Origin of the sequence: Hymenobacter puniceus, assembly GCF_014333525.1 — a bacterium.
Lineage (GTDB): Bacteria > Bacteroidota > Bacteroidia > Cytophagales > Hymenobacteraceae > Hymenobacter.
Map to the genome: position 1 here is coordinate 575,214 of NZ_JACSCX010000001.1, position 230,686 is coordinate 805,899.

208 protein-coding genes, 7 tRNA genes, 1 pseudogene and 1 riboswitch (2 of these 217 only partly in view) are annotated in these 230,686 nt (G+C 58.7%); of the genes and pseudogenes, 60 read left to right on the forward strand and 156 right to left on the reverse strand.

The annotated features are described in order from the left end of the window. The 4 genes from H8B14_RS02405 to H8B14_RS02420 all read left to right on the forward strand — a co-directional run. On the forward strand, positions 1–1,634 hold the 3' portion of the coding sequence (locus H8B14_RS02405; protein WP_187314026.1) for a S9 family peptidase. 418 nt of this gene lie to the left of the window's left edge; 1,634 of the gene's 2,052 nt are visible here — the last part of the coding sequence; its start codon lies off the left edge, out of view; it ends in the stop codon at positions 1,632–1,634. A gap of 84 nt (positions 1,635–1,718) precedes the next feature. After that, on the forward strand, positions 1,719–3,230 hold the full coding sequence (locus H8B14_RS02410; RefSeq protein ID WP_187314027.1) for a M28 family peptidase: 1,512 nt from the start codon (positions 1,719–1,721) through the stop codon (positions 3,228–3,230). Between the two features lie 297 nt (positions 3,231–3,527). Further along, entirely contained in the window at positions 3,528–3,941 is a 414-nt protein-coding gene (locus H8B14_RS02415; protein ID WP_187314028.1) for a hypothetical protein, read from the forward strand. A gap of 199 nt (positions 3,942–4,140) precedes the next feature. Then, positions 4,141–6,636: a TonB-dependent receptor domain-containing protein gene (locus H8B14_RS02420; RefSeq protein WP_261989847.1), complete on the forward strand. Its 2,496-nt coding sequence runs from the start codon at positions 4,141–4,143 to the stop codon at positions 6,634–6,636. 93 nt (positions 6,637–6,729) lie between these two features. Here the strand turns inward: H8B14_RS02420 and H8B14_RS02425 are convergent, their stop codons facing one another. The 6 genes from H8B14_RS02425 to H8B14_RS02450 all read right to left on the reverse strand — a co-directional run bounded on the left by H8B14_RS02425 (position 6,730) and on the right by H8B14_RS02450 (position 13,729). Then, positions 6,730–8,871: an FUSC family membrane protein gene (locus H8B14_RS02425; RefSeq protein WP_187314029.1), complete on the reverse strand. Its 2,142-nt coding sequence runs from the start codon at positions 8,869–8,871 to the stop codon at positions 6,730–6,732. A gap of 141 nt (positions 8,872–9,012) precedes the next feature. Then, the gene (locus H8B14_RS02430) at positions 9,013–9,981 is read right to left on the reverse strand and encodes a bestrophin family protein (protein WP_187314030.1); all 969 of its coding nucleotides are present in this window, start codon (positions 9,979–9,981) and stop codon (positions 9,013–9,015) included. A 145-nt stretch (positions 9,982–10,126) separates the two neighbouring features. Continuing rightward, complete coding sequence (locus H8B14_RS20990) at positions 10,127–12,094, reverse strand: MutS-related protein (RefSeq protein WP_315984794.1); 1,968 nt, start codon at positions 12,092–12,094, stop codon at positions 10,127–10,129. Between the two features lie 54 nt (positions 12,095–12,148). After that, entirely contained in the window at positions 12,149–12,493 is a 345-nt protein-coding gene (locus H8B14_RS02440) for a hypothetical protein (RefSeq protein ID WP_187314031.1), read from the reverse strand. A gap of 27 nt (positions 12,494–12,520) precedes the next feature. Beyond that, the gene (locus H8B14_RS02445; protein WP_187314032.1) at positions 12,521–13,249 is read right to left on the reverse strand and encodes a hypothetical protein; all 729 of its coding nucleotides are present in this window, start codon (positions 13,247–13,249) and stop codon (positions 12,521–12,523) included. A gap of 3 nt (positions 13,250–13,252) precedes the next feature. Further along, the gene (locus tag H8B14_RS02450) at positions 13,253–13,729 is read right to left on the reverse strand and encodes a RidA family protein (RefSeq protein WP_187314033.1); all 477 of its coding nucleotides are present in this window, start codon (positions 13,727–13,729) and stop codon (positions 13,253–13,255) included. 125 nt (positions 13,730–13,854) lie between these two features. Here H8B14_RS02450 and H8B14_RS02455 point away from each other — a divergent pair, with 125 nt between their 5' ends. Together H8B14_RS02455 and H8B14_RS02460 are read left to right on the forward strand one after the other, a co-directional pair. Then, a complete protein-coding gene (locus H8B14_RS02455) occupies positions 13,855–14,649 on the forward strand; it encodes an energy transducer TonB (RefSeq protein WP_187314034.1) in 795 nt (264 codons plus the stop codon). A 246-nt stretch (positions 14,650–14,895) separates the two neighbouring features. Further along, complete coding sequence (locus H8B14_RS02460) at positions 14,896–16,455, forward strand: DNA integrity scanning protein DisA nucleotide-binding domain protein (protein ID WP_187314035.1); 1,560 nt, start codon at positions 14,896–14,898, stop codon at positions 16,453–16,455. 21 nt (positions 16,456–16,476) lie between these two features. On the opposite strand, the gene H8B14_RS02465 is transcribed toward H8B14_RS02460, so the two are convergent. The 11 genes from H8B14_RS02465 to H8B14_RS02515 form a co-directional block, all read right to left on the reverse strand. Further along, complete coding sequence (locus tag H8B14_RS02465; RefSeq protein WP_187314036.1) at positions 16,477–17,007, reverse strand: hypothetical protein; 531 nt, start codon at positions 17,005–17,007, stop codon at positions 16,477–16,479. Between the two features lie 151 nt (positions 17,008–17,158). Next, the gene (locus tag H8B14_RS02470; RefSeq protein WP_187314037.1) at positions 17,159–18,403 is read right to left on the reverse strand and encodes a M1 family aminopeptidase; all 1,245 of its coding nucleotides are present in this window, start codon (positions 18,401–18,403) and stop codon (positions 17,159–17,161) included. A gap of 102 nt (positions 18,404–18,505) precedes the next feature. Continuing rightward, entirely contained in the window at positions 18,506–18,958 is a 453-nt protein-coding gene (locus H8B14_RS02475) for a DUF2059 domain-containing protein (RefSeq protein ID WP_187314038.1), read from the reverse strand. Between the two features lie 58 nt (positions 18,959–19,016). Next, the gene (locus H8B14_RS02480; protein ID WP_261989848.1) at positions 19,017–19,520 is read right to left on the reverse strand and encodes a DUF4442 domain-containing protein; all 504 of its coding nucleotides are present in this window, start codon (positions 19,518–19,520) and stop codon (positions 19,017–19,019) included. A 111-nt stretch (positions 19,521–19,631) separates the two neighbouring features. Beyond that, positions 19,632–21,617, reverse strand: a complete 1,986-nt coding sequence (locus H8B14_RS02485) for a DUF3857 domain-containing protein (RefSeq protein ID WP_187314039.1) — start codon at positions 21,615–21,617, stop codon at positions 19,632–19,634. A 224-nt stretch (positions 21,618–21,841) separates the two neighbouring features. Then, entirely contained in the window at positions 21,842–23,809 is a 1,968-nt protein-coding gene (locus H8B14_RS02490) for a DUF3857 domain-containing protein (RefSeq protein ID WP_187314040.1), read from the reverse strand. Then, on the reverse strand, positions 23,796–27,149 hold the full coding sequence (locus H8B14_RS02495; RefSeq protein ID WP_187314041.1) for a toxin-antitoxin system YwqK family antitoxin: 3,354 nt from the start codon (positions 27,147–27,149) through the stop codon (positions 23,796–23,798). The genes H8B14_RS02490 and H8B14_RS02495 overlap by 14 nt, the downstream gene beginning before the upstream one ends. A 158-nt stretch (positions 27,150–27,307) precedes the next feature. Continuing rightward, a complete protein-coding gene (locus H8B14_RS02500) occupies positions 27,308–27,862 on the reverse strand; it encodes a PPC domain-containing DNA-binding protein (RefSeq protein ID WP_261989849.1) in 555 nt (184 codons plus the stop codon). Between the two features lie 149 nt (positions 27,863–28,011). Next, complete coding sequence (locus H8B14_RS02505; protein ID WP_187314042.1) at positions 28,012–29,244, reverse strand: hypothetical protein; 1,233 nt, start codon at positions 29,242–29,244, stop codon at positions 28,012–28,014. Next, positions 29,241–30,005 carry a hypothetical protein gene (locus H8B14_RS02510; RefSeq protein ID WP_187314043.1) on the reverse strand — a complete coding sequence of 255 codons (765 nt, stop codon included), beginning with the start codon at positions 30,003–30,005 and terminating at the stop codon, positions 29,241–29,243. Before H8B14_RS02510 ends, H8B14_RS02505 begins: the two co-directional genes overlap by 4 nt. An 80-nt stretch (positions 30,006–30,085) precedes the next feature. Next, positions 30,086–30,658 carry an RNA polymerase sigma factor gene (locus H8B14_RS02515; RefSeq protein WP_187314044.1) on the reverse strand — a complete coding sequence of 191 codons (573 nt, stop codon included), beginning with the start codon at positions 30,656–30,658 and terminating at the stop codon, positions 30,086–30,088. A 201-nt stretch (positions 30,659–30,859) separates the two neighbouring features. Here H8B14_RS02515 and H8B14_RS02520 point away from each other — a divergent pair, with 201 nt between their 5' ends. Next, positions 30,860–31,381, forward strand: coding sequence for a hypothetical protein (locus H8B14_RS02520; RefSeq protein ID WP_187314045.1), 522 nt, complete (start codon positions 30,860–30,862; stop codon positions 31,379–31,381). A gap of 94 nt (positions 31,382–31,475) precedes the next feature. On the opposite strand, the gene amaB is transcribed toward H8B14_RS02520, so the two are convergent. From amaB to dapF, 13 genes are all read right to left on the reverse strand, one after another. After that, entirely contained in the window at positions 31,476–33,074 is a 1,599-nt protein-coding gene (gene amaB, locus H8B14_RS02525) for an L-piperidine-6-carboxylate dehydrogenase (protein WP_187314046.1), read from the reverse strand. Between the two features lie 217 nt (positions 33,075–33,291). Continuing rightward, positions 33,292–34,797 (reverse strand): Do family serine endopeptidase, encoded by a 1,506-nt coding sequence (locus tag H8B14_RS02530; RefSeq protein ID WP_261989850.1) that lies wholly within the window; start codon positions 34,795–34,797, stop codon positions 33,292–33,294. Positions 34,798–35,051: 254 nt separating this feature from the next. Continuing rightward, positions 35,052–35,495 carry an Hsp20/alpha crystallin family protein gene (locus H8B14_RS02535; protein ID WP_187314047.1) on the reverse strand — a complete coding sequence of 148 codons (444 nt, stop codon included), beginning with the start codon at positions 35,493–35,495 and terminating at the stop codon, positions 35,052–35,054. A gap of 221 nt (positions 35,496–35,716) precedes the next feature. Continuing rightward, complete coding sequence (locus H8B14_RS02540) at positions 35,717–36,526, reverse strand: hypothetical protein (protein ID WP_187314048.1); 810 nt, start codon at positions 36,524–36,526, stop codon at positions 35,717–35,719. Positions 36,527–36,618: 92 nt separating this feature from the next. Next, positions 36,619–37,812: a M20 metallopeptidase family protein gene (locus tag H8B14_RS02545; protein ID WP_187314049.1), complete on the reverse strand. Its 1,194-nt coding sequence runs from the start codon at positions 37,810–37,812 to the stop codon at positions 36,619–36,621. A 25-nt stretch (positions 37,813–37,837) separates the two neighbouring features. Next, positions 37,838–38,233 carry a hypothetical protein gene (locus H8B14_RS02550; protein ID WP_187314050.1) on the reverse strand — a complete coding sequence of 132 codons (396 nt, stop codon included), beginning with the start codon at positions 38,231–38,233 and terminating at the stop codon, positions 37,838–37,840. Positions 38,234–38,235: 2 nt separating this feature from the next. Continuing rightward, positions 38,236–38,796, reverse strand: coding sequence for a sporulation protein (locus tag H8B14_RS02555; RefSeq protein WP_187314051.1), 561 nt, complete (start codon positions 38,794–38,796; stop codon positions 38,236–38,238). Beyond that, entirely contained in the window at positions 38,774–39,442 is a 669-nt protein-coding gene (deoC, locus tag H8B14_RS02560; RefSeq protein ID WP_187314052.1) for a deoxyribose-phosphate aldolase, read from the reverse strand. Before deoC ends, H8B14_RS02555 begins: the two co-directional genes overlap by 23 nt. Before the next feature lie 108 nt (positions 39,443–39,550). Then, positions 39,551–42,958: a preprotein translocase subunit SecA gene (gene secA / locus H8B14_RS02565; RefSeq protein WP_187314053.1), complete on the reverse strand. Its 3,408-nt coding sequence runs from the start codon at positions 42,956–42,958 to the stop codon at positions 39,551–39,553. A 313-nt stretch (positions 42,959–43,271) separates the two neighbouring features. After that, complete coding sequence (gene glf / locus H8B14_RS02570; RefSeq protein ID WP_187314054.1) at positions 43,272–44,453, reverse strand: UDP-galactopyranose mutase; 1,182 nt, start codon at positions 44,451–44,453, stop codon at positions 43,272–43,274. A gap of 53 nt (positions 44,454–44,506) precedes the next feature. Continuing rightward, positions 44,507–45,589, reverse strand: coding sequence for a glycosyltransferase (locus H8B14_RS02575; RefSeq protein ID WP_315984795.1), 1,083 nt, complete (start codon positions 45,587–45,589; stop codon positions 44,507–44,509). Positions 45,590–45,921: 332 nt separating this feature from the next. Continuing rightward, positions 45,922–46,437: a GNAT family N-acetyltransferase gene (locus tag H8B14_RS02580; protein WP_187314055.1), complete on the reverse strand. Its 516-nt coding sequence runs from the start codon at positions 46,435–46,437 to the stop codon at positions 45,922–45,924. An 85-nt stretch (positions 46,438–46,522) separates the two neighbouring features. Next, a complete protein-coding gene (gene dapF, locus H8B14_RS02585) occupies positions 46,523–47,323 on the reverse strand; it encodes a diaminopimelate epimerase (RefSeq protein ID WP_187314056.1) in 801 nt (266 codons plus the stop codon). 264 nt (positions 47,324–47,587) lie between these two features. Between dapF and H8B14_RS02590 the strand changes: the two genes are divergently transcribed. From H8B14_RS02590 to H8B14_RS21270, 4 genes are all read left to right on the forward strand, one after another. Continuing rightward, positions 47,588–48,472 (forward strand): class I SAM-dependent methyltransferase, encoded by an 885-nt coding sequence (locus tag H8B14_RS02590; RefSeq protein WP_187314057.1) that lies wholly within the window; start codon positions 47,588–47,590, stop codon positions 48,470–48,472. A gap of 190 nt (positions 48,473–48,662) precedes the next feature. Next, positions 48,663–49,619, forward strand: a complete 957-nt coding sequence (locus tag H8B14_RS02595) for a Ppx/GppA phosphatase family protein (protein WP_315984796.1) — start codon at positions 48,663–48,665, stop codon at positions 49,617–49,619. Between the two features lie 152 nt (positions 49,620–49,771). Next, positions 49,772–50,839, forward strand: coding sequence for an Ldh family oxidoreductase (locus H8B14_RS02600; protein WP_187314058.1), 1,068 nt, complete (start codon positions 49,772–49,774; stop codon positions 50,837–50,839). Positions 50,840–51,407: 568 nt separating this feature from the next. Then, positions 51,408–51,755 (forward strand): T9SS type A sorting domain-containing protein, encoded by a 348-nt coding sequence (locus H8B14_RS21270; protein ID WP_187314059.1) that lies wholly within the window; start codon positions 51,408–51,410, stop codon positions 51,753–51,755. A gap of 92 nt (positions 51,756–51,847) precedes the next feature. On the opposite strand, the gene H8B14_RS02610 is transcribed toward H8B14_RS21270, so the two are convergent. Further along, complete coding sequence (locus H8B14_RS02610; protein ID WP_261989851.1) at positions 51,848–52,588, reverse strand: murein L,D-transpeptidase catalytic domain family protein; 741 nt, start codon at positions 52,586–52,588, stop codon at positions 51,848–51,850. A 424-nt stretch (positions 52,589–53,012) separates the two neighbouring features. On the opposite strand from H8B14_RS02610, the gene H8B14_RS02615 reads away from it, so the two are divergent. Then, complete coding sequence (locus tag H8B14_RS02615; RefSeq protein WP_187314060.1) at positions 53,013–55,379, forward strand: alpha-amylase family glycosyl hydrolase; 2,367 nt, start codon at positions 53,013–53,015, stop codon at positions 55,377–55,379. 54 nt (positions 55,380–55,433) lie between these two features. Here H8B14_RS02615 and H8B14_RS02620 read toward each other — a convergent pair whose 3' ends face one another. The 7 genes from H8B14_RS02620 to H8B14_RS02650 form a co-directional block, all read right to left on the reverse strand. Next, the gene (locus H8B14_RS02620; RefSeq protein WP_187314061.1) at positions 55,434–56,150 is read right to left on the reverse strand and encodes a hypothetical protein; all 717 of its coding nucleotides are present in this window, start codon (positions 56,148–56,150) and stop codon (positions 55,434–55,436) included. A 19-nt stretch (positions 56,151–56,169) separates the two neighbouring features. After that, positions 56,170–56,991: a murein L,D-transpeptidase catalytic domain family protein gene (locus H8B14_RS02625; RefSeq protein WP_187314062.1), complete on the reverse strand. Its 822-nt coding sequence runs from the start codon at positions 56,989–56,991 to the stop codon at positions 56,170–56,172. 305 nt (positions 56,992–57,296) lie between these two features. Continuing rightward, complete coding sequence (locus H8B14_RS02630; RefSeq protein ID WP_187314063.1) at positions 57,297–59,600, reverse strand: TonB-dependent receptor; 2,304 nt, start codon at positions 59,598–59,600, stop codon at positions 57,297–57,299. Between the two features lie 131 nt (positions 59,601–59,731). Then, a complete protein-coding gene (locus tag H8B14_RS02635) occupies positions 59,732–60,118 on the reverse strand; it encodes a hypothetical protein (protein WP_187314064.1) in 387 nt (128 codons plus the stop codon). Between the two features lie 130 nt (positions 60,119–60,248). Continuing rightward, the gene (locus tag H8B14_RS02640) at positions 60,249–60,914 is read right to left on the reverse strand and encodes a HupE/UreJ family protein (protein ID WP_261989852.1); all 666 of its coding nucleotides are present in this window, start codon (positions 60,912–60,914) and stop codon (positions 60,249–60,251) included. Positions 60,915–61,015: 101 nt separating this feature from the next. After that, the gene (locus tag H8B14_RS21275; protein ID WP_187314065.1) at positions 61,016–62,341 is read right to left on the reverse strand and encodes a tetratricopeptide repeat protein; all 1,326 of its coding nucleotides are present in this window, start codon (positions 62,339–62,341) and stop codon (positions 61,016–61,018) included. Positions 62,342–62,545: 204 nt separating this feature from the next. Next, on the reverse strand, positions 62,546–64,615 hold the full coding sequence (locus H8B14_RS02650) for a DUF4331 family protein (protein WP_187314066.1): 2,070 nt from the start codon (positions 64,613–64,615) through the stop codon (positions 62,546–62,548). 428 nt (positions 64,616–65,043) lie between these two features. Here H8B14_RS02650 and hscA point away from each other — a divergent pair, with 428 nt between their 5' ends. Together hscA and H8B14_RS02660 are read left to right on the forward strand one after the other, a co-directional pair. Continuing rightward, positions 65,044–66,903 carry a Fe-S protein assembly chaperone HscA gene (hscA, locus tag H8B14_RS02655; protein WP_187314067.1) on the forward strand — a complete coding sequence of 620 codons (1,860 nt, stop codon included), beginning with the start codon at positions 65,044–65,046 and terminating at the stop codon, positions 66,901–66,903. Between the two features lie 223 nt (positions 66,904–67,126). After that, positions 67,127–68,347: an anhydro-N-acetylmuramic acid kinase gene (locus H8B14_RS02660; protein ID WP_187314068.1), complete on the forward strand. Its 1,221-nt coding sequence runs from the start codon at positions 67,127–67,129 to the stop codon at positions 68,345–68,347. Between the two features lie 139 nt (positions 68,348–68,486). Here the strand turns inward: H8B14_RS02660 and H8B14_RS02665 are convergent, their stop codons facing one another. From H8B14_RS02665 to H8B14_RS02935, 55 genes and pseudogenes are all read right to left on the reverse strand, one after another. Further along, the gene (locus tag H8B14_RS02665; RefSeq protein WP_187314069.1) at positions 68,487–68,963 is read right to left on the reverse strand and encodes a hypothetical protein; all 477 of its coding nucleotides are present in this window, start codon (positions 68,961–68,963) and stop codon (positions 68,487–68,489) included. Between the two features lie 40 nt (positions 68,964–69,003). Continuing rightward, positions 69,004–69,318: an FtsB family cell division protein gene (locus tag H8B14_RS02670; protein ID WP_187314070.1), complete on the reverse strand. Its 315-nt coding sequence runs from the start codon at positions 69,316–69,318 to the stop codon at positions 69,004–69,006. Between the two features lie 131 nt (positions 69,319–69,449). Next, on the reverse strand, positions 69,450–70,550 hold the full coding sequence (locus tag H8B14_RS02675) for a CARDB domain-containing protein (RefSeq protein WP_187314071.1): 1,101 nt from the start codon (positions 70,548–70,550) through the stop codon (positions 69,450–69,452). A 208-nt stretch (positions 70,551–70,758) separates the two neighbouring features. Continuing rightward, the gene (gene eno, locus H8B14_RS02680; protein WP_187314072.1) at positions 70,759–72,030 is read right to left on the reverse strand and encodes a phosphopyruvate hydratase; all 1,272 of its coding nucleotides are present in this window, start codon (positions 72,028–72,030) and stop codon (positions 70,759–70,761) included. Between the two features lie 220 nt (positions 72,031–72,250). Beyond that, on the reverse strand, positions 72,251–73,045 hold the full coding sequence (locus H8B14_RS02685) for a LytR/AlgR family response regulator transcription factor (protein ID WP_187314073.1): 795 nt from the start codon (positions 73,043–73,045) through the stop codon (positions 72,251–72,253). 200 nt (positions 73,046–73,245) lie between these two features. Beyond that, positions 73,246–74,271 (reverse strand): sensor histidine kinase, encoded by a 1,026-nt coding sequence (locus tag H8B14_RS02690; RefSeq protein WP_187314074.1) that lies wholly within the window; start codon positions 74,269–74,271, stop codon positions 73,246–73,248. Positions 74,272–74,301: 30 nt separating this feature from the next. Continuing rightward, positions 74,302–76,650 carry an outer membrane beta-barrel protein gene (locus H8B14_RS02695; protein ID WP_187314075.1) on the reverse strand — a complete coding sequence of 783 codons (2,349 nt, stop codon included), beginning with the start codon at positions 76,648–76,650 and terminating at the stop codon, positions 74,302–74,304. 205 nt (positions 76,651–76,855) lie between these two features. Beyond that, positions 76,856–77,443 (reverse strand): 50S ribosomal protein L17, encoded by a 588-nt coding sequence (rplQ, locus tag H8B14_RS02700; RefSeq protein WP_187314076.1) that lies wholly within the window; start codon positions 77,441–77,443, stop codon positions 76,856–76,858. 216 nt (positions 77,444–77,659) lie between these two features. After that, positions 77,660–78,649, reverse strand: a complete 990-nt coding sequence (locus H8B14_RS02705; protein ID WP_185888792.1) for a DNA-directed RNA polymerase subunit alpha — start codon at positions 78,647–78,649, stop codon at positions 77,660–77,662. A 143-nt stretch (positions 78,650–78,792) separates the two neighbouring features. Further along, the gene (gene rpsD / locus H8B14_RS02710; protein WP_187314077.1) at positions 78,793–79,398 is read right to left on the reverse strand and encodes a 30S ribosomal protein S4; all 606 of its coding nucleotides are present in this window, start codon (positions 79,396–79,398) and stop codon (positions 78,793–78,795) included. Positions 79,399–79,526: 128 nt separating this feature from the next. Next, positions 79,527–79,919, reverse strand: a complete 393-nt coding sequence (gene rpsK / locus H8B14_RS02715; RefSeq protein WP_022822149.1) for a 30S ribosomal protein S11 — start codon at positions 79,917–79,919, stop codon at positions 79,527–79,529. A gap of 79 nt (positions 79,920–79,998) precedes the next feature. Next, the gene (rpsM, locus tag H8B14_RS02720; protein ID WP_044016055.1) at positions 79,999–80,376 is read right to left on the reverse strand and encodes a 30S ribosomal protein S13; all 378 of its coding nucleotides are present in this window, start codon (positions 80,374–80,376) and stop codon (positions 79,999–80,001) included. 113 nt (positions 80,377–80,489) lie between these two features. After that, positions 80,490–80,606, reverse strand: a complete 117-nt coding sequence (gene rpmJ, locus H8B14_RS02725) for a 50S ribosomal protein L36 (protein ID WP_044016053.1) — start codon at positions 80,604–80,606, stop codon at positions 80,490–80,492. A 9-nt stretch (positions 80,607–80,615) separates the two neighbouring features. Beyond that, positions 80,616–80,834 carry a translation initiation factor IF-1 gene (gene infA / locus H8B14_RS02730; RefSeq protein ID WP_022822146.1) on the reverse strand — a complete coding sequence of 73 codons (219 nt, stop codon included), beginning with the start codon at positions 80,832–80,834 and terminating at the stop codon, positions 80,616–80,618. A gap of 4 nt (positions 80,835–80,838) precedes the next feature. Beyond that, positions 80,839–81,609: a type I methionyl aminopeptidase gene (map, locus tag H8B14_RS02735; RefSeq protein WP_187314078.1), complete on the reverse strand. Its 771-nt coding sequence runs from the start codon at positions 81,607–81,609 to the stop codon at positions 80,839–80,841. A gap of 6 nt (positions 81,610–81,615) precedes the next feature. After that, complete coding sequence (gene secY, locus H8B14_RS02740; protein WP_187314079.1) at positions 81,616–82,935, reverse strand: preprotein translocase subunit SecY; 1,320 nt, start codon at positions 82,933–82,935, stop codon at positions 81,616–81,618. Between the two features lie 12 nt (positions 82,936–82,947). Further along, positions 82,948–83,391: a 50S ribosomal protein L15 gene (gene rplO / locus H8B14_RS02745; RefSeq protein WP_187314080.1), complete on the reverse strand. Its 444-nt coding sequence runs from the start codon at positions 83,389–83,391 to the stop codon at positions 82,948–82,950. Between the two features lie 13 nt (positions 83,392–83,404). Further along, positions 83,405–83,584, reverse strand: coding sequence for a 50S ribosomal protein L30 (rpmD, locus tag H8B14_RS02750; RefSeq protein ID WP_044016046.1), 180 nt, complete (start codon positions 83,582–83,584; stop codon positions 83,405–83,407). A gap of 6 nt (positions 83,585–83,590) precedes the next feature. Then, positions 83,591–84,199 (reverse strand): 30S ribosomal protein S5, encoded by a 609-nt coding sequence (gene rpsE, locus H8B14_RS02755; protein ID WP_244535860.1) that lies wholly within the window; start codon positions 84,197–84,199, stop codon positions 83,591–83,593. A gap of 6 nt (positions 84,200–84,205) precedes the next feature. Continuing rightward, positions 84,206–84,556 carry a 50S ribosomal protein L18 gene (rplR, locus tag H8B14_RS02760; protein ID WP_044003239.1) on the reverse strand — a complete coding sequence of 117 codons (351 nt, stop codon included), beginning with the start codon at positions 84,554–84,556 and terminating at the stop codon, positions 84,206–84,208. A 9-nt stretch (positions 84,557–84,565) separates the two neighbouring features. Then, positions 84,566–85,120: a 50S ribosomal protein L6 gene (gene rplF / locus H8B14_RS02765; protein WP_187314081.1), complete on the reverse strand. Its 555-nt coding sequence runs from the start codon at positions 85,118–85,120 to the stop codon at positions 84,566–84,568. Positions 85,121–85,140: 20 nt separating this feature from the next. Then, positions 85,141–85,539 (reverse strand): 30S ribosomal protein S8, encoded by a 399-nt coding sequence (gene rpsH / locus H8B14_RS02770; RefSeq protein WP_044016040.1) that lies wholly within the window; start codon positions 85,537–85,539, stop codon positions 85,141–85,143. Between the two features lie 186 nt (positions 85,540–85,725). Continuing rightward, a complete protein-coding gene (gene rpsN, locus H8B14_RS02775) occupies positions 85,726–85,995 on the reverse strand; it encodes a 30S ribosomal protein S14 (protein WP_044016038.1) in 270 nt (89 codons plus the stop codon). Further along, on the reverse strand, positions 85,995–86,552 hold the full coding sequence (rplE, locus tag H8B14_RS02780) for a 50S ribosomal protein L5 (protein WP_187314082.1): 558 nt from the start codon (positions 86,550–86,552) through the stop codon (positions 85,995–85,997). The genes rpsN and rplE overlap by 1 nt, the downstream gene beginning before the upstream one ends. A gap of 33 nt (positions 86,553–86,585) precedes the next feature. After that, positions 86,586–86,831, reverse strand: a pseudogene (gene rplX / locus H8B14_RS02785) (50S ribosomal protein L24); the annotation flags it as partial. Between the two features lie 3 nt (positions 86,832–86,834). Continuing rightward, entirely contained in the window at positions 86,835–87,203 is a 369-nt protein-coding gene (rplN, locus tag H8B14_RS02790) for a 50S ribosomal protein L14 (RefSeq protein ID WP_044003245.1), read from the reverse strand. Between the two features lies 1 nt (position 87,204). Beyond that, complete coding sequence (gene rpsQ, locus H8B14_RS02795; protein ID WP_187314084.1) at positions 87,205–87,498, reverse strand: 30S ribosomal protein S17; 294 nt, start codon at positions 87,496–87,498, stop codon at positions 87,205–87,207. A gap of 2 nt (positions 87,499–87,500) precedes the next feature. Next, on the reverse strand, positions 87,501–87,713 hold the full coding sequence (gene rpmC / locus H8B14_RS02800; RefSeq protein WP_187314085.1) for a 50S ribosomal protein L29: 213 nt from the start codon (positions 87,711–87,713) through the stop codon (positions 87,501–87,503). A 1-nt stretch (position 87,714) separates the two neighbouring features. Next, a complete protein-coding gene (gene rplP, locus H8B14_RS02805) occupies positions 87,715–88,140 on the reverse strand; it encodes a 50S ribosomal protein L16 (protein ID WP_073281286.1) in 426 nt (141 codons plus the stop codon). A gap of 37 nt (positions 88,141–88,177) precedes the next feature. Then, positions 88,178–89,056, reverse strand: a complete 879-nt coding sequence (rpsC, locus tag H8B14_RS02810) for a 30S ribosomal protein S3 (RefSeq protein WP_187314086.1) — start codon at positions 89,054–89,056, stop codon at positions 88,178–88,180. 5 nt (positions 89,057–89,061) lie between these two features. Next, positions 89,062–89,544: a 50S ribosomal protein L22 gene (rplV, locus tag H8B14_RS02815; RefSeq protein ID WP_187314087.1), complete on the reverse strand. Its 483-nt coding sequence runs from the start codon at positions 89,542–89,544 to the stop codon at positions 89,062–89,064. A 2-nt stretch (positions 89,545–89,546) separates the two neighbouring features. Continuing rightward, entirely contained in the window at positions 89,547–89,825 is a 279-nt protein-coding gene (gene rpsS / locus H8B14_RS02820; RefSeq protein WP_044003251.1) for a 30S ribosomal protein S19, read from the reverse strand. 3 nt (positions 89,826–89,828) lie between these two features. Next, positions 89,829–90,656, reverse strand: a complete 828-nt coding sequence (gene rplB, locus H8B14_RS02825) for a 50S ribosomal protein L2 (RefSeq protein ID WP_187314088.1) — start codon at positions 90,654–90,656, stop codon at positions 89,829–89,831. Between the two features lie 43 nt (positions 90,657–90,699). After that, entirely contained in the window at positions 90,700–90,987 is a 288-nt protein-coding gene (gene rplW, locus H8B14_RS02830) for a 50S ribosomal protein L23 (RefSeq protein ID WP_187314089.1), read from the reverse strand. After that, on the reverse strand, positions 90,987–91,625 hold the full coding sequence (gene rplD, locus H8B14_RS02835) for a 50S ribosomal protein L4 (protein WP_187314090.1): 639 nt from the start codon (positions 91,623–91,625) through the stop codon (positions 90,987–90,989). The genes rplW and rplD overlap by 1 nt, the downstream gene beginning before the upstream one ends. A gap of 8 nt (positions 91,626–91,633) precedes the next feature. Beyond that, the gene (gene rplC / locus H8B14_RS02840; protein WP_187314091.1) at positions 91,634–92,254 is read right to left on the reverse strand and encodes a 50S ribosomal protein L3; all 621 of its coding nucleotides are present in this window, start codon (positions 92,252–92,254) and stop codon (positions 91,634–91,636) included. A gap of 276 nt (positions 92,255–92,530) precedes the next feature. After that, positions 92,531–92,836: a 30S ribosomal protein S10 gene (gene rpsJ, locus H8B14_RS02845; RefSeq protein WP_044016018.1), complete on the reverse strand. Its 306-nt coding sequence runs from the start codon at positions 92,834–92,836 to the stop codon at positions 92,531–92,533. A 21-nt stretch (positions 92,837–92,857) separates the two neighbouring features. Further along, positions 92,858–95,002: an elongation factor G gene (fusA, locus tag H8B14_RS02850; protein WP_187314092.1), complete on the reverse strand. Its 2,145-nt coding sequence runs from the start codon at positions 95,000–95,002 to the stop codon at positions 92,858–92,860. A gap of 102 nt (positions 95,003–95,104) precedes the next feature. Continuing rightward, positions 95,105–95,572 (reverse strand): 30S ribosomal protein S7, encoded by a 468-nt coding sequence (gene rpsG / locus H8B14_RS02855; protein ID WP_044016015.1) that lies wholly within the window; start codon positions 95,570–95,572, stop codon positions 95,105–95,107. A gap of 86 nt (positions 95,573–95,658) precedes the next feature. Continuing rightward, positions 95,659–96,081: a 30S ribosomal protein S12 gene (gene rpsL / locus H8B14_RS02860; RefSeq protein ID WP_044003259.1), complete on the reverse strand. Its 423-nt coding sequence runs from the start codon at positions 96,079–96,081 to the stop codon at positions 95,659–95,661. Between the two features lie 288 nt (positions 96,082–96,369). Further along, a complete protein-coding gene (locus H8B14_RS02865; protein ID WP_187314093.1) occupies positions 96,370–96,714 on the reverse strand; it encodes a DUF3467 domain-containing protein in 345 nt (114 codons plus the stop codon). A gap of 383 nt (positions 96,715–97,097) precedes the next feature. Further along, positions 97,098–101,450 (reverse strand): DNA-directed RNA polymerase subunit beta', encoded by a 4,353-nt coding sequence (rpoC, locus tag H8B14_RS02870; RefSeq protein ID WP_187314094.1) that lies wholly within the window; start codon positions 101,448–101,450, stop codon positions 97,098–97,100. A gap of 348 nt (positions 101,451–101,798) precedes the next feature. Beyond that, positions 101,799–105,674 (reverse strand): DNA-directed RNA polymerase subunit beta, encoded by a 3,876-nt coding sequence (gene rpoB, locus H8B14_RS02875; protein WP_187314518.1) that lies wholly within the window; start codon positions 105,672–105,674, stop codon positions 101,799–101,801. 288 nt (positions 105,675–105,962) lie between these two features. Continuing rightward, positions 105,963–106,340, reverse strand: coding sequence for a 50S ribosomal protein L7/L12 (gene rplL / locus H8B14_RS02880; protein ID WP_044016009.1), 378 nt, complete (start codon positions 106,338–106,340; stop codon positions 105,963–105,965). A 62-nt stretch (positions 106,341–106,402) separates the two neighbouring features. Next, positions 106,403–106,957, reverse strand: a complete 555-nt coding sequence (rplJ, locus tag H8B14_RS02885; RefSeq protein ID WP_044016007.1) for a 50S ribosomal protein L10 — start codon at positions 106,955–106,957, stop codon at positions 106,403–106,405. A gap of 19 nt (positions 106,958–106,976) precedes the next feature. Then, positions 106,977–107,672, reverse strand: coding sequence for a 50S ribosomal protein L1 (gene rplA, locus H8B14_RS02890; RefSeq protein WP_044016005.1), 696 nt, complete (start codon positions 107,670–107,672; stop codon positions 106,977–106,979). 18 nt (positions 107,673–107,690) lie between these two features. Next, entirely contained in the window at positions 107,691–108,134 is a 444-nt protein-coding gene (rplK, locus tag H8B14_RS02895) for a 50S ribosomal protein L11 (RefSeq protein ID WP_022822113.1), read from the reverse strand. A 191-nt stretch (positions 108,135–108,325) separates the two neighbouring features. Beyond that, the gene (nusG, locus tag H8B14_RS02900) at positions 108,326–108,892 is read right to left on the reverse strand and encodes a transcription termination/antitermination protein NusG (protein WP_044016002.1); all 567 of its coding nucleotides are present in this window, start codon (positions 108,890–108,892) and stop codon (positions 108,326–108,328) included. A 12-nt stretch (positions 108,893–108,904) separates the two neighbouring features. Beyond that, a complete protein-coding gene (secE, locus tag H8B14_RS02905) occupies positions 108,905–109,099 on the reverse strand; it encodes a preprotein translocase subunit SecE (RefSeq protein WP_044016001.1) in 195 nt (64 codons plus the stop codon). Between the two features lie 67 nt (positions 109,100–109,166). Next, positions 109,167–109,237: transfer RNA gene (locus H8B14_RS02910), tRNA-Trp, on the reverse strand. Between the two features lie 127 nt (positions 109,238–109,364). Beyond that, on the reverse strand, positions 109,365–110,552 hold the full coding sequence (gene tuf / locus H8B14_RS02915) for an elongation factor Tu (RefSeq protein WP_044015999.1): 1,188 nt from the start codon (positions 110,550–110,552) through the stop codon (positions 109,365–109,367). Between the two features lie 159 nt (positions 110,553–110,711). Continuing rightward, positions 110,712–110,783: transfer RNA gene (locus tag H8B14_RS02920), tRNA-Thr, on the reverse strand. Between the two features lie 91 nt (positions 110,784–110,874). Continuing rightward, a tRNA-Gly gene (locus H8B14_RS02925) sits at positions 110,875–110,947 on the reverse strand. Positions 110,948–111,020: 73 nt separating this feature from the next. After that, positions 111,021–111,103, reverse strand: a tRNA-Tyr gene (locus H8B14_RS02930). A 249-nt stretch (positions 111,104–111,352) separates the two neighbouring features. Continuing rightward, positions 111,353–113,782, reverse strand: a complete 2,430-nt coding sequence (locus H8B14_RS02935; protein ID WP_315984797.1) for a M1 family metallopeptidase — start codon at positions 113,780–113,782, stop codon at positions 111,353–111,355. Positions 113,783–114,039: 257 nt separating this feature from the next. On the opposite strand from H8B14_RS02935, the gene H8B14_RS02940 reads away from it, so the two are divergent. The 3 genes from H8B14_RS02940 (at position 114,040) to frr (ending at position 116,060) form a co-directional block, all read left to right on the forward strand. Continuing rightward, positions 114,040–114,543 carry a biotin/lipoyl-containing protein gene (locus tag H8B14_RS02940; protein WP_187314096.1) on the forward strand — a complete coding sequence of 168 codons (504 nt, stop codon included), beginning with the start codon at positions 114,040–114,042 and terminating at the stop codon, positions 114,541–114,543. 76 nt (positions 114,544–114,619) lie between these two features. Beyond that, positions 114,620–115,405, forward strand: coding sequence for a UMP kinase (pyrH, locus tag H8B14_RS02945; RefSeq protein WP_187314097.1), 786 nt, complete (start codon positions 114,620–114,622; stop codon positions 115,403–115,405). A 91-nt stretch (positions 115,406–115,496) separates the two neighbouring features. Continuing rightward, positions 115,497–116,060, forward strand: a complete 564-nt coding sequence (gene frr / locus H8B14_RS02950) for a ribosome recycling factor (protein ID WP_044015991.1) — start codon at positions 115,497–115,499, stop codon at positions 116,058–116,060. Positions 116,061–116,158: 98 nt separating this feature from the next. Here the strand turns inward: frr and nadD are convergent, their stop codons facing one another. The 7 genes from nadD to H8B14_RS02985 all read right to left on the reverse strand — a co-directional run bounded on the left by nadD (position 116,159) and on the right by H8B14_RS02985 (position 121,531). Beyond that, positions 116,159–116,770 (reverse strand): nicotinate (nicotinamide) nucleotide adenylyltransferase, encoded by a 612-nt coding sequence (gene nadD, locus H8B14_RS02955; protein ID WP_187314098.1) that lies wholly within the window; start codon positions 116,768–116,770, stop codon positions 116,159–116,161. Further along, on the reverse strand, positions 116,767–117,351 hold the full coding sequence (gmk, locus tag H8B14_RS02960) for a guanylate kinase (protein ID WP_187314099.1): 585 nt from the start codon (positions 117,349–117,351) through the stop codon (positions 116,767–116,769). The genes nadD and gmk overlap by 4 nt, the downstream gene beginning before the upstream one ends. 9 nt (positions 117,352–117,360) lie before the next feature. Continuing rightward, positions 117,361–117,651, reverse strand: coding sequence for a hypothetical protein (locus H8B14_RS02965; protein ID WP_187314100.1), 291 nt, complete (start codon positions 117,649–117,651; stop codon positions 117,361–117,363). Positions 117,652–117,675: 24 nt separating this feature from the next. Beyond that, positions 117,676–118,326 (reverse strand): sigma-70 family RNA polymerase sigma factor, encoded by a 651-nt coding sequence (locus H8B14_RS02970; RefSeq protein WP_187314101.1) that lies wholly within the window; start codon positions 118,324–118,326, stop codon positions 117,676–117,678. Positions 118,327–118,404: 78 nt separating this feature from the next. Further along, positions 118,405–119,697 (reverse strand): O-antigen ligase family protein, encoded by a 1,293-nt coding sequence (locus H8B14_RS02975; RefSeq protein WP_187314102.1) that lies wholly within the window; start codon positions 119,695–119,697, stop codon positions 118,405–118,407. Positions 119,698–119,732: 35 nt separating this feature from the next. Beyond that, positions 119,733–120,773, reverse strand: coding sequence for a glycosyltransferase family 9 protein (locus H8B14_RS02980; protein WP_187314103.1), 1,041 nt, complete (start codon positions 120,771–120,773; stop codon positions 119,733–119,735). Then, a complete protein-coding gene (locus tag H8B14_RS02985) occupies positions 120,770–121,531 on the reverse strand; it encodes a glycosyltransferase family 2 protein (protein WP_187314104.1) in 762 nt (253 codons plus the stop codon). Before H8B14_RS02985 ends, H8B14_RS02980 begins: the two co-directional genes overlap by 4 nt. A 140-nt stretch (positions 121,532–121,671) precedes the next feature. On the opposite strand from H8B14_RS02985, the gene H8B14_RS02990 reads away from it, so the two are divergent. Together H8B14_RS02990 and H8B14_RS02995 are read left to right on the forward strand one after the other, a co-directional pair. Continuing rightward, a complete protein-coding gene (locus H8B14_RS02990) occupies positions 121,672–122,547 on the forward strand; it encodes an SDR family oxidoreductase (RefSeq protein WP_187314105.1) in 876 nt (291 codons plus the stop codon). 156 nt (positions 122,548–122,703) lie between these two features. After that, the gene (locus H8B14_RS02995; protein ID WP_187314106.1) at positions 122,704–123,198 is read left to right on the forward strand and encodes a hypothetical protein; all 495 of its coding nucleotides are present in this window, start codon (positions 122,704–122,706) and stop codon (positions 123,196–123,198) included. Between the two features lie 86 nt (positions 123,199–123,284). Here the strand turns inward: H8B14_RS02995 and ahcY are convergent, their stop codons facing one another. Together ahcY and H8B14_RS03005 are read right to left on the reverse strand one after the other, a co-directional pair. Continuing rightward, on the reverse strand, positions 123,285–124,604 hold the full coding sequence (ahcY, locus tag H8B14_RS03000) for an adenosylhomocysteinase (protein ID WP_187314519.1): 1,320 nt from the start codon (positions 124,602–124,604) through the stop codon (positions 123,285–123,287). 117 nt (positions 124,605–124,721) lie between these two features. After that, the gene (locus tag H8B14_RS03005) at positions 124,722–125,477 is read right to left on the reverse strand and encodes a DUF4397 domain-containing protein (protein ID WP_187314107.1); all 756 of its coding nucleotides are present in this window, start codon (positions 125,475–125,477) and stop codon (positions 124,722–124,724) included. 137 nt (positions 125,478–125,614) lie between these two features. Between H8B14_RS03005 and H8B14_RS03010 the strand changes: the two genes are divergently transcribed. After that, positions 125,615–126,229, forward strand: a complete 615-nt coding sequence (locus tag H8B14_RS03010) for a hypothetical protein (RefSeq protein ID WP_187314108.1) — start codon at positions 125,615–125,617, stop codon at positions 126,227–126,229. Positions 126,230–126,286: 57 nt separating this feature from the next. Beyond that, positions 126,287–127,492 (forward strand): class I SAM-dependent methyltransferase, encoded by a 1,206-nt coding sequence (locus H8B14_RS03015; protein ID WP_187314109.1) that lies wholly within the window; start codon positions 126,287–126,289, stop codon positions 127,490–127,492. A gap of 157 nt (positions 127,493–127,649) precedes the next feature. Here H8B14_RS03015 and H8B14_RS03020 read toward each other — a convergent pair whose 3' ends face one another. Beyond that, positions 127,650–128,261: a DNA-3-methyladenine glycosylase gene (locus H8B14_RS03020; RefSeq protein ID WP_187314110.1), complete on the reverse strand. Its 612-nt coding sequence runs from the start codon at positions 128,259–128,261 to the stop codon at positions 127,650–127,652. 129 nt (positions 128,262–128,390) lie between these two features. After that, a riboswitch (cobalamin riboswitch) is annotated at positions 128,391–128,614 on the forward strand. 215 nt (positions 128,615–128,829) lie between these two features. Between H8B14_RS03020 and H8B14_RS03025 the strand changes: the two genes are divergently transcribed. Beyond that, complete coding sequence (locus H8B14_RS03025; RefSeq protein WP_187314111.1) at positions 128,830–130,737, forward strand: TonB-dependent receptor plug domain-containing protein; 1,908 nt, start codon at positions 128,830–128,832, stop codon at positions 130,735–130,737. 38 nt (positions 130,738–130,775) lie between these two features. Next, positions 130,776–131,837, forward strand: a complete 1,062-nt coding sequence (locus tag H8B14_RS03030; RefSeq protein ID WP_187314112.1) for a DUF5074 domain-containing protein — start codon at positions 130,776–130,778, stop codon at positions 131,835–131,837. Between the two features lie 87 nt (positions 131,838–131,924). Here the strand turns inward: H8B14_RS03030 and H8B14_RS03035 are convergent, their stop codons facing one another. Next, positions 131,925–132,191, reverse strand: coding sequence for a hypothetical protein (locus tag H8B14_RS03035; protein WP_187314113.1), 267 nt, complete (start codon positions 132,189–132,191; stop codon positions 131,925–131,927). Between the two features lie 529 nt (positions 132,192–132,720). Here H8B14_RS03035 and H8B14_RS21280 point away from each other — a divergent pair. Both H8B14_RS21280 and H8B14_RS03045 read left to right on the forward strand, forming a co-directional pair. Next, the gene (locus H8B14_RS21280; protein WP_187314114.1) at positions 132,721–133,245 is read left to right on the forward strand and encodes a helix-turn-helix domain-containing protein; all 525 of its coding nucleotides are present in this window, start codon (positions 132,721–132,723) and stop codon (positions 133,243–133,245) included. Between the two features lie 270 nt (positions 133,246–133,515). Further along, the gene (locus tag H8B14_RS03045; protein WP_315984798.1) at positions 133,516–135,837 is read left to right on the forward strand and encodes a B12-binding domain-containing radical SAM protein; all 2,322 of its coding nucleotides are present in this window, start codon (positions 133,516–133,518) and stop codon (positions 135,835–135,837) included. Between the two features lie 92 nt (positions 135,838–135,929). Here the strand turns inward: H8B14_RS03045 and H8B14_RS03050 are convergent, their stop codons facing one another. From H8B14_RS03050 to H8B14_RS03060, 3 genes are all read right to left on the reverse strand, one after another. Further along, positions 135,930–137,012, reverse strand: a complete 1,083-nt coding sequence (locus H8B14_RS03050) for a hypothetical protein (RefSeq protein ID WP_187314116.1) — start codon at positions 137,010–137,012, stop codon at positions 135,930–135,932. A gap of 122 nt (positions 137,013–137,134) precedes the next feature. Beyond that, positions 137,135–137,671, reverse strand: coding sequence for a GNAT family N-acetyltransferase (locus tag H8B14_RS03055; RefSeq protein WP_187314117.1), 537 nt, complete (start codon positions 137,669–137,671; stop codon positions 137,135–137,137). An 85-nt stretch (positions 137,672–137,756) separates the two neighbouring features. Further along, positions 137,757–137,999 carry a hypothetical protein gene (locus H8B14_RS03060; RefSeq protein WP_187314118.1) on the reverse strand — a complete coding sequence of 81 codons (243 nt, stop codon included), beginning with the start codon at positions 137,997–137,999 and terminating at the stop codon, positions 137,757–137,759. A gap of 210 nt (positions 138,000–138,209) precedes the next feature. On the opposite strand from H8B14_RS03060, the gene H8B14_RS03065 reads away from it, so the two are divergent. From H8B14_RS03065 to H8B14_RS03080, 4 genes are all read left to right on the forward strand, one after another. Next, positions 138,210–138,282 (forward strand) — tRNA-Gly (locus H8B14_RS03065). A 253-nt stretch (positions 138,283–138,535) separates the two neighbouring features. Continuing rightward, entirely contained in the window at positions 138,536–139,195 is a 660-nt protein-coding gene (locus H8B14_RS03070) for a dioxygenase family protein (protein WP_458363597.1), read from the forward strand. A 64-nt stretch (positions 139,196–139,259) separates the two neighbouring features. Then, a complete protein-coding gene (locus tag H8B14_RS03075) occupies positions 139,260–139,793 on the forward strand; it encodes a hypothetical protein (protein WP_187314120.1) in 534 nt (177 codons plus the stop codon). After that, entirely contained in the window at positions 139,768–140,472 is a 705-nt protein-coding gene (locus tag H8B14_RS03080) for a pirin family protein (protein ID WP_187314121.1), read from the forward strand. Before H8B14_RS03075 ends, H8B14_RS03080 begins: the two co-directional genes overlap by 26 nt. A gap of 3 nt (positions 140,473–140,475) precedes the next feature. Here the strand turns inward: H8B14_RS03080 and H8B14_RS03085 are convergent, their stop codons facing one another. The 6 genes from H8B14_RS03085 to H8B14_RS03110 form a co-directional block, all read right to left on the reverse strand. Beyond that, the gene (locus tag H8B14_RS03085) at positions 140,476–141,222 is read right to left on the reverse strand and encodes a LytR/AlgR family response regulator transcription factor (RefSeq protein ID WP_187314122.1); all 747 of its coding nucleotides are present in this window, start codon (positions 141,220–141,222) and stop codon (positions 140,476–140,478) included. Then, positions 141,219–142,337, reverse strand: coding sequence for a sensor histidine kinase (locus H8B14_RS03090; protein ID WP_187314123.1), 1,119 nt, complete (start codon positions 142,335–142,337; stop codon positions 141,219–141,221). Before H8B14_RS03090 ends, H8B14_RS03085 begins: the two co-directional genes overlap by 4 nt. 481 nt (positions 142,338–142,818) lie before the next feature. Then, entirely contained in the window at positions 142,819–144,855 is a 2,037-nt protein-coding gene (gene uvrB, locus H8B14_RS03095; protein WP_187314124.1) for an excinuclease ABC subunit UvrB, read from the reverse strand. Positions 144,856–145,002: 147 nt separating this feature from the next. Then, positions 145,003–145,584 carry a hypothetical protein gene (locus H8B14_RS03100; protein ID WP_187314125.1) on the reverse strand — a complete coding sequence of 194 codons (582 nt, stop codon included), beginning with the start codon at positions 145,582–145,584 and terminating at the stop codon, positions 145,003–145,005. Positions 145,585–145,631: 47 nt separating this feature from the next. Further along, positions 145,632–147,278, reverse strand: coding sequence for an outer membrane beta-barrel protein (locus H8B14_RS03105; RefSeq protein WP_187314126.1), 1,647 nt, complete (start codon positions 147,276–147,278; stop codon positions 145,632–145,634). Beyond that, entirely contained in the window at positions 147,259–147,858 is a 600-nt protein-coding gene (locus H8B14_RS03110; RefSeq protein ID WP_261989853.1) for an RNA polymerase sigma factor, read from the reverse strand. The genes H8B14_RS03105 and H8B14_RS03110 overlap by 20 nt, the downstream gene beginning before the upstream one ends. A gap of 556 nt (positions 147,859–148,414) precedes the next feature. Between H8B14_RS03110 and wrbA the strand changes: the two genes are divergently transcribed. The 6 genes from wrbA (at position 148,415) to H8B14_RS03140 (ending at position 155,184) form a co-directional block, all read left to right on the forward strand. Then, positions 148,415–149,029 carry an NAD(P)H:quinone oxidoreductase gene (wrbA, locus tag H8B14_RS03115; protein WP_187314127.1) on the forward strand — a complete coding sequence of 205 codons (615 nt, stop codon included), beginning with the start codon at positions 148,415–148,417 and terminating at the stop codon, positions 149,027–149,029. A 386-nt stretch (positions 149,030–149,415) separates the two neighbouring features. Next, a complete protein-coding gene (locus tag H8B14_RS03120) occupies positions 149,416–149,964 on the forward strand; it encodes an RNA polymerase sigma factor (protein ID WP_187314128.1) in 549 nt (182 codons plus the stop codon). A gap of 46 nt (positions 149,965–150,010) precedes the next feature. Beyond that, entirely contained in the window at positions 150,011–150,817 is an 807-nt protein-coding gene (locus tag H8B14_RS03125) for a HEAT repeat domain-containing protein (protein WP_187314129.1), read from the forward strand. A 99-nt stretch (positions 150,818–150,916) separates the two neighbouring features. After that, entirely contained in the window at positions 150,917–151,693 is a 777-nt protein-coding gene (locus H8B14_RS03130) for a DUF4097 family beta strand repeat-containing protein (protein ID WP_187314130.1), read from the forward strand. A gap of 51 nt (positions 151,694–151,744) precedes the next feature. After that, entirely contained in the window at positions 151,745–152,455 is a 711-nt protein-coding gene (locus H8B14_RS03135; RefSeq protein WP_187314131.1) for a DUF4097 family beta strand repeat-containing protein, read from the forward strand. Positions 152,456–152,616: 161 nt separating this feature from the next. Next, entirely contained in the window at positions 152,617–155,184 is a 2,568-nt protein-coding gene (locus H8B14_RS03140) for an outer membrane beta-barrel family protein (RefSeq protein ID WP_187314132.1), read from the forward strand. Positions 155,185–155,307: 123 nt separating this feature from the next. Here H8B14_RS03140 and H8B14_RS03145 read toward each other — a convergent pair whose 3' ends face one another. Both H8B14_RS03145 and H8B14_RS03150 read right to left on the reverse strand, forming a co-directional pair. Then, on the reverse strand, positions 155,308–156,057 hold the full coding sequence (locus tag H8B14_RS03145; RefSeq protein WP_187314133.1) for a shikimate dehydrogenase family protein: 750 nt from the start codon (positions 156,055–156,057) through the stop codon (positions 155,308–155,310). Between the two features lie 186 nt (positions 156,058–156,243). After that, positions 156,244–156,900: a DedA family protein gene (locus tag H8B14_RS03150; RefSeq protein ID WP_187314134.1), complete on the reverse strand. Its 657-nt coding sequence runs from the start codon at positions 156,898–156,900 to the stop codon at positions 156,244–156,246. Positions 156,901–157,068: 168 nt separating this feature from the next. Between H8B14_RS03150 and H8B14_RS03155 the strand changes: the two genes are divergently transcribed. After that, positions 157,069–159,474, forward strand: coding sequence for an erythromycin esterase family protein (locus H8B14_RS03155; protein WP_187314135.1), 2,406 nt, complete (start codon positions 157,069–157,071; stop codon positions 159,472–159,474). Positions 159,475–159,503: 29 nt separating this feature from the next. On the opposite strand, the gene H8B14_RS03160 is transcribed toward H8B14_RS03155, so the two are convergent. The 11 genes from H8B14_RS03160 to H8B14_RS03210 all read right to left on the reverse strand — a co-directional run bounded on the left by H8B14_RS03160 (position 159,504) and on the right by H8B14_RS03210 (position 172,773). Next, entirely contained in the window at positions 159,504–160,163 is a 660-nt protein-coding gene (locus H8B14_RS03160; RefSeq protein WP_187314136.1) for a spermidine synthase, read from the reverse strand. A 165-nt stretch (positions 160,164–160,328) separates the two neighbouring features. After that, positions 160,329–161,252 (reverse strand): TraB/GumN family protein, encoded by a 924-nt coding sequence (locus H8B14_RS03165; protein ID WP_187314137.1) that lies wholly within the window; start codon positions 161,250–161,252, stop codon positions 160,329–160,331. A gap of 104 nt (positions 161,253–161,356) precedes the next feature. Beyond that, the gene (locus tag H8B14_RS03170) at positions 161,357–162,715 is read right to left on the reverse strand and encodes a PQQ-dependent sugar dehydrogenase (RefSeq protein WP_187314138.1); all 1,359 of its coding nucleotides are present in this window, start codon (positions 162,713–162,715) and stop codon (positions 161,357–161,359) included. A gap of 35 nt (positions 162,716–162,750) precedes the next feature. Then, positions 162,751–163,902, reverse strand: coding sequence for an acyltransferase family protein (locus tag H8B14_RS03175; protein ID WP_187314139.1), 1,152 nt, complete (start codon positions 163,900–163,902; stop codon positions 162,751–162,753). A 60-nt stretch (positions 163,903–163,962) separates the two neighbouring features. Continuing rightward, positions 163,963–164,853: an alpha/beta hydrolase gene (locus H8B14_RS03180; RefSeq protein WP_187314140.1), complete on the reverse strand. Its 891-nt coding sequence runs from the start codon at positions 164,851–164,853 to the stop codon at positions 163,963–163,965. A 108-nt stretch (positions 164,854–164,961) separates the two neighbouring features. Continuing rightward, positions 164,962–165,795, reverse strand: coding sequence for a phosphosulfolactate synthase (locus tag H8B14_RS03185; RefSeq protein ID WP_187314141.1), 834 nt, complete (start codon positions 165,793–165,795; stop codon positions 164,962–164,964). Positions 165,796–165,975: 180 nt separating this feature from the next. Further along, positions 165,976–167,373, reverse strand: a complete 1,398-nt coding sequence (locus H8B14_RS03190; protein ID WP_187314142.1) for a tetratricopeptide repeat protein — start codon at positions 167,371–167,373, stop codon at positions 165,976–165,978. Between the two features lie 184 nt (positions 167,374–167,557). Beyond that, positions 167,558–168,583, reverse strand: coding sequence for an NAD-dependent epimerase/dehydratase family protein (locus H8B14_RS03195; protein WP_261989855.1), 1,026 nt, complete (start codon positions 168,581–168,583; stop codon positions 167,558–167,560). Positions 168,584–168,587: 4 nt separating this feature from the next. Continuing rightward, on the reverse strand, positions 168,588–169,358 hold the full coding sequence (locus tag H8B14_RS03200; protein WP_187314143.1) for a tyrosine-protein phosphatase: 771 nt from the start codon (positions 169,356–169,358) through the stop codon (positions 168,588–168,590). Positions 169,359–169,382: 24 nt separating this feature from the next. Further along, positions 169,383–171,851 carry a polysaccharide biosynthesis tyrosine autokinase gene (locus H8B14_RS03205; RefSeq protein WP_187314144.1) on the reverse strand — a complete coding sequence of 823 codons (2,469 nt, stop codon included), beginning with the start codon at positions 171,849–171,851 and terminating at the stop codon, positions 169,383–169,385. A 61-nt stretch (positions 171,852–171,912) separates the two neighbouring features. Continuing rightward, positions 171,913–172,773 (reverse strand): polysaccharide biosynthesis/export family protein, encoded by an 861-nt coding sequence (locus H8B14_RS03210; protein ID WP_261989856.1) that lies wholly within the window; start codon positions 172,771–172,773, stop codon positions 171,913–171,915. Positions 172,774–173,076: 303 nt separating this feature from the next. On the opposite strand from H8B14_RS03210, the gene H8B14_RS03215 reads away from it, so the two are divergent. From H8B14_RS03215 to hpf, 4 genes are all read left to right on the forward strand, one after another. After that, positions 173,077–174,216: an acyl-CoA dehydrogenase family protein gene (locus H8B14_RS03215; protein ID WP_187314146.1), complete on the forward strand. Its 1,140-nt coding sequence runs from the start codon at positions 173,077–173,079 to the stop codon at positions 174,214–174,216. 151 nt (positions 174,217–174,367) lie between these two features. Continuing rightward, positions 174,368–174,565: a 30S ribosomal protein S21 gene (rpsU, locus tag H8B14_RS03220; protein WP_187314147.1), complete on the forward strand. Its 198-nt coding sequence runs from the start codon at positions 174,368–174,370 to the stop codon at positions 174,563–174,565. Positions 174,566–174,712: 147 nt separating this feature from the next. Continuing rightward, the gene (locus H8B14_RS03225; protein WP_187314148.1) at positions 174,713–175,600 is read left to right on the forward strand and encodes a tyrosine-type recombinase/integrase; all 888 of its coding nucleotides are present in this window, start codon (positions 174,713–174,715) and stop codon (positions 175,598–175,600) included. A 42-nt stretch (positions 175,601–175,642) separates the two neighbouring features. Then, the gene (hpf, locus tag H8B14_RS03230) at positions 175,643–175,942 is read left to right on the forward strand and encodes a ribosome hibernation-promoting factor, HPF/YfiA family (protein ID WP_187314149.1); all 300 of its coding nucleotides are present in this window, start codon (positions 175,643–175,645) and stop codon (positions 175,940–175,942) included. Positions 175,943–176,027: 85 nt separating this feature from the next. Here the strand turns inward: hpf and metK are convergent, their stop codons facing one another. Beyond that, positions 176,028–177,290 (reverse strand): methionine adenosyltransferase, encoded by a 1,263-nt coding sequence (gene metK, locus H8B14_RS03235; RefSeq protein WP_187314522.1) that lies wholly within the window; start codon positions 177,288–177,290, stop codon positions 176,028–176,030. A gap of 189 nt (positions 177,291–177,479) precedes the next feature. On the opposite strand from metK, the gene H8B14_RS03240 reads away from it, so the two are divergent. Next, positions 177,480–178,310, forward strand: coding sequence for a phosphatase PAP2 family protein (locus H8B14_RS03240; RefSeq protein WP_187314150.1), 831 nt, complete (start codon positions 177,480–177,482; stop codon positions 178,308–178,310). Between the two features lie 247 nt (positions 178,311–178,557). Continuing rightward, positions 178,558–179,979, forward strand: coding sequence for a hypothetical protein (locus H8B14_RS03245; RefSeq protein ID WP_187314151.1), 1,422 nt, complete (start codon positions 178,558–178,560; stop codon positions 179,977–179,979). A gap of 12 nt (positions 179,980–179,991) precedes the next feature. Here the strand turns inward: H8B14_RS03245 and H8B14_RS03250 are convergent, their stop codons facing one another. Further along, positions 179,992–182,475 (reverse strand): S9 family peptidase, encoded by a 2,484-nt coding sequence (locus H8B14_RS03250; protein ID WP_410054451.1) that lies wholly within the window; start codon positions 182,473–182,475, stop codon positions 179,992–179,994. Positions 182,476–182,615: 140 nt separating this feature from the next. On the opposite strand from H8B14_RS03250, the gene H8B14_RS03255 reads away from it, so the two are divergent. Then, positions 182,616–183,176: a porin family protein gene (locus H8B14_RS03255; protein WP_187314152.1), complete on the forward strand. Its 561-nt coding sequence runs from the start codon at positions 182,616–182,618 to the stop codon at positions 183,174–183,176. Positions 183,177–183,210: 34 nt separating this feature from the next. Here H8B14_RS03255 and H8B14_RS03260 read toward each other — a convergent pair whose 3' ends face one another. The 8 genes from H8B14_RS03260 to rpmH form a co-directional block, all read right to left on the reverse strand. Beyond that, complete coding sequence (locus H8B14_RS03260; protein ID WP_187314153.1) at positions 183,211–183,843, reverse strand: HD domain-containing protein; 633 nt, start codon at positions 183,841–183,843, stop codon at positions 183,211–183,213. A 48-nt stretch (positions 183,844–183,891) separates the two neighbouring features. Next, positions 183,892–185,190 carry an APC family permease gene (locus H8B14_RS03265; protein WP_187314154.1) on the reverse strand — a complete coding sequence of 433 codons (1,299 nt, stop codon included), beginning with the start codon at positions 185,188–185,190 and terminating at the stop codon, positions 183,892–183,894. A 171-nt stretch (positions 185,191–185,361) separates the two neighbouring features. Further along, the gene (locus tag H8B14_RS03270; protein WP_187314155.1) at positions 185,362–185,883 is read right to left on the reverse strand and encodes a DUF2480 family protein; all 522 of its coding nucleotides are present in this window, start codon (positions 185,881–185,883) and stop codon (positions 185,362–185,364) included. A 267-nt stretch (positions 185,884–186,150) separates the two neighbouring features. Then, complete coding sequence (gene tsaB / locus H8B14_RS03275) at positions 186,151–186,846, reverse strand: tRNA (adenosine(37)-N6)-threonylcarbamoyltransferase complex dimerization subunit type 1 TsaB (RefSeq protein WP_187314156.1); 696 nt, start codon at positions 186,844–186,846, stop codon at positions 186,151–186,153. Between the two features lie 32 nt (positions 186,847–186,878). After that, a complete protein-coding gene (locus tag H8B14_RS03280; protein WP_187314157.1) occupies positions 186,879–187,439 on the reverse strand; it encodes a hypothetical protein in 561 nt (186 codons plus the stop codon). 75 nt (positions 187,440–187,514) lie between these two features. After that, positions 187,515–189,206, reverse strand: coding sequence for a S41 family peptidase (locus tag H8B14_RS03285; protein WP_187314158.1), 1,692 nt, complete (start codon positions 189,204–189,206; stop codon positions 187,515–187,517). A gap of 28 nt (positions 189,207–189,234) precedes the next feature. Continuing rightward, entirely contained in the window at positions 189,235–189,678 is a 444-nt protein-coding gene (locus H8B14_RS03290; RefSeq protein WP_315984799.1) for a ribonuclease P protein component, read from the reverse strand. A gap of 16 nt (positions 189,679–189,694) precedes the next feature. After that, complete coding sequence (gene rpmH / locus H8B14_RS03295) at positions 189,695–189,853, reverse strand: 50S ribosomal protein L34 (protein ID WP_044015888.1); 159 nt, start codon at positions 189,851–189,853, stop codon at positions 189,695–189,697. A gap of 240 nt (positions 189,854–190,093) precedes the next feature. Between rpmH and H8B14_RS03300 the strand changes: the two genes are divergently transcribed. Further along, entirely contained in the window at positions 190,094–191,830 is a 1,737-nt protein-coding gene (locus H8B14_RS03300) for a M61 family metallopeptidase (protein WP_187314159.1), read from the forward strand. A 24-nt stretch (positions 191,831–191,854) separates the two neighbouring features. Next, positions 191,855–192,670 carry a TolB-like translocation protein gene (locus H8B14_RS03305; RefSeq protein WP_187314160.1) on the forward strand — a complete coding sequence of 272 codons (816 nt, stop codon included), beginning with the start codon at positions 191,855–191,857 and terminating at the stop codon, positions 192,668–192,670. Between the two features lie 109 nt (positions 192,671–192,779). Here H8B14_RS03305 and H8B14_RS03310 read toward each other — a convergent pair whose 3' ends face one another. From H8B14_RS03310 to H8B14_RS03320, 3 genes are all read right to left on the reverse strand, one after another. Next, positions 192,780–193,022, reverse strand: coding sequence for a hypothetical protein (locus H8B14_RS03310; RefSeq protein ID WP_187314161.1), 243 nt, complete (start codon positions 193,020–193,022; stop codon positions 192,780–192,782). A gap of 226 nt (positions 193,023–193,248) precedes the next feature. Next, entirely contained in the window at positions 193,249–194,181 is a 933-nt protein-coding gene (locus tag H8B14_RS03315) for a PfkB family carbohydrate kinase (RefSeq protein ID WP_187314162.1), read from the reverse strand. A gap of 192 nt (positions 194,182–194,373) precedes the next feature. Further along, a tRNA-His gene (locus H8B14_RS03320) sits at positions 194,374–194,447 on the reverse strand. A 309-nt stretch (positions 194,448–194,756) separates the two neighbouring features. Here H8B14_RS03320 and H8B14_RS03325 point away from each other — a divergent pair. Beyond that, the gene (locus tag H8B14_RS03325) at positions 194,757–196,184 is read left to right on the forward strand and encodes a DEAD/DEAH box helicase (protein WP_187314163.1); all 1,428 of its coding nucleotides are present in this window, start codon (positions 194,757–194,759) and stop codon (positions 196,182–196,184) included. A gap of 173 nt (positions 196,185–196,357) precedes the next feature. Here the strand turns inward: H8B14_RS03325 and H8B14_RS03330 are convergent, their stop codons facing one another. The 3 genes from H8B14_RS03330 to H8B14_RS03340 form a co-directional block, all read right to left on the reverse strand. Further along, positions 196,358–196,816, reverse strand: coding sequence for a hypothetical protein (locus tag H8B14_RS03330; protein ID WP_187314164.1), 459 nt, complete (start codon positions 196,814–196,816; stop codon positions 196,358–196,360). Between the two features lie 223 nt (positions 196,817–197,039). Next, entirely contained in the window at positions 197,040–197,729 is a 690-nt protein-coding gene (upp, locus tag H8B14_RS03335; RefSeq protein WP_187314165.1) for a uracil phosphoribosyltransferase, read from the reverse strand. Then, positions 197,717–198,661 (reverse strand): GNAT family N-acetyltransferase, encoded by a 945-nt coding sequence (locus H8B14_RS03340; protein ID WP_187314166.1) that lies wholly within the window; start codon positions 198,659–198,661, stop codon positions 197,717–197,719. Before H8B14_RS03340 ends, upp begins: the two co-directional genes overlap by 13 nt. A gap of 188 nt (positions 198,662–198,849) precedes the next feature. Between H8B14_RS03340 and H8B14_RS03345 the strand changes: the two genes are divergently transcribed. The 8 genes from H8B14_RS03345 (at position 198,850) to H8B14_RS03380 (ending at position 206,674) form a co-directional block, all read left to right on the forward strand. Then, a complete protein-coding gene (locus H8B14_RS03345) occupies positions 198,850–200,703 on the forward strand; it encodes a hypothetical protein (RefSeq protein WP_187314167.1) in 1,854 nt (617 codons plus the stop codon). 97 nt (positions 200,704–200,800) lie between these two features. Next, entirely contained in the window at positions 200,801–201,160 is a 360-nt protein-coding gene (locus H8B14_RS03350; protein ID WP_187314168.1) for a hypothetical protein, read from the forward strand. Between the two features lie 58 nt (positions 201,161–201,218). Beyond that, entirely contained in the window at positions 201,219–203,060 is a 1,842-nt protein-coding gene (locus H8B14_RS03355; RefSeq protein WP_187314169.1) for an ABC transporter ATP-binding protein, read from the forward strand. A gap of 123 nt (positions 203,061–203,183) precedes the next feature. After that, positions 203,184–203,438, forward strand: a complete 255-nt coding sequence (locus H8B14_RS03360; protein WP_187314170.1) for a hypothetical protein — start codon at positions 203,184–203,186, stop codon at positions 203,436–203,438. A 15-nt stretch (positions 203,439–203,453) separates the two neighbouring features. After that, a complete protein-coding gene (locus H8B14_RS03365; protein WP_187314171.1) occupies positions 203,454–203,843 on the forward strand; it encodes a hypothetical protein in 390 nt (129 codons plus the stop codon). A 93-nt stretch (positions 203,844–203,936) separates the two neighbouring features. Further along, on the forward strand, positions 203,937–204,341 hold the full coding sequence (locus H8B14_RS03370) for a hypothetical protein (protein ID WP_187314172.1): 405 nt from the start codon (positions 203,937–203,939) through the stop codon (positions 204,339–204,341). 18 nt (positions 204,342–204,359) lie between these two features. Continuing rightward, the gene (gene lpcA, locus H8B14_RS03375) at positions 204,360–204,953 is read left to right on the forward strand and encodes a D-sedoheptulose 7-phosphate isomerase (protein WP_187314173.1); all 594 of its coding nucleotides are present in this window, start codon (positions 204,360–204,362) and stop codon (positions 204,951–204,953) included. 182 nt (positions 204,954–205,135) lie between these two features. Then, on the forward strand, positions 205,136–206,674 hold the full coding sequence (locus tag H8B14_RS03380) for a YifB family Mg chelatase-like AAA ATPase (protein WP_187314174.1): 1,539 nt from the start codon (positions 205,136–205,138) through the stop codon (positions 206,672–206,674). A gap of 137 nt (positions 206,675–206,811) precedes the next feature. On the opposite strand, the gene H8B14_RS03385 is transcribed toward H8B14_RS03380, so the two are convergent. Next, positions 206,812–206,887, reverse strand: a tRNA-Lys gene (locus H8B14_RS03385). A gap of 237 nt (positions 206,888–207,124) precedes the next feature. On the opposite strand from H8B14_RS03385, the gene H8B14_RS03390 reads away from it, so the two are divergent. Continuing rightward, positions 207,125–208,156 carry a quinone-dependent dihydroorotate dehydrogenase gene (locus H8B14_RS03390; RefSeq protein WP_187314175.1) on the forward strand — a complete coding sequence of 344 codons (1,032 nt, stop codon included), beginning with the start codon at positions 207,125–207,127 and terminating at the stop codon, positions 208,154–208,156. 216 nt (positions 208,157–208,372) lie between these two features. Here the strand turns inward: H8B14_RS03390 and H8B14_RS03395 are convergent, their stop codons facing one another. Further along, the gene (locus H8B14_RS03395) at positions 208,373–209,482 is read right to left on the reverse strand and encodes an acyloxyacyl hydrolase (protein ID WP_187314176.1); all 1,110 of its coding nucleotides are present in this window, start codon (positions 209,480–209,482) and stop codon (positions 208,373–208,375) included. A gap of 203 nt (positions 209,483–209,685) precedes the next feature. Between H8B14_RS03395 and H8B14_RS03400 the strand changes: the two genes are divergently transcribed. The 3 genes from H8B14_RS03400 to H8B14_RS03410 all read left to right on the forward strand — a co-directional run bounded on the left by H8B14_RS03400 (position 209,686) and on the right by H8B14_RS03410 (position 212,229). Further along, a complete protein-coding gene (locus H8B14_RS03400) occupies positions 209,686–210,429 on the forward strand; it encodes a porin family protein (protein ID WP_187314177.1) in 744 nt (247 codons plus the stop codon). A 136-nt stretch (positions 210,430–210,565) separates the two neighbouring features. Further along, positions 210,566–211,222, forward strand: a complete 657-nt coding sequence (locus tag H8B14_RS03405) for a porin family protein (RefSeq protein WP_187314178.1) — start codon at positions 210,566–210,568, stop codon at positions 211,220–211,222. Between the two features lie 164 nt (positions 211,223–211,386). Next, positions 211,387–212,229 (forward strand): outer membrane beta-barrel protein, encoded by an 843-nt coding sequence (locus H8B14_RS03410; RefSeq protein WP_187314179.1) that lies wholly within the window; start codon positions 211,387–211,389, stop codon positions 212,227–212,229. 54 nt (positions 212,230–212,283) lie between these two features. Here the strand turns inward: H8B14_RS03410 and H8B14_RS03415 are convergent, their stop codons facing one another. The 4 genes from H8B14_RS03415 to H8B14_RS03430 all read right to left on the reverse strand — a co-directional run bounded on the left by H8B14_RS03415 (position 212,284) and on the right by H8B14_RS03430 (position 220,522). Next, positions 212,284–213,648, reverse strand: coding sequence for a dipeptidase (locus H8B14_RS03415; RefSeq protein WP_187314180.1), 1,365 nt, complete (start codon positions 213,646–213,648; stop codon positions 212,284–212,286). Positions 213,649–213,723: 75 nt separating this feature from the next. Beyond that, complete coding sequence (locus H8B14_RS03420) at positions 213,724–214,170, reverse strand: hypothetical protein (RefSeq protein WP_187314181.1); 447 nt, start codon at positions 214,168–214,170, stop codon at positions 213,724–213,726. 76 nt (positions 214,171–214,246) lie between these two features. Beyond that, on the reverse strand, positions 214,247–214,888 hold the full coding sequence (plsY, locus tag H8B14_RS03425) for a glycerol-3-phosphate 1-O-acyltransferase PlsY (protein ID WP_187314182.1): 642 nt from the start codon (positions 214,886–214,888) through the stop codon (positions 214,247–214,249). A 273-nt stretch (positions 214,889–215,161) separates the two neighbouring features. Further along, positions 215,162–220,522, reverse strand: coding sequence for a hypothetical protein (locus H8B14_RS03430; RefSeq protein ID WP_187314183.1), 5,361 nt, complete (start codon positions 220,520–220,522; stop codon positions 215,162–215,164). A gap of 295 nt (positions 220,523–220,817) precedes the next feature. Between H8B14_RS03430 and H8B14_RS03435 the strand changes: the two genes are divergently transcribed. Further along, positions 220,818–221,159 carry a hypothetical protein gene (locus H8B14_RS03435; RefSeq protein ID WP_187314184.1) on the forward strand — a complete coding sequence of 114 codons (342 nt, stop codon included), beginning with the start codon at positions 220,818–220,820 and terminating at the stop codon, positions 221,157–221,159. A gap of 78 nt (positions 221,160–221,237) precedes the next feature. Here the strand turns inward: H8B14_RS03435 and prmA are convergent, their stop codons facing one another. From prmA to H8B14_RS03470, 7 genes are all read right to left on the reverse strand, one after another. Further along, the gene (gene prmA / locus H8B14_RS03440; RefSeq protein WP_187314185.1) at positions 221,238–222,071 is read right to left on the reverse strand and encodes a 50S ribosomal protein L11 methyltransferase; all 834 of its coding nucleotides are present in this window, start codon (positions 222,069–222,071) and stop codon (positions 221,238–221,240) included. A 171-nt stretch (positions 222,072–222,242) separates the two neighbouring features. After that, on the reverse strand, positions 222,243–222,626 hold the full coding sequence (locus tag H8B14_RS03445) for a DUF6150 family protein (protein WP_187314186.1): 384 nt from the start codon (positions 222,624–222,626) through the stop codon (positions 222,243–222,245). A gap of 133 nt (positions 222,627–222,759) precedes the next feature. Then, on the reverse strand, positions 222,760–223,524 hold the full coding sequence (tpiA, locus tag H8B14_RS03450) for a triose-phosphate isomerase (RefSeq protein ID WP_187314187.1): 765 nt from the start codon (positions 223,522–223,524) through the stop codon (positions 222,760–222,762). A gap of 51 nt (positions 223,525–223,575) precedes the next feature. After that, positions 223,576–224,364 (reverse strand): hypothetical protein, encoded by a 789-nt coding sequence (locus H8B14_RS03455; protein ID WP_187314188.1) that lies wholly within the window; start codon positions 224,362–224,364, stop codon positions 223,576–223,578. Positions 224,365–224,439: 75 nt separating this feature from the next. Continuing rightward, positions 224,440–224,904: a hypothetical protein gene (locus H8B14_RS03460; RefSeq protein ID WP_187314189.1), complete on the reverse strand. Its 465-nt coding sequence runs from the start codon at positions 224,902–224,904 to the stop codon at positions 224,440–224,442. Between the two features lie 203 nt (positions 224,905–225,107). Continuing rightward, the gene (gene uvrA / locus H8B14_RS03465; protein ID WP_187314190.1) at positions 225,108–227,990 is read right to left on the reverse strand and encodes an excinuclease ABC subunit UvrA; all 2,883 of its coding nucleotides are present in this window, start codon (positions 227,988–227,990) and stop codon (positions 225,108–225,110) included. Between the two features lie 103 nt (positions 227,991–228,093). Then, entirely contained in the window at positions 228,094–228,720 is a 627-nt protein-coding gene (locus H8B14_RS03470) for an SMI1/KNR4 family protein (RefSeq protein ID WP_187314191.1), read from the reverse strand. Positions 228,721–229,117: 397 nt separating this feature from the next. Between H8B14_RS03470 and omp85 the strand changes: the two genes are divergently transcribed. Next, positions 229,118–230,509 (forward strand): Omp85 family outer membrane protein, encoded by a 1,392-nt coding sequence (gene omp85 / locus H8B14_RS03475; RefSeq protein ID WP_187314192.1) that lies wholly within the window; start codon positions 229,118–229,120, stop codon positions 230,507–230,509. Positions 230,510–230,547: 38 nt separating this feature from the next. On the opposite strand, the gene H8B14_RS03480 is transcribed toward omp85, so the two are convergent. After that, positions 230,548–230,686, reverse strand: the final stretch of a protein-coding gene (locus H8B14_RS03480) for an SGNH/GDSL hydrolase family protein (RefSeq protein ID WP_261989857.1). Its footprint extends 542 nt past the window's final position; only the last 139 of its 681 coding nucleotides appear in the window; the start codon falls outside the window, past its right edge — the gene reads right to left on this strand; its stop codon occupies positions 230,548–230,550.

Sequence of the window (230,686 nt, forward strand, 5' to 3'; positions counted from 1 at the left end):
TCATTCTGTACACCCAGGACGTGAAAACCGGCAAAGCGGTCCAGGACTGGTACCCCGACCTGCCCAAAGCCGACGCCCGCATCATCGACGACCTGAACTACCGCCACTGGAACGTGTGGGACGACTACAAGGTGTCGCACGTGTTTTTCCAGCCCGTTGGGGACGACGGCAAGCCCACCGGTTATGGCAAGGATGTCATGGCCGGGGAGAAGTTTGATGCGCCACTGCCCCCGCTGGGCGGCTCCGAGCAGCTCAACTTTTCGCCCGACGGCTACCGGCTGGCTTACACCTCGCGCAAGCTTACGGGCAAGGCCGAGGCCGAAAGCACCAACTCCGACATCTACCTCTACGACCTGCGCGGGGGCCAGACCCAAAACCTGAGCGAGGGGCTGGGCGGCTACGACACCGAGCCGATTTTCTCTCCCGATGGCAGCAAAGTAGCCTGGCTTAGCATGGCTACACCCGGCTTCGAGGCAGACCGCAACGGCATTGTGGTGTATGATTTCAAGACCAGGAAGCGCGAGGACGTCACGAAAGGCTCGGAGCAAAGCGCCGCCAACGTACGTTGGAGTCCTGATGGCAAGACGCTGTATTTCGTGAGCCCGCTGGCCGGTACCGAGCAGATTTTTGCGGTGTCCGCCAAAGGCGGCAAGGTGCAGCAGCTCACCCGCGGTGCCTTCAACTACAATGGCTTCGAACTGGCCGGGCCGGGCGTGGCCATCGTGAATAAAACAACCCAGGCTGCCCCCGCCGACCTGGTGCGCGTGGATTTGAAAACCGGCCGCGAAACGTCTTTGACCACCATCAACCAGCAGGAACTGGCCGGCGTGAAAACGGGCCGCACCGAGGCTCGCATGGTGCCCACCACCGACGGCAAGCAAATGCAGGTCTACGTTATTTACCCACCCGATTTCGACCCCAGCAAGAAGTACCCGACGCTACTGTATTGCCAGGGCGGCCCGCAGAGCCCCATTACGCAGAGCTTCTCCTACCGCTGGAATTTTCAGCTGCTGGCCGCCAACGGCTACATTGTGGTGGCGCCCAACCGGCGCGGGTTGCCCGGCTTCGGCACCGAATGGAACAACAGCATCAGTGGCGACTGGGGCGGCCAGCCGATTCGGGACTACCTGTCGGCCATTGATGCCGTGAGCCAGGAGCCATACGTGGACAAAGACCGGCGCGGCTGCGTGGGTGCCAGTTACGGCGGCTACTCCGTGTATTTTCTGGCCGGCAAGCACGAGGGCCGTTTCAAGACGTTCATTGCCCACGCTGGCCTCTACAACCTGGCGAGCTGGTACCCAAGCACCGAGGAAATGTTCTTCGCCAAGCAGGATATCGGCGGCGCGCCCTGGGACGCCACACTGCACAAAAGCTACACCGAGTTCAACCCGCAGCTGTTCGCCAAAAACTGGGACACGCCGATGCTGGTGATTCACGGCGGCAAGGATTTCCGGGTGCCCGAGGGCCAGGGTATGGAAGCCTTCGGCACGGCGCAACTGCGCGGCATCCCGAGCCGGTTCCTGTATTTCCCCAACGAGGGCCACTGGATCAGCAAGCCCCAGAACGCGGTGCTCTGGAACCGGGTGTTCTTTGAGTGGCTGGGCCGCACGCTCAAGCCGGAGGCTGCCAAATAGCTAGCCTTGCTGCCTGAAGCCCCACTCAACCATTGTTGGGCGGGGCTTTTTCGAGTAGCTTTCCTCTTTCACGCACGTTTTGCCATGAGCCACTTTCTTCGCCATACCACTTACCGCCTGCTGCTAGCCGGCCTCGCCCTTACCACTCCGCTGGCCAGCCACGCCCAGAAAAAGCCTAAAACAACCAAGCCCGGCAAGTCCGAAGATGCCATTAGCGCCATTAAGGAAACGGACATCAAGCGCGACCTTTTTGCGCTGGCTGATGATAAATACCGCGGCCGGGAAGGCGGCACGCTGGATGAGCTGCGCGCTTCCGCCTGGCTGGCCGAGCAGATCCGCGCCACTGGCATGGAGCCCGCCGGCGACGACGGCACCTACTTCCAGTGGTTCAATCTGCAGCGCACGCGCCTCACCAAAAGCAGCACGCTCCGCATCGGCACGCGCCAGCTCAAGCCCAACCACGATGCTATGATAGTAGCGCCTACTAACGCCAGCGTGAATGCGCCACTGGTGTTCGTGGGCCTGGCTACGCCAGCCGAACTGGCGAAAGTGGACCTGAAGGGCAAGGCCGTGGCGCTCCAGATTTCGGGTGCGCCCACCGACGGCATCAGCTACCGGCGCTACCTATTCGGGAAGCTGCGCGACCAGGCGGCCGAGCTATTTAAGGCCGGCGCCGTGGCTGTGGTGTTTGTGTCTGATGACAAAGCACAGGCCATTTATGAGCATTGGAGCCACATTTACGAACGGGGCCGCTACGGCTTGCCCGGCGACGCGAATACGGCCGTGGTCAATCAGCCGCCGGTGGTGTGGCTGCCCGCCGAGGCCCTGAGCTGGGCGAAACAGGCGGGTCATCAATTCAGCGCCGAGCTGAAGGTGGAAAGCTTTGCCTATCCGTCGGTGAACATTGTGGCCAAAATGCCCGGCACCGACCCGCAGCTCAAAAACGAGTACGTGCTGTTCAGCACCCACCAGGACCACGACGGCGCCCGCGCGCCCGTGGCCGGCGACTCCATCTACAATGGCGCCGACGACAATGCTACCGGCTGCGCCGCGCTGCTGGCCATCATGCGGGCCTACAAACAGCAGCCCGCCCGCCGCTCGGCGCTGTTTGTGTTTCACGGGGCCGAGGAGCGCGGCCTGCTGGGCTCGCGCTACTACTCGGCCACGCCCACCGTACCCAAGGAATCCATTGTGGCGGTGCTGAATGCTGAAATGATGGGCCGCAACGCCGCCGACTCGGCCGCGTTGCTTGGGTCTACGCCGCCCCACCTGAACTCCTCCGACCTGGTAAAAACGGCCCTAGAAGCCAACCAGGCTGGCCCGAAGTTCAAGCTGGACACCGAGTGGGACAAAGCCACGCACCCCGAAGGCTGGTACTTCCGCTCCGACCACCTGCCTTATGCCCGCCTGGGCATCCCGGCCATTATGTACACCTCCCTGCTCCACGCCGACTACCACACGCCCAAGGACGAAGCCAGCCGCATCGACTACGGCAAGCTTTTGCGCATGACCCAGTGGATGTACCGCACCGGTTGGGCCGTAGCCAACCGCACCACACCACCGGCCCGCGAACCAGGCTTCAAGCTGGAACGGTAGAGCTTATGGGAAGGCAGAAGCATGGCTATAGGTTGTGCAAAGGTGAAAACAGACCCGAGCCCGTGAGTTGCAGACAAAATTTGCCGGCTCGGGTCTGAGGTGTAGCTGCTGGCCCGCCCACCTTCTCTGGCTTGTAGCGGCGGCGTGTTGCGCTGCCTGTATTGCAGCGCAACACGCCGCCGCTTGTGTTTGCGGCAGGTGTTCAGTACCCTGCACTACCCGTGCCGCACAAGCTGGCAGCGGCGCATTTCCCTGGCAGAATTTTCAGGCCCGCTCCTGCACTAACTCCACTCTCCCATGCCGCGAGTAATTGCCTACTTCGTGCAGAACCCCCGACGGCTTTTCCTGCTTGATTGCGGCGGCGCTCTTCTCACGGCGTGCTGCCTGGGAGTGGTGGCAAGTGCTTTTCCGAAACTATTCGGGATGCCACGCCCGGCCCTACTGGGCCTTGCGGCCCTGGGTTGCCTGTACGCAGCATTTTCGGGCAGTTGCGCATACGTGGTGGGCGGGCGGTGGCGGCTGTTTTTACTCATTATTGTACTTGGCAACCTTCTGTACTTCGCCTTGCTACTAGGATTGTCGGCTTGGTACTACCACTGGCTCACAACACTGGGAGTCTCCTATTTTCTCGCGGAGGCGTTGGTAGTCCTGACGCTGGTAGTCGTTGAAGGCTGGGTGCTGGTGACCTCAGCGCCCGGCAAAGACCGCTAAGCAGAAACTGTTTGACCACGAATATAGCAGGCGCTGAAAGCCTGATAAAAAGGCGGCCGCGCATCATCCGGTGGGGTTGCCGCTTCTATCCTGCAAACTCTTATTTAGATTTTTTCTATTCAGCTATTTAAATCTATTCTAAACAGTACTACTTTTGCAGCAGAATTCAGCCAGTCATTGACTGCTTAACCTGCTGTATATGCGTCCTCGTTCTCTGCTCCTCTCTTCCCTCCTGCTGGCTGCCGGTACGGCAGTTTCTCCCGCATCGGCTGTGGCCGGCTTGTCCCTCCTCACCCACGACGAGCCCGGCAAGGGCGCTACCCTCATGGGTACTGTACTCGACCCAACCGGCAAAGCCGTGCAGGGCGTACTGATAACGGCAGGTGAGCGCACCGCTGTGACGGATGCGCGCGGTGCGTTTCGCCTGTATGGCCTGCCGGCCGGCGACGTTACCGTGACGGTGAGCGGCCTGAGCATCCGGCCTGTCAGCCAGACAGTGACGCTGCAAAGCGGCCAAGCTCAAACGCTCAAGCTGACTATTGAGGAGACCGTGCAGCAGTTGGCTGGCGTGACGGTGGCCGCCAAAAGTCTCCGCTTTGCCCCAGAGGTTGATGGCACGACCATCACGGCAGGCAAGAAGAACGAGGTAATTGAAATGGATAAGCTGGACGCCAACCTGGTGGTGAACAGCGCCCGCCAGGTGTTTGCCAAGGTGCCCGGCATTACGGTGTGGGAAAGCGACGGCTCAGGCCAGCAGATCAATGTGGCATCGCGCGGCCTCTCGCCCAACCGCAGCTGGGAGTTCAACACCCGCCAGAACGGCATGGACATCAGCTCCGACCCATTTGGCTATCCGGAGGCTTACTACAACCCGCCGCTGGAAGCTGTGGAGCGGATTCAGATCATCCGGGGCGGTGGGTCTTTGCAGTACGGACCGCAGTTTGGCGGCGTGCTCAACTACGAGCTGAAGCGCGGGCCTAAAGACAAGAAAATCGAGTTTGAGAGCAGCAACAGCGTCGGCAACAACGGGCTGGTGGGCACCTATAACTCGCTGGGCGGCACGGTGGGCAAAGTGAGCTACTTCGGCTACTACCAGCAGCGGCTGGGCGGCGGCTGGCGTGACAACTCCGAGTTCAACATCCGCAACTTCCACGGCAACGTCCAGTTTCAGGCCACCGAGAAGCTGCGGCTGGGCGCCGAAATCAGCCACCTCGACTACGAGATTCAGCAGCCCGGCGGCCTCACCGACGAGCAGTTCTACAACGGCGACGTGCGCCAGAGCAGCCGCGGCCGCAACTGGTTCAGCACGCCCTGGACTATCCCGGCTTTCACGGCCGACTATCAATTCTCGGAGCGCACACGCCTGAGCCTGAAAACGTTTGGCCTCATTGGTGAGCGGAACTCCATCGGACTTCCCAGCGGCGTGAGCGTGGCGCTGCCCGACAACGAAAACCCCGCTACCGGAAAAGCCGCCGCGCGCCAGCTCGACCGGGACCGGTACCGCAACCTGGGCTCGGAGCTACGTTTGCTCACCGACTATGATTTGCTGGGCCAGCAGCACACGCTGGCTGCCGGCGTGCGGGTGGCCGCCGCCAACCTGGGCCGCCGCCAGCAGGGCGCCGGCGACACCGGCTCCGACTTCAACCTCACCCTGCAGGCCCCGCGCTACGGCCGCGAGCTAAGCTTCCGCACCCGCAACTACGCTGCCTTCGTGGAAAACATCTTCCGGGTAGGCTCGCGCCTGACGCTCACGCCGGGCTTGCGCTACGAAATCATTGACAATCAGGGCCGCGGCTACCTAAGCCTGAACTCCAACGGCTCCGAAAACCAGATCCGGCAGGACTCGCGCCGCAACGTGCTGCTGTACGGCATAGGGGCCGAGCTGCGCGCCACCGACCAGACCAGCTTCTACGCCAACTACTCGCGCGCCTTCCGACCCGTCACGTTCGGCGACCTGACGCCGCCAGCCACCTCCGACGTCATCGACCCCAACCTGACGGATGCCCGCGGCTTCAATGCCGAAGTAGGCTACCGCGGCAGCTGGGCCGACGTGCTGACCTTTGACGTGGACGCTTTCTGGCTGCGCTACGATGACCGGATTGGCACCATCCGCCGCTTTGTGCCGGGCAGCACTACCGCCACCCAGCAGTTCCGCACCAACATCGGCACGAGCGTGCACAAAGGGGTGGAAGCCTACGTAGAGCTGGACTTGATTCATGTTCTGACGAAAGACTTCGACCTGCCGCACTTCGACGTGTTTGCGTCCACGGCATTCGTGGATGCCCGCTACACGCAGCTGCGCACGGCCACTCTAACCGGCAGCAACCTGCAGGAAGGCGACCTGAAAAACAACCGGGTGGAATACGCACCCAAGTACACACACCGTTTCGGGGGCACGTTTGCCCACAAAGGCTTCTCGGCCACCACGCAGCTGACGCGCGTTTCGGCCGTATTCGCGGATGCCAACAACACCGTAGCGCCTAACGCGGCGGCCACCAACGGCCGCGTACCCGGCTACTCTGTCACGGACGTATCGGCCACGTACCGCTTCGCCAAGCGCTTCACGGTGCGCGGCGGCCTTAACAACGTGTTCGATAAGATGTATTTCACCCGCCGCTCGGGTGGCTACCCCGGCCCCGGCATCCTGCCCGCCGACGGCCGCACCTGGTTTGCCTCAGTCGGCGTGAAGCTGTAAAACTGGCTTCATTCCCAAAAGCAAGAGTCCCTATCTGGCACAAGCCGAGTAGGGACTCTTGCTTTTCGATAGATTCCCAACAGCTCAACCGTGCTACCGCAGTACTTCCTCCGTCACCTTATCCACGTCGCCGCTTACTTTCTGAATGAAGTCCAGCTGCTCGGTGAGTTGGGCGTCAGAGCTCAGTTTGGGGTCTGATGTGGCAGCCACAGGCAGCTCAGGCAAGGTTTCGGACTCCGTAGGGTCGAGGCGGCGCAGGCTGCGGTGCAGCGCCTGCCGGGCCTGGCGCAAGGGCCGCAGCAGCGCGGCAGAATGCACGGGGCGGGCGGTGCCAGCCAGCAAACCCGAGGTAATGGAAGCCACATTTGATGAGAGAATGTGGTTGAGCACCACAAACTCGTGCACCTCAGTGGGGCGGTGTTGCTTACCGCGCGGCTCGGAAAGCATGCGCTGAAACGCCGCCGCCAGATTAGCTGAACTCACGTACACATCTTTGCGGGCCAGCTTGTAGTCGAGCACGGCCACGGGCGAGCCCAGCAAGCTTTCCTGCAGCGTCTGGAGGTAGCGCAGGTTGGCGCGCAGCACTGCCCGCATGTGGTCCTGCAGCTGGTCGCTTTCCCAGCGCGGAAACAGCAGGTAGCTGGCCGCAAAAGCCAGCAGGCAGCCTATCACCGTGTCGAGAATGCGCTCTTCCACCACCTGCAGGTAGCCGAGGCCCATGAAGTTGAACAGGATCAGTACGAAGGGCGTCATGAACGTGACGGCCACAATGTAGTTGCTGCGCGTGAAGCTGAACGAAATCAGCATAAACACGCCCAGCAGCGCCACCAACGCTATTCGGTCGTCAATCAGCCACAGCACCAGCCCGCCAATTACGCCGCCCAGCAGCGTCCCCAGCACCCGGTTGATGTTGCGCTGCTTGGTGAGGCTGAAGGCCGGCTTGAGCATGTAGGTAATGGTCATGATAACCCAGTAGCTGTGGTGGCTGGGCAGCAGTAGCTTGGCCACCACGAAGCCCGCCAGGCAGGCCAGCATCATGCGCACGGCGTGCCGGAACACGCCGGAGCTGAGTGTCAGATGGTCGCGGAGCTGGGACAGGCCAAATTGCTGGTGCACCACAAACTTGCCGAACTCCAGCTCCCGGCCGGTGACGGTGGGCGCGGCCGGCGCCTGGGCATCGAAATACGCCAGGATGTCCTGCAGGCGCTGGGTGAGGTTGCGCAGGTTCACCAGAATCTTCTTCAGCACCCGCGTGTGGCCGGGCTGGGCGGGGTCGTCCAGCGCATCAATGCGGGCTTTAAGCTGCTCCAGGCTGGCCGTCAGGTTCACGCGGGCGGTGTGGCCGTGGTTAGCTTCAATAGCCAGCCCGATGCTTTCCAGCTCGGCGGCCATCTGCTCTACTAAGCTGGCAATGGCGTCGAGCACACCGGTAGCCTCGAAGCGGGCGTGCAGGGCCGCATAATCGAAATACGACACCGTGATATGCTCGTACAAATCCACGGCATCCACGAAGGTGAGCACCAGCCGGCGGCCCGTCCCGGTAGACTCCTTTACCATCTGGCGGGTTTTGAACAACAGCTCACGCACGGCATCCTGCTTTTCGCTCACGGTCACCTGCTGGGCCATCAGGCGGCGGAAGTCATCGTCGAGCTTGGTGCCGGTGCGGTAGAACTCGGCCTTGAGGCGCAGGAAGCCGGCAATGGCCTGCACACACTCGCCCAGCGCCTGCTGAGCCGGGCGGTACGGCCGGATCTGGTACCAAAGCAAGCTTACCAGCAGATACCACACGCCGCCGGCCGTTACCTGCAGGACATATTCCACCAGCTGGCGCAGCGTGAGGCTGCGGTCCATCATCAGAATAACAAGCAGCAGCCCGGCCGAGCCGACGGAAGCTGCCCGGTTGCCATAGGCCAGAAACAAGGTAAATACAAAGCTCAGCACCCCGATTTCCAGGCCCTGCAGCCAGATATAGGGCTGCAGCAAACCCGTAAGCAGGGCCAGCCCGGGTAGTAGCAGGATGCCCGCCAGCATGCCGTTGCGGCGGTGCACCACCGGCCCCGGCGAGTCGATAATGCTGATGCACAACGCCCCCAGCGCCACTTCTATCCCGGTATTCAGCTGCCCCAACCACCCCAGCAAGGCACCCGGCAGCAATACGGCCAGCGTGATGCGCAGCGCATCGGAGAAATCCTGGCTGAAAAAGAAGTAGCGAACCTTGCGGGCTTGTGCGTTCATGAAATCAACCGACGACAGAGTCTGATGCGCCTATACGTACTCAGCCAGACCTTGTGCGGGCTGAGTGGGCAGCTCGGAGCAGGCAGAGCACACCCAGACGGCTATGCCTGCCGTTCTGCCGCCATTTTACGGCTTACAGGCCTAATAAAGAATATCGTCGATGGGGGCCAGCTTGGGCGGCAGGTGCGTTTCGCCCAGCATTTCGCGCAGGTCGATTTCGATGGTGCGGCAGATGGCCGTCATCGGCACGTCGTTCATTTCGTTTTCAAACGGATTCTCGCTGCTGTGGCCTACCACCTCAATGGTATTGAACACCCACGAAATCAGCACTGAAAACGGTACCGTCAGCCAGATATGATCGGGGCCGAGCTTTACAAACTCACCGATGAGGCCCAGCGGCAGCAGCGCCGCAAACAGCCACACAAACACAAAGCTAAAAAACGCATACTGCCGCGGAAACGGCGTGTTTTTGATTCGCTCGCAGCCGCCCTGCAGGTTGTTGAACTGCTCGATGCTGGTCATCATGTTCACGTGCTGAAAGTCGTTGAGCAGGCCCCGCTCCTCGCGCAGCACCCGCAAGTCGGCGGCCTGCTGGCGCAGCAAATGCGCCGACGGGTTCTGCTTGCGCTGCATCTCGCGCGACTCCGTCGGGTCGAGAAACGGGGCCACCTGCGTGTCCCACTGATCTATCTGGCGGCGCAGCTGCAAACGCAGGGCGTTGCACCAGGCAATTTGGCGATATACGAGGCGGCGGTGGCGCAAACTCAATTCCGCGCGCGAAGCGGCCGGCGCATCCACGCCCGGCGCATCCACCACCGACGTCACGTATTCCAGTGCCTGAATGGCCCAGGTGCGGCTGTAGTTCACGATGCCGCCCCATAGCTGCCGGCCCTCCCAGAATCGGTCGTAGGAGCCGTTGTTTTTGAAGCCGATGTAGAACGACACGGCAATGCCCAGCGTAGCCACCGGCTGCCACGGAATCGACAGCGAGTGGAATCCCAGCGGCCCGTAGATGACGCAGACCAGCAGGGAATACAGCGTGAACACCAGCAAGCCCTTCCAGGCAAACTTCCAGATGACGCGCCAGCGCAGATTATTACGAACGTACATGCAAGAGTAACTAAATGAAGGAGTCGTTGAGTAGAGAATAACTGAGTAGCGAGTAGCTGAGTAGTGGAATACCTGTGTAGAGCAGGCCTGCTGCCTTACGAAGACTTTACTCAGTTACTCCATTACTCAGCTGCTCTTCACTCAGCTACTCGATTTCAATGCCCATGAGCTGCATAAGCTGGCTGGCATTGAAGGCCTGGCAGGCGCCGGGCGTGAGGTGGTAGTCGAAGTGGATCTGACCTTCGCTGAACGTGCTGTTGAAGCTGAAGTTGCGCACCTGCCCCGGCCACTCGCTTTCCAGGGCGGCCAGTTCCAGGTCGTGGGTGCTGATGAGGCCGGCGGCGCGGCGCTGGTGTAGCTGCCGCAGCAGCGCCCGCGCCCCGCGGTGCCGGTCAAGCGAGTTGGTGCCCTTCAGAATCTCGTCGAGCAGGTAGAAAACGGGGAGGCTTTCGGGTTCAGGGTTTAGGGCTTGGGGATTAGGGATTAGGTTTTGTTGGTGATTTGGAGCCGAGAAGCTGGCCCCGGCGGCCTCCCGCGTCATTTGGAGCTCTTCATTGCGAGGCTTTATTCCAGAAGAAGACATGTCCAGCAGCAGCTTGAGGCGCTTGAGCTCGGCGTAGAACGAGGAGGTGCTTTCGGCAAGGTTGTCCTGGGTGCGCATGGCCGAAAATAGTTGCGCCGGACTCAGGCGCAGGTGCCGGGCGCATACTACGCCGCCGGCCAGCGCCAGCACCATGTTTAGGCCTACCGTGCGCAGAAACGTGCTTTTGCCGGCCATGTTGGAGCCCGTAATGACAGCCGTTTGGCCGTAGCCGAAGGTTTGGTAATCGTTGGTGATGCGCTGAGCCGCAAAGATGAGCGGGTGGCCCAGGGCTTCGGCGGCCACTTCCAGCGGCCCGGCGCTTAGCTCGGGCGTCACGTAGGTGGGGTTGGCAAACTGCCAGCCAGCTAAACTCACCAGTGCCTCCAGCTCGGCCTGTACTTCCAGCACGGTGGTCAGTTCCGGGCCCAGATCACGCTTCCAGCGTTCCAGCTGCCACATGGCGTGCAAATCCCAGAGCAGGAAATTGTTCAGCAGCAGCGCCCCCAGCGGATGCTCGCGCCCTCGAAACAAACCCGCCACGGTGGTGAGCTGACCCAGGCGGCGCGTGGCGGCGGTGCCGTGGCTGGCGGCGCGCAACGTGGCGCGCAGTTCGCGAAGGCGCGGCGCCTGCCAGTCGGGCGCGGCCTCGTCTTCGAACAGCGCCAGCTGCGCCTGAGTAGCGCGCAGCGCGTCGTGCATGGCCAAAGCCTGAGTGGCGTATTCGTTGCGGGCTTCAGCAAGGCGGCCGTTGAGTAAGCTCACTATCACCTGCACACCTATTAGCCAGAAGTAGCCCTGCCCCAGCCCCCAGGCGGCCGCACTGGCCAGCACCAGCAGCGGCAGCAGCACCAGCAGCGGCTTCAGCCAGGCTTTGTTCTGGAAAAAATCGGGGCGGGCCAGCCAGGCACTGAACTCGCGCGGATCGGCCTCGTGCTGGCGCGGAAAGTGGCGGGCGCGGGCCTGCCACTCCTGCATCCAAGCCAGGTCGGGCGCTAAAGCGGCGGCGGCCTGCTGGCGGGCGCGCACCTCGTCGGAGAGGGCCGGGCGCAGTAGCCAGTTGGCCAGCCAGTCGTGGCCGAGGCGGGTAGAGGCGCGGTTGAGCAGTTGAAACAACGAGTGAAGCCCGAATACGTCGAGGTCGGCGGCGTAGGGGTGCTGGGCGTCGAGGTAGCGCTGGCCGGCATCGAAGCCGCCGAGCTTGCCGGCGAGGCGGTCCAACTCCTGCTGATTCAGCTGGGCCAGCAGCCGGTGATGCTCGCGCTGGTAGCCCACGGCCGCGTGCCAGCGCACCATGCCCCAGAAGGCCAGCAGCACGCCCACCACAAACGCCAGCCCCGGCAGCACAAACCCGCTACTGAACAGCCACCACGCTCCGGCCGCGCCGCCCCCAAACAGCAGCACCCGCAGCCAGCCGCCCAGCTGGTGCCGTCGGGCGTAGTGCTGCTCCTGCGTGGTGTGCGTGGTCAGGTTCTCCGCAAAGACCTCGGCGGGCAGAACGGTAATCGGGCGAAAATTGGCGGAAACGGGCACGGCAGCAGCAATAGATGATGCTGCGAAGGTACGCAGGTCCGGCAGGAGGCTATACTATTGCTGCACCAGTCGCCGCAGCGGGCTTTCGGGCTTCAGAAAAGGCGCCAGCTCGGCGTGGGTGAATTTCACTTGAAAGTTACCGTCCAGCACCTTATACACGAAATTCGACAGACCGTCGTAGCTCACCGAGTGGTCGAACATAAGGCCCGCTGCCGACACCGTATACTCACGTGTGCTGCCCAGGCTGAATTGCTGTCCCAGTATTCCCTGCACGTCTTCTTCCGACAAAAAACCTTCCTGCCCAGGCACATAGGCCCGCGTCATTTTCTGCAGTTTCCGTTGCCCCAATGCCAGAAACTGCAGCAGTTTTTCAGGCCGGATTTCGTCTTCCAGCACCACTGGAAAGCCAGTATTCAGGTCAATGGTCTAGGTGCGGTGGTCGTGCCACACGCTGAGGCCCGTGCCGGTGGTTTGGGTGGTGATGCTGAGCAAGCCGTGGGCATTATAGCTCACTGCGTAGTCCAGTTCCTCAATGCCACCGCTCACGCCCTCCTGGCGCTTGTACTCCTGCTCTGCCCGCAGGCTGGCCAGGTCATAGCCAGTCAAGTTTTCCAGCGAAAACCAATGCGCCAGCAGCTTGGTCACGCCGGCGTCGGGTACCGTAACTACCGGCCCCTGGAACGACCTCAGATACGCTTTGGCCCCTACCTGGGCCCGAGCCACCGCAGGCCGAATCGGGGCCGTGACGCGGGCCAGTTCAAACAGCATGAGCGTAGTACCTGAGCGGTTGTACCAGTGGCCGCGAAGCACCTGGTCGGTAGATGACTGGTTGGCGGCCAGATTACCCGAAAACCAGCCGGTAGCCACGGTATCCGCATCCACAGTTTCGCGCAGCAGCACAGCACCGCTGGCACTCAACTGGCCCCGTAGCTGCAGCGGTTTGCCTTTCGAGCGGTAGTAATACTGGCCCGTCAGCACCGAGTCGCGGCCACTCAGCTGCAGCCGGATGCGGTATTTGCCATCAAGAGTGCCTTCGTAGGTGCCCACCAGCTGTTGCACGTCGCTGAACGATACCGCAGGGCTTTGGGCCCGGACCGGTAAAGTGCAGCCCAGCAGCAGCAACAGGCCGGCCGCCGGCCAACAGTTTGTCCGCATAGCTTAGCTGATAGCCGCCACGCACTTCAGCTCGATGGCAATGGGTGTAGGCAGGCAGTTGACTTCCACCGTGGTGCGGCAGGGCTGATTGTCAGCAAAATAAGTCGCGTAGAGGCGGTTGTAGGTGTGGAAATCGTCCTGCATATTGGTCAGGAACACGGTCACGTCCACGAGGTCTTCCCAGCGGGCGCCGGCTTCCTCCAGAATGTAGCGCACGTTCTGGAACACGGCGTGGCACTGGCTTTCGAAGTCGTACTGCAGGATGTTGCCGTCCTCGTCCAGCTCCACGCCGGGCACGTGCTTCTGCCCCCGCTGGCGCGGCCCCACGCCCGACAGAAACAGCAGGTTGCCGGCGCGCCTAGCGTGCGGATACAAACCCACCGGCTCGGGCGCACGGCTGGAGTTGTGCGCCTGCGACGACGATGAAGGCGACGGGGTGGCCGGAGTGTCGGCCGATGCGGAAGGAGTGTCAGGTGCCATACGGTAAAAATAGCCGATTTTCGGGCTTGCTGCGTAGAGGCTGAACCCGGGCGGCCCCTGGTGCGGTTGTTGAGCAGGGCCCGGCAATTCCGGGACAGGTATTTCGCTGATTTTTCCTCGCCGCTATGCATTCCACTTTCCGCCGCTTGCTACTGGTTGCTGTTCTTGCCCTGCCGGCCGCCGGGCAGGCCCAGCAAAAACTAAAGTACCCGAAGGCCCCACCTGCCGACCAGATTTATGATGCGGTAGCGCAGCCCGCCGTGCCGGTTGGCGGGCTTGACGCCTACGCCCAGTACCTGGCCGACAAGCAGCAGTACCCCACGGCGGCGCTGCAGCGCGGCGCGGCCGGCACGGTTACGGTCACGTTTGTGGTGGAAAAGAGCGGCGGCATATCCAACGCGGAAGTGGCCGCCCCCCTCGACCCCGAGTTGGATGCGGAGGCTCTGCGCCTGATAAAGGCCGGCCCGCGCTGGACCCCGGCTATGCACAAAGGCGGCAAGGTGCGCCAGCGCGTAACCGTGCCCATCTCGTTCCAGATTCCGGCCGGCGCCGACGACGCGGCAACTACCGGCACAGCCTTCATTGCCCCTGGCGTACCGAGCGGAGGCACTACCACCGTCAAGGCCGACCAGCCGGCGCGGCCGGTGGGCGGCACAGAGGCCTTTTTCGAGTGGATCCAGAAAAACCAGCAGTACCCCGCCCTGGCCCGGCAGCGCAAGATTGAGGGCCGCGTGATGGTGGAGTTCATCATCCAAAAAGACGGCTCGCTCACCGACGCCAAAGTGCTCAAGCCCCTCGGCTCGGGCCTCGACCAGGAAGCGCTGCGCCTCATCAAAACCGCGCCCAAATGGACCGCCGCCACCTACAAAGGCGAGCCGGTGCGGCAGAAGATGGTGCTGCCGGTGCTGTTTCAGCTGTAGCCCCGGAATTTTCGGTCCGATAGTGTAGGGCGTAGCCATCCAACTGGCGGTCGGGCGCGCCAGTTGCGCATGGCCATCAGCGCGACGGTTCTGGCAGCTTCAGCTGGGTCGTTCGAGGTAAACGACCTAGAAGTCGTTCAGCCTTTTTTAAAATACTTGCCGGTGGTTTGCGTCTATCAAAGCGCGCCCGGCGTTGTTGTCGTGTGGCGGCCCAGGCTAGCGGGCCGCTTTTCAATCCGTATCCGCATGCTTTCCCCGCTCCCGCTGCTTTCCGCGCCGCCCGTCGCGCCCACTTACGAAGCCCCCGTATCCGATGCTTTCCGGGTGTGGCCGCATCAGGCCCGGTTCCGGCAGGTGGCGCAGGTGCTGGCCGATGGGCTGTTCAGCGCGCTCGACGAAGAGCTGGAGCCTTACGTGCTGCTGCTGGCCTTGCCTACCCAGCCCGATGCGGCTTCACTCACCGCCTGCCTGGAGCCAACTATTTGCGGGCTGGATGCGCAGCATTTTGCGGGCGTAGTAGCCGAGGGTCGCATTCTGCAGAGCCAGACCGCCCCACCCTTCGCGGGCCGCGACGACGTGAGTCCCGAGATGGTGCGTCGTCGCCACGAAGGCCTGGGCGTACGCAAAGCCGTGCAAACTGTCCTCGACAAGCTCGACGAGCACACTCAGCACCAGCACATCTGCGGCTGGCCCATCGAGATTCATGGCTTTTTCGTGATGACCGTGCTGCGGGTGCAGCGCAAGCCATTGCGGGGCTACCCTTCGCTGCGCGCCAACCGCTACTACACTGACGGCCGCCCCCTGATGCCGTCGTTGCTGACTTCGGCCATGCAGCGTTTTCACGAGGAATGCGTGAAGCTGCTGAGCGAGCCGGAGCCCGGCTCGGGCCTGTTGGTGCGCCCCCGCGAAACCGAGGAAATCCTGCGCGCCGCCGGCAAAAGCCTGCTCGACACGCCCGCACAGGCCCTTGGGGCCGAACCGGGCGCAGCCCGGCTGTTTCACACGCTCAACACCATTTCCAGCCTCCGCTACGAAGGCGCCGAGGGCGTGGGCAAAGTCATTCTGGCGCGGCGGCACCACCCCAATCTGGAGGAAGTGTTTGCACTCACCTGCCCCACCCCGCTCACCGACTACCGCGCCGTGCGTAAGCTGCTGGAGATGACCACGCCCGACGTGAGCTTGCTGGCCGACAGTGAAAACGTGTATGCGCTGGGCCGCCTGGTGGGCACCTATGACCCGGCCCGCGAAGACGTGTTTGTCATCAACTTCATTAACCACTACGCCTGGGAGTTTCAGCACGACGGCAAGGTGCTGATGCGCACGATTTACAGCCAGCCCAGCTTGCCCCGCTTCCGCGTGAACCGCAGCCGTTTCCGCAAAGACCTCAAGCGCACCTTTCAGCTCACTGATCCGGCCAAGATTGAGCGCCTCTGGGATGTGGTGCTGGAAGCCAGCCGCCAGAAGCACGGCACGCTGCTCGTCATCACCACCGAAGCCCTGGCTGAAGCCGACCGCCTGAAGCTGCAGTGCACGCTCATTGAGCCGGTGCCACTTACGCCGCTCATCACGCGCCTTGTCACCAGCATCGACGGCGCCGTGCTGCTGGACCCCGACAGCTACTGCTACTCCATCGGCGTGATTCTGGACGGCAAAGCTTCGGGCCGCGGCACCAGCACCCGCGGCGCCCGCTACAACTCGGCCATCCGCTACGTCGAAACCTCCCCGTATCCGTGTTTGGCCATTGTGGTGAGTGAGGACGGCATGGTGAACGTCATCACCAAAGAGCGGCTCGGTGAGGAGGACTGAGCTGCTACTGAACCTTCGCCGCTAGCCAGCCTTAGCGAGTTTCCGCAGTTGCTTCAGTTCGGCCGGTTTCACCTGGCTCAACTCTTGGCTGCGGTTGCACAAGCTGGTTTCATAGTACGGCGTAATATTTTCCGGCTCACCGCCGTAGGGTGAAGCTTTCTGCGTCACCAGAAACGCGTATATCAGCTGCTCGGAGCCTACTTTAAACTGCTTGCCACACATAGAGCTGGAGGCTTCACTGGCTATCAGTACCGTTGGCCCCGTAGCCGTTCCTTTCAGCTGCTGCGAAACGGCAAAAGTGTAGCGCAGCGTTTCGCGCCGAATCAGATGGAACTGCTTTTCCACCGGTCCGGTGTCCGCCACCCGTAAGGAATCTGTCGTCACCACAGTTTCAACGCTCACCACCTTGCCCACGAATATCAGGGCGTCGCGCTGGTATGCAGCCGCAATCTGCTGCTTTTCGGAAACACGGGCGCCGCTCACACAGGAACAGGCTTGTGCAGAGGATATGCGTAATATAAAAAGCAGCAGGGCCAGCAGAATCGTCTTCATGGGGAAACGGTAACGGGGTTGGGTTGAGACAATGTTGAAGTCAGCCTGACCGCCTGAAAGTAGCGCGAACTTTATAGTTCGCGACCCGGAACGACAAGCACCAGAACAGCGCGGAGACGCCAACTACAAAGTTCACGCTACAGAAACCGCGCTAGCGGCTCAGCTCGGCCAGCAGCCAGTCGCGCGTGGGCTGTCCGGCAAGCTGGCTTACTACTTCCAGAAAGCCGGCCGTGGTGGATACTTTGCGGGCGGCCGTGGCGGCCAGCACGGCGTTGAATGGCTCGGCCCCCAGCCGGTCGTGGAGGGCCGCGAGGATCACCGTGCCTTTGTTGTACACCACCCGGCGGAAAACGGCCGGCTCGTGCTGGTAGCGGTTGAAACCCAGGACCGGCGGCGCACCGGCGGCCGAGGCGGCCAGCTTCGCTAACTCCTGCCGGTAGCCCTCGGCATCTCCGCTTGCTTGCAGGTAGAGCAGGCTGGAATAGGTGGCGAAGGCCTCGTTCAGCCACGCGCTGTCGTCGTGATACGAGCCGTAAGCCCACCATCTGTGGCTTATCTCGTGGGCCAGAATCAGCAAATCTCCCCGCTTGGCCACGTCGAAATCAGTGTAGGTGATGACGGCGGCATTGTCGAGCAGGCCGTAGGCTTCGTGGTTGGTACCGGGCAGGAAAACCGTGAACTGTGCAACCGCGTCCTGGCGGCCGATACTGCGGTTGTAAAATGCCACGATGTCCTGGGTTTTCTGCAACAGCACAGAATCCGGCCGCCCCGGTGTAGCGGCGGCTTTCATCACCGTAATGCGCGGCGCGCTGCCGGCCACCAGCTGCTCGAACTGCCGCGCCACCATAGCCGTCAACTCAGTAGCGCTGGTGCTGCCCCGGAAAGCGTAGCTCCCGGCCCGCTGCCGGCGCGGCGCGGCGGTGCTCAGCACCTGATAGCCGGCCGGCACCCGCACGGCCAGTTCGTAGTCTACCACTTCATACTCGGCGTAGGGCCGGAATGGCAGCCAGTTACTGTGGCCGCTCAGCACGTTCACGTCGGCCGCGAAATTGCCTTTGCCCAGGGTGCCCGCGTACGTCAGCTCCACCTGGCGGCGGGCCGGGCCGTTGCCGAAGCGCACCGTCACCTGCTGCAGCGTATCCCCAAAAAACGGGTAGAACAGCCGCGTGGTACGCGGGGGCACGGCGCCGGTGCTGCGCACCTGCTGCAGCTGAAACTGCCGGTTGAGGTTGAGCTTCAGTACGGAGCTGGTGTCGGAGGCCGACAGGCGAAACGTGTAGTGGCAGGTGAAGCGGTGCGTAGCCGGGTCCAGGTTTAGCTGCACCCACACCAGCGGCCGGGCTTGGCCTGAGGCCAGCACCCCTAATAACAGCAAAGCTGTAATAATAAAACGCATAACTACCGGTTAGGACCTTGGAGTGGTAAAGATTGTTGCTGCAATCCAAGCCGCTATATAGCAAGCTGCTATGCGCTGCACGACGCGCTTTTAGCTTGCATATTATACCCCATTGAAAATAGTCATGAGACTCATAACATACTCTGCAATAGCACGGTTACGACTCACTTTCGCTCCAATAGGCGCGGATTCTAAACTATTTTCAAGATTGGTAAAGTATTTCCCCCAAGAGGACCCACTTAATCTTTTTTCTTCCGCTCTTATTTCGGCTGGAGACAGAGTCTTCAACCAACGAACATAGAGTGGTTTCACTTTTCCGGCTCGTGCTATCAGTGTAGGACTTTCCTTCCGTAGCAACGTCAGCGCTTTATCGTCAGATAGAACAGTAGCTCTTCGCATCAAGTCGGCTATTTCACTTGCCACTTGCGAATAGGCTTGACTTGGAGCAGCGCCGGCTTCTTGAGTAGCCGCTACAGATTTGACAGACTGCGCATTGGCAGAGTAACACACGGTCAAAACACCTGATAACAGGCAAAGAAAAGCGTACTTATTCATATAACTTAATATTACTGAGCTATTATTACAATGTGCTGCAAATGAATTGAGGCACTTTCTATTTCGCCCGAAACGACCACGTAATCCGGAATATGGCTACTGTGTCGCCGGCCTGGTCTACGCCGGTGCTGGTACACACCACGGTGCGGCCCTCGTTGCTGGCGCGGCTGTCAGCAATGGCCTGGGCAATGCGCTGGCCATCTTCGGAGGTGAAGGCAATCAAACCAACGGCCTTTTTGGTGAATTCGGCTTCCAGCCCCACCACCAGCATCGAGACGCGGCCCTGGCCCTGGATATGCATCATGGCCAGCATGCCGCTGGCCATTTCGGCGGCCATGCTCAGGCAGGCAAAATAGATGCTGCGAAACGGATTCTGGGTGAGATACTTGAACGGCACCGTAATAACGGCCCGCTCCGGCGTGATTTCGCGCAGCCGCAGCCCCGCCAGATACGCCATCGGCAAGCTACGCAGCATAAACAGGCGTAGCTTCAAGGAACTGGAAATCGTGCGGCGAAAGGCGGCAGCAGCAGGCGTATCTAGGGAAGCGGCAGGTTGGGACATGGCAGTAAACGGCTGAAAGCAGGTTACTACAAAGAACAGAAAATATTCGGCATGCCGAACAGTGACTTTTAAATCTAGTTCCCCACCTTGGAGAGGAGGGGAACTAGCTCTTTAGCCTTTCTTCTCCAGCACCAGCACCACTTTATTGAAGTTGGCGGCGGCGTTTACCACATCGCGGAAGGCTTCGAAGTCCTTTTTGGGCCAACGGATCTGGCGGTAGGCTTCCGTGATGGTGACCGTGACGGTCTGGCCCTGCACCGCGTACTTGGAGGTGAAGTAATAGAGCGGGTCTTTGGCGTCGGGGCCGGCTTTCACGTCGGCGTTCAGGTCTTGTAGGTTGCGCACTTGGTAGCCAGCGGGCAGCTCCAGCGTAATCACGCGGTTGTAGCGGCGGTTGAAGTCGTTTTCCACGTCGTACTGCCGGGCCTCAGTCTGGTACAGTTCCGACTGCGGCCCGAGCAACTCCCCGATTTTGAACAGGTAGCGCTGGCCTGCTTTGTTGAGCAGTGCCGACGACTCCACACTGGCATCCACCAGAAACGGTTTATTAAGCGGGTTCAGGTTGGCTTCGCCATTGGTTACTTTCAGGCTCTGGAAGGTGGCGTCGGGTACGTTGCCTTTCACCAGCTCCTGCATCACCTCAGTGCGCTTTTCCTCCGGAATCAGGGAGTAGAAAGGCTGAATTTGCTGGCCGTGGTAGCCACCCAGCACCTGGTGCACGTCAATGAGGGCCTTATCCAGTTCAGGCGTAAATTTCACCTGAATGGCTAGGTCGTTGGGGCTTTGTTCGGCGGTCAGGGTCGGGATGTCGCGCACGGTGCCCACAGCCGACTCGGTGGAGCCCAGCTTCACGGTGCGCACAAACAGGCCCTTGTTGGCGGTCCAGCCGGGAGGCAGCATGCCATAGCGGAAATCGGGGCGCGACGGGGCCAGCAGCTGCTTGGTTTCGGGGAAGTAGAGGGCGTAGTTGTCGAGGTAGTTCCAGGTGTCGAAGGTGTCGTCGAACACAGCGTCGCTGCGGTCGGAGGTTAGCACCAGCTCGTGCTCGATGTTCTGGCGGCGCAGCAGCGCGACAAACAGGCGCGTCATGCCCAGTTCGGAGGCGTTTTTGGTGGCGGCAATGCGGTTGAGGGTACTTTCGCCGTCCTCGGCCAAGTTGAAGCTGGTTTTGAGGTAGTTTTCCAGCGTCTTTACACGGGTTTCTACGTCGCCGCCAGCGGGTAACTTGGCATCTTTCAGCACCTTATCCACGGCCTTGGTTTCGTCTTTACTGAGCGAGTACACGGTACCGTGCAGGTACTGGCTGGCGTCGGCCCAGGTGAAAAGGCGCGTGCGGCCGCGCTGGGTGGTATAGGCCAGCTTGTACTCCAAGCGGATCCGTTCGGCGTTGCTGGCGGCAAATGTTTCTTCGCGGGCGGCGGCTACATCGGGCAGCTTTATCCGGATGATGCGCTTGCCGGCCACCACCGTATCGGGGCGGGCGGCGGGGCCGTGGTACACGCGCGTTTCAAAGGTGAGGGCCTCCGGCGAAATCAGCTCAAACGATACATCATGGGCTGGCAGGTTGCTTTGCAGGTACTCGCGGCCGAAGAACTTGGCGGGCCGCTCGCGCAGAAACACGTACTCGATTTCCGAGCCTTTCTCCACGCCTTCTACCGCAAAAATCTTGAAGCCGCGGCCGCCATCCTGGTCTTTGAGCTCCTTCATATTGCTTTCGCTCACCTCCACCACCTCGCCGCGCGGACTGATGGTGCGAGCCTTCAGGTACACCAGCCGGCCGCCGTCCTGCGGGATGTAGATTTTGTTGAACTGCTCGATGCCGTCGGAGGTGTTGACGCGCAGAATCCGGTGCTCGGTGGAATACACCTGCAGCTCTTTTTCGGCGGCGCTGAACTCGTGAGCCGTGAAGTCGCGCAGAATCAGGGCCGGCAGCTTGACCTCCGCCTCCGTCACGGGCAGACGCTTGGTGCGCTGGGCATCCCAGTTATAGGTGGCGTACTGCAGCGTTTTGGGCGCCTGCTGGGCCTGGAGCGGCGCGGCTGAAGTGAGTAGCAGCAGAGAAACAGCAGTGGCGCGGGCAACGGAAAAGAAGGTCATAGAAGTATAAAATAGGCGCCGGAAGGCGCAGTTTTGCCGATGGATAACACGGGTTCGGTCCAGCAGCTTATTGAGGCCGTTGGGCCGGTCGTCGGAAGCAGAATATGGTGGTTTCGTGCAAACGGCGTGGGCGTCCCAGGGCTGAAGCCCTTGGCTAGTCAGCGGCGGCCGTTGGGCCCTGCGTAGCCTAGGGCTTCAGCCTTGGGACGCCCACGCTGCCGTGCTCAGGCCTTTTTACGCTTGAAAATCACGGTTTCGCGGTAGGCGGCGTTGAGCTTGTCCACCACGGTGTTCCACTGGGCAAATTGCTGGGGCTGAAGCATCAGGTAGTTGATGTACACTTCTTTGTCCTGCACGATTTTGTTGCCCTGGCGCTCGTATTTCACCTTGAAGCCGAACACCGGGTCGCGCATTTCGGCGGTGGGCGGCAGGTACTCCACGTCGTAGCCGGCCGGAATTTCCAGCTCGGTGCGGGTGTGGTTCTGGGTGGCGTACTCGTTCACGCGCGGCAGGCGGCGCTTGGCGGCGTCAATCTTGTCGTGGGCGTAGGGCTGCTCCAAATTCAGGTTCACGTAGATTTCGTCGTCGAGCTTCTGCACATAGTCCTGCAGGCGGTACTCGTAGTCGATGGTGAGCGGCTTTTCGCGGGTGTCGAGGTGGCTGACGCTGTATTTGTCGACAAAGAACTTGTTGTTGCCGCGCTCCAGCAGGGCCTTCACGTACTTGGTTTCCTCGGTCTGGTCGAGGCCGTCGAGGGCGTAGCTCTGCATCACCTTGGGGTAGCCCAGCAGCTGCAGGCTGCCCTTGCCGCGCAAACCGCCCTTCTCGTCCAGCACCAGCTGCGACACGTCCGAAACCGGGCTGCGCTCCTGGCTCATCACCGGCACCGGCACCACTTTGCAGTTCTTGCCATCGATGGCCAGCAGCGCCTCTTTGCCCTGAATGAAGGCCGAGGGCATCCCAAACGGCATGTATTTGTTGGTGGCGTCGAGGAACACGTACTGACCGGGGCTGGCCTCGTAGGTGGTTATCATGTGGTTGTCGACGCCGGGCGTGGCCAGCTCGGAGTAGCGGTAGGGCAGGTCGCGGGTGCCAATCCAGGTGAGGTAGGACTTGATGCCGGCCATGCGCAGCATCTCGCGGGTGAGGTTGGCCATGTCCTTGCAGTCGCCGTAGCGCTTGGCGTACACCAGGCCGGCGTCGCGCGGGATGAAGCCGCCCATGCCGTTTTCGAAGGCCACGTAGCGGATGTTGTCCTGCACCCAGTAGTACACGCGCTGCACCTTTTCCTGCTCGGTTTTAGCGCCCACCGCCAGCGAATCGACCACGCGGCGTAGCGCGGGGCTTTCCTGCGGATCGAGCTTGCTCACGAAGCCGGAGTACAGGCTGTAGAGTTCGGGCACGCCGGCCAGCATGCGCCGAGCCTGCCCATCGGCCGTAGGCACTTCCTCCACGAAATACACGAGGTGCGGCAGGTAGTAGGCTGCTTCGGGGCCGTCGGAGTCGCGCGGGGGGCTGGGCAGGTCGTCGGCGCTCCAGCGGTAGGTGATGGTGCTGCCTTTTTCCTGTTTGCTGAAGCTAATTTTGAGGCCCTCGACATGGAACATGCGGTGGCTGATTTTCACATTTTTGGGCGCCGTGATGGTCAGCTCGGCGTGGCGCACGGGCACGTAGGAGCCGAAGTAAAACGGCAGCAGAAACCGGGGGTCAGGGTGGCGCACGGTATAGTCGGTCACGGTGCGGGCGCCGGGCGTCACGGCCGGAAAGCTCCAGGTGGTGGAGCGGGTGTCATCGTAGAAGATGCCTGACTGCACCTCGAACTTCTCTTTGTAGTCGGTCACCTTTACCGTTTTGTAGCTGTTGCCGGCGGGCACCAGGGTGCGGGCGTCCAGCTTTTGCACGCGGCTGAAGTGGGAGTTGAACACCTTGTCGTTGGCGTACATGGCCGACTGCGCATCGAGGTGCAGCATGTCCTGGTGGTGGCGGGCCAGCACCACCACCGAGTCACCCTGCACCGCGAAAGTGAGGTCGGTGCGGTAGTCGAGGTACACGGCCTTTTCGCCCGGAAACTGGGCCTGCATTTCGGCTACCAGCTGCGTGGGCTGCTGGGCCTGGGCACTGTGCGGCGCGGCCAGCAGGGCGGCGCTAAAAAGCAGCGCCAGGGCGCCACCAAACCGGTTATTTGCCTTCATACACGTAATTGTTCCAGTACACTTCGGTTTTGGTGGGCTTGCCCTGGGCATCGTAATATACCGTTGGGCCGAGCTTCTCGCCGCTGCGGTAGGTTTCGGTGCGTTCCAGGGTGCCGTCGGGGCGGTAGTAGCGGCTGAGGCCGTTCAGCTCATCGTGCAGGTAGGTTTCCTCTTCCATCGGCTTGCCGTCGGCGTAAAAGCTGGTGAGCGGGCCAGTTAGCAGACCATTCTGGAAGGCCATGCGGCGGAATACCTGGCCTGAGCTGTAGTAGGTGGTGCGGAGCCCGTCCAGGATACCGCCCTTCACGGTTTGGTCGGCGGCGGGCTTGCCGTTGGCGAAGGTGGTTTTGAGCGGGCCAGCCAGCTTCTCGATGCGCTGCCACGGCTCGGCGGGGTTGGTGCCGTTGCGGAACGCCGCGAGGCTGCCGTGCTCATACATGCGCTCCTCAATCAGCTCGCCGGCCGGGTTGTAGTAGCGCGAAGGGCCTTCGGCTATGCCGTAGAGGTAGTTCTGCAGGGTTTCGAGCTGGCCGTTGGGAAAATAGAAGCGCACTTCCCCGCCGAGGCTGCCGTAGCGGTAGTTCATCACCGAGCGCAACTGGCCCGAAGCGTAGTAGTCCTTCCATTCGCCGTGCCGCTCCCCGTTAATGTAACGACCTTCCTGGTGTAGTTTGCCGTTGCTGTAGTAAGACTTGTAGGGGCCGTGGCGCTGATCAGCTTCATAGCTGAACTCCACTTCCGGCTTGCCGCTGGCATGGTACCAGCGGGCCGGGCCACGGTTTTCGTAGCAGGCCACCTGGGTGCGGTAGTGGGGCTGGCCGCCGGGAAAGGCGAAGGTAAACTCCTTGGTATCGGGCCGGAGCGCCACGTGACTGACAACGCGGCTCAGCGTGTCGTAGGTGGTTAGCTGCAGCTTGCGCCCGAAGCCATACACGCGCGACTCCGTGAGTTTGCCATTGGGAGCGAAGCTGCGGGAGAGGCCGTTTTTCTGGCCCTGATGCATTTCATACTCTTCGCTCACCTGGCCGTCAGCATAGTATTCGCGCCAGAGGCCCTGCTGCTGGCCGGCACGGTAGTAGCCGGTCTGGTAGCGCTGGCCGTCGCGCAAGAAACTCTCGAAGCTGCCTTCCAGCTGGCCGCCCTCGTAGCTGGTGCGTTGCTTGAGCTGGCCATTGGCGTAGTATTCCAGAGACGGGCCCTGCTGCTGGCCCTGCTTGTAGTGCCGGATTTGCTGCAGCAGGCCGTTGGCGTAGCTCCAGTGCCACTCGCCTTCCATCAGCCCATCCACATAAGCACCGGTGCCCGTTGTGCCGGTATCGGCGCCATAGGTCTGGAGGGCCACACGGCCCTTTTTGGGTATGGGCGTATCCTGCAGGCGGCTACCGGTGGCGGGGTCAAAGTAGCGCTGGCGCGTGATACGGCCGTGTTCGTACTCCGACTCCGAGTACAGCTTGCCCTGGTACGTGTAGTCGCGGAAGGTGCCGTGCAGCTCGCCGGCCTCGTCGAAGCTTTTTTCGTCGTTGGGTTTGCCATCGGCGAGGTAGCTTTTCCACAGGCCGGTACGCTTGCCGCGGGTGTAGGTGCCGGTATTTTCCAGCTGGCCATTGGAAAAGTACTCGGTGTAAGGGCCATGCAGTTCATCCTGGTCGTAGGTGCCGCGCTTTTCAGGCGTGCCGTCGGCGTAGTTTACCAGGAAAGCGCCCAGCTTTTTTCCATCCAGGTAAGTGTACTCGTACTCCTTGATGCCGTCGGGGTAGAAGTAGGTTTTTACGCCTTCCTGCTTATCGGCCCGCATTTCCACCTGCATCTTGGTTTTGCCGTCCGGGTACAGCTCCCGGTAGGGGCCGTTCAGGTCGCCGGCCCGAAAGGTGCGGGTTTCACTTAGCTCGCCGCAGTAACTGAACACCTTGAGCACGCCTTCGGTCTTGCCATTCACGTAGGTGGCCTCCACGGCGGGTTGGCCGTTGTCGTGGTAGTCGCGCACGAGGCCGTCCAGCTCGCCGTTGCGGTAGGTGGCGGCGCGCTCCAGCACGCCAGTGGGATAGTAGAGGCGCCAAGGACCGGTGCGCTTGAAGTCGGCACTGTAGAGGCCCTGCTGCTGGCTGGCGCCATTCTCATCCACGAACAGCCACGGCCCGGTGAAGCGGCGCTCCTCCCCTTCCACTGTGCCTTCGCCGATGCCGTTGAGGACACCATTATCGTCAAACCAGCCTTTGGCCAGCACGGGCTTACCGTCGTGCACAAACGGCTGCTGCTCCCGGATCTGGAGCAAGGCCGGCGAAATGGCCGTGTAGAATTTCTCGATGCGGCTTTTATTGCCCTTGATCCACTGGGCCGCTTTCTTGTCGTCGGCGGAGGCCAGGGCGAGGTAGGTGGCGGTAGTGAGGTTGTCGTTGAGGCGCAGTTGCGCCACCAGCGGGCCGTAGAGACGCAGCCAGAAGTCGTCGGAAGTGGCATTGGGCGCGGCCGGAAACTTCTCTATCAACAGCTGCAGCTGCTTCACCAGCGCCGCATCAAACTTCACCTTCGACACATAGTCTTTGCGCAGCGCAATCTTGGAGTCCAGCAGCGCGTCCAGCTCCTGAAAAGCGGTGTTGGGCGTGAAGGGCGCAATTCTATCTGCTTCCTCCAACACCGCCGTGCGGGCAGCCTGCTGCTCCAGCGCCACCAGCACGTTGTGGCTGCCGGCGGCGGGCTGCAGCAGCAGATACGTGAGCATGCTGAGCATGGCGTGGCTGGTGTGGCCCTGGCGGCTGGCCACGTACGCCAGCTGGTAGTGGCTGTTGGGGTGCGTGGGTTTCAGAGCTACGCCGCGCTGCAGGCTGACGAAGCCCGGCGCAAACTGCTTGGTGGCTACCTGAAACACCCCTTGGTTGAACCACAGACTCTGGTTGTAGGGAAAATACTTGAGGCCGGTGTCGTAGGCGGCCTGCGCTTTGTCGGGGTGCTTGAGTTCTTCCTCGGCCCACGACAGCGCAATGTAGGGCTGCGGGTCGTGGTAGGGCTGGGCAAGGGCACGGCTGGCGGCTTCCACGGCTTCCTGGTATTTTTCCAGGGCTATGTAGCTGGTCGCCAGCTCACTTTGGGCGGCAGCATACAGCGTGTCGCCGGGCGTGATGCTGCGGTAGAGAGCAATGGCGCCGGTGTAGTCGCCCTGGTCGTAGAGCGTAACGGCCTGGGTTATGGCTTGTCGCGAATCGACGAGAGGCGGCAGGACGGTAGCAGGCGCGGTGGCAGTGGCAGCGGGAGTAGCCGGACGCGCGGCGGTTTTCTGGGCCTGCGCGGCCAGGGGCGCGGCGGCCAGCAAAGCCAGCACTGCCCCGTAAGAGCGTAGTTGCATTAAAAAGGATAAATAAAGAAGCCAATGGATAGCCGCGGCCCGCGCGGAGCCAACAGATATTCCTACAAGTATACGCACGGAAAAGCGGCCCTGAAACAGCGCAGCTCCCGGCAAAGCAATAAATTTTCGGGGCCTATATAGCTTCGCCGAACAGCCGGCTAGCGCAACGCCTGGCGAGGCTTACGGGGCTTCTTGGGAGCCGGATAAACGGTCAGCTCCCGGTAGCCAAACGTGGGGTCGGGCTCGCGCCGGAACTCCACGTCGTCGAGCACGCCCAGCACCAGTTCGGCGGTGGTGTACACCAGGTTGCCATCGAGCAGATGCCCGCCCAGCGTGCGGCCCGTGGAGTCGGAAACAGAGAGGTGCAGGTGGCTGCCGTTGGTGGAAAGCGTACCGACCAGACTCACGATTTCAAAGTGGCCGCGGTACACGCTGGGGCCCTCCTGGTTGGCCAGCCGCAGCGTGGCCTGCGTGAGGCTGCCAACGCACGTGACGATGGCGCCGGCTTTTATCTGGTGCTGCTCCACAAAAGCATTAAGCTGCTGGCGCACATCCTGGCCAGGGCTGAGGCGCAAAGCGTAGGTGCGCATCTGGGAAGGCAACGCAACAGGAACCGGGGCAGCAGGCATAGCAGCAGGAGTTTGGGCCAGCAGCGGCACAGCCGGCCCGGTTAGCAGCAACGAGAACAACAAACCGCAAAAACGAGTACGCATGTCACAAAGAACGGCGTCTATCGGGTAATGAAGTAGTAAAGTAGAAAGCCCGTCATGCAGAGCGGAGCAAAGCATCTCGCCGGTGTAGTGATTCTACCACACTAGCGAGATGCTTCGCTCCGCTCTGCATGACGGGCTTTGTTACCTAATCACCGGTTGAAACGGACGTTGCCGTAGCGCACTTTGATGTTGACGTTGCTGGCGGCCGAGCGGCTGCGGCTGGCCACGCCAAACGTGCCCTGCATGTCGCTGGAGGCCGGGCCGCTTTCCTCTGATTCCACCCGCACCAGCTTCTTATCCACGAGCAGCTTGCCGTGCTGGGTGTTCACGTCGAAGTTGAAGCCGGCGTCATCGGCGAAGTTGAGCAGGATGGTGCTGTAGCCGCCATCAAGGTTGATGACGCGGAAGTTTTTGCCGGTGTTACGCACCTCGAAGTTCGGGCAATACTGCACCGTCATGTCGAGGCGGTCAGAGAGCTTGTCGATGCTGAACTTGGAGTAGCCGGAAGTGCCGCGCAGGTTCTGCACCGTGCCCAGGGCTACGTCGCCGTACTTGCTGTGCACAGTCAGATCCTGCACTGTCCCGATGTCAATATCCGAGTAGTTGTTGCGCAAATCCACCAGCAGGCCGGCATCCAGGCGCAGCCGCGAGTACGAGGCATCAATGCTGGCGCGCCGGGCATACACCACCGAAGCCTGCCCATTGCCGACGCGCAGCAGGTTTTGTGGGCCATCAAGGCGGCCGGTACGCAGCGTGCCGTATTCCACCGCCAGCTCGGTAGCGCCGGTCAGGTCGCCGTTGATGCTCACGTCGCCGAAAGTGTTGAAGACGTGCAACGGCGTGTTGCGCGGCACCCACACTGTGTAGTTTACTTCGTAGAGCTTGGTGCGGCTCCAGCAGCCGTGGGGCATCGTGCCAAAGCGCGAGTTCACGGAAATACCGCCCGTGGCAGGGTCATTTTCGAGCAGCTGCACCTGAATCATTTCCTGGAGCTGCTGGGCCTGAGTTTCCGTTTCGGCCCGCGTGATGATGTCTACATCGGTGCGGACTTCCGGGCGGTTCCACACGTTCACGAGCACGCGGCCGTAGCGGGTATTGAGGGCAAACGGCTTGCCGGCGGGAACTCCAAAGGTGCGGCTTATCCGGCGCGTCTTCTCGATGGCGGGCGCCGTAGTAGCTTCATCCTGCGGGCCTTGCGGGCCCTGCACAACCTGCCCATCGGCGGGGCCGCCCTGCAAGCCTACTGGCGCGGCATCAACTCCAGCCTGGTAGAAATGCACTTCCACAGGCCCCAACTGGGCCTGTACGGTGCTGTTGCCGGCCAGCAATAGGCCACCCAGCAGCACCGCCTGGTTCAGAAGCTGGCGTAGAAGCTGGTTCATGGCTGAGGCTGATTGGTGGCGGCCGACGTGCCCTGTGCCTGATACTCCTGCATCTGCTCCCGGGTGCGGGTCTGCTGATTCAGGATGTCGAGGCGAATCTGCAGATTACGGTTCATGGCGTCAAGCACCACGGTAGGCTCAGGGTTGCGGTACAGTTCCTGTTTGAGCTGCCGGTAGGTGGAGTCGAGGCCAGCCAGCTCACGCTGCCAGTCGGCGGCACCGCTGGCAGGCATAGTAGCCTCTAGCTTCTGCAGCTCCGCCTGCCGCTCTTCAATCTGCACGGCAAAGTAGCTTTCCATGCGGCGCACTTCCTGCGTCAGGCGCTGCGCCGACGAAACCGCCGCTGCTGCCGCTACCGGCTCCGACTCAAACCCGTAAGACATTCCGGAGGGCTCCTCAAGGACGGGCACTGCGGGGCGCGGCGCCACAGCAGCCACACTAGTCCAGGCAGCGGAACGGCTGTTGCTGCTCCAGATAGCGCCAATGCCAGCCAGCAGTAGAATAGCCAGTGCAGCTGCAATGGCAGGGCGCGACAGCCACATGGGGCGGCGGGCGGCGGCCGTGGGTGCAGCAGGTTGTTCGGCGGCCGGATGCAGGCGTACTACACGCAGGGGCACTGGCGGCTCAGCAGGCGTAGCCGCCGTGGGCTCCGTCAGCTGCGCCTCAATGGCGTCCCACAAGTCCGGGCGCGGCTCAAACACGTCGAAGTCGGCGCGGTGCCGCTCAACGAAATTTTCCAGACCGGTTTCTTTATCGTTCATGTCGGGGGTGGTACTAGGCACTATGTTTTCCCGAAATTGCCGGAAGGCTCTATCAGGAGAAAAGCAAAAAGGTGGGGAACTTAAGCGGTGAGGCCACGCTGGCTGGCCAGTTCCAGCAGTTTCTTGCGGGCCCGGCTATACTGCGACTTCGACGTGGACTCCGTGATGCCCAGAATGCCGGCAATTTCGGCATGGTCGTAGCCTTCCAGCAGGTACAGCGTCAGCACCACGCGGTAGCCGTCGGGCAGTTCCTGCACGCAGCGGCGCACCACGTCGGCGCGCCAGTGGGTTTCGTCGCTGTCGGCAGCATAGTCGGTGCTGTCGGGGCCAGCGGCGGCATCGTGTTGCTCGCCCAGCGGCACCAGCTGCAGGCGCCGGTTGCGCAGGCAGTTGATGCTTTTGTTGATGACGATGCGCTTCAGCCACGAGCCAAACGACGAGTCACCTTTATAGCTGTGCAACTCCCGAAAGGCACTCAGAAAGGCTTCCTGCAGCACATCTTCGGCCTCGGCGTAGTTGCCGGTGATGCGCAACGACGCGTTGAACATGGCCTTGGAGTAGCGCTTGTATATCTCGGCCTGGGCCCGCCGGTCGCCCAGGCGGCACCGCTCTACCAGCGGGGCGTTGATATCGGTATAAGCAAAAGCTTCCATGAGTGAAGAGCGGAAGGTGAAACAAGCGAAAGTCAGTAAATATCCAACTTTCCAAGCGAAGCTGCTACATTCTGAAGGGCAAGCAGATGAAAGACAGCCGCGTGGCACCAGGGTTGCACCAACTCGCCGACATTGCCGCACAGCGCAGTATGTTTGCAACTGCCTTATCTGCTATTCTTTCCGTTAAGCTAATCTCGCCGCATGAAGTTTCTTCCGCTTCTGTTTTTTGCCGCCACCGCTCTTGTTGCCTGTAAAAAGGACCGCAACGACCCCACCATCAACTTCGGCCCCAACGGTGGGTTTACCGTGCGCGATGTAAACAACCGCCCCACCGGCGCCACCGACCCCACGGACTGGACGCTGGACGGCCCCTGGAATCAGCAGGAGCAGGATTTGTTTAAGGACTTGGGGCTGGATCTGAATGGAACTGTCAACGGCACAGTGTCTCGCCTCAGTGCCTACCCCAATCCGGCTACGGTGCAAGCCGCCTTCCAGTACGAAGCGCCCGTGGCCGTAACGTGCAGCTTTGTAATAGTGGACGCCAACTACCAAGCGGTACTGACTCGCTACACCTCTACTACTGCCAGCACGAGTCTGGCGGTTTTACTTGACGTCAGCGGCAGCACTTTCCAGCAAGGCAAGCTCTACCGGCTCTACTACGTACTACGCAACGGTAACGCACTGTATTACAAAGGCCACGGCGACATTAAAATAGGGATGTAGCCAAACAAGCCACAAGCTATAAGCGGCAAGCTACGAGTTGACGTTTGAGTGTCAGCTTGTGGCCTGCCGCTTATAGCTTGTGGCTTTTTCTCAGCTAGAAATCGAACTTGATGCCCTGGGCCAGCGGGAGCTGGGTGCTGTAGTTGATGGTGTTGGTTTGGCGGCGCATGTACACGCGCCACGCGTCGGAGCCGGATTCGCGGCCGCCGCCGGTTTCCTTCTCGCCGCCGAACGCGCCGCCAATTTCGGCGCCGCTCGTGCCGATGTTCACGTTGGCAATGCCGCAGTCGGAGCCAGTGTGGGCCAGGAAGGCTTCGGCCTCGCGCATGTTCAGCGTAAAGATGCTCGACGAGAGGCCCTGGCGCACGCCGTTCTGAATGGCAATGGCGTTTTCCACGTCGCCGCTGTACTTGATGAGGTACAGGATGGGCGCGAAGGTTTCTTCCTGCACGGTGTGGTAGGCGTTGTCGGCTTCCACCAGCGCGGGCGTCACGTAGGTGCCGGTTTCGTAGCCGGCGCCGCTCAGCACCTCACCGCCGATGAGCAGCTTGCCGCCTTCCTGCTGCACGGCTTCCAGGGCCTTGGTGAAGGCCTGCACGGCATCTTTGTCGATGAGCGGCCCTACCAAGTTGCCGTCCTGCAGCGGGTGACCGATGGGCAGGTTGGGGTAGATTTTCAGCAGCCGCGCCTTCACATCCTCGAAAATGGACTCGTGGATGATGACGCGGCGGGTGGTGGTACAGCGCTGCCCAGCCGTACCCACGGCCCCGAATACTATGGCTCTGATGGCAATTTCCAGGTCGGCGTGCTGGGTGAGGATGATGGCGTTGTTGCCGCCTAGCTCCAGCAGCGCGCGGCCTAGGCGGGCGCCTACCACTTCACCTACCTTCTTGCCCATGCGGGTGCTGCCCGTAGCCGATACCAGCGGCACGCGGCCGTCGGCGGCCATAGCCGCCCCAATCTCAGCGTCGCCTATAACGAGGTTGAAGATACCTTCGGGCAACTCGTTTTCGCGCAGCACGTCCTGAATGATATGTTGCACGGCCACCGCTACCAGCGGCGTCTTCTCCGAGGGCTTCCAGATGCAGGTGTCGCCGCATACGGCGGCCAGCATAGCATTCCAGCTCCACACGGCCACCGGGAAGTTGAAGGCCGAAATGATGCCTACCACGCCCAGCGGGTGGTACTGCTCGTACATGCGGTGCGCCGGCCGCTCGGAGTGCATCGTGAAGCCGTGCAGCTGGCGCGAGAGGCCCACCGCAAAATCGCAGATGTCAATCATTTCCTGCACTTCGCCGAGGCCTTCCTGCAGGATTTTTCCCATCTCGTAGCTCACCAGCTTGCCCAGCGGCTCCTTAAACTCGCGCAGCTTGTTGCCAATCTGGCGCACGATTTCGCCGCGCTTAGGGGCCGGCACAGTCCGCCAGGTCAGAAAAGCTTCCTGCGCTTTCTGCACCACTTGCTCGTAGTCGTCGGCGGTAGCAAACGTGACGCTACCGATCAGCTTGCCGTCGGTGGGCGAGTGGATGGCGCGGGTTTGGCTGTTGCCGTGGCCGCCCCAGGTCAGGCCGGTGCTCCAAGCGGCGTTGGTAGCTTCTACGCCCAGCTCGCGCAACACCTGCCGGATGCCATGGTGGTCGTGGTCCTGTACATCGGTGCCGGTAGCAGTGGCTTCTTCGAGGGCTTGTTTCATGGGAAAGAAAAGCGGGTATGTGGGGGTGGGTGGGAATGTGGGCTCGTGTTCAGCAAAGCTAATGAATTGGTTTGGGCCGGCTGTTTCCTCTACCTACTGGTGCTGAAATTGGAACACAAAAAAGCGCCTGCTGCAGTTGCAGCAGGCGCTTTTTAGCTATATCAGGTAATCTACCCCTCAAGAATCCTCAGATTCTCAGCACTACTCAAGCCGTTAACTACTCGGCCTGCCCGATGGGGTAGTAAGCTTTGCGGCCGTCGGGATACACGCCTTCTACCAGCGCGCCCTGGCTTTCCTTGGCGGCTTCCAGGAATTGCTCTACATCCTGGGGCTTGCTTACTTTATTCTTGTCGATGCGGGTGATGATGAAGCCGTCGCCGATACCAGTTTCGCGGAAGTTGGAGCCCTGCACACCGCTGATTTTAGCGCCGCCTTCCAGGCCCAGCTTATTCATTTCCTGCTTGCTTACCGGGGCCAGTGTAGCGCCTTCATACTTGATGGCCTTGGCCAGCTCTTCCCGGATGATGTCGGTGGTGCCGGTAGAGTTGCGCAGCGTGGCCGATGTGGTGCGCGAGTCGGAGCCGCGCAGGTATGTCACCTTGATTTTGTCGCCGGGGCGGAAGCGGGCTACCTGCTCCTGCAGCTGCGACGAGGTGTTTACCTTGGCACCGTTGATTTCGGTGATGATGTCACCTTCCCGCAAGCCAGCATCAGCAGCCGAGCTATTTTTGCTCAACCCCATTACGTAAACTCCGCTCAGGCTGCTCAGCTTCTTTTCAGAAGCCAGCGTGGCGTCTACCTCCCGGATTTGTACGCCCAGCAAAGCGCGCTGCACTACCTTATACTTCAGCAGGTCGTCAATCACCTTGCTCACGATAGAGCTGGGCACAGCGAAGGAATAGCCCACAAATGAGCCCGTCTGCGAGGCAATGGCGGAGTTGATGCCAATCAGGTCACCGTTGAGGTTCACCAGCGCACCGCCCGAGTTACCGGGGTTTACCACAGCATCAGTCTGCAGGAAGCTCTCGATACCCATGCCCTGCTGGTCGCGCAGGATGTTGATATTGCGGCCCTTGGCCGAGATGATACCGGCCGTCACGGTGGAGTTGAGGTTGAACGGGTTGCCTACGGCCAGCACCCACTCCCCTACTTTCACCTGGTCGGAGTTGCCGTAACGAATGAAGGGCAGGTTATCGGCTTTCACTTTCAGCAGCGCCAGGTCAGTGGTCGGGTCGGTACCAATCAGCTCAGCCTCGAACTTGCGCTTGTCGTCCATCACCACCTCAATTTTATCGGCTTTATCGATAACGTGGTTGTTGGTGACGATGTAGCCATTGGCGGCAATGATTACACCCGAGCCGGAGCCCTGCTGCGGCCCGCGCTGGGGCTGCTGATACTGCTCGAACTCGTCGCCGAAGAACTGGCGCAGGAAGGGGTCCATGCGGGCATTGCCGCCACCCTGGCCCGCCTTAGGCGCATATTCAGTCATGACGTGCACCACAGCCGGCGTCACGGAAGCAGCGGCGGCCGTGAAGTTGAGGCCCTCGGGCACCACGTAGTTGCTGCTGCGCAGCTCACTGGTGTACCGAATGTTGGGGTCAGCCGCTATGGCCTGAGGCACATTGGTGCGCTCTGGTTCCAGCAGCTTGTAGCCACCCACTGCCACGCTACCACCAAGTACAGCGGAACCGAGCAGACCGAGCATCATTTGTTTTGCTTGCATGGAGAAGAAGAATGAAAGAGGGAAAAGAGGAGAACCGAATTTACAAAACCGAGCGTGAACTACCTATGGATTGCACTTCTGCAACGAAAGATGCGACCCAACCAGTATGAGGTTGCACGGACCAGACGAGAGGTTGTTTTGAGTCGACCAACCTCCCTGATTCCACCACTGGTTTTGCCACTGCTATTCTAGCAACAGACGAGCCAACAAAAAAGGCACCCAACCCGGTGCCTTTTTTGCAGAACTTGCAATGCTTAGCGCACTTCGATGTGATATTTCGTCACTTTCTTGCTGTCAAAAGGCAGTTGTACGCGCAGAATACCGTCGGTCAGTTCGGCACTGATAGCCGTTATATCAACCGTATCGGGGAGGCGGAAGCTACGGGTGAAATTGCCGTAGTCGGTTTCGGTGCGGTGGTACTTGGGTGCATTTTCGGTGGCCTCAGGCGCTTTCCGCTCGCCGCTGACAACGAGCTGGCCATCTTGGAAGTCGATGTTGACGGCATCCTTGGCTACGCCCGGCAACGACAGGTGCAGCTCAAAGCCAGCTTCCGTTTCCAGCACGTCGGCGGCCGGAGCAAAAGTGCTGGATAGCTGATTTACGGCGGGCAGTGTATCGCGCAACATGTCGTTCAGGACGGCATTGAAAGCACGCGAAGGACGAAGAGCAGGACGGTTGTTATACAGCAGAGTTGCCATGGGTACAGAATTTTTAGTTGAGTCAGAAGATGAAATTGTGCTTACAAGCACACCTCTACTCTATAAAATCCATACCATTCAACGCATAATGACAATTTGTCCTTAAAAAGAAAATCACTGTATCGAGCCACCAATGAAATATTGACAAAATTTCATCTCAAGCTCCGTACTGGCGCTTTTTTCTTTTCTGCTACTACCGACAAAAAGTCACTTAACCAACTTTAGTGCTGCGTGGGCAGCTGCCGGCGCTCGAAGACAGCGCCGCCTTTGAAGAGTGTAAAGCGTAGGTCCAGCCCAATTGCGGGAAGTATTTTATTGAAGCGCCCACCAACGTTGGTAATATTGCCATTAGCATCCGTTTGCACCTCAGTATTATAATATTCTGTCTGCGAGGCCACCCAAGGCGTGAAATCAAAGTGGGGCGACAAACGCACACCGATTTCACCGCGCAGAGTACCGAAGTCGATTACCCGTTCTTTCTCCTCCAGCTCGTCGCGCTGCAGACGCAGGAAGGCGGCGGCTTCGTAGGAGATGCGCGGGCGTAACGCCAGGTTGGTGCCTAGCGGAAACACCCGGTCCAGGTCGAGGCGCAGGCGGGTGAGGGCACGACTTTCGGCGCCATCAGCCAGCGGCATCTGGTACTCTACGCTTAGCCGCTGCCGGAAATTGAAGCTACCCAAGGTGTTCCAATGGCGCACGAAGGCTTCTGGCGTGATGATGTAGTCCCGGCTCCTGCCGCTGTTATCGTTGAAGCCCCTGTCGTATGAGGACACACTCAGTAGGCCACCCCCACTCCACTGCTCGTTCCAGAAGTGCTCGTAGCCCAGACGTAGCTGAGCAGTGGAGAATTTACGGCCGGAGCTCACCGTCTGGGCCCCCAGATTGAATGCCGCCAGCGCGTAGTCGTCGCCGGTCAGGGCCAACTCAGCCTGCGCCTCGGGCAGCAGCGTGGTGATGCCCGTGATGCGGCGCTGGGCAGTGGCGGCAGTGGCAAGCAGGCAAGCGGCTAGCAGTAGAAATTGGCGGCGCATATATAGCATCATTGAAGGTAAAGTCTGGTCCTAACGGGCAGGCGGCCAGCCGTGGTATAAGCGCAGATGCACAATTTCTCCGCTGCTTCCTCTTATCCCGCGTTTAGCTCGCAGAGCGTGAGCCAGGCCATCAGGCCGGGGCCGGTTTCCAGGGCTTTGGGCTCGATGTCGAAGGTGGGCGTGTGCACGCTGGAGGCAAAGCGGCCATCTTCGGCGCGGGTGCCGAGGCGGTAGAAGCAGGCGTCGGCGGCCTGCGAGAAGTAGGCGAAGTCCTCGGCCGCCATCCACTGGTCCAACTCAATTACGTTTTCCGGACCCAGGTACTGCTCGGCGGCGGCGCGCACGCGGGCCGTGAGCTTGGGCTCGTTTTCCAGATATGGGTAGCCGCGCCGGATTTCCAGCTCGCAACTGGCGCCCATCGAGTCGGCGAGGCCTTCGCAGAGGCGGCGCAGGTGGCCGTGGGCCTCGTCGCGCCACTCTTCGTTCAGCGTCCGGAAGGTGCCCTCGATGTAGACTTCGTTGGGAATGACGTTGGTGGCGCCGTTGGCAATGACTTTGCCAAACGACAGCACCGACGGCAGCTTGGGGTTGGCACGGCGGCTTACAATCTGCTGCGCCGCCACAATGATGTGGGCAGCTACCAGCACAGGGTCGAGGTTCATTTCGGGCATGGCGCCGTGGCCGCCTTTGCCGCGTATGGTCAGGTACAGCTCGTCGGTGCTGGCCATGTAGCGGCCGGGCCGGATGCCAATCTGGCCGGCGGGCAGCATCGGGAAAACGTGCTGACCGAGCACGCTGGCGGGCTTGGGGTTTTCAAGCACGCCTTCCTGAATCATCAGGTTGGCGCCGCCCGGCAGCCGCTCCTCGCCGGGCTGAAACATCAGTTTCACAGTGCCCTCGAACTCGTCGCGCAGCGCCACCAGAATCCGGGCCGCGCCCAGCAGCGACGACGTGTGCACGTCGTGGCCGCAGGCGTGCATCACGCCGGGGTTCTGGGATTTGTAGGGCACCTCGTTCTGCTCTGTGATGGGCAGCGCGTCCATGTCGGCGCGCAGGGCCACGGTGCGGGAGGCCGGGTTGCGGCCCTCGATGAGGGCCACCACGCCGGTTTTGGCAATGGGCTGGGGCTGCAGCCCCAGCTGCCGCAGCTGCTCGGTCACGAAGGCCACGGTATTATGCTCCTCAAACGACAGCTCGGGGTGCGCGTGCAGGTGGTGGCGCAGGGCAACGGTATCGGCGGCGTGCTCGGTGGCCAGCGCTTTGATGCGGGAAAGCAGGTGTTGCATAAGGCAGAAAAACGAAGGAAGGCGGCTACTCGAATAGCACGCTTAAAGACGGATGAATAGCCACCAGCATAGGTCGCCCGAAAGTATTAGGGCTGAAAGCCGCCTCGTACTGCTCGGCTGATGAAGTAACCCGGCCGACCAGCACGCAGTCAGCAAACTCCAGGTACTGGCCGCGCTTGTCGTTGTTGTAGCGGATGCGCCCGCGCACGGCCACCGTAAAATCCAGAAGTATGTTCCGGCTCTGGCGCTCCACCACTGTCAGGTCCACTACGCCGCTATAGGGCCACAGCGTCAGCAGTAGCTGCAGGCTGGCCTGGGTTACACTATACCCGATGCCGCCATTCTCATTTTCGATGGGCAACGCCTCCAGTCCCTGCAGCAAATCCAGCTCTTCCCATTGCAACTCGCGCAGCGTAGCCACGGCTAGAAAGCAGTTTTGTTGAGCACCACCTGCGCCGATTCCAGCTCGGCCTTGGGAGCCAGCGGCCGGATGCGGAGCATGGCCTGCTCGGCTTCAAGGCGCGTGAGGTAATCACCGATGTAGAGACGGAATACGGGCTGCTTGAAGGTCAGGTAGTCGGTTTCATCGGGGTAGCGGCTGATAACGGCGCGGCGGATGCTCATGGCCTGCTCGCGCTCCAGCCCCACGTAGGCCAAAATGCGGAAACCCTGGGCGTACTTCACATTTTGGTTGGTGAAAGCCTGGTCGCGCAGGCGCTGCTCAATCTGGGGATTCACGTGGTTGGCGGGCGCTACGGCGGTACGCGGTGCGGCCAGCACTACCGTTTCCTTGGGTGCAGTGAAAACGGGCCGGTAGCGGCTCAGGTCTTCGGCGGGCACGGCGGGTGCGGCCTGGGCAGCGCGGGTTTTGGAAGTATCGGCCGGGGCCGTAGGGCCGGTGGTGGCGGGCGCGGTGGCGGCGCAGGCCCCCAGGGCCAGAAATGCGGGAAGCAACAGCACGTTACGCAGTAGGGGTTTCATCATGGTCATCAAGCAAAGCCAGACTGTTGGAGGAGCCTAGCCTGTCGGCGCCGGCTGCAACCAGCGCTAGCGCAAACGCCCGGGCCCGGATGCCACCGGAAGCCTTGATACGGATAGTAGCCGGCAACGACTGCCGCATCAACTCAATATCGGCCACCGAAGCGCCTCGACTGGCAAAGCCGGTGGACGTTTTCACGAAGTCGGCCCCGGCCTCAGCGCACAGCCGGCAGGCCGTCACGATTTCTTCCTCAGTCAGCAAAGCCGTTTCGATTATCACTTTCAGAATGGCGCCGCGGAAGTGACACAGCTCGGCCAGCTGCCCGATTTCCTCTTCTACTTCGGCCAGCTCACCAGCCTTGAGGGCGCTTACATTCAGCACCATGTCCAATTCCGTGGCGCCGTCGGTCAGGGCCAGGTGTGCCTCGAAGAACTTCACCTTCGCTAGCGCGTAGCCCAGCGGAAAGCCGATTACAGTACATACCGGCACCCCGCTGCCGTGCAACGCATCGGCGGCTAGGCGCACGTAGCAGGGCGGCACGCACACGCTGGCAAACTGCTGCGCGGCGGCCTCCTGGCATAGCTGCCGGATCTGGGTTGGCGTGGCATCGGGCCGCAGCAGCGTGTGGTCGATATAGGGAGCGAGGTTCATAGGCAACGCAAAGGTAAAAGGATGTAGCGCGAAACAGACTGGCGCTTTACAACAAACGGGCCGCGCTTCCTGCTGGAAACGCGGCCCGTTTGGGTGCCTGGGGCGGCCTTATGCCTCGTCAACCAGCACGCAGCGGTTGTTGAGTAGGTCGTCTTCCACGGTCTTGTATTTCACGTCGCTCACGATGCGGCCGTCCATGTACTGCACGGTCACCTTCTCGTTGCGGTTAGCTACTTTCTGTGAGCGGGCGGGCATCTGCTTTTCCAGCACCTGCGCGTCGTCGGGGCCCATGTCCTCGGGGCCGGCACCCAGCGAAACCGACGACACTTCCTTCTCGGCCTTCAGCTTGGGCATTGGGGCCGGCGTAGGCAGTTCGTCTTCGATGTAGAACTCAGCCTCGTCGGTGCCCTGGGCGCCGCCCTGCACCGGAATGTCGGCGCGGAACAGGAACGACAGGGTGTCTTCGTTGACTTTGCCAATCATGCCTTTGAACAGCTCGAAGCTCTCAAACTTGTACACCAGCAGCGGGTCTTTCTGCTCATACACGGCGTTCTGCACCACCTGCTTCAGGTCATCCATCTGGCGCAAATGCTGGGTCCAGGCCGTGTCGATGGTCGACAGCACCACAGATTTCTCCATGCTCCGGATGATTTCGTGGCCGCCTGTGGCTTGCGCGCGGCGCAGGTTAGCTACCGCCGACACCTGCTTGCGGCCATCGGTGAAGGGCACTGCCACGTTTTCGAACGGTGCATTCTGCTCCAGCAGGCTGTTTACGAGCGGCATGGCGTTGCCGGCAATATGGTCGTTCTTGCTGTGGTAGTAGCCCAGGGCCTCATCGTAGAGCTTCTGCGCCAGCGGGCCGGCCGCCATGCCCTTCATTTCCGCTTCTGTGATGTAGGTGTCATAGCCGTACACCCGGATGATGGCCAGCTTGAAGTCTTCATAGTCGCCGCTGATTTTATGGGCGGCCACGATGTCTTCGGCTACGTCGTAAATCATGTTCCAGACGTCCAGCTCCAGACGCTCACCAAACAGGGCATTGCGGCGGCGCTTGTACACCACTTCGCGCTGGGCGTTCATCACGTCGTCGTACTCGAGCAGGCGCTTGCGCTGGCCGAAGTTGTTCTCCTCCACCTTCTTCTGAGCCCGCTCAATCGAGCTGGTAATCATCGAGTGCTGAATTACCTCGCCTTCCTCCAGGCCCATGCGGTCCATGAGCTTGGCAATACGGTCAGAGCCAAACAGGCGCATCAGGTTGTCTTCGAGGCTCACGAAGAACTGCGACGAGCCTGGGTCGCCCTGGCGGCCGGCACGGCCCCGCAGCTGGCGGTCTACGCGGCGGCTTTCGTGGCGCTCCGTGCCGATGATGGCCAGGCCACCGGCCTCCTTGGAGGTTTCCTTCAGCTTGATGTCGGTGCCACGGCCGGCCATGTTGGTGGCAATGGTCACGGTGCCAGGATAGCCGGCAGCGGCCACAATCTCGGCTTCGCGCTGGTTTTGCTTAGCGTTGAGCACCTGGTGCTGGATGCCGCGCAGCTTCAGCATGCGGCTCACCAACTCGGAGATTTCCACGCTCGTGGTACCTACCAGCACCGGGCGGCCGGCCTGCACCAGCGTCTGGATTTCCTCGGCTACGGCGTTGTACTTCTCACGCACGGTCTTGTACACCTTGTCGTGCTCGTCTTTGCGCTGGATGCCGCGGTTGGTTGGAATCACCACCACGTCGAGCTTGTAGATGTCCCACAGCTCGCCGGCTTCGGTTTCGGCCGTACCCGTCATGCCGCCCAGCTTGTGGTACATGCGGAAGTAGTTCTGCAGCGTAACGGTGGCGTAGGTCTGGGTGGCGTCTTCCACGCGCACGTTTTCCTTGGCCTCAATGGCCTGGTGCAAGCCGTCGGAGTAGCGGCGGCCTTCCATCACGCGGCCGGTCTGCTCATCCACGATTTTCACCTTGCCGTCGTCGGTCAGGATGTATTGGTCGTCTTTCTCAAACAGCGTGTAGGCCTTCAGGAGCTGGTTTACGGTGTGTACCCGCTCGCTCTTCTCCTGGTAGTCTTGCATGAGCTGCTCCTTGCGGTGCAGCTTCTCGTCGTCCTTCAGGCTGTTGTCCTTTTCCAGATTGGCAATTTCCACCCCGATGTCGGGCATGATAAACAGGTGCGGGTCTTCGCCCTGCGCCGTAATCAGGTCAATGCCTTTCTCGGTCAGCTCAATCTGGTTGTTTTTCTCGTCAATCGTGAAGAACAGCGGCATGTCGGCCTGGGGCATCTGGCGGGCGTTGTCCTGCAAGTAGTGGTTTTCCACTTTCTGCAGCACGGCGCGCATGCCGGTTTCCGACAAAAACTTGATGAGCGGCTTGCTCTTGGGCAGGCCACGGTAAGCGCGGAACAGCGCCAGGCCGGCTTCTCCTTCCTTGTAGCCGTCTTTGCCTTCCTTGATTCCTTTGCGAGCTTCCACCAAGTACTGCTGCACCAGCTTTTTCTGCTCGTCGACGAGGCGCTGGATGCGGGGCTTGAGCTGGTAGAACTCGTGCACGTCGCCACGGGGCACGGGGCCCGAGATGATGAGCGGCGTCCGGGCATCGTCAATCAGCACAGAGTCCACTTCGTCGACCATGGCGTAGTGGTGCTTGCGCTGCACCAGCTCACCGGTTTCGCGCGCCATGTTGTCGCGCAGATAGTCGAAGCCGAATTCGTTGTTGGTGCCGTAGGTGATGTCGGCGGCGTAGGCCGCGCGGCGGGCGTCGGTGTTGGGCTGGTGCTTGTCGATGCAGTCCACGGTGATGCCGTGGAACTCGAACAGCGGCGCATTCCACTCCGAGTCGCGCTTGGCCAGGTAGTCGTTCACGGTTACCAGGTGCACGCCGCGCTTGCTGAGTGCGTTCAGGAACGCCGGCAGCGTCGAAACGAGGGTTTTGCCCTCACCGGTAGCCATCTCCGAAATCTTGCCCTGGTGCAGCACCACGCCCCCGATGATCTGGACATCGTAGTGAATCATGTCCCAGGTGATTTCGGCGCCGGCCGCCAGCCACTTGTTGCTCCAGATGGCCTTGTCGCCCTGAATCGTGACGTTCTTTTTACGCTGCGCGTACTGGCGGTCGTAGTCGGTGGCGGTTACCACCAGCTGGCCGTTTTCTGTGTAGCGACGGGCTGTTTCCTTCACCGTGGCAAAGGCGGCGGGCAGCACCTGCATCAGCACCACTTCTAGATCTTTGTTGCGCTGCTTTTCCAGCTCGTCGATCTGGTCGAAGAGCTTCTCCTTAGCCAAGATGTCGAGGCTGGCATCTTCGTTGACACGGGCGTGCAACGCGGCCAGCTGATCGTCGAGCGGCTTGAGGTGGGCGTCGATGCGGGCGCGCACCTCGTTGGTGTGCTCGCGCAGCTGGTCGTCGGAGAGCTGTGCCAGTTTGGCATATTCGGCGTTTACGAGCGCCACATAGGGGATAATCTCCTTCAAGTCCCGGTCCGATTTCGTTCCGAAAATCTTGGCGACGGTTTTCCCTAGAAAGTCAAACATGCTGTTATTTTTAAACTGAAACGCCGGGGCGTACCTCAAATTTACAGGGATTTCCGGGATTCTCCTGGGGAAATACCGTAAACGCGCCGCCCCGAACCCCAAAACGACAAACCCCGCATCCTCAAAAAGGGTGCGGGGTTTGTCTGATCGGCGAACTTGTCAGGTCAGTTAGCCGGATTAGTACGTTGTACTGAGGCGTAGTAGCACGCCATGCAGAGGCGCAACTGAAGCATCTCGCATGCTGGCATGCTGTGTTACTACTCAGGCATCAGCACGCAAGACGCTGCGCTCTGCATGACGTTTCAGGGGCGCTTTACTGTTTGGCCGGGTCACGGGGCACCAGCTTCTCCATGATGGACGTGGAGCCAATAATAGCTGGTTTCTGGGCTTTCAGGGCTTCTTCGCTCTTCTCAGTGAGGCGCTTATAGAGTGTGAGAGCCTGTGCCACTACCTGGTCCATGTTGTAATACTTATAGGTAGCGAGGCGCCCCACAAAATGTACGTTCGGTGTCTGGTCGGCGAGCTTTTTATACTGATTATACAACTCAGCATTCTCCAGACGCGGCACAGGATAGTATGGGTCGCCTTCTGCTTTTGGATACTCGTACACCAACGCCGTTTTGGGATGCTTTTGACCGGTGAGGGCCTTAAACTCCGTGATGCGCGTGTATAGGTTGTCGTTCGGGTAGTTCACTACGGGCGCGGCCAAGTGCTGCTCTACGTTCAGGGTTTCGTGCTTGAACTCCAAGGAGCGGTATGGCAACTTGCCATATTTGAAGTCAAAGTACTCATCCACCGGACCCGTGAAAATCATTTCCTTGAAAGGAATGAAGTCGATGATGTCATGGTAATCGGTGTTGAGCATCACCTTGATGTTCGGGTGGTCAAGCATGCGCTCAAACATGCGGGTGTAGCCGTGCAGCGGCATGGCCTGGTAAGTATCCGTGAAATACCGGTCGTCGCGGTTGGTGCGGGTAGGTACGCGGCTTGTCACCGACTTGTCTAGTTCCGACGGGTCCATGCCCCACTGCTTGCGGGTATAGTGCTTGAAGAACTTCTCGTACAGCTCACGCCCTACTTTGCTTACTACCACATCCTCGGAAGTGCGAATAACAGGTACGTCCTCAGCTACTGACTCGAAGAATTGCTCTACCTCGAAGCTGTTCAGCGACAAACCATAGAGCTTGTTGATGGTGTCGAGGTTGATAGGCATGGGCACCATCTGGCCATCCACAGAGGCCAGCACGCGGTGCTCGTACGGGCGCCAGTCCGTGAAATCGGAGAGGTACTCAAATACGTCTTTGGAATTGGTGTGGAAGATATGCGGGCCATATTTATGGACCAGGATGCCATCCTCATTGTAGTGGTCGTAGGCATTGCCAGCAATATGGTTGCGCTTGTCTACGATAAGGACTTTTTTATTCGAGCGGGTGGCTAGCCGTTCCGCCAGCACGCTGCCGGCAAATCCGGCCCCAACAATCAGGTAATCAAACATAGCGTACGGGGTGAATGTGGTTGGTAGAAAGGATGCAGCAGGAAATTTCGCTTTTACAGAGTAGCAGCAGTGGTAAGAACAGGCGTCTTGGCTTGCAGACGATTGTGCATCAATTCCACCATTTGCTGCCAGGTCTGGTCCCAGGAAATGGTGGCGAGGTAGTCGTCGGTGCGCTGGCGCCAGTCGGCGTCCTGCGTTTGTAGCAACGCCTTCTCAATAGCCTGGCCGAAGTCGGGGGCAGAGCTGGCAATCTGAACGAGATTCAACTCGCCGTAAGGCCGCACCACGTCGCGGATGGGGGTGCTGACAACTGGCCGGCCGGCCGCCAGATACTCCGGTGTTTTAGTAGGCGAAATAAACTTGGTGCTTTCGTTGTCGGCGAACAGCAGCGTAGCTACTTCCCAACCCCGCAGGTATGCAGGCAGTTCCTGGTAGTCTTTACCGCCGAGGTAATGAATGTTGGCCTGACGGGGCAGGGTGGCCGGGTCAATTTTTACAACCGGCCCAATAATGACAAATTGCCATTGTGGATGGGCTTCTGCTAGCTGGCCCAACAACTCGATATCTAACCGCTCATCCACTACGCCGAAAAACCCAATGCGTGGATGCGCAATACCGGCCTGGTCTGCGGGCTCTGGCATGGCTTGGCGGGCCTGCCCGAAATGCGCCTTATCGATGCTACTGGGGAAGGGGTGCGCATCAGCATGCTGCTGGCGCTTGGCTTCATAGAGCGTATGGCCGCCCGTGAACACCAAGTCAGCTTTCTCGAACAATTCCTGCTCTAGTTTGCGCAGCTGAGGCGGTGCAAACTTGAAGGCAGCCAACTCGTCCATACAGTCATATACTGTAAGTAGTGGCTGAAAAAGGCGCGACTTGCCCAATGCCATGGGCGTGTAGTACCAGAACAGATACTGCTCAATGCCCTGTTCATTGAAATAGCGGCTGAGCACCTCAAATTGAGCTTGGTCGGCAGCAGATTCCTGCTCACGCAGCCTGTCAGGCAAGTGCACGACCAGCACTTTCAAGCCCTGTTGGCGCTCTTTCACCTCTATATGGGGTTCCACCAGATTGTCGGGGTGGTAGAAGGCGTCTTCTACATAAAACACCCGGCCATACTGCGCAAAGCGTGAAAGCAAGTGCTGAGGCCGTTGCCACACAAAATCCCAATGCAAATGTGCAAAGCACACTACATCAGGCAAAGAATAGGAATCAGGTGCACCAGTAACGGCAGTTTGGGTAGTGGAGGCGGAGCTGGAGGCATGCGCATTCAACCCCGCTGGTGGAGACAGCGGCATAGGCAAAACAAAATGAAGAATAAAGTGGGTTGCAGGCCTCTAACCAGGGCTTCAGCATCTATAGCCTGCTAGCACTTTGTGGGTATACGCCCAATTATTTAAAAGGATATTGACGAGCTAACGCTAAAATACTTGGCATAGTTCAGCTAAGTTGAATAGCTCAACCGTAAACTTCAAAGTAATAGCTGCATTTCCACTGCATCCTGCCAACCTGCCGCCGTACGTAGCCATTCCCGGCGTACGCCTACTGGCACAAAGCCTGCTGCTGTGAACAATTGCAGGCTGGCTGCATTATCGGCGGCAACTGTGCAGTGCAGCTGATGCAGCCGCAATACCTGCCGAGCATAGGGCTGCATCAGTTGCAGCGCCGCCTGCGCATAGCCCTGCCGCCGCTGGCTAGCCTGCACCACCACCCCTACTCCAGCCCGTTGGTGCAGGGGCTCAAAAGCAAACAAGTCGATGGTGCCCACAGCTGCGCCACTAGCCGTAGCGCACAGCACCAGCCGCAGCTGACGCACCTCATGTAAGTCGGCGGCGGCGTTGTCGAGGTACTGCCGCAGCGTGTAGCGCGACACCGGTGCCAGCGTATCAGACACGCTCCAGACTGCGGGGTCGTTTTCCAGCGCATATAGAAAGTCGAGGTCGTCGGCTTCGAGAGGGCGCAGGAATACGAGGTCGGAATGGAGCATGTTGCTGTGCTGATTTCTGATGTATTGATGTGCTGTGTTGACTATGGCAATGCGCTTGTGGATCAGCACACCAACACATTAGAAATCAGCACAGCATAGAGCCTTCAAATACCCGCGTGGCGGGGCCAATGAGGTAGACGTGCCGGAAGGAGCCGTCGGGTTGGGTCTGGAAGGTTACGCGCAGGTCGCCGCCGGGGGTGCGCAGGTGCACAGGACTGGTAGCGCCATGCTGTGAGGCGGCCAGCGCTACGGCCGTAACGCCGGTGCCGCAGCTCAGAGTTTCATTTTCTACGCCCCGCTCGTAGGTGCGTACCTGCCAGGGCTGGCCGGGCACGGTGGGCGCCTCCACGAAGTTGATGTTGGTGCCTTTCTCGCGGAACAGCTCGCCATAGCGGATGGCGCGGCCTTCGGCAAACACGTTCAACTCGGCCAGGGTACTGGCGGGCTCAAAGCGCACCACATGGGGCGAGCCGGTATCCAGAAACACGCCTACACCTTCCAACTGCTGCTGCCCGGCCACGTCCTGCATGCGCAAGTGCACGGTGCCGTCGGCTTCGATGCGGGCCTCGTGGGGGCCGTCGGCGGCCAGGAAGCGGGTGTCGGTTTCGATGACGCCCAGCTGCCGGGCAAAGGCCACGGTGCAGCGTCCGCCGTTGCCGCACATTGAGCCCAGGTAGCCGTCGGCGTTGAAATACACCATCTCGAAATCGTACTCCGGGTGGTTGCGCAGCAGAATCAGGCCATCGGCTCCGATGCCGCGGCGCCGGTCGCAGAGGTGGCGCACCAGCGCGTGGTCGGCGGCATCGAAGGTTTCGGCGCGGTCGTCCAGCATCACGAAGTCGTTGCCGGTGCCCTGGTATTTGTGGAAGTGCAGCGTGGTGCTCATAGGGCAAAGGTACGAAGGGGGTAATGAGGTGATGAGGTGATGAGGTGATGAGGTGATGAGGTGACAGGTGACAGGTGACAGGTGACAGGTGACAGGTAAAGCAAGAACGTCATTCCGAGCCTGCGAGGAATCTCGCTAGGGTGAAAATCAAGAGAAACCAACGTCAGCACGCGAGATTCCTCGGCTCCGCTCGGAATGACGTTCTTCCTTTACCTGTCACTTGTCACCTCATCACCTCATCACCCCCTTCGTACCTTTGCCGGCATGTACACTTTCCTGACCACGAGCCCCTGGGCCGACTACGAGCTGATTGACGCCGGCAACTTCGAGAAACTGGAGCGTTTTGGCCAGCACATTCTCTCCCGGCCCGAGCCCCAGGCTATCTGGGACCCGCACCTACCAGCCTCGGAATGGCAGCGCGCCAACGCCACGTTTACCCGCGAAAAGGGCAGCCAGGAGCGTGGGCAGTGGAAAATCAAGCCCGGCACGCCCGAGCAGTGGCTGATTGGCTATGAGCGGCCCGACGGCCTGAAGCTGCGGTTTCGACTGGGCATGTCGTCGTTTAAGCACGTGGGGCTGTTTCCGGAGCAGGACCCCAACTGGCAGTTCATTTACCAGCAGACCCGCCAGCGCAAAGCGGCCGTGCCGCGCGTGCTCAACCTGTTTGCCTACACCGGGGCCGCTACGCTGGCCGCCCGCGCTGCCGGCGCCGACGTCACGCACCTCGATTCGGTGAAGCAGGTGAACTTCTGGGCCCGCGACAACATGGAAGCCAGCAGCCTCGATGGCGTGCGCTGGCTGGTGGAGGATGCCATGAAATACGTGCGGCGCGAAGTGAAGCGTGGCAGCAAATACCAGGGCCTCATTCTCGACCCGCCCGCTTACGGCCGTGGCCCCAACGGCGAAAAGTGGCAGCTGGAAGACGAGCTCAACGAAATGCTCAAGCTCTGCAAGGAGCTGCTCGACCCGCAGGACCACTTTTTCCTCGTGAACCTTTACTCACTGGGTTTCTCGGCCCTGATTCTCGACAATCTGGTAGGTGAAATCTTCCCGGACATGCGCGACAAGCGGGAAATTGGGGAAATCTACCTGCATGATGCCGCAGCCCGCAAGCTGCCACTGGGCACGTTCTGCCGCTTCGCCACCTAGGTGGCCTAGGATACCACAGTCAGAACCAGCATGCCATTCCGAGCGGAGCCTAGGAATCTCGCTAGGGTGAAAATCCAGAGAAACCAACGTCAGCACGCCCGCGTCTGAGCCAGCTTGGGTCGGCAACTGGCCCTTAGCACTGCTATACCCTCCATTACTTCCTCCCTATTCACCTCATCACCCCAAGTCCGTGTCACATCCTCCTTCTCTGCATCGCCGGCTGGCCCTCATCGACATGGGCACCAATACGTTCCATCTGCTGATTGTGGAACTGCCAGAAGCGCGACACGCGCAGCCTGTTACGCTGCTGCGCACCAAGGTAGGCGTGCGGCTGGGTGAGGGCGGCATCAGCAAGGGCCAGATTGCACCCGAGCCGTATGCACGGGCGCTGCACACGCTGGCCGGCTTCAAAGAGGAAATGGAGCTACACCAAGTGACGGATGTGCGCGCCACGGCCACCAGCGCCATGCGCGTGACCAGCAACGGACCTGAGCTGGTAAAGGACATTTTTGCCCAAACCGGCATTCAGGTAGAAGTTATTGCCGGCGACCGGGAGGCCGAGCTGATCTGCGCTGGCGTGCGCAAGGCCGTGCCCCTAGGCCCCGACAAGCACCTGATTATGGATATCGGCGGCGGCTCCGTAGAGTTTATTATTGCCGATGAAGGCCAGATTTTCTGGAAGCAGAGCTTTGAAATCGGGGCTCAGCGCCTGCTCGACAAGTTCTTCCCAGACCCCAGCGGCGTGTTTCCACCCGCAGCCATAGCCGCCGAAAAGGCGTATTTCCAGCAGGTGCTGGCGCCGCTGGCCACCGCCGTAGCTGAATTTCGGCCAGTAGGCCTGGTAGGCGCGTCCGGTTCGTTCGACAGCCTAGCCGACATGCACCTGGGGCACCTGCGCGCTGAAGCCGACCTCCCCCCGTCCACGGACCTGCCGCTGGAGAGCTTCCGCCGTAGCCAGCAGCAGCTACTGAGCTTGCCCCACGAGCAGCGCAAGGCCCTGCCCGGCATCCTGCCCATGCGCGCCGACATGCTAGTAGTGGCCGTGGTGCTCATTGAGTATGTGCTGGAGCTAACTGGCATTACTAAAATCCGCACTTCAGCCTATGCTCTCAAAGAAGGGCTACTGGCTGAAATGCTGGCGTCGTAGCCTAAGTCGTTCCAGACACTCCACGTGTGCTCCAGGGCTGAGGCCCTGGGCTAGTGAGGCTGGAGTCCAGGTTCCTTTCTCTACTTAGCGCTTATCTGCTCCATTCCGTAGCCCAAGGCTTCAGCCCTGGGACCACACGCACCGCTTACTAAATGACCACTACTCTCTCCTACAACCAGCTGTTTGCCTTCGCCGAAGCTGTTTTCAGTGGCATGGGCTGCCCCGATGCCGACGCCACGCTAGCCACCGAAACCCTGCTTTCGGCCGATTTGCGCGGTGTAGACTCGCACGGCGTGGCGCGGCTGATTGGCTATGTGCGCCTCTGGGAAGCCGGCCGCATCAATACCACGCCCCGCATCGGCGTGACGTACGAAACGCCCAGCACCGCCGTGGTGGACGGCGACGGAGGCCTAGGACTGGTGGTGGGGCCGCGGGCTATGCAGGTGGCCCTGGATAAAGCCCGGCTGGTGGGCACTGGCTGGGTATCGGTGAAGAATTCCAACCACTTCGGCATTGCCGGCTACCACGCCATGCTGGCGCTGGCCCACGACATGATTGGGGTGGCCATGACCAATGCCTCGCCGCTGGTAGCGCCCACTTATTCGCTGGAGCGACTGCTGGGCACCAACCCCATTGCCGTGGCCGTGCCCGCCGGCGAGCAGCCCGATTTTGTGCTGGATATGGCCACCACTACGGCCGCCAACGGCAAGCTGGAAATTGCGCAGCGCAAAAGCCTGCCGATTCCGGACGGCTGGGCCCAGGACGCCACTGGCAAAGGCTCCACGGATGCCAACGCCGTGAAAAACGGCGGAGCCTTGCTACCGTTGGGCGGCGCCACCGGCTCGCACAAAGGCTATGGCTTGGGCGCGGTGGTGGATATCTTTTCGGCGGTGCTGAGCGGGGCTAATTACGGACCGTGGGTGCCGCCCTTCGTGGCGTTTCTGCAGCCGTCGGCCAATCCGGTGGGACAGGGCCTGGGCCACTTCTTCGGGGCCATGCGCGTAGATGCCTTCCGTCCTGCCGACGAGTTCAAAGCCCACATGGACAACTGGATCAGCACATTCCGCCAAGCGCAGGCCGTGGAAGGCCGCCACGTCCTCATCCCCGGCGACCCGGAGCGCAAAACGTCGGCCGTGCGGCTGCTGGAAGGCATTCCGCTGCTGGAGCCCGTCATCCGCGACCTGGAAACGGTGGGCGCTAAGTTTAGTGTGAAGCTCTAGCGGATATCAGCGAAACACTCTAAAAATCACGGAGTGTGCACAAAGAGCATCAGAGCCTAGATGCTATTTACCAACGACTTCCTATCTTGACCTCTGCCTACATCAACAGTATCACTGACTATGCGTGCTCGTGGTTCCTGCTTAGCCCTTTTGCTGCTAGCGTTGCCGGCCATGGCTTCGGCTCAAATGGTACATCCTGTTGGAGCGGCCCTGACCGCCCTCAATTGGCAGCCGGCAAGTAATACGGATTCATTGCGCGTGGATGTTGACGGCGACAACGTAACCGACATAAGTTTTCGCGAAAACAATTATCTACCTACGGGGGCCGGGCAGCCCACGCGGTTTTTCTTTACCGCAGTCCCTCTGAGCCCAGGCTCTGAGCTAGCTCTCGATTCGGTAGGGTTTGACAGTGTCCACCGGTTTCTAGCTAACGCCGAAATTGGCCGAGGGCTGCGCTGGAGCGCAGCCGGCGCTTTTCTAGCCTACACGTTGGTTGGGAACGGCGGCACTGGGGGGGCGTGGCTTCTTCCGCAACGGTACCACCGGTTACGTAGTACTACGCAAACGTGTGGCCAACTCCTGGACCTACTGGTGGTTCAACACATCAGGCAGAAGTAATGGCATCGCCAGTCGGGTGAATTTTTATGGACAGTCAGCAGGCCCATTACTTTCCGTGCCGAATCCTGACACAGCTATGGAAACAGTACATGTGTTTCCTAATCCGGCTTCCAACGGTTGGCGACTGGCTGGCAACGGCAGCTTCTGGTTGTTTGACAATCAAGGCCGGCTGTTGCAGCACGGCCCAGTGACTACCGCTACTACTATCAGCACAGTTGCCTTAGTTCCAGGCATGTATTTGCTGCAGTTCCGAACCAGCACCGGTACAATCAGCTACCAAAAGCTGATTCGGGAATAAATGCTTGCCCGCTTATTGTCGGCCAAAGAAAAGCCCCGCGAGTTTCGCGAGGCTTTTTCTTTGGCTTCAAATGAAATATGGCTCCTACACTCCTAGCTGTTGTTGCTGAGCAGCGCGTTCATGGCTACGTCTTCGTTGAGGTACTTGGAAGAATACGACTGATCGGGCCCGTTCAGAAACAGACAGGTTCCGCCATTCACAGCCTCAATGATTTCGTCTTTCTGGTCCATGGGCAATGCAGGGCACCCCAGGCTACGGCCCAAGCGGCCATATTGCTGAATGAAGTCTTCACTCACGTAGTCGGCACCGTGCATTACCACGGAGCGCATCAAGGCATTGGTATTAAAGCCTTCGTCAACGCCATTGAGCTTAAGCGAGCGGCCATGCTTGCCCTGATATTCGCCCTGGGTCACGTAGAACCCCAGGCTGCTCATGTTCGACTCGTTTTTGTTGGAGAAGTTGGTGGCTACGTTCTCACCCGAATTATGGCCGTGTGCCACCAGTGTATGGAACTTCACTTCCTTGGCAGCCAAATCCAGCACCCACAGGCGCTTTTCGGTACTAGGAAGCTCGAAATCAACCACCGTGAGTAGCTGCTTGGCATCAGACAGCTGGCCTTCGTGCTGCAGGTTAAGGTAGCCGGTAATAGCTTTTTCAAACACTGCATAGCGCAAGCCCTGGCTTTCTACATTCAGGTCGCGGTAAAGTTCGTGCAGGCGCTGGTTGAAGAACGCAGACTGCAGGCTTTTCGCCGAAGGCAGCTTAGCTTCCACACTTGCCGCTTTCACTTTGTTGCCGTTGCCCACCACCGGGGCCGCCAACGGCGTTGCCATAAACAGCGCAGCTACAAAGGGCAATACACGACGCGCCATGCGGCGTGCCCGGCGCTTAAGCCGCTGACGACGAACTACACTCTGATTTTCCATCGACATACTTCGGTTTCAGTTGTAAAAAAGATGCCCTTTGTTTGCAAAAGACATCTTGGAAAGCCTATACGCAAATAGTCCGCAGCCGGATGATGACTGCTGTAGCTGCGGTAATGGAACTCATACAACATAGCGCTAGCCATATTGATTCCATAACAACCCCGGCATAGCAAACGCTGGAAGTAAACCGGGAGGTATCAGTAAAATTTTGGCCAATGCTTCATAACGGAATTTTCTTATTTATATTGTAGCCTGGCATTTCATAAAGTGCCTGCAAAAGCGAATTTTCGCCGCTTCCGACCCGCTTCACCAACCAATTCCCCAAACCCATATGCTCAATTGTACAAATGCCTGGTGGCGCAAGCTCACCCTGGCGGCCACTGCCCTGTTAGTGCTGGGCGGTCAGCCGGCCAAAGCCCAAAAAGTAGTTCTGCAAGGCTACTGGTGGGACTACTGGAACACCAATTACCCCAACGGCTGGGCGAACTATGTAGCCCTGCTGGCCCCACGCCTGAAAGCCATGGGCATTGATGCTGTCTGGCTGCCGCCGACCATCAAAAACGGCAACCAGGGCAACGGCTACTCGCCCTTCGACAACTACGATCTGGGCGACAAGTACCAGAAAGGTTTCACGGCCACCCGCATGGGCAACAAGGATGAGCTGCTGCGCGCCGTGGCCGTGCTGCACGCCAACGGCATTGAGGTAGTGCAGGACATCGTGCTCAACCACAACGACGGGGCCGGCTCCCAGACCGGCGGCGGCGGCCAGGATCCAGCGGCCTGGGAAGATGGCTCGACCAGCAAGTACAAGAACTTCCGGTATGTGAGCTACAGCAAGCCCGCTACCGACGAAACGGCCGCCAACTACTTGGCCCGCAACGGCCGCTTCCCGAAAAACTGGCAGAATTTCAACCCCAACCCCGGAAACAACTCCACCTCCGGCGACCAGAATCAGATTCTGTTCGGGCCCGACATTAGCTACTACAACGGCTCGTACGGGCAGAGCTCCAACGCCACCTTCAACCCAACTCAGAGCGCCGACTACATGCGCAACAACCAGCGCAACTGGCTGGTGTGGTACAAAAAGCAGGAAGGCTTCGATGGCGTGCGCCTGGACGCCGTGAAGCACTTCCCGGAGTTTGCCATGGAGGACTTCCTCTACAACATGCAAAGCAACGCCGGCTGGGCTAACGGCGGCGCCACCATGTACGCCGTGGGCGAATGGGTGGGCGGCAGCAGCCAGATGGACAGCTGGGTGGCAAGCGTACAGAACCGCGCCGGCACCTTCGACTTCTCCTTGCGCAACGCGCTGTACAGCATCGTGAGCGGGGGCGGCAACTTTGATATTGGCTCGTTGCCTGGCTACCAGCAGGGCACGCGTGTGGTGAGCATCAACGGCACGTTTGTGCACCGCACCGTACCGTTCGTGAACAACCACGACACGTTCCGGCCCCAGGTGAGCAGCACCGGCAACTATACTGGCTGGAACACCGGCTCGGAGCTAGCCCCGCATATTGATCCGTTCGACCCGCGGTTGTCGGCCGCGTATGCCGCCGCCCTGGCCGTGGATGGCTCGCCGCAGATTTTCTTTGAGGACCTGTTCAATATCGGCAATACGGGCAAGCGCTACTCGCACCAGCCCACCAGCACCGTCGATTTGCCCCAGCGCTCTGATATCGAGAACCTGATCTGGTGCCACCAGAACCTGCGCTTCAAGGATGGCGCCTACAAAGTGCGCTGGCAGGCCCAGGACCACCTGGTAATTGAGCGCAGCACCAAGGCCATCATCGGCATCAACGACAACTTCTCGACCTGGCAGAACAGCACGGTTTCGTGTGATTTCGCGCCCGGCACCGTGCTCAAGGACTACTCCGGCGCCAACGGCACGGCCACCGTCACGGTGAGCGGCTCGCAGACGGTGAGCATCAACACGCCGCCCTGCAACGGCACGGCCACCGGCGGCCGCCGCGGCTACTCGGTGTGGGCTCCTACCGGTATCAACACCAACTATGTCCGCGCCGCCATGGCCACCACCCAGGAGTGGGAGCTGGCCGATGACCTCGGCGACTCGCACGCCTCATCGTTGAAGCAGGGTGGGCAGCTGCCAGCTTCGTCCACGGCCTACCGTACGGCCGGCCGCATTTATGTAGAGTCGGGCAAAGCTGTTACCTACAACCTGTTTCCGACTGATGCTGCCCGCAGCCTTACGGTGGAACTGGTGAGCGGCACGAGCACTATTGTCAGCAGCCGGACCGGCACCGGCAACCTGACGGGCACCTACACGCCCACCGCCACTGGCTGGCTGACGCTGCGCGCTAAAAACGCCTCTACGGCCAATCCGGCCCAACGCGCCTTCATCAAGGCCACCTACACTGCCCCGGCTGTGCTCACCAGCACCGCCCTGCGCGAAACCGACGTGCTGAGCAACAAGCAAGCCGTGGTATCGGGCGCCGACCTCACGGTGTACCCGAACCCCACCGCTGCCAACCGCATCGACGTGGTGCTGCAGTCGCCGACGGACGTGACGGCCACGCTGCGCCTCACGGACCTCATGGGCCGCCTTGTGCACGAGCAGAAAGTGCGCCTCTACCCTGGCTCTACTGAGCAGCGCCTCCGCATTGAGCGGACACTGCCAGCGGGTGTGTACCAGCTGAGCGTACCGGAACTAGGCCTGAGCCGCAAAGTAGCGGTGCAGTAAAAACTGGTTTTCCGATCAACAAAAAGGGCCTCCGGATTTTCCGGAGGCCCTTTTTTATGGAAATAAGGCAATGCGTGCCAGAGCATATCGATACAGGCTTTCGTCAATCAATGCGCGTTGACTTTGGTACACTACTTCATATTGCTGTATTTCCGGGTCTTCTGGCGCGTAGCCTTTTTGCCGAAAAGCTTCCTGATAACTCGTGGTCAGTTTTATTTTCTGACTGCGTTGGCTTGCCGCACATAAATTGGCTGCTACTGCTGGCAGCTTCAACTCTTGCTCAAAAACCTCAATAACGGCTTCTATTTCAAATGACAGCGCGGCAGAAAAATCTTCCCATTCTTCATACATTATCCACTCCTGGACAAGTAACAACGCGTATTGAGGTTTATTTAGAATAGCTAATTCTGCTGCTGTCAACCAATATTTTCGCTGAAGCTGAGTTGCCTGCTCTACTACAAGTGCTAACTTACTTAAGGCTTGAGCAGGCCATTTGTATTTACGAAAAACACGTTCTGATACAGAATATTGGCTGTTCTCTATCTGTACTAAGGTTTGACGAATATCGAAGCAATTAGCCTTAAGGCATTGCTGACAAAAACTGGCATCAGCGCCTGTCTTTGCAAGAATAAGGACGAGTTTTTCAGCTTTGAATTGCGCAACAGCAGCTACTATATCACCATTGGTTTCTGCCAGTAACCTCAGCCCCTCCTCCGCCCCAACAGGTATCTGCTTCCTTAAAGCCGATAAAGCTGCTATTCTCTCTGTCATATCCTTACTGAGTTCTTTTCTACTGCCATCCCCGCGCCGCCAGCTGGCGGGCGGCGGCAGCGCCATCCAGCCACTTCGATTCCAGCCCGGGACCAGCCAGCAGCAGGCAGGAACCTTCGGGCAGGCTGTTGATGATGGCACGATATTGATCCGGAGGCAGGGCGGGGCAGCCGCGGCTGTAGCCGGCCTGGCCGTGGCGCTGCAGATGCTGGCGGCTCACGTAATCGGCGGCGTGCAGCACCACGTAGCGGCGCAGGGCATTATCGTTCTGGCCTTTGTCGAGGCCACGCAGGCGGCGCGAGAGGCCGTGGCTGCCGCCGTAGGTGTCCTGGGTGCGGTAGAAGCCCAGCGCCGTACACGCCGACTTGATAGTGTTGGAAAAGCGCCGGGCGCGCAGCTTGCCGGAGCCCCGGCCGTGCGCCACGTGGCTGCGGTGCAGTATTAGGCCCTTACGCAAATCCAGCACCCACAGGCGCTTTTCCGAAGACGGCAAATCCATGTCGGCCACGGCCAGCACGCCACCCTGCTGAATGCGGCCCTCGTGGCGCAGCGCAAGGTAGCCGACGCAGGCGCGCTCCAGCACCTCGGGCCGCAGCCTGGCGGCCTCGGGGCCAAGCTGCGCGTGCAGCTTCCGCACCGCTTGGCGCACAGAATCGGGTAGGTTGCTGAGTGCCGCCACGGGCGTAAGGGCGAGCGAGTCGGGCAGCGGCGCGGCGGCACCTGCCGTGGCAGTGTCAGCGGCGGTTGCCACAAAGGCGGTTGGCGCACCGCTTTCGGTGGCCGAGGCCTGGCAGCCGGACAAGCTCAGCAGCAGCCCCAAGGCAGCTACTATAACATTCATTGATCGTTCTGCAGCACCGGCCTTCGTGGTCATGCAGCAAGGTAGTGCGGGAGACGGAGAATAGCCAGTGCAGCAAGCATTGCGGCTATTTGCCACGTATTGATATCTGCCTGTTAGCCCACTACAGGCCAGCCAAAGAGTGGCCGTTCAGCGGCCAGAACCGCGCTGCACTACGCTGTCGTAGCAACGCCAGCACACGCTAAGACGCGAAGTGTCGCGTCTCTACAGGCTCAGTTCGGCCAAACAATATTAGCTGGTGGCAGCCGGCCCGACGCCTTTCAACAGCCGCCGGACCGGGACGAGCCTTAGAACAGCACGCTCACGCTGCCTTTCACGAAAAACGGCGTGCCAGGCGTGTAGTGCAGCTCTGACACGCCTTCGGCCGGCTCGCCGGGCAGGCGGCTCAGCGTATCAAATTGGGCCTGGTTCCACTCCACGTTCAGCAGGTTTTCGGCAGTAGCCCCTAGCACGAAGCGGCCCACGGCGTAGCTGGCTACGGCATCGAGCAGGAAATAGCCTTGGGCCCGCACCGTATTGGCCTCATTGGCAGGGCGAGTGTTGAGGTGGCGGTAGCGCACACTGGCACTCAGGCCGCGCGGCTGCTTGAGTGTGAGTCCGCCTACCGTGGTGAAGCTGGGCGCCAGCGGAATATAGTTCTCCCCGTCCGGCGCGCCCACCAGCCGGCCACGGGCGTAATTCAGGTCTACATCAGCAAACAACACGCGGCTGAGCTGGTAGCGCAGCGCCACGTCGGCACCGAAACGGCGGGTGCGGCCGGCGCTTTCCGTAAAGCCGCCGTCGCCGACGTACACCAGCTCATCCTGCAGATGCAACGCCCAGAAGGCGGCATTCACCACCAGCGCCGACACTGGCTTGAACGTGCTGCCCAACTCGTAGCCAATGGCCCGCGGCAGCGCCGGCAACGAGTCGGTGCGGTTCACGACTACGGCGCGGGCATCATTGGAATGAAAACCCAGACCGGAGCGCGCGAACAGCTGCATATTCGGCATGAGGTCGTAGTACAGGTTCAGCTTGGGGCTGATGCGCGCCTTGGTCGCCCGGCCTGATTCCTCAGCTTCCTGCTCGCCCTGAAACCGGAACACAAAGTAGTCGGCGCGCAGAGCGGCATTGAGCGTGAGCTGGTCGGTGAGCGTGAGCGTTTCGTCGAGGTAGGCGTTCAGGTTCTGCTCGAAAACCCGGCCGCTCACGATGGTGCCCGTCACTTGCCGCTTCACCGAGTTGCGCAGCGCCAGATCCACATCATCAAGGCGGGTGCCCAGACCGAACGTGGAGCGCAGGCTGCGGCGGCCAAGCTGGCCGGCGCGCTCGTAAGTGCCTGTGTAGCCGTAGATGTTGCGGCCGTCGGTTTGCCGGATCTGGTCGCCCTGGGCGGGGTTGTCGAGGAAGAAGGTGAAGTTGGAGTACAGGTTGAAATCGTAGCGCGAATAGTAAACCTGCTGGCGCAACACGGCGTTGTGGGGCAAGGCGGTGGTGAGCACGGCCGTGGCGTTGGTGCGGCTGGTGCTGCCGCCCTCGGTGTTGTCGATGGCGCCGAAGCGCGAAATCCGGCCGTCGCGGATGGCCCGCTCGGGCACCTGCCCCGAAGCATCCCACCGCGAGGTGAAGTGTGAGCCCAGCAGCATCAGCGACGTGCGGTCAGACAACACCCCGGTGTATTTGCCCAGCCCGTTGAATCGCCGGAAGTCCTGCGGGCTGTCGAAGTAGGCATTGGTGAAGGTGTACTCGCTGGCCAGGTAGGCGCTTTCGGTCTGGCTGGAAAGCAGGTGCTTGCCGGCGGGCAGCAGATTCAGCAGCGCCACCGCCCGACGCGTATCAAACCGCCCGATTTCCACCTTGGCCAGGCTGCTTTCCAGGGTGGTCTTGGTGCTGAACTCGCCGGCGCCGGCCGTGGCAAAATCTCCGAACCGCGCCGTGTAGGGCCCTTTATAAACGCGCAGCGCATCTACGGTTTCCGGAATCACGAAGTGCATATCGGCATAGCCCTGGCCGTGGGCGTGGCTCACCATGTTCACCGGCAGCCCATCAATGCTCACGTTGAAATCGGTGCCGTGGTCGACATCGAAGCCTCGGATGAATATCTGCTCGGCCTTGCCGCCGCCTGCGTGCTGGGCAATGACCAAACCCGGCACCAGCGGCAGCAGGTCCTGCGCTGAGTTCACGGGCCGCAGCAGCTGGTCGATGCGGGTGATGGGGGCCAAACTCTGGTTGGGGTCGCGGGGCTGGGCCACGGTTACTTCGCGCAGGCTCAGGGCCACGGCGGGCAGCGCCAGCGCGAGGCTCCGGGTTTCGCCGGCGGCCAGCGTGAGTTGCTGGCGGTGGGTACCATAGCCGAGGCCGGTGGCCTGGAGCGTGTAGGTGCCGGCCGCCAATCCGCCCAGACGGAAGTGACCCAAATCATCGGTGGCCGTGCCGGTAGTGCCGGCCGGGCCGGTTAGCTGCAAGCCAGTGCCCGGCAGCGGCTGCCCGGAAACGGAATCGGCGATGGTGCCGCGCAATGTGGCCAAGGCGCCGCTTTGGGCGTGCGCCGCACTGCTCAAAACCAGCAGCGCCAGCCCAAGCAGGTAAATTCGTAGAAAAAGAAGGTGCATACTACCGCAGCCATGACGGAGCCTCTACCGCGCAGGAAGCGAGCAGAAGATGCGTCGGATGATAAGAAGTTGACTAAATCCGGCTTAGCAGGCAAACCGAAAATCGGGCACAATAAGGCCCGAAGCACTTCTTATCCGTGGCGCGGAGGGGCGTAGAGTTGCTGCCCGAAGCCAGCCGGTGCGGCCGGACGCAGGCGCGGAACCTGTGGCTTAGCAACATAGAAAAACGCCCGCACCGGAGACGGGTCGGCGGTGGTGAGGCAATGCACGTCCAGCCCTTTGAGGGTGCTCAGGAAATGCAGCGGGGTTTCCGAAGCGCCGGGTTTGCGCGTGGCGTACTGCTCGCCGTTGCAATGGTCGAAGCAGTCGATTTGCAGGTAGTGCTTTTGCTGGCAGTCGGCGCTGTGCACATAGGCGGTAGCGCGCTGCGGTACGGGCTCCGGCCGGCCCACAAGGCCCGCGCCAACTACCAGCAGGTAGTTGAGTTGCAGCAGCCAGATGAGGGCAGTACGGAGCATAGAGTTTCAGCATTAGCGGTTTGGCAGCTCTAACTGGTCTGTCATTCCGAGTGGAGCAAGAAATCTGGATTGTCTTGGTGGCTTTACTCAGATTCCTCCCTGCGGTCGGAATGCCAGTTTTTCAGGCAAATCAGGCAAAAAACACTCTTTCTACGGTCCAATAAGCGGCAATGAGGCCGATGACCACGGAAGCCGGCACTACTACGCGGCGCTTGTACCAAGGCTTCTGCCCAACCCAGTAGCCCACCAGTCCCCAGGCCAGCAGAATTACGGCTACTTGCCCCAGCTCCACGCCTACATTGAAGGCTAGCAACGACTCCAGAAACAGGCGCCGCGGCAGCCCCAGGCCGGTCAGCACGCTGGCGAAGCCCATGCCGTGCACCAGCCCGAAGCCAAATACCACCACCACCCGCCACGGATTCAGCTTGCTAACGAGGATGTTTTCCAGCGCCACAAACAGAATCGACAGCGCAATAATGGGTTCAATAATATCCGCAGGCGGCGAAATCAACCCATACATAGCCAGCCCCAGCGTGATGGAGTGCGCCACCGTGAAGGCCGTAGCCTGCACCAGCACCGACTTCAGGCGCGGCTCCAGCAGCGCAATGCTCAGCACAAACAGAATATGGTCGAGGCCCAGCGGGAGGATATGCTCGAAGCCCAGCTGCAGGTAGATCCAAACGGCTTCGGCCTGGCTTAGCTTGCTGACATCCACGCCGTCGAGGGCATGCGCACTGGCGGCGGCCGGCAGGAGCAGCAACGGCAGCAGCAGTAGGCGGATAGATTTTGGTGTCATCAGCGCAAATCAGGTATAACACGGACTTAAGTCCGTAGCCCGCCGGAGCAGGGCAGTTGGAGCAGCTAGGGTGGGCTACGGACTTAAGTCCGTGCCACGGGCTACAAGCCGGCCAGCAGTTGCTTGCCTTCCTCGGCCAGTTCCATGCTCAGGTACGGGTTGATGGTCAGGGCCTGCCGGATCAGAGCCTGACCCTCGGCGGCGCGGCCGGTTTTGGTAGCAATCAGCCCGGCGCGGCAAAGCAGCGTGGGGTTTTTAGAGTTGGTGCGGCGGGCCTGCGTGATGAGCTTCTGCGCCTCGGCATATTCGCCGCGCTTGTAGTGCACCCAGGCCAGCGTTTCCTGCACATCGATGTTGTCGGGGCGGCGCTCGTATTCCAGCTTGGCGTGCTCGAGGGCCTTATCCAGCTCGTTGGTTTTGAGGTAGGCGTAGGCTAGTTCCCGGTCGGCGTAGTGGCCCATCTGTTCGTTTTCGTCGGCCTCCTTGGCGTCGTTGGCCAGCATACTGATGGCTTCGCGGGCCATGGCGTTGGCTTTGGCCGGCTCGTGGTTGAGGCGGTAGATATCAGTCAGCTCATCGGCAAAAGCATAGTCCTTCACCGTAGCCCGAGCTTTCTGAAAGTGCGCAATGGCCGCCGGATACTCGTGGCGGGCTTTGGCCACGCGGCCGAGGCCGGCCAGCGCGTAGGCATAGCCGGGCCGGGCCGCCAGCGCCGTTTGGTACTGCTGCTCGGCGCGGGCCAGGTCGCCGGTGGTTTCGTAGAGGTGGCCCAGCGTGATGCGCGACCATTCCGTTTGCTCCAGGCCGCTTACGCCGGCTTTCGTGGCCATGTCCATCGCCTCAATAGCACCGGGCACGTCGCCGTGGATTTCGCGCAGATACGACACCCGGGCGTAGGCGCGCAGGTCGGGGCGCACAGTGTTCATTTTATCGGCCATGCGCACGGCTTCGGGGTAGCGGCCCAGCTCCACATTGGCGTCGCAGAGCAGCCCGTATACAAAGGCGTTGTTGGGGTTGATTTGCACGGCCTGTTCGGCCAGGGCCAAGCCTTCGGTGAAGTGATGCTGGGTGAGACTAAGCGAGGCTTTGCAGCACAGCGCCTCAAAGTTGTCGGGCTCCCGGCGTAGAATCTCATCGAGCAGCTTCACGGCCGCCATATCATAGTACGGATGGTCGCCGGTCACGCGGCCTTCCTGCATATAGGCCTGGGCCAGCAGCAGCTGGGCTTTGGTGTCGTCGGGCTGCTCGCGCAGGCGGGCCAGCAGGCCACCCACAGCTTGCTGGGTGTTCACCCACTCGCCCCCCAGGGCCAGGTCGCCGTGGCGAGGCTTGAGGGTTGGAACGGGCTCGGGCTTGCGGAAGAAAACCAGCGCCGCCACGGCTGCCACAAAGCTGAGCAGTAAAATCGGGTAAAGATATTTTCGCACAGAAGTGGGAGTTGAGAGTTCGATACGAAAGACAGGACGCTTCCGCGGCACGCTACCGGCATTTGCAGCACCGGAAGCTACAGATTACCGCCCAAAAGATAGCCGGACACACCCGGGTCCGGCTATCAATCCATTCAACTGTTGGATACCACGCCCGACAGGAGGCTAAACGCGGCATCTGGGTGGTTTAGGAGGCAGTTTGGGCTAGCGCTGATGCGCAATCCGGATGGTTTGCAGCACCGTTGAGCCATTCGAAAGCGTGGCTACATAGATGCCGGCCGCCGTGCCGGATGGCATGCGCCACTCGTACTCGTAGGCACCAGGCTTATGGGCTTTGCCCTTCATCGGCGTGGAAATTACGCGGCCGTTCAGGTCAGTGATGCGCAGCGTCAGGTCCGACTTCATGCCCACTTCGTAGCGGAATGTCGTCTGGTCTACCACTGGGTTCGGGAAAGCCACGAAGTTGTCCACGGTGTTTGGCTGCAAACCCAGGCCGCCAGTGGCGTTGCGCTGCGACAAAGCTACGCGTTGTGCTTTGGTACCGCTCCAGGGAGTTTGGGCGTAAGGGAAACCGGCTTTAAACGTGGTGTCGTTGGCTTCGATACCAGTACGGAACCCAACTACACTCAGCAACTGCGGGGTCAGCGGGCTGGTAGCGGTGGCCGTGTAGTCGTCATAAAACAAACCGATGGCGGCCAGCACGGCACCGCCCACTGCCTGCAGTTCAATACGGGTCACGTCATCTTCCAAACGACGACCGTTCGGGAAGCCGTCCATGTTCGGAATGGGCTGCAGCGTAGCGCTGGTATTATAGCGCGGGTCCGTGAGGCCCAATACGGCGGCCTGCAGCAAGCCTTCGGAGCTGAAATCAGCCGAGTTGCGGGGCGTAGCTGGCACCGCCATGTTCAGGCGCAGCATGTCGCCGAGCACAGGCAGGAAGTTGTTGATGAACGGCTTGCCGGCGGCCAATGGGTTGCGGGCGGGCTTGCCGGTAGCCAGCTGGTACGGCGGCAGGTTGGGCACACCGGTATGGAAGATCGGCAAAATATCTACGGAGCGGGGCTTGCCGGCACGCAACAGATACGGCCCGAACGTAGGATCAGCAAACACGGTACCGGCGCGCTGGGCAGGCGTCAGGCCCGATACGCCGTTGGCGCCGTTGCGGAAGTCGAAAGCCTGCAGCGAGTTGCTTTGAATGCGCAACGGGGCCAGACCCGGTACAGCAGCACCGAAGTAGGTGGTGCCGTTGGCCATGCCTTCGGCCATATACAGGCCAAGCTCAGGGTTGGAGAGGTAATCGTCGGTGGTAGCGTCCTCGGTGTACGGCGTGCGCGAGTTCCAGCGGTCCTTGCCGCCGATGGGCACAATTACTTCGTTGGTGAGCGGCATACCAATGCGCGACACCTGAATCCAGTTGCCGGAGTGCGCCTGCGTGCCATCGGCATTGAGCGTGCGCAACGCGGGGCGGCTGGCCGAAGCCCACACGCCAATCACGAAGTCCGGATCGAGGATAGTGGCCGCCTGCGCGGCCGTTTTGCCGTCTTTCTGCAGCACCGAAATCGGAATCTGCAGGGCAATGGCATGCGTGTTTTTGCGGGCCAGGCCGTCGCGGGCGCTTGCCGTGCGAATACCGCCCAAATCGAAAATACCGCCCAGGTCCGCAAAGAATGGGTCGTCGGTCGGGCCGCAGAATACTCTTACGCCATTGGCGGCGGTGCGAATAGCACCGGTCATCAGGGCTTCATACGTCGTGTTCAGGCCGGCGGCGCTGGTGATGGAGCGCGGCCCTACGTTGGTTGGGGGGACAATGCCGTTGGTTACCAGCGTGGTGGTAGCACCGCCCCGAATGGCTTCGAGGGTGTAGGTGGTTTTCAGGTTCTGCTGCCCCAGCCGGATGTTGAAAAACGTGGTGGGGTCCTGGTTGGTGCGCGCAAACGTGAAACGGTAGGTGATATCGTCGCCGGTGGTGGTGGCGCTGTTCTTCACGTGAATCTCGTAGCGCACGTTTTCGCCGAACGTATTGTAGTTGGGGCCGCCCTGTGGCAGCTCCAGCGGAATGTAGTTGGCGATAATCGTTACCGTCTCGGGCGCATCCGGGCTGCGGAAGGCGTACAGGTCGGTGTTATCGGCCAACGGGTCGTCGGCAATAAGCGGAGCCTCGCGGTGGCTGGAAGCTTCCAGCCGGGTGCCTTGCCCACTCCAGGCAACGGCTCCTACCACGGCGGTAGTGGCGGCAGCCAGCATCAGAATGGGACGCGTAATGTTTTTTGCCATGATGATAAGGGGGTTGAAATGGGTAAAAACAGGGAATTACAAGTCAACCACGGGCAGCAGGCCAATGGTGGCAAAGACACGGACAGGCAAAGCAAGCAGGGTGTGCTAAACAGCTAATAGAGCGGGAGCAGACGCACAGAATGTCTGCGGGCCTAAGGTATCTCTGCCGAAAAGAATAGAGGCCGGCAGTATTAATTTATATCTATACCTGCAAGTACGGCAAATGTTGATGCCGTGGTTTGAGAAGAACAGAATTATGTACACCCTTTATTGAACCATCTGCATCACTGCTTTGGCAGGAAGGGCTGACCGGGCCGCGGGCGGGTTTTCTTCCGTACTTTTGGGGCCATTACGTGCCAGGCTGGTTGTTCCTGCCTGCGTCGTTTTGCCTCACCGTGCGCGCCTGCTTGGCGCGCTGTCTTTTCGCTATGGCTAAAGTCGCAATCAACCTTTCCACCGGAAGCATACAGCAGGAAGAAATCATTGTCGGCATCGATTTGGGCACCACCAACTCGCTGGTAGCCTACATTCAGCCCGACACGCGCCAGCCCCGCGCCATCAACGACCAGGGCCGTGGCACCATCGTGCCGTCGGTGGTGCACTTTCCGCAGGGTGGCGAAACGCCCATTGTGGGCACCGACGCCAAGCAATACCTGCTTACCGACTCTGAAAACACCATTTATTCGGTGAAGCGCCTGCTGGGCAAGAGCTACAAAGACTTGGGCGAGCATGCCCGCGAGCTGGGCTACAAGGTCATCGATGACAACTCGGAAGGCCTAGTGAAAATCCGGGTTGCCGATAAGTTCTACTCCCCTATCGAGCTGTCGGCCGAGATTCTGCGGGAGTTGCGCGCCCGCGCTGAGCACGCCCTGAAAACGCCCGTCAACAAAGCCGTCATTACGGTGCCGGCCTACTTCAACGACTCGCAGCGCCAGGCCACCCGCGACGCCGGCCGCCTGGCGGGCCTGGAGGTGCTACGCATCGTGAACGAGCCTACAGCCGCCGCGCTGGCCTACGGCATCGGCCTGAGCCCCGACGAGGAAAAGACCGTGGCCGTATACGACCTCGGCGGCGGCACCTTCGACGTGAGCATCCTGCGCATTCAGCAGGGCATATTCGAGGTGCTGAGCACCAACGGCGACACGTACCTGGGCGGCGACGACCTGGACCGCGCCATCTACGACCATTGGGCCAGTGAGTACCAGCTTACCACGGCGCTTTTCCAGAGCGCCGAAACGCAGCAGCAGCTGCGCCTATTGGCTGAGGAAGCCAAAAAGCAACTCAGCCAGCACGACACCTTCGAAGCTGATTTCAATGGCACCAGGCTGCCGCTCAGCAAGGTAAAATTCAACGAGCTGATCGGACCGATGGTGGAGCGCACGCTGGCTAGCTGCCGCCAGGCCCTGGCCGATGCCAAGCTCACGCCCGCTGACCTCGACGCCGTGCTGCTGGTGGGCGGCTCCACGCGGGTGCCGCTGGTGTACGATTCGGTTTCCACGTTTTTCCAGCAGCCCGCCAACAACTCCCTCAACCCCGACGAGGTGGTAGCGCTGGGCGCCGCCATTCAGGCCGACATCCTGGCCGGCAACCGTCGCGACGTGCTGCTGCTCGACGTGACGCCGCTCACGCTCGGCATCGAAACGCTGGGCGGCCTGATGGACCCCATCATTCCGCGTAACTCCAAAATTCCGACTAAGGCCGGCCGCCAGTACACCACCAGCGTGGATGGGCAGGTGAACCTGAAGATTTCGGTGTATCAGGGCGAGCGAGATTTGGTGCAGGAAAACCGCAAGCTGGCCGAGTTTGATCTGCGCGGCATCCCGGCTATGCCCGCCGGTTTGCCCAAGGTGGATGTGAACTTCATCCTGAACGCCGACGGCATTCTGAAGGTGGAGGCCATTGAGCTGCGCTCCAACACGCGCCAGGCCGTGGAAATCAAGCCCCAGTACGGCCTGACGGATGAGCAGGTAGAGCAGATGCTGATGGACTCGCTCACTCACGCCCGCGAAGACGTAGCGGCCCGCATGGTGATTGAGGCCCGCACCGTGGCCGAGCAGATGCTCTACCAAGTGGAGCGCTTCGTGGAGAAAAACCAGCTCCACCTCACTGAAGACGAAATCACGCAGACTGCCGCTGCCACCCAGCGCCTGCGCGAGTCGCTGGAAACCCGCGACAAGGACACCATCCTTAAAGCCGTAGACGAGCTCGAAGCCCTCACCAGCCCCTACGCCGAGCGGGTGATGAATATCTCCATTAAGCAGGCCATGACCGGCAAGAAGATTGAGTAGTCATTCTCGCTGCTCTTGGCACATACCTTTCGCGCCAATGCGGCTGAACCTTCGCATTTCCGATTTGCAAAAATGCCCTGCCGCAAGCGGCAGGGCATTTTTGCTTACTTTGGCTTGGGCAGCTGCACCAGCCTGAGCTACACCTGGCAGCACTAAACAGTACAAAAAAAGTTTCACCTTACCAGAGCATCCTGTCTGCGGTAGTAAACGGCACAAAAGCACTATGAACGTACATCTTCAGCACCTGTATCAATTGGCTCAGCAACCTAGCCGCCGCATTATTGGGTTGATGTCGGGCACTTCGCTGGATGGGCTGGATGTGGCGCTGTGCCAGCTGCACGGGCACGGCACGGCTACCCGGCTGGAGCTGGAGCAGTTTATTACTGTGCCTTACGATGATGAGGTGCGCCGCCGTATTCGGGCAGTATTTGCGGGAGGCGTTGCAGGGCAAGTAAGCCTGGAGTATCTAACCCTGCTTCACCCCTGGCTAGGCGCATTGCACGCCGATATGGTGCTGCGCTGCCTGCGGGAATGGCAGATTGCACCAGCAGAGGTTGACCTGATTGCCAGCCACGGCCAGACGGTGTACCACGTGCCGGCTCATCAGCACCAGCACCCCGATTTTATGGGCCGCAACGCTACACTGCAGCTCGGCGACGGCGACCAGGTGGCCGTGGGCACGGGCATTATTACGCTCAGCGACTTCCGGCAAAAGCATATTGCTGCTGGTGGAGAAGGCGCTCCGCTGGCTGCCTACGGCGACTATCTGCTGCTCAGTAGTGCCACCGAGAAGCGGCTGCTGCTCAACCTGGGCGGTATCGCCAACTTCACTTACCTGCCGCGCACCGGCCACGATGCCAGCACAGCCTTCAGCACCGATACGGGCCCTGGCAATACGCTGCTTGACGCCACTGTCCGGGCTCATTACCCGCACCTGCCTTACGACGAAGACGGCCGGCTGGCGCTGGCCGGCCAGGTGCACCCTCAATTGCTGGCCGCTTTACTCGACCATCCTTTCTTTGCCGCCGAGCTGCCCAAAACCACTGGTCCCGAGCTATTCGGGGCCAGCTATCTGCAACAGGCGCAAGAGCGCACCGGCACGCAGCAGCTAAGAACGGAAGACCTGCTGGCGACGCTGGTAGAGCTTAGTGCGGCCGGTGTGGCGCGGGCCGCGCAGCAGGTATTTGGGTTACAGCCCGCACTGGCAGTATACAGTAGCGGTGGCGGCGCCCATAATCCGGCGCTGCACGCAGCCCTGCAACGGCATTTACCCGCGTGCCACTTTGCCACCACAGAGGCCCTGGGTATTCTGCCCGACGCCAAAGAAGCTATTCTGTTTGCAGTGCTGGCAAACGAGGCGGTAGCCGGTCAGCCGGTGGCTATTGGAGCAGGGCGGCAGCGGGTACCAGCTGTCAGCATGGGGAAGATTTCGTTGCCGGGATGATATTGGGTAATGAAGAGGACAAATCCAGAACGTCATTCCGAACGGAGCGAGGAATCTCGCCAGTGTAGTAACTGATTCTACCACACTAGCGAGATTCCTTGCTCCGCTCGGAATGACATTCTGGATTATTTTTAACACGTCACTTCCTCCCTTCTCCCAGCGGCACCAGGCCAAAGCTGAGCACCTGCCGGGCGGTGGTATCACGGAAGGTAACGTCGAGCTGCAGGTGCGGGCGAGCAGCAAGCGTATCGCTACGAAACAGGAAGGCCACAAAAGTGCGGGTCGTATTGTCGGCGCTGATGCGGAAACCCAATTTGTAGAGGTCGATGGTGGGCTGGTAGCGCTGACCCTGCTGATAGAGTGGCGCGGCCGTGGCCTGAAACCGCGCCAGGGGTATGTGCTGGCTGACTTCGGGGGCGAGCAAGGTGTAGGCCGCCGGATAGTTGCCCTCCAGCACAGCCAGCAGAAACTGCCGCGCCACCTGAATCTGGGATGAAACAACTGGGGATACAGGCCAAGCTACTACAGGCGCTGGCTGCTGCGCGCTCAGGGGGCCGGCAGCTCCCAGCAAAGCACTCAGCACCCAGCAAAAACAACGGAACGTGGTACTACTCATGCTCCGCATACGGCAAACTTAGCGCCACGAAGCGCCCTGCTTATTTCTGCTCCTGAGGAACCAGCACGAAAACGTCTTCGCCAGGACGCTTCATAAGGTATTTTTCCCGCGCGAATTTTTCCAGCAGCTCCGGGCTGCTTAGCAGCTCAGCCCGCTCACGCTTTACTACCTCAATGTTGTCGAGGTAATATTGTTTTTCGGTTTGCAGCTCCTGCAGCTTAGCGTACATGTCGTATTGCTTCAGCAAGTCGTTGGAGTCGAAAACGAACATCCAGACCAGAAACCCGAGCCCGGTGTAGAAGTAGAAGCTGCGCAGAAAGCGCGGCACGCGCGCCGTTAGGTCGGAGAGTTGCATACTCAAAGATACAAGCATTTACAGCAGATTGGGAGGGCCAGCTGCGCGCATTGGATGGTGGCATTTCGCCTTCCTTGCGCCTGCACCATCCGTCTTATCCAGCAAGCACTTTTCCAGGCCGGCCCATTTGCCTACTGAATCACCACGCGGCTTATTGCTTCCCGATCAGGCAGTAGCAGCTGAAGCGTGTAAGTGCCTGCCGGTAGGTTTCTGGTATCAAACTGCGCTACTACCTGCGTTGGAAGCACACGCTGCTGCATCACCAGCCGCCCCATCATATCCACTAGCAGCAAGTTTGCTGCCTTGCCTGCTGCGTCCACTCGTATCGTTAGGCCGTCACCCTTGGCTACCGGGTTGGGGTACACCTGCAAGGCGCCGGACAGCATGGCACCAGTGGTTGATAACGCCCCAGGCACCACCAGCCGCAGCGCCCGCGAATTGTTGCGCTCATTGGATTCGGCTATCAGGTTGCGTGGATCTATTACCAGCAGCAGGTAGTAGGCGCCGGGCGCAGTAGTGACGGGTACGCCCAGCGCAGGAGCCGAAAAGATAGTAAGCGCGCCCGTCGAGCCATTGCTGACTCCTGGGAGGCTTCCACTGATAATCTGCCCCATAAACACATCCGTACTCGCCGAAAAAACGGTATCCGCCGACAAATAGAAACCCACTTCACACGCCCCAACAGCACCAGTACCCCGGTTGGCAATAAAGGAGAAAACGCCCGTACTGCCGCCGGCAGGCACCACACTAAAGGAAATAGACGGCCGCCACAGCTCCAGATCGGGCAGCCGCGGTGTGCCCTGTGCAACCTGCACCGGAAACGTAACCACGTTGTTGGTTTCGTCTGATTCCACTTCGGCATTCAGTGGGTCGGCTACCAGCACCAGGTAGTAGCTGCCCGTAGTGGTCAGGGGCGGGATGGTGGCTGTAATGGACGTCGGGCCAGACTGTCCTGCCATCAGCAGCCCCTGGCAGCTGGCTCCCAGATAGGCGTCGTTGGCATCCCAGGTGGTATTGGCCGACAGGTAGTAGCCAACGCAGTTAAATTGCGCGCCCGCTCCCTGATTGCCATTGACGCGAATGTGTGCGGCCATTGGGTACACACCACCGGCTTCCACAGCAGCAGGCAACGTAAATGGTGCGACTACCACCAGATCCGGCCGGTTTTGCGCTTGCCCTGAACCAACCAGCCCAATCAGCAGCCAGCAGACGAATAGTACGTGTTTTACCATGAGCAGCTTGTAATTAGAGCCGTGAGGAACCGTAAATATCCAACAAAATTTCAGCGCGCAGGAAAAGGCATCAGCCCTTTTTTCGTCGTTTTCCCCTGACACCAACCGCCACCCGCTCAGCAAGCAGCAAACAGGCGGGCACAGCAAGCAAAAAGCCCGTCTGAGAAGTCTCAGACGGGCTTTTTGCTTGCTGTAGCGAAACGCAGACTTACATCTTACGGCCGGGGAAGTAAGCTACTTCGCCCAGTTCTTCTTCAATGCGAAGCAGCTGGTTGTACTTCGACATCCGGTCGGAGCGCGACGCGGAGCCGGTCTTGATCTGGCCGGTGTTCAGGGCCACAGCCAGGTCAGCAATGGTGTTATCCTCTGTCTCGCCGGAGCGGTGGCTCATAATGCTCTTGTAACCATTGCGGCGGCCCAGGTTGATGGCATCAATCGTTTCGGAGAGCGTACCAATCTGGTTTACCTTGATGAGGATGGCGTTGGCAATCTGCTCATCAATACCGCGCTGCAGGCGGTTTACGTTGGTCACGAACAAGTCGTCGCCCACGAGCTGGGTGGTTGAGCCGATGCTGTCGGTAAGGGCCTTCCAGCCGCTCCAGTCGTCCTCGTCCATACCATCCTCGATGCTGATGATAGGATACTTCTTGGTCCAGTCGGTCCAGTAGTTCACCATTTCCGACGAAGTCAGCTTGTCGCCGGTGCTCTTCTTGAAGTGGTAGTGGCCATCGGAATAGAACTCGGAAGCCGCCGCATCCATGGCAATCATCACGTCGTCGCCGGGCTTGTAGCCGGCCTTCTCGATGGCCTGCAACACAATCTTGATGGCGTCTTCGTTGCTTTTGATGTTGGGGGCAAAGCCACCTTCGTCGCCTACGTTGGTGCTGAAGCCCTGCTTCTTGAGCACTTCCTTGAGATGATGAAAGATTTCAGTGCCCCAGCGCAGTGCCTCCGAAAACGAAGGAGCGCCCACCGGCATGATCATGAACTCCTGAAAGTCGATGCTGTTATCGGCGTGCGAGCCACCGTTGAGGATGTTCATCATCGGCACGGGCAGCGTGGTGGCGTTGACGCCGCCTACGTAGCGGTACAGCGGCATGCCGGCTTCTTGTGCGGCCGCGCGGGCAATGGCCAGCGAAGCGCCCAGAATGGCGTTGGCACCCAGATTCGCCTTGTTGGGCGTGCCGTCCATTTCCAGCATGATCTTGTCGAGCAAGCCCTGCTCGAACACCGAGAAGCCAATCAGCTCTTCGGCAATCTTGCTGTTCACGTTGTCCACGGCCTGCAGCACACCTTTGCCCATGTACTTGCTCTTGTCGTTGTCGCGCAGCTCCACCGCCTCGTGCTTGCCAGTGCTGGCGCCCGAAGGAACGGCGGCGCGGCCCACAGTACCGCTTTCGGTGGTCACATCTACCTCAATGGTCGGGTTGCCGCGCGAATCAAAAATCTGCCGGGCGTGGATTTCGGTGATAATGCTCATGAGGGGAAGGTTGGGGTTGAGGGAAAATACGAGGATGCCGCGCCGGAGCCGGCCAGCGGGCCCAAGGCGGTATTGCAGTGGCAAGGTACTGAATTGCCACTTTTAGGCCAGCTATAATCCCTCGGATGCAAAGGCAGCACCGGAAAAAGCGCATGCTGCAACAGCCTGCCTGTTTCCTTGGCCACACGCTTCGGCTGCCAGACTTCTCGTTAGAGCTTCCCTACCCTTCCAGCCACTTGCGGAACTCCGGCGTCTGCGCGGCACTGGTGGTCAGCGTCAGGTCGGGCTTGCCGCGCAGCTTCACGGCCAGCCGATTGTTGAAATACGACTCTACCCGCTCCACAAACGCAATGTTCACCAGCTCAGAGCGGTTCAGGCGGCCGAAACGCGTGGGGTCGAGCTGGCGCTCCAGCTCTGTGAGCGTGCCGCTAAGCGGATAGCGCGTGCCGGCCGCGTCTACGGCAAAGGTCACGCCCTCGTCGGCCTGCACGTAGGCCACATCATCTACCTGCAGCACGTAGAGGCCGTTGCGCATCCGCACCGAAAAACGCTGTTTGTAGTGCGGCTGGTTGTTTTGGCGCAGCGCCTCACTTAGCTCGCGCAGCACTTCCGGGCTTAGTGCGGACGCCGGCGGCAGGGCTGTGGCCCCGGTAAAGCTGCCCCGCAGAAACTGGTACTTGTCAAGAGCCTCGCGGAACTGCTCGTAGCTGAAGGGCTTCAGCAGATACGCAATGCCGTTGCCGCGGAAAGCTGGCAGCAAAAACTGGTCATAGGCAGTGGTGAAGACGATAGGGCAACTCACACGGAACCGCTCGTAGAGGCTGAACACATTGCCATCGAGCAGCTCGATATCAGAAAAGAGCAGGTCTGGCATGGGGTGCGTCTGCAGCCACGTCAGCGCTTTTTCCACGCTACGCAGCACGGGCGGCGCTTCGGTGGCCAGCCCAGCCTGCTGCAGAAACTCCACCGTCTGGCGGGCAGCCAGTTCCTCGTCTTCCAGAATCAGAATGTTCATAGCGGGTACTTCACGGATAAAGAAACGTCAGGCAGCCTGTTATACCGAGCGTTTTGCTGAGCGGCGCATCTCACTAGTGTGGTAAGATCATCTGTTACGCTGGCAGGCCCCTGCGCTTTGCAGGATGATAGCCAGCGGTAGAGATGCTCCGACACGCTCAGCAGGACGTTCTGCATGATAAGCCACTGCACACCTGCTCCTCACGCTGCCGACCACGCCCGGCTTTGCCGCAGCACAGGCACCACCACCGCAAACTGTTCAGCGGAATCTGCCACCCGAATTTCCTTGCCAAACAGCAGCCGGTACCGCTCCCGCAGATTTGCTAGCCCTAAGCCAGTAGAATCGATTGGAGTGAGCTTGGCGCGGCGCGGGTGCTGCACGCTAAGCTCAGTGGCCGACACCTGAATCAAAATCAACAACGGATTATCTTCATCACCGGCATTGTGCTTGATGGCATTCTCTACCAGTAGCTGCAGCGTACCGGGCACTACCAACAATTGGTGCAGTTCAGATGCCGGGGGCAGCTCTTGCCGAAACGTATAGGCCGCCCCGAAGCGGTGGCGCAGCAAGTACACGTATTCGTTCACGAACTGTAGCTCCTCAGCCAACGTCACGAAGTCATCGTCTTTGTGTCGAATCAGGAAGCGGTACAGGTTGGCAAAGCGGCTGAGGTATTCGTTGGCTTCGGCGGGGTCATGCTGAATGAGGCCGCGCAGCACGTTGAGGTTGTTGAACAGAAAGTGCGGGTCGAGCTGGGCTTTGAGGTTGCGCAGCTCGCTTTCAGTCTGGGCCTGCTGGGTTTGCAGCAGGCGTTTTTGCACATCAAAATAGCGCTTGCCCGCCATCAGAATTCCCAGCATGCCGTAGCTCTGCGTGTGCTTCATCACCAGATTCAATATGCCCGAGGCCTGCCAGTGCAGGGGCTCACTGCTGAGCAGCAGCGAGTAGCCCAGCCAGTACAAATGAGCATCGAGCACTACAAACACCACCAGCATGCCCAGTATCACCCACGGGCTGCGGCGGCCCAACGCCAAGGGCAGCAGCCCGAATACCAGCACGTATACAGCCAGCGTATCGAGGCCAATGGTGTAGAGAATAGTGGGCGCCGCCCGTGCTAGCCCAAACTGCTGCAGGTAGCTGAAAAAGATGATAGGCGCAGCCAGCAGCCAGTATACCAGTACCAGCAGCAAATCGGATCGGCTGGGGCGTTGAAACGTGAACGACATGACGGAGCGCAGTAACAGGCTGGAAAGATGCTATTCTTTGTCGGTTTTCACGCGCGCCCGCTCTTCCTCCAGGCCAGTCATGCGCTTGCGGGCCGCTTTAAGCTGCTGGTTGCCGAGCTTCCAGCTTACACTTAACCGCACCTGCCGGCTCTCGCTGAAGCTTTGGAACTGCACGTCCAGGTCTTGGTAGCGGACGGTGCCGCGCTGCCGGTTGGAAAACAGTACATCGTTGACTCCCAGGCGCAGAGTGGCCCGGTCCTGCCACAGCGTTTTCTGCAGCCCCACATTGAGCGCCCCGAACCCACGGAATCGTATCAGGCCGTTGAGGCCGGCCGTCTGGTAGAAGCCAGATGCTTCCAGCTTGATGGTTTGCGGCAGCTGCACATTGGCCTGACCGTAGAAGGTGGCCGCTGTGCGGCCGGCCCGGTAAGTGCTGCCCAGATATTCGCTCAGGTATTCGTTGTAAAACACTGTTACGCCGGCGTATCCGGTCAGCAGCTTGCGGTAGGTAATCGGCAGATTCAGCGTGGCATTGTAGCTGCGCAGATTATCCAGGTTGGCCGACGTAGAGTAGATGGCGCTGTCCTCGGTAGCCGTTACGAGGCTGATGGCGTTGCGGGTGCGGCTATAGCCAAGTACCAAAAACGGTTGCTTCTGGTAAGTCACGGACAGTTTGTAGCTGCCTGTAAACTGGGGCCTCAGCAAGGGGGTGCCGCGTTGCGAGGTATATGGGTCGAGGTACACCAGGTTAGGGTTCAGGTCCTGATAACTGGGGCGGCCAATGCGGCGGCTATAAGCCATAGTGGCCCCCAGCGCCTTCGTTACCGGCTTATCGATGCTTATGCTTGGAAACAGCTGCCCGTACGCGCGGCGGATACTGGTAGCCGCTGTACCCACAGCCGCTGTATACTCGCCGCGCAAACCCGCCTGCCACGTCACACCCAGCTGCGTCCCTTCCCCCTGCACGTAGCCCGCCCTAATGCTCTCTGTATAGCGAAACCGGTCCGGTCGGCCAGCATCTCCGCCAGTCAGGTCCAGTACACTCCAGATACGGGCTTCGCTGATTTTAGCTCCTAGCAACAGCTTGGTATTAGCACCAACCGGATGCCGATAATCCACCTTGGCAGACGCCAGCTGGATCCGGGTTTGCTGGTTGTTGCGCAAGACTTGCTGCTCCTCAATGTCCCCCAGTTGCACGGTGTTGGTCAGTAGCCCCAAGCTGGTCGTTGCGTAGCGGGAGTAGTCCACATCGGCCGTCAGCTCGCAACCTAGCGTATCGAGCAGCACTTTGTAGTTGAGGTTGCCAGCGTAGGAATCGGTGGTGCGGCTCGTGTTGTTAGCTGTGAAGACATCCACGCCGTTACTGGCTAGCGTGCTGCTTTGCGCATTTAGCTGCGTACGGTTGGTGTAGCCATTGAGCAGCACGCCCAGCGTCTGGCGGTGAGACAGGCTATAATCGGCCCCAAGGCGTACGGTGGGTACGTGCGTTAGCCGCGGCTGGTAGCTTTGCTGCCTATACCGGATGCCGGATTTTGTATCCAGCCGCTCTGTATTCAGCTGCTCGTACGTCTGGCGCTGGTTGTAGCTGGCAGTCCCGAATATGTTCAGGGCGCCGGCGCGGTGGTTGAGGTCCAGCAACGCGCCAGCTTTGGCAAAGCGCCCATAAGCGCCGCTGGTGGTCAGTGTGCCGTTGGTACCTAAGTCAGTGTTCTTCTTCAGGATGATGTTGATGATGCCCACCGCACCTGTCGCATCGTGCGTAGCGCCGGGCTGCGTCAGCACCTCAATTCGCTCGATAGTGCTGCTCGGGAAATCCTTTAACACGCCCACCACATCGGTATACTGCGTCGTGCGGCCGTCAATCTGAATAAGCACGCCTTCCTGCCCGGCCAGACTGATGCGGTTGTTGAGCACCAGCAACCCCGGCACCTTTTCCAGCACCTCCAATGCCGTGCTGCCCGCCGTGAGGCTACCGGCTACGTTCACCACCAGTTTGCCGGCTGTCATTTCCAGCAGCGGCTTCTGCCCCACTACCTGCACCTCGCGCAACAGCTGGGGTGTTGCAGCCAGTTGAATATCCGGTACCACCAACGTCCTGTCCACCACTTGCAGCACGCTGCTCCGTCCGTTTCCATACCCCACAGCTGAAGCCTCTACCCAGTACCGCCCCACTGGCACGTTCGCCAACTGGTAGCGCCCCGCATCCGAAGCCTGCATCGCCTGCACAACTGCTGAATCTGCTAGCAGCCGTAACACTACGGACGCAAAAGGAACCGCCAGCCCTTTACCATCCACCACCCGCCCGCTAACCGCACTCAGTTGCTGGGCGTGGCCTGCAAATGCGAATTGCAGAAGTAGGGTGAGAAAAAATGCTTTCATGGCAGCAGAAGTTTAGGTGAAACGAATACCCAAACCACGCCCAGACAGCTCAGCAATACAGGCCCTACCTTCTGAACCTTTGCAAAATTCCAATGAAGCCTGGAAAATCAGCCACGAACTTCAAGCACCGCTACTCGCCATAGAAGCAAAAAAAAGGGACGCTCCAGATGGAGCGTCCCTTTTTTATATCGTAATCCAGGTCCGACTACTCGGCAGCTTTCTCCTCGCGGGTCTCGCCGTCTTTCAGCGTTTCGGTAGCTGTATCTTCAGGAGCCGAAACTTCCGTGGCAGCAGCTTTGGCCGCTTTGGCTGGCTTCTCAGCCACTACTTCTGCCGACGATTCGCCTTCAGCAGCCGTGGCCTTTTTCTTACCGCGCGAACGACGCGTAGTGGTTTTGGCTTCACCAGCTGTCTTGGCTTCCAGCATGGTTTCGTTGTAGTCAACCAGCTCAATGATGCACATCTGCGAGTTGTCACCCAGACGGGTTTCGCTCAGCTTGATGATGCGAGTGTAACCGCCGGGACGGGTAGCAATTTTAGCTGCTACGTCGCCGAATAGCTCTTTCAGCACGTCCTTCTGCTCCAGTACGGCAAATACAAGGCGGCGCGAGTGCGTCGTGTCGTTTTTAGCCTTAGTCAGCAGGGGCTCTACAAACTTGCGCAGCGCTTTAGCTTTAGCAACCGTCGTAGTGATACGCTTGTGCAGGATCAGCGACGAGGCCATGTTCGAAAGCATGGCGTTGCGGTGCGAGGCCGTGCGGCCGAGGTGGTTGATGGTTTTACCGTGACGCATAAAAAAAGAGATGTGTAAGCTTGCGGACGACGACCACGGCGGAAAAGCTGCTGTGAGGCACCTTTCTCATTAGAACCGTCGCCCCTTCGGGCTCACTGGTTATGAAAGTGTGAAAATGGAGTGCAAAGGTACGGAATGTACAGGCATAAAAAATGTGCTGAAGCGGAATATGTGACCAGCACATCAACCACATTCAGCACACTTTCCTTTTGCTGTCTATTCTTCGTCGAGCTTGTACTTGCTCAGATCCATGCCAAAGTTCAGGCCTTTCTCTTCTACAAGGTTTTCCAGCTCGGTCAGCGACTTCTTACCGAAGTTGCGGAACTTCATCATGTCCGCCATGTCCAGCTGCACTAGGTCGCCGAGGGTTTTGATATCGGCGGCCTTGAGGCAGTTGTAAGCGCGTACGCTCAGGTCCATATCCGCCAGCGGCGTCTTCAGAACTTTGCGCATGTGCAGCGTCTCCTCGTCTACCGTTTCCTCTTCTTCGGCTTTAGCCGTTTCGAAGGTCATGGTGCTGTCGGAGAACAGCATGAAGTGTTGAATCAGGATGTTGGCGGCGCCTTTCAGCGCATCCTCCGGGTGAATAGAACCGTCCGTGTGAATCTCGATGAGGAGCTTCTCATAGTCGGTCTTCTGCTCAACGCGGGTGTTTTCGATGCTGTACTTCACGTTCTTGATAGGCGTGAAGATGGCATCAATGGCAATCTGACCGAAAACCTGATCGGCAGGCTTGTTTTCCTCTGCAGGAACGTAGCCGCGGCCTTTCTGGATCGTGAATTCGAATTCCAGCTCGGTGTTGGCATCTACGTGGCAAATCACCAGGTCCGGGTTCAGCACCTGGAAACCGTTGGTAAACTTGCTGATATCGCCGGCCGTGAAGGTCTCCTGGCCTTTGATGCGCACCGTAATCTTGTCCTCGATGGCGTCGCTCACCTTCTTGAAGCGCACTTGCTTCAGGTTGAGGATGATTTCGGACATATCCTCAATCACGCCTTCGATGGTCATGAACTCGTGCAGGACGCTGCTGGTGCGAACCGACGTGATGGCATAGCCCTCCAGCGACGACAGCAGGATGCGGCGCAAAGCGTTGCCGATCGTGACGCCGTAGCCTTTCTCAAGCGGTTTGAATTCAAACGTTCCGTAGAAGTCGTCGGATTTCTCCATCACCACCTTCTCCGGCATTTGAAAAGCTAAGATTGACATAAGTGGGGCGGTTTTTAGTATTGAGTAATGGGTAGTGAGTAAAAAGACCTCTTAGAGCGCCTTGATACCCATTACCCAATACCTGAATCCAATTAAAAAGGTCGAAGCAAGGAAACGGCCCGGGCGTCCGGGCCGTTCCAAAATTACTTCGAGTACAGTTCGACAATGAGCTGCTCGGTGATCTTCTCCGGTATCAGCTCACGGGCGGGGGCGTTCAGGAACTTGCCCACCATGTCTTTGCCGTCCCACTCCAGCCACGAGAAAGCACGCGCGTTGCGGGCGCTCAGGCTCGTGGTAATAGCTTCCAGCGACTTCGACTTCTCACGTACGGCAACAACGTCACCAGCGCGGAGTTTGTACGAAGCAATGTTTACTACATCACCGTTGACGGTGATGTGCTTGTGCAGCACGAGTTGACGAGCAGCACGGCGCGTTGGAGCAATGCCCAGACGGTACACCGTGTTGTCGAGGCGCGACTCCAGCAAAGCAAGCAGGTTGTCGCCGGTGATGCCGGGCAGCGTAGCAGCTTTGTGGAACAGGTTCTCGAATTGCTTTTCCAGCACGCCGTACATGTACTTCACTTTCTGCTTCTCCATCAGCTGGACAGCGTACTCGCTCTGCTTCTTACGACGGCCACGGCCATGCTGGCCGGGAGGGTATGCTTTCTTGGTGAGTGCCTTGCTTGGGCCGAAGATCGGCTCATTAAAGCGACGGGCAATCTTGGTTTTAGGACCAGTATAACGTGCCATTTCGGGGTTGTTGAGTGTTGAGGGGGTTGAACCGCGCGTGTCGGGCTCCGGAGGCGCACCTTGCAGGGGTGAAAAGGCGCATCAGAAACCCGACACCGGTGGCTGGCAGCACCAGCCTGTTCAATAAACTAAACGCGACGACGTTTGGGGGGACGGCAGCCGTTGTGGGGCAGCGGCGTCACGTCCTTGATGGTCGTTACCTCAATACCCACGTTACCCAGCGTACGAATAGCCGACTCGCGGCCTGCGCCCGGGCCCTTCACGAACACCTCAGCCTTGCGCATGCCCAAGTCATGAGCTACTTTACCGCAGTCGGTAGCAGCCATCTGAGCAGCGTAAGGCGTGTTCTTTTTGGAACCGCGGAAACCCATCTTACCAGCCGAAGCCCAGGAAATAACCTGGCCGTTGTTGTTGGTGATGGATATGATGATGTTGTTGAACGAGGCCTTGATGTGAACCTGGCCTACCGGCTCGACAACGACAACGCGCTTCTTGGCTTTGTCTTTTCTCTTCTGTGCCATTTGGTTATCGCAAAAATATGCGGGAGGTGTTGTTGCCTGCCCCGAACGTATCAGAGCAGGCAACGATTCCCACTACGGGTTATTTAGTAGCCTTTTTCTTACCAGCAACGGTCTTACGCTTGCCCTTGCGAGTACGCGAGTTGTTCTTGGTGCGCTGACCACGAACTGGCAGACCTTTACGGTGACGCAGACCCCGGTAGCAACCGATGTCCATGAGGCGCTTGATGTTGAGCTGCACTTCGGAGCGCAGCACACCTTCGGTCTTGAATTCAGCAGCAATTACGCTACGGATTTCACCGGCTTCCGCTTCCGTCCAGTCTTTCACCTTCTTATTCAGGTCAACGCCTGCTTTGGTAAGGATCTGCTGAGCAGATGGACGGCCAATGCCGAAAATGTAGGTCAGCGCGATTTCACCGCGCTTGTTGTCTGGGATGTCTACCCCTGCAATACGAGCCATGTGTTGAGTTTGGGTTTTTGGCGAGTTAGGGTCTTGGGGACCTGGTTTCGGTTAGGACAGTTTTCCTTCAAAAACCAAGTCCTCTGAGGCCCGAGTCCCCAACTTCCAGATGTCTAGCCCTGACGCTGTTTGTAGCGGGGGTTCTTTTTGTTGATAACGTAGAGCTTGCCGTTGCGGCGGACCAGCTTGCAGTCAACACTACGCTTCTTAACCGAGGTTTTGACTTTCATGTCGTCGGGTTATTTGTAACGGTACACAATTCGGCCCTTCGACAAATCGTAGGGCGACATTTCCAACTTTACCTTATCTCCCGGCAGAATCTTGATGTAGTGCATCCGCATCTTGCCCGAAATGTGGGCAATTAGCTGGTGACCGTTTTCCAGTTCCACGCGGAACATGGCGTTGGAAAGGGCTTCCAGAATGACTCCGTCCTGCTCAATGGAAGTTTGTTTGGCCATAAGGCTACTGTAAGGCTTTTTCTATGTATTCGAAGGAGGTAAGTATTTCCGCCTTGTCTTTTCGTACTACTACCGTATGCTCGAAGTGCGCGGAAGGTTTGAAGTCCTTGGTCCGGATGGTCCAGCCGTCTTTCTCCTGTATCACGCTCTTCGTTCCCAGATTCACCATTGGCTCGATTGCCAGTGTGAGGCCATTTTGCAGCTTTAGCCCCGAGCCACGCTTACCGTAGTTAGGAACGTCCGGCCGCTCGTGCAGCTTCTTGCCAATCCCATGACCGACTAGCTCCCTAACCACTCCATAACCCTGTTTTTCAACATGGTTCTGAATGGCATAGCTGATGTCGCCCATCCGATTGCCCGCCACTGCCTGCTCGATACCGAGATACAGCGACTTCTTTGTTTCTTCCAGCAGTTGCAATACCTCTGGTGCTACCTCCCCAATTGGGTAGGTGTAAGCACTGTCGGCATGGTAGCCGTTGAGCAAAACTCCGCAGTCAACCGAAACGATGTCGCCGCTTTTCAGCGTGTAGTCACTCGGGAAACCGTGTACTACTACCGCATTGGGTGAAATGCATAGGCTGTACTCAAATCCATTATAGCCTTTGAAAGAAGGAGACCCACCGTTGTCCCGGATGAATTCTTCGGCGCGCTGATCCAGCTCTCGCGTTGTAATTCCTTCCCGGATAATGCTGGCCACTTCTCCGTGGGCCTGCGCCAGCACTTTCGCACTGGCTCGCATGAATTCTATTTCTTCCTCGGTCTTGTAAACAATCATAGCTGCTTACGAAGCCAGAGCAATGTTCTGCGAACGGCCACGTACTTTACCGGTTTTCATCATGCCATCGTAATGGCGCATCAGCAAGTAGCTTTCTACTTGGTTGAGCGTATCCAGCACTACCCCTACCATAATAATAAGAGAAGTACCGCCGTAGAAGGCCGAGAACGGACGCGTAACGCCGCCTAGCAAGGCTAGCGCCGGGAAAATGGCAATCAAAGCCAGCGCCACAGCACCAGGCAAGGTAATTCGGGTCAGCACTTCATCGATATACTCCGACGTGTCGCGGCCAGGCTTTACGCCGGGCACGAAACCACCGCTACGCTTCAGATCATCCGCAATCTGGTTGGGGTTGACACTGATAGCCGTGTAGAAGTACGTGAAGACAATAATGAGCGTCGCGAATACCACGTTGTACTGCCACGAAGTGTAGTCCGAAAACTTCACGCCGATGTAGCTGGCCAAGTCGCTGTCGTTCTGCCAAACCGAAGCCACGATAGCAGGCACGAACATCAACGACTGGGCGAAAATGATCGGCATTACGCCGGCCGCATTCACTTTCATCGGAATAAACTGCCGCTGAGCATTCAACTGGGCCGTGCTACCAACCTGCTTGGCATACTGCACTGGAATCCGGCGCACTGCCTGTGTCAGAACGATAACAGCCATTACCACAAGGAACAGCACTACCAGCTCAATTAGGAAGATCAACGAGCCACGCATGCCTTTGGCAGCAGCCTCACCGATAATGGCACCGGGCAGGCGCGACACAATCCCGATCATAATGATCATGGAAATGCCATTGCCAATACCCTTGTCCGTAATCTTCTCTCCCAGCCACATGCAAAACAGCGTTCCGGCCGTAATGATGAGCATGGTGGAAATGGTAAAGAACGTACCAGGCTCCAGGATTGCGTCAGCACTGATGGTGGCAATGAAGCCAACCGACTGCGCCATTACAATCGGAATCGTAAGGATGCGCGTGTACTGGTTGATTTTCTTGCGGCCCGACTCTCCTTCTTTTTGCAGTTTCTGAAAATACGGAACTGCAATAGTGAGAAGCTGCAGTACAATAGATGCCGATATGTATGGCATGATACCGAGTGCAAAGATGGAGGCATTGCTGAACGCACCACCAAGCAGCGTGTCCAGAATACCAAACACCCCTGAAGCTCCACCACTTTTCAGACGAGTAGCGTCGACGCCCGGTAGCACCACGAATGAGCCCAACCGGTAGATGGCAATGAAAAAAAGCGTATTGAAGATCCGCATACGCAGATCTTCAATCGCAAAAATGTTCTTTATCGTTTCGATAAACTTTTTCATCGCCACAAGAACTTACAGCGTCACGGCTTTGCCACCTGCTTTCTCAATGGCTTCAGTAGCCGACTTGGAGAATGCATGAGCATGAACTTCTACAGCAGTGGTGAGTTCACCACGGCCCAGAACTTTGATTTTGGCGTTTTTCGAAGCTAGACCAGCCTGCACAAAGTAGGCGTTGTCGAAAGTTGTTACACCACCTTCGGTCAGACCAGCGAGTACATCCAGATTGATGGCTTTGTACTCCACGCGGTTGATGTTCTTGAAACCGAATTTCGGTACGCGGCGCTGCAGGGGCATTTGGCCACCTTCAAAGCCCGACTTCTTGGAGTAACCCGAACGGGACTTGGCACCTTTGTGGCCACGCGTCGAGGTGCCGCCACGGCCGGAACCCGTACCACGGCCAATGCGCTTGACATTGCGGGTAGAGCCTACGGCAGGTTTGAGATTGCTGAGATTCATTTTCGGGAGATTCCTAGAGTTCGGTTACTTCCAACAGGTGCTGAACGGCTTTGATCATGCCAGCAACCTGGGGCGTGTTTTCCACGCTCTTGGTGCTACCCATTTTGCCGAGGCCCAGGGCCTGCACGGTACGCTTCTGACGCTCGGGGCGGTCGATAACGCTTTTTACGAGTTTGATTTGGATCTGCGCCATCGTCTCTTAACCGTTAAAAACTTGAGCGAGGGTGATGCCACGAGCCTGTGCAATTTGCATCGGGTCGCGCATTTTCAGCAGGGCGTCGAAGGTAGCCTTTACCACGTTGTGGGGGTTCGACGAACCTTTCGACTTAGCGAGTACGTCTTTGATACCGGCACTTTCGAACACGGCACGCATAGCACCACCAGCAATTACACCCGTACCAGCCGCAGCTGGCTGAACCAGCACGAAGCCGCCTGAGTATTTGCCTTCCATGATGTGGGGAACGGTGTGCTTATACAGCGGCACCTTCACCAGGTTTTTCTTCGCGTCGTCAATGCCTTTGGCAATTGCGTCGGTTACTTCGTTGGCTTTGCCGAGGCCGTAACCTACGGTGCCGTTGCCATCACCTACTACTACGATGGCCGAGAAGCTGAAGCGACGACCGCCCTTTACTACTTTGGCTACGCGGTTGATAGCAACCACTTTCTCTTTCAGGTCAGAGTCACCAGTGCGCGACTCCTCTTTGCGGTCATTGCCGCCGCGACGGTCATTGCCACCACCACGACGGTCATTGCCACCGCCGCGGTTATCGCCGCTACCACCACGAGGGCCGTTGTTAAATTCTGCCATGATGATTTAGAAATTGAGGCCGCCTTCGCGGGCTCCTTCTGCCAATGATTTTACGCGGCCGTGGTAGAGGTAACCGGAACGGTCAAATACCACTTTCGAAATTCCTTTTCCTGTAGCACGGGCGGCAAGTTCTTTGCCGACTGCGGCAGCGAGGGCGACTCCGTTGCCCCCTTCCACCGATACGTGCTTCGAGGAAGCAGACGCCAGCGTGTGACCGGTCGTATCGTCAATAATCTGAGCATAAATGCCCGTATTGCTGCGGAACACCGACAAACGTGGACGCTCGGACGTGCCAGCCACCTTAGTGCGGATGATGCGCTGGATCCGTTTTCTTCTAGTTGCTTTATCGAAAGCCATGGTGTGATATTATTTCGAAGCTGTTTTACCAGCCTTACGACGAATCTGCTCACCCACGAAGCGCACGCCTTTGCCTTTGTAGGGCTCAACTTTGCGCAACGAGCGAATTTTGGCGGCCACTTGACCCAACAATTGCTTGTCGATGCTGGTCAGCGTAACAATAGGGTTTTTGCCTTTCTCGGTCAGAGCCGTAGCAGTTACTTCTTTCGGCAGAGCCAGGAAGATGTTGTGCGAGTAGCCCAGCGACAGCTCCAGCGTAGTACCAGCCATAGCGGCTTTGTAACCTACACCTACCAACTCTAGCTTCTCTTCCAAGCCGTTGCTCACGCCATTGATGGCGTTATTTAGCAGCGAGCGGTAGAGGCCGTGCATGGCCTTATGACGCTTCTGTTCGGTTGGGCGGGTCACTACCAGCTGGCCGTCTTCGGTCGCTACGGTAATGTCGCGGTCAACCGGAACCACCAAAGTGCCTTTTGGGCCCTTCACGGTTACCGTGTTTTCGTTGCTCACTTCAATCTGCACGTTGGCGGGCAGGCTGATGGGCAGTTTACCAATGCGTGACATAGTCTCGTTTTCCTTTCAGATTAGTAGACGTAGCACAGCACTTCGCCGCCCACGTTTTCAGCTTTCGCCTCTTTTTCCGTCATCACCCCTTTCGAAGTCGACAGGATGGCGACACCCAGACCACTCAGTACGCGCGGCAGGTTCTCCACGTGGGCATACTGACGCAAACCGGGCGTGCTAACACGCTGCAGCTTGGTAATGGCGGGTTGTTTGGTTACCGGGTTGTACTTCAGCGCGATTTTAATCGTGCCCTGTACTGCGGCATCATCAAACCGGTAGCTCTGAATGTAGCCCTTTTTATAGAGCACCTTCGTGATTTCCTTTTTGATGTTGCTGGCCGGAATCTCCACTACCCGGTGATTTGCCTTGATGGCATTGCGTACCCGGGTCAGGTAGTCAGCAATTGGATCTGTGTTCATGTGACTTAGGTAAAGCGCCACCCTTTTTTAGGGAGCCGCAAAGATATGAAAATTTCGCCGCCGCGGAAACGCGGCAGCGAAATTTTCGTTTAAGACTTCTTGACTCGAATGCGGCCAATGGTTTCTCTCGGCAACCTGCCAAGTAATGTTGCATCAATAGCAGAAGCTATCTGGCAACTGGTCGAACTACCAGCTCGACTTGGTTACGCCGGGGATTTTGCCAGCCAGCGCCATTTCGCGGAAACGTACCCGGCTGATGCCGAACTTACGCATGTAACCACGGGGGCGGCCGTCAATCATGTCCCGGTTGTGCAGGCGCACGGGCGAAGCATCTTTCGGCAGCTTGTCCAGACCTTCGTAGTCGCCGGCAGCTTTCAGCGCTTTGCGCTTCTCAGCATAGCGGGCAACCGTAGCGATGCGCTTACGCGCTCTTGCTTTCGCGGATTCCTTAGCCATTAGTCGTTTTGTTTCTTGGCGTTAGCGAACGGCATACCGAAAGCCTTGAGGAGCTCATAGCTCTGCTCGTCGTTTTCGGCCGTCGTTACGAAGGTAATATCCATACCCGAAATCGACTTGATCTTGTCGATCGAAATTTCGGGGAAGATGATCTGCTCCTTAACGCCCAGGGTATAGTTACCGCGGCCGTCAAAGCCTTTGTCGTTGATGCCTTTGAAGTCACGAACACGGGGCAGAGCGATGGACAGCAAACGGTCCATGAACTCGTACATCCGCTCGCCACGCAGCGTTACGCGGGCGCCAATTGGCATGCCTTCGCGCAGTTTGAAGTTCGAAACCGAACGCTTGGCGATGGTAGCAACTGCTTTCTGACCAGCGATGGTCGTCAGCTCGTCCACACCATTGTCCACCAGCTTCTTGTCGGCTACGGCAGCACCAATACCGCGGTTGATGCAGATCTTGGTGATGCGTGGAACCTGCATGATGCTCTTGAACTGGAATTTCTCCTGGAGCAGCGGCACCACTTCTTTGTTGTATTTCTCTTTGAATCGAGCCATTGTCGTCGTACCGGGTTAGGCGTTTGTCGAGGCAATTGCCTTCACGTTGCTCACGTGAATACCAGCTTCGATTTTGGTAATGCCACCCTGGGGGTTCTTCGCACTAGGTTTGTTGTGCTTGGTCACCAGGTTCAGGCCTTCCACGATAACGCGCTGCGTCGAGCGGTTCACCGACTTAATAATGCCGGTTTTGCCTTTTTCGTCGCCAGCAATCACCTGTACGGTGTCGCCGGTTTTCACATGCAGTTTCGCGGGTGCTGCTTTCGTTTTCGTTGCCATTGCTTAGAGAACTTCAGGAGCCAGCGAAACGATCTTCATGAACTGCTTCTCGCGCAGTTCACGGGCCACGGGGCCGAAGATGCGGGTACCGCGGGGCTCGTCGTTATTGTTGAGCAGTACGGCAGCATTGTCGTCGAAACGAATATAAGAACCGTCCTTACGACGTACTTCTTTCTTCGTGCGAACAACCACTGCTTTCGATACAGTGCCTTTTTTAGCGTTGCCGGAAGGAATAGCCGATTTGATGGCTACTACAATCTTGTCGCCTACGCTGGCGTATTTCTTGCCCGTGCCACCGAGGACACGAATGCAAAGAACTTCTTTGGCGCCGCTGTTATCAGCGACGGTCAGACGGGATTCTTGCTGTATCATCTTACTTGGCGCGTTCTACGATTTCTACCAGTCTCCAGCGTTTGTTCTTGCTCAGCGGACGCGTGCTCATGATGCGTACCGTGTCGCCTTCGCCGCATTCGTTGTTCTCGTCGTGAGCCATAAACTTGGTCGACTTGGTAACGAACTTGCCGTAGATCGGGTGCTTCATTTTGCTTTCTACCATCACCGTGATGGACTTGTCCATCTTGTTGCTGGTAACGCGCCCGATGATTTCTTTGCGCAGGTTCCGCTCTTCCGTAGCGGAGGTAGCCTGCTGTTCTTCGTTGCTTGCCATCGTTAGTTAGCAGTGTTGTTAGCCTGCTCGTTCTCGCGACGGGTCAGCTCAGTCAACAGACGGGCGACGTTCTTGCGGCTTTGCTTCAGGCGAATCGGGTTTTCCAGCGGCGAGATGGCGTGCGCGAAGCGCAGCGTCTGACCATTGGCTTTTTCGGTCTTTACTTGCTGGGTCAGTTCTTCCAGCGAAAGGGCACGGATATCGGCGTTCTTCATCTTACTTGCTTTCTACGTAGTCGCGACGAACAACAAACTGAGTCCGAACCGGCAGCTTTTGGGCAGCCAAGCGCAGCGACTCCTGCGCCACTTCCAGTGTAACGCCGTCTGACTCAAACATGATAGTGCCGGGCTTTACGCAGGCTACCCAATACTCGGGTGAGCCTTTGCCTTTACCCATCCGCACTTCAGCGGGCTTCTTGGTAATCGGCTTATCAGGGAAAATGCGGATCCAAACTTGCCCTTCGCGTTTCATGGCGCGGGTCATGGCGATACGGGCGGCCTCAATCTGGCGAGCCGTAATCCAAGCCACTTCCAACGACTTAATAGCGAAAGAACCGAAGTCAATGGAGCTGCCGCGGTAGGCGAGGCCTGTTACGCGACCCTTTTGCATCTTGCGATACTTGGTCCTTTTCGGTTGTAACATGATTAATTGAAATTGAATTTCTGAAGAAAAGAAACGACTAGCGACGCGGAGCGCCACCGCCCTGGCCACCACGGTTGGCACCGCCTGGGGCACCACCGCCACGGCGCTGACCACCACCGGCAGCACCAGCTGCACCACCGCCACGGTTGTCACCGCCACGGTCGTTACGGTCGCGGCGCGGGCCACGGTCGCCGCCCCGGTCACCACGCTCACCGCGCGGGCCACGGTCGTTGCCACCACGGGTGTCGTTGCCTTGGTTAGCAGGAACCTGGTTAGGCGACAGGTCGGGCTTGCCGAACACTTCACCACGCATGATCCATACTTTGATGCCGATTTTGCCATACACGGTCTGAGCTTCCGACAAAGCATAGTCGATATCGGCGCGCAGCGTGTGCAGCGGCGTACGACCCTCCTTGTACTGCTCGGAACGGGCAATTTCAGCACCGCCCAGACGGCCACCGCACTGAATCTTGATGCCTTCGGCACCAACGCGGATAGCAGCCTGAATGCTCATCTTCATAGCACGACGGAACGAGATACGAGCCTGCAACTGCTGAGCAATGCTCTCACCAACCAGCTTGGCGTCGAGTTCCGGACGCTTAATTTCGAAGATGTTGATCTGAACGTCCTTGCTGGTGATCTGCTTCAGCTCGTCTTTGATCTTATCCACTTCAGCGCCACCCTTGCCGATTACTACACCCGGACGAGCCGTGTTGATGGTAATGGTGATGCGCTTCAGCGTACGCTCAATCACGATGCGGCTAATGCCACCTTTCGGGATACGAGCCATGATGTATTTGCGGATTTTCTCGTCTTCCACCAGTTTGTCGGCAAAGTCCTTGCCGCCGTACCAGTTCGAGTCCCATCCTTTAATGACGCCCAGACGGAAGCCAACCGGATTTACTTTCTGTCCCATAGTGCTTATGCGGAGGCTTCTGCCTTGGTTTCAGTGGATTTCTTGGCCGAGCTGCGACGCGTAGTCTTGGGCTTGGCTTCAGCATTGACTTCGGTGGTCTTTGTTTCAGCGGCCTTCTGGGTAGCAGCTTTGCTGCCCAGACGCTCCACTTTCGTGTCAATCACCAGCGTCACGTGGTTGCTGCGCTTGCGGATGCGGTGGCCACGACCCTGAGGAGCAGGGCGCAGACGCTTCAGCTGACGACCTTCATCCACGAAAATCTCTTTTATGTAGAGGTTAGCGTCTTCGATGCGCTCATCCTCGTTGTGCTGCTGCCAGTTGGCAAGCGCCGAGAGGAGAAGCTTTTCAACGCGGGCAGCACCCGAGTTGGCTTCGAATTTCAGCAGGCCCAGCGCACGGGTCACTTTCTGACCACGAACCATGTCGGCCACCAGGCGCATCTTGCGCGGCGAGGTGGGAACGTTGCGGAGTTTAGCGGTTGCTTCCATGATTAGCGCTTGCCTTTATCTTTCTTGGCAATGTGTCCACGGAAGTTCCGAGTCGGAGCAAACTCACCGAGTTTGTGTCCTACCATGTTCTCCGTAACATATACCGGGATGAACTTATTGCCGTTGTGGACGGCGAAGGTGTGGCCAACGAAATCAGGCGAAATCATCGAGCGGCGCGACCAAGTCTTCACCACCGACTTTTTGCCGGACTCATCCATTGCCGTTACTTTCTTCTCGAGCCGGAAGTCAATGTACGGCCCTTTTTTTAGTGAACGTGCCATTGCTTACTTCTTGCCTTTGCGGTTAACGATGAGCTGCTCGGAGTACTTGTTCTTGTTACGGGTCTTTTGACCTTTGGCGAAGATACCGTTACGGCTACGTGGGTGACCACCCGACGATTTGCCTTCGCCACCACCCATTGGGTGATCAACAGGGTTCATGGCTACACCACGAACGCGCGGACGACGACCCAACCAACGGTTACGGCCGGCTTTGCCCAGACGAACATTCATGTGGTCGCCATTGGATACTGTGCCAACCGTAGCCATGCACGTAACAAGTACCATACGCATCTCGCCGGAAGGCAATTTCAGCGTGGCATACTTGTCTTCGCGGGCCACCAACTGAGCATACGTGCCAGCCGAACGAGCCATAGCGGCACCGTTACCGGGCATCAGCTCGATGTTGTGGACGATGGTACCGAGCGGAATTTCGCGCAGTGGTAGGGCGTTGCCTACTTCTGGGGCTACACCCGAACCAGAAACGACCGTAGCACCTACCTCAACGCCCGCAGGAGCGATAATGTAACGCTTCTCGCCATCGGCGTACTGAAGCAGGGCGATACGGGCCGTACGGTTCGGATCGTATTCAATCGTCTTCACCGTGGCTGGCACAGTGGCCTTGTCACGCTTGAAGTCGATGATACGATACTTGGCTTTGTGTCCACCGCCGATGTAGCGGTTTGACATTTTGCCCGAGTTGTTGCGGCCACCGGAGTTTTTCATGGGTGCCAACAGCGACTTCTCCGGCGTCGACGTCGTAATCTCGTCGAAGGCCGGTGCAATGCGGAAGCGCTGACCCGGTGATGTTGGTCTTAGTTTTTTGAGTGCCATTACTCTTGCTTAGGAAATGCTCTTATGCAGAAAAGGGCGCAGCTTAGATGCCGCTGTAGAAGTCGATAACCTCGCCTTCTTTCACCGTCACGATGGCTTTCTTGCCATGTGCGCGGCGGCCCGATACCGAACCACCTTTGGTGAACTTGGACTTCACTTTTCCATTGGTGCGGATCGTGCTGATGCTCGTTACCGTCACGCTATAGAATTGCTCGATGTCCTTTTTGATCTGAACTTTGTTGGCGCTACGCTCTACTTCGAAAACGTATTTACCTTGCTCGTTCAGGCCGGTGGCCTTCTCGGTCACGATGGGTTTTTTCAGCGTGCTCATTATTCAGCAGTGGTATAGAGGTTTTCCAATGCCGTCAGGCCAGCTTCCGACAGCAGCAGCGTATCGGTGTTCAGCAGGTCGTGAGTGTTCAGCGCGATTGGCGTCGATACTTTCACCTTCTGAATGTTGCGGGCCGACAGAACCACGTTCTTGTCTACTTCGCCGGTTACCAGCAGGGTCTTCTTGCCGTTGTTCAGCTTCAGACCCGACAGGATGTTGAGGAAGTCTTTGGTTTTGGGAGCCGACAGGGAGATGTTCTCTACCAGGGCAACCTTACCATCTTTAGCCAAGGTCGAGAGAGCCGACAGACGGGCCAGACGCTTAGTCTTTTTGTTGAGCTTGAAGCCGTAGTCGCGGGGCTCAGGACCGAAAATCCGGCCGCCACCTACAAACACACCCGATTTCATCGAGCCAGCACGGGCGCCGCCTGTGCCTTTCTGCTTCTTCAATTTCTTGGTGGTGCCGTGCACTTCATTGCGCTGCTTCGACTTATGCGTGCCCTGGCGCTGGTTGGCCAAGTACTGCTTCACGTCGAGGTACATCACGTGCTCGTTCGGCTCCAGACCGAAGATGGCGTCAGACAGCGTAACCTTGCGGCCGGTGTCTTCGCCTTTGATGTTATATACTGACAGTTCCATCTTCAAGGTTATTTTTCCAGGACCACGAAAGAGTTCTTGGCACCGGGAATCGAGCCGCTCACCACGATGAGGTTTTTGTCGGCTACAATGCGCATCACCTTCAGGTTCTGCACTTTCACCCGGTCGTTGCCCATGCGGCCACCCATGCGCATTCCTTTGAACACGCGCGAAGGCCACGAGCAGGCACCGATGGAACCGGGGTGACGGCCGCGGTTGTGCTGGCCGTGCGTCTGGCCACCAACACCAGCGAAGTTGTAACGCTTCACAACGCCTTGGAAACCTTTGCCTTTCGACGTACCTACTACGTCGACAAATTCACCTTCCTCGAAGAGAGAGGCGTTGATTTCGCTGCCAGCAGCGAAATTGGCTACTTCATCCGTGCGGAACTCAACGAGTTTGCGCTTGGGAGTAGTTCCGGCTTTGGCAAAGTGACCAGCCAATGCTTTGGTGGTGTTCTTTGCTTTCTTCTCGCCGTAACCGAGCTGGATGGCCGTGTAGCCGTCCGTTTCGATGGTTTTAACCTGCGTCACCACACACGGACCTGCTTCGATGAGCGTGCAGGGAATGTTCTTCCCGTCCGGAGTGAAGAGGCTTGTCATACCGATTTTTTTACCGATGATGCCAGGCATTCTGTTTGGGTTTAGTAAAAGACGCACACGAAAACGCCCAAGTGGCGTTTTCGGAATGGGAGTGCAAAGCTAGGAAATTGTTATGTTATATAATAGCTGCCCTCTGAAATATTTTCAGTGTCACTGCTTTAGCCCTTTTTAGCCCCCTCTGCTATTGGTTTGTCGCAACGCATAAATTGACTTATACCATTTACAAGCTTAGGTAAAAGCAAAACACCCCACCGGTTCCGAAGAACCAGTGAGGTGTTTCAGTAGTCAGTTGACTAAATCAGGTCCTCAGACTTTGATTTCAACGTCAACACCGCTGGGCAACTCCAGCTTCATCAGCGCATCTACGGTCTTCGACGAGGTCGAGTAGATGTCAACGAGACGCTTGTAGGTGCAAAGCTGGAATTGTTCCCGGCTCTTCTTGTTCACGTGGGGCGAACGGAGCACGGTGAATTTTTCCTTGATGGTCGGCAAGGGAATCGGACCGCTTACGATAGCGCCCGTAGCCTTCACCGCCTTCACAATCTTCTCCGACGATTTATCCACCAAGTTGTGGTCGTAGGATTTGAGTTTGATGCGAATCTTCTGGTTCATGTCTATTGAATGAAAGCGGTGTTAGCGAATGGCATTGCCCTTCTGCTTGGCAATGATGCCTTCAGCAAGGTTGGTCGGTACCTGGTCGTAGTGCGAGAAGGTCAGCGAAGCCGAAGCCCGGCCCGACGAGATGGTACGCAGCGTAGTTACGTAGCCGAATAGCTCCGACAGCGGAACGTCAGCCTTGATTACGTTGGCACCACCTTTGGTGTCCATGCCTTTCATGATACCACGGCGACGGTTCAAGTCACCGGTTACCGAACCCGTGTACTCATCGGGCGAAACTACCTCTACTGCCATGATTGGCTCGAGCAGTTTCGGGCCAGCTTGCTTGCCGGCTTCACGGAAACCACCACGGGCAGCGAGTTCGAACGACAGGGCGTCCGAGTCAACATCGTGGTAAGAACCGTAGAACAGACGCACGCGCATGCCTTCGATTGGGAAGCCAGCCAACGGACCATTCTTCATAGCTTCCTCGAAGCCTTTCTGAACTGGAGCAATGAATTCGCGCGGGATAACACCACCAGTGATATCGTTTACGAACTCCAGACCTGGCTTCTCGGGGTCGGTCAGTTTCGGACCGAGTTCGAACACGATGTCGCCAAACTTACCACGACCACCGGTCTGCTTCTTGTACGTTTCGCGGTGCTCTACCGACTTGGTCAGAATCTCTTTGTAGGCTACCTGCGGAGCACCCTGGTTGATTTCCACCTTGAACTCCCGACGCATCCGGTCGATGATGATTTCGAGGTGAAGCTCGCCCATGCCTTTCAGTACGGTCTGGCCCGTCTCGGGGTCAGTCTGCACCACCAGCGTTGGGTCTTCCTCCACGAGTTTGGCAATAGCCATACCCATCTTGTCCATGTCGGCCTGGGTCTTAGGCTCGATGGCGTAACCGATTACCGGCTCAGGGAAGCTCATCGACTCCAGTACCACGCGCGACTTCTCGTCGGTCAGCGTATCACCGGTTTTGATGTCTTTGAAGCCTACACCCGCAGCAATGTCACCCGCTTGAATTTTGTCAATCGGGTTCTGCTTGTTGGAGTGCATCTGCATGAGGCGCGAGATACGCTCTTTCTTGTTCGTGCGGTTGTTGTGCACATACGAGCCAGCGTCCAGCACGCCGCTGTAGCAGCGGAAGAAGCACAGACGGCCTACGAAGGGGTCGGTAGCAATCTTGAACGCCAGGGCAGTGAAAGGCTCCGAGTTGTCGGGGTGACGCTCGATTTCCTCGCCGGTATCGGGGTTGGTACCGATGATGGGAGGCATATCCAGCGGCGACGGCAGGTAGGCCATTACGCCATCCAGCATCGACTGTACGCCTTTGTTTTTGAACGCCGAACCGCACATTACGGGCGAGAACTTCATGTCGATAACCGCTTGGCGGATAACAACCATCATTTCGTCGCGGGTGATGCTCTCGGGGTCTTCAAAGAATTTCTCCAGCAGACGGTCGTCATACTCGGCTACGCTCTCGATGAGTTTCTGACGCCACTCAGCTACCGTGTCCACTAGATCCTCGGGAACCGGGATTTCGTGGTACGATTTGCCTTGGGTAGCATCATCCCATACGATAGCCTTGCCAGTAAGCAGGTCAACTACGCCTTTGAAGGTATCTTCAGCACCAATCGGAATCTGGAGCGGCACGGGGTTAGCACCCAGCTTGTCCTTGATTTCGTTGACGGCTTTGAAGAAGTCAGCACCGGCACGGTCCATCTTGTTGACGAAGCAGATGCGCGGCACCTTGTACTTGTCAGCCTGACGCCATACGGTTTCCGACTGGGGCTCTACGCCGGATACAGCGCAGAACAGAGCCACAGCACCATCAAGTACGCGCAGCGAACGTTCCACTTCTACCGTGAAGTCAACGTGGCCGGGGGTATCGATGAGGTTGATCTTGTACTGCTTGGTGTCCGGAGTCGGGTCGCCTTGGGCGTCGGTTGGGTAGTTCCAGAAGGTGGTAGTAGCAGCCGAGGTGATGGTGATACCACGCTCCTGCTCCTGCTCCATCCAGTCCATCGTGGCGGCACCTTCGTGCACTTCCCCGATTTTATGGGTCTTACCGGTATAGTAGAGAATACGCTCCGACGTGGTGGTTTTACCAGCATCGATGTGCGCCATAATCCCGATGTTCCGGAGGTATTGCAGATCTTTATTAACAGCCATGTCTAGTTGAATGAGTGAATGTGTGTTTGGTGAGCAGGTGGCAGCTGAACTGTGGAGTTAACCAAATCAACGGGCAGCCCATTCACTTAAGCACTCATTTATTTAGAAGCGGAAGTGCGAGAAGGCCTTGTTGGCTTCTGCCATCCGGTGCGTGTCGTCTTTCTTCTTGACGGCAGCACCTTCACCTTTCGCGGCGGCGATAATTTCACCGGCCAACTTGTCCTTCATGGTCTTTTCGCCACGACGACGAGCGTACTGAATCAGCCACTTCGAGCCTACAGCAATACGACGGTCCGGACGAACTTCGATTGGAACCTGGAAGGTAGCACCACCTACGCGGCGGCTCTTCACCTCTACGGTCGGCATTACGTTGTTGAGGGCTTTGCGCCACATCTCCACGCCGCTTTCCTTGGTGCGCTGCTCAACAAGCTCGCAGGCATCGTAGAAAATGGTGTAGGCGAGGTTTTTCTTCCCGTCGTACATCATGTAGTTGACGAACCGGGTAACCAGCGTCTCCTTGAACTTGGGGTCGGGCAGGAGGATGCGCTTCTTTGGTTTTGACTTTCTCATGGGTGTAGAAATGAGCTGAGGCAGCGGGCAAGTGGGATAAGAACCATGTGCTATCCGGCACTGCGCGCTACCTCACTCGGTTTCAATTACTTTTTCTTCTTAGCAGGAGCGCCTTTGCCGGCTGGAGCAGCCTGGCCTGGCTTCGGACGCTTGGCACCGTACTTCGAGCGGCGCTGCGTACGGCCGTTTACACCGGCGGTGTCAAGGGCACCACGGATGATGTGGTAACGCACGCCGGGAAGGTCTTTCACACGACCACCACGAATCAGCACGATGCTGTGCTCCTGCAGGTTGTGGCCTTCACCGGGGATGTAGGCATTCACCTCTTTGCCGTTGGTGAGGCGCACACGGGCCACTTTACGCATAGCCGAGTTTGGCTTCTTAGGCGTGGTGGTGTACACACGGGTGCAAACGCCACGGCGCTGCGGGCACGAGTCAAGGGCCGGCGACTTCGACTTCGTCGTCAGCTTCTCGCGGCCTTTTCGTACTAACTGGTTGATAGTAGGCATTTACGGAATGTTTTGTCAAGGAGGGTTCTCTCCCAAAAATTAGGCTTGCAAAGGTAGAAAAGTCAGGCTGAATTAGCAAACGAGTTGGAATAGTTTGTTTTAGGTATTCGTCCGGTGCGGTTTCAAGCGCCCTGCAAGCCCAAAATTCACCTTCCTGCGCCAACAGCCGCTGCTAGTTGTGGATTCTCGTTGTCCGTCGACTTCCAAGGCTTACCAATTGCACCTAAAAAAGTCAGGGCTTCTATCTTCTCGATAAAAGCCCTGACCAACGTGGTACTATTCGCAGTATTACGCCTCCCCTATCTTCCCGCCGAAGCCCATCGGGTACATCGGCGAGTCGTTTTGCTGCTTGATGGGGCCGTTGGCCTGCTCGTAGCGCTCCAGGTTTTCGGCCAGAGCGGCCTGCAGGCGCTTGGCGTGCTCGGGCGTGAGGATGATGCGCGCTTTCACTCTGGCCTTGGGCACGCCCGGCATCAGGCGGATGAAGTCGATGACGAATTCGCTGCTGCTGTGCGCAATCATGGCCAGGTTGGCGTACTCGCCCTCGGCAATGTCTTCCGACAGCTCGATGTTAATGGCGTTGGGGTCTTGCTGCTGCGGCGCGTCGGCGTCGGTTTGGTTGGGTTGGTTCATGAAGATGGCTATTCAGGATTTGGCTTCTGGCGGATGTACGAATATATACCTACAAGTATTGTTATTAAGAATGGGGCACTTGCTAGAACAATAATGCGCAAGTCACTCATGGGACGCGGAAACAGCCATTGATTCGCATCATTAGCCCATGCAAACTCTCCAATGAATCTCTTGAGAAAAATAAACGCCTTTATGATTCCGGCATAACAGAAAATATGCATGAGTAGGGAAAGCACAAACCTTATTATCTCTGGTAGCCTGTTATAAGTTCTCCGTGTCATTTCGATGCTGCGCTTCCATAGTATGTTCATCAAGTCAAGATAGAAAAGAAAAAGCCAGCCGGGTTTCCCCGGCCGGCTTCTCTTATTTGAGCAACTACTCGCTTACTCCGAAACGGACTCGCGGCGCGAAGCACGGGCGGGGCGCTTGGTAGGTGCGGGCGTCTCGTCGGCTTTGGCGGCCTGTTGGGCCTCCAGTTCCTCTTTCGAGCCGACGATCTGACGCGTGTATTCGCGCAGACCGGTACCGGCCGGAATGAGGTGACCTACGATTACGTTTTCCTTCAGGCCCAGCAGTTCGTCGGCCTTGCCACGGATGGCAGCTTCCGACAGCACCTTGGTCGTTTCCTGGAAGGAAGCGGCCGAGATGAACGACTGGGTGCCCAACGAAGCCTGGGTGATACCCTGCAACGTAGGACGGGACACCGAAGGCTGTGCGTCGCGCACTTCCACTAGGGCCAGGTCGCGGCGGCGCAGGCTGCTATTCTCGTCGCGCAGGCGACGAGCCGTTACAATCTGGCCGGGCTTCAGGTTGGTCGAGTCGCCGGCGTTCGTTACCACCTTCATGTCGATGATGGTATCGTTTTCCTCCATGAACACGATTTTGTCGATTACCTGGTGCTCCAGGAACGTCGTGTCGCCGGCGTCGAGAATAACAACTTTCTGCATCATCTGGCGAACGACCACCTCGATGTGCTTATCGTTGATTTTCACACCCTGCAGGCGATATACTTCCTGAATCTCGTTCACGAGGTATTCCTGCACGGCGCCAGGGCCCTGAATGCTCAGGATGTCGGAAGGCGTGATGGCCCCATCCGACAGCGGCGAACCAGCGCGGATGAAGTCGTTGTCCTGCACCAGAATGTGCTTGGACAGCGGCACCATGTACTTCTTCTTAACACCGTCTTTCGACTCCACGAAGATTTCGCGGTTGCCACGCTTCACCGTACCGTAGGTCACCACACCGTCGATTTCAGCTACTACAGCCGGGTTCGACGGGTTACGGGCTTCGAAGAGTTCCGTAACGCGGGGCAGACCACCGGTAATGTCGCGGGTTTTGCCCACGGCGCGCGGAATCTTGGCCAGAATCTGACCAGCCTTGATTTTCTCACCGTTCTCGACGTTCAAGTGCGAGCCAACCGGAATGCTGTATGCTTTCTGGCCTTCGGCGTCGCCTTTCTTGCCGGGACGAACGATAATGGCCGGGTTCTGATCCTTGGCCTTCGATTCGATAATCACTTTCTCGCGGTGACCGGTCTGTTCGTCCGACTCCTCGCGGTAGGTGATGCCCTCGGTGATGGCATCGTACTGAATGGTACCATCAAACTCGGCCAAAATAACGGCGTTGTAGGGGTCCCAGTTGTTCAGTTCGGCGCCTTTTTCCACTTCCTGCCCTTCTTCCACCAGCAGGAACGAGCCGTACGGCACGTGGTTGGAGATGAACACCTTGCCAGTGCCTTTCTCTACGATGCGAATCTCACCCGAACGACCCATGACCACCTTCACCATCTCGCCGTCGGCGTTGGCGGTTTCCACGGTCCGAATGTCTTCGAACTCAACTACACCGGCGAACTTAGCTTTCAGGCTGGCTTCAACGGCGATGTTAGAGGCAGTACCACCTACGTGGAAGGTACGCAGCGTGAGCTGAGTACCAGGCTCGCCGATGGACTGGGCAGCAATAACACCAACAGCCTCACCTTTCTGCACCATGCGACCCGACGACAGGTTGCGGCCATAGCACTTGGCGCAGATACCTCGCTTGCTTTCGCAGGTCAGCACCGAGCGGATTTCCACCGACTCGATAGCCGTAGCATCGATGCGGCGGGTGATGTCCTCGGTGATTTCCGTGCCGGCTGTGAGGATTACCTCGTCGGTCAGCGGGTCGATGATATCGTGCACCGCCACGCGGCCCAGGATACGCTCGGCCAGTGGCTCTACCACGTCCTCGTTGTCCTTCAGCGCAAAGGTTTCGATGCCGCGCAGCGTACCGCAGTCGTTTTCGTTTACGATTACGTCCTGCGACACGTCCACCAGACGACGGGTCAGGTAGCCGGCGTCAGCCGTTTTCAGTGCGGTGTCGGCCAGACCTTTCCGGGCACCGTGCGTCGAGATGAAGTACTCGATTACATCGAGGCCTTCTTTGAAGTTCGACAGAATCGGGTTTTCGATAATCTCGCCTACCGAACCCTGGAGCGACTTCTGCGGCTTGGCCATCAGACCCCGCATACCGCCGAGCTGACGAATCTGCTCACGCGAGCCACGAGCACCGGAGTGCATCATCATGTAAATCGAGTTGAAGCCCTGATCCTCTTTTTCAAGACGACCCATGAGGGTTTCCGTGATTTGGTTGTTGATGCGGGTCCAGATGTCGATAACCTGGTTGTAACGCTCGTTGTCGGTAATCAGACCCATCTGGTAGTTCTGAGTAACGGCTTTCACGTCGTTCTGCGCCTGCAGAACCAGAGCATCCTTCTCTTTCGGAATCTGGATATCGCCCAGACCCATCGACAGACCACCTTTGTAAGCCGACTGGAAGCCCAGCGTCTTGATGTCGTCGAGGAACTGTGCGGTGCGGGCCATACCGGTCCGCTTGAACACCATCGAAATGATTTGCTGCAGCTTCTTCTTGGTCAGCAGCTCATCCACGAAACCTACTTCAGTCGGTACGAGCTGGTTGAACAGCACGCGGCCGGCAACCGTCTCGATGATCTTCGTGACGAGGTTATCATCCTCGTCGCGAACCTGCGTGCGCACCTTGATGTAGGCGTGCTTCGACAGTTGACCTTCGTTCAGGGCAATTACTACTTCCTCATCCGAATAGAACATGCGGCCTTCGCCTTGGATCTGCTCGTCTTCGGTGCTGCGCTTGCCTTTGGTCACGTAGTACAGCCCGAGTACCATGTCCTGCGACGGTACCGCAATTGGGGCGCCGTTGGCTGGGTTCAGGATGTTGTGCGAGGCCAGCATGAGCATGGAGGCTTCCAGAATAGCGGCCGGTCCCAGAGGAACGTGCACAGCCATCTGGTCACCGTCAAAGTCAGCGTTGAAAGCCGTACAAACGAGCGGGTGCAGCTGGATAGCTTTGCCCTCGATGAGGCGCGGCTGGAATGCCTGGATACCCAAGCGGTGCAGCGTAGGAGCCCGGTTCAGGAGCACTGGGTGGCCTTTCAGCACGTTTTCCAGGATGTCCCATACTACGGCGTCCTTGCGGTCCACAATCTTCTTGGCCGACTTCACCGTCTTGACGATGCCGCGCTCGATGAGCTTGCGGATGATGAACGGCTTGAACAGCTCGGCGGCCATGTTCTTGGGCAGACCGCACTCGTGCAGTTTCAGCTCAGGACCAACCACGATAACCGAACGACCCGAGTAATCGACACGCTTACCGAGCAGGTTCTGACGGAAGCGGCCCTGCTTGCCTTTCAGCATATCGGACAGCGACTTCAGGGCGCGGTTGCCTTCGGCGCGCACGGCATTCACCTTACGCGAGTTGTCGAACAGCGAATCCACAGCTTCCTGCAGCATGCGCTTCTCGTTCCGCAGAATCACTTCAGGAGCCTTGATTTCGATCAGGCGCTTGAGGCGGTTGTTGCGGATGATAACGCGACGGTACAGGTCATTCAAGTCGGAGGTGGCGAAACGGCCACCGTCGAGCGGAACGAGTGGGCGCAGCTCCGGCGGAATAACGGGCACCATGCGGATTACCATCCACTCAGGCTTGTTCTCCACGCGAGTCGAGGCATCGCGGAAAGCTTCTACTACACGCAGACGCTTCAACGCTTCAGCCTTACGCTGCTGCGAAGTTTCGTGGGCGGCAGAGTCACGCAGCGAGTAGCTCAGCTCGTCCAAGTTGATGCGCTCCAGCAGGAGTTGCAGGGCATCGGCACCCATGCGGGCGATGAACTTGTTGGGGTCCTCGTTCGGCAACATCTGATTCTCGCGGGGGAGCTTGTCGATGATGTCGAGGTATTCGTCTTCGGTGAGGAAGTCGAGCTGCTGCACGCCTTCTTCGCCCAGTACGCCCGGCTGTACTACTACATACCGCTCGTAATAGATGATTTGATCGAGCTTCTTGGTGGGCAGGCCCAGCAAGTAGCCGATTTTATTGGGCAGGGACTTGAAGTACCAAATGTGCGCAACGGGCACCACCAGTTCGATGTGGCCCATCCGCTCCCGGCGTACTTTCTTCTCGGTCACCTCCACGCCGCAACGGTCGCAGATGATGCCTTTGTAGCGAATCCGCTTGTATTTGCCGCAGTGGCATTCCCAGTCCTTCACGGGACCGAAAATCCGCTCGCAAAACAGGCCGCCCATCTCGGGCTTGTACGTCCGGTAGTTGATCGTCTCGGGCTTCACAACCTCACCGTTCGACCGCTCCAGAATGGATTCGGGCGAGGCCAGCGAAATGGTGACTTTCGAGAAGTCCTGTACCAGTTTCTTGTTTTTTGCAAACGCCATGTAGGGTAGCTGTTAGCTGTTGGCTTGTGGCTGTTAGTTGGTTCCGCTGGTCTTAAGATCAGTCGGAAAGAACAGAACAGTTCGACTCTGCGAAAAGTGCTCTGCGGGTCGGATAGGTACGCCGCGCAGTAGGTTTTGCTAGGTCTGATTGGGTAATCGTTCGTCTTTGGGCAAACACGAACCCTTGTGCAGCCAACCAGTGCCGGTATTAGCTGTCGTTCTGACCTTATCTCGGAACGACGCCGACAGCAGTTGTTATCGGTTCCCCGAACTGCGGGTACTCTATATAAGCAGGACTTGAAAAGTGGCTGCCGATACTTGCGCATCAGCAGCCACCCCATTCAAACCTTAGTCAAGCGTGATTTCCAGGGCCAGACCACGTAGCTCATGGATGAGTACGTTGAACGACTCGGGGATATTCGGCTTGGGCAGCACGTCGCCTTTTACAATGGCCTCGTACGCTTTAGCACGGCCTACCACGTCATCCGACTTCACCGTCAGGATTTCCTGCAGCACGTTGGAAGCACCGAAGGCCTCCAATGCCCACACTTCCATCTCGCCGAAGCGCTGACCACCGAATTGGGCCTTACCACCCAGCGGCTGCTGCGTGATGAGCGAGTACGGTCCGATCGAACGGGCGTGCATCTTGTCATCCACCAAGTGACCCAGTTTCAGCATGTAGATAACACCCACCGTTACCGGCTGGTCAAAACGCTGGCCGGTAAGGCCGTCGTGCAGGTACGCGCGGCCGAAGGTCGGCAACCCGGCTTCCGTCAATTCGGCTGATACTTCCGCTTCGGTAGCACCGTCGAAAATCGGGGTAGCGTAGGTGCGGCCCAGCTTGAGGCCGGCCCAGCCCAGTACCGTCTCGTAAATCTGACCGATGTTCATCCGGCTCGGTACACCCAGCGGGTTGAGCACGATGTCCATTGGCGTGCCATCGGGCAGGAAAGGCATGTCCTCATCGCGCACGATGCGGGCCACTACCCCTTTGTTACCGTGACGACCAGCCATTTTATCACCCACCTTCAGCTTACGTTTCTTGGCGATGTAGACTTTGGCCAGCTGTACGATGCCAGCGGGCAGCTCGTCGCCAACCTCTAGCGTAAACCGGTCACGCTTGAAGCGGGCCGTGATGGTGTTGCGGCGCTTGGCGTAGTTTTTCACCAGTTGCAGCACCATACCATTCACGCGGGCGTCGGCAGTCCAGCCTTCCAGCACCAGGTCCTTGAAGATGTTCACCTCCTCGGGCACGGCGTAGTTGCTCTCGTCCTTGTAGGGGTTCTTCTCGGGGAACAACGCTTCCGTGATGTTCTTCTTCCCGAATTTCACGCCCTTGGTCAGGATTTCGTCGCCGAACTTATGCTTGATACCCTGGGAGGTTTTGCCTTCTAGGAGCTGAATCAGCTTCTCAACCATAATGGACTTGATGCCGCGGAGTTCCTTGGCGTACGAGTCCTTCAGCTCTTCCACTTCCTTCTTCGACTTGGCCCGGAGGTTTTTGTCTTTCTTCGGACGCGAGAACAGCTTGGTGCCGATAACAACACCCTGCAGTGACGGTGGCGCCTTAAGGGAGGCATCCTTCACGTCGCCGGCTTTATCACCGAAAATGGCGCGGAGCAGCTTCTCTTCTGGGGTCGGGTCGGTTTCGCCCTTCGGCGTAATCTTACCGATCAGGATGTCGCCTTCCTTCACCTCAGCACCCAGACGGATGATACCGTTGTCATCGAGGTTACGCACGGCTTCTTCGCTTACGTTCGGAATTTCCGAGGTCAGCTCTTCTTCGCCACGCTTGGTTTCGCGCACTTCCAGCTCAAACTCCTCAATGTGAATCGAGGTGAAGATGTCGTCGCGCACTACTTTCTCCGAGATGACAATGGCATCCTCAAAGTTGTAGCCCTGCCATGGCATGAACGCCACCTGCATGTTCCGGCCCAGGGCCAGTTCACCTTTGTTGGTGCCGTAGCCTTCGCACAGTACCTGGCCTTTCACCACCCGCTCGCCGTTCTTCACGAGCGGCGTCAGATTAATGCAGGTATCCTGGTTGGTACGACGGAATTTGATCAGGTCGTAGGAAATCTTCTCCGCATCGAAGCTTACGAGGATGTCGTCTTCCGTCAGGTCGTATTTCACGACGATGCGGTTGGCGTCCACGTAGTCGATTACGCCGTCACCTTCGGCTACCACCAGCGTGCGCGAGTCGGTAGCCACGCGGCCTTCCAGACCGGTGCCCACAATCGGAGCCTCGGCTTTCAGGAGCGGAACTGCCTGGCGCTGCATGTTCGAGCCCATCAGGGCCCGGTTAGCATCGTCGTGCTCCAAGAACGGAATCAGCGAAGCAGCCACCGATACAATCTGGTTCGGGGCTACGTCCATGTAGCTGTACTCGTCCGGACCAACTACAGGGAAGTCACCTTCAAAACGGCCTTTTACCAAATCGTTGATGAAGTTGCCTTCGTCGTCGATCCGGGCGTTGGCCTGCGCGATGTGGTGGGTATCTTCTTCCTCAGCGGTCAGGTACTTCACGTGCTCGGTGGTATCCACCTTGCCGTTTTCTACCGTGCGGTAAGGCGTCTCGATGAAGCCCATCGAGTTAACCCGGGCGTGCACACACAGCGACGAAATCAGACCGATGTTCGGTCCTTCCGGCGTTTCAATGGTGCAGAGGCGGCCGTAGTGGGTGTAGTGAACGTCACGTACTTCGAAACCAGCCCGCTCGCGCGACAGACCTCCTGGCCCCAGTGCCGATACGCGACGCTTGTGCGTCACCTCGGCCAGCGGGTTGGTCTGGTCCATGAACTGCGACAACTGGTTGGTGCCGAAGAACGAGTTGATAACCGACGACAGCGTGCGGGCGTTGATCAGGTCAACCGGCTTGAAGTCCTCGTTGTCACGCACGTTCATGCGCTCCTTGATGGTACGCGCCATACGGGCCAGGCCCACGCCGAACTGGGCGTAAAGCTGTTCCCCTACTGTGCGTACACGACGGTTACTCAAGTGGTCAATATCATCGACAATGGCCTTCGAGTTGATCAGACCGATCAGGTATTTCACGATGAGGACGATGTCCTCGTTGGTCAGTACGCGGGCGTCCCAACCGGTGTCAATACCCAGTTTCTTATTGATACGGTAGCGGCCTACGTCCCCGAGGTCGTAGCGCTTATCCGAGAAGAATAGCTTTTGGATGATGTCGCGGGCCGTCTCTTCGTCGGGAGCCTCCGTATTCCGGAGCTGACGATAGATTTGCTCCACGGCTTCTTTCTCCGAGTTGGAGTTGTCCTTTTGCAGCGTGTTGTAAATAATTGCGTAGTCGGCAATGTTTACGTTCTCGCGGTGCAGAATCACCGACTTGGCCCCGGCGTTCAGGATCGTGTCGATATCTTCCTCCTCGATGGTAGAGTCGCGCTCCAACAGTACCTCGTTCCGGTCGATGGAAACCACCTCCCCGGTGTCCTCGTCCACGAAGTCTTCCGTCCAAGTGCGGAGCACCCGGGCGGCCAGCTTGCGGCCGACGGCTTTCTTGAGGTTCTTTTTATCGGCCTTCACTTCCTCCGACAGCCCGAACAGGTCGAGAATGTCTTTGTCGGTGCCGTAGCCGATGGCGCGCAACAGCGTAGTAACCGGGAATTTCTTCTTCCGGTCAATGTACGCGTACATCACGTTGTTCACGTCCGTGGCAAACTCAATCCACGAGCCTTTGAACGGGATGATCCGGGCTGAGTACAGCTTGGTACCGTTCGTGTGCTTGCTCTGGGCGAAGAATACGCCCGGCGAGCGGTGCAGCTGCGACACGATAACGCGCTCAGCGCCGTTGATAACGAACGAGCCCTTTTCGGTCATGTAGGGAATGTTTCCGAGGAACACTTCCTGCTCAATCGTTTCGAAATCTTCATTGTCCGAGTCATTGCAGACCAAGCGCAACTTGGCTTTCAGCGGAACCGAGTACGTGAGGCCGCGGTCAATGCACTCGTCAACCGAGTACTTGGGCGGGTCAACGTGGTAATCGAGGAAGGTCAGCACGAAGTTTTCGCGCGAGTCCGAAATCGGAAAGTTCTCGGCGAATACTTTGAACAGGCCCTCATCGGTACGGTTCTCGGCAGCCGTTTCCAACTGGAAGAAATCCATGAACGAGCGAACCTGCACGTCCAAGAAATCCGGATACTCAATAACCTTTTTAATCTTGGCGAAGTTGATCCGCTCGTCAGCAGCTTGCAGCTTTTGCAGACCTGACTGTGCTTTCGGTGTAGCCAATGTATGTGGGGTTAGGAAATGGACACTGGGAGAATCCAGAACAGGGCCATTACAGTGCAGTGGCCTTGAAAAATTTCAAAAGTTGCGGGCGCACGAAAACGCAAAGCAAAACCTTGCGCTTGTGGCGTCCGTAGGCACGAAAAGCCGCAAAGCGGCGTGCAAACGAACTTCCGGCTAGTTTGTTGCCTACAAACAGGAAAAGACCTGGCTTAGTTGCCAGGCCTCTCCTTATTTGCTGGTTTTAAGAGCAGGCAGCAGAAATTACTTAACTTCTACTTCAGCGCCAGCTTCTTCCAGTTGCTTCTTCAGCGACTCAGCTTCATCCTTAGCTACACCTTCTTTCAGGGGCTTAGGAGCGCCGTCAACCAGTTCTTTGGCTTCTTTCAGGCCCAGACCGGTCAGGTCTTTCACCAGCTTCACAACAGCCAGCTTCTGGCCACCGGCAGCTTTCAGGATCACGTCGAACGTGGTCTTCTCCTCAGGAGCGTCAGCAGCGGCAGCGCCACCACCAGCCATCATTACAGGAGCAGCAGCAGCGGGCTCGATGCCGTACTCGTCCTTCAGGATGGTAGCCAGTTCGTTTACTTCTTTTACCGTCAGGCTAACGAGCTGCTCGGCGAATGCTTTCAAATCTGCCATTTCTGTAGATTGTTAAAAAGGGGTTGTTGGAGGAAATTGAAGTTGAAAAAGACGAGCAGCGGTTAGCCTGCAACCTCTTCTTTTTCGGAAAGCGTTTTGAGGATACCAGCCAGCTTGTTGCCGCCGCTCGACAGAGCAGAAATAACATTCTTGGCAGGCGACTGGAGCAGACCGATAACGTCACCGATAAGCTCGTTTTTGCCTTTGAGCGTGCTCAACGTGCTCAGCTGGCTAGCGCCAACATAAACACCGGCATCAATGTAGGCACCTTTGAAGGCCGGCTTCGGCTCTACGTTCTTGCCGTAGTTCTGCGCCTTGTAGAAGTCCTGCAGCAGTTTGGCAGGAGCATTACCCGACTCTTTCGAGAACAGAATACCCGACTGGCCAACCAGTGCCGCGTCCATCTCCGACGTGTCGCCACCGAGGGTGTCGAGTGCCTTGCGGATGAACGTGTTCTTGTAGACTTTGAACTCCAGGCCGCGGTTAAAGCAAAGCCGACGGAATTCGTTGATTTTCGCCACCGACATTCCCGACGCATCGGCAATGTAGAACGCGTTGTGCGATTGGAACTTCTCGCTCAACTCGTCGACGAGGGCTTGTTTTTCTTCCCGGATCATATCGTCGTGTTGATTTAAATTATGCGGAAGTTACCGACGTGTCAACCGGAACAGCAGGCGACATCGTGCTCGAGAGCGTAATGCTCTTGATGTACGTGCCTTTAGCCGACGAAGGCTTCAGACGAATCAGTGTCTGAATCACTTCAATGGCGTTTTCAGCCAGCTTCTGGTCGTCGAACGACACTTTACCAACCGAGCAGTGGATGATACCGGTTTTGTCAACTTTGAAGTCGATTTTACCAGCTTTCACTTCCTGCACCGCTTTGGCTACGTCGGTCGTAACCGTACCCGACTTCGGGTTAGGCATCAGGCCACGGGGACCGAGCACGCGGCCCAGACGACCCACTTTAGCCATTACGGCCGGCATGGTGATGATAACGTCGATGTCAGTCCAGCCTTTCTCGATCTTGGCGATATAGTCGTCCAGACCAACGTAGTCAGCACCAGCTGCAGTAGCTTCGGCTTCTTTATCGGGCGTAACGAGGGCCAGAACACGAACGGTTTTGCCGGTGCCGTGGGGCAGCGTAGCTACGCCACGTACCATTTGGTCGGCTTTGCGGGGATCCACGCCCAGACGAACGTCGATATCTACTGAGGCATCAAATTTGGTATAGGTGATGTCCTTTACCACTTTGGCCGCTTCTACCAGATTCCGAACTTCGGTCAGGTCGTGCTTAGCAAGGGCTTCCTTGCGCTTTTTGCTTACTTGTGCCATGTCTACTCCGTCGTTAGATTATTCAGCGAAAGGAGAAGTGCCCGACACAGTGATGCCCATGCTGCGAGCCGTACCGGCTACCTGCAGCATTGCCGACTCCACTTTGAAAGCATTCAGGTCTGGCATCTTCGTTTCAGCGATGGTGCGCACCTGGTCCCACGACACGGAACCTACCTTGTTACGGTTAGGCTCTTTCGAACCGCTCTGGAGCTTGGCAGCCTCCATCAGGAGAACCGGCACCGGAGGGGTCTTCACAACGAAGTCAAACGACTTGTCGGTGTACATGGTGATGAGTACAGGACAAACTTGGCCGGCCTTATCCTGGGTGCGAGCATTGAACTGCTTGCAGAACTCCATGATGTTAAGGCCTTTGCTACCAAGTGCAGGTCCAACCGGCGGCGCAGGGTTTGCGGCGCCTCCCTTTATCTGAAGCTTCAGATAACCTCTAATTTCCTTGGCCATTTGGTTTGTAAGGCTTCGGGCGCTGCATCGTAACACGCATTGCCCTCAGTTTTTTGATTGCTCCGAAGTGGAAGCACCACCGGTCCGGAGCGGATAACCGATGACGTTTGCTTGGTAGTAGGTGAAACTTGAGCTAGAGACAGTCAGAGGCGTGGCATCCAACTGTCCCTAGCTCAAGTTCGCTCTATCTACTATGACTCTTTTTCGACCTGCGTGTAGCTCAGCTCCATGGGCGTGCTACGGCCAAATATTTTCACGATTACGTTGAGCTTCTTGCGCTCTTCGAATACTTCCGAAACAGTACCCAGCATGCCGGCAAAACCACCGTCGACGATTTTTACCAGTTCGTTTACCACGAATGGCGTTTCGAGTGTGGCCGTCTGCTCTTCTGCTTCGTCTACAATGCCGAGGATGTTGTTTACCTCCGACAGACGCAGCGGAATTGGCTTGGTGTTCTGGTTTGCAGCCTTGCCTTCTTTGTCGCTCAGGAAACCCAATACACCAGGCGTGCTGGTGATGATGTGGTCAACTTCACCGTGCGACAGATCAGCGTGGATGATGATGTAGCCGGGATACAGATTCCGCTCCCGTACGCGCTTCTTGCCGTTGCGCATCTCGTACACCTTCTCGGCCGGAATCAGTACCTGAGGTACCAGATCAGAAAGACCGTGCCGGCCAATTTCCGTTTCGAGATAGGTCTTGGCCTTTTTCTCCTGTCCGCTCACCGAGCGAACCACATACCATTTCAACTCTCCCATCTTCGCCGCCGATTAACGGAATGAGTTGTAAAACGCTTCCAGACCAGTTTTAAAAGCCACGTCCATCAACCCAACAACAGCAGCGAATACCAGCGAACCGATGAGCACCAGACCAGCGCTCTTCTGGAGTTCCTCGAAGGAAGGCCACGTTACCTTGTAGCGCATCTCCTCGACGGTGTCGCGGAAGTAATTCGGTTTCTTGTCCATTGCTCGTCGCCTGGTTAGTGGCTTCTGATTACTCGCAGGCTGCGGACCTAGCAACCTGTATTCAATGCACGGGCGGAGAGATTCGAACTCCCATCAAAGGTTTTGGAGACCTCTATTCTACCCTTGAACTACGCCCGTGTATGCGTCCGGCACCAGCTTGCTGCTGGATTGGGACTGCAAATGTATGGAACTCTATTTACAAAACAAATCCGCCTCTGAAAAAATCAGAGGCGGATTGCATTGATTTCCTAGAATCCAAGGAAAACTACTCGGTGATTTCGGTTACCTGACCGGCACCTACCGTACGGCCACCCTCACGGATAGCGAAACGCAGGCCTTTTTCCATAGCTACCGAGTTGATCAGCTCAACCGAGATAGTTACGTTGTCGCCGGGCATTACCATTTCCACGCCTTCGCCCAGCGTGATGATGCCGGTTACGTCAGTGGTGCGGAAATAGAACTGAGGACGGTAGTTGTTGAAGAACGGCGTGTGACGGCCACCTTCTTCTTTCGACAGCACGTAGACCTCAGCCTTGAACTTGGTGTGAGGCTTAACCGAACCTGGCTTGCAGATAACCATACCACGACGGATGGCTTCTTTCTCAATACCACGGAGCAGCAGACCTACGTTGTCACCAGCTTCACCACGGTCGAGGATTTTGCGGAACATCTCAACGCCTGTTACGGTCGACTTGAGGTTCTCAGCACCCATACCGAGGATTTCAACTTGCTCACCCGAGTTGATGATACCACGCTCGATACGGCCGGTTGCTACCGTACCACGACCCGTGATAGAGAATACGTCCTCTACTGGCATCAGGAAGGGCAGGTCGGTCAGACGAGCTGGGATTGGAATGTAGCTATCTACAGCAGCCATCAGCTCTTCAATCTTGGGAACCCAAGTAGCGTCGCCGTTCAGGCCACCCAGAGCCGAGCCCTGAATAACTGGAATGTTGTCGCCGTCGAAGTCGTAGAACGAGAGCAGCTCACGGATTTCCATTTCCACCAGCTCGAGGAGCTCGGGGTCATCCACCATGTCCACTTTGTTCATGAACACTACCAGCTGAGGAACACCTACCTGGCGAGCGAGCAGGATGTGCTCACGCGTCTGGGGCATTGGGCCGTCGGTAGCAGCTACCACGAGGATAGCACCGTCCATCTGGGCAGCACCCGTTACCATGTTCTTCACGTAGTCAGCGTGACCAGGGCAGTCAACGTGAGCATAGTGACGATTTTCGGTAGCGTATTCTACGTGCGAGGTGTTGATCGTGATACCACGCTCCTTTTCTTCGGGAGCATTGTCGATCGACGAGAAGTCACGCTTGGCGGCCAAACCTTTGTTCGCCAGTACCATGGTGATAGCAGCGGTCAGGGTGGTTTTGCCGTGGTCGACGTGCCCGATCGTACCGATGTTCACGTGCGGCTTGGAACGATCAAAATTTTCTTTGGCCATTGTAAGTGAGATTAAAGAACTGTGTTGTGAGGAGGAAAACGCGACTTGCTTATACTGAAAGAAAGCGAAACGCAGCTCCGCTTAGTGGGGACTGCACGTCGCTTTGCTTTTCAGACTAGTCCAAACAGAGCAGCCGCGCTGCACCGCCGGTATAATGTGAGCCATTTATGGGATTTGAACCCATGACCTCTTCCTTACCAAGGAAGTGCTCTACCACTGAGCTAAAACGGCTAATACTTTGTACGTTCAGCAAAGATACGACAGGAGAAGTACAATCGTCATTGCGGCTGTATCTGCTCATTCCGCAGCTCTGCGAATACTGAGCGGGAGACGAGGTTCGAACCCGCGACCTGCAGCTTGGAAGGCTGCCGCTCTACCAGCTGAGCTACTCCCGCGTAGTGTAAATAAGGAAACTCGTAGGCAGCCAACTTATTCTATTGCCTTGCGAGTCTCTTTATTCAGCAATCGTGGGGGGAGAAGGATTCGAACCTTCGAAAGCTTACGCTAACAGAGTTACAGTCTGTCCCATTTGGCCGCTCTGGAACCCCCCCGATTGTTATTTCTTGGCCGTTTGCCAAGAAGTTCCCTTTCAACCGTTTCGCCTGAAGTGGTTATCTGGTTGAATTGAGTTGCAAAATTAGATGCTTTCTGATGCAAGTCAAGCGCACCCTTGAAATTCGTTTAATATTTTTTCTTGCAGCCGACCCTGATTCACCTCTTTTTTAGGCTAACCACTTGAGTGCTTTTACCAAGACACTATTCTATCTGGCAAGAAGTAATCTGACGTTTTTTTACTGTTGTCACTGCATCATGGCATAATAAGCCTTTACCTGCTCGTCTTTCTCTTTGCTGCGAATATCTTGCAACGTTGTTTTCAGAGCGGGCATACTGGATGCTAATATGCTCAATCCACGATAGGCACCTAACCGGACAAAGCTGCTGGGTGCAGTACGTGCCAGGCTTTCTAGGCGCTGAATGCCTTTCTCCCGCTCAATGGGAGGCATTCGGAGCATGAAAGTGGCAAAATCGGGCAGGTAGCTACGGTAGAGGTCAGCATCGCTCACATCGGGCAGGCGCCGCATAAACCACTGGTATTGCTCGACGCTGCTGCCATTGAGTGAATAATAGGTGGCAATAGACGTCAGGACTTCCGCGTTGCTGCTTTCCTGCATGGCAGCAATCTTCTCCTGTGAGTTGGGGGTGGGAGTTTTGGCCAATGCCTGAATACCGGCACTAACGACCCGATAAGAGCTGTCGTTGAGGGCGGTTAGAAAAGCGTCAGAATAGTTTTCGTTGGTAAAAGAAGCCAGTGTGTTAAGCGCAGTAGCCCGTACTTGGCTGTTCTTATCTTTCAGCACTACTTGCTGCAGATCTTGGCGTACAGCATTGCCTTCGGGCCCTTTGTACCGGCGTAATGCTTGCACTGCTGCCTGGCGCACCGCCCAGAAAGGGTCGTTGAGTGCATTACGCAGCAAGGTGCTCACAGGTAACTCGGCACTTTTGCTGCGCAACTGCGCAACGGCTTCGTAGCGCTGCAGGTAGTTTTTAGCGTGGGCATATTGATATAGCAACTCTTCTTGGGTGCGCTCCTCCTCAATTTCAGCTAATAACTGCCCTTGGCCATCAAATTTTACTAAGCTCGGACGCTGAGACGAAGGAAGCCGGAAAGTCTGGTCAGCCTTCGTGACTGTGATGCGGTGGTCGGTAGGCTGGTTGTTGGCCCACACTGTAATGGTAACAGGCAGCCGGTAGATGGGCGTGAAAGTGGAATCCTGCAGCTGTTGCACGCGCATGCTCACTTGGCCATTGGCAAAGCTGTGTGTTACTTTCAGTTCAGGGTGGCCACGTTGCATAAACCATTGGTCGAAAAACCACATCAGGTCTTCACCAGTAGTTTCCTCGAAAGCAATGCGCAGCTTGGCTATTTCTGAAGTAGCGAACCTATTCTGAGTGAGGTAGCGGTTGAGAGAAGCAAAGAAAGCCTCATCGCCAACGTAGTTGCGCAACATGTGTAGTACACGTCCGCCTTTGTCATAGGAATGACGGTCGAACATATCTTCCTGCTTGGCGTAACGGTAGCGGATCAGTGGTTCGCGTTTGCTTTGGGCTTCTTCGAGGTACCGACCTAGCTTTTCCTGCTGCACCAAGCCTGCAGCATCAGCGCCGTATTTGTGCTCGGCCCATAACAGCTCAGAATAGTCGGCAAAAGACTCATTGAGCGGCAAATTGGCCCACGATTCGGTGGTTACATAATTGCCAAACCAATGGTGGAACAGCTCATGCGCCACCGTAGACTCGGCGTCGTATCCAACATCAGCCAACTCACGGGGAGTGAACTGCACCAAGCTTTGCTCGAACGTGACAGCCGTGGTGTTTTCCATGGCTCCCGACACAAAATCGTGCACAGCTACCTGCGAGTATTTCTCCCATGGAAAGTCAACTCCAAGTTTTTTGGAAAAGTAATCCAGCATTTGCGGGGTATTGCCAAATATTTTCCTGGCCGTAGTGCTGAATTTAGGGTCGACGTAATACTCCACTGACTTCCCGCGCCAAGTGTCACTGACCACAGCAAAGTCACCGACAGCCAGCATGGCCAAGTATGGAGCATGAGCCAAGCTTTGCTTCCATGTATCGGTACGGGTACCATCATTGTTTTTGCGCGATGCTACCAGCAGGCCATTGGATAGTGTCTTTAGCCCGGCTTCCACCGTGAGGCTGATTTCCTGCGTCATGCGCTGGTTGGGCCGGTCGATGGTCGGAAACCAGCAGGAACTGCCTTCCGTTTCGCCCTGGGTCCAGAGCTGGCGGGGCTTGGTTTTGTCGGTACCGAGTGGGTTGATAAAGTACAGGCCCTTGTCTTGGGTGATGGCTGCACTGCCGCCTACTTCCAGCTCATTCGGCTTGGCCACATACTGAATCCGAACTTGGCATTGCTCGGTACGAGAATAGGCACGGTCCAGCGAAATGGTTAGCTTCTTCTTGTCGTAACTATAGGTCAGGTTCTTCTCTTTTCCCCCATTCATTAGCCGCACGCTTTTTACATCGAAGCCTTTGGCATCGAGTACCAACTGGCTTTGCGGATAGAAGTGAGGCCTGACAGTGAGCGTAGCAGTACCGAGCAACCATTGTTTGCCCCAGTCGAAACGAACGTCGAGTTTGGTATCAAGCAGATCGTGGAGGATGGTAGCGGCCGGCTGTACCGGGTTAGTAGAAGGTAGCCACGAAGGCACGACGAGAATAGACGATGCCGCTTCAGGGGCCGGAGTCGATTCGGATTTCTTGTGCGTAGCTGCTTTGCTGCCTGCTGGCTTGGTACTCTTAACAACCTGTGCAGAAGCTTGAAACTGACACGCAAGGACCAGTCCCAGAATGCTGAGAACCGAATATTTCATGCGTTGATGCGATAGGTATATGGGTCCTCAAGTTCCGAAATTATTTGAGATTTGGCCTATCTTTAAGCCCATTTCCGCCCTCTCCTCCTCTCTCTATGCTACAGGTTAGCACCAGCCCCACCCAAACTTGGGCCGTAGACTATCGTGCCGCCGGCGCCATTACCTTAGACGGTCAGCCCTTTGATTGGGATTTGGCTGTATCCGGGCCGGGCCACTTTCATGTACTGCACGGTGGCCGCTCGTACGTGGCGGAAGTAGTCAGTGCCGAATTTGCCACCAAATCCTTCCAGCTTAAAATCAATGGACAGTTGGTGGAAGTGCACGCCAAAGACCGGTTTGATCTGCTCCTAGACAAACTGGGCATGAGCAATGCCGCGGCCAACAAGGTGAATGAGCTGAAAGCCCCTATGCCGGGCTTGATTGTCGATATTCGGGTGGTACCGGGCCAAGTAGTTCAGAAGGGCGACCCCCTACTGGTGCTCGAAGCCATGAAAATGGAAAATATCTTGAAAGCACCAGGCGACGGCACCGTAGGTGCTATCAAAACTGGCTTGCGTGACAACGTTACCAAAGGGCAGGTGCTGATTCAGTTCAGCTAACCAACCATAATTCCTGGGTTTGGCGCCCCACCGCGAGGCGCGCTTACCATCGTTTATACACTTAATTCCTCCGACGTTGAAGTACACCCGAATTCTGCTTAAGCTAAGCGGCGAAGCCCTGATGGGCCAACAGCAATACGGCATCGATGCCACCCGGCTGATGCAGTATGCCGAGGAAATCAAGAAAGCCGCCGCCACCGGCACACAGGTAGCGGTGGTAATTGGCGGCGGCAACATTTTTCGGGGCGTGCAGGCGGAAGCTTTCGGGCTCGACCGGGTGCAGGGCGACTATATGGGTATGCTGGCTACGGTCATCAACTCCATGGCGCTGCAGAGCGCCCTCGAAAAGCTCGACGTGAATACGCGCCTGCTGTCCGGCGTCACTATTCAGCGGGTGTGTGAGCCGTATATTCGGCGGCGGGCGTTGCGCCATCTGGAAAAAGGCCGCGTGGTTATTTTTGGCGCCGGCATTGGCTCGCCCTACTTCACTACTGACTCGGCCGCGTCGTTGCGTGCCATCGAAATTGAAGCGGACGTGGTGCTGAAAGGTACTCGCGTGGACGGCATCTATACCGCTGACCCGGAGAAGGACCCCACCGCCGTACGGTACCCTACCATTACGTTTGACGAGGTGATGGCCAAAAACCTGAATGTAATGGACATGACGGCCTTCACGCTCTGCAAGGAAAACAACCTGCCCATCATTGTTTTCGACATGAACAAGGCAGGCAACCTGCAACGGCTCATCGACGGCGAAACTGTAGGCACGCTGGTGACAATGAATCACCCGCAGCCCACGGAAACCGACAGCACAATCAGCGCCTTGCACCCCTCGCTGGACACTCCTTCCGAGCAAGCTTAATCTGGATTAACGATTACAAATGATAAGCGCCGACCTCAGTCTGGAGCCTTGTCATTTCTAGTTTTCAATTCTTAATTCACCTCACACACCAATGGACGAAGAAATTCAGTTTTATCTGAGCGAAGCCGAGGAATCAATGGCCAAGTCGCTGCAGCACACGGGCCTGGAACTCAGCCGTATTCGGGCGGGCAAGGCTTCACCGGCTATGCTCGATTCGTTGCGCGTAGACTACTATGGCACGCCCACGCCTATTTCGCAGGTGGCCAACGTTTCGACGCCGGATGCGCGCACGCTGTTCATTAAGCCTTGGGAGAAGAACATCATTGCGGAAGTGGTGAAGGCCATCAAGAACAGTGACCTGGGCTTGAACCCACAGTCGGATGCGGAAGGCGTGCGCCTGAACATTCCGCCCATGACCGAGGAGCGCCGCCGCGACCTGGTGAAGCAGGTGAAGCAGGAATCGGAGAGCGGCAAAGTACGCATCCGGGGCATCCGCAAAGACGTGAACGAGTCATTGCGCAAGCTGCAGAAAGATGGTGCCGCTGAGGACGCCATCAAGGATGCTGAAGCCAAAGTGCAGAAAGCTACCGATAGCTACATTGTGCAGATTGACAGTCTGACCAGCAAGAAGGAGTCGGAAATCATGACTATCTGATCCGGTAACCAAAACACGACAAATCCAAAGCGCCTCCCGCTTCGCCTCCCAACTTGGGCGGCAGAAGCGGGAGGCGCTTTGGGTTTGTCGTGTTTTGGTTATTGCCAGTAACGGTTTTCGGCAATGAGCTGCAGCACACTATCGGGCACCAGATAACGAATGGATTGGCCCTGCCGCAGACTCTGCCGGATAAATGTTGCGGAGATGTTCAGCAACGGCGCTTCTACTACTTGCACATTGGCGCCGGCAGTAGTGGCAGCATCTATCGGGTAGCCAGGACGCGGGTAGACGTAGATGGCAAACTTCTGCCGGATACGGTGGGCGTCGCGCCAGCCATCAAGCCCGAGCAGGTTGTCGCTACCCATAAGCAGTACAAACTCACGGCCGGGGTGCAGGCGCCGGATTTCGTCGAGGGTGGTGATGGTGTAGCTGGGCTTGGGCAGCTGCAGCTCCACAGCCGACACGGACAGTAACTCGTTGTCGGCGGTGGCAGCCTGGGCAAGGGCGAGGCGGTCCTGCTCGGGCAGCAGATCCTGGCCCACTTTGTACGGGCTCTGAGGCGACACCACCAGCCACACTGCCGACAGATCGGTGTGCGTGGCCATGTGCTGCGCCAGAATCAGGTGACCGGTATGAATGGGGTTGAAAGAGCCAAACAGCAGCCCGATCTTGCCGGTGACGCTGGCTTGGGTGCTTCCGACCGCACTCACAGAATAGCTGGTTCAGCCGTAATGAAGTCGCGCACCAGTTTGGCAGCCTGAGCCGTGGCTTCGTCCAGATTGTCGTTGACGACCGTCACATCGAACCGATCCTCAAAGGTCAGCTCGAAGTTGGCTTTGTAGAGGCGCGCGGAGATGCTGGAAGCCGAGTCGGTGGCGCGGTGGCGGAGCCTCTCTTCGAGCACCTCAATAGAAGGTGGCTTTACGAACACGGCCAAGGCCCGGTCCTTGTAAAACTCTTTGATGCTTAAGCCACCTTTTACGTCTACATCCAGCACGGCATGCTTGCCGCTTTCCCAGATGCGTTCAATCTCCGACTTAAGCGTGCCATAAAAGGCCCCTTCGTACACTTCCTCCCACTCCACGAACTCATCGTGGCGGATTTTCTCCTGGAATTCCTGGACGGAGATGAAGTAGTAGTCTTTTCCGTTGGCTTCGGTGCGGCCGCGCTTGTCGCGCGTGCAGGCCGAAATGGAAAAGCTCAGGTCCGGAATGGCCGCCATCAGGCGGTGGACGATAGTGGTTTTGCCGGCTCCAGAGGGAGCTGAAAAGGCAATGATTTTACCCTGCATCGGGTAAAATTAGGCCATTTCTGTTTGCAAACGAGACATAATGGTTTGCGGCAGCGAATTTGGGGCGCCTTTGCGGCCAACATGGGTCATGAGAAACCCAATAAACACCCGTTGTTTTTCGATGCTATCAAAGCACGGCGAGCAATCATCGGCGTGATGCACGATGTACTGTTCGTCGGCTTCGGTGGGTTGCTGACCCACAACTAGCTGGTCAAGTATCGTATTCACACGTTCACAGTCAGCAGCGGGCGCGGACGCCTGCTGAGTGGAGGATGAGGATTGGGTAGAGGTGTTTTCCATGATGCAACCCGTTGCGGTTAGCGGTTAGTAATTGTCGGTATCGTCCTCCGGCTCTGCCTCCGTGTTGCTGGAGTCGGCACCGTAGCCCATCGATTGGGCGTACTTTTCAAGCTTGTCCTTCAGGAAATTGCGGGCCCGGTGCAAACGAGACCGTACTGTGCCGATAGGGATATCCAGCACTTTGGCCATTTCCTCATAAGTGAACCCTTCCAGGTCGCAGAGAATGATGACGGTGCGAAAATCCACGGGCAGCGAGTTGAGTGCGCTGGCCACTTCGTCGCCGATGAGGTCACGCACGGCTTGCTGCCGCATATCAGACGAGGTACCACCTGCGTCGCTGTCGGACTCGACGTCTTCGGAATTGTAGTAACCCTCAATTTCGCTGTAGTCGACCTTGGCGGGCTGTTTACTCTTTTTCCGAAAGTCGTTGATGAACGAGTTTTTCAGGATGCGAAACAGCCATGCCTTGGCGTTGGTTCCCTGCTCGAAGTACTCGAAGAAGCGGTAGGCCTTCAGATAGGTCTCCTGCACAAGGTCATTGGCGTCATCCTCATCAAGAGTGAGCCGGAACGCGAAATTGTACAGAGAGTCGATTACAGGCATCAATTCAGCCTGAAACCGACGGTCTTTTTCTTCTTTACTAAGCTTCGGAACCCGTTCGGGAGAGTCGCTCATAAGGGGGGCGCGGCAAAGTACGGCGGGGGTGAAAAAATATCCGCCATGTAAACAAATGTACTGATTATCCTAGCTCACTCAAGCGCTTTCCGCTGAGTACGTACTACGGGCTTCCCGCTCTGCAGCCACGACCAAAAAGCCGTAGAGGAATACGAACAGACTGAACCCAATCTGCATCTGTAACAGGGTATCCACCAAGTTGGCGATGCCCATCATCAGCAGGAAATGTACAACGTACGGGTTTTGGCGGAGCGCAGGTTGCAAAAAAGGTCCGAATAGTACCAAAAGCCACAGCAATAAGCCCACAATGCCACCACCGACCAGAGCCTCCAAGTACTGATTATGAGTCATCACCCAGTTTTTGGGCAATAGCCCGTAGCTCTGGTAGCTGTACTGGTCCAGCATGGCCGCATCCACGTCGGCGGGGGCTACTCCCGTAAGCGGATGCTCACTGATGATAACAGAGGCCGTTTTCCAGGCGGCAAAGCGTTTAGCCAGCGAGTAATCGTTGATGTCGCGGCCAGCGCGGTACTGGTTGACATCATCGAGGGTGACGTTGACGCGCTGCTGAATGGGCTCCAGCGTGTAGTAGGTCAGCAGCGGTACGCCAACCAGCGCCAGCAGCAACACGGCACCCAGCAGGTAGCGGCGGCGCAGCACCACAAGCAGGCCTACATCGAGCAGCAGCATACCATAGAGCACCATCAGCCCGGTGCGGTAGGCCAGCACGTGCATCACCACAAACAGAATGGCCGAACACGCCAGCAGCAGATTGCGAATGAGGGGAAGAGCCAGCACGCTGCGCCGCATCAGGAGCGCGAAGAAGAACGCCAGCGCCAGCATAATGCTGAAATGAATGTGGAACACGCCCGTAATGGCCGGCACGTTGTGGCCAATGCTGATTTCGTAGTTGGCAGTTTCGGGGTCGAGCAGGTAGCGGCCAAGCGTACCCAGCGCCAGTAGCGTGCCCAGCCCAACGAACAGCAGGCCTATTCCGAAGCGTTGCCGCAGGCTCAGAGGCACTGCCACAGCAAAGGCCAAAGGCACCACCACCAAGGGCAGCTTGCGGTACACTTCGTGGCGCCAGATATCTGTTTCGGACGTGTAGACTACGCTCAGCAGCCAGAACAAGTACATCAGAACCATACCCAGCACGGTTTGCAGGCGGGTGCAGGCCCGGAACTGCTGGCGCAGGTGCGGCTGAGTTAGCACGGCCAGCACACCTACCACCGAACTAAGTGCTACCAGTGCCCGCGACGCAAACAGCCCCGTAACCGCGGCCAAGCTACCCAGCAGCAGCAGGTATTGCGACAAACGACCATCGGCATATAGCTGACGCAGGGAGAAAGGCAAAACAGAAGTTGCAATCATAAACAATGAATTGAGTAGCGCGCAGCAGCGCTTTCTCAGCTTGGCAAGATAAGTGGTTGCCAAGCAAGAACCCGGCCGGCAACTTCTACCGGAGCCAGCGCCTTGATGCAGGTACAAGCAACGGGCTGCGAGCGGCAATCCTGGCAATCGGGCCGGTTGAACACCACGTAGTCAGCTAGTGGCCCAAGTGGCGCCCAGCGGCCGGGGTGCATGGGCCGGATGGGTGGATACAAGCCCAGCGCATGCCGGCCCAGCGCCGCGGCCAGATGCAGCGGCCCCGTACTGCCCGCCACTAAGCCGTCGGCGGCGGCAATAAAAGCCAGAAACTCCGGTAATGAAAGCTGGCCGGTGAGGTCGGCGGCCAGGTACGATTGATGCTCGTGCAGCCACTCCAGCAGCTCCTCGCCCTCGTCAGCCGTGCCGGTGATGAAAACCCGGTGCCCGGCTTGGTGCAGCAGTTGGGTTAGCTGACCAAAATGCGGCAGGCCCCACTCCCGGGCGCTGCCCCGGCTGCGCGGATGCAAGATGATATTGAGCTGACCGGCTTTGCGGGCCGCCAGCAACTCGCGCAACACAGGCCGCAGCGCTACAACGGGTTGCAGCCGCACTAATTGTGCTACTTCCGGCAAACTGAGTGTGCTGGTGTGGCCGAGGCCCCGCAGCAGCAGCAGGTTTAGCTGAGCTTCGTGTAGCGGCGAGTGGCGGCGGCTCAGGGCCACCAACTGGTTACAGGTAAGCCAATGAAACCAGCGGCTCCGCGTGCCGATACGGTGCCGGATGCCGGCCTTGCGGGCCAGCTGGGCTACCGTTTTGTTGGGGAAGACGTGCAGAACGGTATCAACGGCGGTGGCGCGCAGGGCGGCTATTTGGCCGGCGGCGGGCAGCTGTAGCAGATCATCCAGGTTGAGGAAACCATCCAGCCAGGGGCAGGCTTCGGCAACGGCTTGGGTGTAGGTGCGGCTCAGCAGCAGCACCCGGCAGCCCGGAAACAACTGCTTGAGCTGGCCCGCTACCGGCAGCGTAAGCACCACGTCACCGATGGCATCGGTGCGACTGATAAGAAAGGTGCGACTCATGCAGCGGCTTTGGTTTTCAGCTTGGCAAATTTCAGAAATACGCCCCAGGCCGAAATAACGGCGATACTCAGGCCGGCAAACCCATCGAGGAAGCCCAGCCGGAAGAAATAGCCGTGCACAAACTTCCACCAGGGCTTCAGCAATAGGTGAAACACCGACACATTGTGTCGGCCCCGCAGCCACAGCTCATCGGCGGCAATACTGGTAAAGCGGTTGAGTTGCTGCACATGCTGCTCGACGGAAATATAGGAGTAATGCAGGGCGTCGCCTTGAAGAGCCGAAACGGGCTGCCCGGGTTGCATTTCGTACCGCTCGTGCAGCAACAAACCTTCCCAACGCCCCAGGCGCCGGTCGTAGAGGCGCAGTTTACGGTCAGGATACCAGCCGCCGTGGCGCACCCAAGTGCCGCAGTAGTTGGTGAGGCGAGCTAGTGTGTAGCCGCCACCCTGCCAGTTTTGAGTTGCCGCGACTATACTCTGGCGCAGCTCCTCGGTCAGCACTTCGTCGGCATCCAGCTGCAGCACGTAGTCGTGGTGGGCCTGGGCGGTGGCGTAGTTTTTCTGCTGTACGTAGCCCTCGAAAGCGTGCTGCACCACGCGTGCACCCAGCTTTTGGCAGATGGCCACGGTGCTATCAGTAGAGAAGCTGTCGACCACCACCACATCATCGGAGAGGCCGCGCACGGCTTCCAGGCATCGGCCGATATTAACTTCTTCGTTGAAGGTGATGATGACGATGGATAGCGGAACGGCAGGCATAGTTCGGCAAATATCGGGGTTTTGCCGTGGAGGCCGCCGCGGTGGGTTACCAAGCTGCAAGTATGGTAGTCCACTAACGGCAGCAGTTTCAACTTCGCCATAATGCCTGCGTATAGCCGTCGAGCCATTCAGCCTTTTTTATGAGCGAAGTATCGCAGCCTATTGCCCTTGTTACTGGTGCCACTTCGGGCATTGGCGAAGTAACCGCCCGCGAGCTGGTCCGGCAGGGCTACCACGTGGTGCTACTGGCCCGTAACGCCGAAAAAGCGGCCCGCACCCGCCAGCAACTCCAGCAGTTGGCCCAACCCGGCGCCCGGGTTGATGTGCTGCTCTGCGACCTGTCGGATCTGGGCCAGGTACGGCGGGCGGCCGAGGAATTCAACCAGCGCTATGCTCGTTTGGATGTGTTGGTGAATAATGCCGGGCTGGTGTTCGGGGCCGAGCGGGAGGAATCGGTTAATGGCCACGAAATGACGCTGGCCACCAATCACCTCGGCCCGTTTCTGCTCACCAGCCTGTTACTGGAAAAGCTGCAGCAGAGCCCGGCGGCCCGCATCGTGAACGTGGCTTCCATGGCCCACAAATTCGCCAAACCCGATCTGGCCGACCTCGACGCTACCCGCAACTATTCGCCCATGCGGGCCTACGCCAACTCCAAGCTGTTCAACATCCTGTTCACGCAGGAGCTGGCCCGGCAGCTGCGGCAGCGCGGCATCACCAACGTCAGCACCAACAGCCTGCACCCGGGCGTGGTAGCCAGCAACTTCGGCAGCAACTCTACGTGGCTCACGCGGGCTTTCTACAAAGCCGCCGCGCCCTTCATGACGACTTCCGAGGATGGCGCCCAGACCAGCATCTACCTCGCTACCTCACCGGAAGTGGCCAGCACCAGCGGCGGCTACTTCGCGAAGAAGAAGCCAGAACCCGTAAAGTCGGACTTTAATACGTCCGAGAAAGTACAGCAGCTCTGGCAGGAATCAGAAAGAATGGTGGGGCAGCCGTTTTTCGCAGATTAACGCTCAGGCTTCAAATATAAAGACGGCCAGTTCCTGTGGAACTGGCCGTTTTCGTTGGGAGTAGTGGCGTAGGCCAACAAGCAAATACTGTTACTTACAGGAAGTTAGCGGCGTTTTCTTTCTAATTTGACGACAAACCGTATCCTGTTTTACGCTATGATTTCTTTACTCTGGACTGGTCTGAATATTTTACTGCTCCTACTGATTGCGTATTCTTGGTTTCGGGTATTTAAGGTGCTACACCGGCAAATCAGCTTGGGTCTGGCGGCATTATTTATGCTGAGTTTGTCACTTAGAAGCAACAACTCAACCTCAGCTGACCGGCCCAAAAACTTACTCGCAGATGAACGTAAAGAGCACCCGATTGGCAATTGGGGCACTGGTGCAATGGTACCTCTCAACCCTAATAACGCGTTGCATCTGCGGTTTGAAGGCATCCGTACAGATTCCACCTTACGGGTTCATGGCATGTACAGTAGTGTTTCAGGCCTAATGCTAGGGCACGAATGGAAGCCCTTGGCAGGCATGACGAATATCAGGAAACAGGATATTTCCTACGAGGTGTTCCTAATCCATGAATGGAAACTACTGGGCATTACGTTGTATACAGCTAGCGAAGAATACACCGGTATTGCGGCCGTTTCGAAATAACACGCTGTATATGAGCACAATAAAAAAATCCCGCCCGGCGCAGTGCCGGGCGGGATTTTTATGTTTAGGCCGGAAGCCGGAGCCGCTTAGTAGCGGTAGAGGTCCGACTTGAACGGACCTTCCACGGGTACTTTGATATAATCTGCCTGCTTGGGCGTCAGTTCGTCCAGCTCCACGCCAATTTTGGCAAGGTGCAGCCGGGCCACCTTCTCATCGAGGTGCTTGGGCAAGGTGTATACCTGGTTTTCGTACTTGTCGCCGTTCTGCCACAGTTCCAGCTGCGCCAGCGTCTGGTTGGTGAACGAGTTCGACATTACGAACGATGGGTGGCCGGTGGCGCAGCCCAGGTTCACGAGGCGGCCTTCGGCGAGGATGATGACCTCTTTGCCTTCGATGGTGTATATGTCAACCTGCGGCTTCACTGTGTCTTTAGTGTGGCCGTAGTTTTTATTCAGCCACGCCATGTCGATTTCATCGTCGAAGTGGCCGATGTTGCAGACAATGGCTTTGTCACGCAGGGCGCGGAAATGCTCCTCGCGGATGATGTCGCAGTTGCCGGTGGTGGTGATGACGATGTCGGCGCGTGGAATGGCGTTTTCCATCTTCTTCACCTCGAAGCCATCCATAGCAGCCTGCAGCGCGCAGATTGGGTCAATTTCGGTAACGATAACGCGGGCACCAGCACCGGCCAGCGAGGCAGCCGTGCCTTTTCCTACGTCGCCGTAGCCGGCTACTACTGCTACTTTACCGGCCATCATGGTGTCGGTAGCACGGCGGATAGCATCCACGGCCGACTCTTTGCAGCCGTATTTGTTGTCGAACTTCGACTTCGTTACTGAGTCGTTCACGTTGAAAGCGGGCAGCGGCAAGGTGCCAGCTTTCACGCGCTCCAGCAGGCGCAGTACGCCGGTAGTAGTCTCTTCCGAAATGCCTTTGATACCAGCGGCCAGTTCTGGGTACTGGTTCAGCACCATGTTGGTCAGGTCACCACCATCGTCGAGGATCATGTTCAGTGGCTCACGCTTCTCGCCGAAGAACAGCGTCTGCTCAATGCACCAGTTGAACTCCTCTTCATTGAGGCCCTTCCAGGCATATACCGGCGTGCCGGCAGCGGCAATGGCAGCAGCGGCGTGGTCCTGCGTGGAGAAAATGTTGCACGACGACCACGTTACTTCAGCACCCAGCGCCTGCAGCGTCTCGATGAGCACAGCCGTCTGGATAGTCATGTGCAGGCAGCCGGCAATACGTGCGCCTTTCAGCGGCTGGCTGGCGCCATATTCTTCACGCAGCGCCATCAGACCTGGCATTTCAGCTTCGGCCAAACGGATTTCCTTGCGGCCCCACTCAGCGAGGCTCATGTCTTTTACTTTGTACGGAACGTAGGCCGTGGTCTTGGTCTCCACCATGATGCTGTTTTTTTTGCTAGACAACTACAAAGGTAACCAAAATGTTAGTTGGGCTATACAACAACAACGCCTGCCCAGATGGGCAGGCGTTGTAGGATAAGTAGGTAGCAAAGGCTACTAGTTATGCTGAATGATAACCGCCTGCGGCTGTTGGGCTGTTGGAACGCCGGTGCCAGCAATACCGCGCACTACTACCGTGTAGATTTTGCCCGACTCGTAGTTTTTCACACCAGTGCCAGTACCGGTGCCGTCGCCTACGGCCAGTACCTGCGTGCGGGGTGTGCCTGCAGTAACCGAAAGATTCAGCGAGGCCGTGTTGATGGCAATAAACCCTGAAGCAGACCCAAATGGTACGTCCGTCGTTATGTCGGTACCAGGAGTGCCGGGCAGTGCCGAAGGCACCGTGAGGCGCACTGGCGTTGGCGCATTTAGGGCCAAATGCACAATACGCACTTTGGCCTGGCCGGCAGCTGGAGCTGTCAGGTCATCGGGCACCGTAAGCACCGTTGGGCTGGAGCCGATGGTAGCGGAAGGCGAGTAGACGAACGACGAGTAGCTCTGGTCTTTCGTGACGTTGACCGGCTGCGTGGCCAGTACCTGGGTGCCGCTGTTGATGCGCAGAACTGGTGCGCCGGCATTCACAGTAAAGTAGCTGCTGTTGGCGCCATAGTTGAGCTGCGCTACCTGCTGGTCACTAACGAAGGCCGTAATAGGCACATTGGATACAGCTGCCGCGTGCACAACTAACAGTTTACCTTGCTCGGGAGTTGGCGTGCCGTTATCATCATCATTGCCGCAGGCAGAAAACACGAGTGCAGCAGGCAACAGAGAAGCCAAAAACAGCTGGCGCAGAGAAGGAACGGAAGTTTTCATAGTCGGTTTCAGATGGAGTGAAAGCTAATTACACTGCGGACAGAACGTATCGGTTATGGCTTTTGTTGGGCCAGCTACGAAATCTTCCATTGCACATAGTTGATATTACTATGCTGCAGCCTGTTATCTTTGCTTTCATGCACCGTTCTGAACTTTCGTTGGCTGGAGTATTCCGCCCTTCTCTAGTGTTATTTTTAGGCTTGTGGGCGGGCACCGCTTTTGGGCAATCAGGTACCGCTATTCGTCTTAGCCCGGAAGACCAAGGGCGCGGCCGAAATGGCATCCAGAAGAACTTTTATTTCACCACAAAAGAGCAGCCAACCAACGACGATTATCAGAACGCCGGCTACTTTGGGCAGCGCCTGCGGCCGTACCTGGCCGGCAACCAGGAAGCGCTGGACAACCTTAACCGCTACCGCCGCCAGAAATGGATTTTTCTGGCCGAGCGCCTGACTTTTGTGGGCGGCGTGGCTATATATGGCTCTCAAACCTTTAGTGGCAGCGGCGACCAGCACTATTTCAGCAACCCACAGAAGGTGACGCTGGGTGTAGTAGCGGGCAGTTTGCTGGCCAACATCTTCATTACACGCCACACCAACGAGCATTTTGTGCGGGCCGTAGATGCCAACAACGCCGGCCTGTCGGCTGGCGGGCATACGGGCGTGTGGCAGCGACTGGCGCCGGCTGGCGTAGGCGTGGCGGCATCGGCTACGGGCCAGCCGCTGCTGGCTTTGCGCTGGCAGCTGCGCTAGGCGCGGGCCGGCCCGGTCAGGCTAACCCCTGAATTACTTGCCTCGTAGGAGTACCACATGGAATTTCCGCTTCCCGCGGCGTCGCGCCAGTATGTGGCCAAGCACCTGCACGACGACCCCGCTCAGCTGGCGCTACAAGCCCGCAAACACCCTGGTCTGCCTGTTCCGGAGCTGGTGCGCCAGATTCAGGCCCGCCAGAAAGCCCGCCTGAAAGTACCTGCCTGGGCCGACAACCCCGAACTGGTTTTCCCGCCGACGCTGTCGGTGGAGCAAGCATCTTCTGCGCGCACAGCGGCCTACAAGGCGGCGCTGGTGAGCGGGCAGCGGCTGGCCGACCTCACCGGTGGCTTCGGCGTGGACGTGTCGTATTTCGCTGAACGGATTCCGGAGGTGCATTACGTGGAGCGCAATGCGGCTTTAGCCGACGTGGTGCGCTTCAACCTGACGCATTTGGGCGTTTCGAATGTGCAGTTTCACACGGCCGATGCGGTGCAGTTTCTGCGCAACACTCCCGATACGTTCGACTGGATCTACCTCGACCCCGCCCGGCGCGATACAGCGGCCCGCAAGATTTTCCGGCTGCAGGACTGCGAGCCGGATATCCTGCGCCTGATGCCACTGCTACTGCACAAAGGTCGCCGCGTGCTGCTCAAAACCTCGCCCATGCTTGATATCGAGCAGGCTATTCTGGAACTGCGCCAAGTGCGGCAGCTGTGGGTGGTGGCCGTGGATAATGAGTGCAAGGAAGTACTGTATGAGCTGGGCCCTGAGCCGGCCGTAGACCCGGAGCGGCACACCGTGAACCTGCTCCGCACTGGTCAGCAGCAGGATTTCCGTCTGAACCGGGCCCGCGAAGCCCGCGCCGTGCCGCGCTACGCCGAGCCGCAGCAGTACCTCTACGAACCCAACGTGGCCATTCTGAAGGCGGGCGGCTTCCGCAGTATCGGCACCGCGTTTGAGCTACTGAAGCTGCATCAGCATAGCCACCTCTACACTTCTGATACCCTGCACCCCGAATTTCCGGGCCGTATCTTCCGCATCCGGGCCACCGAGAAGTACGATGCTCAGGCATTGCGCGCGCACCTCGGTCCCGAGGTCCGGGCCCACGTCACAACCCGCAACTTTCCCGACACGGTAGCCGAGTTCCGCCACCGCACCGGCATCCGCGAAGGCGGCGACCTGTACCTTTTCGCCACCACCAATCTGGAAGGCAAGCTGATGGTGCTCGTGACGGAAAAGGACCACGGATTAGCGCAGATTTAAACGGATTTCACGGATTTTGTGGACGGTTGATAATCGCGCAAAAACAAGGGGCTTGCCAAGCGGCAAGCCCCTTGTTTTTGTTTTGTGTCTCACTAACAATTTAAGCGAGCAGCTTAGCGCGGTCCACAAAATCCGTGAATCCGCGCTGATCCGTGATTCACTTAGCCTTGCTGGTCCATTTGCTGCCAATGATGCGGAAGCGCCAAGGCAACTCGGCAGCTTCCGCACCGGCATAGGCAAGGCCTACGCGGGGGCCTCGTAGCACTTCGGCTTCCGGCACCGTTTCGGCGTGGTCCTCAATCCACAGCGTATTGCTTTGCAGATCGGTACCGGAAAGAGCTGGCGTGACGCCCAGCGCCTGGGTGAGCAGGCCGGGCCCGGCTGTAAGCTTGGCTGACACTTCCTCCAGCCCGCGCCGCCGAAGCATCACCTCCAGCCCCACCAGCGGCTCAATGGCACGGATAAGGACAGTATCGGTTTTGTCGGCCTCATTAGTGCTGATGTTGAACAGCGTGTGGCGCTGATACACTTGGTACAGATAGGCGTGGCCGCCGGGCTCGCGCAGGGCGTGGCCGTGCGTACCACGCCGTTTCAGGTGCAGCTGCATCGACTGGTCGCCGTGGTGCGAGTAGGCCTCAGTTTCCACAATACGGCCGCCGGTTAGCTCGCCATCAAGGCAGCTGAACAGGTGCTTGCCCAGCAGGTCGCGGGCAATCTGCACGGGGTTGGGGCGGCGGTAGAAATCGGGCGGGAGTTTAGGGGAAGGCATGGCGCGAGCAGGTATCAGCAGGTGCTAACGTGGCCGCGCAACTACGGTTTCTGACGGTGCTACCGACTGGCAGCCGCACCCCAGCAAAATATCCTGGCGCCTTTCAACGGATGCCTATGCGGTATTCCCTTATCTTTGAGGCGTAGAGGTGGCCAAACCCCGATTGCGGGGCGAGGCTGAAAAGGGAATCCGGTTCGATGCCGGAGCTGTCCCCGCAACTGTACGCTTCACGAGTTGGCGCGCCTCAGCTGCCACTGTTTCAAAGCAAATTGCTCTCTCAAGAGCAGCCAAGGAAATGGGAAGGCGGCGCGTCAGAAGCAAGCCAGGAGACCTGCCTTTGCATTTCCCCATGTTCAGCGTCCTCGGTGGAAGGGCGGAGAATGATAGCAGTGGTGGCTTTCGGGCCGCCGGATTTTCCTGTTTTCGGCCTCGGCTGCGGCCTGGTTTTCGGCAACGAAAGCTGGCGTCGGAGTTCTGAACTGAATTTTCCTTACCCGAAAATTTGGTTCAGCTAATCAATCTTCGTTTTGCTGCCCGGCTTTGGCCGCGGCTGCTTGTGCTGCTTTGTGTGGGCCTGGCTGTACCGGCCGCCGCCCAGCAAACCACGCCGCACGCCCTTGATTCGGTGCAGACGCTGCCGACGGTGCGTGTGCAGGGCCTGCCGGCCACGCGCTTCGCTACCGGCACCCGCCGCACCACCCTCGACACCCTAGCGCTCCGGCAGGCCGGCGCTGGCACCCTAGCCGATGCGCTGTCGTTGCGCACGCCGCTTTACCTGAAAAACTACGGCCCGGGCCAGCTGGCCAGCATCACGCTACGCGGCACTTCGGCCCGGCACACGGCGGTACTGTGGCAGGGCTTCAACATCAACTTGCCTTCATTAGGCGAAGCTGACTTTGCACTGCTGCCCGTAAGCGGCGCCACGCAGGTGGCAGTGCAGCACGGGCCGGCTGGCGCTACGTACGGCACCGGCGCCATTGGCGGCACGGTGCTGCTGTCGTCGCCGGCGCGCTGGGGGCAGGGGCTACAGGGCCGGGGGCAGCTGGATGGCGGCAGTTTCGGGCTGGCGGCCGGCTTGGCGGAGGCCACGTTCAGCAACCAGAAACTCTCTATTAGGACGGCCGCCTCTTACCGCACGGCCCAAAACGATTTTCCGTACCGCGAGCCGGTGGGCCGCGAAAACGGCCGGCTGGTGTATGGCCCCGTGCAGCGTCAGCAAAACGCACAGCTGCGACAGTGGAGTATAGCGCAAGATGCCACCCTGCGGGTAGGCGAGCAGGGAGAACTCACGGCTGCCGTGTGGCTTACCGACGCCGACCGTCAGATTCAGGCCGCACTGGGCTCGGTGAACCGCCACGCCCAGGAGCGAGACCAAAGCCGCCGCCTGCTTGCCGGATACCGCCACGTAAGCAGCCGCCACGAGACGAGCGTGCGCGCCGCCTGGTTCGAGGACATCATCAACTACCGAGACGACGGCGTACGCAGCAACTCCCGGGTGCAGACCAGCCAGGCCCAGGTTGAGCACACGTTCCGCTTTGCGCCCACGCTCAGTTTGCGTGTGGGGACCGAAGCGCAGCATTTCGTAGCCCATGTAGACGGCTACGAGGCACCCACCGTGATGGAAAACCGGTTCAGCGGCTTTGGGCTGTTGCGCTACGATCCGCTGCCGCGGCTGCAGCTCAGTTTGAACGTGCGGCAGGCCTTCATCAGCGGCCGGCGGCCCCCGCTCACGCCCACAGCCGGCGCCGAATGGCTGGCCTGGCAGCACGGCACCCAGCAGCTTAGTGTGAAAGCCAGCGCCTCGCGCAGCTACCGTGCCCCCACCCTCAACGAGCGGTTCTGGTACCCCACCGGCAAGCCCGACCTGCGCCCCGAAACCAGCCTGGGCTACGAGGCCGGCCTGCGCCACGAAGTACGCCCCACTCCCACCCTGCTGCTCCAGACCGAGCTAACCGCCTTTCGGCAACGCGTAGACGACTGGGTACAGTGGCTGCCCACCGACCTCGGCTACGCACCCAACAACCTGCGGCAGGTGCTGGCCCAGGGCCTAGAAGCCAGCAGCGAGCTACGCTGGAAACCCGGCTGCTACACCCTAGCCGCCCGCGCCGCCTACGCCTACACCAGCTCTCGTAAAGTGCGCGGCTACGCCCTCGACGAAGACCCGGTGGGCCAGCAGCTGGCCTACGTGCCGCTGCACACTGCCGCTTTCAGCACCGACCACAGCTGGCGCGGCTGGCTGCTAACCAGCGCCTTTACTTTCACGGGTTTTCGCTACACCACCGCCTCCGGCACCGATTTCCTGCCCTCCTATTTGCTGCTCAACGCCCAACTGGGCCATGAGTTCCGGGTGGGCCAAGCCCGGCTGACGCCGCTGGTGCAGGGCTTCAACCTCAGCAACCTCCGCTACCAAAGCTACCAGAGCCGCGCCATGCCCGGCCGCTCGTGGGTGGCCAGCCTGCGCGTGGCGTGGCGCTGATTTTCATCTGTTTTCATCTTCCATTTTTTCTTTTATCCATGTTTCATTTCCCTACGGCTACGCGCCGCTACGCGCTGCTTGGCGCCGCCTCTTTCCTGACTCTGGCCGTTACGTCCTGCGACCCAGACGATGAAGTAACGCCCGTCACGCCACCCGTCACTACTCAAACGGTGTACGTGGTGAACGAGGGCCCATTCCTGACTGGCAGCGGCTCGGTGAGCGTGTTCAGCAAAGCTACCAAGGCCGTGCAGAAAGACCCGTTTCTGGCCGCCAACGGCCGCGGCGTGGGCAACATTCTGCAGTCGATGACCATTGTGGGCGACAACGCCTATCTGGTGGCCAACAACAGTAACTGGGTGGAGGTCGTGACGCTGGCCGATTTCAAGTCGGTGAAGAAGATTACGGGCCTTTCGCAGCCGCGCTATCTGGTGCAGGTGGCGCCGAACAAGGCTTACCTCACCGAGTGGCAGGGCAACTTCTCCACGGGCTACACGGCCGGCCGCGTGTCGGTGCTTGATCTGACCACCAACACCGTGACGAAAACTATTCCGGTAGGCATCAACCCCGAGCAACTGACTGTGGCGGGCGGCAAAGTGTACGTGGCCAACTCCGACGGCAACACGCTCACCGTCATCAATCCCACCACCGACGCCGTGGAAGGCAGTGTGACCGTGCCAGCCGGCCCTAAAAACGTGACTACCGACGCCAGTGGCAACGTGTGGGTGCTTTCCGACGACTACACCGAGCCGCTGGCTTCGCTGGTGCGCTTCAGCCCGGGCACGCCCACCCAGCAAACCCGCATCACGTTTCCGGAAGACTACCGCAACGGCAACCTGCGTGTGAACGGTGCCGGCGACAAAATCTACGTGGGCCTGGCTACGGGCGTATACCAGCTGCCCATTACGGCCACCAGCCTGCCAGCCACGCCGCTCATCCGGCGCAGCTTCTACGGTCTCGGCATCGATCCGCAGGACAACACCATCTATGCCGGCACGGGCAGCTTCTCGGCCGACGGGCGGGTGGTGCGCTTCTCGGCTACCGGCGCGGCCGTCGATTCGTTTGCCGTGGGCATTGCGCCTAATGGCTTCCTGTTCAAGTAGGCGGCTCATCAGCTGCCTGATTTTCATACAAACGGCCGGCTCTACTTAGGGCCGGCCGTTTGGCGTTATATGCAAGCGCAGTGTGGGCTAGTCGGCAATGCCGTCTTTGTTGCGGTCTACGGCTTCAGCGGCTTTCTCGTATTGCTGGCGGCCGGTGGGGCCGGCGGCGGTGTCGGGCTGCAAGCCAGCTGTGGCCGAGTCAGAAGCGGTGGTTTGGCCGGGGTCCGGGTCTTTCTTTTTGTAGTCGCCGTATTCCACGTTGGTGTCGCCGGTGGAAGTACCGGTGTCGCAGGCGGTGAGGGAGCCGGCCACTAGTGTGGCGACCAAGAGACTGGGGAGCAAATGACGTTTCATAGACAGAAATGGAGTTGAAGCGGTTATGCTGCAAGATAACCGAATGTACGTACGGGAGTAGTCTGCCAGCGTTGCGGGTGCTACGTCAGAGCCGGAACTGGTATATTTGTCTTTCTGCTTCCTGCTTATGCAACACCCTTCGCTTTCCGCTTTCCTTTCCTCTCAGCTATTGCGCCGCGCCGGCATCATGGCCGGAGTGAGCTTCGGGCTGGCGCTGGCACTGGTCGGCTATCTGTTCGGGGCTTCCGACGACTATTTTTTCAGCCGGTTTTTCAGAGCCTTTTTCGTATTTTTCTGGCTACTGTCCGTAACTTTTCTGGCAGTAGCTCCTTTTGTAAGCTGGGCAGCCGCTAAGTGGCTGACGTCGCCGGGAGTTGCACCGGCTACTGGTCCAGGCCGCAAGCCCCGGGCCGCTCCGGTTCCGGCAACCGTTCGTAAACCTACGCGTACAGTAACTCGGTCAGAAAAACCTTTATAACCCGTGAAAACAACGCTGCTTCATATCAAGAACATGGTTTGCCCACGTTGCGTGGAAGCCGTTCGTACCGTGCTCGAAAAAGCCGGATATCATCCCACCGAAGTAACGCTGGGCCAGGCAATGCTGGAAGAGGACACGCCCGCCGATCTGGCTGCCGTGGCTCCTTTGCTCCGCGAAGCTGGCTTCGACGTGCTGATGGGCCGGGCCGAGCAGATGACTGAGCAAATCAAGGCTGCGCTGGGTGAATACCTGGAGCACCTGCGCACCGCGCGCATGCCCCTGACTACCTCCGCTTTCCTCACCGACCGGTTTGCCGCCACGTATTCGCACCTGAGCAAGGTGTTTTCGCGCACGGCCAACCTTACCATCGAGAAATACCTGATTCGCCTGAAAATTGAGCGGGTAAAGGAAATGTTGAGCTACGGTGAAATGACGCTCAGTGAAATTGCCGACCACATGCGCTACAGCTCCGGCCAGCACCTGAGCAACCAGTTCCGCCAGGTGACCGGCTACTCGGTCAGCGAGTTTCGCCGCGAGCTGCTGCCCAAGCGCATTGCCCTTGATCAACTAGTATAACAGCAACCAGCGGCGCTGATTTATAGCCAACCAATTTTATTGACGGGGCCCCAAGCAGACATCTGTTTGAGGCCCCGTTTTTTTGTGGCTTGCTCAACCCAATGTTCGGGCTGAATCGATATCTGCTTTAGGGGAAAGTAAGGGTGAGGAAGGGTTTCTTAGTCAGATGGTCGGCATCGATAAAGCAGACCAACTCTATTAGCCTGCCCGCAACCTGTTGGGCCGTACCTTTGCGGGCACCTTTGCTGCCGGTTGGCGGTTGTTGTTCCCGTGCCTACTTCTTCGCTCCGCATCCTGCTCATCACGCCGCCGCTCACGCAGCTCAACACCCCTTATCCGGCCACGGCCTACATCAAGGGGTTTCTGGGCGCGCGCGGCTACAGCGTCACGCAGGCCGATCTGGGCTTGGAGCTGGTGCTAAAGCTGTTCTCGAAGCCGGGCCTGACGCGGGTGTTCGACACCATTGCGGCCGGCGCGTTTTCGCTTTCCGACAACGCCCGCCGAATGCTGCGCCTGCGCCAAAGCTACCTGAGTACCATTGAGCCGGTAGTGCGCTTTCTGCAGAACAAGGATAATACCCTCGCGCCCCGCATCTGCCACAGCCGCTTCCTGCCCGAAGGCAGCCGCTTCGACAACATTGCCGACTTGGAAACGGCCTTCGGCACCATGGGCCTCACCGACCAAGCCCGCCATCTGGCCACGCTTTACCTCGAAGACCTCGGCGACTTGATTAAGGAAACCGTGGGGCCACAGTTCGGCTTTTCGCGCTACGCCGAGAAGCTGGCCATGTCGGCCACCACGTTTGATGCGCTGCACGAAGCCCTACAGGCTGCGCCCAACCTGCTCGACCAGATGCTGCAGGAACTGGTAGACGAGCTAGTAGCGCGAGTGCAGCCTGACGTGGCCGGCTTCACGGTGCCTTTTCCCGGCAACCTCTACGGCGCGCTGCGGCTGGCCGGCCGCATCAAGCAGCTCAGCTCCACCACCCGCACCCTGATGGGCGGCGGCTACCCCAACACCGAGTTGCGCCAGATCCGGGAGCCGCGCTTTTTCGATTACATCGACTACCTGACCCTTGACGATGGCGAAGGCCCTTGGCTGCGGCTGTTGGAGTATTTGATTGGAAAAGAAGAACGTCATGCTGAGCTTGCCGAAGCATCTCTACCGCTGGCTAATCTATCGTTTGGCAACGAAGCGGTAGAGATGCTTCGGCAAGCTCAGTATGACAGTTCAAGAGAGCGGACGGACGTTCAGGAAACTCAGCCCTTACCCTTCCAGCGCACCTTTCTGCGTAATGCGGCCGGCGAGGTGGAGTACATCAACCAGCCATTTCCGGACATTCCGCACCCCGAGGTGGGCACGCCGGACTATTCGGATCTGCTGCTAAGTGAGTATCTGTCGGTGATTGAGGTGCTGAACCCCATGCACCGCCTCTGGAGCGACGGGCGCTGGAACAAGCTCACGGTGGCCCACGGTTGCTACTGGAAGCGCTGCTCGTTCTGCGACGTAACGCTGGACTACATTTCGCGTTATGAAACCGCGCCCAGCGCTTTGCTGGTGGATAGAATTGAGCAGATCATTGCTCAGACTGGCCAGACCGGCTTTCACTTCGTGGACGAGGCTGCGCCGCCGCTGGCTTTGCGCGACCTGGCCATCGAGCTGCTGAAGCGCCGCGTGAGCATTACGTGGTGGGGCAATATCCGCTTCGAGAAAACCTTCACGCCCGACTTGTGCCGGCTGCTGGCCGCCTCGGGCTGCATTGCGGTGAGCGGCGGCCTAGAAGTGGCTTCCGACCGGCTCTTGGCTTTGATGGAAAAGGGCGTTACCATTGCCCAGGTGGCCCGCGTCACGGATGGCTTCACGCAGGCCGGCATCATGGTGCACGCCTACCTGATGTATGGCTTCCCGACGGAAACGGCCCAGGAAACCGTGGACAGCCTAGAAGTGGTGCGGCAGCTGTTTGAGGCTGGTATTGTGCAGAGCGGCTACTGGCACCGGTTTTCGATGACCGCGCACTCGCCGGTAGGCAAGAATCCCGCGAAGTACCAAGTAGCCGCCACCGGTCCCGAGCCCGGCCCCTTCGCCTGGAACGACCTTTGGCACGACGACCCCACCGGCACCGACCACGAGCAGTTCGGCCCCGGCCTAGCCAAGGCGCTTTACAACTACCTGCACGGTGTGGCGCTGCACGAGCCGCTTGGCTTCTGGTTTGATTTCCGGGTGCCTAAGTCCACAGTACCGCGCCAGCTGGTTCAGAAGGCGCTGCAGGAACCCGGCAAGCCGGATTTCGCGAAGCAAAACCAGCGGCTGTTCTGGCTGGGCAATGCGCCGGAGTTGCGGCAGGAAAACGGCAAGAAAGGCTCGCGGGCAGTACTCACCTTCTACGAGCAGGCCGAAGACTTTGAAGTAGCCGTGCCGCCCGCTCTCGGCCCCTGGCTGCATGCCCTACTCACGCGCCTCACCACCGACTATGACACGAAAGTGCTGCTGAAAGAGGTGGCGCAGAGCTTCCCGGCCGGCCAGTCGTTCGAGCGGTTTCTGGAATCGGCGGCGTGGCTGACGTTGCGCGAAAAAGGGCTGTTGGTGCTGTAAAAAAGCTGTCATTCCGAGCAGAGTGAGGAATCTGGGTTACTCATTAGAAGCATCCAGATTCCTCGCTCTGCTCGGAATGACAGGTTCTGTAGTTACTTCAGCCAGTCTTCGATGGCAGTGAAGTAGCCCGGGGCAGCGGCAGGCCAGGTCCATTTGCCGTCGGCGCTGGTGCGGCCGGGTAGCACAAATTGGGCGTTGGCTTTTGGAAATATGCGCACCTGCGTAGCCCGGCGGTAGCCAACGGCATTGCGCAGGCGGCGGGCACTGTCTTTCACGTTCAGGGACGTATCAGCGGCGGCGTAGAGGCCCAGTACCGGCACCCGGCGCTGCGCCAGCTGCTGCAGCGGCCGGGCGTCATCAGCGGAAGTTACCGGCACATTTTCCAGCACCATAAAGGCGGCCCGCGGCTTGGCCAGCGTGGCCGCCGGCACTGCCACTAACGCGGCGGCGCCACGCGCCCACATGCCCACCCGCAGCGCATCCACGGCCGAATGCCGGCGCAGAGCCTGCAGCGTAGCGGCAGCCGCCTGCAGCGCCACCGAATCGGCCGGCGTGCCCGCCGCCACGGATACCACCGTCGTGACGAAGCCCTGGCGGGCCAGTTGGTCGGCACGGAGACGGGCGGCGCCTTGATGGGTGTCGTCGGCGAAAAGGGCTATGGCGGGGTGACGGCCCAGCGTATCGGTAGGCACCAGCACCAAAAGGGCCAAGCGGCTGGCGGGCACCTGCAGCGTATCCAACTGGTAGGGACGCGGCTGGGCCTTGCCCCGGCGCACCCACACAAAGTCTGTCCGGATGCTGTCGAGCGTGAACACACCCCGCAGAAAATCACCCTCGCGCACTGCTGATACCTGCATGCCGCCGGTTATACCAGTCTGCTCGAACAGCAGCTGCGGCGCCGCATAGCGCGCATCATCAGCCGGAAAGCTCAACCCCTCATCCTGTGGGAAGCGCATATCGGCTTCCAACTGGCCGGGAATGGTTTCGCGCAGCTCCAGCACCGCCGCCAGCTCGGTTCCCTGGTACGCCACGGTGCCCTCGTAGTGCCCGGTAGGCAACGCCACTGCTGTTTCGCGGCCCGCATCCGACGAGCAGCTTGGCAGCAAGCCCACGGGGGCAGCCCACAGCAGGAGCCGGGCCCAGAAAGATGCGGTGGCGGGCAGGGGAAGATTCACGCGAACAGCTAAGTGGCAGATAGGCAAAGGTAGAGCGGCTTCGGCATTCGTTTTCGCAAGCCGGCTTTGCGGGTATCGGGCGCCTCGCCTTATTCAGGCGCCTCAACACAAAGACACTTGGTTTAGAGCCCTTTGCGCAAAATCAAGTCGTTCTGTACATCGTTGCCGAGTTTGAACTCGTGCTGGCCGGCTGCCTTGAAACCGAAGCGGTGGTAGAATTCCAGTGCCCGCTCGTTTTTTTCCCACACGCCCAGCACCACTGCGCGGCACTTCTGCTGCCGGGCCTCCTCAATGGCACGGCGCATCAGGGCAGCGCCCAAGCCTGTACCGGTCCAGTCTTCCAGCACATACAGGCGCTCTATTTCCAGACGTTCTTCCGGCAGCTTGCCTTCCATTTGCCCCAAGGTAGAATGCAGCCGCAGCTTAGCATAGCCCACTAGCTGCTGCTGCATCCGGGCCAATAGAAACACTACGTCGGGCTCGTTCAGCTCGGCCAGCTGCAGCTCGGGGCTGAAAGCTGCTTCCAGATAAGCCGCCATATCAGCAGGGTCGTTGGTGGCAGCAAAGGTGTCGTGGAATGTCTGGCGGCCCAAGCTGGCGAGCTGAGCGGCTAGCTCGGCAGTGCGTTTGGCAATGGTAATGGTGAGCGGCGAAGACATAGCAGCTGGATTCGGGCAAGATTTTGGAAGATGGCAAAGGTACGCCGGACAGCGTTGCGAGTTACCACCAATTAGCAACGTACACTTAATCCAGCGGATCGTTACCGGGGCGCCATGTGTGCCAGCCGTACCGCAGCAGCAAGCCACTACCAGCCAACAACAGCAAACTCATTAGAAACTCGCGGTTATAGACAGCAGCCGGCCCAGCTTGCTTGTACGCGTAGTAGGTGATGCCCATTCGGAGAAAGAATGCAACCAGCAGCATAAAACCAGCCAGCACAGTCATCATTCCCACAATGCGGCGCGTAACGGGTGGCAACGGAGGCATAGGCAACCAATGGGGGGCTAATGTAAAAAGCTAACGGCGTAATTTCCCGGATAACCCAGAATTTCGCACAAGCATTGATGGAGTGTTAACAGCTTCTACGGCAATTCAGTGCCCTTTAAAAACAGCTTGCCCGTATCGGCCGGCGCGGCAGCTTGCAACGGCAGTTGCATTTCCATTTCTGCCGCGTACTTTTGTTTCACCAAGTAGCAAGCGAGAGTAGCTCAGTTGGTAGAGCATCAGCTTCCCAAGCTGAGGGTCGCGAGTTCGAACCTCGTTTCTCGCTCATTGATTATAGTAGCCGCCATCTGCCTTCCGGGGTGGGTGGCGGCTTTGTTTTAGATGACGGATGCCGACGTCGGCCAGACCTGAAACGGGCATTCTGTAGAGGAACACACGGCGCTGGTCGATTGTAGGCGGGCGTAGGACGGTGGAGCAGCCATATTCGCTTACCATTTCCGGTACGCTAATTCTCTACGACCATGGAAAGAAAGCACTTTCTTAAAAGTTTGCTGTTAGGCGCCGCCTCTGCTCCCGTTATGCTTTCGGCCTGCAGCAAAGAAGCTGATGCCGTTACGCCCACAAGCACGGGCGGCACTACCGGCACGGGCACGGGCAGTTGCGCTGTGGCTCCTACCGAGACCGAGGGCCCGTTCCCAACCAAAGCGCCGGCCTCCTATGTGCGCTCCGACATCCGAGACAGCAAAACCGGCTACCAGATGGCCGTCAACATTACCGTGCAGAACACCAACGCCAGCTGCGCGGCGCTGGCCGGTGCGCTGGTGGATATCTGGCACTGCGACGCCGAGGGCAACTACTCGGAGTATGGTGGCACGGGTATGCAAAGCACCAACTACCAAAACGTGCACTTTCTGCGCGGCCGCCAGACGACCAACGCCAGCGGGGTGGTGTCGTTTACCAGCGTCTTCCCGGGGTGGTACAATGGCCGGGCTACCCACATTCACGTGCACATCTACTCGGCCAGCGGCACGTCGCTTAAAGTCACGCAGATTGCCTTTCCGGAAGGAACCGGCTCGGCGGTAGCGGCTGTGAACGGGTATACCAAAGGCCTGAGTGGCTATACGGCCAACGCGCAGGACAACGTGTTCAGCGACGGGGTGACGCAGCAGCTGGCCACCGTAACGGGCAGCACTACGGCCGGCTTCAATCTGGCCATTACGTTCAGCGTGGCCGCTTGAAGCACTGCCATTTCCTGGTATGCCCGGCGCGTAGTGTGCCGGGCATACCCTTTCGTATTGTTTTATGCCGGCTCCGCGCACCATCACGTTCTGCTACCGCAAGCTCATCGATACCACTACCACCCGGCTCTGGGAAAGGATGGTATTCGAGGACACGTACGCCGAGTTCCGGCTGCAGGCCCAGACGTTCAGTCAAGGCACCGCGCACCACTCGTTTGCCGAGCTGCTCCAGCACGTGCCAGGAGCCGGACAGCTACATTTTCTGGTGAGTGCGGCCGTGCGCGGCTACCTGCCGCAGCTGGGCGGGCGCGTGCCGGACATCGTCGATAATCTAGGGCGCTACTATCTGCGCTTCAGTCAGTTTCAGTTTGAAATCATCAATTCTGACCTGCACGACAAGACGCGGCACCAAGTGGCCATCAGCTTCTACTCCGAGCCGCTGCTCTGGCACGACACCGTGGGGCCGTATCTGCTGCTGTCGGAGCCGGGAGCAGCGGCTGGGCCGGTGCTTACGAGCATGCTGCAGCTGCAGCCTTACCTGGTTATTCATTCTTTGCAAGACGCCAGCACGCATGATACCCCCGACCACGCCCGGTAAAATATTTCTGGCCGATGAGCGGGGCCTGACTGCCACCGCCCAATACCAGCGCTACGCCACCTTCAGCTTCGGCGAGTATGCGCACGCCCACAAAGAAGCGTTTGGGAAACTGCGGGCCTTCAATGAAGAAAGCCTCGCCGGCGGGCAACGCCTAGCGCTACCAGTACCCGAAAACACCTGCGTGCTGCTGCTGCCTATAACGGGCACAGTGCTGGTAGGCACGGCCCCGGGTGAGCTGGCGTCTGCCGAAGTGGAGCAGTTGCACCTGCTGCACCTGCCGGCCGGTGGCACGCTGCATTTTGCCAACCCTTACCCTACCGACGTCATCAGCTTTCTGCATGTGTGGCTGGACGCACTACCGGACCCAATCAGCTCCGCAGTAGTGGAATTTCAGTTCTCTGATCTGCGCAACCAGCTGGCGCCGCTGCTGTCACCTATGGCCAGCACAGGGCCATCTTCCCGGCTGGCATTGGGGCAGTTTGATGGGCGCGCCGAAACCACTTACCGGCTCGCCGATCCGGCAGGCAGCGTATTTGTGTTTGTACTGGTGGGCGCTTTCGAGGTAGAAGGCCGCCTCTTGCACGAGAAGGACGGCCTGGCCCTTTGGGACACGGCGGCCGTTGAGCTGGAAGCCCTCAGCCCCGCTGCGCTAGTGCTTGTAGTGGAGCTGCCGGCCTAGCCGCTAGCGCCAGCGGCTCAGAAACTGGTCGAAGGCCTCGCGGTAGCCGTCGCTCACCGGAATGGTTTCCTCGCCGATCTGCACGGTGCCCCGCCCCACCGAGTGGATGTGGTTCAGCCCCACGATGTACGACCGGTGGATGCGCATGAACTGCCGGGGCGGTAGGCTTTCCTCCAGCGCCTTCAGGCTCGTGAGGGAAAGCAACGGCCGAGCCTCGCCCTGGCGGTACACTTTCACGTAGTCTTTCAGGCCCTCGATGTAGCGAATGGAGCTGTAGGGCACGCGCACCAGCTGGTATTCCACTTTCAAATACAGGTAGTCTTCGGTGGGCTCGGGTGCGGCGGCGGGCGGGGCTGGCGCGGCCACACGCGGCGTGGCGTAGGCCAGGGCGCGCTGCGCGGTCTGCAGAAACTCGTCGTAGGTGAAGGGCTTGAGCAGGTAGTCGAGCGCATCCACTTTGTAGCCTTCCAGCGCATACTGGTTGAAGGCCGTAGTGAATACCACCCGCGGCCCCGTGCTCGCCGGGCCCTGGCTGCCCAGCACGCGGGCCAGCTCCAGGCCGTTGAGGTCGGGCATCTGGATATCGAGGAAAATCAAATCGACGGCGGGCCCCTGCGGCAAACCGCGCAAAGCCGCCACGGCACTCCCGTAGCTGCCCACCAGCTTCAGAAACGGCGTTTTCTCGATAAAGCTACCCACCAGCTTCAGGGCCAGCGGCTCGTCGTCGACGGCAATGCAGTTCAGGATCATGGCAGCAAAGTAAGGGTCAGGTGCACCAGGTATTGGTTTTCCGGCGTGCGTTCGGTGATGCGGAGCGTGTGGCGGCCCGGATACAGCAGCTCCAGACGCCGCCGGGTGTTTGTCAGCCCAATGCCGCTGTTGTGGTCCAAGGAAACCGGCCGGTCGTCGAACACGGTGTTGCGCACTTCCACCTCCAGCGTGTGGGGCGTAGGCTGCCGCACACTGATGGCCACCCGGCTCGGTGCCAGCGCGCTGACGCCATGTTTGAAGGCGTTTTCCACGAAGGTCAGCAGCAGCATTGGGGCCACCGAAACGTCCTGCAGAACCTCGGGGGTATGGTAGTGCACCGTCACGTTGTCGGTGAGGCGGAGTTGCATCAGGTCGAGGTAGTCGCCTACAAACTGCAGCTCCTGGCGTAGCGGCGTGGCGCTGGCCTGCGTTTCGTAGAGCACATAGCGCATCATCCGGGAAAGGCGGTGCAGGGCCTCGCGGGCCTGGTCGCCGTCGAGCAGCGTGAGGGCGTAGATGTTGTTGAGCGTGTTGAAGAAAAAATGCGGGTTGATCTGGGCCTTCAGCCAGGAAAGCTCGGTAGCCATTTTCTCCTGCTCCAGCGCCTGCCGTAGCTGCGCCTCACGCTGTCCACGCTGCACAGCCGCCACGCTGGTTCCCAGCCCCAACACCAACAGCGTAGACAGCAACACGGCCGGGTCCAGCCAGCTGTGGCGCGGCGGGCCCGGTCTGCCAGCCATTCGTGTGGCAGCAGCCGACGGACGCGGTGGCCCGTCTGGTTTCCGGCCATCAAAACTCAGGCCCGGTACAGTAGCATACTGGTTTTCTAGCACCTGCCGCAGCCCGCCGTGGGTGCCTACCACTACTGCCGCCAGCAGGCCCACCAAACCCAGATACAGCCCCACGCGCCCCCGATACAGCAGGCGGGGCACTGCCCACTCCATATTCAGGTACAGAATTCCCAGCGTAACGGCCAGCAGGCCCGTTTTCAGGGAGTAGTGTACGGCTGCGGGGTACTGGCCGGCCGGCTGCGTAAACACCAGCACCCCAAGCAGCAGCCATAGCACCAAGTGAAGCACTAGAGCCTGGGTTGGGCGAAAAGCAGAAAGGTCCATCCGGCAGGTGGCAAGTGAAACGTCTTGCAAGCTACGTACCCCGGCCCCGATTCGCGGCCGCAACTCGCCCCCACCGCCCACGACACCGACCAACGCCCCATTTTCTTCGCTGACTGCCAAGGTAGCTAATCCAAGCTGCGGAGAAGCCGCGTAGCGGCGACAGGTGTGTTGTCCATCCATCGACAGCCGGCAAAAGCCCCGTAGCGGCGACAGATTCGCCGGCAGATAGTCCTACAACCCTGCCGCCGCTATGCGGCTTGTTGCAGGGAACAGCTGACTTACTACACACCTGTCGCCGCTACGCGACTCTTCCGCAACTTGGGTTAGCTATATGAACAGCCGCCGGACTACTACTGGCAAAGTCATCCAAGCGCTTCGACTGGAAGCGGTGCAGCAGCAGTAAGCCACCCGCAAAAAAGGGCGCATCCGGCCAATGCAGCCAGATGCGCCCTTTCGTGAACCATAAAAAGCCAACGGCTCTTTACTCGCGCTTGGTTTTGAGCACCTGCTTTAAGGCCGCCAGCTCGTCGCGGAGCTTGGCGGCAGTGAGGAAGTCCAGGTCTTTGGCGGCGGCTTCCATCTGCTTCTCGGTTTGCTTGATGAGCTTTTCCAGGTCGGTGCGGTTCATCATGGCCACTACTGGCTCGGCGGCAATAGCCAAAGCGCCGTCGGCCTCGGGCCCCACGTACGCCGTGCCCTCCTGAATGCGGTAGTCCGACAGCGAAGTTTGCTCCATGATGGCTTCACGGCTCTTGCGTACCGTGCGCGGCGTAATGCCGTGCTCCTGGTTGTAGGCCAGCTGCGTGGCGCGGCGGCGGTTGGTTTCGTCGATGGCGCGCTGCATGGAGCCGGTCATACGGTCGGCGTACATAATCACCTTGCCCCGGTCATTCCGGGCGGCGCGGCCCATGGTCTGGATCAGGCTGCGCTGGTCGCGCAGGAAGCCTTCCTTATCGGCATCCAGAATGGCTACGAGGCTCACTTCCGGCAAATCGAGGCCCTCTCGGAGCAGGTTTACGCCGATGAGCACGTCGATTTCGCCGAGGCGCAGCTGGCGCAGGATTTCCACCCGGTCCAGCGTTTTCACGTCGGAGTGCACGTAGCTGGACTTGATACCCAGGCGCTCCATGTACTTCTGCAGCTCCTCGGCCATGCGCTTGGTGAGCGTCGTCACGAGCACCCGGTCACCCATTTTCACGCGGTTGTCTACCTCATCTAGCAGGTCATCAATCTGGTTGACGCTGGGTCGCAGGTCGATTTCAGGGTCGAGCAGGCCGGTGGGCCGAATAATCTGCTCCACTACTACGCCGTTGGCCTGGGTAAGCTCGTAGTCGGCGGGCGTGGCCGACACATATACGGCCTGCCGGTACATGCTCTCAAACTCGTTGAACGTGAGCGGGCGGTTGTCGAAGGCCGAGGGCAGCCGGAAACCGTATTCAATGAGGGCCGTTTTGCGGCTCCGGTCGCCGCCCCACATGGCCCGAATCTGCGGCATGGTGGCGTGGCTTTCGTCTACTACCAGCAGATAGTCGTCGGGGAAATAGTCGAGCAGGCAGAACGGCCGGGTGCCGGGCTGGCGACCATCGAAGTAGCGTGAGTAGTTCTCGATGCCCGAGCAGTAGCCCAGCTCCCGAATCATTTCCAGGTCGAACTCGGTGCGCTCCATGATGCGCTTGGCCTCGGAGTCGCGGCCTTCCTTCTCGAAGTAGGCGTGCTGCTGCACCAGATCGAACTGGATTTCCTTGATAGCCTGGTTGAGCGTGTCTTTGCCGGTTACGAACAGCTGCGCCGGGTACAGCGTCACCGATTTTTCGTCGGCCAGCTTCTTGCCACTCTGCGGGTCAATCTTGTGGATGGCCTCGATTTCGTCGCCGAAGAAAAACAGCCGGTAGGCGTGGTCGGCGTAGGCCGGGTACACGTCCACGGTGTCACCCTTCACCCGGAAGGTGCCGCGCGTGAATTCCATTTCGGTGCGCGAGTACAGGATCTGCACAAATTGATAGAGCAGGTTGTTGCGCGAGTATTTCAGACCGGGAGCCAGGTAAATCACGTTTTTGCTGAACTCCTCGGGGTTGCCGATACCATAGATGCACGACACCGATGCAATAACAATCACGTCGCGGCGGCCCGAAAGCAGCGTAGAGGTAGTATGCAGCCGCAGCTTCTCGATTTCCTGGTTGATGGCCAGATCTTTCTCGATGAACACATCAGAGCTGGCAATGTAGGCCTCGGGCTGGTAGTAGTCGTAGTAGCTGATGTAGTACTCGACGGCATTGTTGGGGAAGAACTGCTTGAACTCGCCATAGAGCTGCGCGGCCAACGTTTTGTTGTGGCACAGCACCAGGGCCGGCTTGCCGGTTTCGGCAATAACGTTGGCCATGGTGAAGGTTTTGCCGGTGCCGGTAGCCCCCAGCAGCACCTGCGCCGGCTCGCCACTATTAACGCCCTGCACCAGCTGCTTGATGGCCTGTGGCTGGTCGCCGGTAGGCTGGAATTCCGAGGTGAGTTGGTACTTCATGCAACAGGAAAAGTGGACGCCGGAATGCCCGGCCGCCGGCCAGAAAGCCAGCCTAGCATAACTGCATTAGCAAAGTGTAGGTTTCCCGGCAAACAAAAAAACCTGTCCGGCGGGCGGACAGGTTTTGCTGGAACGTAGCGGCAATGCTCAGCCACCCGGCTGAATCCGGATGATTTTGTTGAGCTCAGCCCATTTCACCAAGCTGTTTGTCTGCATTTGCTGCATCCAGAACTTCTCGGCACAGAGCGGCACTCCCAGATGGCACGACTTGACCATCGTTGGCTGCTCCTGCAGGGCCAGCCGCTGAACGGTAGCCTGCCAGTCCTGCTGGTTGGCCACGGTCATGTCCAGTAGGCGCGGAATGACGGTGAGGGCGCGGGTTTGGTAGTGCAGGTACACGTTGCCGTCTTTCACCGCCTTCCAGGGGCCCGTATTGATGTAGGGCTTGCGGTTCAGCTCCCGCACTACATAGTCGATGCTGTCGGCGGGCAGCGCGGAAATGTAGACCGGGCCCATAATCGACTTGATGACAAAAGACTGACTGTTGAACAGTTGAAAAGTCTGCGGCAGCGTCGTCGTTTCGTGCATGCCCACCAGCAGCTCGCCGGCTACATAGGTGCCGTCGGAACACTCCATAGGCGGGCAGAACGGCAGTTCCGGCTCTACGTCTTCCCTATGGTTGCACGAAGCCACTGCCAATGCCAGCAAGAGAAAGTAGGTGTAGCGCATAAGAAAAGAGCTTTATGAGTGTCGAGTGTCAATACTTCTGTTGCTGATCAGCGGCGGGCTACGGCAGTAGACGTGGCGTTGCCGAACTCCACACTGGCTTCCAGACCCACAGAATAGGGGCGGCTGCGCCGGGTAAAGCTACCGGCCGGCCGGTCGTTGAGAGTATTAAGCCCGGCCTCTACTTTCGGACCCAGCGCCAGGCGCCACGTGGCGTTAGCAGGCTGGTAGCGCACACCGGCCCCGCTTTGCACCGAGCCCAGCACCTTGCGGTAAGGCGAGCTGGTAGAAGCCAAGCTGTAGGTGGTGGTAGCTTCGGGCACACCTTCCAGCTCGGTGCGGGTTTTCAGCAGTACATTCATGGCGGCACCTACTTTGGCATAGAGGGCCCAGCCTTTCTTGGAGTTGGTGGTGTAGCGCACGTTCACGGGCACACTGGCTGTCTGGTAGCGGTAGCGTACATTCCGCAACGCTCTATCTGCATTGGGCCGCAAAGCATTGCCGGTCGGGCTGCGGTCGGCAGTGGCAGCAGCTACTATAGGAGACTTACCATCCAGAAACGCCCAGGAGCTAGCCGAGGTAGCTTGCTGCTGGCCGGCAGCCAAACCGGTTTCCACGGCCCAATGGCGGTTTAGGGTGTAGTTAGCCAGCACGGCCACCTGCTGCCCCAGCCCAGACTGCAGCGTGGAACGATACTCTGAGGCCGCCATTTCGTAGGCTTGCTCCTGAACATCAGCCGACGAGAAACTCACAGAGTTCGAGGATGTGGCACCTGCCCGGGAGGCACGCGAATAGTCGATGTTGGGAGTGAAAGCCGAGGCGGCATAGCCTGCACTCAGCTTCCAGCGCCGACGACGCGCGGGCACGGGCTGCTCTTCCTCCGATAATGCTGCCGGCACCGCCTGCGCTTTAGGCAAAGTGGCCGCCAGTAGCACGGTAGCAGCCGGAGCAGAAGTTGCCACAGCGGGCCGCCCGAAACCATTGGCGGAATTGCCGGCAAACCCGGAGTAGCCCATCATCAACGACTCTGTACTGCCAACAGATGGCCATACCGTAGTGCCGGTGGGCACTGTATAGCCTGCCTCCTGCATCAGCAGAGAACCCAACGTAGCGGCGCCAGGCTGGCGGCTGGTATATCCTCTAAAGCGCTGCTCGGCGCCAGTAGCATCGGCCAAGTAGCCGTTCGGGCGAGTGGCTGCCCTGGCAGCGGCGGTTGGCGGCGCGACAGTTGAGTTATGGGCCAGTGCATAGCCTGTAACATCTGAAGCAACTGGCATTTCAGTTTGTTGGCGGAAGCTGTTGGCGGCAGCCTCAGCCAGGCCGGATTGCAAACGATAACTGTCAGCCTGATAAGTGCGGTCAGCAGGAGCGTCGGTAGCACTTGTGGCAGCGCTGCTGTTTTGGAGGCTGTTAGTAGTGGGTACAGAAGCTGAAGCCACGTCAGTGGTATTCGGCTGCAGCGTCAGCCAGGTGCCGCCGCCAGCCAGCAGCAGCAGCGAGGCGGCAGCGGCCCAGCGGTAGCCCAGCAGACGGCGGCGGTACGTATCGTTTTGCTGCACCAGTAGCTCATGGTCGAGCTGCTCCCAGAGGCTGGCTCGCGGAGTTACTTCCGCTTCGGCAAACTTCTGCCGAAACAGATGTTCCAGGTCGCCGGTCGGGCGTGGGTCAGGGGTATGATTAGGATCGGAAAGTGCCATTCTTGGATTGCGCATCGAGGCGCTCGACTTTAGACTTCAAAATTGCCCGGGCCCGGGAATACTGCGACTTGCTGGTGCCTTCGGAAATACCCAGCATCTCGCCGATTTCTTTGTGGCCGTAGCCTTCGATGGCAAACAGGTTGAACACCATTCGATAGCGGGGCGCCAGCTCCTGTATCATGGCCATCAGGTCTTCGAACCCGTAGTTGGAGAGAGTAAACTCCTCGCCGGCCAGTTCCTCGGGGTAGTCGCCGTCGCTGACTGCTACCAGCGGAGCGTTGCGGCGGTGCTGGCGCAGGGCTGCATTCACCATAATCCGGCGAATCCAGAACTCCAGCGGGCACTCGCGGCGGAAGCTGCTCAGGTTCTTGAACACCGTAATAAACCCTTCCTGCAGCACGTCCTCAGCCTCAAATGTGGTTTGGGCATAGCGCAGGCACACGGCCATCATACGGGCTGCAAATCGTTCGTAGAGGTACTTCTGCATCAGGCGGCTGCCCGCCAGGCAGCCATCGAGCAGCTCAGCCTCGCTGAGTTGGGCAGGCGGGACAAGTGGGCGCACGGCAGAAGGGGGCAGCATGTGAGCTTCCGATGATGCAGCCGGCGCACCGGCCAGCATGCTCCGCAACCCACTCAGAGGCTGCAGCGCCGACGACAGCGCACTCACTTGCCTGGCCGGCCAGCGGCGCCGGTGCCGTGGATAGCGAGCAGGCCCTGAGGTAGCGTACGCTGAGTAAATAAGGAAGACATAGGGCAGAAACAGAGAATCGAAGGATAGCCGGTTGCGGCCCAACGGCCACCACACCCCCAAGAGCCCGGCACGCGGCGCGGCGGTTGCATGTGCAGTTGAATATCCGTAAAAAAAATTACCGCCGCTGCCTCCCTTTTTCTGCTTGGATAACGGTGAGAACCTGACTGGCTGCCAGCCGCTGTGCCAGCAGAGTGATACCTGACTAGCAGCGCGCAGTAGTGTTAGTCGGATGGCTGCTCTAGATAAGGCCGTGGCAGAACCCTTGGGCACAGAACCTTGCTTTCCGGAAGCGAGTATACTGGCTACTCTGCTTGCATGTAGCTACATGCGTGGCTGCCTGCACCTGGTCTTACACTGACATCCTTTCACCTCAACCTTACCGCCCATGAAAACGCTGATTCTATTCTACTCCACTTATGGCCACGTGTTCAAACTGGCCGAGGCTATGGCCGAAGGTGCCCGCGAGGTGGAGGGCAACGAAGTGGTTATCAAGAAAGTACCGGAAACCCTGCCCAAGCAGCTTCTGGACCAGATTGGGGCCACCGAAGCACAGAAGGCTTTCGACCATATCAGCGTAGCTACGCCGGAAGAACTGGCCGACTACGACGCTATTATTGTAGGTGTGCCCACGCGCTACGGCAACATGTGCGGCCAGATGCAGGCTTTCTGGGATGCAACTGGTGGCCTGTGGGCTAAAGGCGCGCTGGTAGGCAAAGTGGGCGGTGCCTTCGTGAGTACTGCTACGCAGCATGGCGGCCAGGAAACCACTATTCGGGCGGTGCATACTATGCAGCTGCACCACGGTTTTGTGCTGGTGGGTTTGCCGTATGCGTGGCAGGGCCAGATGGGCCATGAAACCGTAACGGGCGGCACGCCTTATGGGGCCAGCACCGTGGCCGGTGGCCAGGGCGAGCGGCAACCAAGTGGCAACGAGCTGGAAGGTGCCCGCTACCAAGGACGCCACACCGCTGAAATTGCCAAAAAGCTGAGCGCTAAGTAATACGCGTTTTATTTTCTACGTTTACGTTAGAATCGTTCCGCACACCTCCTGCAACCTAAGCCAACCACTCCGCAACGGGTGGTTGGCTTTTTTTGTCCCCCTGTATCCCGGCTCCTGCCTGTGCCTGCAGCTTTGCTCGCCGCCCAAATACGAGCATGCCTCCGGGCAGGAAGAGAGTGCAAGAAGGGCCAAGCACACTTTTGCAATTGCAGCAGCCGCGTGGCCAGAGAGGAATAAACAGTAGGCTGTCGGGCCCGCCAAGCCGGCGGTATGCTCGCGCTTATCAGCTTTTCTGAAAAATAATTTTCGGAGCTTGTAACGAATGAGCATTGGGGCGGTACTCAGGGCAGCAACACTTCTTCACGCTTCGTCAACCGCCGCCTTCCGTGCCCGCAGCCGCCTCTCTCAGCGACGAAACCCTCATGCAGCAGGTGCAAGCCGGTGACCTAAACCAGCTTACTCCTTTGTTTGAGCGCTACCACGGCCCGTTGTTTGGCTTCCTGGCACGCCTCAACAACGGCGACCGGGACACCGCTCAGGATTTAACCCAAAATGTATTTCTACGCCTGCTGAAGTATCGCGCCAGCTATCAGCCAGGTCTGGTGTTTAGAACCTGGCTTTACCAACTGGCCCGGCACGTGCACGCCGACCACTGGCAGCGGCGGGTGCCGCTACCTACCGAGCTGGAAACTCTGGAGCGCACTGCTTTCCATGGCCGCGCTGCCCAGGCCCAGCAAGCTGCCGCCACGCAGTGCCATGGGGTACAGGAGGCGTTGGCCTTGCTGCCACCCGCCCAGCGCGAAGTACTGGAGCTGCACCGGTTTCAGGGGTTCAGCTACGCTGAAATCGGGGAGCTGCTGGGGTGCACAGAAGGCGCCGCCCGCGTGAAAGCGCACCGCGCACTGGAAGCCTTGCGCGCCATTTACTTCCATTGATCTACCAGCCATGAGCTCTGAAACCGCCTCTACATATCCTGTTTGCGTGAGTATAGCACCACTGCTGGCCGACTATGCCGCCGGGGAGCTATCCGCCACCGAAGCTAGCCGCATAGCCGCGCACCTGCCGCAGTGCGCGGCCTGCACGCAGCACGTGCAGCAGCTGCGTATGCTGCTGGGCCAGCTCGCCGACTTACCGGTACTGGTTCCACCATTGGCAGTGCGCGACAACTTTCTGGCAGCGCTTGCGCACGAACAAGCGGCACAAGCCGCCACGGCCCCACTACCGTCCCAAGCCCAACACCCCGAGGCGCGGGTGGTGCTGCTGTGGGCCCCTACTCTGGCCGGGCAGTGGCTGCGTGTGGCGGCCAGCGTGGCCCTGCTGGCTGTGGGTGCACTGTTGGGTATGCTACTCAACCAGCAGCGCCTCAGTCCGGCCGGCCTTTCTTCGGCAGCATCTGAACTGAGCACGCAGTTGGCCGCAACTGCAGCCCAGCCGGCCAGCGCCAGCTACCGGCTACGGCTGGTGCAGCAAACTCCGGCCTCTCTGCCCCCCGGCGACCCTGCTGTCCAGATTCTCGTAACAACGCTCAATGCCGACCCTAGCCCCAACGTGCGGCTGGCCGCGGCCGAAGCCCTGTACCGCCTGCGTGCCGACCCGCGGGTGGCCCCGGCACTGGTGCAGGCGCTACCCAACCAAACCGACCCCAATGTGCAAATCACGCTTATTGAGTTACTGGTTGCCCTGCGCGACCGGCGGGCAGTGCTGCCGCTGGAGCGTCTTGCCCGCCAGCCCGATGCCCTGCCGGCTGTGCGCCAGCAAGCCTCGCAGGGCCTGGGCCTGTTGATCTGACCTTTTTCCTTACTACGGCAGCCGTGCCTGAATACCGCCGCACTACGCAGCGGGTGGCTTGCTGCGGCCTTTACCTGACTCTCATTTTTTCCATTTCCCATGAAAAACGCACTTACTCTGGGCGCTCTGTTGGCCCTCGCTGCTGCTGCCCCGCTGCATGCACAGGAATACAAAACCCGCTTCAATGGCCGCCAGGACCGCAAGCTGGTACTGGAAATGCGCGGAAGCAACGTAACAGTGGAAGGCTACGATGGCGACGAGGTGGTAATTCGGGGCGGGACATACGAGCCGGCACCCAAACAGGCCGAAGGGCTGCGCCCACTCTACAATACGGCCGAAGACAACACCCGCCAGGGCCTGTCTGTGACACCGTCCGGATCTACGCTGCGCGTTGTGCAGGCCGGGCGCCACAAGGCCGACTATGTAATTCGGGTGCCCCGACGCACGGCGCTGGAATTCACCCAAACTTCCTGGACCGGCGGCAATGTGCGCGTAACTGACCTGGAAGGCAGCGTGGAACTCACACTAAAAAGCGGCAACGCCCAGCTTACCAACGTGGCGGGGCCGGTGGTGGCCAGCAGCACCAACGGCAACATTACAGTGCGCTTCGCTGGCCCGCAGACTGCCCCCAGCTCCCTGTCGGCTATTAATGGGGCGCTCGATGTGACGCTGCCGGCTGCTACCAAGGCTACCCTCACGCTACGCTCCATGTCGGGCGAAATCTACTCGGGCTTTGAGCTGGCAACTGTCAAAGCCCCCGACAATCTGCAGCGCGTGGGCGGCGGGCATACCATCAGCGGCAGCCTCAACGGTGGCGGCGTACAGATGGCCCTGAAAACCATCAACGGCGACATTTTTCTGCGCAAAGCCAAGTAGCGTGGGCTGGCCATTCTCACCTGATTTCTTCATCACTTCATCACTACTGCTATGTTTCGCCTTGTTTTCCTGCTGGCTTTGCTGGCTGCCCCGCTGGCCGCATCGGCCCAGAAAGTATTGGTTAAGAGTGCGCCTGTGGCTGCAGGCCAGCCGATAGTACTCGACCTTAAGCACGCCACCACTATTCGGATCCGGCCGGCCACCGACGGCAAGCTGCACCTGCAGGCGAATGTGCAAATCAACCAGAACAAGCTCAACGATGCCTTCCAGCTCAACCTGACCAATAACAACAAGGAACTGCGCGTGGAGTCCGACCTCGACAAGACGCTGCTGGCCAGCGCCCAACCCGGCGACTGTCCCACCAATAGCGGCACCACCACTTACTACGGCAACTGGAATAACGGCCAGGACCGCGCCCCGGTGTGCGCCGATATCGTGTTTGATATCAGTCTGCCGCCGGGCACTGCCCTGCGCGTGAGCACCATCAGCGGCAATATCGACGTGCTGGGCCTCACAGGCGAGCTGCAGGCAAAGTCCATCAGTGGATTTGTGGATGTAAGCTGGCCGGCCACCCGCGGCGCCCAAGTAGCCCTGAAAACCATTACCGGGGAAGTATACACCGACCAGGAGGTGGCCTTCAACAACAAGCAGCAAAACCCCATTGTGGGCTACGAAATGCGAGGGGTGCTGGGGAGTGCCAGCGGCCCGGCGTTGCGACTGGAATCTATCAGCGGCAACGTGTTTTTCCGGAAAGCCAAATAATGCATTGAATGGGTGGTTGCAACTATTCGGTGGGCTCTATGCAACTGGCAGTATATATCGGCCGCCTGTGGCCTTATAGCTCTTACTGATTGCAGCAGTTGCTACCATGTGCTTTCAGCTTTACCCTCGCTAACGTTACCCTTGCTGATTTCTTTCTGGTTATGAAACACGCGCTACCCTGGTTGCTGAGTGGCTTGCTTGCCGCACCAGCCCTGGCTCAAACCCCAACTGCTCCTGCCGCGCCGCCCGCCGGTGGGCGCCCAGCAGCCCCGGCCACTACGCCCCGCCTGGCGCTGCCCGAGACGCCGAAGGGCGCGGGCCGCATTACGGGCACCGTGCTAGATGCCACTACCAAAAAGCCCGTGGAGTTTGCCACCGTGGCTCTGCTGCCCGCCACCGGCGAGCGGCCCCTGGACGGCACCGCCGCCGACGAGCGCGGCCGGTTTGTGTTGAAAGGCCTGGCCGCCGGCGCCTACCGGGTGCAGGTGAGCTTTCTGGGCTACGGCGTGCGGGTGGAGAACGTGACGGTGGCCGATGGCCCCGTGGACTTAGGTAATCTGCTGCTGACTTCCACGGCCCAGAAGCTGGGCGAGGTGACCGTAACCGGCGAGCGGGACGTGGTGGAAACCAAGCCCGACCGCCTCGTGTACAACGCCGACCGCGACCTGACCAACACCGGCGGAACCGCTGCCGACGTGCTCCGCAAAGTGCCCCTGATCAGCGTGGACCCCGACGGCAACGTGGAGCTGCGCGGCACCTCCAACGTGCGCGTGCTCATCAACAACAAGCCGTCGGGCATTGTGGCCAGCTCGGTGGCCGATGCCATGAAGCAGATTCCGGCCGACCAGATCAAGACGGTGGAGGTGATTACGACGCCGGGCGCCAAGTACGACGCCGAAGGCACGGGCGGCATCATCAACATTACGCTCAAGAAAAACAACCTGGAGGGCACCAACGGCAGCGTAGGCGTGGCGGCCGGCACACGCAGCTCCAACGCCAACGCCTCGCTGAACATGCGGCGCGGCAAAATCGGGATTAACAGCTCGGCCAGCGGCTTTGCCTTCTATAGCCCCAACCGCAACGACCTGACCCGTAGCGTGCGCAACGAGCAAGGCCTATTGGAACCTTCGCTACGGCAGGAAGGCGACGGGTTTACAATTGGCGGCGGCGGCTTTGGGCGGCTGGGCTTCGACTATGACCCCAGCAAGCAGCACAATTTCAACCTGAGCGTGCAGGGCAACCTGTTCCGCAACAAAGGCGACTACGACCAATTCAACCAGCCGGCGCTGCTGCCGGCCTTCACGCGCGCCACCGACCGTGGCTTCCGCACCCAGAGCTACGACGCCAGCGGCTCCTACACCCGCACGTTTGAGGGGCAGCCCAAGCGCGAATGGAGCGTGTTGGGCCAGCACACCCGCAACCGCAACACCCAGCGCTACGACCTCGACCAGTACCCGGGCCGTGCCACCGACGGCGAGCGGACTTACCGGGAAGGCAGCGACAACCTGAGCCGCAACCTCGAAACCACGCTCCAGACTGACTACACGCACCCGTTCTCGGAAACTGCCACCCTGGAAACCGGCGCCAAAGGCATTCTGCGCCGCGTGAGCAGCCAGTACGATGTGCAGATTGACCCCACCGGCAACAGCCCGCTGGTGCGCAGCGCCGCCCGCTCCAACACCTTCGACTACGACCAGGATGTGCTGTCGGCGTACGCCACGTATGGCTTCAGTGTCAGCAAGAAGGTGAGTACCCGGCTGGGCGCCCGCCTGGAGCGCACCGACATTACGGGCCGGTTCACGCAGGGCGAGGCCAGCCGCTTCACGCAGAACTACACCAACCTGCTGCCGAATATCAGCCTAAGCTACCAGCCCGGCAAGCCCGGCCAAACGGTGCGGCTGGCGTATTCACGACGGATTCAGCGGCCCCAGATTTTCTACCTCAACCCATTCATCAACGCCTCCGACTCGCTCAACATCAGCTACGGCAACCCGCGCCTCAATCCCGAATTTACGGACAGCTACGAGTTGAACTACACCACTTTCGTGAAGGGCGCTGTGCTCAACGGCTCGGTGTATACGCGGCGCACCGGCAACGCCATCGAGACGGTGCGGTTCGTGGACGACGCAGGCGTGCAAAACCAGACGTTCCGCAACATCGGGCGCAATGCCACCTACGGGGCCAGTTTGTTTGGCTCGTTTAAGCCGGTGCCGCTCTGGGATTTGAGCGGCAACCTGAACTTCTACTATGTCTCGCTCAACAGCCCAGCCCTGGACGTAACCGGCACCGCCTTCCGCAACAGTGGCCTGATGTACAATGTCAACATCAACTCCAGCTATAAATTCGCCAAGCCCGGCGACGATACGGCCACGCCGTGGCGCAAGGGCCTCAGCCTACAACTCAATGCGGGCCTGAACTCACCGCGTATTCAGCTGCAGGGCCAGCAGCGCGCCTGGGCATTTTACTCGATGGGACTGCGCAAAAACCTGCTCCAGGACAAAGCCGACCTGACGCTGAACGCCGACAACTTCCTGCAGGCCACCCGCAACCTGAACACGATTCTGGAAACGCCGCAGTTCACGCAGGAAAGCAATAATTACATCTACCTGCGTGGTGTGCGCTTGGCCTTCAACTACCGCTTCGGCAAAGTATCCCCCCAGGCCCCCAAGCGCCGCAGAGGCATCCAAAACGACGACGCCAAGCAAGGCGAAGGCGGCGGCCAACAGTAATCAAGCTGTTTCAATAGAACGTCAGTCCGAGCGCAGCCGAGGAATCTCGCTGGTGTGGTAATTACCATCACAACGTCAGCACACGAGATTCCTCGGCTGCGCTCGGACTGACGTTCAGGAGATTTAAGACTTTCCCTGCCAGATCTTCCACGCTTCTTCGGCCTGAATACATAGCATCTCGAAGCCGTTTTTGGTGTGGGCCCCCACCGCCTGGCCACGCTTCATAAACTCGGTTTCGCGAGGGTTGTAAATGAGGTCGTAGAGGTAATGTGCCGGGGTGAAAACTGAGTAGTCGAGCGGCGGGCACTGCTCAGTATCAGGATGGGTACCTAGTGGAGTGGTGTTGATGATAAGATGATGGTCGGCGAGTAGCGCAGGCGTTAGCTCATTGTAGGTGAGGCCGCGGCCCATGGGGTTTCTGGATACCACCCAGTAGCTAATGTTCAGCTCACGCAATGCTACCTCCACGGCTTTGGATGCCCCACCACTGCCTAATACCAGCGCCCGCAACCCTGGTGGCACTGGCTGCGGCAGAAAGCTACGCAGCGAGTCGCGGAAGCCAATGTAATCGGTGTTGTGGCCAATCAGGCGACCTTCGGCGGCAAACTCAATGACGTTGACGGCGCCCACCCGCGCCGCCGACGGCGCCACCTCGTTCAGGAACGGCCACACCTGCTCTTTGTACGGAATCGTGACGTTGAGGCCGCGCAGCTCCGGCTCCCGGGCCAGCAGCGCCGGCAGCGCCGTGATGGCCGGCAGCTCAAACAGCTGGTAGTGGTGGTCGGATAAGTGCAGACTGGCGAACTTCTGACTGAAATAAGTTTGAGAAAACGAGTGCTTCAGGGTCAGGCCGATGAGTCCGAAGGCGGGCATGGTAGCGAGGATAAGTGGAGAGCAGCAAACAACGCAAAGGACCGCGGATTACCGCATATTTCCCCGGAATCCCCGGATTTTGTGGTCGGTTTGCTGGAAAAGGCAGAAGGGCCTGCCGTGTGGCAAGCCCTTCTGCTTTGTTGTAGTTAGCCAGCGTAGCACCCGCCGGATGTTCTGGAAAGCGCGCTAGTTGGCCCCCACCCGCGACTCGCGGCGCGACTTGAAAAACTCGATAACGGCCGGCAGCACCGACAGTGCAATGATGGCCAGCACCACGAGGGAGAAGTTTTTCTGCACGATTTCCATCTGCCCGAAGAAGTAGCCGGCCAGCGTGAGCAAGGTCACCCACAGCACCGCGCCCACTACGTTGTAGCTCAGAAACTTGCTGTAGCTCATGGTGCCCACGCCCGCTACAAACGGCGCAAACGTGCGGATAATCGGGATAAAGCGGGCCAGAATGATGGTTTTGGCGCCGTGCTTCTGGTAGAAAGCCTGAGTGCGCTCCAGATGCTCCCGTTTCAGAAAGCGGGAATTCTCACGGAACACGCGCGGCCCCAGATAGTCGCCAATGTGGTAGTTGAGCGTGTCGCCGAGCACGGCGGCCACAATCAGCAAGCCCATCATCACCCACACGTTCAGGGGCGAGCCGGGCAGCGCAGCCAGCGAGCCGGCCGCAAACAGCAGCGAGTCGCCGGGCAGGAAAGGCAGCACCACCACGCCGGTTTCCACGAAGATGATGAGGAACAGGATGGCATACGTCCACATCCCATAATCCTGAATGATTTCAGCGAGGTGCTTATCGAGGTGCAGAACGAAGTCGAGCAGATGCTTCAGAATTTCCATGCGGAGGGGCGAGGTAGTAGAAATAGAACTACAAAGAAAGCGGAAAGCCACCGGAGTAGCGTGCCGCCAGTGGCTGGCAACCCTGGAAAGCCAAGAAAAATTCGGCGGCGCACATGCGCCAAGCGCCCAACACGTTATACTGCAGCCGTTATGTAACCGCTGATTTCTATGCCCAATTCTCTGTATCGATTATTCTTCGTGGTGCTCACGCTGCTGAGCTACCGCCCGGCCACCGCACAGGCCATCCTCAACCTGGATTTCGAGCCGGACGCCAACCGCCGCCAGCCGCTGCTGTTCTGGGGGCGCCGCCAGCAACCCGACGAGCTTCTGATTCGCGTCGACACCGTGGCGCCGGCTCAGCACGGCCAGGGCAGTTTGCTGCTGGATGCCTCGCTGGCCGAAGAGCCAGAAGGTTCCTCCGTGTACACCAGCGTGCCGGTTTCGGATTCGGTGCGGGGCCGCATAGCCACCGTAAGCGTGTGGGTGCGCACCGAAGAATTTCAGGGCACTGCCTGGCTGAAGGCCTACAGCTATTTTTTCACGGAAACCAGTCCAGATTCCGAGAAGATGTCGGAGAAAGATACCCGGGCTACCCCGCTGGCCATAGTAGCCGGCTGGCAGAAACTAACGGTACAGCTGCCCGTGGGCCAGACGGCCAACCGCCTCAGCATGTTGCTGGTTTTCAACGGCCGGGGCCGGCTGTGGCTCGACAACTTTGAGGTGCGCTACGACAACGGCCAAGCCTACCGCGACACGCCACTGGCGGGCACCGAGCCGCTGCTGCTGCCCCCCGGCACTCCGCTACCCGACTGGGACTTCGAGCGGCGCAGCCCTGCCCAGCTGCCCGGTGCGGCTTCCACTGCCCGCCGCTGGCAGCTGGACTCCACGGTGGCGCAACGAGGCCGGCGCAGCTTGCGCGTAGAGGCCGCTCCGGCCAGTGCCGTGCCCGTGTACCTGGGTCTAGTGCCCCTCGATTCGCTGCTGGGCAAAACCCTTACGGTGCGTGGCTACGTGCGCTATGCCGGCTCGGCCGTGGCGGGCCAGGCACCTCCAGCCCTGCTCTACCGGGTACTGGCCAACAGCGACTTGAGAATGTATCCGTATGACCGGCATAAGTGGCCTGGCACGCTCACGGCCAGCCCATTGCCGGAACCTGCGCCCGGCACGCCGTGGCAACGGTTCGAGCTGACGCTGCCCATCAGCGCCAAGCGTAACCTTTCGCAGCTGGCGCTGCTGCTGCAGCCCGGCGCGGCCCCGGTCTGGCTCGACCATATAGAGCTGCTGGCTGATGGCCGGGCCTTTTCGCCACCACCACCACCCGTGCCGGGGCTGCCTACCGCCGCCGAGCTAGCCTGGCTGCGCAAGGCCGCCGTGCCGCTCCGCACCACTGCCCCCGACGGCGGCGACCAGAAAGATCTGGCCGCTTTCGGGCAGTTGGTTGGGTCGGCACCGGTTGTAGGGTTGGGCGAAGTCACGCTGGGCTCACACGAGCAGATGCAGCTCAAGCACCGGCTGTTTCGGTATCTGGTGGAGCAGAAAAACGTGCGCGTGCTGGCCCTCGACACCGACCTGGGCGCCTGCCTGGCGTTGAACGACTATTTGCAAACCGGCACCGGCAACCCCCAGCAGCTGGTAGCCGACCTGCCCCTCTGGGACACCGAAGAAATGTTGGCCTTAGTGCGCTGGATGCGGACCTACAACCAGCAACACCCGACGGCCACCCTACAGCTGCTGGGCATTGATCTGCAGGAGGCGCCGGAGAGTTTGCGCTATCTGCGCCAGCGCCTGCCCGCCCAGGCCGGCTACCGGGGCGAGCTGCTCACGACCCTGCAACGCCAGCTCCGGGAACTGGCCGACGCGGGCATTTCGCTGAACTACCTGCAGAACGCCCCGCAAACCGACCCGCGGCTGGAAGCCGTGCGCCGCCTGCTGGCCGAGGTCCGCGCCGCCTTCGATGGTCCGGCCAAACTCCGGCGAGGCTACGGAGCCACGCCCGCGGAAGCGGCCACTCTAACCCAGCTGCTCCGCCAAGCCGAGCAGTACAGCGTCGTGCAAACGATGTCGTCGCGGTTCCGCCTCAGCTACCGGGCTGCGTGCCTGGCCGAGAATGTGGAGTGGGCCCGCACGCAGGCTAATGGCAAGGGCGTAGCGGTCTGGTCGCACAACACCCACCTCAAAACCTATGACCAGGACGATGCCACGCTGGGTGAAGTGCTGCGGCGCTACTATGGCCTCGGTTACGTAGCCGTCGGTTTTGCCCTCCACGAAGGCAGCTTCCGGGCCCTGCCTTCCACCGAGCCGCCCGCTTTTGTTACGGCCACGGCCATGCCCTCAGCCGTGGGCAGCTACGAGCACTACTTCCGGGCGGCCTCGTTGCCGGCGGCCTTCCTCAACGTGCGTGGGCCCGACCTGGCGCCGGGCACCCAATGGCTCTACGAAAACCTGCTGTTTCGCGACGGTACCCTGCGGCCCTATCCCCAGCCATTCAGCCGCCACAGCTTGCGCCGTGAGTTTGATGCGCTGCTGTATGTGCCCAAGTCCACGCCGGCAACCGGGGTCAGGGCTGCCAACTAAAACGGCCTCAAACTTCTGGTTTACACTCGCTACGCTGGTTTTTCCAGAATCAGCAGCCGGTTCAGCAGCTCCACCTCCACTTCCTTCACCGTGAAGCCCAATTGGGGCAGATACTCGGCCAGATCCTGCCCTTGAATACTCAGGTGCGCGGCCGTGAGCGTGTTGGCCAGCACCCGGCCGCCGGGCGTCAATAGTCGCCAGATCTGCTGCCAAAACTCCGGCGTCTGCAGGCCGGCGGGCAGGTCGAGGTCAATGAACAGGTCAATGATGATCAGGCCGAAGGTGGCGGCCGGCGCGGTGCGCACCCATGCAAAAGCATCGGCGCACACAATGGTGAGGTCGGGGCTGGGGCGAATGCCGAACTCCGTATCGGCTAGCTGAATGATGGTGGGGTCCAGCTCGATGGCCGTTAGATGGCCGGCAGCCGGGTGCTCTTTGCGCAACGTTTCCACCACCGAGCCACCGCCCAGCCCCAGCAACAGCAGCAGCCGGGCCTTTTCGGGCGCCACAAACAGCAGCCCGTAGCGTAGCACCCGCTGCAGCGAGCCATAGGAATAATTGGCGTGGCGCGTGTCCAGCAGCTTGCGGCCCCGGTACCACGTCACTTCCAGCGGCCCGTTGATGGGCGACGTGACGGTGCGGGTCAGCGGAATAAGGTAGCTCAGGTAGCGGCGAAGGTAGGTCAGCATGGCCGCGCAAGGTAAGGCCGGCCCGGCAGGAAGCGAAAATCCGGCAACGTGAAAAGCCGGGGCGCGACGAGTAAAGTGAGCACCCTGGGTCGCGCCGTTTGCATGGGCGCTCAGGAACTCACTTCACTCGTCGCGCCCCGGATTGTTGCGCTACGGAAGCTGGTTTTATTGCACCGCCTTCACTTGGTAGCCTTGCTGGCGAAGCAGCGCCAGTACGCCTTTGGGGCCGCCCAAATGGGCTGCGCCTACCGCGAAAAATGTGGGCTGGCTGGCCGCCATCTTCTCAATACCGGCAATCCAGCGCTGGTTGCGGTCATCAAGCAGCAGGCCGTTGTATTCGGTGAAGCCGAACATGCTTTTGCTGCTCATTTCCCGTAGGGCTTCTACCTGTTGGGTTTTGTAGAGAGCCAGCAACTGCTGCATTTCCTGCTTCATTTCCGCCTCCTTGCTCACCATGTCCGTCAGCATCTTGCTTTGCGCGGCGTACGGGATTTTATCGAAGATACCGAGCTGGTCCTGCATGGTTTCCAGGCCCAGCACTTCCTTTTTCTGCTCCTGAGCCATTTTCATAAACGAGGCTTCGTAGCTGGCCGGGGCGCAGCCCAGCACGGCCGGCATCAGCATCGAGCCCAGAAAAAACGGCTTGATGGCGCCTACCTTATCGATGGGCAGCCCGGCTTTGGCTTGCAGATACGTGCCCAGCGCTGCGTAGTCGGCAGGTGAAAGCAGCTTTTGAAGCGTCTGGCCATCCTGCATTAGCATGCCAGCCTGGGCCTGCTGGGCCATGGTGGGGTCGTCCATATCCATTTCCAGCACTACCTGCTTGCTGCTGCTCACGGCCTGCTTCACGGTTTCGGGCATCTGCATATCGGCCGGACAAATCATGTGGATGGTGCCAAACACATACGAAGGTGCGCTCAGGCCCTTGCCCGACACCTCCCACAACAGGGAATTGGCGGCCGCTGTGGCCGTCGGCTGGACTTTGGTGGCCGATTTGGCAGGTTTCTTCTGGGCTGAGGCAGTAAAGGCGGTCAGCAGCAGAGTAGCCGCAAAGGCAGTTTGACGAAACAGGCGCATAGGATTGGACATGAAAAAAGGGAAGATGCTGGTTGAATCGCCAAAGCTGGCAACTTATTACAGCATCCTCCCTTTTTTATTTCAGCGGCCGTTTACCAGCGTCAGGCTGAGCAATGTTAGCCTTTGCTGGCCGCCACGCGCCACACTTTGTTGCCGGCATCGTCCAGCACCAGCAGCGAGCCGTCGGGCATCGTTGTGACGCCTACGGGGCGGCCGTACACTTCTTTTTCAGGAGCATTGGCAATAAAGCCGGTTACGAAGTCCTCCATCTTACCGGCGGGCTTGCCGCTGGCAAACGGCACGAACACCACCTTATAACCCGTAAACTCCGAGCGGTTCCAGGAGCCATGCTGGCCTACGAAAGCGCCTTTCTGGTAGCGGGTCGGGAAGGCCTGGCCATCGTAGAAAGCCAAGCCCAACGATGCCGTATGCGGCCCCAACGCCACTTCGGGCACCAGAGTTTTCTTCACCAGGTCGGGCCGCTCCCCTTTGCGGCGTGGGTCTTCTTTGGGGCCAAAATAGGCGTAGGGCCAGCCGTAGAAGGCGCCGGGCTGCACGCTGGTGAGGTAGTCGGGCACGAGGTCGTCGCCCAGTTCGTCACGCTCGTTCACGGCCGTCCAGAGGGTTTTGGTGCCGGGGGCCCAGCCCATTCCAACCGGATTCCGTAGGCCTGCCGCGTAGATTTTCTCGCCCGAGCCATCGGGGTTGATTTCGAGAATGTTGGCGCGGCGCTGTTCGTTTTCCATACCATTTTCGCCCACGTTGGAGCCCGAGCCCACGCTTATGTAGATTTTGGAGCCATCGGCGCTGGCCAGCAGATTGCGGGTCCAGTGGTTGTTGTAGCCACCGGCCGGCAAATCCAGAATCTTCTGGCCCGGGCCTGTGATTTTGGTTTGGCCGGGCTTGTAGGCATAGCGCAGCACACCGTCGGTGTTGGCTACGTAGAAGTAATCGCCGAGCACCAGCATGCCCAGCGGCTGGTTGAGGTTGGCCAGGAAGGTTTCGCGCACATCGGGCTTGCCATCCTTGTTGGTGTCGCGCAGCAGCGTGATGCGGTTGGCACTGGTTTCTTTCAACGACTTCGAAGTGTCCAGCTCCAGTTTAGCGGCCACTTTCTTCTTGAAGGAAGTCGGCACTGTGTTCGACTCGGCCACCAGCACGTCGCCGTTGGGCGTGACGTAGGCCCAGCGTGGACTGTTGAAGCTGCCAGCGTACTCCGTAATCACGAAGCCCGTGGGCACTACCGGCGTTTTGCCGGCCGGCCAGCCAATTACCTTGCTGCGCTTGGTCACCGATTTGGTGGCGTAGGGCTCCGGCAAGGCTGGTGCGGCAGCGGTAGGCTGGGTGGCAGAATCGGGTGCGGCGACGGTGGCCGCGGGGGTGTTGGTGGGTGTATCGGTGGTGGGCTGGCCCTGGTTGCAGCCAGCCAGCAACAGCAGAGCCGCTACCGGCCCCGGGAAAGTTAATTGTTTCATGTCAGGATAGAATGCGGAAAGCTTTTCTACCTGCTTTAAGCTGATATAGTTACGCCGGGGGTGTTTTGAGTAGCTACCGCCGAATGGTTGGGCTTGCCTACCACCCGCCGCAGCCACTGGTTGAGCGGTTCTTCCAGCAACCAGTACAGCAGAATAGATGCCACATACAGCAGCAACACGCACAGCGCCTGACTGCCGGTGGCCTCGTAGAGCAGCTGCTGAAACACGCCAATATGAATCAGGTAGAAGGCATACGAGCTTTTGCCCAGCAGCACCAGCGGCGCGCTGCTCAGCAGGCGGCGCAGCACGGTATCTTCCTGCACCAGCCCCCACAGCAGCGGCCCGATACCCACCAGCGGCAGCACGATGTTGTTGATAAACATTCCGGCAGGCTGCATCACCCCAAACTCAAATTCGCCGGGGCCATGTAGTAAGCTCAAGGCGCCTATGCAAGCCAGCATACCCACTACTCCCACGTACGTAAGGCCCCGGACAGGCAACTGCTGCCTACCGCGCTGGCGCAGCCACCAAGCCAGGGCCACACCCGTAAAAAACTCGGCTGCCCGCCCCAAATACACGAACTGAAACAAGAAATCCAGCGAGTCGAAGAAGCCGTGCCAGGGCTGGGGCCGCCCGGCCAGCACCAGCGCCACGCCTACTGCCGCCAGTAGCAGCGGCAGCGCCCACAGCCAGTGCGCGCTACGCCGCACCAGCACAAACGCCAGCGGGGCCGACACGTAGAACATTTCTTCGGTAGTGAGCGACCAGCCCTGTGCAATGCCCGTGTAGAGATACTGCTGAAACAGCCCGCGCAGAAACGTAATGTTGAGCACGTACTGCTCCAGCAGGTTGTCGGCAGTGTCGCGGCCCAGGTAGTAGAACAGCCCGAACGTGGCCGTGGTGAGCAGAAAATACAGCGGGTAGATGCGGGCGAAGCGGTTGGCGAAATACGCCCGCCACGACAGCTGCTCCACGCCCAGATACCGGTAGCCAATCAGAAAGCCGCTTAGTACGAAAAACACCGTCACGCCGATGTGCAGCTCGGCCGCCAGCGTGTGTACCGTCCAGCCCACTCTCTCGACCGAAAACGGATTGAAATGATGCACAAATACCAGCAGCGCCGCCACGGCCCGCAAACCCGTCAGGGCCGGAAAGTATTGTTTGGGCTCTGATGGCGCAGTATTCATGCAGAGAGAAGCTAGGCGAAATATCCAGGCAAAACGGGTAGTAACGGTGTGGCTTTGCTGCTACCGGCCCAGCAGAAACCGGAGTGGCACGGCCACCCGCTGCTGCCAGGCGGCTTCGTTGTGGGCCGCCCCGGCGTACTTGCGGCTCAGCCAGCTACGGCGCGGGTAGCGCACGGCCCGCAGCAAGCTATCCACGCGTTGCTGGTGAGGCTCATACCACGCGTCGAGTGTGGTGGTGCCGTAGTCGAAATACAGACGCGGACGGAGCCGGCCGGTTAGGCGGGGCTGCAGGTAGGCCAGCATGGCTGTGGTGAAGTCGGGCGTGTTTTGCTTCAAGCTCAGGGGCCAGTGCGTGGAAAGGCAAGCCGCGCCGCCAAACACCTCCGGGTACTCCAGCGCCGCATACAGCGAAATCAGGCCGCCCATGCTGCTGCCCGCCACAAACGTATCCTGCCGGCGCGGGCTGGTGCTATACAGGCTGTCAATGCGCGGCTTCAGCTCCTGTACCAGAAATTTCAGGTAGTCGTCGGAGAGCGGGGTGCCGGGGCGCTCCTGCGCCAATTGGGCGCGTCGGGCTTCGGGTATGGCGGCATAGGGCTTGGCCGGGGCGTACTCGCGGAAGCGGCGGTCAGTGTTCCAGACGCCTACTACGATGCAAGGCCGCGCTTCCTTTGCACCAATTAGCTGTGTAAGCACACTGTCTATCTCCCAGGCAGTGCCGCCGTAGGAAGTAGCCGGCTCAAACAGGTTCTGGCCGTCGTGCATGTACAGCACGGGGTAGTGGCGGCGCGAGTTGTAGCCCGGCGGCAGCCACACGCTCACGCGGCGCGGCTGCACAAATCGCGACGCTATTTCGCCGAGCTGCTCCAGCCGGCCAGGCGGGGTGGCCGGTTGGGCCCAGGAGGAAAACGCCAGCAGTACCAGCGGCAGTAGTAATAGTCGCAGCTTCATGCCGCAAGTATAGCCACAAGCCGCGCCCCAATTGCCACTAAACGCCAGGTGGCTGCCTCCGTTGCCGAAAGCAGCCACCTGCGTACTATTTAGAACATCGTGGAGCGCTTAGCCGCGCGGCATCGAGGTGCCGGGGCGGCCCGTAGGCTTCACTTCGGGCTTGAACATTTCGTCTACGTTATCCATGTCGAGGAAGTCGGTGAACGTGTCGCCGCGCAAGCCCAGGCGGATGGTTTCCAGGCTTATGATTTCATTAGGCGCAATGTTGCCCAGGTTTACGTTGGCGCCCAGCAGCTTGATGAACCACACCTGCTGCGCCTTCTGCGGGGCTTCCCACAGGATTTTCTCGAACGGAATCTGCGTTAGGATTTCCTCTACCAGGCCCGAGCGAACCTCGCCGGTGCTGCGGAACAAACCCACATTGCCGGCCTCGCGCGCCTCCCCAATTACCTTCACGGCGCCGGCTTCCAGCTCGGTTTTCATCTGCGAAATCCACTTGTAAGGTGGAATGATCTTCTCGGCATCCTTGGAGCCCACCTCGCTCAGCACCTGTACATCCTGGGCCAGCGTGCGGATGTACTCCAGCTTTTTGTCGTGTACCAAGTCAATTGAGCCGTCTGATACTTCGGCGTACTCCATGCCGAACTCCTCCAGCAGGCGGCGGTAGTCATCGAACTGGTTGCGGATAATGAAGGCCTCAAACAGCGTGCCGCCGAAGTACACCGGAATTCCGGCCTCTTTGTAGGCAGCCAGCTTGCGCTTCAGGTTGGGCGTCACAAACGACGTGGCCCAGCCCAGCTTCACGATGTCGGTGTAGGGCGCGCCCACTTCCAGAAAATCTTCTACCTCCCGTACACTCAGGCCTTTGTCCATGACCATGGTAAAGCCTTGCTCGCGGGGTTTGGCAGTGCGCTCAGGAAGTTGTGAGAGGTGGTAGTTCATGCTGTAGGGTCTTAGTTAAATTGGGTATGAGAGCCTGACCAGCAGGCAGCACGCCCGGCCCGATGAAGGCAATACGGCAAAAGTAAGCCCGAATTTTATAAATGAAGGCCTGAGAAGACAGTTCAGCTTCCAGGCAGCTAACCATCTTCCCAGGCCTTTAGTATCCGGTTGCCGGGTTTTCTATTTCCGATACTGGTCAATCAGACGGGCCAGTGCCTGCTGCGACTCCAGTTCCGGAAAGTATTCAAACAGCAGCCGGTGCTTGTCGAAATCCAGCACCAAGGCATTTTCTAGCGTCTCGTAAGCTTCGCGGAAGCGTCCAGCGGCCAGTTGGTAAGCACACAGCCGGTAGTGCAACTCGGCTTCCAGCGGCTGCACCTCCACGGCGTTGCGCATCAGGTCAATGGCGCCCTGGAAATTGCCTTGCTCGTAGAGAATAATGCTCCAGTTCAGCCATACATCTTTGCTGTCGGGCGCTACTTCGGCCGCCTTTTCGTAGGCTTCCAGCGAGCTTACCACGTTGCCCACTTGGTATTCGGCCGCGGCCAGCGCCAGCCAGTATTCCACGCTTTCGGCATAGATGCCCACCGCTTTCCGGAAAAAGTGCGTAGCCTCCAGGTAGCGCTCCTGCTCGTTCATGATGATGCCAATACCGAACCACGCTTCGTCCATCTCCGGCTCCATATCAATGGACTTCTGGTAGAAGCGGCGGGCAGCATCCCATTCGCGCAGCTTTTCGTGGCACTCACCGATGTTGCAGAGCGCCTCCGGCGTCGGCTGGCCTTCCTCGTAGCTCAGCTCGAACTCTGCAATAGCCTCCCGGTAGCGCTCCTGGCTGATGTACACGCTGGCCAGATAGGCATGCGCCTCCAAGAACTTGGCATCCACGAGAATGGCGTACTCAAAGGCTGCTACCGCCTTGTCCAGCTGCTCCAGCCGGAAATATGCCTGGCCCAGATTGTACCAGGCAGTAGCCGAGTACGGGTCATCGTCGGTGAAGCGTTGAAAAAACGGCAGGTTTTCCTCCAACCGCTCACTTACTTCCAGGCAGTACAGCAGTTCCTGCACCGCTACGTCGTTGTCAGAGTTGATACGCAGGCTTTTCTTGTAATACTTGGCCGCACTCTTAAACTTCTGCCAGCTCTGGTAGGCCAGTCCCAAGTTGAAAAAGATATCATCCCGGTCCGGAGCCCGGTCGGCAGCCTGCAGAAAGAAGGCCACGGCCTCAGCGAATTCGCCTTTTTGGGTGGCAATGATACCGCGCGTAACCGCTACGTCTGGGTTGTCGGGGTCGAGGTGGGCAACATTCTCAATCTGGCTGCTAGCCTCTAGATACTCGCCTTTCATGGCCAGCACCTGCGAGCGGTCAATCAGTAATTCAGTGCTGAATGGATACTGGGCAATGGCAGCTTCACAGGCCTGCAAAGCCTTGTCGTACTGCGTGTTGGTGGTATAATGGTCGATGATGTTCTCAAAATCGGCCAGGTCGAAAAAGACAGGTTCGTTTTGGGCTACCATCCGCTCGAAGCGGCGCACGGTGTCCAGTACTTCGTCCCGGTCCTCATAATTTTCATTCATTCTCATGCAGCTACAATCAAGTGCCGGTTATCCGTCAAAACGGCAGCCCCAATGGGCTTTCTTCCAGCCAACCCCCTTATAATGGGGCTACGGCCTAATATACAACAACCGCACCGGAGCCAAGCAGGTTCGCAAGGCAACGGCCTGCGTGAAAAATACTCTGGCTGAACGGTGAAGTGCCTTCCTACTTTGCCAGCACCTGGTGCTGCTTCCGTTGCAGTTCTTCGCAGCACCAAGCAATGGTTTCCTGCAAGGGCCGGAAAGCTTGACCAGTTGTGTGCGTTACCTTATCGGCGCGGTACAACACAGGACGGCGGCCGGCCCGGGCAGTGTCTTTGGTGATGAGCGGCCGGGCGCCAGTCAGCAAAGAACGAACGTGCTCCAGCCGCCAAATGCCTTCCGCTGCCCATTTGGGCACAGCTGTGGTGGGTGGCTTACGCCCAAAGCATTTGGCAGCCTGGGTTAGAAATTCCTGTAGCGGCAGGCTGCCGGCACTCAGCACGTAGCGTTCCGCCGTTAGGTCGGTATCTAGGGTGAGGTGAAGCATACTGGCTACCACGTCGCGCACGTCCACGAAATTGACGCTGCCCGGCGTATAGAAGCGGTGCTGCTGCCAGGCGTAGCGAAACAGCCGCGTGCTGCTTCGTTCCCAATCAGCCGGCCCCAGAATCACGGACGGACATATTATTACTGCCTGCAGCCCTTCCGCTACCCCGCGCCACACCTCCAACTCCGCCAGATACTTCGACGTAGCATACGCTCCGTGCTCGGCGCCTAGGTCCCACTTGGTATTCTCATCCAACACCTGCACCTGGCTGTTTGACAGCGCAGCCGCTTCCGTAGCACCGCCTCCCAGCGCTGCCACCGACGATACCTGGCAGAGCCTAAGGCGTGGCTGGCGCAGGCAGGCATCTACAATTGCTGCCGTGCCTTCCACATTCACCTGCAACAGCGCCTCTTCATCCTGCGGCGCATACGATACCAGCCCGGCGCAATGAAATACGTGGCTTACTCCTTCCAGCGCCTTATGCAGCAAGGTAGTATCCCGCAGATCTCCTTCTATCCATTCCACCGTATCGGCTTCAGCTATTGCGGGTATATGCTGCCGGTAAAGTGCGCGCACTCGTACGCCACGTTTCACCAGCGCAGGAATCAAAAAACTACCCACAAGGCCGCTGCCGCCGGTCACGAAAATCATGGAGTTTTTCAATCCGTTACAGCGTATTATTGAGTAACGGCAGCGCCAGCAGCTTACGCATGTATTCCGCAGGCAGCACTTTATCGCGCAAAGTTGCCGTATGCTTAAGGTTATGAGCATCGGAACCTACCATATCTACCAACCCGGCATCAATGAGCTTTTCAGCAACGCGCTTCGCACCCGCTGAGTAATAGCCGGCCAGTGAATTCAGGTTCACCTGCAGCATAGCACCGGTTTCTCTCACTTTCACCAAGTCATCAAACCGGCCATAGAAATAGGTGTATCGCTCCGGGTGGGCCAATACAGGTTGGTAGTTGCGGCTTAGCAGTTGAAATATGGTTTCCGCGAGGTTGAGCGGCTCGTTGATATAGCTGGTTTCCAACAGTATATACCGCTTGTCGCCACCGAAGGTCAGCATCTCATCACCACGCTCTAGCCGGGGGCCGAACCATTCGTCGAGGTAATATTCGGCCGCACATTCCAGTGTTACATCCTCTAGACCAGCATTGCCAGCTGCCTGCTGTAGCACGCGCAATGCTTCACGGATACCATCGGGCGTATTCTTATAAAAGTCGCCCATAATATGAGGCGTCATAATAAGCTTACGATATCCTAAAGCGCGTAACTCCCGCAACAGCTCCAACGACTGTGCTACGTTTTCGGCACCATCATCAAGGCCAGGCAGTACGTGCGAATGCATATCGGCACCTAACCCCGCAAGCGCGTCGGCCGCCACTATCGGCAAGGATGCCGCACGGCCAAAGAGCTTCTGGAAGAAGGATGCCATACTTGTTATGCGGATTGTACGAAGTTAAGAAAAGCGCTTACGGATGCGCGCCAGCTTGCTGTCAGCTGGTTTGGTTTCTTCGTAATAACCTTGCCCATAACCGTAACCATAGCCATAGCCGTAGCCATAGCCATACATCCCACTCGACTGGGCATCGTTGAGGATGACACTTAAGCGGCTGAAGTTGTTGGCTCTGGCTAATTTATTGATGTTTTTCAAAAAGGCCTTTTTAGAGTAATTAGCCCGCACGATGTAGATAGGAATATCAGCTTTGCGCATGATAAGGATACCGTCGGTTACCAATCCTACCGGCGGAGTATCAATCAGGATAACGTCGTACACCTGGTGCAGATCAGCCAATAATTCGTCGAATTTGGCACTTAGGATTAACTCCGATGGGTTTGGCGGCGTTGGTCCCGCCGAAATAAAGTCCAGTGTAGGGATGGAAGTGTGCTGAATGCACTCTTCAATTGAATGTTTATCAATCAGAATAGTACTTATACCTTTCACGTTCTCTGCCCCGAAAGCCAAGTTAACTTTTGGCTTCCGCATATCCAGATCCAGGATAACCACGCGTTGCTCTGACAGCGCAATGATGCCACCGAGATTCACGGACACAAAGGTCTTGCCTTCTCCCGAAATAGTAGACGTCACCGAAATCAGCCGCTTCTTTTTGGCTGAGCTGATAAAGTCCAGGTTGGTACGAATAGAGCGGATAGATTCGGAAATAGCTGACTTAGGATTCTTATCCACCACCAGCTTGGATACGTTCATTTTTTCCTTATCGTATGTCGGAATAACTCCTAGCACAGACGAACTAGTTGCGCGCTCCAGCTCTCTTACATTCGTTACGGTGTTGTGCAAGAAATAGCGAGTGGCCATCAGTGCCAATCCTAATATAATTCCGCTGGCAAGACCAATAGCATACACCATTAGCTTTACAGGTGAAATAGGCGAAAGTGGCCTGCTAGCTGGCGACAGAATTTGAAAATCAGGCGTCGTACCTGCTTTTGCAATATTGAATTCCTGCTTTTTATCCATTAGCATCAAATACGATTTCTCGTATAGCTCTAATGGTCTGTTAAGACGAGCAAGCTCAGTAGCTTTTTGAGGTAATGCCTGTAATTCTGAATTAATGGCATTGCGTTGACGGTCTAGTGCGGCTAATTCACCATCTAGTACTTGCTGGCTCTGGCGTAATGTACGCCGCAGATTACCCTTTGCAAAGGCTAACTGCTCCTGTTGCTGTTGTACCGCTTCAGTGGTTTCCTTGTAAGAACGAGACAGGCGTCGCAAATTCCATTGTAAGTCGTTTAACTCTGATAATTGCTGCGAAAGTTGCGGGTCTTCTAACGTTGCTAAAGCTGGAATGCTTTGCTGTACTGTTAGGTCTTCCCGAGTCGTTATGGTACCACGCTCTGCTAGAGCTGCTACTTCGTCCAATAAACGGATTTTTTCTGTCAGCTTTAATCTCTCTTCTTCCTGTTTTTCTAATTTAGACGTTAGACCTGCAATGCTTCCTCTAGCATCATATGTTTTATTCTGCCGAACGAAGCTTTGTAGGTTTTCCTCGGCAACGGCTAGCTCTTGCCGATTTGAAGCTAACTGCTCATCCAGGAACTGAAGCGTTTGAGCGGTAGCAGCTTGCTTTTGAGCTATTTTCTGCTGGAGATAAATAGTATCTATTTTATTAACAATTGCTCTTGCTTTATCAGGAGTGAAATCCTGAAAAGAAATTTGGATGGTATTTGCATTAGGGTTTACTATTTCAACTAATAAGCCTTGATCCAGGTATTCGTTGATTGCCACCTCATCGTTAATAATAAAATGGTAATTGCGCTCCAAATCAGAGGCATTCATATTCGGTTTAGCCGCTAGCTGCAATATCATTCCGCCAAGTTGTACCGGCTGATTGATGGCATACTCTCCACTATGCTCCTGTCCCTGCAGCTGGTAAGATATACGATACTTCTGCAGCGAAAGAAAATTAACGCTGAATTTCACATTATATAAAATATCTCCTTGATATTGCACCTGAAAAGGAGAGGTGCCATACAGCTCTGTTTCAAGTACTGTGCCTTCTGCGTAATAATTTACATTTAAGTCCAATGAATCGCGCAAACGACGATAAATTATATTGGACTTAATAAGCTCTACTTCTCCGGAAAGTTTATTTATACTCTGTTGCCCTTCAGCGGCACCCATTATTCCACTAAGGCCTAACGTACCTGCCTCTGTTTTTTCATCAATCTTCAGTAATGAAGATGACTTATATACCGGCTTGGTGTAGCGCAAAAACAACCAGGACCCAGTCAATCCCAAGCCAATTAATAGTAGTAGCCAGATCAGGCTACGACGCACTACCATCAGTAGCGTATCGAAATCTAATCCACCGCCTTCATCTGCAGACTCCGATTCTACGGGCACAGCGTTTACTCCGCCTGTGGCATTTCGGATCAAACTCTCCAATTCGGCGTTTTCGTTAACGGCCATTTACAAGACTAAGAAGTTAAGTGATTCAGAGAAACGGTGCTAGGCTACACGCATCTTTGCACTAACGTGTTAGAGAAAGAACTAGACTAAAAGTGGTTAAAATGATAGTTGATAAGCCCAACAACGGGGCCGCATCATTTAACCCATCATAAAACGGACGGCGGATAGGCTCTATATAGATGATATCGTTGGGTTCTACCTGCAAATTTGCCCGGCGCATTCCATCAATAGTGGTGAGGTCTATCTGCTCAATCTGCGGATTTTTTAAGTCGCCACGAATGATACGAATGTTGGATGCTTTGCCACCTGAACGGTATAGGCTATTTGCACCACCACTACTCCCATCGACGCCACCAGCTGATGCCAATACTTCCAACAGGTTCATGTTATCATTCACCAAAGGCACAATCCTTCCTCCTGGTGAACCCAACACGATTACTCGGCTATTTGTCACTCGAGTGGTAACGAACACGCCTTTATAGAACTCGCTGTACTGTATTTGCAAAATGCTATCCGCTTGCTGAAGTGTAAGCCCCAAAACCCGCACCCGATTGACAAGTGGTAGGCGCACATAACCATCGGTCTGCACTAAAAATTCGGACTCCCCAACCGAGCCCTGCGAATTTCCTCCCCCAGCCTGCTGACCACCGTTTTGGCTTGATGTACCTAAAGTGCGACTCCCGTTAGCCCCAGTAGGCAACATACCAGCCGGAGCACCGAAACGTAACTCACCATTTGGATCAATAATTCGTTCCCCCTCATTGGTGTATACACGCACCGCCAGAAAATCATTTTTCTGGATGGTATAATTACGGTTTACGCGGTTCACGACCCGCCGAATTCTAGTTGTGTCCAACCCTTTGCCGTTATCCAATTGAAACATCACCCGCTGCTTATATAACTTTTCAGTGCAGGATGACATAAGTATCAGGAAAGGCATGCATAGCAGCCACAACAAAGCAAGGTGGCGAGAAACGGATAAACGCATTAGGCTGAAGGGAGCCGAAAAAGTGAAAGGATGGGCCGCGGCAAGACGCCATCCAGAGGAGGTAGTTTCTCTGAAAAACCTTCAAAGTTAACCGATTTAGCGGCCTCTTTCAAAATTGCCCCGAACTCCCTTAATTCTGCACGCGGCTCAAGGCCGCCAAAATCGTACTTTCGCGGACCCAAAGCCGGGCTTCCCCGGTTATAGCTCTACTTCTCACCACCTTTCATTTTCCCACCCATGGAATTGGTTGCTACTGAAAACCAGACAATGATTGCCCAGATGGTGCGCGACTTTGGCGCACAGCACATCAAACCCCACATGATGAAGTGGGACGAAAGCCAGGAGTTTCCAATTGAAGTATTCCACAAGCTCGGCGAAATGGGCCTGATGGGTGTGCTTGTGCCTCAGCAATATGGCGGCGCCGGCTTCGGCTATACCGAGTACGTTACGGCCATTGCCGAGCTAGCGAAGATTGATGGCAGCATTGGCCTGAGCATGGCGGCTCACAACTCGCTGTGCACCGGCCATATTCTGCAGCACGCTTCCGAGGAGCAGAAGCTGAAGTATTTGCCCAAACTGGCTTCCGGCGAGTGGATCGGCGCTTGGGGCCTGACGGAACCTAACACAGGCTCCGACGCCGGCAACATGCGCACGGTAGCTGTGGAAGACGGAGACTATTATGTATTGAATGGCGCCAAGAACTTTATCACCCACGGCAAATCCGGCAACGTAGCCGTGGTTATTGCCCGCACGGGTGAGGTAGGCGACTCACACGGCATGACGGCCTTCATCGTGGAGCGAAATACGCCCGGATTCGCCGCCGGCCGTAAAGAAGACAAGCTGGGTATGCGCGCTTCCGAAACCACGGAGCTGATTTTCACGGACTGCCGCGTGCCCAAGGAAAACGTTATCGGCAAAGTAGGCGATGGATTTGTGCAGTCGTTGAAGGTGCTCGACGGTGGCCGTATCAGCATTGCGGCATTGAGCCTGGGTATCGCGCAGGGTGCTTACGAAGCCGCCCTGCAGTATTCCAAGGAGCGCCAGCAGTTCAACCAGCCCATCAGCAGCTTCCAGGGCATTGCCTTCAAGCTGGCCGATATGGCTACCGAAATTGAGGCGGCTTCACTGCTTACCTACCGCGCTGCTGATATGAAAGACCGTGGCTTGAACGTAAACCGCGAGTCGGCTATGGCCAAGCTCTATGCTTCCGAAGTATCGGTACGGGTGGCAAATGAGGGTGTGCAGATCTTCGGCGGCTACGGCTACACCAAAGATTACCCCGCCGAGAAGTACTACCGTGACGCCAAACTGTGCACCATCGGCGAAGGCACTTCTGAGATTCAGAAGCTGGTTATTGCGCGCACACTGCTGAAGTAGAATCGCAGATATTGCAGATTGGAAGGATTACGCAGATTTCAGCAGGCCCCAAATAGTGACCGAGCAAGAAATCTGCGTAATCCTTTTAATCTGAAACATCTGTGATTATCTTTGCGGCCCTTCACAGAAGAGTTTTCAACCCCACTGACATATGATCATCGTACAAATTAAGGAAAACGAGTCGGTTGACCGCGCCCTCAAGCGTTTCAAGAAGAAGTTTGAGCGCACGGGCGTTCTGAAAGAGTTGCGTCGTCGCACATTCTTCCAGAAGCCGTCGATCACCAACCGTAAGCAGAAGCAGAAGGCCATCTACAAGCAGGTGACCTACGGCAACGAGGCTAGCGCCTAGCGCTCTGCTGCTTTCCGGATTAAAAACCGGCTGATGCCCATTTATGGTGCGTTGGCCGGTTTTTTCGCGTCCTGTTGGCTGCGGTTTTTTTCTTCCCCTGAAATCCATACATTGGTTATCCGGCCCTGGCGGCCGGGTCACTACTGTATGGATTTGTTTTTTGCCTACCTGCAGTCTGAACGACGCTACAGCCCCAACACGCTGCTGTCGTATCAGACTGATCTGCGCCAGTTCTCGGAGTATCTGCGGGCTACTTATGAACTGGATGAACCCGCGCAGGCCGACCACACGCTGATCCGCTCGTGGGTGGTAACGCTGATGCAGCAGGAACTGGACCCGCGCACCGTGAATCGCAAAATTGCCTGTCTACGCTCCTATTATAAGTTTCTGCTGACAACGGGTGTTGTCGGCCGCAACCCGATGCTACGCATCAAGGCGCCTAAGATGGCCAAGAAGCTGCCGGATTTTGTGCCCGAGGATAGCCTGAACGGTTTGCTGAACTCGTTTGAGTTTCCGGACACCTTTGCCGGCACGCGCGACCAGCTGATTCTGGAACTGCTGTATGGTACCGGCATCCGGCTGTCGGAGTTGCTGGGCATCCGGCCCGATGATGTAAGCTTAGCGGGCCGTACCGTGCGCGTAACAGGCAAAGGCAATAAACAGCGCATTGTGCCGCTAAACCCCACTCTGATAGCCGTTCTGGATAAGTATATAGCGTTTCGCCAACGTGAGTTCGGGTCAGAACGCAACGCCCAATCCATGCTCCTCGTTACGGACAAAGGCGAACCGTTGTACGAAAAGCTAGTGTATCGAACAGTGAAGCACTATTTAAGTCAGATTACTACCGCCTCGTCGCAGCAGCACCCCCACGTCTTACGTCACTCTTTTGCCACTCATCTGCTCAACAAAGGTGCTGATCTGAATGCCATTAAAGAACTTCTAGGCCACGCCAATCTTGCCGCTACTCAAGTATACACGCACTTGTCAATTGACAAGCTTAAATCTGTTTTTGAACAGGCCCATCCAAAGGCCTGAGTTGTGTTCCTTTTTTTTCTTACCTCCCAAACCCTACTACCGATGAAAGTACAGATGCATTCGGTGCACTTCGACGCCGACCAAAAACTGCTCGATTTCATCCAGAAACGCCTCGACAAGCTCGAAACCTTCTATGACCGTGTCACGGAAGGGGAAGTGATTCTGAAGTTGAATAATAAAGATGGTATTGCGAATAAGACGGTGGAAATCAAGCTGCTTGTGCCAGGCGCCACGCTGTTTTCGCAGGAAGACGCCGCTTCTTTTGAAGCCGCTGCCGATGCCGCCGCCGATAGCCTGAAGCGTCAGATCACCAAGCACAAAGAAAAAATCCTGGCGCATTAAGCGTATCGTATTCATAAACAAGAAGCCCCGCCTGACAGTCAGGCGGGGCTTCTTGTTTATTCATGGCACCAAACTCTGCTTTTTACTACAGGCCGAATTCAGATTTAATCTTGTCCACGTAGTCGAGCTTTTCCCAGGTGAAGGTTTCCACGGTGCGGGTGTTGCCGTTGGCATCCTGCACCTGCTTGGTGCCAGGCTGGCGGCCCATATGGCCGTACGCCGCCGACTCGCTGAAAATGGGGTTGCGCAAACCGAGGCGCTGCACAATGGCATAAGGGCGCAGGTCGAACAGGCGCTGTACTTTCTCGGCAATCTGGCCATCAGTGAGTTGCGTGCCGTGGCCGTTGCTGGCTTTGGTGGTGCCGTAGGTGGTTACAAACACGCCTACCGGCTGCGCCACGCCAATGGCGTAGGCTACCTGTACCAGCACCTGGTCGGCTACGCCGGCTGCCACCAGATTTTTGGCGATGTGGCGGGCGGCGTAAGCGGCCGAACGGTCTACTTTGCTGGAGTCTTTGCCCGAGAAGGCACCACCACCATGCGCGCCTTTGCCGCCGTAGGTGTCCACGATAATCTTGCGGCCGGTAAGGCCAGAGTCGCCGTGGGGGCCACCGATGACGAACTTGCCGGTGGGGTTGATGTGGTAGATGATGGCGTCGGTGAACAGGCTCTGCACCTCGGGGCTGAGCTGAGCCTTCACGCGGGGTACCAGAATGGTTTTGATGTCCTGCTCGATCTGGCGGAGCATGGTTTGCTCGTCCTGGTCGAACTCGTCGTGCTGGGTGCTTACCACGATGGTTTCAATGGCCTCAGGCGTGTTATCATCGGCGTAGCGGATGGTCACTTGGCTTTTGGCATCGGGACGCAGGTACGTCATCTGCTGGCCTTCGCGGCGGATTTTCGACAGCTCCTGCAGCAAACGGTGCGAGAGGTCGAGGGCCAGCGGCATATAATTGGGCGTTTCCTTGGTGGCGTAGCCGAACATCATGCCCTGGTCGCCGGCGCCCTGCTCTTCGTCCTTGGCACGCTCTACCCCCTGGTTGATATCAGCCGACTGCTCATGCAGGCGGTTCATTACCTCGCAGGTATCGGCATTGAACAGATACTCCGGCTTGTTGTACCCGATCCGACGAATAACTTCGCGAATAATTGGCTCGGCTTCTACGTGGGCTTTTGACTTGATTTCGCCGGCTACCAGCGCGAAGTCCGTGGTGACCAGGGTTTCGCAGGCTACTTTGGAAGCAGGGTCCTGGCGAAGATACTCGTCGAGGATAGCGTCGGAAATCTGGTCGGCTACTTTATCAGGATGGCCTTCCGAAACAGATTCGGAGGTGAACAGGTACGGCATCAGCTTGTAGGGTAGAGTACGCAAGGGGCCGGCAGCCCCTGCCCTGCGGTTGCTGCAGGGCTACAAAGCTACTATTTAGTTGGGAGTTGCCGACTATCATGTCAGTAGCAGGAATATGCCTCAGGCCAGCCAGTTAACCTCGGCCACAGATTTCCCGTTAGAGCGCTACTCTTTCCTAACCTTTTCTACATGAAGAAACTTTCCACTCTAGTACTGGCCTCCAGCCTGCTCGTCATCAATTCTCCGCAACAGGCACAAGCCCAAAGAGCCCGTTCGCCTTACCAGACCCGCTTTGCCGTGGACGGCCCCATTACGGGCGGTTTAGCTGCGCTCAGCATTACTGGTTTGTTGCTGGTGCAACAGAAAGACGGCCTGACGGATGCTCAGCTGGCGGCTCTCAACAAGAACGACATCCCGAAATTTGACCGGTTTTCGGCGGGCTACTACAGCGAAACTGCCCAGACGGCCGGTGACCTGATTGTGTATCCGTCGTTGCTGATTGCGCCGGGCCTGCTGGCGCTGGACCAAGATATCCGCAGCCGCTACGGGCAGGTGCTGGGCCTGTATCTGCAAAGCATGCTGGCCGCTGATGCCACCTTTACCATGACCGTCGGCACCGTGACGCGCTACCGGCCGTTTCTGTACGGCACCGAAGGCGGCGGCAGCCGCAACAGCAAGATTGCCACCAACTCGTTTTTTGCCGGCCACACGGCCCACACAGCCGCTGCCACGTTCTTTGCCGCCAAAGTCTACCACGACTTCCATCCTGATTCCAAAGCCAGACCGTTCATCTGGACGGCAGCTAGCGTGGTGTCAGTGGCTGAGGCCTATACCCGCCTAGAAGCCGGTAAACACTTCCTGTCCGACAACATTGTAGGACTGGCCGTGGGCGCTACGGCGGGCATTCTGGTGCCGCAGCTGCATAAGAAAACCGGCAACACGTACAGCATCAGCCCGGTGCAGGGCGTCAACGTGAATGGATACTCTTATTCCGGCCTGTTGTTGACCAAGCGGCTGTAGTCGTAATTAGTAACCACTTGCACTAATATCCGTGCCCCGGCTTGTCTTGCTGACGAGCCGGGGCTTTAGTTTTCGGTAAACTCTAATTGATGACCAGTCAGAATCCAGCAATGGTCTAAAATCGATGAGGATCCAGCAATAAACTTCTGTACTCTATAAATATAACTAAAGTAGATGCAGCCAAAGCGCCTATCTTGGCTCTAAAATCAGCCTGCTTACTTCAGTTAGGCTTATCTGTTACTACCCAATGCATCATTTATCAACCACAGCTGCCACTATAGGCGCTGTACTGCTGGCAGTTTCCAACCTGCAAGCCCAAAGCTACATGCCAGGCTACATTGTACCCATCGTCGGCGACACGGTGCGCGGCGAGCTGGAAAATGAGTTCTGGGAGGCTACTCCTGCCACACTACGGTTTCGTCCCACTGCCGCAACCGAGCCTCAAATGTTGCGCACAGCTGTGCTACAAGGATTCGGCTTTATGCAGGGCCGCTACTGGCGTCGTCAGTATCTGACGTATGACTCCTTGGCCGAAACTCACACCAATCTGGTACAACCTGGCCCCTTGCGCACGCACCTCGTGTCCGACTCAGTGATGACAGAAGTGCTGGTAGACGGGGTAGCCACACTCACGGCCATGCGCGGTGCTACGCCCCACTACTTTGTGCAGCGTCCGGGCCGTACCGCACTGGAGCTGGTAGCCCGTACCAGCATACAGACTAGTCCCGATGGCACCAACTACGTGCACTCCTTCAACAATTACAGGCAGCAGCTGAACATATATTTCGCAGACTGCCCGGCGCTGGCCGCTTCCTGGCGCACTCTACGCTTCGAGCCGCAGCAGTTGCAAGAAGCCATCAGCCGCTACAATGTACAATGCCAAGGCCAACCCAACGACCTAGCGCTAGGGATACCAGTCAAGCGGCCACGCCTAGAGTGGGGAATACTAACCGGTGCCGCCTATACCCGCACCACTCTGTCCGATGGACGGTCCCAGGGCTTCTCAGACAATTCGCCAATCGACGCACTACAGGTGCAGGTTCTTCGTCTGGAGTCATACTACCTCAATGATGTTCGGCTGGAAAGTGCGTTGCGGCCGCTGGGAGGGTTATATGCCGACCTGCTATTAGCGGGTCGGCGCTGGGCCATCCATACAGAAGCTACGGCTCGCACGCTGGCTCCCCTACGCTACGAGACGACCACCGGCAACCCGGCTTTTCCTACTAAAACTTACGAATTGCGTGGGCTTCAGGGGGCGGTTGCGCTAGGGGTACGGGTATTGCGTCCATTGGCAACCGGCCAGCTGCTGGCAGGGCTGGGCGGGAGCGTGCTACTCACGAAGCTGAGCCGCAATCAGGCTGAGTACCCAGGTATCAGCAGTCGAATGACGGGAGGACTGGTACTGCCGGTGCGGGGCTCCTTGGGGTACGCTACCCGCCAAGCCGGCGGTTACCTGGAAGCAGGTTACCGCCAAGGCCGCTTTACCGCCACTGCGTCAGTACGAGCCCACTACGGCGACGTAAACGACGATACAGCAGTTGAATCGGTAGTGGCTGATATCCGGACCGGCCGGTCGCTGGATGTATTGCATCCTAAGTATTCGCTCAGCAGCTACCAGACTTCGCTAACGTTGGCCGTGCGCCTCAACCGCAACACCGACCAACGCTAGCGCAGCTCTGGCTTAATTTCCGCTACTACTGGCGCCACCCACACCCGGTCCCGCCGGTTTCAGGTTGGTTTCAAATAGCTTCAGGATGCGCTTGTACTCGTCGGTCCAGGAGGAAGGTTCCACGAAGCCGTGGTCCTCGACGGGGTACACGGCCAGCTCCCAGTTCTCCTTTTTCAGCTCGATAAGGCGCTGCGAGAGGCGTACAATGTCCTGAAAATGCACGTTGGTATCCACCATGCCGTGGCACATGAGCAGGGCACCTTTCAGGCCGTTGGCGTAGTAAATCGGCGACGAGCGGGCGTAGGCCACGGAGTCGTTGTAGGGCTCGTTGAGGATGTTGTCGGTGTAGCCGTGGTTGTAGTGGGCCCAGTCCGTGACGGAGCGCAGGGCGGCGCCGGCCCGAAACACATCGGGCTGCGTGAACATGGCCATGAGTGTGATGAAGCCGCCGTAGCTGCCGCCGTAGATGCCGATGCGCTGGGCGCTTACGCCGTACTTCTCAGCTAGTAATTTGGCGCCATCCACGTGGTCGGTGAGGTCTTTGCCGCCCATGTAGCGGTAGATGCCGGTGCGCACGTCGCGGCCGTAGCCAGCCGAGCCGCGGTAGTCGATATCGAGCACCGTATAGCCTTTATCCACGAGCAGGTTGTGAAACATGTACTCGCGCGAATACTGGCTCCACCACTTGTGCGCGTTCTGCAGGTAGCCGGCGCCGTGTACGAATATTACGGCCGGGCCCTGGACAGTAGGGTTGGCGGGGCGGTAGAGGCGGGCGTACACGTCGGCGCCGTCGCGGGCCTTGATGGTGATGATTTCGGGGTCGCGCCAGGCGTAGCTTTCAAACTCGGGCGTGGTGCTGTGGGTGAGCTGGCGCATTTTGGCGCCGGGCTTGTTGTCCATCAGATACAGCTCCCAGGGCTTGTTGGTGTAGCTGTAGCGCACGGCCAGCTGCTTGCCATCCGGCGATACAGTGGCTTCGTTGGCACCGTCGCGGGTGGTAATCTGGCGGAGCGCGCCGCCTTCCAGCGGCAGGTGGTAGAAGTGCTGCACGCCGGGGTGCGTGGCGTTGGCGGTGAGGTACCACGTTTTTTTGTCGCGGCTGAGCTCGGCTTTCTGCACCTCAAACTTGCCGCTGGTCAGGGCCTTTTTCCGGCCCGACGTCACATCGACGGTGTACAGGTGAGAGTAGCCAGTTTCCTCGCTCTGGAACCAGATGCGGCGGTTGTCGGGCATCCAGCCCACGTTGCCAGCCCCGTACCCAATGCCGGGACCGTTGATCCAGGCTTCATCGCGCTGCCGGTCCAGGAGCGTGATTTTCTGGCTGACCGGGTCCAGGGCTACAATCCAGCGGTCCTTGTTATCGGCGGAGCGCACCACCAGAAACGCCCGCTGCCCGTCTTCCGACCAGTAGGGCCCAAATGGCTGCACGCGGCGCAGCTCGGTGGCGGGCTTGGGCTGGCTGGCTTTGGTAGTGGCAGCCTTGGCAGAGTCGGCGGGCATGGGGGCTTTGGCGGGCAGCTGGTACTCTTTGCGGTACGCGGGCTGTTCGTCGAGGCCTTTTAGCTCGCGGTAACCCAGCACGAAAGTGGTGTCGCGGGCCAGGTCGTAAAGGCCCAACTCGTAGGCCGTCTGGGGCGCGCCGACCTTGGTGCGGGTACTAATGTCTTCGGTGAATCCCGAGGCCGTGACGAAGCTAGGCACCAGGGCCACCTTTTCGGAGGCCGGCTCCTGCACAAGCGTGTAAGTCACGTAGCGGCCATCGGGGCTAAGCTGCAGGTTATTGATGGTTTGCTGGCCGATGTAAATGGCTTTGGGGCGTAGCCGGGCCAGGACCTTTTGCTGCCGCTCGCGGGCCAGGCGGTCCTGGTCTTTCTGCCGGATTACGTCGAACAAAGCCAGCTGCTGCGCCCGCAGAAACCGCTCCGACTTGTCGGTGGGCTGGCCGTTGCTAGGCTTGCTGCCTTTGCGGAAGTCAGTGCGCTGAGTGGTTTCGCCGGTGGCGGGGTCCCAGGTGTAGAGGTTCTGGGCGCGCACGTAGCTCACCATCCGGCCACGCATGGCAAACGCGGGGTCGGTTTCGCGCTCGGCGGTGTTCGTGACGCGACGGGACTTCCGGGTTTTCAGGTCGAGCAGATAGATGTCGCCTTCCTTCTCGTACACCTTGCGACTGTACGCTTGGTCGTACTCGCCGCCGCTGGCGGCCAGCTCCCGCTGCTCGCGCTGGCTTACCTTACGGGGCACGCCGGCACTGCCAGTTGCCACCTGATACAGCGAGTCGCGGCGGTTTTTCTCGGGGTTCCAGCTGAAGTAAATGGTGCGGCCGTCTTCGGCCCAGTACACGTTGGAGGGCGACGTGCCCAGCCACTGCGCCTGGTCGCGCATGATTTTTTCGACGGTGAGCGGGCCTAGTGCGGTAGCAGGTGTAGCCGGCGTTTGGGCCAGCGCTGGGGCCGACACGGCCAGCAGCAGCCCTAAAAAGCGTAGTTCGTGCATCATCAAAGCTACAATTCGAATTGAAAGATTACTTCAGAGACACAATTGCAGACGCGGCGTTGCCGTTGTGTACTGAGTCATATTTCTAAATTCTCAATTGGCTTTTTCAATTAAGAATCAATTCAGGCCATTCTATTTCCTCTATGAAAAAACTACTTCCAATCAGCCTGCTATTTTTAGCAAGCGGCACTTTCGGATCAGCTAGTGCGCAAAACGTACGGGTGGGTGTTAAAGCCGGACTCAATTACAGCAGCGTTACCGAGAATCTAACTGGCAATAAGCGGCGGTTAGGGCCAGCAGGTGGCATTTTCGCGCAAGTCCCGTTATCGTCAGACGGATTCTTTCTACTCCAACCCGAATTGTTGTACTCGATTAAAGGCTCACGCCCGCTTTTTAACAACGCATTTCCGCTTCGCCTTCGCTATTTGGATCTGCCTTTGCTGGCCAAGATCAACGCTGATGGTCTGTTTTTCGAGTTAGGGCCGCAGGTAAGCTACTTAATAGACGTTGACGGTGGCCCCTTCGATAGTACTCGCGGCTCCAACCGCGTGACTGCGGGCGGGGTGGCTGGCGTAGGCTGTCAGCTACCAGTGGGATTGGGCTTAGGGGTGCGCTACACCCACGACCTGACCCGCCTCAGCCCGCAGGGTCCGCGCAATACCGTTTTTCAAGCTCAAGCAAGCTACCTGCTCGGCAATCGATAGCCTGACGGCCGCGCCACAGCGTTATTGCTAGCCCCTACAACGTCCGCAGCTCCTGCGCCAGGTTGCGGCGGGCAGCGGCATCAAGCTGCTCCCGGAAACCAGGCGTGTGGTAGAGCACCGACGCCTTCAGCAGCTTCTGCAGCACCTTGCGGCGGCCGCGGCGGTAGAGCAGGCCCGGCACCATACGGTACTCCTGCCGCACCTGCCGGGCATATTCCTGGTAGCGGGCTTCAGAAGCACCCAGGATGGCCAAGTCGGCATCCAGGAAAAACAGCAGGTCCGGGTCGTCGGGTGGCTGGGGCTGGGTGTGGTCGTGGGTGCGCTCAATCAGGAAGGCCACCCGCGCCTGGCGTTCGGCGGAGAGGGAAGTTCCGGCCAGAAAGGCGCGGGCCAGCTCGGCGCTTTTCGCTTCGTTGTCGGAGCGCAGCGGCTCATACACGGCATCGTGAAACCACACAGCCAGCGCCACCACTTGCGGGTCGTGCAGCTGAGCGGCGGCTTCATCTACAGCATCCAGCAGGGTTTGGATGTGTTGGAGCGTGTGGTAGTGGCGGCCCGGCGCCTGGTAAGCGGTGGCCAGCTGCGTAACCATAGCCGTGCGGGCAGCTTCGTCGGGCAGTAGAGCTTGGATGAGTTGGTGCCAGCGGGCAACAAGGGATTGTTCCATGTGGGCGAATGGAGAGTTTCCGATTTGACAAGGCCGGTTGGCAGTCAGCTAAGCTCGCCGTCGGCTCAGCGCGTAGGGCACCAGCCCCGCCAGCACCGTCAGCAGGCCGTAGAACGACTCAGTGGGCTTATCGTGAATGATGAACCAGAGCGTCCAGGCGCTGAGGGCCAGGAACAGCAGCGGCGTGACGGGGTAGCCCCAGGCGCGGTAGGGCCGCGGCAGATTCGGCTCGCGCCAGCGCAGCACAAACAGCCCCAGCACCGTCAGGAACGTGAACAGGTTGAGCACGAAGCCCGCGTAGAGCAGTACCTGCTCGAAGGTGGCCGTGAAAATGAACAGCAGCGTGAGGCCGGTTTGCAGCAGCATGGCTCGCACCGGAATGCCCGCCGCGCTCAACTGCGCCAGCGGCCGCAGCGGCGGCAGGTCCTCCCCCATCACCTGCACAATGCGCGGCCCGGCAAAAATCATGGCGCTGATGGTAGACACCAGCAGCGCCGCAATCAGGCCGCCCATCAGCCGTCCGCCCAGCAGCCCAAACAGCTCGGTGCCCGCAATGAAGCCCACTTCGGCCTGCCCGGCCAGCTTGCTGATGGGCGTCGAGTACAGGAAAACGAAGTTTAGCGCCACATACAGGGCCAATACCAGCGCCGTGCCCATGAGCAGAATGCGCGGCAGTGTACGTTGCGGCTCGTGTACCTCGCCAGTAGCATATACCGCCGCGTTCCAGCCGGAGTAGGCGTACGACACGTACACCAGCGCCACTGCAAACGCCGGACTCAGCAGCTCCTGCCTCGCCACCACCGACGGCGCAAACGACAGTTCCTGCGGCACTGCTACCACCAGCCCCACGCCCACAAACGCCACCAGCACCAGCACCTTCACGGCCGTCACGACGAGCTGCAGGCGGCTGCCGGCGCGGCGGCTGCTGGCGTGCACGGCCGTGAGAGCCAGCACTACGCCCACCGGCAGCAGCAGCGGCGGCAGCCCCGGCCACACGCTACCCGCGTACTTGCCCAGCGCCATGGCCGCCAGCGCCGTGGGCGCCGCAAACCCCACCGTGCTCGACACCCATCCCGATAAAAACCCTACGGCCGGGTGGTAAATCCGCGACAGGTAGTGGTACTCACCGCCCGAGCGGGGCAGCGCAGCCGCCAGCTCACCGTAGCTCAGGGCCCCGCACAAGGCCACTACACCACCCACGGCCCACAGCATCAGCAACGCAAAGCCACTCTTAATATCCACCACCTGAAACCCCAGACTGGTGAAAACGCCGGTGCCCACCATGTTGGCCACCACAATGGATATGCCGGTCAGGACGCTGATTTTATAAGGACTGGTGGGGGGCATGAAAGGCAGGGGTTACGGCCAAAGATGCAAAACCCACCGCTGCCGCCGTACCAGCTCCGTTTTCCGGCAACACAAAAGCCCGGCAGCAAGGCTACTAGGCTTCGAGTGCATTGTTAATCGGCTAGTTTGTGCAGAAATAGCTAGAGGCAGGACCAACGGCACAGCCAGAGATTATGCCACGGCTGCTTTCGGCTTTTTGTAGAGCGGCACAGTGCTGCACGGCTCGCCGTACATGATGCTGCTTACCACCGGCAGCAGCTTCTGCATGATGGCTACGTAGGCGTAAGTAGGCACCGGCTTTTCGCCGCAGCCCTTCACCACCACCTTGGCGTCGCGGTACTGCTCAGCGTCGATGGCAGCAATGGCTTCCTGAAACAGCTCCTGCTCCAGCGCCTCCAAACTCCCGAACACGTAGCGGTGGGCGTGGCCCTGTAGTTTACTGGCCAGCAGCATGTAGGCCCAGGTGGGCACAATGGCATCGGCCGAGCAAATGATGGCCACGTTCTTGCCGTCATACTGGCTCCAGTCGTGGGTTTTCACGAACTCGCGCAAATCCTTTTCGCGTAGCATCAGGCCGTGAAACAGGTTGTCCTTGATGTCGTACACGACCCGCTCGCCGGGGTGCAGCAGCTCCTCCAAGTTCAGCGACGTAAGGGCGCTGCTGGCAACGCGGTTGACAAATAACGGTTCCATGAGAAAGGCAGAATAAACAATCGAAACAAAACGTCAGACCAAGCGACGACTGCAAAAAGTTGTTGACAGGTCAAACCCATCACCATGAAAACAAAAATCTACGCCCATTGTCAGACATAGGCCACCACGCTGTACCGCATCCAGACGCCGGTGGAAGGTAAAAGCTGGATTTTCGTCTGCGAAAGCTGCTGCCTGAAGGCGAAACCCCAACCCGGCTACCGCTACGGCGGCACCTGGCAGGGCTACCGGCACTAGCGTCGGCGCAACTCAACTTTTCGGAGTAGTGGTGTACACTTCTTTCAAGTAAAACGGCTCATAGTAGGCCACGTCGCGGAAATCCTGCCGGTTGTAGGCTTCCACTGCCAGCGCGCCCACGGCCACTGCCGAACACTCGATACCAGTCAGAAACGCCACATTCGGGTTGGCTTCCGCCAGCAGCCGAAACTTATCTGCGCCGTTTCCGAAGCATAACACGCGGTGGTGGGTGGTTTGTTCGGTTAGCGCGGTTTCATCAAGAATGAGCGGCGTGGGCGCCAGCACTTGCGTGCCATCTGGCCGATACAAAGCGGTGTAGACTTCCATGCGGCGCGCGTCCAGCATAGGGCACAGCAGCAGGTTGTCGGTGGGCACGGTGGTAGCGGCCACCTGCCGGGCCAGCGCCGCCAGCGTACCCACGGCCAGCAGCGGAATATCCAGCGCGTAGCACAGCCCCTTAGCGGCAGCAGCCCCAATCCGCAGCCCCGTGTAGGAGCCGGGCCCGTCGCTCACGGCCACGGCCGCCACGTCGGCCAGGGTGTGCAGCGTGTTTTCCAGCAGCTGGCTGATGAGCACGCTCAGGTGCGAGGAGTGCGACTTCTCCAGCCGCAGCTCCGACTGCCCTACCAGCCGGCCATCGTCCAGCCGGTGCAAAGCCACAGAACAAACAGCGGAGGACGTTTCGAGGGATAGGATGAGGCTAGGCATGGGGCAAAGATATAGCCTACGCTTTTGCTGAATTACTCCACCGGCTCAGCTCCCAGATTATCTACGGCTTGGCGTGCCCAGAAATCTTCATCCCAGATCCTATTTGCCTTCTCCTGAATAAACCAAACGCCAAGAGGCCAGAACCACAACGCCAAAAAGGCCACAAACGCCTGGCTGAAATCAGGCCGGCGTCCGTGCTCTTTAGCAAGCAACAACGACGCGGTGAACCAATGCAGATGAATGTAGGCAAACCCGGCATACAGCCCTGGTAATGCGGCTACACCCGTTACCCGAAAGCTGGTTGAGGAGAACTGCACATTTTGGTCATCTGCGAAGCTTGCGTAGGCCAATACCAACAGCACCACGAACACATTCACCAGAAACCAGGTGAAATTATAGCCTTCGATTCCAGCACGTATGCGGCTGAGTGAGCTTACCAGAAGGGCTACCCATAGCACCCACAAAGACAAACTGGTGAAAGATAGAATCGAGTCTACCATACCGTCATCTATGCACCACGAAGCAACGCGCGGCACCAGCAAGCACAGAAATATCATCCAGGGTTTCGCCCGCAGGATAAAATCATCCATCATATAAATAAAAACACGGCAGCTTCATTATGAAACTACCGTGCTAGTATACAGTCATAACATACTGCTTTCCAAATCCTACTTCGCCGTGCCGGCCCCTTTGGTAGCGCTGGCGGCGCGGCCGTTGGGGCGCAGCAGGGCGGCGTAGCGGTTGGGGTCGTTGAGTACGCTCATGGCCATCAGGATGTTGGGGTCGTCGTCAAAGGTTGCTTCAATCTGTCCCTTCTGGAAGTAGTAGCGCGACACGATTTCCTGCTCAAGCAAATCCTTGATTTCCGGCTTGAAGCGGGTCAGGTCGTTGCCTTTGTTGGTGCTCACCTTGCGGCGCATGGCCTCCAGCTCGGTTTTCACGTCGTCGTAGTGCTTCTCCTCCTTCACCTTTTTGGTGAGGTCGTTGATGGCCTTTTCGGCGTCGGTGCTGTAGCTGATGTCTTTGCCTTTGAGGAAGTCCGTGAACTTCTGGTAGTCGGCATCCGAGAGCTTGAACTGCCGGGCTGGAGCAATGCTGGCGTGCTCGGCGCGGTAGCGGGTGGCGTAGTCGAACAGGTAGCTCTTCTGGAGCAGCACGCGCGTGATGTCGGCAATTTCGCGGTCCTGTACTTCCACGTCGGGCGCCACACCGCCGCCGTCGTACACGGTGCGGCCGGCCTGCGTTTTGAAGGCCGTGCGCAGCGAGTCGGGCACTTTACCCAACGTGCCATCATCGGCGCGGTGCGCGTAATCAATTTCCTGGATGCAGCGGCCGCTCGGAATATAGTACTTGGCCGTCGTCACCTTCAGCTGCGAGTTGTAGCTCAACGGCCGCGTGGCCTGCACGAGGCCCTTGCCAAACGTCCGCTCCCCTACCACCACGGCGCGGTCGTAGTCCTGCAGCACCCCCGACACGATTTCCGAGGCCGAGGCCGACCGGTTGCTGGTGATAATCACGACCGGAATCTGGGTATCCAGCGGCATATCCAGCGCTTTGTACGTCTTGTTCCAGTCGGAAACCTTGCCCTTGGTGCTTACGATGTCCAGCCCCTTGTCCACGAACAGGTTGGAGATGTTCACCGACTCGTTAAGCAAGCCGCCAGGGTTGTCGCGGATATCAAACACAATTTTCTTGGCGCCCTGCTCTTTAAGCTTGGTAAGAGCCATGCGCACTTCCTTGCCGGCATCCACCGTGAAGCCGGCCAGTTGGAAGTAGCCGATGTCATTGGTGAGCATGCCGTAGTAGGGCACGTTGTCGACCTGAATCTTGTCGCGCGTAATATTGATTTCCACCGGCGCATCCTGGCCGTAGCGGGTGACCATCAGCTTCACCTGCGAATTGGCCTGCCCCTTCAGCAGCTTGCTGATGTCGGCGTTGTTCTTCTTCTCGACGTTGACGGCGTTGATGGTCAGAATCTCATCGCCGGGCAGCAAACCGGCTTTCTGGGCCGGATAGCCCTCGTACGCAGCCTGCACGATGGTCTTGCCATTGCGCTTCACCACCACCGCCCCAATCCCGCCATACTGGCCGGTGGTCAGGGTCCGGAAGTCCTCAATGTCGTCTTCGGGAATATAGTTGGTGTAGGGGTCCAGCGACTTGAGCATGGCGTCGATACCCGTCTTCACCAGCTTGGCCGGCGGCACCTCGTCCACATAATAGGTATTCACCTCCTTGAACAGGGTGGCAAAAATGTCGAGGTTCTTGGCGATTTCGAAGTACCGCTCGTTGTCGGAGCGGAAGGAAACCAACAGCGCGGCCCCGCTCAGGAGGGCACCGGCCACAATAGACTTGTTGCGCATAGACAGGGGAAGGAGCAGAAAAACAACCCTATACAGCAGACACTTTCGCGTCTGTTGAGGTTGCGTCGATCAGCAAACGCTCCAGCCCTGAAATTAATTTTTTTTCCACCAGCGCGAAAGGCTTTTTTTCCTTGCCAGTATAGATAATTGCCAGCAGCCCGACACCGTGGCCACCTTCTGCTTCCGTGAGGCGGTGCTTGTTGAGCCGGTATGCCTCGCGCATAAGGCGCTTGAAGTAGTTGCGGTCGACAGCGCGCTTGAAGTTGCGCTTACTCACGCTCACCAGCACCAGCGGTGCGGCGGCAGTTCTGGTTTCGGCGGGCCGCCACACCAGCCGCAAGGGATATATACCAAAAGAAGAACCCTGCGCGAAAAGCTCATCAATGAGTTTCTTTCCACACAGGTGTTCTTCTTTCGGAAACGAATAGGAGCGCTCCACCGGCAACGGGTGCGGGGCAGGCAGCTCAGCCACAGCAGTTGGCAGCAGCCTAGCGCTTGTGGCGGCCTTCGTCGGATACGGTCAGGCGCTTGCGGCCTTTGGCACGACGGCGGGCCAGCACGCTGCGGCCGTTAGCGGATTCCATACGGGTGCGGAACCCGTGCTTGTTGCGGCGCTTACGCTGCGAGGGCTGAAAAGTACGTTTCATGATATGTCTGGTGACTCAATTACAGGTAGGGCCGGCAAAGGTAAGACGTTAGTTTGAAATAGGCAAAGGCTCGGCCGCCTTTTTCCGCCGCCCGCTTCCAGCATCTACCCCGGATTCAGGTGATTGACCCGTGAAAATCGTTGGTTTTTCGTGCAGGGCGGCGCGTTATTTATCTGCTTATTCTGGCCGGATACCGCTACCTTTGTTGAGGGTTTTCCGCCCTTTCCGCCTTGCGTGCCCATGATTCACTACTCTGTCTCGTTTGAGAACCCGCTAACCTTTTATGTGCAGCTGCACATGACTTTTGAGGTTCCCACTGATGGTCCCGCCACCGTGGAGCTGCAGCTGCCAGCGTGGCGACCGGGCCGCTACGAGCTGCAGAATTTCGCTCAGAAAATTCAACAAGTTGAAGTTTCAGACGCCGCCAGCCACGACCTGCTGCCTACGCGCAAGCTCACCAAAGACCGGTGGGAAATACGTGAGGCCGCTGGCCGCACCGTGCGGGTGAGCTACAACTTCTACGCCCATCAAATGGATGCCGGCGGCTCCTGGCTGGATGAAAGCCAGCTGTATATGAATCCGGTGCAGGGCTTTATGTACGTGGAAGGCCGTCAGCACGAGCCCTGCCAGGTGCAGCTGCACCTGCCCGAGGGCTGGCAGCTAGCCTGCGGACTTCCGCAAAGAGGGCCCAACGTGCTGCAGGCCCAGAGCTTTGACCACCTCGCCGACTCACCCTTTATTGCCAGCCCTACGCTGCAGTACCGCAACTACGAGGTGCAGGGCCTGCCCTTCTACATCTGGATTCAGGGCGAGTGCCCCGTGGACTGGCAGCGGCTGGTGGCCGATTTCCGGGCGTTCAGTGAAGAGCAGCTGGCATTGTTCGGCGCGTTTCCGGCCCAGGACTACCACTTCCTCAACCAGATTCTGCCCTACAAGCACTACCACGGCGTCGAGCACCTCAACTCCACGGTTATCACGCTGGGCCCGGCCGAGCTGCTGATGACGGAGGGCTTGTACAAGGAGCTGCTGGGCGTGAGCTGCCACGAGCTGTTCCATGCCTGGAACATCAAGAGCATCCGGCCGGCTGAGATGCAACCCTACGACTACAGTAAGGAAAACTACTTCCGCACCTGCTTCATTGCCGAGGGCGTCACGACGTACTACGGCGAATACCTGCTGGCCCGGGCCCAGGTGCGCACCGCCGATCAGTATTTCGCAGAGCTAAACACGGTGCTACGCAAGCACTACGACGACTACGGCCGCTATCATCTCTCCCTAGCCGACGCCAGCATGGACCTATGGCTGGACGGCTACAAGCCCGGCATTCCGGACCGCAAAGTGTCGGTGTACCACAAGGGGGCGCTGGTGGCGCTGCTGCTCGACTTGACGCTGCGTCGCCTCTCCCAGCACCAGCGCAGCCTCGACGACGTAATGCGCCGCCTCTACGAGGAATTCGGCAAAACCGGCATCGGCTACACCGAAGACGACTATGTGCGCATCGTGACGGACGTGGCCGGGCGCGACATGTCGGCATATTTCGACAAGTTCATCTACGGCACGGCCCCGCTGGAAGAGCCGCTGGATAAGGCACTGGCTTTTGTGGGCTGCACGCTAAGCATCACCGAGAATATGTCGGCTTCCGAGGGCCTATTTGGCTTCCGGACCGTGACCCGCAACGAGCGTACCGAAGTCACGGATATCCTGCCGAACTCGCCGGCGGCGGCGGCTTTCACCGTCGATGACGAACTGGTGGCCGTGAACGGACGCCGCGTGGACATGAACCTGCAAAGTCTGCTTTCCGCCGACAGCGAACATCCGTACGAGGTTAGCGTATTTCGCCAAAACCGCCTGCTGACGGTACCGCTGGCGGCCCGCACCGACGAGCGGTTCTGGCAGAAGATTACCATTGAAAAGCTTCCGGCAGCCACGGCCGAACAGCAGGCCAGCTACCGGAGCTGGTTGAAACAGGATTTTTAGGCGCGGCGTTTTTTCACTATCCCCATGTTTCGGCTTCGCGCACTAATAGTGGTTTTGCCGCTGGCAGTGCTTGTATTGAGTTGTTCTTTCCGTGGCCCGGCAGAGCGCGCCCAGCCCGGTGTGCCGGTGGTGGCACCCGTGGCGCGGCTGCCGCGCCCGGTGCCGCCACGCATCTACCGCCTCGGCCACCTCGATACGCTGGTGCAGGTGCCCGGTCGGGTGCTGCCTATTCATCAGGCCTCACGCGGCACCTACGAGCGGCTGCCACAGCCCATCCGGCTACCAACCCCACCAGCCTCGGCCGAAGAGGAAGAAGTATTTGACTTTGCAGCCGAAGAGCGAAACCGCCTGCGTACGGCCGGCAAAACGGTGCGCCGCGCTGGCAACGTGCTGTGGCTCTATCCTAGCCAGGCCAAAGCTGTTCAGCTTCGCAACAACCCTGCTGACAACCCCGATACCAATATCAGCTATGAGTATCTGGCCACGCTACCGTCCATTAAGCAATGGCTGGTGGCTGTGCATCTTTACGAAGGCGGTTACTCCATGCTGGTAGATCAGCGCACCGGCCGCCGCACTCGGGTTTGGAGCGCACCTTCAGTATCTCCAGATGGCCGGCATTTCGTGTGCGGCAACTCCGACGTGCTGGCGCGCTACGAGCCTAGCGGTCTGCAACTGTGGTCGGTGGATGGCAGCACGCTACGGCTGCTGTGGGAGCGTCAGACGGAATGGGGCTGCACCCAGCCGCGCTGGCTCGACAACAAGACCATACTATTCGAGCAGGACTTCTTTGACAATGGCGATGTAGATACCCGCGTGGTACGCCTTACCGTCGTGCCTTAAATTTAGATATTCATAATAAAAAGTGAGAGGTGAGACTTTCGTTCTGCTGGCCCAATTGGGTTTCAGAATGAAAGTCTCACCTCTTACTTTTCTACTCAATTCTAAATTGTTAATCGCCTTGCCGGCCGGGGCCTTTGCCGCCGCCGTCCACCGACATGGGCTTGTTGCCTTGCGGGTTGTTACGGATGGGTGGAATATTGTCGTTGCCCTGCGAGTTGCCATCGGTGGTGTTGCCGTGCGTCGAGACGTTGCTCACGTTGGGGTTCTGCACCTGCGTGCTTTTCTTTTTGGTATTGGCAGCCGGGTTGACGGACGTCTTATCGTTGGTCAGGTCGGTTTGTTTCTTGCTCATGCTCATGGCCGTGGGGGTTACGGGTGGATGAATACTCCTTCTACCCTGCCGCTGGCCGTGGGGTTGCGTAAAATTCGGGCACAAAAAAGCCCCAGCCGGTGTGGGCTGAGGCTTTTAGCTATTAGAACGTCATTTCGAGCAGCGCGAGGAATCTCGCTAGTATGATAGAATTACTACGCTGACGAGATGCTCCGCTCAGCATGACGTTCTGATTCGATGTTCTGCTCTATGAAGCCACCGATACGGCCGGAGCCACGGCCACCAAGTCAGCAAACTGCTGCTCGCGGGCTTCGATTTCTTCCTGCGTAAGGTGCAGCAGACGCTCGGTGCCAAACTTCTCCACGCAGAACGAGGCCATGGCCGAACCGTGGATTACGGCGCGCTTCATGTTCTCGAAGCTGATGTCGTCGGTGGCGGCGAGGTGGCCAATGAAGCCGCCCGCGAAGGTGTCGCCGGCGCCGGTTGGGTCGAATACTTCCTCCAGCGGCAGGGCCGGCGCGAAGAAGATCTGCTTCTTATCGAAGAGCAGCGCGCCATGCTCACCTTTCTTGATGATCAGGTATTTGGGGCCCATTTCCAGGATGATCTTGGCAGCCTTCACCAACGAATGCTGGCCGGAAAGCTGGCGGGCTTCCTCGTCGTTGATGCTGAGCACGTCCACCATTTCGATGGTCGTTTTTAGCTCTTCCAGCGCAATGTCCATCCAGAAGTTCATCGTGTCCATCACAATGAGCTTGGGTCGGTTGACGAGGCGCTGAATCACGAGGCGCTGAATCTGGGGCGTGAGGTTGCCCAGCATCAGGTATTTGCAATCCTGGTAGGAGTCGGGCAGGATGGGGTCGAAATCGGCCAGTACATTCAGTTCTGTCACCAGCGTTTCGCGCGAGTTCAGGTCGTTGGCATACTTGCCCGACCAGAAGAACGACTTTTCGCCCTTCTTGATCTGCAGGCCGGTAGTGTCAGCGCCGTGCTGCTGGAGCAGGTCGATATCGGACTGCGGGAAGTCGTCACCGACTACGGCTACCAGCTTCACTGGCTTCACAGAATAGCTCGCCGACAGCGAAATGTAGGTGGCCGCGCCACCAATGATTTTGTCGGTTTTGCCAAAAGGCGTTTCCAGCGCATCAAACGCCACCGTACCGATTACAACCAGACTCATATGTAGAGAGGAAAAAAGTGATTCAACCAAGGAGCTTATGCCTTGCAACGCCGCAAATATCCAAATCCTTCCGCACTACCGCAGAATTTATTAGAGCCAGGCGCTATTCGGCGCTACCCCCTTTGCAGGTACCAGCACCCGGATGGGCAAAGAAAAAGCCTCCGACGCAATGTCGGAGGCTTTTGCAGGGTGGGTAAATAATGGGGCTCGAACCCACGACCTTCGGAATCACAATCCGACGCTCTAACCAGCTGAGCTATATCTACCGTGTTTGTTTTGGAGCAACAAAAGTAGTGTGCAGCGGGGTATTTGCAAACTTTGATGGCAGTTTTTTTCTGATTAACTGTCATTGCGAGGAGGCACGCCGAAGCAATACGTCCTCTCCTAGCAAACATTTTCCTTACAGCAAAGCCCTCCGGCAGTAGACAACTAACCTGACACCGGAGGGCTTGGCTGTTAGGGCCGCTTAGAGCCTTGAGAGGAAAGATTGCTTCGCTCTGCTCGCAATGACAGCACCTTGAACTACTACCCGCCTATATTCCCCGTACCTTTGCGGCTTGCAATACCCTTTGATTATGTCTGATACGCCGCAGGTACCTGCCTTTTCCGATTTCAAGCTCAACAAGCAGCTACTCACGGCCGTAGCCGAGGCGGGCTTCACGGAGCCCACGCCTGTACAGGCCCAAACCATTCCGCTGCTGCTTGCCGGCCACGATATCCTAGGCATTGCCCAGACCGGCACCGGCAAAACCGCCGCCTTTGGCTTGCCGCTACTGATGAAGGTGAAATACGCCCAGGGCACCAACCCGCGGGCTTTGGTGCTGGCGCCCACCCGCGAGCTGGCCATGCAGTTGGAAAGCCACCTCAAGAAGCTGGCCGTCTACACCGACCTGCGCATTTTCGCCATCTACGGCGGCCTGGGCCCGAAAACCCAGATTGAAACCATTGCCGCCGGCGTCGATATCCTGATTGCCACGCCGGGCCGCCTGCTGGAGCTGTACCTGCGCGGCGACCTGGTGCTGAAGGAGTTGAAAACGCTGGTGCTCGATGAGGCCGACAAGATGATGGACATGGGCTTTATGCCCCAAATCCGGCGCATTCTGGAAGTTATTCCCACCAAGCGCCAGAACGTACTGTTCTCGGCCACCATGCCTGAGAAGGTATCGGTGCTGAGCGAAGAGTTTCTGGAATTTCCGGTGCGCGTGGAAGTGACGCCCGCTGCTACCTCGGCCCAGACCGTGACGCAGGAACTTTACGAAGTGCCCAACCTGCTCACCAAAATCAACCTGCTGGAGTACTTGTTTCTGGATTGGGACACGTTCCACCGCGTCATGATTTTCACGCGCACCAAAGAGCACGCCGACAACGTGGCCAGCTTCCTGGCACGCAAAGCCCACGGCGAGGTGCGCGCCATCCACGGCAACAAAGGCCAGAACATGCGCATCAACGCCATGGAGGCCTTCAAGGCGGGCGAAGTACGGTTTCTGGTAGCTACCGACGTGGCGGCCCGCGGCATTGATGTGCCGCTGGTGAGCCACGTTATCAACTTCGACGTGCCGCTGATTTACGACGACTATGTGCACCGCATCGGGCGCACGGGCCGGGCGCAGCACACCGGCGCGGCCATCACCTTCGCCAATGAGGCTGAGATGCATCATATGCAGAAGATTGCTGAGCTGATCCGGCAGGAAATTCCGCTGGTGCCGCTACCGCCTGAAGTGGTGGTTGCGCCTACTATGTTTGAGGAGCAGCAGGACATGGACCGCGAAAAGGACGAGCGCCGCAAGCGTGAAGACCCCGAGTTCAAGGGTGCCTTCCACGAGCGCAAAGAGTGGATCAAGCCCGGCGTGACGATTGACAAGCGCACGGGCCGCCCGTTTGTGGCTGGCCCCAACCGCAGCACTAAAGGCAGCAAGGCCAACTCCACCAAAGGCTCCGACTCGCGCCCCGGCAAGAAAGCCGTGAAAGCCGCCCGCGCCAAAGCCCGGACGAAACGCAAGTAATTCTCTGTCATTGCGAGCGGAGCGAAGCAATCCTTCCTCTAAAAATATGTACGCCTTTAGTAAGCGCCAATCCCTCCGGCAGTAGTGTATACACTATTGCCGGAGGGATTGGCGCTAAGGGCTGCTCTGAGCACAGAAAGGACAGATTGCTTCGCTCTGCTCGCAATGACAGCCTACCGATAATGGTCGAAGATGGGCAAGTGGCTGAATTTGACGGCCAGCAGCGTGAAGGCGGCGCCCCAGAGCACGGCGCTCCAGAGCATATGCAGCACAATGCGCAGGCGCGGCACATGCAGCTGCGTGGCAATGACGGTGCCGCCGATAGGGCTGAAAAGAATGGGCGTCAGGAACGCAATGCCGGCCATGCCGAAGCGCCGGAAAATGCCCACAATGCGGCGGCTTTTACGGCTGAACAAGGGCTTGCCTTTTTCCTCGCGCCGCCGCCGCTGGTGCAGCGCCCACATCTTGCCCACACTGGAAATCAGCACCACTGTCGTCATCATGCCCGCCACCGACAGCACCCAGATGAGCGGCACCGGCACGCCGCCGGCTACGCCGGCCACCGGAGCCGCCACAAACTTGACCATGCCCAGCAGAAAAACCGAAGCGTATTTGAGCAGTTGAGGCAGCACGAAAAACAGTAGCAGAAGATGAAACCGGAAATAGAAGCCTGAAATTACACAGAACCCGGCGCCGGCGCCGCCCAGCTATTCAAGGAAGGCTGGCGGAATTCGGTTCCGCTGCAACGCAAAGCATCCGCTCTGGCGCACGTGTGAAGCGCGGATGCAAAACCGGACTGCTTGCCCTAGCTCGTAGCTGCTGGCTTCGCAAGTGGCTGCAGGCTGGCGCTTTGGGCTACAGCTTGCTGCCGTATGACAGGTCGCCGGCATCGCCAAGGCCAGGTACTATGTAGGCGTGCTCGTTCAGCTTTTCGTCGATGGCGGCCACCCAGAGCGTGGCTTCGGGAATTTCGCGCGTGACGTGGGCCACGCCTTCGGGCGAAGCAATGACGGCGGCAATGTGCACCTGGCGCGGCGTACCGAAGCGCAGCATAGCCCGGTACGTTTGCACCAAGCTCTTGCCCGAGGCCAGCATGGGGTCCACCAGAATCAGTACCCGCTCATCGAGGCTGGGCGCCGACAAGTAATCGACCTGCACCTGCACCTGCGAGGTGCCCTCGATGCGGTAGGCGGCCACAAAGGCGCTTGGCGACTGGTCGAAGTAGTTAAGGAAGCCCTGGTGAAACGGCAGGCCGGCACGCAGCACGGTGGCCAGTACCGGAAAATCGTGCAGCTGCAGGCTTCTGGCTTCGGCCAGCGGCGTTTTCACGCTTTTCTCCACGTAGCTGAGCTGGGAGCTGATGCGGTAAGCTATGATTTCGCCGAGGCGCTGCAGGTTGCGGCGGAACCGCAGCGAGTCGCGCTGCACGTCCACGTCGCGCAGCTCAGCCAGGAAATGATTGGCCACAGAAGGCTCGGCGCACACTACATGTACACGAAGGTTGTCGGCGGCAGAGTCAGCCGGAGAAGAGGTCAGCGCATCCATTGCAGGTACCAGGGGCGTTGGGAGGTGAAGGAAAGGGCCGCGTAGGGAACGGGCGTGGCCCCGAAATTGGCGAAAAAACGGGCAATTGATGGTATCATGCCGCCCTCAAAATCGAGTACCAGCCCGGGCGTACCGGCGTGCTGCCGTATCACGTAATCGAGCAGCAGCAGCGGTGCCCCTGCTTTCTTACCGGCTGGTGAGGCCGCCGCAAACAAATAAATCAGCTGCATACGGTAGCGCACAAACAGCGCCGCCGCCAGCAGCTCATTGGTTTGAGGGTGGCGCACCTGCAGCGGCAACGCTTGGCCGTGCTGCAGCAAAGCGGCGCACAACTGCTGTAGCTGCTGATAATGGCTGGATTTCAGCCCAGCCGCCTCGCCGCTGTGCTGCCGGAAAAGCTGCAGCAGCTCTGCTACAGCTGGCATGTGCGTAACGGCAAGTGGCGCGGGAAGTTGAGTGTTGAGCCGCAGCCGACGGCGGTAGTCGGCAGTGTAGCCGGCCAGCAGCGTGGCGTAGTCGGGGGCCAGCGGCAGGTGGTAGGTGCGGCGCTCCGTAAGCTGAAAGCCAGGCGGGGCAGAAGCCAGTTCCTGCCCGGTGTGCAGCTGCGTGTAGAGGCGGGCGTAGCTGCCGCGCAGCAGCGGCAGATAGTCGAGCAGCTCACGGTGGCGGCTGCCAGCGGTTGTCAGCAGCCCCAATTGCTGCGTGAAGGCAGGCTGATAAATCTCGCGGCCCCAGGGCCGACGGTGCGTGGGCAGCGGCAGCACGCTCACATAGTTGCTCTGCGGCCCGGTCTCCACTACTGCATCCCAGCGACCGGCAGTGGCAGTCAGCCACCAGCTTTGCGCATAAGGCACTTGCTGCTCAGCTTGGGCTACGCAGGCATCCCAGGCAGGCAGGTTGAGTTCAGTGAAACGAAGCAGCAGCAGAGGCACAGCCCAAAGGTAACGGCTGGCGGCGTTGGGCGGCACGTTTGGCTTGCCTATCACCGTCGGCCAACAAAGCTGGCAGCCGGTAGTGCTGGTTTCTGGGGCAGCCGTGGCAGGCTGGGCGTCCGAGTGTTGCGGCAACTGCGTAGGTTTGTGACCTGGCTGCCGGATTTGCGTATGTGGCCTACCCTACTATGAAAAAACCTATCCTTTTCCTGGCGCTGAGTGCCTTGCTGCAGCAAGTGGCTTTCGGCCAAAGTATGTCGTATAAATTTGATGGCCCGCTACCGCCGCTGGAAGACCCCGACAACCTGGCCATATCGCCTAATTATACGCAGGGCTCCACTACCGTGCCACTCGATGCCGACGTGTACCGCATGATTGACCGGTACGCCATTCTTTATGGCACCGACAGCATCTACCAGCTGCACACTTCCGTGCGGCCCTACCCGCGGGCGGCCGTGGCGCGCTTGGCCGAGCGGATGCTGGCCGACAGCGCGAATTTGTCGGCCCAGGACCGGTTTAATGCCGAGTATTTGCTGCGCGACAACTGGAACTACACCTCGCGTGCCAACGCCGTAAACCGGCGCGCTCAACCGCGGCTGAAGTATCTCTACGAGCGCCACTCCGATCTTTACAGCGTGGCCACGCCCGATTTCACGCTGCGCGTAAATCCGGTAGCGGGCCTGAGCCTCGGCAATTCGGATGGCTCCAAGAGCTACACGTTCCAAAACACCCGCGGCATTCAGCTGGAAGGCACTATTGATAAGCGCCTGGGCTTCTACACCTTCCTGGCCGACAACCAGATGGCCGTGCCCGAATACGTGCAGCAGCGCGTGGAGCGGGACTTGGCCGTGCCACACGAAGGATTCTGGAAGCCGTTCAAGACCACGCCCGGCCAGTACGACTACCTGTCGGCGCGGGGCTACCTCACGTATGCGGCCGGCCGCCACGTCAACATTCAGCTGGGCCACGACCGGAACCAGATTGGCAACGGCTACCGCAGCCTGATTCTATCGGATTACTCGGCGCCGTATTTCTTTCTGAAGCTGAACACGCGCATCTGGAAGTTCAACTACCAGAACCTGTTTGCGCAAATGGTATCCGACGCGCCCAACGTGGATGCTTCCTACGAGCGCAAGTACCTGGCCATGCACCACCTCAGCCTTGATGTACTACCCAACCTGAACATCGGCGTATTTGAAAGCGTGGTGTACAGTGGCTACGAGCAGGTAACGGATATGGTAACCCCTATTGGTGACACCGTTGCAGTACCTCAAATCCGGCAGCGCCGCCGGGGCTTCGAGTTGCAGTACCTCAACCCCATCATCTTCTACCGCGCCGTAGAACAAGGCGTGGGCTCCGAGGACAACGCTCTGCTGGGTCTGGATTTCAAGTGGAACGTGAAGCAGCAGGTGCAGCTCTATGGCCAGGTGGTGCTCGATGAGTTTGTGCTGAGCCAGATCCGGAGCGGCAATGGCTGGTGGGCCAACAAGCAGGGCATTCAGCTAGGCGCCAAATACGTGAACGTGGCCGGCATCCGCACGCTGGATGTACAGGGCGAGTTCAACTACATCCGCCCCTACCTCTACCAGCACGAAGACAAATACCGCAACTATCAGCATTACCAGCAGCCGCTGGCGCACCCCACGGGAGCCAACCTCTGGGAGCTAATTGGGATTGTGAGCTACCAGCCGCTGCCGCGCCTGAACGTAGTAGCCAAGGGCTTCTACGTGAAGCAGGGCCTCGACCCGCTGGGCGAAAACTACGGCTCCAACCCCAACCTGCCCTACACCAACCGCCCGCTGGACGCCAACGGCCAGGTCCGGGAGTTTGGTTTCCGCGTCGGCGACGGCGCCACCTCGTACCTGTTCCACGGTGACCTCACGGGCACTTGGCAGGCCGTCCACAACCTCTGGCTGGACGGCAAACTAATAGTGCGCAACCGCACCCTCAATCAGGCAGTGCCCTACGCCACTGCCGGCACCACCGCTCTGGCCTCGCTGGGTTTGCGCTGGAACATCGCTCAGCGCCTGCACGAGTTTTAATCGTTGATTGGTAGTTGTTGATTGCTGATTGTTGGTTTGTTGATTATTATGCCCAACAATCAGCAATCAACACACTAACAATCAGCACATCAAACCCATGCACCACGAGCCCGAAGCCCTGCTGCTGTACCGGCCTGTCAATCAGCAGGAGCTGGATTTGATTGCGGCGTCGGGGTGGCGGGAGTTTCCGCCGCGGCTACTAGAGCAGCCTATTTTCTATCCGGTGCTGCATGAAGAGTACGCCACCCGCATTGCCCGCGACTGGAACGTGCCCTACTATGGCGTAGGCTACGTGGTGCGCTTTGCCGTGGATGCCGAGTATGCTGCCACCTTTCCGGTGCAGAACGTGGGGCTGCGTGAGCACAACGAGCTGTGGGTACCAGCCGACGAGCTGCCGGAGTTCAACCGCCAGATTATGGGCCAGATTGAGGTAATAGCTGTTTTCAAAGCCGAGTAGGCGGCACCGGAGTGCCCGCCGCAGCGGACCCGACGATGCGCTACCTTTGCGGCTACCGATGAAGACTTACCTCCGCATTCTGCAATACGCCCGGCCGTACGCCGACTTTCTGCCACTTTACCTGCTTTACACGGTGCTGGGCATCTTTTTCGGCATCGGCAATCTGGCGCTGATGATTCCGATGCTGAATGTGCTGTTTGAGCAGACCAGTTCGGCAGCGGTTCCAGCGCAGCTACCCGCCTTTGCTCTCTCGCTCGACTACCTGACAGGCGCTTTCAATTACGTCTTTGTCCAGGTAATTGCCGACCATGGCAAGCTTGGCGCCCTGCTATTTGTGTGTCTGGTGCTGATAACGTCGGTGTTTTTCAGCAACGTATTTCGCTACCTCAGTTTGCGGGTAGCGGCACGCGTACGAGCCCGTGTGGTACGCAACCTGCGCCGCGACCTGTACCACCGCGTCATTGGGCTCCAGCTGGGCTATTTTGCCACCGGCCGCAAAGGCGACATGATGTCGCGCTTCACCAACGACGTGCAGGAAGTGGAAACGTCGGTGGTCAACACCCTGCAGGGCGTCATCCGCGACCCACTCTACATTGTGAGCTACTTCGTGGTGCTGTTCTATATGTCAACAAAGCTGACGGTGTTTTCGCTGGTGCTGCTGCCGCTGTCGGGCGGCATTATTGCGGCACTGGCCAAGCGGCTGCGCAACCAGGCCAAGATCAGCCAGGGTACGCTGGGCTCTATGCTGTCGGTGATAGATGAAACGCTGGGTGGGATGCGCGTCATCAAAGCCTTCAATGCGCAGGAGTACGTGAAAGGCAAGTTTGAAGACCAGAACGACCTGTACGCCCGCACTTCGCGCCGTATCGATAATACCCGCGACCTGGCTTCGCCCTTCTCGGAATTTGCCGGCGTGCTGGTGGTGGCGGGCCTGCTGTATTTCGGCGGCACCCTCATTCTGGGGGGCACTTCCGATCTGAAGGCTGCCGCATTTATCACCTACATCATCATGTTCTCGCAGGTGCTGACGCCGGCTAAGTCTCTGTCCTCGTCGTTTGGCAATATCCAGCGCGGGTTGGTGGCTGGAGAGCGGGTGCTGGGCATTATCGATACCCAGCCCGCCATCCGCGACAAGCCCGACGCGCAGGTGCTCCCCGAATTCCGGCAGCAGATTGAGCTGCGCAACCTGCAGTTCCGCTACGCCGACGTGCCGGTGCTGCAGGACATCAACTTGGTGATTGAAAAAGGCAAAACCGTGGCGCTGGTGGGCCCCAGCGGCTCGGGCAAAAGCACCCTCGCCGACCTACTGCCCCGCTTCTACGACCCCACCGGCGGCCAGATCCTTATTGACGGCCACGACGTGCGCGACTGTACCATTCACTCGGTGCGCGAGCAGATGGGCATCGTGACGCAGGAAAGCATCCTGTTCAACGATTCCATCCTCAACAACATCCGCTTCAACACCCAGGCCACCGAGGCCGAGGTAATGGAAGCGGCCCGCATTGCCAACGCCCACGACTTCATCATGGCCACGCCCGAGGGCTACCACACCCTGATTGGGGACCGGGGCGGGCGGTTGTCGGGCGGGCAGCGGCAGCGGCTGAGCATTGCACGCGCCATTTTGCGCAATCCGCCCATCCTCATTCTCGACGAAGCCACCTCAGCCCTCGACACGGAGAGCGAAAAGCTGGTGCAGGAAGCCCTGACGCGCCTGATGCAGAGCCGCACTTCGCTGGTTATTGCCCACCGCCTGAGCACCGTGCAGCACGCCGACGAAATCATTGTGCTGCACCAAGGCCGCATTGCCGAGCGCGGCACCCACGACGAGCTGCTACGCCAGCCCGGCGGCCTTTACCAGCGCCTCAGCCAGATGCAGGCCACCAACGCCGCGCTGGCGTAGCGGGTGAGGCATGGGGAGTTAGGCTTCTAGGATCAGGACAAGCGAATTTTATTACTTACGGTTGGTGACGCCGAATCCAGCATATTGCGCTGCCTAAGCCCCAATCCTATAAGCCCTAAAAATATGTCTACTCCTAAAGTTCCGTGGTTTAAGTCGCAATGGTTCTGGACACTGGCTTTGGTGATGATTGGGCTGCGTTTTGCCTACAAGTACTGGTACAAAGAACAGGCGCCTGATCCGGCTACCCGCGTGGAGCAGCTCACGGAGCGCAGCACAGCCATGGAAAAACGCATCAGGGCCAGCCAGGCGGTCAGCACTGCCCCTGTAGTTGTGGCCGATTCCGCCGTGCTGGCCGATTCCGCCACAGTGGCGCGCTGATCCGCACTTAGCCGCATGAGCACTTCCTCTGACACCACGCGCCGCTGGGTAGCAACCCTGATTGTGCTGCTGCTGCTGGCCCAGGGCGGCACGTGGCTGTGGCACAAATTCCGGCAGATGCAGCAGCAACCGGTCCGCCAAGCCACGGAAGCGGCCCTGCAGCGCAAAATAGCCGCCAGCATGGCCTACGACACAGCCCTGCTCCGCGCCGACTCGCTGCTGACCGCCGCCGACACGTTGGCCGCCACCCAACTGCTGGACTCCCTGCGCCGCCAGCCCACCGACAGTCTCTTTCCAATTGAGCGCCAGAAGCTGCGGCAGATACAGGCACGGCTTACACGCGCCCAACCTGCTACAGCGCCTGCTGCGCCGGAGCCGCGGGGCACCGGGCGTAGCGCAGAATGAGCGAACCACTATATTTAACCCGCCTACTGCGTTTTCGCGTACACGGCCCCATTGCTTACTCCCCACAACTAGCTACGCCAACTCATGCTTGTTTTGAAACGTTTGGTCACCATTCTGGTGATGGTCTATGTCCTGCTGGCTTTGTTGCTTGTTCTAAGCCCCGGCTCGCGCGACGGCCTGATGGCGGTTACGGCAGGCAGTGGCAATGCCGCCGGCTTCTACTACGCCCTCTTCGTGATTGGGGCGGTGCTGCTTCTCTTGCAGCTTATTACTGAAAACCTAGACAGCACCCTGCTGCGCCGCAACGTGGCCGCTCACGAAGGCAAGATCAATGAGCTGAAGGCCCGCCTCTACGACCAGCAGCTAGAGCAGCGGGGCACTGGAACCAATGCCCCGCGTACGGGTACCACCGTGCATCCCGAAGGCTACGTGGTGCCGGCTCCCGTACCGCCCGACGCGCACCGCCCCACCACCCGCGACGAAGCGCCGCTGGCGTAGCCGGCCTATCTTCGCACCGTGAAGACCCCCGTTTCCCTCCCCGACCTCATCCGGGCGGAGCTGACCGAAGCCCGCACCGTGCTGGACCGTTTTCTGGCTGACCCCGCCAACCTTACAGCCGTCGAGCAGGCGGCTCGCCTCATGGCTGAAAGCCTGCAACAGAAAGGCAAAATCCTGAGCTGCGGCAACGGCGGCAGCCTCTGCGACGCCCAGCACTTCGCCGAGGAGCTTACTGGCCGCTACCGCCAAAACCGCCCCGCACTGGGCGCCATTGCCCTCACTGAGGCCTCGCACATGAGCTGCGTGGCCAACGACTTCGGCTACGACCACATCTTTAGCCGCTACGTGGAGGCCCTGGGCCGCCCCGGCGACGTGCTGCTGGCCATCAGCACCAGCGGCAACTCCCCGAACGTGCTGCGCGCCGCCGAAGCCGCCAAAGCTGCCGGCATGCGGGTAGTAGGCCTCACCGGCAAGGACGGCGGCCAGCTGGCCACCCTCTGCGACGTGGAAATTCGGGCCCCGCACCACGGCTACGCCGACCGGGTGCAGGAAATCCACATTAAGGCTATTCACATCATGATTATGCTCATCGAGCAGCTAGTAGAGGCGTAAGTAACTGCCGTTTGCCTGTCGTGCCAGCGGCCCTAAATCAGCCATTTCTTTTTCGCCCGTAGCTTCTTTTCGGTTTGGCCTAACCCGCTACAACCAGAGAAACTACGGGCGAATTTGTGCGTGCCGGACAGTGGTATTTCGGCTATATTGCTACTCCACTTTATCGTTTGTCTGCTGATCCTATGCTTACCAAAACCTTCGGCTCGGCCGTGCAGGGAGTAAATGCTTATACCATTACCATTGAAGTAGTTGTATCGCAGGGCACCAATTTTTACGTGGTAGGGCTGCCCGATAATGCCATTAAGGAAAGCCAGCAGCGGATTGAGGCAGCCCTCAAGTTTCGGGGGCTGCGGATGCCGCGCACCAAGGTGGTGGTGAACATGGCCCCCGCCGACATCCGCAAGGAAGGCTCGGCCTACGATTTGCCCATTGCGCTGGGTATCCTGCACGCCTCACAGCAGCTCAACACCGAACGCCTGGGCGAGTACATCATCATGGGTGAAATGGCACTGGATGGGGCACTGCGGCCAATCCGCGGAGTACTGCCCATTGCCATTCAGGCCCGCAAGGAAGGTTTCAAGGGCTTCATTCTGCCCCGCGAGAATGCCCGGGAGGCGGCCATCGTCAACAACCTCGACATCATTCCGGTGGACACCATGCAGGAGGCCATCGACTTCTTTGAGGGCCGCCTAGCCATTGAGCCGGTGGTGATGGACACGCGCGACGCCTTCCAGCTCGATGCCAACCAATACGCCGCCGACTTTGCTGATGTGCAGGGCCAGGAAAATATCAAGCGGGCCCTGGAAATTGCGGCGGCCGGCGGCCACAACGTTATTATGATCGGGCCGCCCGGCGCGGGCAAAACCATGCTGGCCAAGCGCCTGCCCACTATTCTGCCGCCGCTGGCCATTCAGGAAGCCCTCGAAACCACCAAGATTCATTCGGTGGCCGGCAAGTTGGGCGCCAACGCCTCGCTGCTGGGCACGCGGCCGTTCCGAGCCCCACACCATACCATTTCCGACGTGGCGCTGGTGGGTGGCGGCGGCAATCCACAGCCCGGTGAAATCTCGCTGGCTCACAATGGCGTGCTGTTTCTGGATGAGCTGCCGGAGTTCAAGCGCACGGTGCTGGAAGTGATGCGCCAGCCGCTGGAAGAGCGCCGCGTGACCATCTCGCGGGCCAAAATCAGCATCGACTTTCCGGCCAACTTCATGCTGATTGCGAGCATGAACCCCTGCCCCTGCGGCTACTACAACCACCCCGAAAAGGAGTGCGTGTGCGGCCCCGGCGTGGTGCAGCGCTACCTCAACAAAGTCAGCGGCCCGCTCCTCGACCGGATTGATTTGCACGTGGAAGTTACGCCCGTTACGTTCGACCAGATGACGGAAACGCGCAAAGCCGAGAGCAGCCAGGATATCCAGCGCCGCGTAGATGCGGCCCGGCAGGTGCAGGCCCGCCGCTTCCAGGAGTTTCCCGACATACATTCCAACGCCATGATGCCGCCCCAGATGGTGAAGGACATCTGCGCCATCAACGACGCGGGCCGCACGCTGCTCAAAACCGCCATGGAGCGCCTCGGCCTCTCGGCCCGCGCCTACGACCGGATTCTGAAAGTAGCCCGCACCATTGCTGACCTGGCCGAGACCGACGAAATCCAGCTGCCGCACCTGGCCGAGGCCATCCAGTACCGCAGCCTCGACCGGGAGGGCTGGGCCGGCTGAATCACGGGTTTTGTAGTTGACGCGGAGTCAGATACCGGGATGCTTGGTGATGGCTGCCCAACCGAAGCTTGCAGGGACTTTAGTTCTGGTAGACACCAATAAAAAAACCCCTCACTGCGCTTCGCAGTGAGGGGTTTTGGTGATCCCGCTGGGATTCGAACCCAGGACCCATACATTAAAAGTGTATTGCTCTACCAGCTGAGCTACAGAATCGGTTCCCGTGGCAGTGGCGTTAACTTCCTGCTGAAGGGATGGCAAAAGTACTAGGTGATTTCACTTCCTGCAAGCTTTTTCCAGCCTTTGCTGTCTGGCAGCCACCGTTGCCCAACCAATTCAGCTAGCTTTCAGGCATATATCTATCAAAATAAATTTTCTGTTAGCTACTGCAGTTGGGTGCGCCCACTAACGGAATAAGTAGGAGCTTTGCCTTCCGGAAACGACTGGTCAGCCATGTACAAAGCTCTACTCAAGCCCCTGCTCTTTCAACTCGACGCGGAAAAGGCACATCATCTGGTGTTCAACAACCTGCGCCGCGCCCACCGCGTGCCGGGCGGGGCGGCGGCATTGCGCGGGCTCTACGACTTTCAGCACCCGGATCTGGAGCGGGAGGTGTTCGGGCTGCGGTTTCGCAATCCGGTGGGACTGGCCGCCGGCCTCGACAAAAACGCCGAGCTGCTGCCGGAGCTAGGGGCGCTGGGCTTTGGCTTCGTGGAAATCGGGACGGTGACGCCCCGGCCGCAGCCCGGCAACCCCACGCCGCGCCTGTTCCGGCTGCCGCAGGACGGGGCGCTGCTCAACCGCATGGGCTTCAACAACCACGGCGCCGCCGCCGCCGCCGAGCACCTGCGCGGCCCACGGCCGGCCGGCCTGATTGTGGGTGGCAACATCGGCAAGAACAAAGACACGCCCAACGAGCAAGCCGCCCATGACTACGTGGCCTGCGTGGAGGCCCTGCACAGCGTAGTGGACTACTTTGTGGTGAACGTGTCGTCGCCGAATACGCCGGGGCTGCGGCAGCTGCAGGAGCGGGAGCCGCTGATTCGGCTGCTGCAGCAGGTGCAGGAGCGCAACGCTACGCTGCCTTCGCCCCGCCCGCTGCTGCTCAAAATTGCGCCCGACCTCACCGATGCGCAGCTCGACGACATCCTACTTATTGCCCGCGAAACCCAGCTCAGTGGCCTCGTGGCCACCAACACCACCATCAGCCGCGACGGCCTGCAGACCAACGCCAGCCAAGTTCAGGGCCTGGGTGCCGGAGGCCTGAGCGGCCGCCCGCTACGCCAGCGGGCCACCGAAGTGGTGCGCTACCTGCATCAGCACAGCAACGGCGCGCTGCCCATCATTGGGGTGGGCGGCATTCACTCGTCCGAGGATGCCAAGGAGAAGCTGGCTGCCGGCGCCTCGCTCGTGCAGCTCTACACCGGCTTCGTGTACGAAGGGCCCGGCCTGATCAAGCGCATCAATCAGGCACTGGTGAAGTAGCTGAGTGGTGTGTGTGTGGAGTGATGGATTGGACGTCATGCTGAGCTTGTCGAAGCATCTCTACCGCTTCGCAGAAAATTTATTCCGGGCAGCGCGAGAAATCTGGCTTGCTGACATTTGCAACGATAACGCAACGAAGCAGTAGAGATGCTTCGGCAAGCTCAGGATGACAGAACCGCTTTACGCAGCACACCAACGAATCAGCACACCAACGAATCACAGCTTCACGCCCAGTTTCCACTCAATTACGTCGGCGGAGCCGCGGTGCACTTTGAGGTCGACGGCGCCGAAAAGACGGTCGGTGACGTGGTATTTCAGGCCGATTCGCTCGTAGTAGAACTTGTTGGATTTGTAGGGATTGTAGAGGTAGAAACCCAGATGCGTGACGACGGCCAGACGGCCAAATAACAGCTCGTGGCCGATGATAGCGCCAGCCTTTTTCACGTCGGGCAGGTGGTCGGTGGTGCGGGCGGTGTCGCGCAGCTCGGCTAGCAGACTACGGTCGTAGAAGCCTTCCAGGCCTACCAGCAGGTTGCTTTTGCGCCCAATGCGGCGCCCACCCAGCACCGATACGGAGTGCACGAGGTACTTTTGCCGGTTGATGGCGCTGCGCTGCTTGAAACCCAGGCTGGAACTCAGGTTCAGGAAGTTCTGGCCCAGGTCGGTAGGGGTGTCGTCGGTGGGCGGCGCCAGCGGCACGAAGGGCCGCTGCTGGTGGTAGTTGAGCCCCAGAAATACGGTGGGCAGGTTGATACCGAAGTTAGGCTTGGTGGTAGCGCCGTTGGAATAATGATTGAGCCCCAGCCCCACCAGCAAACCCAGGTGCTCGGCTACAGCCATATCATATTCCAGGCGCATCTGCAGCACGGCATTCAGGCGCGAGCTGACGATGGTGTTTTTATGGTTGGTTTCGAGGTCGAACGGGTTGGTGAAGTAGGCAAGGCCCGTACCCAAGCGGAAATTCAACTCGCGGCGGGGCGAATACAGAACACGCTTGTTGAGGTAGATGGTGGATGCGTAGGAACGCCCCAATACAGGGTTGTGGTAGTCGTAGTAAACCAGCGCCATCCCGATTTTGGGGTAGCGGTACCACGCGTGCCAGGGCTCCGAGCCATTGAGCTGGCGCTGCAGATTCAGCTCCAGGCCAGTAGGGTGCGACACGGCCAGGTGGTTGATGGCCGGCGTGTGGGCCAGAATGAAACTACCCTGCGCATAGGCCCCGATTATCAGGGGGCCGGGCGGTGCTACCTGCGCTTGCAGCGGCCCGGCCAGAACAGCCAGTAGCGCCCCTGTCAGCTTCATACTCAATCGGATAGAAAAAGGCATACAGCAACAAAGCAAGCACGAAAATAGGCACCGCAGCTGTTGCGCTACGCACTTTCTTTCAACATTAATTTTCAGTCCCAACGCAACATTTAGGTCACTTCTTTCGCTAAGAGGCCCTGAAACGGCCCGTCTGGTGGCCTTTGGCGCTGGCTTGTGTTGCCGTTGTGTGTTTGCCACCTCCACCCCTCCCTCACCCCCTTCTCATGAAAAAGTCTCTTGCCCTCACGCTGGCCTTGGTGTCAGCAGCCGCTGTTGCTCACGCCCAGGATGCCGGCGGATTTCGTATCGGCATCAAAGCCGGCGCTACGTATTCCAACATCTCCGGCGACAATGTCAACCTGATTACCGGCAACAACTATAGCACCGACCTCGGCGACTATAAGCTGGGTTATAACGGTGGTATCAGCGCCACGATTCCGCTCAGCAGCGACGGGTTCTTCTCGTTCTCGCCGGAATTGCTGTACAACCGCAAGGGCTACGAAATTTCCTCGACCCAGAAGTCGGGTCTGGCAGCCGGCGTATCGTCGGTAGAGCAGGAGCAGCAGCGCGTGCTGCACTACCTCGATGTGCCGTTGCTGGCTAAAATCAACGCTGGTGGCTTGTTTTTCGAGTTGGGCCCACAGGTGAGCTACCTGTTTGGCTCGAAAACCAAAGCGCAGACGACCACCAAGTACAACAACGGCACCAAGGATAAAGTGGAAGATAACGGTGGCTTCTTGGACTACACCGGCGTGAGCCGCGACGAAGCCTACAAGTCTGACCTGGCGCAGTTTGACATCAGCGGTGTAGCCGGCGTAGGCTACATGACCGACGGCGGCATCAGCCTGGGCTTGCGCTATGCGCGCGGCTTCAACTCCTTGATTGACAGCAAGGATACCGACAACGAGCTTAAGGCCTTCAACAACGCCTATACGCTGCAGGTCGGCTACCTGATTCCAACCAAATAAGCAGCTGACACAATACCTACTGAAAACGGCCGTTTCTTCGCTCTGAAGAAGTGGCCGTTTTTTTGCTACTGCCCGATCCAGCTACCCGGTTGGCCGCGTATAGGCCGTATCGTTGTTTGTTCAACCTTCATTTCTCATGAAAAAGACTTCTGTTGCTCTGTTTGCCCTATTGCTGCTGGGCGGCGCTTCGGCCCACGCGCAAGGCGTACGTTTTGGCCTGAAAGGCGGCGCTAACCTCTCCAACCTCGCTGGCGACCTGACCGATGAAGACCGGTTCGACAGTAAAGTAGGTTTCCATGCCGGCGCCATGCTCAATATTGGCTTGCTCGACGATGGATTCCTGTCGCTGCAGCCGGAAGTGCTGTTTTCGCAAAAAGGCTACGAGTACAATGGCAGCCGGGCTTTCGGGCTCTACACCTACGATGGCAAGGTTACGTACAACTACATTGACGTGCCGGTGCTGCTAAAAGTGAAGGCAGGCAGTGTGTACTTCGAGGCCGGCCCGCAGTACAGCTACCTGATGAAGGTGAAGGACGAAGGCACCCGCTCATTAGGCAACGTGCTGGTGGGACGCACCGACGCTGAGCAGAGCCTCGACAACGTGAACCGCAACGAGCTAGGCTATGCCGCCGGCCTTGGCTACCAGTCTGAGCAGGGCTTTATGCTGGGGCTGCGCTACAACGGCTCACTCACCGATTTCGCCAAAAACGACTCCTACTACAACGGCGACCTGCGCAACGCCCGCAACTCAGTGATTCAAGCTTCTGTGGGCTTCCTGCTGCCAGGCAAGTAAACCAACCTACTAATATTGCTCCTCAAAAAGCCTTCTGCCTCATCTGGCAGAAGGCTTTTTGTTTTGTACCGTCTCACCAGCTGCTCTTGGCTCATTTGTTGCGGACTCAGCCTGGCTGGTATTGTGGGATGCTTGCCGAATGTACTACCGCTTATTTCTTTGCTATGATAAAAAAGCTACTGCTGATAGTTGTAAGTACAGGAGCTACGCAACTTGCAGGCGTTGCCCAAACAGTGAAAGTTGGTATAAAAGCCGGCGCCAGCTTGTCTAATGGTGTTGGGGCTGATGTAAGCCAGAGCCGCCTCAGATTGGGCTGGCATGCTGGTAGCATGGCTCAAATTAAGTTCAGCGAGAATATAGGCATACAGGCAGAAGCGCATTACTCGCTGAAGGGCGACAAGTCTGAGAAGTATGCCCCTAGCATCAGCCATCGGCTGGCATATCTTGATGTTCCGGTGCTGCTACAATACACGCTGGATGATATTTTTCTGGAAGCCGGACCTACTATCAGCCATTTACTGGCCGTGAAGCCCAATGACCCCACACTGTATAGGGTCGGCAAACTTCCTTTCATTACTTACACCTATGGTTTTGCTGTAGGGTTTGGCTATCAGGATCCATCCGGGCTACAGATGGGCTGGCGCTATACTGCCGACCTTACACCGCTTTACCGTGATGTTGATTTCTCCGGTGACGTCATCCGAACACGTATTCGCAACAGCACGCTGCAGTTTTATATGGGGGCCTTATTCAAGCCAGAGCAAGTTGGGCGCGCAACGGCAGCTGCCGGTACTGCTACCTGGCGAGGCAGTAAAAACCTGGTGCGTGGGACCGGTCGTCTACTGTTTACGAAGGTTCCAGCGCTAATTTTTCGGGGTGCTGGCTTTTTGTTTTATCGAGGGCCTGGTAAACTGGTAGAAGCCGTACGGAGTGCTAATCAGAAGAATGCTAATGCCAGTGAGCAGCCTACTGCGCCACCTGCACTGCCAGCAGCACCACTTAAATAAAAGCGGCTCCCAATGCATTGGGAGCCGCTTTTATTTAAGTGGTGCTGCTAGCCTCTACGCCTTCATGGCTGCCGCGTAGTTGCGGAAGAAGTGCGGAATAGTTTCGATGCCTTTCAGGAAGTTGAAGACGCCGTAGTGCTCGTTGGGTGAGTGGATGGCGTCGGAATCGAGGCCGAAACCGAACAGCACGGTATCCACGCCCAGCTCGCTCTTGAACATGGCCACAATCGGGATGGAGCCGCCGCCGCGCGTCGGAATCGGGCGCTTGCCGAAGGTGGTTTCCATGGCGTCGGCCGCGGCTTTGTAGGCTACCGAGTCGGTAGGCGTCACGACGGGCTCCCCGCCGTGGTGGGGCTTCACTACCACCGTCACGCCGGCCGGGGCAATGCGGGTGAAGTGCTGCTGGAACAGAGCCGTAATTTCGTCAGAGGTCTGGCTGGGCACCAGGCGCATCGAAATCTTGGCAAAGGCCTTGGAGGCAATAACCGTTTTAGCGCCCTCGCCGGTGTAGCCGCCCCAGATGCCGTTCACGTCCAGCGTGGGCCGGATGCCGATGCGCTCCACGGTGGTATAGTCTTTCTCACCGTACACGTCTTTCAGGCCAATGCTCTGCTTGAACTCGTCGTCGGAGTGTGGCACGCGGTTCAGTTCGGCGCGCTCCTCGGCACTCAGCACGGCTACGTTGTTGTAGAACTCGGGGATGGTAATGTGGTTGTTTTCGTCGTGCAGCGAGGCAATCATCTTGCAGAGCACGTTGATGGGGTTGGGCACGGCGCCGCCGTAGATGCCGGAGTGCAGGTCGCGGTTGGGGCCCGTCACTTCCACTTCGTGGTAGCTCAGGCCGCGCAAGCCCACCTCAATGCTGGGCGCGTCATTGGCGAGCATGCCGGTATCGGAAATCAGGATGACGTCGGCCTTCAGCTTTTCCTTGTTGGCGCGCACGAAGATGCCCAAGTTGCTGGAGCCGATTTCCTCTTCGCCTTCCACCATCACCTTCACGTTGCAGGGCAGGCCACCATCCAGGTTCATCAGCTCCAGGGCCTTCACGTGCATGTACACCTGGCCTTTGTCGTCGCAGGCGCCGCGGGCGTAGATCTTCTCGTTTTTGATAACGGGCTCGAACGGCGGCGAATCCCAAAGCTCATACGGGTCGGCGGGCTGCACGTCGTAGTGGCCATACACGAGCACCGTAGGCAAACTGGGGTCGATGATTTTCTCGCCGTAAACGATGGGGTTGCCGGCCGTGGGGCACAGCTCCACGTTGTCGAGGCCTACTTCTTCGAAGCGGGTTTTTAGAAACTCCGCGGCCTTCAGCACGTCGCCGTGGAACTTGGGGTCGGCCGAAACCGAGGGAATACGCAGCCAGTCGAGCAGTTCGCTCAGAAAACGGTCTTGGTGCTGTTCGAGGAGAGAAGCCATGCGGGAAGCGGGGTTAGTGGGAATTCGGGGGTAAAGGTAGTTGAGAGGCAGCATATGCTGTAATCGAAGCAATAGCTACTTGCTTATATACATATCATTAGCCTTTATAACGTTCATCATACCACCATATAAATATATTTTCATTACCTCAGGATCATAAAATACATTTTCGTGGCACTCGACGGTATCACCATTAGCTCCTATTTTCATAATAGGTTCGTAACTTTTTAGATTGCTATTCACAAAACTCTTGATAAAATTAGACACTTTAGCCTTTTCACAGTCACTATGCTTTATCAGAATAGAATCCCCATATGCATTCATCACAGCACATGGCCGCATTATATCAATAAATTCTCTATGTATAAAAGAAGACATTTCAATACTTGTAGTATCATTTGACTTGCTTATTTTAATATAATAAACAGCATCTTTTAAATTATTTCTCTTCATATATGACTTAATTTCATATTTAACGTATTCGCTTTTAAATTCTGGATATTTATCTAAATCTGTTTTCATATCCGCACAGGACATGCACAAAAGCAATAAAATACTACAGACCTTAGGTGACATATTACTATTTATGAAAAGGCAATTACTTCCGCTTCCACGGCAGCGGCACGCGGCTTTCGGTGCCGCTGCGCAGCCGCCCGATGTTGGCGCGGTGGGTGTAGACGAGCAGCGCCGCCAGAATAAACCCGAACCACACCAGCAGCGGGTTTTGCGGCCGAAACGCCGGTAGCAGCTGTAGCAGCGCAAACGCCACCCCAGCCGACATGCTGCTCAACGACACGTACTGCGTGGTAGCCAGCACCGCCAGAAACACCAGCACGCACACGCCCACCGTGGCGGGCGCAATGGCCAGCATCATGCCCAGCACCGTGGCCACGCCCTTGCCGCCCCTGAACCCCGCAAACACCGGGTAGATATGCCCCACAATGGCCAGAATGCCACACGCCAGCTGGAAATACAGCAGCTGACCGGGCGTGATGGCGCCCTGATTGAGCATCACCTGGGCCAGCGAAGTAGCGGCCCAGCCTTTCAGCACGTCGATGGCCATAACGAAGGAGCCGGGCTTCTTGCCCAGCACCCGGAAGGTGTTGGTGGCGCCGGCGTTGCCGGAGCCATGCTCCCGGATATCGAGGCCGAAAAAGCGCTGCCCCACCCACAGCGCCGTGGGAATGGAGCCGAGCAGGTAGGCGGCCAGCAGCAGGCCGAGGATGATAGCAAGATTCATGGGCGGGAAGAGCGAGAGAAGGCCAAAGATAGAAAGTGCAGCATACGCTTCCGCACGCCGTACGACTGAAGCCCATCCTCCCGGTCCGACGGTAGCAGCCGTCCGACCGGTTGCCACCAGCTGCTGTTGTTTGCGTGGGCCTGATTCGGGCAGCGGCCGGCAGGTGGCGCGTACGACAACCGGTCGGACGCCAGTGGCGTCGGGCCGGGAGCAGGAAACCCGAAAACTACAAAACGCAAAACGCCCCGGCTTGGGAGCCGGGGCGCTGGTTGCTTACGAGTCGCCGAAGGGGTCGTCTTCTTTGGACTTCTTCTTCTTGGCGTCCTCTTTGGCTTTCTTCTCTTCTTCTTTCTTCAGCCGCTCGGCTTCCTTTTTGGCCTGCTTCGGGTCGACGGCGGGCTCATCGTTGGCGGCGGGCTCGGCAGCTACCGGCTCGGCGGCTTTCTTGGGCTTCTTGCTGGTGTCTTCCACCGGCGTTTCGTCGGCGCCAAAAGCGGCTTCCTCTTTCTTGTTCTTCTTCTTTTTCTCTACTGGCGCTTCCTCAATCGGCATGCCGTCGGCGTCGAAGGCGGGCTCGTTGCCTTTCTTCTTTTTCTTCTTGCCGTTATCCTGGTCGAAGTCGAAGTTGCCGGTGCTCTGCGCCGCCGACGATATCGGCGCCTTGATCTTCTTGGGGTCTTCGCGCAGGTAGTCTTTGCGGAAGTGCGTCAGGTACTGCTGCACCTCCTGGTCGTCGCCGAGGAAGAAGCCATACTGCGTGGCCGTGTTGTAGTCGCCTTTGGCGGCGCGGCCCACAATTTCGTCAAAAGAGCCGTGCTGGGCCTTGGCCAGCAACGCCGTGCCCGAGTACTTCAGGAAGTACCAGGTCTGGGGTTCGGCTTCCAGGTAGAGGTTCACCTCGTCGGTGTTGTTTTCGCCTTTCCGGATTTCAATGTAGCCGTCAATCAGCGCGTTCAAATCCTTCTTACCGATGCTCACGAGGCCAATCTTGCCCACCGAGTGCCAAGCCTTGAACTTCTCGTTCCAACGCAGATTCACCTTGTTGAGCACCACCGTGTGCAGCAACTTGGGCGAGAGTTTCTGCAGCGGCTCGTACTTGCCGCGGCGCTCGGCGTAGCTCTGCACGCCCTTGTTGCCCATGAACTCGGCCAGCTTGTATAGCTCTTCCTGCGAGCCGTCGAGGGCTTCGGGGGCGCCTTTGGTGTTGGTAGCCATGTCGGTGGCCATGGCTTCCACGGCTTTCTCCGGCAGGTTGATGTCGAAGGTCAGGAAGCTGTTGATGGAGTAGCGGTTGCTATCGGGGCGGGCGGTGCCCACGCCCGAGGCCGTGATGCCGTAGTCTTTGCTGGAGTTGATGAAGTTGAGCTTGCCGCGGAAGCTCAGCGCCGACGACGAATCAATGAAGCTCAGCACCGAGCCTTCGTATTGGTTGGGGTCGGCCAGATCGTGATTGGCAATGGTATACACGCCTTTTTTCTGGTCGAAAGCCAGCGTGCCGCCCGCCTGGAAGAAGTTCCGGTCGATGATATCGGGCTTGGGGCCGGCAAACAGCGGGTATACCTTGCCGGTGCCATCCGACAGGAACAGGCCCGTAAACAGGTTGTCGTCGGCGGCCTTCACGCCGGGCTCCGGAATGCGCAGCCGGATGGCTTTCGGGTCAATGGAGTCCTGCACCGCAAACCACTCGGCAGCGGTAGGCACCTTACTGAACTCCAGCCGCGCCTGCCCATCGAAGATGAAGCCTTTGCGTTTGGAGCTCATGTTCACGCCGCCCCGGTAGGCAATGCGCGGAGCCAAATGGAACTTGTCTTTGGCATCGATGGTGGCCACGGCCGTAGTGGGCGGCGACAGGGGCGCACCGCTGTTGTCGTCGCCGCGCTTGAGCAGGCCCGCTTTTTTGGCGGCTACCGGCTTAGTGCCTTTCGCCGTAGCCATGCCCACCGCCGCCGAGTCGATCTGGAAGTTGGCGAACTTGATGGCAAACGAGTCGGCGGAGGCGTTTTTGTAGCTATACAGTGCGTTGCCGGTGAAGGCGTTGCGCGACAACACCTTGATTTCGCCCTGGTAGAGCTTGTGGAACTTGGCTAGTGTGTCCATCACAATGCCCGCGTTCTGGAAGGTGCGCATCTGAGCGTTGGCCAGCACATACACCTTGCTGGAGTCCGGCGAAATCCAGGCGTCGGCGGAGGCAATGTAGGGCACACCGCCGGCCACGAGGCGGTAGCGGGCCAGATCATACTGGCCGGTAGCGGCCCGGAATTTCAGGCCGTTCTGGTCTTTGCGGGTCGAGTAGAAGTAGGAGCGCGTGGAGTCGGCGCCGGGCGCTACCTTCAGCTGCACCAGCTTCTTTTTGAAGTCCCAGACGCCGCCCGACAGCGTGGTTTTGTAGTCGGAATACGGCAGGTCGATGCTGGACTTGTTGTCGTCGCTTTCGCGGGCAAAGACGGTGTTGCCGTTTTTCACGTCGTAGGCAAAGGCCACGTTGTTGGCCGTCAGGGCCGGCTTGTTGGGCTCGGCCGACTTGATGCTGAGCGTGGACTGCTTGCCACTATAGCTGGTGGGCTTGAAGGCAATCTGGGTGGAGCGGATAAATGACTGGGGCCCTTCGATGCGGCCGTCGCCGTAGAGGCCGCCCGGCGTGAGCGTAGCCACACCTTTGAAGCCGTACTGGTCGCCGTAGAGCAGCATAGGCTTGCCCTGCGTTCCGGCCTGGGTGCTCAAATACATCGAGTCCTGCTTGATGGCCCACTTCATCTGGTAGCCCGGCGGCAGGTTCACCTTCGTAAACTCAGTACCGTTCAGTGGCCCCGGCAGAATGGTGCCGGCCTTGCCCACCGTTACCACGGAGTCTCTGTAGAAAATAAACTGGTCGGAGCTGAGTGTGCTGGTGAGGTACTTCACGTCGCCGATGCCCTGGATGCCGCGGTTGCTCATCTTCACCTTGTTAAACAGGCGGCCCTTACCACCGTATAGCGGCACGCCTTCTTTGGGCAGGTCGTAGGTGAAGCCCAGCGAGCCATCTTCCTGCAGACTGAGCTTGGTTTTCATGTCGGGCATGATGCCGCCACTCACGAACGTGCCTTTGAAACCCACCGCCGAGCGGTTTTTGTTGTTGAGCGAGTCGAGCTTGAACGGCGGAATATCGAAGTACACCGTCGTGTCGTAGGCGCCGCCCAGTACCTCGGGCTTGTCGAAGTACACGTAGGCGCCGGTGGTAGCATCAAACGATGGATAGGCGCCTAGCTTCTTGCGCCCCGACTTATTGTTGGGGTGGTTGATGTAGAGCTTGCCGGTCGAGGTTTTCTTCTTGTTGGTAAGCGTAAAGTCGGTGTCCTTACGCGCCTTCATCACCGAGCCTTTCGAGTTCTTGCCCTTCACGATGATGGAGTCAATCTGGGCCAGATCAATGAAGAACCCGTCGTAGTCGAACTTGAACTCCTTGCCCTTGAACACGAAGGCCGAGGCCACCACCGTGCCGTTGAACAGGATGCCGCGGTTTTTCTGAATCCGAATGATGCTGGAATCGGGCTTCACGAATACCGTTACGGAGTCGTCGGAGAAGTTGAAGCGGTCCACACCGCGCACAATCAGGTCGTTGGAATTGAGGTTGAGCGTGGCGTTTTTGCCCGATGGCGACAGGCTCTTGATGGCAATGTGGTCGTAGTCCTTTTTGCCGCGGCTGGAATTCACGTAGTGCATGGCCTTGGGCCGCAGCGTAATCTGCTGGGTTTGCGGGTTCCAGTCCACGTATCCGTCACGGGCGAGGCCAGCGGCGGCCGAGCGCACGTTTTCAGGCTTGAGCTTGCGGAAATCGGCCACTTCCTGCACCGTGAAGCGCTTGCGGTTGCCGTTTTCGGCGCTGTAGCCCACCACCATCTGCAGCGGATGCAGCTTGTTGATGGCCTTGATCTGCTGGTAGCGGGTGTTGGTGTAGAACTCCTTGCTCTCGAAGTTGGCCGTCACCTGGTTTTTGGCCGTCAGAATAGAGAACTGAATATCGGGCGTCCGGATGGGCCAGGTCAGCATCTCGGCCGTGATTTCCATCTGGTGATAAGAGTCGTAGAACGGCGTGGTTTTGTAGAGGCCGGCTTCGCGCGCCAGTTGCAGCACCTGCGTTTTCTTGTTGTACTTCAGCTTCACGCCAGGGTGCGTAAGCGAGTCAATCTTGTCCTCGAAAATCGACACCGAGGCCCGCTCCGCCGTGATAACCGAGTCGCCGAGCACGTAGGCCCGGCTGTCGGCCCGGAACTTGGGCTTGCCGTCCACGTCCACGAAAATGCGCGACAACGAGCCGTCCAGCGACGCCGACAGCGTGCGGCTGCCCGCCAGCGAGAAGCCGCCATAGTAGCGGATATTCTCGCCGATGTTCTTCACGCGGGCGTCGTTGGTGAGCGAAATGAAGCGCGGGTAGCCGGAGTCGGTTGAACCAGTCTTTTTCTTCACGCTCTTATACGACAAGGCCCCTTTCACCGGTGCTTCCAGCACCGCCGGGTACGTGAGTGTTACGGGCTCGGCCGTAAACTCCGGCTTGTTGAGGTCGAAGTCGTAGGTGGTGAGGTCGGCCGTAACCGGGTTGCCGTTCACCTGCCAAGCGTACTGGCCACCGTAGCCTACAAACTTGCCGGTAAGCGGCAGCACGGCTCCGCTGGTTTTGGTGATGGTAACCGAGTCGGAGGCGCTGGAAATAAACAGGTCAGCATCTTTAAGCAGCAATACCGGCCCGCGGGTAGGCGGTGCCAGGTAGCTGTCATAGTACGGCGCGGGCTCATAGGCTGGTTCCGGAGCCGGAGCGGCTGTCGGCGCAGCACCTGCTTTGGCCGACGCGACTTTGGCCGTGGTTTTCTTAGGCGTGCCCCAGCCGTCGTTGCTGTCGCCCCAGCCGCTGCTGCTGCCGCTGCTCCAGAGGTCAGCGGTGTCCCAGCCGTCGGAGCTGCGCTTTTTGGTGGGTTTCTTGGCGGCGGGCTTGGCACCGGCTTTGGTGTTCAGCGGCTGCGTCAGGACGGGGGCCGACACGGGCGCCGGGGCTGGCGCGACGGCCGGGGCCATGCTGGGCATGTCCTGGTCGTTGTAGGCAAAGGAGAAGCTGCCGCCTACTACCCGCAGCGCGCTGTAGCGCGAGCGGTACAGCACCTTGGTATCCAGAAACTGAGCGGTGCTGACAATGAACTTCGATGCCTCCGGCCCCGGGTCGCGGCGCACGGTTTTGGTGAGGACATCCAGCAGCTCATCGGTTTGGCGGTCAGTGAAGTTCTGTACGGTAGCGCCCGCCACAATGGCTCCGAACAACGCCTCCAGGTGCGGGCGGGGCTTGTAGCCCAATGTCTGCATCTGCTGGGCCAGGGCCACGATGGTGGACTGCTGCGTAGCCGTGAGCTTGTTGCTGCCCCACAGCTGCTGCAGTTTGGCGGCAGTGTTTTTGGCAGCCGCATTGTTGGTGGCCGCCATCATCAGCTGCACATCCTGGATAAACTGTGTGGGGTCGGCGGAGAGCTTGCCGTTAAAGCGCGGCACCGCCGCCGGAGCAGCAGCAGGCTGCTGGCGGGCAGGCGTTTGCGGCTTGGGCTGCTGGGCCAAGGCGGGCATGCTCAGTGCCAGCAGCAGGGCGCTAAGCCACCCGAAAGCGAAGTGCTTCATAGAAAAATTCGTCGAAACCTGATAAGTCGCCTACAATTTCGTTAATAGTCGGCATACTCGGAGGCTTGGTGGCACCTGCTCCGCTATTTTGCTGGTTTTGGACTATTTGCCTCGCCTACGGTCCTACAAACAGGGCTTAACCGACTGCACACCTTGGCCTTTTGCCACAGGCAAATATTTACACTTCAGACACAGAAATTTCTCGTAAAGTTTACTGGGTGGCTCAGCTAAAACGGTATCTTTCGGAGTGCATCTGCGTATCTTATAAGCGGAACTCACTCATTGGACTTGTCTTATGCTAAACGCTGCTTCCCGGCTTTCTGCCCTTGCCCCGAACGCGCTGCTGCGCGCCGTCCAGACGCTGCGTGACGACATTACGCAACGCCTGGGCAAGTCTTCTGCCACTGTAACTGAGTGGAAGGAAATGCTGCTGCTTGTAGATCCAGAAGTGCAGGTGCGGCCCGAGTGCGGCACCGTCATCGTACGCCGCGGCAAAGCCGCCCTCGACCGGCTGGCCCGCCACTTTCTGGTGTCGCCGCAGGACGTGCTGCCCGCTCTTAACAGCAAAGCTTTGGTGCACGAAAACCCCGTTGATTACGGCCTCTCCGACGAGGAATGGCTGGCTTTGTGCTTGTAGCATTCTTTTGATTCCTCACGCAGGAAGGCCCGCACTATTTGGTAGTGCGGGCCTTCTTTTTGCTGGTGGCGAAGTGTATTATGCCTGATAAAAAATGGCAGACACCCAATGATTCTGGGTGCGGTGGCTGCCGTAGCGCAGGCCATGCTGCTCAGCGGCCGCCCGGATCAGGGCCAGGTCTTCCTCGTAGAACCCCGAAAACAGAATGGGGCAGCCGGGTTTCAAATACTGGCCATACGCGCCCATGTCCTCAAGGAGCACATTGCGGTTGATGTTGGCCAGAATGATATCAAACGGGGCCTCGCCTTCCAGCGCGGTGATGTCGCCAAGGCGGGCTTCCACTTTGTCCTGCACGTTGTTTTCGGCTGCATTGTCGGCGGCGTTTTCGGCGGTCCAGGGCTCCACGTCCACGGCCAGCACGTAGCTCGCGCCCAGGTGCACTGCCATAACGGCCAGAATGCCGGTGCCGCAGCCCATATCCAGCATGCGCTTGCCCTGGTGGTCTACGTCGAGCTGGTTGGTGATCATCAGGGCCGTGGTATCGTGGTGGCCGGTGCCAAACGACATGCGCGGCATAATGACGATTTCATACTGCAGATCGGGTCGGGCCTCATGAAACGGCGCCCGCACCGACACCTTCTCGGCAATAACCAGCGGCTGGAAGTTCTTCTCCCACTCGGCATTCCAGTTCTGGCGCGTAATCACGCGGTGCTCGTAGCCCAGCTCGCCCTGGCCCTCGTAGCGGCTCATAATTTCGCTGACGGCGTCGGCCGCAAACTGGTCTTCGTCGATGTAGGCGCAAAAGCCCTCGTCGTTGTCTTCAAAGGTGCTGTAGCCGACTTCGGCCAGCTCGGCCACCAGGATGTCGGCCAGTTCCCGGGGGGCCAGCACGCGCACTTCAACAAAATCCATAGTCAGGGGAGGAATTCAGGTTATCCGGGTACACCGGGGCCGCAAAGTTCGCAGGAAAAATGAGAGGTGAGACTTTCGTTCCAGTACCCATTGGCTGGGCTACCTGAACAAAAGTCTCACCTCTCACTTCTATCGTCCTGCTTCTGATTTATGACTTCTCGCTACTGCTGGCTACTGCTTGCGGCAGCCGGCGAAGGAGCGCACTTTAGTATAGCTGATGCTGAAATCGGCCAGACCGCGGTTCGGGGACACGAACAGCACATAGTCGGCGAAGTCGCGGGTTTCGGTGAAGTACCACAGGCCGGGTTTGTCGGCGAAGAGCTTGTTGCTTTCAGGAAACACCAGCACGTCGGCAAAGGCTTCTTCCGGCTCTTCGTACACCGCCCCGAAGCAGAAGCCCCGGCGGTTAGGGTCACGCTCCAGGTACACCGAGCCGTACAGCCGGCACGGCTCCAGCGACACTATCGTTGGCGCTGCCACAAACGGCACCCGCAACGGAGCGTCCGCAAACGGATTCAGGGCAAGCAAGCCGGAGAGTAATAGGGTGGAAAGCATAGGGTACGGTTAGAGCGTGTCCTTGCGACAATTATCCGGCCGAAATAAGTTCGTTGCCATTCTGAGTAAAGCGAAGAATCTAGGTTAACGCCTTGTGCGAATCCCAGATTCCTCGCTTCACTTGGAATGACAGTTAGAACGACTTGATAATTTCGGTGAAGTCGCGCGACTTAAGGGCGGCACCACCGATAAGGCCGCCGTCTACGTCGGGCTGGCTAAACAGCTCGCGGGCGTTCTGGGCATTGGCCGAACCGCCGTAGAGAATGGTAGTATTCAGGGCTGCCTCGGCGTCGTAGGCGCGGGCAATCTGCTCGCGGATGAAGGCATGCACTTCCTGGGCCTGGGCGCTGGTGGCCGTCTTGCCGGTCCCGATGGCCCAGATGGGTTCGTAGGCAATAACTACCTGCTCAAACTCTTCGTTGCTGAGGTGCAACAGGCCGTCTTTGAGCTGCTTCTCCAAGTACTTGAAAGTCTCGTCGGCTTCTCGGGTTTCCAGGGTTTCGCCCACGCAGAAAATGGGCTTAAGGCCGGCCGTCAGGGCGGCTTTCAGCTTCTCACTCAGCAGCTGGTCGTCTTCACGGAAGTACTGGCGGCGCTCCGAATGGCCCAGAATCACGTACTCCGCTCCTACCGACTGCAGCATCTTGGCTGACACCTCGCCGGTGAAGGCGCCGCTTTCCTTCTGGTGGCAGTTCTGCGCCCCCAAATGGAACCGACCACCCTCGGGCAGCTGCTTGCCGATGGCCGACAGAAACGGAAACGGCGGGCAGATAACCACCTCCACCGCGGAGCCGGTTACTTCATCCTGCACCATGTTGGTGATTTCAGACACCAGCGCCAGGCCATCCTGGAGGGTCATGTTCATTTTCCAGTTGCCGGCAACGAGGTTCTTGCGCATAAAAAAGTCGAGTAGAGAAGAGAGTTATTGAGTGGCCAAATTACGGACATTTCATACACCCAGCGCCTGCCGACGGCGGCGCGAGGCCAGCACGAAACTGCCCGCTGCCGCCACCACGGCACCCGCCAGTGCTGCCCAGGCCAGCTCGGGGTACTCGGGGCGGCGCGCCACCCAGATAGCCAGCAGCGCCCACGCCCCCACCAGCGCCGGAACTTCGTCGCGGAGCTCACGACTCAATAGCAGCCCCAAGCCCACTACTACGGCCAGGAGCACCAGCGTCAGGAGCACCGTGAAGTTTTCGGCAGCTTGCCAGCCCAACTGTCGCAACCCGATGGTGATGTTGATGGTGGCGGCCACCGAAATCCAGCCCAGATACAACGCAAACGGCACGCTTACCCAACGCGGGGCGCTATGGTCCAGCACCCGATGCCGCGCCCGGCCATATACTACTATCAGGGCGCCCAGAATCACGAGCATAGTAGCGACGCTAGGAAGTATGTGCTCGTAGGCAAACAGCACCACCCAGCCGGCCGTGGCCACGCTGGCCAGCGTGAGCGGCTTCGCCACGGCATCGGGCAGGGAAAGGTGGCGCTGGGCGGGCAGCAGCTGCCAGACGGCGTAGAAAGTCAGGGCCAGAAAAATCAGGCCCCAGATGCTGAACGCGTAGCCCGCTGGCGTGAGCAGCGTCGGGTACTTGGCCGACACCTCGCCCATGGTCTGCCCGTTGAAAGGAAAGGCGTTGGCGTAATAGTTCAGGAAGATGTTGCCGAGAATAGCGGCGGCGGCCAGCCAGCGCCAGGTGTGGCCGGAGGCGGGAGAGGAGTGTGAGTGGGCAGGCATAAACCAAATAGATGCAGGCTTTCGTCTACGGGCGAGCTTGCGCAATGTTAACCGAATGCGGGTTGCGCCGCTCTTTCAGAAAACCCGCAGTGTGGTGGCAGCAAACCGGGCAGGTTCCTGCTGCCATTCCTGCCACAGCTGCTGCCGGTGCGGGGCCGCTTCCAGCAGCCAGTTGAAGGCTGACCCCACGTCTAGGAAAAAGTGCAGCTCGAAGGGCAGCTTCAGTGAGCTGTCGTAGACGGGAGCAGTAGCCACCAGATAGTTGTGCAGGTCGGGGGGCAACACCAGGGCCAGATGCTGCACGGGCGTGGTAGCCATGGCCGCAAACCACTCCTGCGCAATCCAGCTCTGCTCGGAGTGGCCCAGCGGAGGCACCCCCTGCATGTCTACCAGCCAGTTGGTTACCTGCTTGCGGCGGCTGAACGCCATCAGCCACTCCAGCGCCGGCCGGAAGCCCTGCACTTTTTGGCCAGCCCGCCACCCAACCCGTAGCAAGCCAGTAGCCGCATCGTGCTGTACCCGCAGCATCGGATTTTCCATTATCATCATGGCCCGGCGTACGCTTGGTTATCCACCTATAAGTTAACGCCTTTATAGGCTACAACAAGTATATAATAGTCAGAATATTTAACTCCCAGACACAACGCCGCCCCCAACCAGCGCAAGGCCAATTGAGGGCGGTAAGAACTGTGGTTCCTGGTTGAACGGTGCAGAGACGCAACACTTTGTGTCTCTACATTCTCCTACAACTTTTCGGCCAGGAAGCGGGCGGTGTGGTTGGTGCCCTTCAGCTTCACCATGTCTTCGGGAGTGCCTTCGAAGAGCAGGTGGCCGCCATTGGTGCCGCCCTCGGGGCCGAGGTCGATCAGCCAGTCGGCGCACTTGATGATGTCCATGTTGTGCTCGATGATGAGCACCGAGTTGCCTTGCTCCACCAGCGCGTTGAGGGCCGTCATCAGCTTGTTGATGTCGTGGAAGTGCAGGCCGGTGCTGGGTTCATCGAAGATGAACAGGATTTTATCGTTCTGCAGGGTATTGCCCTTGGTCAGGAACGAGGCCAGCTTCACGCGCTGGGCCTCCCCGCCGCTCAGCGTGTTGGCCGACTGCCCCAACCGGATGTAGCCCAGCCCCACGTCGTCGAGCGGCTTGAGGCGCTCCACAATTTTGGGCTGCTCCTTGAAGAACGTGATGCTGTCCTCGATGGTCATGTCGAGCACGTCGTTGATGGCCTTGTCTTGATACTTCACGTCCAGCACATCCTGCTTGAACTTGCGGCCCTCGCAGGCTTCGCAGGTCAGGTAGATGTCAGCCATAAACTGCATTTCAATCTTCACCTGGCCTTCGCCCTGGCACACCTCACAGCGGCCCCCGTCGATGTTGAAGGAAAAGTGCGAGGGTTTGAAGCCGCGCGCTTTGGCCAACTGCTGATCGGCAAACAAGGTCCGGATGGCGTCGTATGCCTTTACGTAGGTAACCGGGTTAGAGCGGCTGCTCTTGCCGATGGGGTTCTGGTCGACGAACTCCACGTGGGTTACCTGGCCGTTTACGCCGGTGAGGCGGTCAAACTTACCCGTTGCTTCGCCCGCGCCGCCGCCCAACTGCTTGAGCAGGGCCGGGGCCAGAATCCGCTTCACCAGGGTGCTTTTACCGGAGCCCGATACGCCCGTTACCACCGTCATGACGTTCAGCGGAAACTTGACGCTCACGTTCTTAAGGTTGTTTTCGCGGGCGCCGGTCAGCTCCAGGGCGTTGCGCCAGGGGCGGCGGGTTTTGGGCACCTGCACCGCCATGCGGCCGCTCAGGTACTGGCCGGTATAGGTGTCGGAAGTCAGGACCTCGGCGTAGGTGCCCTGGAACTGCAAGATACCGCCGCCACTGCCGGCCTCGGGTCCGATGTCGATAATCTGGTCGGCCTGCTCCATCATTTTGTCCTCGTGCTCCACCACAATTACGGTGTTGCCGAGCTGCTGCAAGGAGCGCAGCACGCCAATCAGCTGCTCGGCGTCCTTGGGGTGCAGGCCGATGCTGGGCTCATCCAAGATGTACATGGAACCCACCAGCGCCGAACCCAGCGAGGTAGCCAGCGAAATCCGCTGGCTTTCCCCGCCCGAGAGCGTGCTGCTGAGGCGGTTGAGCGTGAGGTAGCCCAAACCCACCCGGTTCAGGTATTCCAAGCGGTTGGTTACTTCCGTCACGAGGCGCTCGGCTACTTTGGCTTCGTGCTCGGGTAGGTCGAGGGTTTGGAAGAACTCCAGCGCCAAGCTCACTGGCAACAGAACCAGATCGGTGATGCTCTGGCCCTGAATCTTGACGTACTGAGCATCTTTGCGCAGGCGGGTACCCCGGCAGTCGGGGCAGGTGGTGCGGCCCCGGTAGCGGCTTTGCAGCACGCGGTACTGAATTTTGTGGGTCTGCTCGCTCACCCACTTAAAGTAAGTATCAAGGCCGTCGAAGTACTTGTTGCCCTTCCAGAGCAGGGTGCGCTCGGCTTCGCTCAGCTCGTTGTAGGGCCGGTGAATCGGGAAGTCGAAGCGGATGCCGTTTTTGAGCAGCGGCTTCAGCCACTCGCTCTGCTTATCGGTGCGCCAGGGCGCAATGGCACCCTCGTACACCGTCATGCTTTTGTCGGGAATCACCAAATCCTCGTCAATGCCCAGCACCGAGCCGAACCCTTCGCAGGTCTGGCAGGCGCCGTAGGGGTTGTTGAAGGAGAAGAAGTTGACGCTTGGCTCCTCGAAAACCACTCCATCCAGCTCGAATCGGTCGGAGAATTGCTTAGTTGTTAGTTGTTGGTTGTCAGTTGTCAGGCCGTTCTGGTTACTAACAACTGACAACTGATAACTGACAACTAACGTCCCGTGGCCCTCGAAGAAGGCGGTTTGCACCGAGTCGGCGAGGCGGAAGGTGAGGTCTTCGTCGCCGGGGATGATGACGGCCCGGTCAATCATGATGAAGACTTCGCCCTTCACTTCGGGCCGGCCTTCGGCAATGAGTTCTTCGATGAAGGCGGTTTCGCCGTTTACTACTACCCGGCTGTAGCCTTTCTGGAGCAGCAGATCCAGCTCCTTGCTCATGGGGCGGCCGTCCTGGGCGGGCTGCAAAGGGGCCAGCAGCATCACGCGGGTGTCGGCGGGCAGGCGCATGAGGTAGTCCACCACGTCGGCCACGTTGTCCTTCTTCACCTGCTCGCCGCTCACGGGCGAGAAGGTGCGGCCCACCCGCGCAAACAGCAGCTTGAGGTAGTCGTAGATTTCGGTGCTGGTGCCCACGGTGGAGCGGTTGTTCTTGATGCTGACCTTCTGCTCGATGGCAATGGCCGGCGAAATGCCCCGGATGTAGTCCACGTCGGGCTTGTCCATGCGGCCCAGGAACTGGCGGGCGTAGCTGCTGAGGCTCTCCACGTACATGCGCTGGCCCTCGGCGTACAGCGTATCAAACGCCAACGAGGACTTACCCGAGCCCGACAGACCCGTGACCACAATGAACTTGTTGCGCGGCAACGCCACACTCAGGTTCTTGAGGTTGTGGACGCGGGCGTTTTTGATAAGGATAAACTCGCGCGGGTCGAGCTGGTCAATGGGGTCAGCCGCGGGGGCGGCTACTTGCAGAGCGGAATTGTCGGCCATAGGTCGTTAAACAGCGTGGGGCGGGGGTTTGGTTTCCCGCCGCGCGGTTTAGGTCAGGCGAAGGTACGGCGGGGTGGCAGTGTCGTGCTACTTTATCCACTCCTTACTCTGCTGCCAGCAGCGCAATGCGGTCCAGCTCTGCCCAAACGGCGGGAACATCTCCATTTATCCGCCTCAGTTTATGCCGGAGCTCTGTCATTATTTTAATTTGTTGGATTATCCAATCCGTGAACTTGCCATACGCTATCCTGTCCAAGCCACGCGCATCCGGGTCATAACCCTTAATGATATAGAGTGTAACTAGTGGGTTATCAGTCCCCAATTGGATGGTATAGAAGTTATATCCCTGCCATTGTGAAATCACAAAGTCTCGTGCAGCGAGTGTTTCGTTGTTTTCCGCCAGCAACGTGGTGGCGCATTCCCAGCTGTAATCCAGGGAATCGGCCGTGAAATCCTGACCGCCCATCCACTCCATCGTGCCTTTGCCGCACCACTTCAGGAAAAGCCGGTAGGCCTCGGGAAATTGGACGCCCCACTCCTTCTCTGTTTCTTCTATTTCTGCATCCGTACAGCCTAGCTCAGCTATTGGCACGTCCAGTCCCGTAGTGAGCAGATATGCATTGAGTTCTATGTAAAAGTTGAGTAGACAGCTCATTGCTTGCACAGCCAATAAATGTATTTGCAAGAGTTTCGAAGATATAGCTGCATCTGCAAGAAACGAGCTGTACATTCTGATTATGCTTCGCCCCCATGCTGGCGCGCTTGTAGCGCCGCGTAACGCGTGACCAGCCTCTGCGTGGAGGGTGCCTCCCCCTAACCCAACTGCGCCGAGTAAGCCCTGCGACTGAGGGGCCATGGCCCGAATCCAGCCGTGCCACCCGCACAGATGCGCGTAGCATAGCTGCTAAAGTAGCATAGCTGCTAAAGCGTAAGCCTCACTTGGCGCAGCCGGGAGAGGGCGGCAGCCAAGTTGGGATGGACGTTCGAACACCGGCCGCTCCCGCCAGCTACCGCGCCGTACGGTGCGGCAGTATCTTGCGCGCCCCAAACAAATTGCCGCCATACCAAGTAGTGGCGGCACGCCGTTTACCCGCCCATCCTGCCCAAATTTTCCTAACAACGCCTGTATGAAAAGATTACCTGCACTGCTGCTATTCACGCTTGGCGTGGGGGCACACGCCAGCGCCCAGCAGCCGGATAGCCTTTCGTTTATTCGGTCTAAGCGAATGTCGGATGCCGACCTGGCCAAGAAGCGGGAAGGCACTTTCATTACGGGCCTGCCGGATGCGTCGTCTGATCCGGTGACGGGGTTTGGGGTGGGCATCAAGTCCAACGTGTACTGGAATGGCACGCGCGACAATCCGCTTTTCGCCTACACGCCTTACCTGGCGCACCTCAAGGCCAACGTTGCTTACTACACCTCCAATGCCCGCGAACTGTCGCTTTCCGCCGATGTGCCCTACTACCGGGGCTCGCGCTGGCGCTACCGGGTGGATTTCAAGGCCCAGCAGAACCCCACCAACCTGTACTTCGGGCTGACCGACGCCACGCTGGGCCAGCTTCGGCTGCCCTCAGACCCGACCAGAACCTTTGCGACCTACGAGGACTACGACAATGCCCGCAAGCAGCTGCGGCCCGGCCAGGCGGGGGAAGCGGCTCTGGTGACGGACGCCTTGTCCAACCGGTTTCGGGAGACGGAGTACATGCTCAACCTGAAGGCCGACTACGCCATCGGGGCTGGGAAAATGCGGGTGATGGGCGGCTACGAAATTCAGAACCTGCAGTACAAAACCTTCACGGGCACCAAAACCGACGCGGTAGACCCGCAAACCGGCGCCAGCAGCAGCGCCCCCAACGGCAAGTCGCTGCTGGAGCGCGACTTCGAGCAGGGCACCATCTTCGGGTTGAAAGGTGGCTGGATTTCCATCGTGCAGACGGCCCTGATCTACGATACCCGCGACTTTGAGCCCGACCCTACCAAGGGCGTGTACTTTGAAGCAGCCAACGAATTTTCCAATAAAATCATCGGCTCGCAGTTCAATTTCAACAAAGTGTTTTTTCAGGGGCGCCTGTACCAGAAGCTGCCGGTGGGCCGGCGGACGGTGTTTGCGGCCCGCGCCGGCGCCGGCACCATCTTCGGCAAGGAGGCGCCCTTCTTCGAGTTTCAGGACCAGTGGAGCCCGGATGGCAGCATCAACGCGCTGGGTGGCAAGCAGTCGTTGCGGGGGTATCGGCAGAACCGGTTTCTGGCCCGTACGGTGGCTTTCGCCAACACCGAGCTTCGCATCCGCGTGGCCGACCTGAAGCTGGGCCGCCAGAGCTTCGGGTTTGGCGTGGCACCGTTTGCGGATGCCGGCACGGTCCGAAACCGGTGGCAGGACCTGAGCTTCGACAACATCAAACTCTCGTACGGGGCGGGGGGCCGGGTGGCCTGGAACCTGTCGACGATTGTGTTTCTGGACTACGGCATTTCCCGGGAAGACCGGTTGCTGTACTTCGGCATCGGGCAGGTTTTCTAGCCGACACCCCTGCTGGCCGCACTGGCTCGGGTTAGGCGCTACTTCTTCAGCCCCTTTCCTACTACCTGCTTCCACACCGCATAGCCGGCGGGGGCCAGGTGGAGGCTGTCGGACTCGTAGAACTGCGGACGGGGGCGGCCGTTGGGGCCGAGTAGCGGCGTGGCAGTGTCGAGGTAG

Excerpts from the sequence above, each read along its gene's own strand:
- H8B14_RS02410 (WP_187314027.1), top strand. The coding sequence starts at position 1,719 with ATGAGCCACTTTCTTCGCCATACCACTTACCGCCTGCTGCTAGCCGGC.
- H8B14_RS02415 (WP_187314028.1), top strand. The coding sequence starts at position 3,528 with ATGCCGCGAGTAATTGCCTACTTCGTGCAGAACCCCCGACGGCTTTTC.
- H8B14_RS02420 (WP_261989847.1), top strand. The coding sequence starts at position 4,141 with ATGCGTCCTCGTTCTCTGCTCCTCTCTTCCCTCCTGCTGGCTGCCGGT.
- H8B14_RS02425 (WP_187314029.1), bottom strand. The coding sequence starts at position 8,871 with ATGAACGCACAAGCCCGCAAGGTTCGCTACTTCTTTTTCAGCCAGGAT.
- H8B14_RS02430 (WP_187314030.1), bottom strand. The coding sequence starts at position 9,981 with ATGTACGTTCGTAATAATCTGCGCTGGCGCGTCATCTGGAAGTTTGCC.
- H8B14_RS02445 (WP_187314032.1), bottom strand. The coding sequence starts at position 13,249 with ATGCGGACAAACTGTTGGCCGGCGGCCGGCCTGTTGCTGCTGCTGGGC.
- H8B14_RS02450 (WP_187314033.1), bottom strand. The coding sequence starts at position 13,729 with ATGGCACCTGACACTCCTTCCGCATCGGCCGACACTCCGGCCACCCCG.
- H8B14_RS02455 (WP_187314034.1), top strand. The coding sequence starts at position 13,855 with ATGCATTCCACTTTCCGCCGCTTGCTACTGGTTGCTGTTCTTGCCCTG.
- H8B14_RS02460 (WP_187314035.1), top strand. The coding sequence starts at position 14,896 with ATGCTTTCCCCGCTCCCGCTGCTTTCCGCGCCGCCCGTCGCGCCCACT.
- H8B14_RS02465 (WP_187314036.1), bottom strand. The coding sequence starts at position 17,007 with ATGAAGACGATTCTGCTGGCCCTGCTGCTTTTTATATTACGCATATCC.
- H8B14_RS02470 (WP_187314037.1), bottom strand. The coding sequence starts at position 18,403 with ATGCGTTTTATTATTACAGCTTTGCTGTTATTAGGGGTGCTGGCCTCA.
- H8B14_RS02475 (WP_187314038.1), bottom strand. The coding sequence starts at position 18,958 with ATGAATAAGTACGCTTTTCTTTGCCTGTTATCAGGTGTTTTGACCGTG.
- H8B14_RS02480 (WP_261989848.1), bottom strand. The coding sequence starts at position 19,520 with ATGTCCCAACCTGCCGCTTCCCTAGATACGCCTGCTGCTGCCGCCTTT.
- H8B14_RS02485 (WP_187314039.1), bottom strand. The coding sequence starts at position 21,617 with ATGACCTTCTTTTCCGTTGCCCGCGCCACTGCTGTTTCTCTGCTGCTA.
- H8B14_RS02490 (WP_187314040.1), bottom strand. The coding sequence starts at position 23,809 with ATGAAGGCAAATAACCGGTTTGGTGGCGCCCTGGCGCTGCTTTTTAGC.
- H8B14_RS02495 (WP_187314041.1), bottom strand. The coding sequence starts at position 27,149 with ATGCAACTACGCTCTTACGGGGCAGTGCTGGCTTTGCTGGCCGCCGCG.
- H8B14_RS02500 (WP_261989849.1), bottom strand. The coding sequence starts at position 27,862 with ATGCGTACTCGTTTTTGCGGTTTGTTGTTCTCGTTGCTGCTAACCGGG.
- H8B14_RS02505 (WP_187314042.1), bottom strand. The coding sequence starts at position 29,244 with ATGAACCAGCTTCTACGCCAGCTTCTGAACCAGGCGGTGCTGCTGGGT.
- H8B14_RS02510 (WP_187314043.1), bottom strand. The coding sequence starts at position 30,005 with ATGAACGATAAAGAAACCGGTCTGGAAAATTTCGTTGAGCGGCACCGC.
- H8B14_RS02515 (WP_187314044.1), bottom strand. The coding sequence starts at position 30,658 with ATGGAAGCTTTTGCTTATACCGATATCAACGCCCCGCTGGTAGAGCGG.
- H8B14_RS02520 (WP_187314045.1), top strand. The coding sequence starts at position 30,860 with ATGAAGTTTCTTCCGCTTCTGTTTTTTGCCGCCACCGCTCTTGTTGCC.
- amaB (WP_187314046.1), bottom strand. The coding sequence starts at position 33,074 with ATGAAACAAGCCCTCGAAGAAGCCACTGCTACCGGCACCGATGTACAG.
- H8B14_RS02530 (WP_261989850.1), bottom strand. The coding sequence starts at position 34,797 with ATGCAAGCAAAACAAATGATGCTCGGTCTGCTCGGTTCCGCTGTACTT.
- H8B14_RS02535 (WP_187314047.1), bottom strand. The coding sequence starts at position 35,495 with ATGGCAACTCTGCTGTATAACAACCGTCCTGCTCTTCGTCCTTCGCGT.
- H8B14_RS02540 (WP_187314048.1), bottom strand. The coding sequence starts at position 36,526 with ATGCGCCGCCAATTTCTACTGCTAGCCGCTTGCCTGCTTGCCACTGCC.
- H8B14_RS02545 (WP_187314049.1), bottom strand. The coding sequence starts at position 37,812 with ATGCAACACCTGCTTTCCCGCATCAAAGCGCTGGCCACCGAGCACGCC.
- H8B14_RS02555 (WP_187314051.1), bottom strand. The coding sequence starts at position 38,796 with ATGATGAAACCCCTACTGCGTAACGTGCTGTTGCTTCCCGCATTTCTG.
- deoC (WP_187314052.1), bottom strand. The coding sequence starts at position 39,442 with ATGAACCTCGCTCCCTATATCGACCACACGCTGCTGCGGCCCGATGCC.
- secA (WP_187314053.1), bottom strand. The coding sequence starts at position 42,958 with ATGTTTGACTTTCTAGGGAAAACCGTCGCCAAGATTTTCGGAACGAAA.
- glf (WP_187314054.1), bottom strand. The coding sequence starts at position 44,453 with ATGTTTGATTACCTGATTGTTGGGGCCGGATTTGCCGGCAGCGTGCTG.
- H8B14_RS02580 (WP_187314055.1), bottom strand. The coding sequence starts at position 46,437 with ATGCTCCATTCCGACCTCGTATTCCTGCGCCCTCTCGAAGCCGACGAC.
- dapF (WP_187314056.1), bottom strand. The coding sequence starts at position 47,323 with ATGAGCACCACGCTGCACTTCCACAAATACCAGGGCACCGGCAACGAC.
- H8B14_RS02590 (WP_187314057.1), top strand. The coding sequence starts at position 47,588 with ATGTACACTTTCCTGACCACGAGCCCCTGGGCCGACTACGAGCTGATT.
- H8B14_RS02600 (WP_187314058.1), top strand. The coding sequence starts at position 49,772 with ATGACCACTACTCTCTCCTACAACCAGCTGTTTGCCTTCGCCGAAGCT.
- H8B14_RS02610 (WP_261989851.1), bottom strand. The coding sequence starts at position 52,588 with ATGGCAACGCCGTTGGCGGCCCCGGTGGTGGGCAACGGCAACAAAGTG.
- H8B14_RS02615 (WP_187314060.1), top strand. The coding sequence starts at position 53,013 with ATGCTCAATTGTACAAATGCCTGGTGGCGCAAGCTCACCCTGGCGGCC.
- H8B14_RS02620 (WP_187314061.1), bottom strand. The coding sequence starts at position 56,150 with ATGACAGAGAGAATAGCAGCTTTATCGGCTTTAAGGAAGCAGATACCT.
- H8B14_RS02625 (WP_187314062.1), bottom strand. The coding sequence starts at position 56,991 with ATGAATGTTATAGTAGCTGCCTTGGGGCTGCTGCTGAGCTTGTCCGGC.
- H8B14_RS02630 (WP_187314063.1), bottom strand. The coding sequence starts at position 59,600 with ATGCACCTTCTTTTTCTACGAATTTACCTGCTTGGGCTGGCGCTGCTG.
- H8B14_RS02635 (WP_187314064.1), bottom strand. The coding sequence starts at position 60,118 with ATGCTCCGTACTGCCCTCATCTGGCTGCTGCAACTCAACTACCTGCTG.
- H8B14_RS02640 (WP_261989852.1), bottom strand. The coding sequence starts at position 60,914 with ATGACACCAAAATCTATCCGCCTACTGCTGCTGCCGTTGCTGCTCCTG.
- H8B14_RS02650 (WP_187314066.1), bottom strand. The coding sequence starts at position 64,615 with ATGGCAAAAAACATTACGCGTCCCATTCTGATGCTGGCTGCCGCCACT.
- hscA (WP_187314067.1), top strand. The coding sequence starts at position 65,044 with ATGGCTAAAGTCGCAATCAACCTTTCCACCGGAAGCATACAGCAGGAA.
- H8B14_RS02660 (WP_187314068.1), top strand. The coding sequence starts at position 67,127 with ATGAACGTACATCTTCAGCACCTGTATCAATTGGCTCAGCAACCTAGC.
- H8B14_RS02665 (WP_187314069.1), bottom strand. The coding sequence starts at position 68,963 with ATGAGTAGTACCACGTTCCGTTGTTTTTGCTGGGTGCTGAGTGCTTTG.
- H8B14_RS02670 (WP_187314070.1), bottom strand. The coding sequence starts at position 69,318 with ATGCAACTCTCCGACCTAACGGCGCGCGTGCCGCGCTTTCTGCGCAGC.
- H8B14_RS02675 (WP_187314071.1), bottom strand. The coding sequence starts at position 70,550 with ATGGTAAAACACGTACTATTCGTCTGCTGGCTGCTGATTGGGCTGGTT.
- eno (WP_187314072.1), bottom strand. The coding sequence starts at position 72,030 with ATGAGCATTATCACCGAAATCCACGCCCGGCAGATTTTTGATTCGCGC.
- H8B14_RS02685 (WP_187314073.1), bottom strand. The coding sequence starts at position 73,045 with ATGAACATTCTGATTCTGGAAGACGAGGAACTGGCTGCCCGCCAGACG.
- H8B14_RS02690 (WP_187314074.1), bottom strand. The coding sequence starts at position 74,271 with ATGTCGTTCACGTTTCAACGCCCCAGCCGATCCGATTTGCTGCTGGTA.
- H8B14_RS02695 (WP_187314075.1), bottom strand. The coding sequence starts at position 76,650 with ATGAAAGCATTTTTTCTCACCCTACTTCTGCAATTCGCATTTGCAGGC.
- rplQ (WP_187314076.1), bottom strand. The coding sequence starts at position 77,443 with ATGCGTCACGGTAAAACCATCAACCACCTCGGCCGCACGGCCTCGCAC.
- H8B14_RS02705 (WP_185888792.1), bottom strand. The coding sequence starts at position 78,649 with ATGTCAATCTTAGCTTTTCAAATGCCGGAGAAGGTGGTGATGGAGAAA.
- rpsD (WP_187314077.1), bottom strand. The coding sequence starts at position 79,398 with ATGGCACGTTATACTGGTCCTAAAACCAAGATTGCCCGTCGCTTTAAT.
- rpsK (WP_022822149.1), bottom strand. The coding sequence starts at position 79,919 with ATGGCACAGAAGAGAAAAGACAAAGCCAAGAAGCGCGTTGTCGTTGTC.
- rpsM (WP_044016055.1), bottom strand. The coding sequence starts at position 80,376 with ATGGCTCGTATTGCAGGGGTAGACATCCCAGACAACAAGCGCGGTGAA.
- rpmJ (WP_044016053.1), bottom strand. The coding sequence starts at position 80,606 with ATGAAAGTCAAAACCTCGGTTAAGAAGCGTAGTGTTGACTGCAAGCTG.
- infA (WP_022822146.1), bottom strand. The coding sequence starts at position 80,834 with ATGGCCAAACAAACTTCCATTGAGCAGGACGGAGTCATTCTGGAAGCC.
- map (WP_187314078.1), bottom strand. The coding sequence starts at position 81,609 with ATGATTGTTTACAAGACCGAGGAAGAAATAGAATTCATGCGAGCCAGT.
- secY (WP_187314079.1), bottom strand. The coding sequence starts at position 82,935 with ATGAAAAAGTTTATCGAAACGATAAAGAACATTTTTGCGATTGAAGAT.
- rplO (WP_187314080.1), bottom strand. The coding sequence starts at position 83,391 with ATGAATCTCAGCAATCTCAAACCTGCCGTAGGCTCTACCCGCAATGTC.
- rpmD (WP_044016046.1), bottom strand. The coding sequence starts at position 83,584 with ATGGCGCAGATCCAAATCAAACTCGTAAAAAGCGTTATCGACCGCCCC.
- rpsE (WP_244535860.1), bottom strand. The coding sequence starts at position 84,199 with ATGGCAGAATTTAACAACGGCCCTCGTGGTGGTAGCGGCGATAACCGC.
- rplR (WP_044003239.1), bottom strand. The coding sequence starts at position 84,556 with ATGGCTTTCGATAAAGCAACTAGAAGAAAACGGATCCAGCGCATCATC.
- rplF (WP_187314081.1), bottom strand. The coding sequence starts at position 85,120 with ATGTCACGCATTGGTAAACTGCCCATCAGCCTGCCCGCCAACGTGCAG.
- rpsH (WP_044016040.1), bottom strand. The coding sequence starts at position 85,539 with ATGAACACAGATCCAATTGCTGACTACCTGACCCGGGTACGCAATGCC.
- rpsN (WP_044016038.1), bottom strand. The coding sequence starts at position 85,995 with ATGGCTAAGGAATCCGCGAAAGCAAGAGCGCGTAAGCGCATCGCTACG.
- rplE (WP_187314082.1), bottom strand. The coding sequence starts at position 86,552 with ATGGCTCGATTCAAAGAGAAATACAACAAAGAAGTGGTGCCGCTGCTC.
- rplN (WP_044003245.1), bottom strand. The coding sequence starts at position 87,203 with ATGATACAGCAAGAATCCCGTCTGACCGTCGCTGATAACAGCGGCGCC.
- rpsQ (WP_187314084.1), bottom strand. The coding sequence starts at position 87,498 with ATGGCAAGCAACGAAGAACAGCAGGCTACCTCCGCTACGGAAGAGCGG.
- rpmC (WP_187314085.1), bottom strand. The coding sequence starts at position 87,713 with ATGAAGAACGCCGATATCCGTGCCCTTTCGCTGGAAGAACTGACCCAG.
- rplP (WP_073281286.1), bottom strand. The coding sequence starts at position 88,140 with ATGTTACAACCGAAAAGGACCAAGTATCGCAAGATGCAAAAGGGTCGC.
- rpsC (WP_187314086.1), bottom strand. The coding sequence starts at position 89,056 with ATGGGACAGAAAGTAAATCCGGTTGGCTTCCGTCTGGGCGTCATTAAA.
- rplV (WP_187314087.1), bottom strand. The coding sequence starts at position 89,544 with ATGGAAGCAACCGCTAAACTCCGCAACGTTCCCACCTCGCCGCGCAAG.
- rpsS (WP_044003251.1), bottom strand. The coding sequence starts at position 89,825 with ATGGCACGTTCACTAAAAAAAGGGCCGTACATTGACTTCCGGCTCGAG.
- rplB (WP_187314088.1), bottom strand. The coding sequence starts at position 90,656 with ATGGCACTCAAAAAACTAAGACCAACATCACCGGGTCAGCGCTTCCGC.
- rplW (WP_187314089.1), bottom strand. The coding sequence starts at position 90,987 with ATGAGCACGCTGAAAAAACCCATCGTGACCGAGAAGGCCACCGGCCTG.
- rplD (WP_187314090.1), bottom strand. The coding sequence starts at position 91,625 with ATGGAACTGTCAGTATATAACATCAAAGGCGAAGACACCGGCCGCAAG.
- rplC (WP_187314091.1), bottom strand. The coding sequence starts at position 92,254 with ATGCCTGGCATCATCGGTAAAAAAATCGGTATGACAAGCCTCTTCACT.
- rpsJ (WP_044016018.1), bottom strand. The coding sequence starts at position 92,836 with ATGAACCAGAAGATTCGCATCAAACTCAAATCCTACGACCACAACTTG.
- fusA (WP_187314092.1), bottom strand. The coding sequence starts at position 95,002 with ATGGCTGTTAATAAAGATCTGCAATACCTCCGGAACATCGGGATTATG.
- rpsG (WP_044016015.1), bottom strand. The coding sequence starts at position 95,572 with ATGAGAAAGTCAAAACCAAAGAAGCGCATCCTCCTGCCCGACCCCAAG.
- rpsL (WP_044003259.1), bottom strand. The coding sequence starts at position 96,081 with ATGCCTACTATCAACCAGTTAGTACGAAAAGGCCGCGAGAAGCTGACG.
- H8B14_RS02865 (WP_187314093.1), bottom strand. The coding sequence starts at position 96,714 with ATGAACCAACCCAACCAAACCGACGCCGACGCGCCGCAGCAGCAAGAC.
- rpoC (WP_187314094.1), bottom strand. The coding sequence starts at position 101,450 with ATGGCGTTTGCAAAAAACAAGAAACTGGTACAGGACTTCTCGAAAGTC.
- rplL (WP_044016009.1), bottom strand. The coding sequence starts at position 106,340 with ATGGCAGATTTGAAAGCATTCGCCGAGCAGCTCGTTAGCCTGACGGTA.
- rplJ (WP_044016007.1), bottom strand. The coding sequence starts at position 106,957 with ATGATCCGGGAAGAAAAACAAGCCCTCGTCGACGAGTTGAGCGAGAAG.
- rplA (WP_044016005.1), bottom strand. The coding sequence starts at position 107,672 with ATGGCACAAGTAAGCAAAAAGCGCAAGGAAGCCCTTGCTAAGCACGAC.
- rplK (WP_022822113.1), bottom strand. The coding sequence starts at position 108,134 with ATGGCCAAGGAAATTAGAGGTTATCTGAAGCTTCAGATAAAGGGAGGC.
- nusG (WP_044016002.1), bottom strand. The coding sequence starts at position 108,892 with ATGGGAGAGTTGAAATGGTATGTGGTTCGCTCGGTGAGCGGACAGGAG.
- secE (WP_044016001.1), bottom strand. The coding sequence starts at position 109,099 with ATGGACAAGAAACCGAATTACTTCCGCGACACCGTCGAGGAGATGCGC.
- tuf (WP_044015999.1), bottom strand. The coding sequence starts at position 110,552 with ATGGCCAAAGAAAATTTTGATCGTTCCAAGCCGCACGTGAACATCGGT.
- H8B14_RS02940 (WP_187314096.1), top strand. The coding sequence starts at position 114,040 with ATGCTACAGGTTAGCACCAGCCCCACCCAAACTTGGGCCGTAGACTAT.
- frr (WP_044015991.1), top strand. The coding sequence starts at position 115,497 with ATGGACGAAGAAATTCAGTTTTATCTGAGCGAAGCCGAGGAATCAATG.
- gmk (WP_187314099.1), bottom strand. The coding sequence starts at position 117,351 with ATGCAGGGTAAAATCATTGCCTTTTCAGCTCCCTCTGGAGCCGGCAAA.
- H8B14_RS02965 (WP_187314100.1), bottom strand. The coding sequence starts at position 117,651 with ATGGAAAACACCTCTACCCAATCCTCATCCTCCACTCAGCAGGCGTCC.
- H8B14_RS02970 (WP_187314101.1), bottom strand. The coding sequence starts at position 118,326 with ATGAGCGACTCTCCCGAACGGGTTCCGAAGCTTAGTAAAGAAGAAAAA.
- H8B14_RS02975 (WP_187314102.1), bottom strand. The coding sequence starts at position 119,697 with ATGATTGCAACTTCTGTTTTGCCTTTCTCCCTGCGTCAGCTATATGCC.
- H8B14_RS02980 (WP_187314103.1), bottom strand. The coding sequence starts at position 120,773 with ATGAGTCGCACCTTTCTTATCAGTCGCACCGATGCCATCGGTGACGTG.
- H8B14_RS02985 (WP_187314104.1), bottom strand. The coding sequence starts at position 121,531 with ATGCCTGCCGTTCCGCTATCCATCGTCATCATCACCTTCAACGAAGAA.
- H8B14_RS02990 (WP_187314105.1), top strand. The coding sequence starts at position 121,672 with ATGAGCGAAGTATCGCAGCCTATTGCCCTTGTTACTGGTGCCACTTCG.
- H8B14_RS02995 (WP_187314106.1), top strand. The coding sequence starts at position 122,704 with ATGATTTCTTTACTCTGGACTGGTCTGAATATTTTACTGCTCCTACTG.
- ahcY (WP_187314519.1), bottom strand. The coding sequence starts at position 124,604 with ATGGTGGAGACCAAGACCACGGCCTACGTTCCGTACAAAGTAAAAGAC.
- H8B14_RS03005 (WP_187314107.1), bottom strand. The coding sequence starts at position 125,477 with ATGAAAACTTCCGTTCCTTCTCTGCGCCAGCTGTTTTTGGCTTCTCTG.
- H8B14_RS03010 (WP_187314108.1), top strand. The coding sequence starts at position 125,615 with ATGCACCGTTCTGAACTTTCGTTGGCTGGAGTATTCCGCCCTTCTCTA.
- H8B14_RS03015 (WP_187314109.1), top strand. The coding sequence starts at position 126,287 with ATGGAATTTCCGCTTCCCGCGGCGTCGCGCCAGTATGTGGCCAAGCAC.
- H8B14_RS03020 (WP_187314110.1), bottom strand. The coding sequence starts at position 128,261 with ATGCCTTCCCCTAAACTCCCGCCCGATTTCTACCGCCGCCCCAACCCC.
- H8B14_RS03030 (WP_187314112.1), top strand. The coding sequence starts at position 130,776 with ATGTTTCATTTCCCTACGGCTACGCGCCGCTACGCGCTGCTTGGCGCC.
- H8B14_RS03035 (WP_187314113.1), bottom strand. The coding sequence starts at position 132,191 with ATGAAACGTCATTTGCTCCCCAGTCTCTTGGTCGCCACACTAGTGGCC.
- H8B14_RS03055 (WP_187314117.1), bottom strand. The coding sequence starts at position 137,671 with ATGTCTTCGCCGCTCACCATTACCATTGCCAAACGCACTGCCGAGCTA.
- H8B14_RS03060 (WP_187314118.1), bottom strand. The coding sequence starts at position 137,999 with ATGCCTCCGTTGCCACCCGTTACGCGCCGCATTGTGGGAATGATGACT.
- H8B14_RS03070 (WP_458363597.1), top strand. The coding sequence starts at position 138,536 with ATGCTTTCGGCCTGCAGCAAAGAAGCTGATGCCGTTACGCCCACAAGC.
- H8B14_RS03075 (WP_187314120.1), top strand. The coding sequence starts at position 139,260 with ATGCCGGCTCCGCGCACCATCACGTTCTGCTACCGCAAGCTCATCGAT.
- H8B14_RS03080 (WP_187314121.1), top strand. The coding sequence starts at position 139,768 with ATGATACCCCCGACCACGCCCGGTAAAATATTTCTGGCCGATGAGCGG.
- H8B14_RS03085 (WP_187314122.1), bottom strand. The coding sequence starts at position 141,222 with ATGATCCTGAACTGCATTGCCGTCGACGACGAGCCGCTGGCCCTGAAG.
- H8B14_RS03090 (WP_187314123.1), bottom strand. The coding sequence starts at position 142,337 with ATGGACCTTTCTGCTTTTCGCCCAACCCAGGCTCTAGTGCTTCACTTG.
- uvrB (WP_187314124.1), bottom strand. The coding sequence starts at position 144,855 with ATGAAGTACCAACTCACCTCGGAATTCCAGCCTACCGGCGACCAGCCA.
- H8B14_RS03100 (WP_187314125.1), bottom strand. The coding sequence starts at position 145,584 with ATGCGCTACACCTACTTTCTCTTGCTGGCATTGGCAGTGGCTTCGTGC.
- H8B14_RS03105 (WP_187314126.1), bottom strand. The coding sequence starts at position 147,278 with ATGGCACTTTCCGATCCTAATCATACCCCTGACCCACGCCCGACCGGC.
- H8B14_RS03110 (WP_261989853.1), bottom strand. The coding sequence starts at position 147,858 with ATGCTGCCCCCTTCTGCCGTGCGCCCACTTGTCCCGCCTGCCCAACTC.
- wrbA (WP_187314127.1), top strand. The coding sequence starts at position 148,415 with ATGAAAACGCTGATTCTATTCTACTCCACTTATGGCCACGTGTTCAAA.
- H8B14_RS03130 (WP_187314130.1), top strand. The coding sequence starts at position 150,917 with ATGAAAAACGCACTTACTCTGGGCGCTCTGTTGGCCCTCGCTGCTGCT.
- H8B14_RS03135 (WP_187314131.1), top strand. The coding sequence starts at position 151,745 with ATGTTTCGCCTTGTTTTCCTGCTGGCTTTGCTGGCTGCCCCGCTGGCC.
- H8B14_RS03140 (WP_187314132.1), top strand. The coding sequence starts at position 152,617 with ATGAAACACGCGCTACCCTGGTTGCTGAGTGGCTTGCTTGCCGCACCA.
- H8B14_RS03145 (WP_187314133.1), bottom strand. The coding sequence starts at position 156,057 with ATGCCCGCCTTCGGACTCATCGGCCTGACCCTGAAGCACTCGTTTTCT.
- H8B14_RS03150 (WP_187314134.1), bottom strand. The coding sequence starts at position 156,900 with ATGGAAATTCTGAAGCATCTGCTCGACTTCGTTCTGCACCTCGATAAG.
- H8B14_RS03155 (WP_187314135.1), top strand. The coding sequence starts at position 157,069 with ATGCCCAATTCTCTGTATCGATTATTCTTCGTGGTGCTCACGCTGCTG.
- H8B14_RS03160 (WP_187314136.1), bottom strand. The coding sequence starts at position 160,163 with ATGCTGACCTACCTTCGCCGCTACCTGAGCTACCTTATTCCGCTGACC.
- H8B14_RS03165 (WP_187314137.1), bottom strand. The coding sequence starts at position 161,252 with ATGTCCAATCCTATGCGCCTGTTTCGTCAAACTGCCTTTGCGGCTACT.
- H8B14_RS03170 (WP_187314138.1), bottom strand. The coding sequence starts at position 162,715 with ATGAAACAATTAACTTTCCCGGGGCCGGTAGCGGCTCTGCTGTTGCTG.
- H8B14_RS03175 (WP_187314139.1), bottom strand. The coding sequence starts at position 163,902 with ATGAATACTGCGCCATCAGAGCCCAAACAATACTTTCCGGCCCTGACG.
- H8B14_RS03180 (WP_187314140.1), bottom strand. The coding sequence starts at position 164,853 with ATGAAGCTGCGACTATTACTACTGCCGCTGGTACTGCTGGCGTTTTCC.
- H8B14_RS03185 (WP_187314141.1), bottom strand. The coding sequence starts at position 165,795 with ATGAACTACCACCTCTCACAACTTCCTGAGCGCACTGCCAAACCCCGC.
- H8B14_RS03190 (WP_187314142.1), bottom strand. The coding sequence starts at position 167,373 with ATGAATGAAAATTATGAGGACCGGGACGAAGTACTGGACACCGTGCGC.
- H8B14_RS03200 (WP_187314143.1), bottom strand. The coding sequence starts at position 169,358 with ATGGCATCCTTCTTCCAGAAGCTCTTTGGCCGTGCGGCATCCTTGCCG.
- H8B14_RS03205 (WP_187314144.1), bottom strand. The coding sequence starts at position 171,851 with ATGGCCGTTAACGAAAACGCCGAATTGGAGAGTTTGATCCGAAATGCC.
- H8B14_RS03210 (WP_261989856.1), bottom strand. The coding sequence starts at position 172,773 with ATGTCATCCTGCACTGAAAAGTTATATAAGCAGCGGGTGATGTTTCAA.
- H8B14_RS03215 (WP_187314146.1), top strand. The coding sequence starts at position 173,077 with ATGGAATTGGTTGCTACTGAAAACCAGACAATGATTGCCCAGATGGTG.
- rpsU (WP_187314147.1), top strand. The coding sequence starts at position 174,368 with ATGATCATCGTACAAATTAAGGAAAACGAGTCGGTTGACCGCGCCCTC.
- H8B14_RS03225 (WP_187314148.1), top strand. The coding sequence starts at position 174,713 with ATGGATTTGTTTTTTGCCTACCTGCAGTCTGAACGACGCTACAGCCCC.
- hpf (WP_187314149.1), top strand. The coding sequence starts at position 175,643 with ATGAAAGTACAGATGCATTCGGTGCACTTCGACGCCGACCAAAAACTG.
- metK (WP_187314522.1), bottom strand. The coding sequence starts at position 177,290 with ATGCCGTACCTGTTCACCTCCGAATCTGTTTCGGAAGGCCATCCTGAT.
- H8B14_RS03240 (WP_187314150.1), top strand. The coding sequence starts at position 177,480 with ATGAAGAAACTTTCCACTCTAGTACTGGCCTCCAGCCTGCTCGTCATC.
- H8B14_RS03245 (WP_187314151.1), top strand. The coding sequence starts at position 178,558 with ATGCATCATTTATCAACCACAGCTGCCACTATAGGCGCTGTACTGCTG.
- H8B14_RS03250 (WP_410054451.1), bottom strand. The coding sequence starts at position 182,475 with ATGATGCACGAACTACGCTTTTTAGGGCTGCTGCTGGCCGTGTCGGCC.
- H8B14_RS03255 (WP_187314152.1), top strand. The coding sequence starts at position 182,616 with ATGAAAAAACTACTTCCAATCAGCCTGCTATTTTTAGCAAGCGGCACT.
- H8B14_RS03260 (WP_187314153.1), bottom strand. The coding sequence starts at position 183,843 with ATGGAACAATCCCTTGTTGCCCGCTGGCACCAACTCATCCAAGCTCTA.
- H8B14_RS03265 (WP_187314154.1), bottom strand. The coding sequence starts at position 185,190 with ATGCCCCCCACCAGTCCTTATAAAATCAGCGTCCTGACCGGCATATCC.
- H8B14_RS03270 (WP_187314155.1), bottom strand. The coding sequence starts at position 185,883 with ATGGAACCGTTATTTGTCAACCGCGTTGCCAGCAGCGCCCTTACGTCG.
- tsaB (WP_187314156.1), bottom strand. The coding sequence starts at position 186,846 with ATGCCTAGCCTCATCCTATCCCTCGAAACGTCCTCCGCTGTTTGTTCT.
- H8B14_RS03280 (WP_187314157.1), bottom strand. The coding sequence starts at position 187,439 with ATGATGGATGATTTTATCCTGCGGGCGAAACCCTGGATGATATTTCTG.
- H8B14_RS03285 (WP_187314158.1), bottom strand. The coding sequence starts at position 189,206 with ATGCGCAACAAGTCTATTGTGGCCGGTGCCCTCCTGAGCGGGGCCGCG.
- rpmH (WP_044015888.1), bottom strand. The coding sequence starts at position 189,853 with ATGAAACGTACTTTTCAGCCCTCGCAGCGTAAGCGCCGCAACAAGCAC.
- H8B14_RS03300 (WP_187314159.1), top strand. The coding sequence starts at position 190,094 with ATGATTCACTACTCTGTCTCGTTTGAGAACCCGCTAACCTTTTATGTG.
- H8B14_RS03305 (WP_187314160.1), top strand. The coding sequence starts at position 191,855 with ATGTTTCGGCTTCGCGCACTAATAGTGGTTTTGCCGCTGGCAGTGCTT.
- H8B14_RS03310 (WP_187314161.1), bottom strand. The coding sequence starts at position 193,022 with ATGAGCAAGAAACAAACCGACCTGACCAACGATAAGACGTCCGTCAAC.
- H8B14_RS03315 (WP_187314162.1), bottom strand. The coding sequence starts at position 194,181 with ATGAGTCTGGTTGTAATCGGTACGGTGGCGTTTGATGCGCTGGAAACG.
- H8B14_RS03325 (WP_187314163.1), top strand. The coding sequence starts at position 194,757 with ATGTCTGATACGCCGCAGGTACCTGCCTTTTCCGATTTCAAGCTCAAC.
- upp (WP_187314165.1), bottom strand. The coding sequence starts at position 197,729 with ATGGATGCGCTGACCTCTTCTCCGGCTGACTCTGCCGCCGACAACCTT.
- H8B14_RS03345 (WP_187314167.1), top strand. The coding sequence starts at position 198,850 with ATGAAAAAACCTATCCTTTTCCTGGCGCTGAGTGCCTTGCTGCAGCAA.
- H8B14_RS03350 (WP_187314168.1), top strand. The coding sequence starts at position 200,801 with ATGCACCACGAGCCCGAAGCCCTGCTGCTGTACCGGCCTGTCAATCAG.
- H8B14_RS03355 (WP_187314169.1), top strand. The coding sequence starts at position 201,219 with ATGAAGACTTACCTCCGCATTCTGCAATACGCCCGGCCGTACGCCGAC.
- H8B14_RS03360 (WP_187314170.1), top strand. The coding sequence starts at position 203,184 with ATGTCTACTCCTAAAGTTCCGTGGTTTAAGTCGCAATGGTTCTGGACA.
- H8B14_RS03365 (WP_187314171.1), top strand. The coding sequence starts at position 203,454 with ATGAGCACTTCCTCTGACACCACGCGCCGCTGGGTAGCAACCCTGATT.
- H8B14_RS03380 (WP_187314174.1), top strand. The coding sequence starts at position 205,136 with ATGCTTACCAAAACCTTCGGCTCGGCCGTGCAGGGAGTAAATGCTTAT.
- H8B14_RS03390 (WP_187314175.1), top strand. The coding sequence starts at position 207,125 with ATGTACAAAGCTCTACTCAAGCCCCTGCTCTTTCAACTCGACGCGGAA.
- H8B14_RS03395 (WP_187314176.1), bottom strand. The coding sequence starts at position 209,482 with ATGCCTTTTTCTATCCGATTGAGTATGAAGCTGACAGGGGCGCTACTG.
- H8B14_RS03400 (WP_187314177.1), top strand. The coding sequence starts at position 209,686 with ATGAAAAAGTCTCTTGCCCTCACGCTGGCCTTGGTGTCAGCAGCCGCT.
- H8B14_RS03405 (WP_187314178.1), top strand. The coding sequence starts at position 210,566 with ATGAAAAAGACTTCTGTTGCTCTGTTTGCCCTATTGCTGCTGGGCGGC.
- H8B14_RS03410 (WP_187314179.1), top strand. The coding sequence starts at position 211,387 with ATGATAAAAAAGCTACTGCTGATAGTTGTAAGTACAGGAGCTACGCAA.
- H8B14_RS03415 (WP_187314180.1), bottom strand. The coding sequence starts at position 213,648 with ATGGCTTCTCTCCTCGAACAGCACCAAGACCGTTTTCTGAGCGAACTG.
- H8B14_RS03420 (WP_187314181.1), bottom strand. The coding sequence starts at position 214,170 with ATGAAAACAGATTTAGATAAATATCCAGAATTTAAAAGCGAATACGTT.
- plsY (WP_187314182.1), bottom strand. The coding sequence starts at position 214,888 with ATGAATCTTGCTATCATCCTCGGCCTGCTGCTGGCCGCCTACCTGCTC.
- H8B14_RS03430 (WP_187314183.1), bottom strand. The coding sequence starts at position 220,522 with ATGAAGCACTTCGCTTTCGGGTGGCTTAGCGCCCTGCTGCTGGCACTG.
- H8B14_RS03435 (WP_187314184.1), top strand. The coding sequence starts at position 220,818 with ATGCTAAACGCTGCTTCCCGGCTTTCTGCCCTTGCCCCGAACGCGCTG.
- prmA (WP_187314185.1), bottom strand. The coding sequence starts at position 222,071 with ATGGATTTTGTTGAAGTGCGCGTGCTGGCCCCCCGGGAACTGGCCGAC.
- H8B14_RS03445 (WP_187314186.1), bottom strand. The coding sequence starts at position 222,626 with ATGCTTTCCACCCTATTACTCTCCGGCTTGCTTGCCCTGAATCCGTTT.
- tpiA (WP_187314187.1), bottom strand. The coding sequence starts at position 223,524 with ATGCGCAAGAACCTCGTTGCCGGCAACTGGAAAATGAACATGACCCTC.
- H8B14_RS03455 (WP_187314188.1), bottom strand. The coding sequence starts at position 224,364 with ATGCCTGCCCACTCACACTCCTCTCCCGCCTCCGGCCACACCTGGCGC.
- H8B14_RS03460 (WP_187314189.1), bottom strand. The coding sequence starts at position 224,904 with ATGGAAAATCCGATGCTGCGGGTACAGCACGATGCGGCTACTGGCTTG.
- uvrA (WP_187314190.1), bottom strand. The coding sequence starts at position 227,990 with ATGGCCGACAATTCCGCTCTGCAAGTAGCCGCCCCCGCGGCTGACCCC.
- H8B14_RS03470 (WP_187314191.1), bottom strand. The coding sequence starts at position 228,720 with ATGTACAGCTCGTTTCTTGCAGATGCAGCTATATCTTCGAAACTCTTG.
- omp85 (WP_187314192.1), top strand. The coding sequence starts at position 229,118 with ATGAAAAGATTACCTGCACTGCTGCTATTCACGCTTGGCGTGGGGGCA.